Source organism: Klebsiella sp. GFKo11, from assembly GCF_056490265.1.
Map to the genome: position 1 here is coordinate 4875527 of NZ_CM151369.1, position 230686 is coordinate 5106212.

The 230686-nt window shown below is 53.0% G+C and carries 214 protein-coding genes, 5 tRNA genes, 3 rRNA genes and 2 pseudogenes (1 of these 224 only partly in view); 105 read left to right on the forward strand and 119 right to left on the reverse strand.

Features of this window, described 5'->3' with window-relative positions:
- Positions 1-118: 118 nt before the first annotated feature.
- The 8 genes from ppiD to bolA all read right to left on the reverse strand — a co-directional run bounded on the left by ppiD (position 119) and on the right by bolA (position 9534).
- The gene (ppiD, locus tag AC07P6_RS23520; protein ID WP_478314840.1) at positions 119-1993 is read right to left on the reverse strand and encodes a peptidylprolyl isomerase; all 1875 of its coding nucleotides are present in this window, start codon (positions 1991-1993) and stop codon (positions 119-121) included.
- Positions 1994-2206: 213 nt separating this feature from the next.
- The gene (gene hupB / locus AC07P6_RS23525; RefSeq protein WP_002444653.1) at positions 2207-2479 is read right to left on the reverse strand and encodes a nucleoid-associated protein HU-beta; all 273 of its coding nucleotides are present in this window, start codon (positions 2477-2479) and stop codon (positions 2207-2209) included.
- A gap of 208 nt (positions 2480-2687) precedes the next feature.
- Positions 2688-5042: an endopeptidase La gene (gene lon / locus AC07P6_RS23530; RefSeq protein WP_478314841.1), complete on the reverse strand. Its 2355-nt coding sequence runs from the start codon at positions 5040-5042 to the stop codon at positions 2688-2690.
- Between the two features lie 184 nt (positions 5043-5226).
- Positions 5227-6501, reverse strand: a complete 1275-nt coding sequence (gene clpX, locus AC07P6_RS23535; RefSeq protein ID WP_182236746.1) for an ATP-dependent protease ATP-binding subunit ClpX — start codon at positions 6499-6501, stop codon at positions 5227-5229.
- Between the two features lie 132 nt (positions 6502-6633).
- Positions 6634-7257: an ATP-dependent Clp endopeptidase proteolytic subunit ClpP gene (clpP, locus tag AC07P6_RS23540; protein WP_110273743.1), complete on the reverse strand. Its 624-nt coding sequence runs from the start codon at positions 7255-7257 to the stop codon at positions 6634-6636.
- A gap of 313 nt (positions 7258-7570) precedes the next feature.
- Complete coding sequence (gene tig, locus AC07P6_RS23545; RefSeq protein ID WP_181483313.1) at positions 7571-8869, reverse strand: trigger factor; 1299 nt, start codon at positions 8867-8869, stop codon at positions 7571-7573.
- A gap of 148 nt (positions 8870-9017) precedes the next feature.
- Entirely contained in the window at positions 9018-9182 is a 165-nt protein-coding gene (locus AC07P6_RS23550; RefSeq protein ID WP_167492816.1) for a hypothetical protein, read from the reverse strand.
- A 34-nt stretch (positions 9183-9216) separates the two neighbouring features.
- On the reverse strand, positions 9217-9534 hold the full coding sequence (bolA, locus tag AC07P6_RS23555) for a transcriptional regulator BolA (RefSeq protein ID WP_110273745.1): 318 nt from the start codon (positions 9532-9534) through the stop codon (positions 9217-9219).
- A gap of 305 nt (positions 9535-9839) precedes the next feature.
- Between bolA and AC07P6_RS23560 the strand changes: the two genes are divergently transcribed.
- The 8 genes from AC07P6_RS23560 to AC07P6_RS23595 all read left to right on the forward strand — a co-directional run bounded on the left by AC07P6_RS23560 (position 9840) and on the right by AC07P6_RS23595 (position 17837).
- On the forward strand, positions 9840-10418 hold the full coding sequence (locus tag AC07P6_RS23560) for a lipoprotein (protein ID WP_478317073.1): 579 nt from the start codon (positions 9840-9842) through the stop codon (positions 10416-10418).
- Positions 10419-10463: 45 nt separating this feature from the next.
- Positions 10464-11939 (forward strand): muropeptide MFS transporter AmpG, encoded by a 1476-nt coding sequence (gene ampG, locus AC07P6_RS23565; RefSeq protein WP_478314842.1) that lies wholly within the window; start codon positions 10464-10466, stop codon positions 11937-11939.
- A 480-nt stretch (positions 11940-12419) separates the two neighbouring features.
- Complete coding sequence (gene cyoA / locus AC07P6_RS23570; protein WP_434659975.1) at positions 12420-13367, forward strand: cytochrome o ubiquinol oxidase subunit II; 948 nt, start codon at positions 12420-12422, stop codon at positions 13365-13367.
- 19 nt (positions 13368-13386) lie between these two features.
- On the forward strand, positions 13387-15378 hold the full coding sequence (cyoB, locus tag AC07P6_RS23575) for a cytochrome o ubiquinol oxidase subunit I (protein ID WP_110273748.1): 1992 nt from the start codon (positions 13387-13389) through the stop codon (positions 15376-15378).
- Positions 15368-15979, forward strand: a complete 612-nt coding sequence (locus AC07P6_RS23580) for a cytochrome o ubiquinol oxidase subunit III (RefSeq protein ID WP_110273749.1) — start codon at positions 15368-15370, stop codon at positions 15977-15979. Before cyoB ends, AC07P6_RS23580 begins: the two co-directional genes overlap by 11 nt.
- A complete protein-coding gene (locus AC07P6_RS23585; RefSeq protein WP_110273750.1) occupies positions 15979-16308 on the forward strand; it encodes a cytochrome o ubiquinol oxidase subunit IV in 330 nt (109 codons plus the stop codon). The genes AC07P6_RS23580 and AC07P6_RS23585 overlap by 1 nt, the downstream gene beginning before the upstream one ends.
- Positions 16309-16319: 11 nt before the next feature.
- A complete protein-coding gene (gene cyoE, locus AC07P6_RS23590) occupies positions 16320-17207 on the forward strand; it encodes a heme o synthase (protein ID WP_110273751.1) in 888 nt (295 codons plus the stop codon).
- Positions 17208-17504: 297 nt separating this feature from the next.
- Positions 17505-17837: a hypothetical protein gene (locus AC07P6_RS23595; RefSeq protein WP_182236740.1), complete on the forward strand. Its 333-nt coding sequence runs from the start codon at positions 17505-17507 to the stop codon at positions 17835-17837.
- Between the two features lie 44 nt (positions 17838-17881).
- Here the strand turns inward: AC07P6_RS23595 and AC07P6_RS23600 are convergent, their stop codons facing one another.
- Positions 17882-18640: an IclR family transcriptional regulator domain-containing protein gene (locus AC07P6_RS23600; RefSeq protein WP_181483318.1), complete on the reverse strand. Its 759-nt coding sequence runs from the start codon at positions 18638-18640 to the stop codon at positions 17882-17884.
- A 153-nt stretch (positions 18641-18793) separates the two neighbouring features.
- Between AC07P6_RS23600 and AC07P6_RS23605 the strand changes: the two genes are divergently transcribed.
- The 9 genes from AC07P6_RS23605 (at position 18794) to AC07P6_RS23645 (ending at position 30206) form a co-directional block, all read left to right on the forward strand.
- Positions 18794-19615, forward strand: a complete 822-nt coding sequence (locus tag AC07P6_RS23605; RefSeq protein ID WP_478314843.1) for a shikimate dehydrogenase family protein — start codon at positions 18794-18796, stop codon at positions 19613-19615.
- Positions 19612-21288, forward strand: a complete 1677-nt coding sequence (locus AC07P6_RS23610) for an FAD-dependent oxidoreductase (protein ID WP_478314844.1) — start codon at positions 19612-19614, stop codon at positions 21286-21288. The genes AC07P6_RS23605 and AC07P6_RS23610 overlap by 4 nt, the downstream gene beginning before the upstream one ends.
- A 13-nt stretch (positions 21289-21301) precedes the next feature.
- Complete coding sequence (locus AC07P6_RS23615) at positions 21302-21622, forward strand: NIPSNAP family protein (RefSeq protein ID WP_004099512.1); 321 nt, start codon at positions 21302-21304, stop codon at positions 21620-21622.
- A 10-nt stretch (positions 21623-21632) separates the two neighbouring features.
- Positions 21633-23333, forward strand: coding sequence for an FAD-dependent oxidoreductase (locus AC07P6_RS23620; RefSeq protein WP_478314845.1), 1701 nt, complete (start codon positions 21633-21635; stop codon positions 23331-23333).
- Positions 23334-23402: 69 nt separating this feature from the next.
- Complete coding sequence (locus AC07P6_RS23625; RefSeq protein ID WP_434659978.1) at positions 23403-24221, forward strand: sugar phosphate isomerase/epimerase family protein; 819 nt, start codon at positions 23403-23405, stop codon at positions 24219-24221.
- A 10-nt stretch (positions 24222-24231) separates the two neighbouring features.
- Complete coding sequence (locus AC07P6_RS23630; RefSeq protein WP_304256581.1) at positions 24232-25596, forward strand: MFS transporter; 1365 nt, start codon at positions 24232-24234, stop codon at positions 25594-25596.
- A gap of 409 nt (positions 25597-26005) precedes the next feature.
- Positions 26006-27406: an MFS transporter gene (locus AC07P6_RS23635; protein ID WP_478314846.1), complete on the forward strand. Its 1401-nt coding sequence runs from the start codon at positions 26006-26008 to the stop codon at positions 27404-27406.
- A gap of 98 nt (positions 27407-27504) precedes the next feature.
- Complete coding sequence (locus AC07P6_RS23640) at positions 27505-28683, forward strand: Gfo/Idh/MocA family protein (protein ID WP_478314847.1); 1179 nt, start codon at positions 27505-27507, stop codon at positions 28681-28683.
- A 158-nt stretch (positions 28684-28841) separates the two neighbouring features.
- Positions 28842-30206, forward strand: coding sequence for an MFS transporter (locus AC07P6_RS23645; protein WP_478314848.1), 1365 nt, complete (start codon positions 28842-28844; stop codon positions 30204-30206).
- Positions 30207-30302: 96 nt separating this feature from the next.
- On the opposite strand, the gene AC07P6_RS23650 is transcribed toward AC07P6_RS23645, so the two are convergent.
- Positions 30303-30794: a YajQ family cyclic di-GMP-binding protein gene (locus AC07P6_RS23650; RefSeq protein WP_110273763.1), complete on the reverse strand. Its 492-nt coding sequence runs from the start codon at positions 30792-30794 to the stop codon at positions 30303-30305.
- 142 nt (positions 30795-30936) lie between these two features.
- Between AC07P6_RS23650 and panE the strand changes: the two genes are divergently transcribed.
- Together panE and yajL are read left to right on the forward strand one after the other, a co-directional pair.
- On the forward strand, positions 30937-31848 hold the full coding sequence (panE, locus tag AC07P6_RS23655; protein WP_182236721.1) for a 2-dehydropantoate 2-reductase: 912 nt from the start codon (positions 30937-30939) through the stop codon (positions 31846-31848).
- On the forward strand, positions 31811-32401 hold the full coding sequence (gene yajL / locus AC07P6_RS23660; RefSeq protein ID WP_182236719.1) for a protein deglycase YajL: 591 nt from the start codon (positions 31811-31813) through the stop codon (positions 32399-32401). The genes panE and yajL overlap by 38 nt, the downstream gene beginning before the upstream one ends.
- Positions 32402-32464: 63 nt before the next feature.
- Here yajL and thiI read toward each other — a convergent pair whose 3' ends face one another.
- A complete protein-coding gene (thiI, locus tag AC07P6_RS23665) occupies positions 32465-33913 on the reverse strand; it encodes a tRNA uracil 4-sulfurtransferase ThiI (protein WP_478314849.1) in 1449 nt (482 codons plus the stop codon).
- A gap of 199 nt (positions 33914-34112) precedes the next feature.
- On the opposite strand from thiI, the gene xseB reads away from it, so the two are divergent.
- From xseB to AC07P6_RS23685, 4 genes are read left to right on the forward strand one after another with little or no spacing between them, the layout of a single operon-like run.
- Positions 34113-34355 (forward strand): exodeoxyribonuclease VII small subunit, encoded by a 243-nt coding sequence (gene xseB / locus AC07P6_RS23670; RefSeq protein WP_110273767.1) that lies wholly within the window; start codon positions 34113-34115, stop codon positions 34353-34355.
- A complete protein-coding gene (gene ispA, locus AC07P6_RS23675; protein WP_434659986.1) occupies positions 34356-35255 on the forward strand; it encodes a (2E,6E)-farnesyl diphosphate synthase in 900 nt (299 codons plus the stop codon).
- Between the two features lie 18 nt (positions 35256-35273).
- Complete coding sequence (gene dxs, locus AC07P6_RS23680; RefSeq protein ID WP_478314850.1) at positions 35274-37136, forward strand: 1-deoxy-D-xylulose-5-phosphate synthase; 1863 nt, start codon at positions 35274-35276, stop codon at positions 37134-37136.
- A gap of 59 nt (positions 37137-37195) precedes the next feature.
- Complete coding sequence (locus AC07P6_RS23685; protein ID WP_478314851.1) at positions 37196-38170, forward strand: aldo/keto reductase; 975 nt, start codon at positions 37196-37198, stop codon at positions 38168-38170.
- Between the two features lie 136 nt (positions 38171-38306).
- Here AC07P6_RS23685 and pgpA read toward each other — a convergent pair whose 3' ends face one another.
- The 6 genes from pgpA to nrdR form a co-directional block, all read right to left on the reverse strand.
- Positions 38307-38822, reverse strand: a complete 516-nt coding sequence (gene pgpA, locus AC07P6_RS23690) for a phosphatidylglycerophosphatase A (protein WP_304256564.1) — start codon at positions 38820-38822, stop codon at positions 38307-38309.
- Positions 38803-39777, reverse strand: coding sequence for a thiamine-phosphate kinase (gene thiL, locus AC07P6_RS23695; RefSeq protein ID WP_182236708.1), 975 nt, complete (start codon positions 39775-39777; stop codon positions 38803-38805). The genes pgpA and thiL overlap by 20 nt, the downstream gene beginning before the upstream one ends.
- A gap of 74 nt (positions 39778-39851) precedes the next feature.
- The gene (nusB, locus tag AC07P6_RS23700; protein WP_110273773.1) at positions 39852-40271 is read right to left on the reverse strand and encodes a transcription antitermination factor NusB; all 420 of its coding nucleotides are present in this window, start codon (positions 40269-40271) and stop codon (positions 39852-39854) included.
- A 19-nt stretch (positions 40272-40290) separates the two neighbouring features.
- Positions 40291-40761, reverse strand: a complete 471-nt coding sequence (ribH, locus tag AC07P6_RS23705) for a 6,7-dimethyl-8-ribityllumazine synthase (protein WP_110273774.1) — start codon at positions 40759-40761, stop codon at positions 40291-40293.
- A gap of 88 nt (positions 40762-40849) precedes the next feature.
- Positions 40850-41953, reverse strand: coding sequence for a bifunctional diaminohydroxyphosphoribosylaminopyrimidine deaminase/5-amino-6-(5-phosphoribosylamino)uracil reductase RibD (ribD, locus tag AC07P6_RS23710; RefSeq protein ID WP_182236706.1), 1104 nt, complete (start codon positions 41951-41953; stop codon positions 40850-40852).
- Between the two features lie 3 nt (positions 41954-41956).
- The gene (gene nrdR, locus AC07P6_RS23715; RefSeq protein ID WP_110273776.1) at positions 41957-42406 is read right to left on the reverse strand and encodes a transcriptional regulator NrdR; all 450 of its coding nucleotides are present in this window, start codon (positions 42404-42406) and stop codon (positions 41957-41959) included.
- Between the two features lie 147 nt (positions 42407-42553).
- Here nrdR and AC07P6_RS23720 point away from each other — a divergent pair, with 147 nt between their 5' ends.
- Both AC07P6_RS23720 and AC07P6_RS23725 read left to right on the forward strand, forming a co-directional pair.
- Entirely contained in the window at positions 42554-43096 is a 543-nt protein-coding gene (locus tag AC07P6_RS23720; protein WP_478314852.1) for a SadB/YajI family lipoprotein, read from the forward strand.
- A 295-nt stretch (positions 43097-43391) separates the two neighbouring features.
- The gene (locus AC07P6_RS23725) at positions 43392-44276 is read left to right on the forward strand and encodes a nucleoside-specific channel-forming protein Tsx (RefSeq protein ID WP_182236702.1); all 885 of its coding nucleotides are present in this window, start codon (positions 43392-43394) and stop codon (positions 44274-44276) included.
- Between the two features lie 44 nt (positions 44277-44320).
- On the opposite strand, the gene AC07P6_RS23730 is transcribed toward AC07P6_RS23725, so the two are convergent.
- From AC07P6_RS23730 to queA, 8 genes are all read right to left on the reverse strand, one after another.
- Complete coding sequence (locus tag AC07P6_RS23730) at positions 44321-45010, reverse strand: helix-turn-helix transcriptional regulator (protein ID WP_182236700.1); 690 nt, start codon at positions 45008-45010, stop codon at positions 44321-44323.
- A gap of 14 nt (positions 45011-45024) precedes the next feature.
- Entirely contained in the window at positions 45025-45390 is a 366-nt protein-coding gene (locus AC07P6_RS23735) for a VOC family protein (protein WP_112214118.1), read from the reverse strand.
- Positions 45391-45454: 64 nt separating this feature from the next.
- The gene (locus AC07P6_RS23740) at positions 45455-46846 is read right to left on the reverse strand and encodes a M24 family metallopeptidase (protein WP_478314853.1); all 1392 of its coding nucleotides are present in this window, start codon (positions 46844-46846) and stop codon (positions 45455-45457) included.
- Positions 46847-46961: 115 nt separating this feature from the next.
- Positions 46962-47933: a protein translocase subunit SecF gene (gene secF / locus AC07P6_RS23745; protein ID WP_110273782.1), complete on the reverse strand. Its 972-nt coding sequence runs from the start codon at positions 47931-47933 to the stop codon at positions 46962-46964.
- Positions 47934-47943: 10 nt separating this feature from the next.
- On the reverse strand, positions 47944-49791 hold the full coding sequence (secD, locus tag AC07P6_RS23750; protein ID WP_110273783.1) for a protein translocase subunit SecD: 1848 nt from the start codon (positions 49789-49791) through the stop codon (positions 47944-47946).
- Positions 49792-49818: 27 nt separating this feature from the next.
- On the reverse strand, positions 49819-50151 hold the full coding sequence (gene yajC, locus AC07P6_RS23755) for a preprotein translocase subunit YajC (RefSeq protein ID WP_110273784.1): 333 nt from the start codon (positions 50149-50151) through the stop codon (positions 49819-49821).
- A 22-nt stretch (positions 50152-50173) separates the two neighbouring features.
- Complete coding sequence (gene tgt, locus AC07P6_RS23760) at positions 50174-51301, reverse strand: tRNA guanosine(34) transglycosylase Tgt (RefSeq protein ID WP_110273785.1); 1128 nt, start codon at positions 51299-51301, stop codon at positions 50174-50176.
- Between the two features lie 53 nt (positions 51302-51354).
- The gene (gene queA / locus AC07P6_RS23765; protein WP_304256546.1) at positions 51355-52425 is read right to left on the reverse strand and encodes a tRNA preQ1(34) S-adenosylmethionine ribosyltransferase-isomerase QueA; all 1071 of its coding nucleotides are present in this window, start codon (positions 52423-52425) and stop codon (positions 51355-51357) included.
- Between the two features lie 91 nt (positions 52426-52516).
- On the opposite strand from queA, the gene acpH reads away from it, so the two are divergent.
- From acpH to fba, 7 genes are all read left to right on the forward strand, one after another.
- Positions 52517-53098 (forward strand): ACP phosphodiesterase, encoded by a 582-nt coding sequence (acpH, locus tag AC07P6_RS23770; protein ID WP_304256545.1) that lies wholly within the window; start codon positions 52517-52519, stop codon positions 53096-53098.
- 170 nt (positions 53099-53268) lie between these two features.
- Positions 53269-53871 carry a peroxiredoxin gene (locus tag AC07P6_RS23775; protein ID WP_004099418.1) on the forward strand — a complete coding sequence of 201 codons (603 nt, stop codon included), beginning with the start codon at positions 53269-53271 and terminating at the stop codon, positions 53869-53871.
- Between the two features lie 440 nt (positions 53872-54311).
- Entirely contained in the window at positions 54312-54755 is a 444-nt protein-coding gene (locus AC07P6_RS23780) for a PTS sugar transporter subunit IIA (protein WP_182240652.1), read from the forward strand.
- Positions 54756-54760: 5 nt separating this feature from the next.
- Positions 54761-55048 carry a PTS sugar transporter subunit IIB gene (locus AC07P6_RS23785; RefSeq protein ID WP_110273789.1) on the forward strand — a complete coding sequence of 96 codons (288 nt, stop codon included), beginning with the start codon at positions 54761-54763 and terminating at the stop codon, positions 55046-55048.
- A gap of 20 nt (positions 55049-55068) precedes the next feature.
- Positions 55069-56460: a PTS ascorbate transporter subunit IIC gene (locus AC07P6_RS23790; RefSeq protein ID WP_139541289.1), complete on the forward strand. Its 1392-nt coding sequence runs from the start codon at positions 55069-55071 to the stop codon at positions 56458-56460.
- Positions 56461-56526: 66 nt separating this feature from the next.
- On the forward strand, positions 56527-57489 hold the full coding sequence (locus tag AC07P6_RS23795; protein ID WP_478314854.1) for a carbohydrate kinase family protein: 963 nt from the start codon (positions 56527-56529) through the stop codon (positions 57487-57489).
- 29 nt (positions 57490-57518) lie between these two features.
- Positions 57519-58379: a class II fructose-1,6-bisphosphate aldolase gene (gene fba, locus AC07P6_RS23800; protein ID WP_142512209.1), complete on the forward strand. Its 861-nt coding sequence runs from the start codon at positions 57519-57521 to the stop codon at positions 58377-58379.
- Positions 58380-58458: 79 nt separating this feature from the next.
- On the opposite strand, the gene AC07P6_RS23805 is transcribed toward fba, so the two are convergent.
- The 3 genes from AC07P6_RS23805 to AC07P6_RS23815 all read right to left on the reverse strand — a co-directional run bounded on the left by AC07P6_RS23805 (position 58459) and on the right by AC07P6_RS23815 (position 61724).
- On the reverse strand, positions 58459-60327 hold the full coding sequence (locus AC07P6_RS23805) for an amidohydrolase (RefSeq protein WP_478314855.1): 1869 nt from the start codon (positions 60325-60327) through the stop codon (positions 58459-58461).
- 24 nt (positions 60328-60351) lie between these two features.
- A complete protein-coding gene (locus tag AC07P6_RS23810) occupies positions 60352-60897 on the reverse strand; it encodes an antibiotic biosynthesis monooxygenase (protein WP_182236687.1) in 546 nt (181 codons plus the stop codon).
- Between the two features lie 185 nt (positions 60898-61082).
- Entirely contained in the window at positions 61083-61724 is a 642-nt protein-coding gene (locus tag AC07P6_RS23815; RefSeq protein ID WP_112214107.1) for a hydrolase, read from the reverse strand.
- 415 nt (positions 61725-62139) lie between these two features.
- Here AC07P6_RS23815 and AC07P6_RS23820 point away from each other — a divergent pair, with 415 nt between their 5' ends.
- Entirely contained in the window at positions 62140-63042 is a 903-nt protein-coding gene (locus AC07P6_RS23820) for a LysR family transcriptional regulator (protein WP_478314856.1), read from the forward strand.
- Here the strand turns inward: AC07P6_RS23820 and malZ are convergent.
- From malZ to phoB, 5 genes are all read right to left on the reverse strand, one after another.
- Positions 63039-64856, reverse strand: a complete 1818-nt coding sequence (gene malZ, locus AC07P6_RS23825; RefSeq protein WP_478314857.1) for a maltodextrin glucosidase — start codon at positions 64854-64856, stop codon at positions 63039-63041. The genes AC07P6_RS23820 and malZ overlap by 4 nt on opposite strands.
- A 152-nt stretch (positions 64857-65008) precedes the next feature.
- Positions 65009-66379, reverse strand: a complete 1371-nt coding sequence (gene proY / locus AC07P6_RS23830; protein WP_478314858.1) for a proline-specific permease ProY — start codon at positions 66377-66379, stop codon at positions 65009-65011.
- A 126-nt stretch (positions 66380-66505) separates the two neighbouring features.
- The gene (brnQ, locus tag AC07P6_RS23835) at positions 66506-67825 is read right to left on the reverse strand and encodes a branched-chain amino acid transporter carrier protein BrnQ (protein WP_182236679.1); all 1320 of its coding nucleotides are present in this window, start codon (positions 67823-67825) and stop codon (positions 66506-66508) included.
- Positions 67826-68237: 412 nt separating this feature from the next.
- Entirely contained in the window at positions 68238-69533 is a 1296-nt protein-coding gene (phoR, locus tag AC07P6_RS23840) for a phosphate regulon sensor histidine kinase PhoR (protein ID WP_182236677.1), read from the reverse strand.
- Between the two features lie 21 nt (positions 69534-69554).
- Positions 69555-70244, reverse strand: coding sequence for a phosphate response regulator transcription factor PhoB (gene phoB, locus AC07P6_RS23845; RefSeq protein WP_181483373.1), 690 nt, complete (start codon positions 70242-70244; stop codon positions 69555-69557).
- 184 nt (positions 70245-70428) lie between these two features.
- On the opposite strand from phoB, the gene sbcD reads away from it, so the two are divergent.
- The 3 genes from sbcD to AC07P6_RS23860 all read left to right on the forward strand — a co-directional run bounded on the left by sbcD (position 70429) and on the right by AC07P6_RS23860 (position 75394).
- Positions 70429-71631, forward strand: coding sequence for an exonuclease subunit SbcD (gene sbcD / locus AC07P6_RS23850; protein ID WP_478314859.1), 1203 nt, complete (start codon positions 70429-70431; stop codon positions 71629-71631).
- The gene (gene sbcC, locus AC07P6_RS23855; protein WP_478314860.1) at positions 71628-74762 is read left to right on the forward strand and encodes an exonuclease subunit SbcC; all 3135 of its coding nucleotides are present in this window, start codon (positions 71628-71630) and stop codon (positions 74760-74762) included. The genes sbcD and sbcC overlap by 4 nt, the downstream gene beginning before the upstream one ends.
- 269 nt (positions 74763-75031) lie before the next feature.
- Complete coding sequence (locus AC07P6_RS23860) at positions 75032-75394, forward strand: NUDIX hydrolase (RefSeq protein ID WP_478314861.1); 363 nt, start codon at positions 75032-75034, stop codon at positions 75392-75394.
- 48 nt (positions 75395-75442) lie between these two features.
- Here AC07P6_RS23860 and mak read toward each other — a convergent pair whose 3' ends face one another.
- Positions 75443-76348, reverse strand: coding sequence for a fructokinase (gene mak / locus AC07P6_RS23865; RefSeq protein ID WP_304256521.1), 906 nt, complete (start codon positions 76346-76348; stop codon positions 75443-75445).
- A gap of 91 nt (positions 76349-76439) precedes the next feature.
- On the opposite strand from mak, the gene rdgC reads away from it, so the two are divergent.
- Positions 76440-77351, forward strand: a complete 912-nt coding sequence (gene rdgC / locus AC07P6_RS23870) for a recombination-associated protein RdgC (RefSeq protein WP_478314862.1) — start codon at positions 76440-76442, stop codon at positions 77349-77351.
- Between the two features lie 42 nt (positions 77352-77393).
- On the opposite strand, the gene ppnP is transcribed toward rdgC, so the two are convergent.
- The 4 genes from ppnP to aroL all read right to left on the reverse strand — a co-directional run bounded on the left by ppnP (position 77394) and on the right by aroL (position 79492).
- Complete coding sequence (gene ppnP / locus AC07P6_RS23875; protein WP_004099395.1) at positions 77394-77678, reverse strand: pyrimidine/purine nucleoside phosphorylase; 285 nt, start codon at positions 77676-77678, stop codon at positions 77394-77396.
- Between the two features lie 87 nt (positions 77679-77765).
- Entirely contained in the window at positions 77766-78446 is a 681-nt protein-coding gene (locus AC07P6_RS23880) for an AroM family protein (RefSeq protein ID WP_181483384.1), read from the reverse strand.
- Between the two features lie 255 nt (positions 78447-78701).
- Positions 78702-78893 carry a YaiA family protein gene (locus AC07P6_RS23885; RefSeq protein ID WP_110273805.1) on the reverse strand — a complete coding sequence of 64 codons (192 nt, stop codon included), beginning with the start codon at positions 78891-78893 and terminating at the stop codon, positions 78702-78704.
- A gap of 71 nt (positions 78894-78964) precedes the next feature.
- Positions 78965-79492 carry a shikimate kinase AroL gene (gene aroL, locus AC07P6_RS23890; RefSeq protein ID WP_182236664.1) on the reverse strand — a complete coding sequence of 176 codons (528 nt, stop codon included), beginning with the start codon at positions 79490-79492 and terminating at the stop codon, positions 78965-78967.
- 335 nt (positions 79493-79827) lie between these two features.
- Between aroL and AC07P6_RS23895 the strand changes: the two genes are divergently transcribed.
- Positions 79828-80526 (forward strand): DUF2076 domain-containing protein, encoded by a 699-nt coding sequence (locus tag AC07P6_RS23895; protein ID WP_182236661.1) that lies wholly within the window; start codon positions 79828-79830, stop codon positions 80524-80526.
- Here the strand turns inward: AC07P6_RS23895 and AC07P6_RS23900 are convergent.
- Positions 80523-80981 (reverse strand): YaiI/YqxD family protein, encoded by a 459-nt coding sequence (locus AC07P6_RS23900; RefSeq protein ID WP_110273808.1) that lies wholly within the window; start codon positions 80979-80981, stop codon positions 80523-80525. The genes AC07P6_RS23895 and AC07P6_RS23900 overlap by 4 nt on opposite strands.
- Positions 80982-81140: 159 nt before the next feature.
- On the opposite strand from AC07P6_RS23900, the gene proC reads away from it, so the two are divergent.
- The gene (proC, locus tag AC07P6_RS23905) at positions 81141-81950 is read left to right on the forward strand and encodes a pyrroline-5-carboxylate reductase (protein ID WP_112214092.1); all 810 of its coding nucleotides are present in this window, start codon (positions 81141-81143) and stop codon (positions 81948-81950) included.
- A gap of 46 nt (positions 81951-81996) precedes the next feature.
- On the opposite strand, the gene psiF is transcribed toward proC, so the two are convergent.
- From psiF to AC07P6_RS23945, 8 genes are all read right to left on the reverse strand, one after another.
- Positions 81997-82317, reverse strand: coding sequence for a phosphate starvation-inducible protein PsiF (gene psiF, locus AC07P6_RS23910; protein WP_110273810.1), 321 nt, complete (start codon positions 82315-82317; stop codon positions 81997-81999).
- A 91-nt stretch (positions 82318-82408) separates the two neighbouring features.
- A complete protein-coding gene (gene phoA, locus AC07P6_RS23915; RefSeq protein WP_304256510.1) occupies positions 82409-83839 on the reverse strand; it encodes an alkaline phosphatase in 1431 nt (476 codons plus the stop codon).
- An 89-nt stretch (positions 83840-83928) separates the two neighbouring features.
- Entirely contained in the window at positions 83929-84189 is a 261-nt protein-coding gene (gene iraP / locus AC07P6_RS23920; protein WP_181483389.1) for an anti-adapter protein IraP, read from the reverse strand.
- A 228-nt stretch (positions 84190-84417) separates the two neighbouring features.
- A complete protein-coding gene (gene idnR / locus AC07P6_RS23925) occupies positions 84418-85410 on the reverse strand; it encodes a DNA-binding transcriptional regulator IdnR (RefSeq protein ID WP_061155604.1) in 993 nt (330 codons plus the stop codon).
- Positions 85411-85476: 66 nt separating this feature from the next.
- Positions 85477-86766 carry an MFS transporter gene (locus AC07P6_RS23930; protein WP_475700825.1) on the reverse strand — a complete coding sequence of 430 codons (1290 nt, stop codon included), beginning with the start codon at positions 86764-86766 and terminating at the stop codon, positions 85477-85479.
- A 96-nt stretch (positions 86767-86862) separates the two neighbouring features.
- Positions 86863-87627, reverse strand: a complete 765-nt coding sequence (gene idnO, locus AC07P6_RS23935; protein WP_304256505.1) for a gluconate 5-dehydrogenase — start codon at positions 87625-87627, stop codon at positions 86863-86865.
- 177 nt (positions 87628-87804) lie between these two features.
- Positions 87805-89004, reverse strand: a complete 1200-nt coding sequence (locus AC07P6_RS23940; RefSeq protein WP_110273816.1) for a multidrug efflux MFS transporter — start codon at positions 89002-89004, stop codon at positions 87805-87807.
- 169 nt (positions 89005-89173) lie between these two features.
- Complete coding sequence (locus AC07P6_RS23945) at positions 89174-89857, reverse strand: extensin-like domain-containing protein (protein ID WP_478314863.1); 684 nt, start codon at positions 89855-89857, stop codon at positions 89174-89176.
- 99 nt (positions 89858-89956) lie between these two features.
- Between AC07P6_RS23945 and ddlA the strand changes: the two genes are divergently transcribed.
- Complete coding sequence (ddlA, locus tag AC07P6_RS23950) at positions 89957-91054, forward strand: D-alanine--D-alanine ligase (RefSeq protein ID WP_478314864.1); 1098 nt, start codon at positions 89957-89959, stop codon at positions 91052-91054.
- Between the two features lie 397 nt (positions 91055-91451).
- On the opposite strand, the gene AC07P6_RS23955 is transcribed toward ddlA, so the two are convergent.
- Positions 91452-91655 (reverse strand): DUF2754 family protein, encoded by a 204-nt coding sequence (locus tag AC07P6_RS23955; protein WP_110273818.1) that lies wholly within the window; start codon positions 91653-91655, stop codon positions 91452-91454.
- Positions 91656-92035: 380 nt separating this feature from the next.
- Here AC07P6_RS23955 and AC07P6_RS23960 point away from each other — a divergent pair, with 380 nt between their 5' ends.
- Positions 92036-92338 (forward strand): DUF2755 family protein, encoded by a 303-nt coding sequence (locus tag AC07P6_RS23960; RefSeq protein WP_112214084.1) that lies wholly within the window; start codon positions 92036-92038, stop codon positions 92336-92338.
- On the opposite strand, the gene AC07P6_RS23965 is transcribed toward AC07P6_RS23960, so the two are convergent.
- The 3 genes from AC07P6_RS23965 to AC07P6_RS23975 form a co-directional block, all read right to left on the reverse strand.
- Complete coding sequence (locus AC07P6_RS23965) at positions 92335-93441, reverse strand: DUF1615 domain-containing protein (protein ID WP_478314865.1); 1107 nt, start codon at positions 93439-93441, stop codon at positions 92335-92337. The two genes, AC07P6_RS23960 and AC07P6_RS23965, sit on opposite strands and share 4 nt — an antisense overlap.
- Positions 93442-93459: 18 nt before the next feature.
- The gene (sbmA, locus tag AC07P6_RS23970; protein ID WP_181486482.1) at positions 93460-94680 is read right to left on the reverse strand and encodes a peptide antibiotic transporter SbmA; all 1221 of its coding nucleotides are present in this window, start codon (positions 94678-94680) and stop codon (positions 93460-93462) included.
- 116 nt (positions 94681-94796) lie between these two features.
- Positions 94797-95309, reverse strand: a complete 513-nt coding sequence (locus AC07P6_RS23975) for a cysteine hydrolase family protein (RefSeq protein ID WP_478317075.1) — start codon at positions 95307-95309, stop codon at positions 94797-94799.
- Between the two features lie 222 nt (positions 95310-95531).
- Between AC07P6_RS23975 and ampH the strand changes: the two genes are divergently transcribed.
- Together ampH and hemB are read left to right on the forward strand one after the other, a co-directional pair.
- Entirely contained in the window at positions 95532-96692 is a 1161-nt protein-coding gene (ampH, locus tag AC07P6_RS23980) for a D-alanyl-D-alanine-carboxypeptidase/endopeptidase AmpH (protein ID WP_110273823.1), read from the forward strand.
- A gap of 106 nt (positions 96693-96798) precedes the next feature.
- Positions 96799-97773 (forward strand): porphobilinogen synthase, encoded by a 975-nt coding sequence (gene hemB / locus AC07P6_RS23985; protein ID WP_478314866.1) that lies wholly within the window; start codon positions 96799-96801, stop codon positions 97771-97773.
- Between the two features lie 85 nt (positions 97774-97858).
- Here the strand turns inward: hemB and AC07P6_RS23990 are convergent.
- A pseudogene (locus AC07P6_RS23990) lies at positions 97859-98349 on the reverse strand (REP-associated tyrosine transposase).
- A gap of 260 nt (positions 98350-98609) precedes the next feature.
- On the opposite strand from AC07P6_RS23990, the gene olsF reads away from it, so the two are divergent.
- Positions 98610-100328 (forward strand): bifunctional ornithine lipid synthase OlsF, encoded by a 1719-nt coding sequence (gene olsF / locus AC07P6_RS23995; protein ID WP_181483398.1) that lies wholly within the window; start codon positions 98610-98612, stop codon positions 100326-100328.
- 171 nt (positions 100329-100499) lie between these two features.
- On the opposite strand, the gene tauD is transcribed toward olsF, so the two are convergent.
- The 4 genes from tauD to tauA are packed head-to-tail and all read right to left on the reverse strand — an operon-like array spanning position 100500 to position 103912.
- On the reverse strand, positions 100500-101351 hold the full coding sequence (tauD, locus tag AC07P6_RS24000) for a taurine dioxygenase (protein ID WP_182236643.1): 852 nt from the start codon (positions 101349-101351) through the stop codon (positions 100500-100502).
- Positions 101348-102175: a taurine ABC transporter permease TauC gene (gene tauC, locus AC07P6_RS24005; protein ID WP_142982628.1), complete on the reverse strand. Its 828-nt coding sequence runs from the start codon at positions 102173-102175 to the stop codon at positions 101348-101350. Before tauC ends, tauD begins: the two co-directional genes overlap by 4 nt.
- Complete coding sequence (tauB, locus tag AC07P6_RS24010; RefSeq protein ID WP_478317077.1) at positions 102172-102939, reverse strand: taurine ABC transporter ATP-binding subunit; 768 nt, start codon at positions 102937-102939, stop codon at positions 102172-102174. The genes tauC and tauB overlap by 4 nt, the downstream gene beginning before the upstream one ends.
- 10 nt (positions 102940-102949) lie before the next feature.
- Entirely contained in the window at positions 102950-103912 is a 963-nt protein-coding gene (tauA, locus tag AC07P6_RS24015) for a taurine ABC transporter substrate-binding protein (RefSeq protein WP_478314867.1), read from the reverse strand.
- 378 nt (positions 103913-104290) lie between these two features.
- On the opposite strand from tauA, the gene AC07P6_RS24020 reads away from it, so the two are divergent.
- From AC07P6_RS24020 to fbpC, 6 genes are all read left to right on the forward strand, one after another.
- Positions 104291-104920 carry a response regulator transcription factor gene (locus tag AC07P6_RS24020; protein ID WP_182236641.1) on the forward strand — a complete coding sequence of 210 codons (630 nt, stop codon included), beginning with the start codon at positions 104291-104293 and terminating at the stop codon, positions 104918-104920.
- Positions 104920-106461: an MASE1 domain-containing sensor histidine kinase gene (locus tag AC07P6_RS24025; protein WP_304256487.1), complete on the forward strand. Its 1542-nt coding sequence runs from the start codon at positions 104920-104922 to the stop codon at positions 106459-106461. The genes AC07P6_RS24020 and AC07P6_RS24025 overlap by 1 nt, the downstream gene beginning before the upstream one ends.
- Before the next feature lie 84 nt (positions 106462-106545).
- Positions 106546-107847, forward strand: coding sequence for an MFS transporter family glucose-6-phosphate receptor UhpC (gene uhpC, locus AC07P6_RS24030; protein ID WP_142982629.1), 1302 nt, complete (start codon positions 106546-106548; stop codon positions 107845-107847).
- A complete protein-coding gene (locus AC07P6_RS24035) occupies positions 107847-108878 on the forward strand; it encodes an ABC transporter substrate-binding protein (protein ID WP_182236635.1) in 1032 nt (343 codons plus the stop codon). The genes uhpC and AC07P6_RS24035 overlap by 1 nt, the downstream gene beginning before the upstream one ends.
- A 70-nt stretch (positions 108879-108948) precedes the next feature.
- Positions 108949-111027, forward strand: coding sequence for an ABC transporter permease (locus tag AC07P6_RS24040; protein WP_478314868.1), 2079 nt, complete (start codon positions 108949-108951; stop codon positions 111025-111027).
- Between the two features lie 11 nt (positions 111028-111038).
- The gene (gene fbpC, locus AC07P6_RS24045) at positions 111039-112085 is read left to right on the forward strand and encodes a ferric ABC transporter ATP-binding protein (protein ID WP_478314869.1); all 1047 of its coding nucleotides are present in this window, start codon (positions 111039-111041) and stop codon (positions 112083-112085) included.
- An 89-nt stretch (positions 112086-112174) separates the two neighbouring features.
- Here the strand turns inward: fbpC and mmuM are convergent, their stop codons facing one another.
- Both mmuM and mmuP read right to left on the reverse strand, forming a co-directional pair.
- Positions 112175-113107 (reverse strand): homocysteine S-methyltransferase, encoded by a 933-nt coding sequence (gene mmuM, locus AC07P6_RS24050; protein ID WP_478314870.1) that lies wholly within the window; start codon positions 113105-113107, stop codon positions 112175-112177.
- A complete protein-coding gene (mmuP, locus tag AC07P6_RS24055) occupies positions 113094-114500 on the reverse strand; it encodes an S-methylmethionine permease (protein ID WP_478314871.1) in 1407 nt (468 codons plus the stop codon). Before mmuP ends, mmuM begins: the two co-directional genes overlap by 14 nt.
- Positions 114501-114853: 353 nt before the next feature.
- On the opposite strand from mmuP, the gene AC07P6_RS24060 reads away from it, so the two are divergent.
- The 4 genes from AC07P6_RS24060 (at position 114854) to eutC (ending at position 120157) form a co-directional block, all read left to right on the forward strand.
- A complete protein-coding gene (locus AC07P6_RS24060) occupies positions 114854-116236 on the forward strand; it encodes a glycoside hydrolase family 28 protein (protein WP_478314872.1) in 1383 nt (460 codons plus the stop codon).
- Positions 116237-116604: 368 nt separating this feature from the next.
- Positions 116605-117984, forward strand: a complete 1380-nt coding sequence (gene eat / locus AC07P6_RS24065) for an ethanolamine permease (protein WP_478314873.1) — start codon at positions 116605-116607, stop codon at positions 117982-117984.
- Between the two features lie 11 nt (positions 117985-117995).
- Complete coding sequence (locus AC07P6_RS24070) at positions 117996-119384, forward strand: ethanolamine ammonia-lyase subunit EutB (RefSeq protein WP_478314874.1); 1389 nt, start codon at positions 117996-117998, stop codon at positions 119382-119384.
- Complete coding sequence (gene eutC / locus AC07P6_RS24075; RefSeq protein WP_478314875.1) at positions 119381-120157, forward strand: ethanolamine ammonia-lyase subunit EutC; 777 nt, start codon at positions 119381-119383, stop codon at positions 120155-120157. Before AC07P6_RS24070 ends, eutC begins: the two co-directional genes overlap by 4 nt.
- A 260-nt stretch (positions 120158-120417) precedes the next feature.
- Here eutC and AC07P6_RS24080 read toward each other — a convergent pair whose 3' ends face one another.
- Positions 120418-120561 (reverse strand): hypothetical protein, encoded by a 144-nt coding sequence (locus AC07P6_RS24080; RefSeq protein ID WP_478314876.1) that lies wholly within the window; start codon positions 120559-120561, stop codon positions 120418-120420.
- Between AC07P6_RS24080 and AC07P6_RS24085 the strand changes: the two genes are divergently transcribed.
- The 5 genes from AC07P6_RS24085 (at position 120554) to AC07P6_RS24105 (ending at position 125139) form a co-directional block, all read left to right on the forward strand.
- Positions 120554-121660 (forward strand): ABC transporter substrate-binding protein, encoded by a 1107-nt coding sequence (locus tag AC07P6_RS24085; RefSeq protein WP_180349664.1) that lies wholly within the window; start codon positions 120554-120556, stop codon positions 121658-121660. The genes AC07P6_RS24080 and AC07P6_RS24085 overlap by 8 nt on opposite strands.
- A 73-nt stretch (positions 121661-121733) precedes the next feature.
- A complete protein-coding gene (locus tag AC07P6_RS24090; RefSeq protein ID WP_112214060.1) occupies positions 121734-122633 on the forward strand; it encodes a branched-chain amino acid ABC transporter permease in 900 nt (299 codons plus the stop codon).
- Positions 122633-123682, forward strand: a complete 1050-nt coding sequence (locus tag AC07P6_RS24095; RefSeq protein ID WP_478314877.1) for a branched-chain amino acid ABC transporter permease — start codon at positions 122633-122635, stop codon at positions 123680-123682. The genes AC07P6_RS24090 and AC07P6_RS24095 overlap by 1 nt, the downstream gene beginning before the upstream one ends.
- Positions 123669-124451, forward strand: coding sequence for an ABC transporter ATP-binding protein (locus AC07P6_RS24100; protein ID WP_182236611.1), 783 nt, complete (start codon positions 123669-123671; stop codon positions 124449-124451). The genes AC07P6_RS24095 and AC07P6_RS24100 overlap by 14 nt, the downstream gene beginning before the upstream one ends.
- Positions 124444-125139, forward strand: a complete 696-nt coding sequence (locus AC07P6_RS24105) for an ABC transporter ATP-binding protein (protein WP_182236609.1) — start codon at positions 124444-124446, stop codon at positions 125137-125139. Before AC07P6_RS24100 ends, AC07P6_RS24105 begins: the two co-directional genes overlap by 8 nt.
- Positions 125140-125258: 119 nt before the next feature.
- Here AC07P6_RS24105 and AC07P6_RS24110 read toward each other — a convergent pair whose 3' ends face one another.
- Positions 125259-125435 carry a hypothetical protein gene (locus tag AC07P6_RS24110; RefSeq protein WP_110273846.1) on the reverse strand — a complete coding sequence of 59 codons (177 nt, stop codon included), beginning with the start codon at positions 125433-125435 and terminating at the stop codon, positions 125259-125261.
- A gap of 788 nt (positions 125436-126223) precedes the next feature.
- On the opposite strand from AC07P6_RS24110, the gene AC07P6_RS24115 reads away from it, so the two are divergent.
- Genes AC07P6_RS24115 through AC07P6_RS24130 form a run of 4 tightly spaced genes read left to right on the forward strand, consistent with a single transcriptional unit; the run spans position 126224 to position 129288 of the window.
- Entirely contained in the window at positions 126224-127033 is an 810-nt protein-coding gene (locus AC07P6_RS24115; RefSeq protein ID WP_110273847.1) for an ABC transporter substrate-binding protein, read from the forward strand.
- Between the two features lie 14 nt (positions 127034-127047).
- Positions 127048-127866 carry an amino acid ABC transporter ATP-binding protein gene (locus AC07P6_RS24120; RefSeq protein ID WP_478314878.1) on the forward strand — a complete coding sequence of 273 codons (819 nt, stop codon included), beginning with the start codon at positions 127048-127050 and terminating at the stop codon, positions 127864-127866.
- Positions 127863-128615: an amino acid ABC transporter permease gene (locus AC07P6_RS24125; protein WP_478314879.1), complete on the forward strand. Its 753-nt coding sequence runs from the start codon at positions 127863-127865 to the stop codon at positions 128613-128615. The genes AC07P6_RS24120 and AC07P6_RS24125 overlap by 4 nt, the downstream gene beginning before the upstream one ends.
- On the forward strand, positions 128605-129288 hold the full coding sequence (locus tag AC07P6_RS24130; protein ID WP_478314880.1) for an amino acid ABC transporter permease: 684 nt from the start codon (positions 128605-128607) through the stop codon (positions 129286-129288). Before AC07P6_RS24125 ends, AC07P6_RS24130 begins: the two co-directional genes overlap by 11 nt.
- A 177-nt stretch (positions 129289-129465) precedes the next feature.
- On the opposite strand, the gene ecpA (AC07P6_RS24135) is transcribed toward AC07P6_RS24130, so the two are convergent.
- From ecpA (AC07P6_RS24135) to ecpR, 7 genes are all read right to left on the reverse strand, one after another.
- Complete coding sequence (gene ecpA / locus AC07P6_RS24135) at positions 129466-130083, reverse strand: common pilus major fimbrillin subunit EcpA (RefSeq protein ID WP_478314881.1); 618 nt, start codon at positions 130081-130083, stop codon at positions 129466-129468.
- A 305-nt stretch (positions 130084-130388) separates the two neighbouring features.
- Positions 130389-131093: a fimbrial biogenesis chaperone gene (locus AC07P6_RS24140; RefSeq protein ID WP_478314882.1), complete on the reverse strand. Its 705-nt coding sequence runs from the start codon at positions 131091-131093 to the stop codon at positions 130389-130391.
- Positions 131062-132678, reverse strand: a complete 1617-nt coding sequence (gene ecpD / locus AC07P6_RS24145; RefSeq protein ID WP_434664212.1) for a fimbrial adhesin EcpD — start codon at positions 132676-132678, stop codon at positions 131062-131064. The genes AC07P6_RS24140 and ecpD overlap by 32 nt, the downstream gene beginning before the upstream one ends.
- Before the next feature lie 16 nt (positions 132679-132694).
- Positions 132695-135220: a CS1-pili formation C-terminal domain-containing protein gene (locus AC07P6_RS24150; RefSeq protein ID WP_478314883.1), complete on the reverse strand. Its 2526-nt coding sequence runs from the start codon at positions 135218-135220 to the stop codon at positions 132695-132697.
- Positions 135221-135245: 25 nt separating this feature from the next.
- Positions 135246-135914 (reverse strand): EcpB family pilus assembly chaperone, encoded by a 669-nt coding sequence (locus AC07P6_RS24155; protein ID WP_478314884.1) that lies wholly within the window; start codon positions 135912-135914, stop codon positions 135246-135248.
- A gap of 58 nt (positions 135915-135972) precedes the next feature.
- Entirely contained in the window at positions 135973-136575 is a 603-nt protein-coding gene (gene ecpA / locus AC07P6_RS24160; protein ID WP_478314885.1) for a common pilus major fimbrillin subunit EcpA, read from the reverse strand.
- A gap of 105 nt (positions 136576-136680) precedes the next feature.
- Positions 136681-137223 carry an ECP biosynthesis operon DNA-binding transcriptional regulator EcpR gene (ecpR, locus tag AC07P6_RS24165; protein ID WP_434660025.1) on the reverse strand — a complete coding sequence of 181 codons (543 nt, stop codon included), beginning with the start codon at positions 137221-137223 and terminating at the stop codon, positions 136681-136683.
- An 84-nt stretch (positions 137224-137307) separates the two neighbouring features.
- Between ecpR and AC07P6_RS24170 the strand changes: the two genes are divergently transcribed.
- Positions 137308-138001, forward strand: a protein-coding gene (locus tag AC07P6_RS24170; protein WP_134810160.1) for an IS1-like element IS1N family transposase whose coding sequence is annotated in 2 segments (ribosomal slippage) — positions 137308-137558 and positions 137557-138001 — 696 coding nt in all. Because the reading frame shifts where the segments join, the coding sequence is not laid out codon by codon here.
- Between the two features lie 18 nt (positions 138002-138019).
- Here AC07P6_RS24170 and AC07P6_RS24175 read toward each other — a convergent pair.
- A pseudogene (locus tag AC07P6_RS24175) lies at positions 138020-138295 on the reverse strand (ECP biosynthesis operon DNA-binding transcriptional regulator EcpR); the annotation flags it as partial.
- 925 nt (positions 138296-139220) lie between these two features.
- Here AC07P6_RS24175 and phnC point away from each other — a divergent pair.
- From phnC to phnE (AC07P6_RS24195), 4 genes are all read left to right on the forward strand, one after another.
- Complete coding sequence (gene phnC, locus AC07P6_RS24180; protein WP_478314886.1) at positions 139221-140063, forward strand: phosphonate ABC transporter ATP-binding protein; 843 nt, start codon at positions 139221-139223, stop codon at positions 140061-140063.
- Between the two features lie 23 nt (positions 140064-140086).
- Positions 140087-141028 carry a phosphonate ABC transporter substrate-binding protein gene (gene phnD, locus AC07P6_RS24185; protein WP_182236589.1) on the forward strand — a complete coding sequence of 314 codons (942 nt, stop codon included), beginning with the start codon at positions 140087-140089 and terminating at the stop codon, positions 141026-141028.
- Positions 141029-141096: 68 nt separating this feature from the next.
- Positions 141097-141969 carry a phosphonate ABC transporter, permease protein PhnE gene (gene phnE, locus AC07P6_RS24190; RefSeq protein ID WP_434660031.1) on the forward strand — a complete coding sequence of 291 codons (873 nt, stop codon included), beginning with the start codon at positions 141097-141099 and terminating at the stop codon, positions 141967-141969.
- Positions 141966-142847 carry a phosphonate ABC transporter, permease protein PhnE gene (phnE, locus tag AC07P6_RS24195; protein WP_434660032.1) on the forward strand — a complete coding sequence of 294 codons (882 nt, stop codon included), beginning with the start codon at positions 141966-141968 and terminating at the stop codon, positions 142845-142847. The genes phnE (AC07P6_RS24190) and phnE (AC07P6_RS24195) overlap by 4 nt, the downstream gene beginning before the upstream one ends.
- 97 nt (positions 142848-142944) lie before the next feature.
- Here the strand turns inward: phnE (AC07P6_RS24195) and AC07P6_RS24200 are convergent, their stop codons facing one another.
- From AC07P6_RS24200 to AC07P6_RS24210, 3 genes are all read right to left on the reverse strand, one after another.
- The gene (locus tag AC07P6_RS24200; protein ID WP_434660033.1) at positions 142945-143607 is read right to left on the reverse strand and encodes an HAD family hydrolase; all 663 of its coding nucleotides are present in this window, start codon (positions 143605-143607) and stop codon (positions 142945-142947) included.
- Positions 143608-143701: 94 nt separating this feature from the next.
- Positions 143702-144571, reverse strand: a complete 870-nt coding sequence (locus tag AC07P6_RS24205; RefSeq protein WP_182236581.1) for a DMT family transporter — start codon at positions 144569-144571, stop codon at positions 143702-143704.
- Positions 144572-144931: 360 nt separating this feature from the next.
- Positions 144932-145366, reverse strand: coding sequence for a hypothetical protein (locus tag AC07P6_RS24210; RefSeq protein ID WP_478314887.1), 435 nt, complete (start codon positions 145364-145366; stop codon positions 144932-144934).
- A gap of 1199 nt (positions 145367-146565) precedes the next feature.
- Between AC07P6_RS24210 and AC07P6_RS24215 the strand changes: the two genes are divergently transcribed.
- Complete coding sequence (locus tag AC07P6_RS24215; protein WP_182236579.1) at positions 146566-147126, forward strand: C40 family peptidase; 561 nt, start codon at positions 146566-146568, stop codon at positions 147124-147126.
- Between the two features lie 62 nt (positions 147127-147188).
- On the opposite strand, the gene phoE is transcribed toward AC07P6_RS24215, so the two are convergent.
- A complete protein-coding gene (gene phoE, locus AC07P6_RS24220) occupies positions 147189-148244 on the reverse strand; it encodes a phosphoporin PhoE (RefSeq protein ID WP_182236577.1) in 1056 nt (351 codons plus the stop codon).
- 290 nt (positions 148245-148534) lie between these two features.
- Here phoE and proB point away from each other — a divergent pair, with 290 nt between their 5' ends.
- From proB to AC07P6_RS24245, 5 genes are all read left to right on the forward strand, one after another.
- Positions 148535-149638 (forward strand): glutamate 5-kinase, encoded by a 1104-nt coding sequence (gene proB / locus AC07P6_RS24225; protein WP_304256423.1) that lies wholly within the window; start codon positions 148535-148537, stop codon positions 149636-149638.
- Between the two features lie 10 nt (positions 149639-149648).
- Positions 149649-150902 carry a glutamate-5-semialdehyde dehydrogenase gene (proA, locus tag AC07P6_RS24230; RefSeq protein WP_304256421.1) on the forward strand — a complete coding sequence of 418 codons (1254 nt, stop codon included), beginning with the start codon at positions 149649-149651 and terminating at the stop codon, positions 150900-150902.
- A gap of 112 nt (positions 150903-151014) precedes the next feature.
- A tRNA-Thr gene (locus tag AC07P6_RS24235) sits at positions 151015-151090 on the forward strand.
- A gap of 464 nt (positions 151091-151554) precedes the next feature.
- Positions 151555-152541 (forward strand): AAA family ATPase, encoded by a 987-nt coding sequence (locus AC07P6_RS24240; RefSeq protein WP_478314888.1) that lies wholly within the window; start codon positions 151555-151557, stop codon positions 152539-152541.
- 8 nt (positions 152542-152549) lie between these two features.
- Positions 152550-155039, forward strand: a complete 2490-nt coding sequence (locus AC07P6_RS24245) for a S8 family peptidase (protein ID WP_478314889.1) — start codon at positions 152550-152552, stop codon at positions 155037-155039.
- Positions 155040-155303: 264 nt separating this feature from the next.
- On the opposite strand, the gene AC07P6_RS24250 is transcribed toward AC07P6_RS24245, so the two are convergent.
- Complete coding sequence (locus tag AC07P6_RS24250) at positions 155304-155564, reverse strand: HigA family addiction module antitoxin (RefSeq protein WP_072018501.1); 261 nt, start codon at positions 155562-155564, stop codon at positions 155304-155306.
- A 975-nt stretch (positions 155565-156539) separates the two neighbouring features.
- Here AC07P6_RS24250 and AC07P6_RS24255 point away from each other — a divergent pair.
- The 6 genes from AC07P6_RS24255 to AC07P6_RS24280 all read left to right on the forward strand — a co-directional run bounded on the left by AC07P6_RS24255 (position 156540) and on the right by AC07P6_RS24280 (position 160197).
- On the forward strand, positions 156540-156821 hold the full coding sequence (locus tag AC07P6_RS24255) for a hypothetical protein (RefSeq protein WP_020244701.1): 282 nt from the start codon (positions 156540-156542) through the stop codon (positions 156819-156821).
- Between the two features lie 282 nt (positions 156822-157103).
- Positions 157104-157457 (forward strand): conjugal transfer transcriptional regulator TraJ, encoded by a 354-nt coding sequence (gene traJ / locus AC07P6_RS24260; RefSeq protein WP_001460377.1) that lies wholly within the window; start codon positions 157104-157106, stop codon positions 157455-157457.
- Between the two features lie 81 nt (positions 157458-157538).
- Positions 157539-158333 (forward strand): P-type conjugative transfer protein TrbJ, encoded by a 795-nt coding sequence (gene trbJ / locus AC07P6_RS24265; protein ID WP_001460378.1) that lies wholly within the window; start codon positions 157539-157541, stop codon positions 158331-158333.
- An 11-nt stretch (positions 158334-158344) separates the two neighbouring features.
- On the forward strand, positions 158345-158518 hold the full coding sequence (locus tag AC07P6_RS24270) for a hypothetical protein (RefSeq protein WP_015965741.1): 174 nt from the start codon (positions 158345-158347) through the stop codon (positions 158516-158518).
- Positions 158519-158520: 2 nt separating this feature from the next.
- Positions 158521-159915 (forward strand): P-type conjugative transfer protein TrbL, encoded by a 1395-nt coding sequence (gene trbL / locus AC07P6_RS24275; protein ID WP_063809047.1) that lies wholly within the window; start codon positions 158521-158523, stop codon positions 159913-159915.
- A gap of 69 nt (positions 159916-159984) precedes the next feature.
- On the forward strand, positions 159985-160197 hold the full coding sequence (locus AC07P6_RS24280) for a hypothetical protein (protein ID WP_001460380.1): 213 nt from the start codon (positions 159985-159987) through the stop codon (positions 160195-160197).
- Positions 160198-160218: 21 nt separating this feature from the next.
- On the opposite strand, the gene AC07P6_RS24285 is transcribed toward AC07P6_RS24280, so the two are convergent.
- From AC07P6_RS24285 to AC07P6_RS24295, 3 genes are all read right to left on the reverse strand, one after another.
- Positions 160219-160446, reverse strand: a complete 228-nt coding sequence (locus AC07P6_RS24285; RefSeq protein ID WP_063809048.1) for an antitoxin VbhA family protein — start codon at positions 160444-160446, stop codon at positions 160219-160221.
- Positions 160433-161350 (reverse strand): hypothetical protein, encoded by a 918-nt coding sequence (locus tag AC07P6_RS24290; RefSeq protein ID WP_478314890.1) that lies wholly within the window; start codon positions 161348-161350, stop codon positions 160433-160435. The genes AC07P6_RS24285 and AC07P6_RS24290 overlap by 14 nt, the downstream gene beginning before the upstream one ends.
- Positions 161328-162022 (reverse strand): IS1-like element IS1N family transposase gene (locus AC07P6_RS24295; RefSeq protein ID WP_087786203.1). Its coding sequence is split into 2 segments (ribosomal slippage): positions 161328-161776 and positions 161776-162022, totalling 696 coding nucleotides; the frame shifts between segments, so codons are not numbered across the junction. Before AC07P6_RS24295 ends, AC07P6_RS24290 begins: the two co-directional genes overlap by 23 nt.
- Before the next feature lie 393 nt (positions 162023-162415).
- Between AC07P6_RS24295 and AC07P6_RS24300 the strand changes: the two genes are divergently transcribed.
- The gene (locus AC07P6_RS24300) at positions 162416-163744 is read left to right on the forward strand and encodes an aminotransferase class V-fold PLP-dependent enzyme (RefSeq protein WP_478314891.1); all 1329 of its coding nucleotides are present in this window, start codon (positions 162416-162418) and stop codon (positions 163742-163744) included.
- A gap of 83 nt (positions 163745-163827) precedes the next feature.
- Here the strand turns inward: AC07P6_RS24300 and AC07P6_RS24305 are convergent, their stop codons facing one another.
- Together AC07P6_RS24305 and AC07P6_RS24310 are read right to left on the reverse strand one after the other, a co-directional pair.
- The gene (locus AC07P6_RS24305) at positions 163828-164802 is read right to left on the reverse strand and encodes a LacI family DNA-binding transcriptional regulator (protein WP_182236544.1); all 975 of its coding nucleotides are present in this window, start codon (positions 164800-164802) and stop codon (positions 163828-163830) included.
- A gap of 100 nt (positions 164803-164902) precedes the next feature.
- Positions 164903-165835 (reverse strand): ROK family protein, encoded by a 933-nt coding sequence (locus AC07P6_RS24310; RefSeq protein ID WP_478314892.1) that lies wholly within the window; start codon positions 165833-165835, stop codon positions 164903-164905.
- Positions 165836-166363: 528 nt separating this feature from the next.
- Here AC07P6_RS24310 and uxuA point away from each other — a divergent pair.
- The 5 genes from uxuA (at position 166364) to foxA (ending at position 173399) form a co-directional block, all read left to right on the forward strand.
- Positions 166364-167548 carry a mannonate dehydratase gene (gene uxuA / locus AC07P6_RS24315; RefSeq protein WP_478314893.1) on the forward strand — a complete coding sequence of 395 codons (1185 nt, stop codon included), beginning with the start codon at positions 166364-166366 and terminating at the stop codon, positions 167546-167548.
- Positions 167549-167622: 74 nt separating this feature from the next.
- Positions 167623-169098 (forward strand): fructuronate reductase, encoded by a 1476-nt coding sequence (locus AC07P6_RS24320; protein ID WP_304256397.1) that lies wholly within the window; start codon positions 167623-167625, stop codon positions 169096-169098.
- Between the two features lie 134 nt (positions 169099-169232).
- Positions 169233-170009, forward strand: a complete 777-nt coding sequence (uxuR, locus tag AC07P6_RS24325) for a Uxu operon transcriptional regulator (RefSeq protein ID WP_181483446.1) — start codon at positions 169233-169235, stop codon at positions 170007-170009.
- A gap of 167 nt (positions 170010-170176) precedes the next feature.
- Complete coding sequence (locus AC07P6_RS24330) at positions 170177-171169, forward strand: helix-turn-helix transcriptional regulator (RefSeq protein ID WP_478314894.1); 993 nt, start codon at positions 170177-170179, stop codon at positions 171167-171169.
- A 121-nt stretch (positions 171170-171290) separates the two neighbouring features.
- Positions 171291-173399, forward strand: a complete 2109-nt coding sequence (gene foxA, locus AC07P6_RS24335; RefSeq protein WP_478314895.1) for a ferrioxamine B receptor FoxA — start codon at positions 171291-171293, stop codon at positions 173397-173399.
- Positions 173400-173440: 41 nt separating this feature from the next.
- On the opposite strand, the gene AC07P6_RS24340 is transcribed toward foxA, so the two are convergent.
- On the reverse strand, positions 173441-173650 hold the full coding sequence (locus tag AC07P6_RS24340) for a hypothetical protein (RefSeq protein WP_434664222.1): 210 nt from the start codon (positions 173648-173650) through the stop codon (positions 173441-173443).
- A 249-nt stretch (positions 173651-173899) separates the two neighbouring features.
- On the opposite strand from AC07P6_RS24340, the gene gabD reads away from it, so the two are divergent.
- A complete protein-coding gene (gabD, locus tag AC07P6_RS24345) occupies positions 173900-175348 on the forward strand; it encodes an NADP-dependent succinate-semialdehyde dehydrogenase (RefSeq protein ID WP_478314896.1) in 1449 nt (482 codons plus the stop codon).
- A 116-nt stretch (positions 175349-175464) separates the two neighbouring features.
- Here the strand turns inward: gabD and crl are convergent, their stop codons facing one another.
- The 3 genes from crl to gpt all read right to left on the reverse strand — a co-directional run bounded on the left by crl (position 175465) and on the right by gpt (position 177730).
- On the reverse strand, positions 175465-175863 hold the full coding sequence (gene crl, locus AC07P6_RS24350) for a sigma factor-binding protein Crl (protein ID WP_181483450.1): 399 nt from the start codon (positions 175861-175863) through the stop codon (positions 175465-175467).
- A gap of 57 nt (positions 175864-175920) precedes the next feature.
- Complete coding sequence (frsA, locus tag AC07P6_RS24355; RefSeq protein WP_478314897.1) at positions 175921-177165, reverse strand: esterase FrsA; 1245 nt, start codon at positions 177163-177165, stop codon at positions 175921-175923.
- Between the two features lie 106 nt (positions 177166-177271).
- Positions 177272-177730 carry a xanthine phosphoribosyltransferase gene (gene gpt / locus AC07P6_RS24360; protein ID WP_110273886.1) on the reverse strand — a complete coding sequence of 153 codons (459 nt, stop codon included), beginning with the start codon at positions 177728-177730 and terminating at the stop codon, positions 177272-177274.
- Between the two features lie 257 nt (positions 177731-177987).
- Between gpt and pepD the strand changes: the two genes are divergently transcribed.
- Positions 177988-179445, forward strand: a complete 1458-nt coding sequence (gene pepD, locus AC07P6_RS24365; protein ID WP_478314898.1) for a cytosol nonspecific dipeptidase — start codon at positions 177988-177990, stop codon at positions 179443-179445.
- A gap of 58 nt (positions 179446-179503) precedes the next feature.
- On the opposite strand, the gene prfH is transcribed toward pepD, so the two are convergent.
- The 11 genes from prfH to AC07P6_RS24420 form a co-directional block, all read right to left on the reverse strand.
- A complete protein-coding gene (prfH, locus tag AC07P6_RS24370; protein ID WP_434660051.1) occupies positions 179504-180103 on the reverse strand; it encodes a peptide chain release factor H in 600 nt (199 codons plus the stop codon).
- Positions 180100-181239 carry an RNA ligase RtcB family protein gene (locus tag AC07P6_RS24375; protein ID WP_478314899.1) on the reverse strand — a complete coding sequence of 380 codons (1140 nt, stop codon included), beginning with the start codon at positions 181237-181239 and terminating at the stop codon, positions 180100-180102. The genes prfH and AC07P6_RS24375 overlap by 4 nt, the downstream gene beginning before the upstream one ends.
- A 237-nt stretch (positions 181240-181476) precedes the next feature.
- On the reverse strand, positions 181477-181929 hold the full coding sequence (locus tag AC07P6_RS24380; RefSeq protein WP_478317078.1) for a GNAT family N-acetyltransferase: 453 nt from the start codon (positions 181927-181929) through the stop codon (positions 181477-181479).
- A 5-nt stretch (positions 181930-181934) separates the two neighbouring features.
- Positions 181935-182990 carry a DNA polymerase IV gene (dinB, locus tag AC07P6_RS24385; RefSeq protein ID WP_110273891.1) on the reverse strand — a complete coding sequence of 352 codons (1056 nt, stop codon included), beginning with the start codon at positions 182988-182990 and terminating at the stop codon, positions 181935-181937.
- 139 nt (positions 182991-183129) lie between these two features.
- Positions 183130-183345 (reverse strand): (Na+)-NQR maturation NqrM, encoded by a 216-nt coding sequence (gene nqrM, locus AC07P6_RS24390; RefSeq protein ID WP_167492892.1) that lies wholly within the window; start codon positions 183343-183345, stop codon positions 183130-183132.
- A 2-nt stretch (positions 183346-183347) separates the two neighbouring features.
- A complete protein-coding gene (gene nqrF, locus AC07P6_RS24395; RefSeq protein ID WP_182236510.1) occupies positions 183348-184571 on the reverse strand; it encodes an NADH:ubiquinone reductase (Na(+)-transporting) subunit F in 1224 nt (407 codons plus the stop codon).
- An 11-nt stretch (positions 184572-184582) separates the two neighbouring features.
- The gene (gene nqrE, locus AC07P6_RS24400) at positions 184583-185179 is read right to left on the reverse strand and encodes an NADH:ubiquinone reductase (Na(+)-transporting) subunit E (RefSeq protein ID WP_110273894.1); all 597 of its coding nucleotides are present in this window, start codon (positions 185177-185179) and stop codon (positions 184583-184585) included.
- Between the two features lie 6 nt (positions 185180-185185).
- Positions 185186-185824, reverse strand: a complete 639-nt coding sequence (locus AC07P6_RS24405; RefSeq protein WP_110273895.1) for an NADH:ubiquinone reductase (Na(+)-transporting) subunit D — start codon at positions 185822-185824, stop codon at positions 185186-185188.
- Positions 185817-186611 (reverse strand): Na(+)-translocating NADH-quinone reductase subunit C, encoded by a 795-nt coding sequence (locus tag AC07P6_RS24410; protein WP_478314900.1) that lies wholly within the window; start codon positions 186609-186611, stop codon positions 185817-185819. The genes AC07P6_RS24405 and AC07P6_RS24410 overlap by 8 nt, the downstream gene beginning before the upstream one ends.
- Positions 186604-187842, reverse strand: coding sequence for an NADH:ubiquinone reductase (Na(+)-transporting) subunit B (locus AC07P6_RS24415; RefSeq protein ID WP_478314901.1), 1239 nt, complete (start codon positions 187840-187842; stop codon positions 186604-186606). The genes AC07P6_RS24410 and AC07P6_RS24415 overlap by 8 nt, the downstream gene beginning before the upstream one ends.
- Positions 187843-187845: 3 nt before the next feature.
- Complete coding sequence (locus AC07P6_RS24420) at positions 187846-189189, reverse strand: Na(+)-translocating NADH-quinone reductase subunit A (RefSeq protein ID WP_434660054.1); 1344 nt, start codon at positions 189187-189189, stop codon at positions 187846-187848.
- 414 nt (positions 189190-189603) lie between these two features.
- Between AC07P6_RS24420 and dpaA the strand changes: the two genes are divergently transcribed.
- Complete coding sequence (gene dpaA / locus AC07P6_RS24425; RefSeq protein WP_112214007.1) at positions 189604-190344, forward strand: peptidoglycan meso-diaminopimelic acid protein amidase; 741 nt, start codon at positions 189604-189606, stop codon at positions 190342-190344.
- Here dpaA and AC07P6_RS24430 read toward each other — a convergent pair.
- Positions 190315-191082, reverse strand: a complete 768-nt coding sequence (locus tag AC07P6_RS24430; RefSeq protein WP_182236502.1) for a class II glutamine amidotransferase — start codon at positions 191080-191082, stop codon at positions 190315-190317. The genes dpaA and AC07P6_RS24430 overlap by 30 nt on opposite strands.
- Before the next feature lie 43 nt (positions 191083-191125).
- Positions 191126-191707, reverse strand: a complete 582-nt coding sequence (gene lpcA, locus AC07P6_RS24435; RefSeq protein WP_123755557.1) for a D-sedoheptulose 7-phosphate isomerase — start codon at positions 191705-191707, stop codon at positions 191126-191128.
- Between the two features lie 238 nt (positions 191708-191945).
- Between lpcA and fadE the strand changes: the two genes are divergently transcribed.
- Both fadE and AC07P6_RS24445 read left to right on the forward strand, forming a co-directional pair.
- Positions 191946-194390 carry an acyl-CoA dehydrogenase FadE gene (gene fadE, locus AC07P6_RS24440; RefSeq protein ID WP_182236499.1) on the forward strand — a complete coding sequence of 815 codons (2445 nt, stop codon included), beginning with the start codon at positions 191946-191948 and terminating at the stop codon, positions 194388-194390.
- A gap of 167 nt (positions 194391-194557) precedes the next feature.
- Positions 194558-195328, forward strand: coding sequence for an amidohydrolase (locus tag AC07P6_RS24445; RefSeq protein ID WP_478314902.1), 771 nt, complete (start codon positions 194558-194560; stop codon positions 195326-195328).
- A gap of 31 nt (positions 195329-195359) precedes the next feature.
- Here AC07P6_RS24445 and eamB read toward each other — a convergent pair whose 3' ends face one another.
- Positions 195360-195953 (reverse strand): cysteine/O-acetylserine transporter, encoded by a 594-nt coding sequence (gene eamB, locus AC07P6_RS24450; RefSeq protein ID WP_478314903.1) that lies wholly within the window; start codon positions 195951-195953, stop codon positions 195360-195362.
- Between the two features lie 104 nt (positions 195954-196057).
- On the opposite strand from eamB, the gene AC07P6_RS24455 reads away from it, so the two are divergent.
- Entirely contained in the window at positions 196058-196936 is an 879-nt protein-coding gene (locus AC07P6_RS24455) for a LysR family transcriptional regulator (RefSeq protein ID WP_478317080.1), read from the forward strand.
- A gap of 68 nt (positions 196937-197004) precedes the next feature.
- On the opposite strand, the gene AC07P6_RS24460 is transcribed toward AC07P6_RS24455, so the two are convergent.
- Together AC07P6_RS24460 and dnaQ are read right to left on the reverse strand one after the other, a co-directional pair.
- Positions 197005-197081, reverse strand: a tRNA-Asp gene (locus AC07P6_RS24460).
- Positions 197082-197213: 132 nt separating this feature from the next.
- Positions 197214-197945, reverse strand: coding sequence for a DNA polymerase III subunit epsilon (dnaQ, locus tag AC07P6_RS24465; protein WP_434660056.1), 732 nt, complete (start codon positions 197943-197945; stop codon positions 197214-197216).
- Between the two features lie 65 nt (positions 197946-198010).
- Between dnaQ and rnhA the strand changes: the two genes are divergently transcribed.
- Positions 198011-198478, forward strand: a complete 468-nt coding sequence (gene rnhA / locus AC07P6_RS24470; RefSeq protein WP_182236483.1) for a ribonuclease HI — start codon at positions 198011-198013, stop codon at positions 198476-198478.
- Here the strand turns inward: rnhA and AC07P6_RS24475 are convergent.
- Complete coding sequence (locus AC07P6_RS24475) at positions 198475-199197, reverse strand: class I SAM-dependent methyltransferase (protein ID WP_478314904.1); 723 nt, start codon at positions 199195-199197, stop codon at positions 198475-198477. The genes rnhA and AC07P6_RS24475 overlap by 4 nt on opposite strands.
- Before the next feature lie 33 nt (positions 199198-199230).
- Between AC07P6_RS24475 and gloB the strand changes: the two genes are divergently transcribed.
- Together gloB and mltD are read left to right on the forward strand one after the other, a co-directional pair.
- The gene (gene gloB, locus AC07P6_RS24480; protein ID WP_434660057.1) at positions 199231-199986 is read left to right on the forward strand and encodes a hydroxyacylglutathione hydrolase; all 756 of its coding nucleotides are present in this window, start codon (positions 199231-199233) and stop codon (positions 199984-199986) included.
- Between the two features lie 71 nt (positions 199987-200057).
- Complete coding sequence (gene mltD / locus AC07P6_RS24485; RefSeq protein WP_112213997.1) at positions 200058-201425, forward strand: murein transglycosylase D; 1368 nt, start codon at positions 200058-200060, stop codon at positions 201423-201425.
- Positions 201426-201480: 55 nt separating this feature from the next.
- Here the strand turns inward: mltD and AC07P6_RS24490 are convergent, their stop codons facing one another.
- The 3 genes from AC07P6_RS24490 to AC07P6_RS24500 form a co-directional block, all read right to left on the reverse strand.
- Complete coding sequence (locus tag AC07P6_RS24490; protein ID WP_304256357.1) at positions 201481-202251, reverse strand: class I SAM-dependent methyltransferase; 771 nt, start codon at positions 202249-202251, stop codon at positions 201481-201483.
- Positions 202252-202335: 84 nt separating this feature from the next.
- Positions 202336-203133: an endonuclease/exonuclease/phosphatase family protein gene (locus tag AC07P6_RS24495; protein WP_181486486.1), complete on the reverse strand. Its 798-nt coding sequence runs from the start codon at positions 203131-203133 to the stop codon at positions 202336-202338.
- A 103-nt stretch (positions 203134-203236) separates the two neighbouring features.
- Complete coding sequence (locus AC07P6_RS24500) at positions 203237-204427, reverse strand: MFS transporter (RefSeq protein WP_434660058.1); 1191 nt, start codon at positions 204425-204427, stop codon at positions 203237-203239.
- Positions 204428-204531: 104 nt separating this feature from the next.
- Here AC07P6_RS24500 and yafC point away from each other — a divergent pair, with 104 nt between their 5' ends.
- On the forward strand, positions 204532-205434 hold the full coding sequence (gene yafC, locus AC07P6_RS24505; RefSeq protein ID WP_478314905.1) for a DNA-binding transcriptional regulator YafC: 903 nt from the start codon (positions 204532-204534) through the stop codon (positions 205432-205434).
- Positions 205435-205483: 49 nt separating this feature from the next.
- Here the strand turns inward: yafC and dkgB are convergent, their stop codons facing one another.
- The 8 genes from dkgB to gmhB all read right to left on the reverse strand — a co-directional run bounded on the left by dkgB (position 205484) and on the right by gmhB (position 212687).
- On the reverse strand, positions 205484-206287 hold the full coding sequence (gene dkgB / locus AC07P6_RS24510) for a 2,5-didehydrogluconate reductase DkgB (protein WP_434660059.1): 804 nt from the start codon (positions 206285-206287) through the stop codon (positions 205484-205486).
- 163 nt (positions 206288-206450) lie between these two features.
- Positions 206451-206527 (reverse strand) — tRNA-Asp (locus AC07P6_RS24515).
- A 56-nt stretch (positions 206528-206583) separates the two neighbouring features.
- Positions 206584-206699 (reverse strand): 5S ribosomal RNA (rrf, locus tag AC07P6_RS24520).
- A 65-nt stretch (positions 206700-206764) separates the two neighbouring features.
- Positions 206765-209672: ribosomal RNA gene (locus tag AC07P6_RS24525) — 23S ribosomal RNA — on the reverse strand.
- Positions 209673-209880: 208 nt separating this feature from the next.
- Positions 209881-209956: transfer RNA gene (locus AC07P6_RS24530), tRNA-Ala, on the reverse strand.
- A 109-nt stretch (positions 209957-210065) separates the two neighbouring features.
- Positions 210066-210142 (reverse strand) — tRNA-Ile (locus tag AC07P6_RS24535).
- A gap of 71 nt (positions 210143-210213) precedes the next feature.
- A 16S ribosomal RNA gene (locus AC07P6_RS24540) occupies positions 210214-211753 on the reverse strand.
- Together the 16S, 23S and 5S rRNA genes with 3 tRNA genes alongside form the textbook arrangement of a ribosomal RNA operon.
- A gap of 367 nt (positions 211754-212120) precedes the next feature.
- Positions 212121-212687: a D-glycero-beta-D-manno-heptose 1,7-bisphosphate 7-phosphatase gene (gmhB, locus tag AC07P6_RS24545; RefSeq protein ID WP_434660060.1), complete on the reverse strand. Its 567-nt coding sequence runs from the start codon at positions 212685-212687 to the stop codon at positions 212121-212123.
- Positions 212688-212875: 188 nt separating this feature from the next.
- On the opposite strand from gmhB, the gene metN reads away from it, so the two are divergent.
- The 7 genes from metN (at position 212876) to AC07P6_RS24580 (ending at position 219335) form a co-directional block, all read left to right on the forward strand.
- Positions 212876-213907, forward strand: a complete 1032-nt coding sequence (gene metN / locus AC07P6_RS24550; protein ID WP_182236466.1) for a methionine ABC transporter ATP-binding protein MetN — start codon at positions 212876-212878, stop codon at positions 213905-213907.
- Positions 213900-214553: a methionine ABC transporter permease MetI gene (locus AC07P6_RS24555; RefSeq protein ID WP_110272443.1), complete on the forward strand. Its 654-nt coding sequence runs from the start codon at positions 213900-213902 to the stop codon at positions 214551-214553. The genes metN and AC07P6_RS24555 overlap by 8 nt, the downstream gene beginning before the upstream one ends.
- Positions 214554-214592: 39 nt before the next feature.
- Positions 214593-215408 (forward strand): methionine ABC transporter substrate-binding lipoprotein MetQ, encoded by an 816-nt coding sequence (metQ, locus tag AC07P6_RS24560; RefSeq protein WP_110272444.1) that lies wholly within the window; start codon positions 214593-214595, stop codon positions 215406-215408.
- A 108-nt stretch (positions 215409-215516) separates the two neighbouring features.
- The gene (rcsF, locus tag AC07P6_RS24565; protein ID WP_110272445.1) at positions 215517-215924 is read left to right on the forward strand and encodes an Rcs stress response system protein RcsF; all 408 of its coding nucleotides are present in this window, start codon (positions 215517-215519) and stop codon (positions 215922-215924) included.
- Positions 215921-216628 carry a tRNA (N6-threonylcarbamoyladenosine(37)-N6)-methyltransferase TrmO gene (gene tsaA / locus AC07P6_RS24570; RefSeq protein WP_478314906.1) on the forward strand — a complete coding sequence of 236 codons (708 nt, stop codon included), beginning with the start codon at positions 215921-215923 and terminating at the stop codon, positions 216626-216628. The genes rcsF and tsaA overlap by 4 nt, the downstream gene beginning before the upstream one ends.
- A gap of 111 nt (positions 216629-216739) precedes the next feature.
- Complete coding sequence (proS, locus tag AC07P6_RS24575; protein WP_112215843.1) at positions 216740-218458, forward strand: proline--tRNA ligase; 1719 nt, start codon at positions 216740-216742, stop codon at positions 218456-218458.
- Between the two features lie 55 nt (positions 218459-218513).
- A complete protein-coding gene (locus AC07P6_RS24580) occupies positions 218514-219335 on the forward strand; it encodes a YaeF family permuted papain-like enzyme (protein WP_142512265.1) in 822 nt (273 codons plus the stop codon).
- Here AC07P6_RS24580 and nlpE read toward each other — a convergent pair whose 3' ends face one another.
- The 3 genes from nlpE to AC07P6_RS24595 are packed head-to-tail and all read right to left on the reverse strand — an operon-like array spanning position 219336 to position 221033.
- On the reverse strand, positions 219336-220037 hold the full coding sequence (nlpE, locus tag AC07P6_RS24585) for an envelope stress response activation lipoprotein NlpE (RefSeq protein WP_110272449.1): 702 nt from the start codon (positions 220035-220037) through the stop codon (positions 219336-219338).
- A gap of 40 nt (positions 220038-220077) precedes the next feature.
- Entirely contained in the window at positions 220078-220491 is a 414-nt protein-coding gene (gene arfB / locus AC07P6_RS24590; RefSeq protein ID WP_110272450.1) for an alternative ribosome rescue aminoacyl-tRNA hydrolase ArfB, read from the reverse strand.
- Positions 220488-221033 (reverse strand): YaeQ family protein, encoded by a 546-nt coding sequence (locus AC07P6_RS24595; protein WP_112215841.1) that lies wholly within the window; start codon positions 221031-221033, stop codon positions 220488-220490. The genes arfB and AC07P6_RS24595 overlap by 4 nt, the downstream gene beginning before the upstream one ends.
- Before the next feature lie 196 nt (positions 221034-221229).
- Between AC07P6_RS24595 and AC07P6_RS24600 the strand changes: the two genes are divergently transcribed.
- Complete coding sequence (locus AC07P6_RS24600; protein WP_110272452.1) at positions 221230-221430, forward strand: YaeP family protein; 201 nt, start codon at positions 221230-221232, stop codon at positions 221428-221430.
- Complete coding sequence (gene rof / locus AC07P6_RS24605; RefSeq protein ID WP_110272453.1) at positions 221417-221677, forward strand: Rho-binding antiterminator; 261 nt, start codon at positions 221417-221419, stop codon at positions 221675-221677. Before AC07P6_RS24600 ends, rof begins: the two co-directional genes overlap by 14 nt.
- A gap of 1 nt (position 221678) precedes the next feature.
- Here the strand turns inward: rof and tilS are convergent, their stop codons facing one another.
- The 6 genes from tilS to dnaE form a co-directional block, all read right to left on the reverse strand.
- A complete protein-coding gene (gene tilS, locus AC07P6_RS24610; RefSeq protein WP_478317082.1) occupies positions 221679-222995 on the reverse strand; it encodes a tRNA lysidine(34) synthetase TilS in 1317 nt (438 codons plus the stop codon).
- 69 nt (positions 222996-223064) lie between these two features.
- On the reverse strand, positions 223065-223454 hold the full coding sequence (locus AC07P6_RS24615) for a VOC family protein (protein WP_112215840.1): 390 nt from the start codon (positions 223452-223454) through the stop codon (positions 223065-223067).
- Between the two features lie 62 nt (positions 223455-223516).
- A complete protein-coding gene (locus AC07P6_RS24620) occupies positions 223517-225655 on the reverse strand; it encodes a lysine decarboxylase LdcC (protein ID WP_478317083.1) in 2139 nt (712 codons plus the stop codon).
- Positions 225656-225732: 77 nt separating this feature from the next.
- Positions 225733-227535: a chitinase gene (locus AC07P6_RS24625; protein ID WP_182236462.1), complete on the reverse strand. Its 1803-nt coding sequence runs from the start codon at positions 227533-227535 to the stop codon at positions 225733-225735.
- Between the two features lie 190 nt (positions 227536-227725).
- Entirely contained in the window at positions 227726-228685 is a 960-nt protein-coding gene (gene accA, locus AC07P6_RS24630) for an acetyl-CoA carboxylase carboxyl transferase subunit alpha (protein ID WP_181483496.1), read from the reverse strand.
- A 12-nt stretch (positions 228686-228697) separates the two neighbouring features.
- Positions 228698-230686, reverse strand: partial view of a DNA polymerase III subunit alpha gene (gene dnaE, locus AC07P6_RS24635; RefSeq protein ID WP_182236460.1) — the 3' portion only. The gene runs 1494 nt beyond the window's last position; only the last 1989 of its 3483 coding nucleotides appear in the window; its start codon lies off the right edge, out of view; its stop codon occupies positions 228698-228700.

Consider the following 230686-nt stretch of genomic DNA (forward strand, 5'->3'; position numbering starts at 1 on the left):
GGCACGATAGCGAGTGGAGAAAAAGAGTACAAAAGGCAAAATGCAGAAATGGAAAAGGCCGCGAAAGCGGCCTTTGAGAATTACATCACGTTACTTGCTTTTGCGAAGCTACGCGAAATTATTGCTGCTGATCGATGATGTCACCGAGCTTAATTTTCGCTGCTTTACGCAAGTTACTCATCAGCGCTTCGAAAGCGATTTGAGCGTTATTCTGGGTGATCCCCTGAACCATCGCTTTTTTCTGCTCTTCCGGCATCGTGCCTGCTTTCACTTCGTCCAGCGCCAGCAGTACGACGTTGCCTTGCATATCAGAACTCACACCGTAGCTCGGTTTGCCCGACTGCGGCAACGGCAGTGCAAATACTGCCTGGCTCAGCGCTTCCTGACCGGTGCGGGACAGCGTCTGCGGAGCGCCGAAGCTCAGGCCAGCGGCTTTCATCGCCTCATCGCCTTTGCCCTCTTTAAGCGCCACCAGAAGCTTGTCGGCGTCCAGTTTAGCCTGCTGCTCCGCCTTGCTGTGCTTAACGATATCGCTGACCTGCGCTTTCACATCCGCCAGCGGTTTCACCGCTTCTGGTTTATGCTCGCTAACGCGCAGAACAAATGCACGATCGCCATCAACGGTGATGATGTCGGAGTTACTACCAGGAGTACCGCTTTCACCAACCAAACCACCGTTGAAGATAGCGTCAGAAACCGGTTTGAAGTTCAGCTCTTGCGGAAGGTTGTCACGACCAAACCAGCCGGTTTCAACGACTTTCAGTCCGGCAACCTGTGCGGCACCTGCCAAAGACTCGTTATCGTTGCTCGCCGCATCGCTCACTTTCTGCTGTAGCGCGTAGTAAGCGTCCAGTGCTTTATCCTGTTTCACCTTCGCCGCGATATCAGCGCGCACGTCAGCCAGCGGTTTAACCTGTGCTGCCTGAACGTCATCAAGGCGCGCCACCAGGAAACCCACGGAAGATTTAATTACGCCAGACAGCTGACCTTTGTCTTTCAGGCCCGCATCTTTCAGCTCAGGCACGGTCGCTGCATCTTCCAGCCACCCCATATCGCCGCCGTTACGAGCAGAGATGATATCGGTGGACTTTTCTTTCGCCAGGGTGGCGAAATCAGCCCCCTTCTTCAGCTCATCAAGCACCGCCTGAGCATCCGCTTCAGTCTTGGTCTGAATGATGCTGTAGCGGTTACGCTGCGGCTGAGTGAACTGATCCTGATGCTGGTCATACCATGACTGAATTTCTTCGTCAGAGACGTTTTCCTGCATGCTCGCGGCATCCATCTGGATGTAGCTTACGCGGAACTGTTCCGGCGACATAAAACGCGCCTGATTCTGCTGATAGTAAGCGTTGATTTCGTCGTCGGTTACGGACTGCTTCGCCGCCAGCGCGTTCACGTCGATGGTTGCTTCACGCACCACGCGCTGTTGGGAAACCAGTGCCGCCAGCTGATCGGACTCGCCCGGCAGCATAAAGTCGGTACCCGCTACAGCGGTAATCAGCTGCTGCGTGGTCAACTGATTACGCAGCGCTTGCGCATACTGGTCCGTCGTCATACCCATCTGATTAACGATACGGCTAAAGCGCTCGTTATCAAATTTGCCATCAGCCTGGAAAGCCTGGGTCTGGAAGATGGCCTGCTTAACCTGGTCGTCACTGACATTAAGACCGAGTTCACGGGCATACTGGTCAAGCAGCGCCTCGTCAATCAGACGATTCAGCACCTGCTGGCGCATGGTCTTCATGTAATTTTCATTGGCCGCCAGTTCAGAGAACTGATCGCCAAGCTGCTGCTGCATGCGATTACGCTCGCTGGCAACGGCATTTTCAAATTGGGCGCGACCAATCTCCTGGTCATTAATTTTCGCGGCATAGTTGTTACCACCGCCAATCAGGTAACCACTCACCCCGGTCAAAATGAACGAGACAATAATGATACCGAAAATAATCTTGAGCACGACGCTATTGGCGGCCGTGCGTAGGTTGTCCATCATGGTGTAACAACGCTCCGCTGTAGATGACTTTTGCTCGCGCAGCATAGCATGTGATGGCTACTGCGCGTGAGGACGTATTTTGACAAGAAAACAGGGTGATTGTCAGCCCACAAGTGCGTATAAACTCACATTAAGTCGCATTCTGGCAAATAAAAAAGGCACATCTCACGATGCGCCCTTGTACTTCGTCACAGACCCCAGTGGGGAAGTCGATCAGTTTACCGCGTCTTTCAGCGCTTTACCTGCACGGAAACCCGGTACTTTAGCAGCGGCGATGGTGATTTCTTTACCTGTTTGCGGATTGCGGCCAGTACGGGCGGCGCGCTCTTTAACAGCAAAAGTACCAAACCCTACCAGCGCAACGTCATCCCCAGCCTGCAGAGATTCAGTAACAGAAGCGATTAAAGCATCTAACGCACGTCCAGCTGCGGCTTTAGAAATGTCCGCACCGGCAGCAATTTTGTCAATCAGTTGAGATTTATTCACTGTTCTCTTCCTCTCTTTATAATTTATATCGCACCAGAATCCTTCGTGGTGCGACCGCGCAGCAGTTATATCAGGACTGTCATGCCCTTACAACAGCGTTGTAAATGACCCCCCTGCCAGCGATCTAAGTTAGCGATACAAAAAAAGGCTGGCAAGTGCGAATTTACTTACCAGCCCTATTTTTCTTAGCGCTATTTGCGCAAAGTCACTATTTTGCCGTGACGACTTCCATGCCGAACGGTTCGTTCTGCAGCGCAAGTGCCAGAACTTCCTCGATTCGTTTCACCGGATGGATATCTAAATCGGCAATAACGTTATCTGGAATTTCTTCAAGGTCACGTTTATTTTCATCAGGAATCAGAACAGTCTTAATACCGCCGCGATGTGCAGCCAGCAGTTTTTCCTTCAGACCACCAATTGGCAGCACCAGACCGCGCAGGGTAATTTCCCCGGTCATTGCCACATCGGCACGCACCGGATTCCCCGTCAGACAGGAAACCAGCGCGGTACACATCGCAATACCGGCGCTTGGACCATCTTTCGGCGTTGCCCCTTCCGGTACGTGAACGTGGATATCGCGTTTTTCGTAAAAATCTGAGTTAATTCCCAGCTTATCCGCACGCGAACGCACCACGGTCAACGCTGCCTGGATGGATTCCTGCATGACTTCACCGAGCGATCCGGTATAGGTCAATTTGCCTTTACCTGGGACGCAGGCGGTTTCAATAGTCAGCAGATCGCCACCCACTTCCGTCCACGCCAGGCCGGTCACCTGACCGACACGGTTTTCGTTATCCGCACGGCCATAGTCATAGCGCTGTACGCCAAGGAAATCATGCAGGTTGTCGCCGTTAATCTCGATGTGTTTCAGCGTCTTATCCAGCAACAGCTGTTTAACCGCCTTACGGCACAGTTTAGAGATTTCACGTTCCAGACCACGCACGCCCGCTTCACGGGTGTAATAACGAATGATGCCAACAATAGCGCTATCATCAACCGTCAGTTCGCCTTTCTTCAGCGCGTTACGCTCAATCTGTTTCGACAACAGGTGACGTTTAGCGATGTTCAGCTTTTCATCTTCGGTATAGCCGGAGAGACGAATGACTTCCATACGGTCCAGCAGCGGTGCCGGAATGTTCATGGAGTTAGAGGTCGCAACAAACATCACGTCGCTGAGATCGTAATCCACTTCCAGATAGTGGTCGTTAAAGGCCACGTTCTGTTCCGGATCCAGGACTTCCAGCAATGCCGAGGCCGGATCGCCGCGCATATCGGAGGACATTTTGTCAATCTCATCGAGCAAGAACAGAGGGTTTTTAACGCCCACTTTCGCCATCTTCTGGATAAGCTTGCCCGGCATAGAGCCAATGTAGGTACGACGGTGACCACGGATTTCCGCTTCATCACGCACGCCGCCCAGCGCCATACGCACGTATTTACGTCCGGTTGCTTTGGCGATGGATTGGCCCAGAGAGGTTTTACCCACCCCCGGCGGCCCAACCAGGCACAGGATCGGCCCTTTGAGTTTGTTTACGCGGCTTTGCACTGCGAGGTACTCAAGAATACGATCCTTCACGCGCTCCAGACCGTAGTGGTCGGTGTCGAGGATCTCCTGCGCCTGACGCAGATCTTTTTTGACCTTGCTGCGGGTGTTCCACGGCACCTGCACCATCCAGTCGATGTAGCCACGAACGACGGTCGCTTCCGCCGACATCGGGGACATCATCTTCAGTTTTTGCAGTTCCGCTTCGGTTTTTTCTTTTGCCTCTTTCGGCATTTTCGCCGCGTCGATCTTACGCTTCAGCGCTTCGTTTTCGTCCGGGGCGTCGTCCATCTCGCCGAGCTCTTTTTGAATGGCTTTCATTTGCTCATTCAGGTAGTACTCGCGCTGAGATTTCTCCATCTGCTTTTTCACGCGGTTGCGAATACGCTTTTCAACCTGCAGCAGATCGATTTCTGACTCCATCATCGCCATCAGATATTCCAGACGTTCGTTAACGTCGGACATCTCCAGCACGGACTGTTTGTCCGCCAGCTTCAGCGGCATATGCGCAGCGATGGTATCCGCCAGGCGTGCCGGATCGTCGATGCTATTGAGCGACGTCAGCACTTCTGGTGGGATTTTTTTGTTCAGCTTGATGTAGCCTTCGAACTGGCTGATAGCGGTGCGAACCAGTACTTCCTGCTCGCGCTCGTCAATCGCCGGCGATTCAAGATATTCCGCTTTCGCCGAAAAATGCTCGCCGTTATCAGACAGTGCAGAAATACGCGCACGCTGCAAACCTTCGACCAGTACTTTTACCGTACCGTCCGGAAGCTTCAGCATTTGCAAAATAGACGCCACGGTCCCGACGGTGAAAAGATCGTTTACACCCGGCTCATCCGTCGACGCTTCTTTCTGCGCAACCAACATGATTTTTTTATCATGGTCCATGGCCGCTTCGAGACAACGGATAGATTTTTCCCGCCCTACAAACAGGGGTATGACCATGTGCGGATAAACCACCACATCGCGCAACGGCAATACGGGGATTTCAATGCGTTCAGAACGCTCAGGATTCATAGAGCTCTCTCTTAGTTTAAAGTCCGCCAGGTAGCCGACGACGCAATTCAACGACGCGTCGCCGTTAATATGTAAACCAGTATATGGGGATGTATTCCACACATTCAACGGCGGGAATGCAGGAAAAATAAAAGGGGAGATAAAATCCCCCCTTTTTGGTTAACTGCTTGAGCAAGTTGGCTAATTATTCACCAGATGCTTGTTGCGCTTCCGGTTTACCGTAAATCAGCAGCGGCTTGCTTTGCCCGTCGATGACTGATGCGTCGATAACCACTTTTTCGACATCTTCCATTGATGGAAGATCGTACATGGTATCAAGCAACGCAGCTTCGACGATGGAACGCAGGCCACGAGCACCGGTTTTACGCGCCATCGCTTTCTTAGCGATGGCGTCCAGCGCTTCTTCGCGGAACTCCAGTTCAGCCCCTTCCAGGTTGAACAACGCCTGATACTGCTTGGTCAGGGCGTTTTTCGGCTCTTTCAGGATCTGAATCAGCGCTTCTTCGCTCAGCTCTGTCAGCGTTGCCACCACCGGTAGACGACCGATGAATTCCGGAATCAGACCAAATTTGATCAGATCTTCCGGCTCAACCTGAGACAGCAGCTCGCCTTCGCTGGCTTTGTCGGATTTAGCCTTAACCGTCGCGCCGAAACCAATACCTGAACCGGTTTCTACGCGGTGGGAAATGACTTTATCCAGCCCGGCAAATGCGCCACCGCAGATAAACAGAATCTTGGAGGTATCAACCTGCAAGAACTCCTGCTGCGGATGCTTACGCCCGCCCTGCGGCGGTACGGCAGCAACGGTGCCTTCGATAAGCTTCAGCAGCGCCTGCTGCACGCCTTCGCCAGAAACATCGCGGGTAATCGACGGGTTATCCGATTTACGGGAAATCTTGTCGATCTCATCGATATAGACAATGCCGCGCTGCGCTTTCTGCACGTCATAATCACACTTCTGCAACAGCTTCTGAATGATGTTCTCAACGTCTTCACCCACATAACCAGCTTCGGTCAGGGTGGTCGCATCAGCCATGGTGAACGGAACATCCAACAGGCGCGCCAGCGTTTCCGCCAGCAGCGTTTTACCGGAACCGGTCGGCCCGATCAGCAGAATGTTACTTTTACCCAGTTCAACGCCATTGCTGGTATCGCCATTACGCAGACGTTTGTAGTGGTTGTATACCGCCACTGCCAACACTTTTTTCGCCGGTTCCTGGCCGATAACATAATCGTCAAGATGGTGGCGAATTTCGTGCGGAGTTGGCAGTGCACTGCGCTCGCGATGCGGCGCGACTTCTTTGATTTCTTCGCGAATGATGTCGTTACATAAATCAACGCATTCGTCGCAGATATACACGGATGGCCCGGCGATTAGCTTACGCACTTCATGCTGGCTTTTGCCGCAAAAAGAGCAGTACAACAGTTTGCCCGAACCATCTTTGCGTTTATCTGTCATGAGTCCAAACCTCTTATTAAGTTCTTTGTGCCGCACACGACGACGCAAATGCCATTCTCAGGCGCAAACCGCTCGCAAGCGTTGTGCCGCCCTCTTTCAAACAAGTATAGCGGCACCCTTGCGCCAAGGGCATCAATTACGATGAGTCAAAATGGAGTCGACGAGGCCGTATTCCACTGCTTCCGAGGCAGAAAGGAAGCGGTCACGCTCGGTGTCGCGCTCGATCTGCTCAAGGGATTGACCCGTATGGTGCGCCATCAGTTCATTCATGCGCCCTTTCACTTTCAGGATTTCACGGGCGTGGATTTCAATATCCGTCGCCTGGCCCTGGTAGCCGCCCAGCGGCTGGTGAATCATCACACGGGAATTTGGCAGACAGAAACGTTTATCTTTCGCCCCGGCAGTCAGCAGGAACGCGCCCATTGAGCACGCCTGCCCCATACAGATGGTGCTGACGTCAGGCTTAATAAACTGCATGGTGTCGTAGATAGACATCCCGGCGGTGATCACCCCACCCGGCGAGTTAATGTACAGGTAGATATCTTTTTCCGGGTTTTCCGCTTCCAGAAACAGCATCTGCGCCACGATCAGGTTAGCCATGTGGTCTTCTACCTGGCCGGTCATAAAAATGACGCGCTCCTTGAGCAGACGGGAGTAAATATCAAATGAACGTTCGCCGCGTGAGGTCTGTTCAATGACCATCGGCACCAGGGCCATATGGGGTGCAAAGTTATCTCGTTCGCCACTGTATGACATTTCCGTCTCCTGGATTAATTTGAAAAAAACCGCTGCACTGATTGTAACCTTATGGACGGATTATCAGCCAGAATTTCTGCCTCAGGCAGAAGTGCATATATGCATACTTTATGACAAAGCATGATCATGCCGATGCAGTTACGTCTCTCGGTTATGGGGATGGCATTGCCATAATTCAAGCATAACAACCTTTTGGCGTAACGCTATCACTGAAATCGGCTTTTCGCACTCATCCTAAGGCTATCATTGCAATAAAAAACCCGCCGCCTTTCGGCAACGGGTTTTTGCTCAAACCTTAAACCTTGGGGCGAAATTACGCCTGCTGGTTCATCAGCTCGCTGAAGGAAGTGGCCGCTTCAGACACTTTAGCTTTCGCCAGCACGGCTTCAACAGCCTGCTCTTCCAGCGCGACGTTGCGCATGTTGTCCATCAGCTCTTTGTTTTTGCTGTAGAACTCAACAACTTCTTTCGGATCTTCGTAAGCAGAAGCCATCTCTTCGATCAGGCCTTTTACGCGATCTTCGTCAGCTTTCAGCTCGTGGGTACGAATCACTTCGCCCAGCAGCAGACCAACAACAACGCGGCGTTTAGCCTGTTCTTCGAACAGTTCACGCGGCAGTTCCAGAGCCTGTTGCTCGTTACCACCAAAGCGCTGAGCAGCCTGGCGACGCAGAACGTCGATTTCGCTGTCGATCAGTGCAGACGGTACGTCGATATCGTTAGCTTTTACCAGACCTTCGATAGCCTGAGACTTAACGCGGTTACGTACTGCGCCTTTCAGCTCGCGCTCCATGTTTTTACGCACTTCAGCGCGCAGACCCGCTACAGAACCATCTTCAACGCCGAAACGCTTGATGAATTCTTCAGTCAGTTCCGGCAGTTCACGTTCTTCAACTTTCTTCAGGTTGATAACGAATTTAGCCGCTTTACCTTTCAGGTTTTCTGCGTGGTACTCTTCCGGGAAGGTCACGTCGATAGTGAATTCTTCGCCCGCTTTGTGGCCTTTAATACCGTCTTCAAAGCCTGGGATCATACGACCCTGGCCCATCGCCAGCACGAAGTCAGACGCTTTGCCGCCTTCAAACTCTTCGCCGTCAACGGAACCGGTGAAGTCAACGGTGACGCGATCTTCTGCATCAACAGCGCCGTCTTTATCTTTCCAGTTAGCCTGCTGCTTGCGCAGGGTATCCAGCATGGTATCAACGTCAGCGTCAGTGACTTCAACAACCGGTTTTTCAACTTCGATTGCTTCCAGACCCTGCAGTTCAACTTCCGGATAGACTTCGAACTCTACTGCGTAGGTGAAATCTTCACCCAGCTTGTATTCGCCCGGAACGTAGTTCGGTGCGCCAGCCGGATTAATCTTCTCTTTGATGATCGCGTCAACAAAGTTGCGGCTCATCAGGTCACCCAGCACGTCCTGGCGAACAGAAGCGCCATAACGCTGAGCAACGACATTCATCGGCACTTTGCCTTTACGGAAGCCGTCAATGCGAACTTTTTTCGCTACGTTGACCAGCTCGCTTTTGACAGCATTCTCGATGCTGTCAGCGGCGATAGTAATCGTTACACGGCGCCCAAGGCCCTGAGTGGTTTCAACTGAAACTTGCATCTTGTTACCTCAAAAAAATCACAGTGCTCGGTCAACTCTGGAAGCGCGTGTAGGTTGCTTCGCAGAACCGGGATGCCCTCTTCAAATCAGAAACACATTCCCTGTCGTCAGAATCATCCCGAAGACATTCATAATAAAAGACGCGGCATTATAGCGGCATCACTTTTGTGAGTCGAGAACGGTTGTCGCCCACTGTTGCGGCATTTTTCACATTTCCCGAGCAAATCTGCCTGTAAAAACGCTCAAGCTGAATGTTTTCCAGGCAAAACAAAACGGCCCGTAGGCCGTTTTCTGATAAATCTTCACGCAACATACTGGAAAAGCTCCAGCGGTTGCAAATGCGATTTCTACGCGATACTTCCAGCTCCGCGACAAGGAGGAGAAGCGAAGATGGTATCCTGCAGTCCTTCCCACTCTTTAATCGTATAGGTATGCAGCGCCAGAGCATGCACGGTGCTTGAGAGTTCCTCTGTCAACGTCCCATAAATCATGCGATGACGATTGAGAAAACGCTCGCCAAGGAAGCGATCGCTCACCAACACCACTTTAAAATGACTTTCAGAGCCCGCAGGAACGTTGTGGCGATAACTTTCATCCACGACTTCAAGATACACCGGGTCGAACGCTGCTCTAAGTTTTGCTTCGATCTGTTCACGTATCATCATGAATTTTCTCCTCCGACAACGCTGTATTGCCGCCATTCCCTTTAAATGTTAGCCGCTTTTACCGCTTCCATTAGGGGAAAACAACAAAAAATTAGCATTCCTCCGATATTTTCATTCAAAAGTATCGGGTTTACTCACTCAGTCCGTCAGAACAGCCGCCAAAATCATGATAATAAATGAGGCAAGAACAGAAAACGCACAAGACGATGAATTTACATGCGTTGCTACTTCCCCTTGCCGTTGGCGATGTTATGATGACGGGAATTTCCTCAATTACCACTCCACCACGCGTTGAGACCCTGAACATGTTTAAGAAAATTCTTTTTCCTTTGGTCGCGCTGTTTATGCTGGCCGGATGCGCCACTCCGCCGACCACTATTGATGTTTCACCAAAAATAACCCTGCCGCAGCAGGATCCAAGCCTGATGGGCGTGACCGTCAGCATCAACGGCGCCGATCAGCGTCCGGACCAGGCGCTGGCAAAAGTCACTCGCGACAACCAGCAGGTCACGCTGACGGCCTCCCGCGATCTGCGTTTCTTACTGCAGGAAGTGCTGGAGAAACAGATGACGTCACGTGGTTATATGATTGGGCCGAAAGGCGCGGTCGACCTGCAAATTATTGTTAACAATCTGTATGCCGACGTCTCTCAGGGCAACGTGCGTTACAACATCTCCACCAAAGCCGATATTGCTATCATTGCGACCGCTGCAAACGGCACGAAGATGACCAAAAACTACCGCGCCAATTACTCGGTTGAAGGCGCCTTCCAGGCTTCCAATCAGAATATTGCCAATGCGGTTAATAGCGTCCTGACCGATACCATCGCCGATATGGCACAGGACACCAGCATTCACGATTTCATCAAACAAAACGCTCGTTAATTAACCGCAAACCCGGCCTCGCGCCGGGTTTGCGCTATATACCTTATGTCCAATCATTACTTACGCATTTTCACACAGCCTAAATCGGCCATTTTGCTGATCCTTGGCTTTGCTTCTGGGTTACCCCTCGCCCTCACATCCGGTACGCTGCAAGCCTGGATGACTGTTGCGAATATCGATCTAAAAACGATTGGCTTTTTCTCCCTCGTCGGCCAGGCCTACGTCTTTAAGTTTCTTTGGTCGCCGCTGATGGACCGCTACACGCCGCCTTTTCTTGGTCGTCGTCGCGGCTGGCTGTTAGCTACCCAGTTCCTGTTACTTATCGCTATTGCGGCAATGGGATTCCTTGAGCCGTCCACGCAATTGCGCTGGATGGCGGCGCTGGCGGTGGTTATCGCCTTCTGCTCCGCCTCTCAGGATATCGTCTTCGATGCGTGGAAAACGGATGTGCTGGCAGCGGAAGAACGCGGTACCGGCGCGGCGATTAGCGTACTGGGCTATCGCCTGGGGATGCTGGTTTCCGGCGGTCTCGCCCTTTGGCTTGCCGATCGCTGGTTAGGCTGGCAGGGGATGTACTGGCTGATGGCCGCACTGCTGATCCCCTGCATCATCGCCACCCTGTTAGCCCCGGAGCCCAGCGATGTTATTCCGGTGCCAAAAACGCTGGAGCAGGCCGTTGCCGCGCCGCTGCGTGACTTCTTTGGGCGCAATAACGCCTGGCTGATTCTGCTGCTGATCGTCCTTTATAAGCTTGGTGACGCCTTTGCCATGAGCCTGACCACGACATTCCTGATTCGCGGCGTCGGCTTCGATGCTGGCGAAGTGGGTATGGTCAATAAAACGCTGGGCCTGTTCGCCACCATTGTTGGCGCACTGTATGGTGGAGTATTAATGCAGCGCCTGACGCTGTTCCGCGCGCTGTTCATTTTTGGTCTCTTGCAGGGAGTGTCCAACGCCGGTTACTGGCTGCTGTCGATTACCGATAAACACCTTTTCTCGATGGCGACGGCGGTGTTTTTCGAAAACCTGTGCGGCGGGATGGGTACGGCAGCATTCGTCGCGCTGCTGATGACGCTGTGCAATAAATCCTTCTCAGCCACACAATTTGCGCTGCTCTCCGCACTTTCCGCCGTCGGGCGCGTGTACGTCGGCCCTATTGCGGGTTGGTTTGTTGAAGCGCACGGCTGGCCTACGTTCTATCTCTTCTCTGTGGTTGCCGCTGTGCCGGGGATTTTACTGCTGCTGGTCTGCCGACGGACGCTGGAACATACCCAGCGCTCGGAGAGTTTCATGCCACGCACGCACTTTCCACAGACTTATTCGCTGGCATTAATGATTCTGGCGATAGGGTGTTTGATGCTGTCAATATGGCTGCTTTTACTGGTGCTAAATGCGCTGGATTACACCAACTTTTCCTTCCTTGCTGGCCTGCTGGAGATCGCCGTGCTAACAGCCGTTGGCGGTATTTTGCTCGGTGCTCTCCTTGATTATCTGGCGTTACGCAAAACTGAGCTGATTTAAATCATCCAGGAAACGTTAGGGGACGTTGTAATTACGAAACGTAATTATAACGTCTTATTAACGATTTTATATTCATCATACTTCATTTGTTGTTTTGTGCGTTTTAGATTTCTGGAAATTATTGACAACTTTCATTCTGTTTTATAAAAAATTTAACCGATTCAGCTCGCGTGATTTATTTTTCCGCTTTTATCACGTCTTTTATTTGATGCGTAATTGTTAATTATTTGTTTTATTTTACGTATGGTTATACTCATTCTCTTATAAGTCACTCCATTCTTATCTCTTTCGCTATCAATCCCTCATAAATCAAGCTTTGCAAGCTATTATGTCACACTCCGTAACATATGTGACAAACCAAGCAGAAGCCGCTAACACGGAACAGACACAGATCCAATGATGTTTACAGTAATGCAACCTTCCCGTAAAATGCCCGTACACTTTAAGCGCCACCAGATTCCGTGGAATTGAGGTCGTTCAATGAGACTTAGGAAATACAATAAAAGTTTGGGATGGATGTCATTAATCGCAGGTACTGTATTACTCAGTGGTTGTGATTCTGCGCTCCTCGACCCAAAAGGACAGATTGGACTGGAGCAACGCTCTCTGATTCTGACGGCCTTTGGCCTGATGATGATTGTCGTTATTCCAGCCGTCTTGATGGCAGTAGGATTTGCCTGGAAGTATCGTGCGAGCAATAAAGATGCGAAGTATAGCCCGAACTGGTCACACTCCAACAAAGTTGAAGCTGTGGTCTGGACGGTTCCTATTCTGATCATCCTGTTCCTGGCCGTTCTGACCTGGAAAACAACTCACGCATTAGAGCCAAGCAAACCGCTTGCTCACGATGAAAAACCAATCGTTATCGAAGTCGTTTCGATGGACTGGAAATGGTTCTTCATCTATCCGGAACAAGGTATTGCTACCGTCAACGAAATCGCCTTCCCGGCGAACGTACCGGTACACTTTAAAGTGACCTCCAATTCCGTGATGAACTCGTTCTTTATCCCACGTTTAGGCAGCCAGATTTACGCAATGGCCGGGATGCAGACTCAGCTGCACCTCATTGCGAACGAAGCTGGTACTTACGACGGTATCTCCGCCAGCTATAGCGGCCCGGGCTTCTCTGGAATGAAGTTCAAAGCTATCGCCACGCCGGATCGTGCAACCTTCGATCAGTGGGTAGCGAAAGCAAAACAGTCTGCGAATGCCATGGATTCTATGGATACGTTCGACAAACTGGCAGCGCCTAGCGAATACAACAAAGTGGAATACTTCTCTAACGTGAAACCTGATTTGTTCAAAGATGTTGTTAACAAATTTATGTCTCACGGTAAGAGCATGGATATGTCCCAACCTGAAGGCGAGCACACAGCGCACGAAGGAATGGAAGGCATGGACATGAGCCACGCGGAAACCGCTCACTAAGGGGCCGAGGAAGAAAACGATGTTCGGAAAACTTACACTGGATGCAGTGCCCTACCATGAACCCATTATTGTGGTTACGGTGGCTGCGATTATCCTTGGGGGACTGGCGCTTCTGGCGGCTATTACTTACTTCGGTAAGTGGTCCTACCTATGGAACGAGTGGCTGACTTCGGTTGACCACAAACGTCTCGGTATCATGTACGTTATCGTAGCAATCGTGATGTTGCTGCGTGGCTTTGCTGACGCCGTAATGATGCGTAGCCAGCAAGTGCTGGCCTCGGCCGGGGAAGCAGGCTTCCTGCCGCCTCACCACTACGATCAGATCTTTACCGCCCACGGCGTTATCATGATCTTCTTCGTAGCGATGCCGTTTGTTATCGGTCTGATGAACCTGGTGGTTCCACTGCAGATCGGTGCGCGCGACGTTGCCTTCCCATTCCTTAACAACCTGAGCTTCTGGTTCACCGTTGTGGGCGTGATTCTGGTTAACCTCTCTCTGGGCGTCGGTGAATTCGCGCAGACCGGTTGGTTGGCCTATCCGCCGCTATCGGGAATCGAGTACAGTCCGGGAGTCGGGGTCGATTACTGGATCTGGGCGCTTCAGCTCTCCGGTATTGGTACCACGTTAACCGGTATTAACTTCTTCGTGACGATTATCAAGATGCGTGCCCCTGGCATGACCATGTTCAAGATGCCGGTATTTACCTGGGCATCTCTGTGCGCCAACATCCTGATTATCGCCTCCTTCCCAATTCTGACCGTCACCGTCGCGCTGCTGACCCTGGACCGCTACCTGGGCACCCATTTCTTTACCAACGATATGGGTGGCAACATGATGATGTACATTAACCTGATTTGGGCCTGGGGCCACCCGGAAGTGTATATCCTGGTTCTGCCAGTATTCGGTGTCTTCTCCGAAATCGCTGCAACCTTCTCGCGTAAGCGTCTGTTTGGCTATACCTCGCTGGTATGGGCAACAGTGTGTATTACCGTTCTGTCGTTCATCGTTTGGCTGCACCACTTCTTTACTATGGGTGCGGGCGCGAACGTAAACGCCTTCTTCGGTATTACCACCATGATTATCGCCATCCCGACCGGGGTTAAGATCTTCAACTGGCTGTTTACCATGTACCAGGGCCGCATCGTCTTCAACTCTGCAATGCTGTGGACGATTGGCTTTATCGTGACCTTCTCTGTAGGTGGTATGACCGGCGTTCTGCTGGCGGTACCGGGCGCAGACTTCGTGCTGCACAACAGTCTGTTCCTGATCGCACACTTCCATAACGTCATCATCGGCGGCGTGGTGTTCGGTTGCTTCGCAGGTCTGACCTACTGGTGGCCGAAAGCCTTTGGCTTTACGCTGAACGAAACCTGGGGCAAACGCGCTTTCTGGTTGTGGATCATCGGCTTCTTCGTTGCATTTATGCCGCTGTACGTGCTGGGCTTTATGGGTATGACCCGTCGCCTGAGCCAGCAGATTGACCCGCAGTTCCACCCAATGCTGGTTGTTGCAGCTTGCGGTGCAGCGCTGATCGCCTGCGGTATTCTTTGCCAGCTGATTCAGTTCTATGTGTCCATTCGCGATCGCGAACAGAACCGCGACCTGACTGGTGACCCATGGGGCGGCCGTACTCTGGAGTGGGCAACCTCTTCTCCTCCGCCGTTCTATAACTTCGCTATTGTTCCGAACGTCCACGAGCGCGATGCGTTCTGGGAAATGAAAGAAAAAGGCGATGCGTATAAGAAACCAGCAGGCTATGAAGAGATTCATATGCCGAAAAACAGCGGCGCGGGCATCGTTATTGCTGCTTTCGCAACGGTGTTTGGTTTCGCAATGATCTGGCACATCTGGTGGATGGCGATTGCAAGCTTCGTCGGTATCCTGGTGACCTGGATTATTAAGAGCTTTGACGAGGACGTGGATTACTACGTGCCGGTTGCAGTAGTCGAAAAACTGGAAAATCAGCATTTCGATGAGATTAACAAAGCAGGGCTGAAAAATGGCAACTGATACTCTTGCGCATAACGCCCACGCGCACGAACACGGGCACCATGATACAGGACCGATGAAGGTATTCGGTTTCTGGATCTACCTGATGAGCGACTGCATTATCTTCGCCACTCTGTTCGCAACCTATGCCGTTCTGGTGAACGGCACGGCGGGCGGCCCGACAGGTAAAGATATTTTCGAACTGCCGTTCGTTCTGGTTGAAACCGCTCTGCTGCTGTTCAGCTCCATCACCTACGGCATGGCGGCGATCGCCATGTACAAAAACAACAAGAGCCAGGTGGTTTCCTGGCTGGCGCTGACCTTCCTCTTCGGGGCAGGGTTCATCGCGATGGAAATCTATGAATTCCATCACCTGATTGTTGAAGGTATGGGCCCGGATCGCAGCGGATTCCTGTCAGCATTCTTCGCGCTGGTCGGCACCCACGGTCTGCACGTGACCTCGGGTCTTATCTGGATGGCGGTGCTGATGGTACAGGTTTCACGTCGCGGCCTGACCAGCACTAACCGCACCCGTATCATGTGCCTGAGCCTGTTCTGGCACTTCCTGGACGTAGTGTGGATCTGCGTGTTCTCTGTAGTCTATCTGATGGGGGCAATGTAATGAGTCATTCTAGCGATCATAACGGCGCTTCTCACGGCAGCGTAAAGAGCTACATGACAGGTTTTATCCTGTCGATCATTCTGACGGTTATCCCGTTTGCTATGGTTATGAGTGGCTCCGCATCGCATGCGGTTATTCTGGGAACCATCCTGATTACTGCAGTTGTGCAGATTGTGGTACATCTCGTGTACTTCCTGCACATGAACAGTAAGTCGGACGAAGGTTGGAACCTGACCGCATTTATCTTCACCGTAATCATCATTGCTATCGTAGTTGTCGGCTCCATCTGGATTATGTGGAACCTGAACTACAACATGATGATGCACTAAGAGCGGCGAGTATGTTTAAGCAATACCTGCAAGTAACGAAACCAGGCATCATTTTTGGCAACCTGATCTCCGTGATCGGCGGTTTCCTGCTGGCCTCCAAAGGCCACATCGACTATCCGCTGTTCATCTGGACGCTCCTTGGAGTCTCCCTGGTGGTCGCCTCGGGTTGTGTTTTCAACAACTATATCGACCGTGATATCGACAGAAAGATGGAACGGACGAAAAACCGGGTGCTGGTCAAAGGGCTGATCTCGCCAAAAACGTCGCTGGTATACGCCACCCTGCTGGGTATTGCTGGCTTCATGCTTCTGTGGTTTGGCGCTAATCCACTGGCCTGCTGGCTGGGAGTGATGGGGTTTGTCGTTTATGTCGGCGTTTACAGCCTGTATATGAAACGCCACTCCGTCTACGGCACGCTGATTGGTTCTCTCTCCGGCGCTGCGCCGCCGGTGATTGGCTACTGCGCGGTGACCGGTGACTTTGACAGCGGTGCTGCCATTCTGCTGGCAATTTTCAGCCTGTGGCAGATGCCTCACTCTTACGCCATCGCGATTTTCCGCTTCAAGGATTATCAAGCGGCGAATATTCCGGTTCTGCCGGTAGTGAAAGGCATTTCAGTGGCTAAAAACCATATCACCGTTTACATCATCGCTTTTGCCGTCGCGACGCTGATGCTCTCTCTGGGCGGCTACGCTGGGTATAAATATCTGGTTGTCGCTGCGGCAGTAAGCGTCTGGTGGCTTGGGATGGCGCTGCGCGGTTATAAAGTGGTGGATGATAAAGTCTGGGCGCGCAAGCTGTTCGTCTTTTCCATCGTTGCCATTACCGCGCTATCAGTGATGATGTCCGTTGACTTCATGGTGCCAGATTCACATAACCTGCTGACGATGGTCAGATAAGTTCATCTTCAGTAGCCGCTCAACAGCCTCCGCTCGCAAGACCGGGGGCTGTTTTTTTGTCCGCCAGTCTGACTCCCCCTCCCCTACCTGAATTCACTTCAGATGAAAAATCACCGACATCATTTCATATCCGGTAAAACCATCATTAGTCGTTCGCTCATTAGGTTCACATAAAAATAATAAATAAATCAGTATCATGCTTAATTCTCTGGCTGGTTTGCCTTTATTTAACGGTGTTAGTCTTTCACGGTGAGCGAGTGGTTCACTTATAGCAATCCGTTTTATAAGGGAATAAAAATGAAAGAGTTAACATTCAGCGAAATGGAATATGTTTCAGGTGGTTTTAATCTGATGAACGCTGCCACCGGCTTTACGAATTTTGTAGTGAACTCCGGGCTGGGGTTTGGATCGTTTGTTGCCACCTCGGGTGCTGCCTTCGCCAACTTCGTCATTGACAGCGCGGTAGAGTTTGGCAAGTTTGTTATCGGTCAATCGAACTGGAACACCTTCGTGTCAGCCGGTTCGAACAACTGGAATGGCTTTGTGAACACCGCGGCAAATAGCTGGTCAAATTTCGTCAATAACGCGGGAGCGGACTGGAACAGCTTTATCGACGGCGCGAACGCGTAATAGTACAACGGGCAGGTTCTGAACCTGCCCGTTTCCTCTCTGGGTTATCCCACCAACATTACCTGCGCGCTATAGAGCAAATCGAGGTGGTCACGGCATAGCGCCTCAAGGGAAGTACGCGACAGATGACTGGTTAAGCTCAGCGCTCCCCAGTAAGTCCCCTCTCTGTCAGACAACGGTACCGCCAGCACCAGCATGCCTATTTCAAACTCCTGCTCAATAGAGGCATATCCCTGGCGACGAACCAGGGCGATTTTCTCCATCAGCGCCGCGACGTCCGTCACCGTATACGGCGTTCGCTGCTCGCGCCTAATCCGCTGCAATACGGCTTCGCATTCAGCTTCCGGCAACGAAGCCAGCCACAGCCGCCCTCCGGCAGTACAGTAAATCGGCACCCTCTCCCCCAGACGCACGGAGGTCGAGTTAAACGGCGTATGTTTGCTGCGAGCGATGTACACCAGTTCATCATCATCAATCACGCCGACCGAGGCATGTTCTTCGGTTCGGCTGGCAATGTACTCAACAATTGGCCTTACCATGCGCGGGAACTGTGCTGAATCAACATACGCCTGCCCCAGACGTAACGCTTTGGGCGTTAGCCAGTAATAGCGTCCGTCAGTCTGCAAATAGCGATCGTGCAGCAGTGTGAGAAGAAACCGCCGCGCCGCGCTTTGCGTCAGCCCACTCATTTTCGCCGCCTGCGGTACGGTGAGCCTTGGAAACTCTTTAGAGAACAGCTGAATCAACGCCAGTCCTTTTTGCAGGCCGACGATCAGATCGCGGGAATGTATTTCGTTTTGCATAGTTGTTCACACTTTCGCAACAATACAATCAGTTTAGCGCGATTATCGCAGTGATGGTGCGATTAACAACCAATATGGTCGAATTCTGCGTTGCCGCTCTCAGCTTCCACTGAAATACTTTCACAACATTCATTTAACAAAATGAGGTTTGAAATGGTCAGTGGATTTACGCAGGTTGTCGCCGTTATCGGCCATCCGATTACCCAGGTTAAATCGCCGGAGAACTTCAACCGCTACTTCGCTGACCAGCAGATGGACAGCATCATGATCCCGGTCGATATCGCCCCCGACGCCGTCGCCGATTACCTGAAAACGCTACGCGGTTGGCACAACATGAGCGGCGTGCTGGTCACCGTCCCGCATAAACAGCGTGCAGCCTCGCTAGTGGATGAGCTAACGCCGCGCGCTCGTCACCTCAACGCCGTGAATGTGATCCGTAAGCTGGCAGATGGTCGTTTACAGGGCGATATGCTCGATGGTGTCGGCTTTCAACTCGCCGCTCAGGCGCACGGATTCAATGCCGCGGGTAAAAGCGCGCTGCTCTCCGGCTGCGGCGGCGTCGGCAGCGCAATTGCGTGGGGACTCTGCGAAGCAGGCATCAGCCAGTTGGCGCTTTATGACCAGAATCCGGCAACCCTTCAGTTACTACACAATCGTCTGGCAACTCATTTTCCACAGGTTCATCTCACCGAGCTGCCCGCAACGCTCGCGGACCTTGATTTAGTGGTCAACGGCTCCCCTGCGGGAATGACCGGTTTTGATCCCTTACCGCTACCGCAAGCGCTACTGGAAACGCTCCAGCCATCTACTCACGTCGCGGACGTAGTCACCGCACCGGTAATAACACCATTACTCACCTTTGCTCAACATCGCGGCTGCATCATCCAGACCGGGCCGGAAATGGCGCTGGCACAGATGAAGCTGATGGGAGAGTTCATTGGCGCAATCCCGCATGAACAAGGAGCGGCGGCATGAAAAGCTGGGATGTCATTGTCATCGGCAGCGGCGCCGCGGGCTTTGCCGCCGCGGTGACTGCCTGCTGTAAAGGGCTGTCGGTACTGATGCTGGAAAAAGCCCCTCAGTTTGGCGGTACCTCGGCGATTTCCGGCGGTGCAGTATGGATCCACGATAGCGATCAGGCACGGAAACCGGCAAAAAACAGCCCTTCACAGGAGATTAAAACCTACCTGTATACCATTATCGGCGAACAAAACTATCGCCAGGATCTGGTCGACGCCTTTGTCACTTCCGGTCGCGAGGCGCTGGCGTTTCTGGAAAAAGAGGGAGCGGTGAAATATAGCCTGCGCCCGCTCTCGCCGGATTACTACCCGGATGAGCCCGGTGCCGTTGATGTAGGCCGGGCGCTGGAAGTGGTGGAGTATGACGGGCGGGAGCTGGGAGAGCATTTTCGCGACCTGCGCGCGCCGCCACCGGGAATGCTGTTGTTTGGCGGGATGATGGTTAACCGCGTCGATATCCAGCACTTTCTAGATATGCGTCGTTCCCTGCGTTCGCTGTCGCATTGTAGCAAGCTGCTGCTGCGCTTCGGCCGCGACCGCCTCAAGCACCATCGCGGTACCCGTTTGGCAATGGGCAACGCGCTGGTTGCCCGCATGGCGACACTCGCCTTTCGTAAAGGCATGACCCTCAAGCTCAACGTCAACGTGCTTTCGCTTACCGAACGCAACGGTGAAGTGACCGGCGTCGAAATTGAGCATGATGGTCAGAAGCAAACCCTGGAAGCCCGCTGCGGCGTGGTGCTGGCTGCAGGAGGGTTTGCCGCAGGTGAGCTGGCCGAGCAATATCGGCCCAAAACCCGCGAGCACTACACCATGTCGCCTACCGCCAACGACGGTGCCGCATTTCGCCTGGCGGCAACAGTTCACGCCTGCGAAGGCGCGAATTTATCCTCCAACTTTTTCTGGGCCCCGGTATCGGTTTTACGTCGTCCTGATGGTACTGAAGAGCGCTTTCCCCATCTCGTCACCGACCGGGCAAAGCCCGGCGTTATTGCCGTCAACCAGCGCGCGGTGCGCTTCGTCAATGAATCAAACTCTTATCACCACTTTGCCAGCGCCATGCAAAGCCGGGCTGAAAATGCGCCCTGCTTTCTGATTTGCGATGCCCAGGCCATGAAGCGCTACGGCCTTGGCCTGGCGCGACCGGCCCCGGTGAATAACGATGCGCTGGTGAAAGCAGGTTATCTGCGCAAAGCCGATTCTCTTGCTGAGCTGGCGCAACAGATAGGGCTGGACCCGCAGGTGCTCAACGACACGGTGACCCGCTATAACCATGATGCCGCCGAGGGACTTGACCCTGAGTTTGCCAAAGGCGGTAACAGCTATAACCGCGCAATGGGCGATCCGAGCCACCAGCCAAACGCCTGTAACGCCCCGCTAACGAACGCGCCATTTTATGCCGTTACGCTCTATACCGGCGATCTCGGTACCTCACGCGGGCTGGTCACCACCGCCGATGCCCAGGTGGTTAATCAACAAGGCCTGCCTATTAAAGGGCTCTATGCCGTCGGCAACGATATGGATTCGATCATGGCCGGAACCTATCCCGGCCCCGGCATCACCCTCGGCCCGGCGCTAACCTTCGGCTACCTCTCAGCCAGCCATATGGCACAACAACACGCACTGTAAACTGGAGAAAACCATGATTTATGAAAAACGTACCTACACCATCAATCCGCTGAAAATGGCCGACTGGCTGGCGCTGTACAAAAGCGACGCTTACGCCGTCCAGACCGAGCACCTCGGCAAGCTGATCGGCTTTTTCTTCACCGAAATTGGCGTGGTCAATCAGGTAGTGCATATCTGGGCCTACGAGAGCCTCGACGATCGTCTGGTGCGCCGTGCTCGGATGGCGCAAGACGAACGCTGGCTCACTTTCTCACGCAAGAACCGCGAGCTGGCGGCCGTCGAACGCCTGGAGTCAGTTCTCCTGCGCCCCACTGATTTTTCACCACTGCAATAAGGAGTCAGGCATGAGCGGGCAGATGAACGTGGATGTTCTGGTGGTCGGCTCCGGCGCGGCGGGTCTCTCTGCCGCCGTCACCGCCGCGCTAGGTGGTGCCAGCGTGCTGGTTGCGGAAAAAGAGTCAGTGATTGGCGGCACCAGCGCGTGGTCCGGCGGATGGCTGTGGATCCCACGCAATCCGCTGGCGCGCGAGGAAGGCATTGAAGAAGATCTCGATGAGCCGCTCACCTATCTCCGGCATGAGATGGATGGGCAACCTGCCGACGCTCGCCTGCTCACTTTCTTAAAGTACGGCCCGGAGATGATTGACTTCTTCCGACGTCACACGGTGGTACAGTTTCTATCCGGCAGCAAAATGCCGGACTTCCACAATTCGCCGGGCTATGCGCAGGGTGGGCGTTCGGTCACCGCGCAGCCTTTTGACGGGCGCTTACTCGGTGACTGGCTGCATCGCCTGCGTCCGCCGTTGGAAACCATCAGCCTCGCGGGCATGGGCATCGCTGGCGGCACGGACATGGCGCATTTTTTTAACGCCACCCGCTCGCCGCGCTCGGCGATATACGCAACCCGCCGCCTGTTACGCCACGGCTGGCAGCGGCTTCGCGCCGGGCGCGGGCAGCATCTGGTTAACGGCAATGCGCTGGTTGCTCGCCTGCTGCGTTCGGCGTTGGATGCCGGGGTTAATTTTCAGCTTAACGCGCCGGTAGAACGACTGCTCACTTCCGACAAAGGCATAGAGGGTGCGGTATTACGCAGCGACAGCGGTGAGATAGACGTTCGCGCCGGGGCGGTGATCCTCGCCTGCGGTGGATTTCCTCACGACAGGCAGCGCCTGGCGCAAAATGTGCCTCATGCCGCCAGCGGCTACGGTCATTTTTCCGCTGCACCGCCGGGTAATCAGGGTGATGGCATTCGGCTCGGCGAATCAGCTGGAGGCCAGTTTGATGCCTCACTCAGACACGCCATGGCCTGGGCACCAGTTTCGCGCGTGACCCTCGCCAGCGGTCTGCAACTGGTATTTCCGCATCTGGTTGAACGCGCCAAGCCAGGCTTTATCGCCGTTCTGCCCAACGGCAAACGCTTCGCCAACGAGGCTAACTCCTATCACGATTTTATTGCCGCTCTGCTGGATGCGACTCCACCGGGTGAAGCGCCTCAGGCGTGGCTGATAGCAGACAGTCGTGCGCTGCACCGCTATGGGTTAGGCCACGCGCGCCCCTTTCCCTTTTCACCGACAGCCTGGTTACGAACCGGCTACCTGCAAAGCGGCGAAACGCTGGAGGCACTGGCACAACAGTGTGCAATCGATCCGCGGCAATTAACGGAAACAGTAGCCCGCTTTAACGGCTTTGCCAACAAAGGAGAAGACGAGGATTTTCAGCGCGGCGCGTCAGCATACAACCGCGCACAGGGTGATGCCAGCCATTCCGGCCATCCGACCCTCGGCGAGCTGCGCCATGCACCTTTTTATGCCGTGCGTATTCTTCCCGGTTCTCTGGGCTCCTTCAGCGGACTGCAAACTGATGAAAACGCACAGGTACTGAATGCTCAACAGCAGCCGATTGCTGGCCTTTACGCTATCGGCAACGATATGTCGAGCGTGATGCAGGGATTCTATCCTAGCGGCGGTATCACGCTCGGACCGGCCATGACCTTTGGCTATCTTGTCGGTAAAAAACTGGCAGTAAACATAACAAAAACAATGTAGTAAACGACATCTTACCAGGGACGGCAATACACATAACAACAACAACCTGCAACTGTACTGGAGTCCTTTATGAACATGCGAACCCTGTCACTCGCCGCGCTTACCCTACTCGACGTCCCGCCACCGGAACAGGTGCGGATCGCAGCACAAACCGGATTTACCCACGTCGGTCTGCGCCTGCTTCCCGCCACGCCCACCGACCCGGATTACGACATGCTCGGTAATACCCCTGCCGTGCGCGACACTCTGTCGGCGCTGATGGAAACAGGCATTCGCGTCTCGGACGTCGAAATTGTTCGCCTGACGCCAGATTTTTCACTCAATGCCCGTTTGCGATTATTCCTCGATACCGCCGCACGCCTGGGGGCCAGGCAGGTACTGGTCGCCGGAAATGATGAAAATCAGGCACGCAGCGCAGACAACCTGGCCAGACTCGCCGAGTCCGGCCAGGAGTATGGTTTAACCATGAATCTGGAACCGATGCCCTGGACCCATTTACGCACCATCGCCCAGGCCCAGTCGTTGATCAACGCCAGCGGTCGCTCAGATATCGGCATACTGATCGATGCTATCCATTTCTGGCGAGCGGGCGAGTCACTCTCCACGCTTGCCACGCTGCCGCAAAATTGCCTCAACTATATGCAGCTTTGCGATGCCTCGCCGCAGGCGCCCGTTGATGAACAAGAGCTTATTTACCAGGCCCGTGCAGCACGTAAAGTCCCCGGCGAAGGCGGGCTTGATCTGCGAGGTCTGATGGCGGCGCTTCCAGACACGCTGCCGGTCTCCCTGGAGGTTCCCTTAAGTGGTGACCAGGGTGCGCTGCCTGCGCTTACTCGTGCCCAGTTGCTGTTCAATGCCGCGCAGTCTTATCTGCGCCCTTGCGCATAAGGAGGATCCCATGACACAGACTCAACGCCTGGACGTCAGGGAGTTAATTAACACTAACCCGCTCAGCCGCTTCCAGAAACTGGTGGTGTTTTTAGGCTTCTGCGTGATTGCTCTGGACGGTTTTGATATCGCCATCATGGGGTTTATTGCCCCGACGCTCAAACAAGAGTGGGGAGTGAGCAATCACGAACTCGGCTTTGTGATTAGCGCCGCGCTGATCGGCCTGGCGCTGGGCGCTATCTTCTCCGGCCCGCTTGCCGACTGGCTGGGGCGGAAAAAAATCATCATCAATAGCGTATTTTTCTTCGGTTTCTGGACCATTGCCACCGCCTTTTCACAAAACATTGAGCAAATGATGTTCTTTCGTTTTATGACCGGACTGGGATTGGGTGCCGCGATGCCGAATATCGGTACTCTCGTGTCGGAATACGCCCCGGAACGCCAGCGCTCGTTTCTTATCACAGTCATTTTTTGTGGTTTCACTTTTGGCGCGGCGGCAGGCGGTTTCTCCGCATCATGGCTGATCCCACAGTTTGGCTGGCATTCGCTGATGATGCTTGGCGGCATTCTTCCGGTACTATTCGCTCCGGTACTTATTTGGCTTTTACCTGAATCGGTGCGCTTTCTGGTGGTTAAGCGCGCACCGGCCGAACGTATTCGGACAGTTTTGCAGCGCCTCTACCCCGGGCAAATCGCCGATGATGCCCAGTTTACCTTCCCGACACAGCCCGTGAATGGTAACGCGATGCGTATCGTGCTCTCCCGCCAGTACCGATTCGGATCGCTGATGCTGTGGCTCGTCTACTTTATGGGGCTGTTTCTGGTCTATCTCCTCGGCAGCTGGCTGCCGACGCTGGTCAAAGAGGTCGGTCTGACGGTCAGCCAGGCGGCGGTCATGACGGCGATGTATCAGGCGGGCGGAACCATTGGTTCGCTGTTTGCAGGCTGGCTGATGGACCGGATCAACCCGCATCGGGCGCTCGGGCTGATTTACGCGGTCGGCGGACTGTTCACAATGGCAATGGGCTATGCGGCGGCAAGCTTTGCGCTCATCTGCCTGCTGGCGTTTATCAGCGGAGCCTGCCTGAACGGCGCGAATACCGGTATGAACGCGCTCTCCGCCCGCTATTATCCGACTGAGGCACGAGCCACCGGCTCCAGTTGGATGCACGGCGTTGGCCGTATGGGCGCGATCCTTAGCGCCTTTGCCGGGGCTGAAATGCTGGCGCTGGATCTCAGTTTCGAGAGCGTATTTTTAATTCTGGGGATCCCCGCCGCGATTACTGTGGTCGGACTCACTGCCAAAGGCATTTTTGCCGCCGACTCAACGACAAAATCCACTACATCCGCAACGGCTATCAGGAGCACGCAATAAAACGTTAAGCTCAGGCAGGCACGGCCTGGCATCGTGCTTGCCTCATCAATTAAAGAAAAATAAATTTCATTTATTTATTAAATGAAAAAATATAGCCACTAGAATTATCGATTCACCTCTCATTTTTCCGCTCTAAAAGCGCCAATTCAATACAGTAAACAAATAAATAACTCATCAAAAACCTGATTAATAACCTTATCAATCAACTTAATTTAATGGTTGTGAATGTAAAATCACTGACGCAATATTTTCATTTTTCGATCCCCCTCGCATATACAGAAATTAAATTTCAAATAACCATTGAAATGAAATAAATATTTCCATATGTTCTGGCTGACATTCAGGATAAGGTTGTGCCGGCGGAACTGGCACTGAGGTACTTACTTGTCCCCCGACAAAGGAATAGACCATGAGTGAACAGCAGATCCTTCTCTCCCCCGCAGCGGCGCGCGGCGATAAGCTAACCTGGACCACCCGCATTGCTTACGGCGGCGGCGATACCGCCTGCAACGTCGTTTTCGGCATGATTGGCACCGTATTAACCCTGTTCTATACCGACTACGTAGGAATCAGCATCGCCACCGTCGGTCTGGTGATGCTGATCTCCCGTCTGTTTGACGGCGTTTCCGATGTAATAATGGGTTTGATGGTCGAACGCACCAACTCCCGCTGGGGTAAATCGCGTCCCTGGCTGCTCTGGATGAGCATTCCCTATGCCGTTTCCGCGATCCTGTTATTTACCGTTCCGCAAACCACCAGCACGCTACAGTTTCTTTATTTGCTGGTGGCTTATAACTTCTGTACCACCGTGTGCTACACCGCTATCAACCTTCCCTACGGCAGCCTTTCCGCCATGATGACTCGCGACTCATGGGAAAGGGATATGCTCAGCATCACCAGAATGTCGATGTCGCCGTTCGGTCGTATTCTCGCTGTAGCTTGTACATTGCCACTGGTGAAATATTTCGGCGACGATCAGGCCGCATGGATCAAAACCATGTCTATCTGGGCTTTTCTGGCGCTGCTGTTGCTGCTGTTCTGCTTCTACAAATGTGAAGAGAAAGTCGTTATCAAAGCGCGAGAAAAACAGGGGAATATCCCTGTTAAAAAACAGCTCTCCGCGCTCTTTCGTAACCAGTACTTCTGGGCCAGCGCAATCCTGTGGACAGCACAGAGCGTTTACTACACCGTGGTTGGGATCGCGTTGCCTTACTACTGCCGCTACGTACTGGGCGACGATACCTTCTATAGCTCCATTTTCGTTGCCGAAACGGCCTGTATCATCATTTTCACCTTCCTCAGTTCCGTCCCCATCCGCAAATACGGTAAGCGCAATGTTGCATTATGCGGCATTGTGCTGGCGACCATCGGGCAGGTGCTGTTTATGTTTAACTCCGATGATTATCACTGGGCGCTGGCGAACGCGATTATTCGCGGTATTGGCTTCGCGCCGCTGAACGCCGTGCTGTTCGGCTTCTGCGGCGATGCCGTTGAGTTCGGCCAGTGGAAAACTCGCGTCCGGCAAGAAGGAATGATTTTTTCCGCCGGTTCCGTCGGAACGAAGCTCGGCGCGGGTGTTGCCGCTGCGGTTATCTCCGGCCTGTTGAGTATGGCGGGCTACGTCAGCTCCAGTAGCGGCTCAGGCGTTCAGCCGCAAAGCGCTATCGACATGATTAACAACGTTTACCTCTACGGCTCTTTCTTCCTGTGGATCCTGGTCATTATTACGCTGCTGTTTTACCGGCTGGATAAGCAGTACCCGCAGATTATGCAGGAGCTGAAAGAACGCGAAGCCCGTGGAGAAATGTAAAACCTGTTCTGGAATTGCCCAGAAACCACACCTGCGCTCTAAGAGCGCGGGTACACGAACCTCTGAAATCCGTAGTATCTATAAAGGAGAGCACCATCATGTTAAACGGCATGAAACCCTTATCTCGCTCCCTGCGCTGGGGAATGGTCGGCGGCGGCGGTACCAGCCAAATTGGCTATAGCCACCGCTGCGCGGCGCTACGCGACAATGTCTTTACCCTGCTGGCCGGTGCGCTCGATATAGATGCCGCGCGCGGGCGTCAATTTGGCGAGCAGCTCGGAATCGCTCCAGAGCGTTGCTACGCCGATTATCAAACATTGTTTGCAGAAGAGGCCAAACGTCCTGACGGTATTGAGGCCGTTTCGGTGACCACGCCAAATAATACCCACTTCGCCATCACCAAAGCGGCGCTGGAAGCCGGGCTGCACGTTGTCTGTGAAAAACCGCTGTGCTTTACCGCCGATGAAGCTCGCGAACTGCTGGCGCTGAGTAAAAAGCAGAATAAAATCATCGGTGTGACCTACGGCTATGCCGGACACCAGATGATCCAGCAGGCACGTCAGATGATCGCCGAAGGGATGCTCGGTGAGATCCGCATTATTAACATGCAGTTTGCCCACGGTTTTCATAATGAAGCCGTCGAACTGCAGGCTGAATCTACCCGCTGGCGCGTGACGCCAAAATATGCGGGGCCAAGCTATGTGCTGGGGGATTTGGCAACTCACCCGCTGTTTATTGCGGAAACGATGGTGCCAAATCTCAACATCACCCGGCTGATGTGCTCACGCCAGAGCTTTGTCAAATCCCGCGCCCCGCTGGAAGATAACGCCTTTGTACTGATGGAATATAACAATGGCGCAGTCGGTTCTCTGTGGACCAGCGCAGTCAACAGCGGCGCAATGCACTCACAGAAAGTGCGCGTTATCGGGGAAAAAGCCAGTATCGAATGGTGGGATGAGCGCCCGAATCAGCTCAGCTATGAGGTACAGGGCGAACCGGCACGCGTTCTTGAGCGCGGGATGCCCTATCTGAGTCAGCAAGCGTTGGCGGACGATCGTATCGGCGGAGGCCATCCGGAAGGATTGTTCGAGGCCTGGGCTAACCTCTACCGCCGCTACGCTATCGCCATGGACGCAATGGATCGCGGCGATCGTGAGTTCCTGGAGACTTTCTGGTATCCGAACGTCGAAGCCGGACTCCACGGCGTTTACTGGGTTGAACAGTGCGTTAAATCCGCCGATGCAGGCGGTCAGTGGGTTGACTTCAACTGCCAATAATCTCTGCGCGCCAGTGGAGGCTCCTCCACTGGTTTCTTTCTCTCTCTACCCCACCCACCTCATCATGCAACACTGCCGTAATATCTGTTAAACAAACATTTATTTACGCTTTAGGTTCCCCCCACTACACTAGTCGCAGTTTTTATATTGAGGTGGTAATGAACGATAACAAAATGACGCCAGGCGAGCTGCGCGCGACCTGGGGTTTGGGGACCGTATTCTCTCTGCGCATGCTTGGCATGTTTATGGTCCTCCCGGTTCTGACCACCTATGGCATGGCGTTACAGGGCGCAAGTGAAGCACTCATTGGTCTGGCTATTGGTATCTATGGGCTGGCTCAAGCAATATTTCAGGTGCCTTTCGGCCTGCTTTCTGACCGAATTGGTCGTAAACCACTGATCGTCGGCGGCCTGTTAATCTTCGTTATCGGCAGTATTATCGCCGCCCTCTCTGACTCCATCTGGGGCATCATTCTTGGCCGCGCGCTACAAGGCTCCGGCGCGATTGCCGCAGCGGTGATGGCGCTGCTTTCTGATTTAACCCGCGAGCAGAATCGTACCAAAGCCATGGCTTTTATTGGCGTCAGCTTCGGCGTCACCTTTGCTATCGCTATGGTTCTCGGGCCCATTGTTACTCATCAGCTTGGCCTACAAGCCCTGTTCTGGATGATTGCCGTCCTGGCGACGCTCGGTATTTTGCTCACTCTGTGGGTGGTGCCTAACAGCCACAATCACGTGCTAAATCGCGAGTCCGGGATGGTAAAAGGCTGCTTTCGTAAAGTGCTTGCGGAGCCAAAGCTGCTGAAGCTTAATTTCGGCATTATGTGCCTGCACATCATGCTGATGTCCACCTTCGTCGCCCTTCCGGGTCAGCTGGAGGCCGCCGGTTTCCCTGCCGCTGAGCACTGGAAAATCTATCTGGTCACCATGCTGGTCTCATTTGTCGCCGTGGTACCGTTTATTATCTACGCCGAAGTGAAGCGCAAAATGAAGCGCGTATTCATGCTGTGCGTGGCTATTTTGCTGATAGCTGAAATTGTCCTTTGGGGAGCTGGGGGATACTTCTGGGAGTTGGTGGCCGGCGTTCAACTGTTCTTCCTTGCGTTTAACCTGCTGGAAGCGCTACTGCCCTCGTTAATCAGTAAAGAATCACCTGCCGGATATAAAGGCACCGCAATGGGAATTTACTCTACTAGCCAATTCCTCGGCGTGGCAATTGGTGGGGCTCTCGGCGGTTGGGTGGATGGCTTCTTTGACTCGCAAACCGTATTCCTGCTCGGAGCATTGCTGTCTATGCTGTGGTTACTGGTAGCCAGCACCATGAGCGAGCCGCCATATGTCAGCAGTTTACGAGTAGAAATTCCAGACGATGTTGTGGCCGATGCAATGTTGCAGGCGCGCTTGCAAGCTAAAGAAGGTGTAAAAGAGGCTCTGGTGGTTGCGGAAGAGCGTTCGGTGTACATCAAAATCGACAGTAAATTGACTAACCGCTTTGAGGTTGAGCAGGCCATCAAAGGGGCGTAAAAAAAGCGGGGTAACCCGCTTCTGGCTGATGCTCGTGTTTAGCCGGGCAGCGATTAACGCTTTGCCCGGTCTACAAAACACAGCAATATCAATATATTAATCGCGGAAGTTTTTGAACTGGAACGGCTGGCCTAAATCACCGCCGCGCACCAGCGCCATGACTGCCTGCAGATCGTCACGCGCTTTACCAGTCACGCGAATTTCTTCGCCCTGGATCTGCGCCTGCACCTTCAGCTTGCTGTCTTTAATCAGTTTGACGATTTTCTTCTGCATCGAGCTCTCAATGCCCTGCTTCAGCTTCGCATCAACAAACCAGGTTTTACCGCTATGCACGAACTCATCCGGCACCTCGATAGAACTACCTTCAATTCCGCGTTTTAGCAGCTTGGCGCGCAGAATATCCAGCAGCTGATTAATCTGGAAATCAGATTCGCTGAGGACCTTGATGGTCTCGTTTTTTTCGTTCAGCTCAAAGCTCGCTTCAACGTTACGAAAATCGAAACGCGACTCAACTTCACGGGTTGCGTTCTCTACAGCGTTTCGAACTTCCTGAAGATCGACTTCAGAGACAATATCGAAAGATGGCATCTTTTCCTCTCCTTCCGTTTCTTTTGCGTTGCATAATACCCACAACGCGACATAACTCAACTTGTTATCCCGAAAGGATAACTGATAACGCTATACTTTAGCCATGAGCACCTGATGCTGCACTTACAGGTGAGGAGGAATAATGAAAGTAACCGTACTCGGATGCGGTGCACTGGGACAGTTATGGCTAACTGCGCTGTACAAACACGGACATGAAGTCCAGGGCTGGTTACGCGTCCCACAGCCATTCTGTAGTGTTAATGTGATTGAAACCGACGGTAGTGTGTTTAATGAATCATTCACCGCTAACGATCCTGATTTTCTCGCCAGCAGCGACCTGCTGCTGGTCACGCTCAAGGCCTGGCAGGTCTCCAATGCGGTGAAAAATCTCAGCGAAATCCTACCTGTTTCATCACCTATCTTATTAATGCATAACGGCATGGGTACCGTTGATGAGCTTAAGAGCGTCAAACAGCCGCTGCTGATGGCCTCGACCACCCAGGCAGCCCGACGCGATGGCAACGTTATCGTCCACGTTGCCAACGGTACCAGCCATATTGGCCCGGCAAAAGTTTATCCGCAGGACTACAGTCACCTTGCCGATGTCTTACAGGGCGTGCTGCCCGACGTCGCCTGGCATAACAATATTTATCCCGCAACCTGGAGTAAGCTGGCGGTAAATTGCGTCATTAACCCGCTAACGGCGTTAAAAAATTGCCAGAACGGTGAATTACGTAAATATCCGCAAGAGGTTGCCGCTATCTGTTATGAAGTCGCCGCGGTCATGGAACGTGAAGGGATGCATACCTCGCCGGAAAACCTGTTATTCTATATTCATCAGGTCATTGAAAGTACGGCAGAAAATACATCCTCAATGCTGCAGGATATTCTCGCCCAGCGTCATACGGAAATCGATTATATCACCGGTTTTTTACTCAAACGCGCCCGTGCCCACGGCATAGCCGTACCGGAAAATGCCCGCCTATTTGAACAGGTTAAGCGTAAGGAGAATGAATATGAGCGCGTCGGCACTGATTTGCCTCGCCCCTGGTAGCGAAGAGACCGAAGCGGTCACCACCATCGATTTACTCGTTCGCGGCGGCGTAAAAGTCACCACAGCAAGCGTCGCCAGCGATGGCAACCTGACGATCGTTTGTTCGCGCGGCGTCAAACTGCTGGCAGATGCGCCGCTGGTCGAAGTTGCCGACGGCGATTTTGACATCATCGTTCTGCCTGGCGGGATTAAAGGTGCAGAGTGCTTCCGCGATAGCCCGCTGCTGGTAGAAACGGTACGCCAGTTTCATCTTTCCGGGCGTATTGTCGCGGCGATCTGCGCCGCGGCGGCCACCGTGCTGGTACCGCATAACCTCTTCCCAATCGGCAATATGACCGGTTTTCCCACGCTGAAAGAGCAAATCCCCACCGAACAATGGCAAGACAAACGCGTCGTCTGGGACCCGCGGGTTAACCTGCTCACCAGTCAGGGGCCGGGAACATCAATTGATTTCGCACTGAAGATCATTGATTTGCTGGTTGGGCGTGAAAAAGCCCATGAAGTCGCATCACAGTTGGTGATGGCGGCGGGAATTTATAACTATTACGAGTAAATGCAAAACGGCAACCCAATCCAGGGTTGCCGTTTTCAATGCTTACGCCTGCGTCAGGAAAATCTACGGACGATACACCTTAACATTCTCAAAGCCCTGCTCACGCAAATACAGCGCCTGCAAGCGGCTCATGACGCCACGTTCGCACCACAGCAGCCAGGTTTTACTCTGGTCGAGATCGCCGAATTTAGTGCTCAGCTTGTAGAACGGCAGGGAAACCACATCGATACCCTCTACCTTCAGCGGCCTTTCATCCTGCTCATCAACAGAACGAATATCGAGGATAACGTCGTTAGGGCCGAAACCGCTGACGGTTTCCACTTCCACCACGTCCTGCTCGGTCTGCTGGGCAATATCGCGAATATCAATGTTATTCGCTTCCGCCACCACTTTCTCAAGGATGCTGAAATCGAAGTGCTCTTCTTCCGCCTCAATCTTCGCCTTCACCGCTTTCACGGTCGGGCTCTTCGAGATAACGCCGCAGTATTCCGGCATCGTGCGGGCAAAATCTTCGGTGCCGATTTCACGCGCCAGGTTAATAATGTGCTCTTTATCGTGTGAGATCAGCGGACGCAGGATCAGCGTATCAGAGACGTTGTCGATTAAGCGCAGATTGGTCAGCGTCTGGCTGGAAACCTGCCCCAGCGCTTCGCCGGTTACCAGCGCCTGCACGCCGTAGCGCTCAGCGACTTTCGACGCCGCACGGACCATCATACGTTTGAGCACGACGCCCATCTGGCCGTCGTCGACTTTCTCAAGAATTTCGCCTACCACCGGCTCGAAATTAATCGCCACAAAACGCACGCGGTGGGAGCTGCCGAAGCGGTTCCACAGATAATGCGCCACCTGACGTACGCCGATTTCATGCGCAGCGCCGCCGAGATTAAAGAAGCAGTAGTGCACACGGCAGCCACGACGCATCAGCATATAGCTGGAAACGCCGGAGTCGAAACCGCCGGAAATCAGCGACAGCACGTCTTCCTGAGTTCCGATGGGATAACCACCGATACCTTCATAACGCCCTTTTACCAGCAGCAGACGATCGTTTTCGATCTCCAGGTTCACCGTGATATCGGGGTCAGTCAGCTTTACGCGCGCCGTTTCAATGTGCTGGTTAAGACCGCCGCCGACGTAGCGTTCCACTTCGATAGAGGTAAACTCATGCTTACCGCGACGTTTGACGCGCACACAGAAGGTTTTACCTTCCAGCGTTTCACGCCACAACGGCAGCGTCTGCTCGAAAATATCGTGCAGCGAGGTGAAAGGAACGTCTTCGACTTCCAGAATATGGTGAATACCCGGAATACGCGTCAGCGCATCGCGAATAGCCAGGCGCTGATTTTCATCTTTTGCCCGGACTTCGATATGATCCCAATGACGAACGACGGCAAGCGTCTCATCATAGTTTTTGAGAACGTTACGAATGTTCCCGGTTAAGATTTTAATGAAGCGCAATCGCACAGATTGGCTTTTGATGGTGATTTCCGGGAACAATTTAATGATAAACTTCATGGCGACAATAGTTCGTTGGCAAGCCCGACTGGGCTTTGAGCATAAAAAGTTGTACAGGCGCAACCGGCGTCTGCATCCAGGGCGCGGAGTATACCACTATTGGACGCTTTTCACCTGGCATTGCGCGTTATTTGATTAACCGCTCGACTTCGTTACCATATTGATAGCCATCGAGACATAACAAGAGTCTATATTCACTATGCCAAAGAAAAATGAAGCCCCGGCCAGCTTTGAAACCGCCTTGGGCGAGCTGGAGCAAATAGTCACTCGTCTGGAAAGCGGCTCACTACCGTTAGAAGACGCACTCGGCGAATTTGAGCGCGGAATACAGCTGGCCCGCCAGGGGCAGGCAAAACTGCAGCAGGCCGAACAGCGCGTACAAATTTTGCTGGCGGATAGCGAAGACGCGCCGCTCACGCCTTTTACGCCGGACGCTGAATAAATGAACTTCCCGCAACAGCTACAGGCATGCGTTGAGCAGGCCAATGAAGCGCTGCGCCGCTTTATCGCCCCGCAGCCCTTTCAGAACACTCCGCTGGTCGAAGCGATGCAGTACGGTGCATTATTAGGCGGCAAACGCCTGCGTCCATTTCTGGTTTACGCTACTGGCGACATGTTTAGCGTTAGCCGTACCACGCTGGATGCCCCCGCCGCTGCCGTCGAATGTATTCATGCTTACTCACTGATACACGACGACCTGCCGGCCATGGATGATGACGATTTACGCCGCGGCCAGCCGACCTGCCATATAAAATTCGGTGAAGCGAACGCAATTCTTGCCGGGGACGCGCTACAAACGCTGGCGTTTTCTATACTGAGTGATGCGCCGATGCCAGAAGTCGCGGACCGCAATCGTCTGGCAATGATTTCTGAACTGGCGCAGGCTAGCGGCATCGCCGGAATGTGCGGGGGTCAGGCGCTGGATCTGGAAGCGGAAGGGCATCAGGTTGACCTGCAGGCGCTGGAACGCATCCATCGCCACAAAACCGGAGCGCTCATTCGCGCGGCGGTGAGAATGGGCGCGCTGAGCGCGGGTGAACCCGGTCGCAGGGCGCTGCCAGCTCTTGATCGTTACGCAGAAAATATCGGCCTCGCCTTCCAGGTCCAGGATGACATTCTCGACGTGGTAGGGGATACTGCGACCCTTGGCAAACGTCAGGGAGCCGACCAGCAGTTGGGAAAAAGTACCTACCCCGCTCTCCTGGGACTTGAGCAAGCCCGGAAAAAGGCCCATGACCTGATTACCGACGCCCGCCAGTCGCTAAATGAGCTGGCCGCGCAATCTCTGGATACTACGGCACTGGAAGCGCTCGCGAATTACATAATTCAGCGTGATAAATAAACAATAAATGAGTCTCTGATGAGTTTTGATATTGCCAAATACCCGACCCTGGCGCTGGTGGATTCCACCCAGGAGTTGCGTTTGTTGCCGAAAGATAGCCTACCGAAACTGTGCGATGAACTGCGCCGTTATCTGCTGGACAGCGTCAGCCGTTCCAGCGGGCATTTTGCTTCTGGTCTCGGCACGGTAGAGCTAACCGTGGCGCTGCACTACGTCTATAACACGCCGTTCGACCGTCTTATCTGGGACGTCGGCCACCAGGCCTACCCGCATAAAATTCTGACCGGTCGCCGTGACAAAATCGGCACTATTCGCCAGAAAGGCGGCCTGCATCCCTTCCCGTGGCGCGGAGAAAGTGAGTATGACGTCCTGAGCGTCGGCCACTCTTCTACCTCTATCTCTGCCGGGATCGGCATCGCTATCGCCGCCGCGAAAGAAGATAAGCAGCGCCGTGCGGTCTGCGTGATCGGCGACGGGGCAATCACCGCCGGGATGGCGTTTGAAGCAATGAACCACGCGGGCGATATCAAACCCGATCTGCTGGTGGTGCTGAACGACAATGAAATGTCGATTTCCGAAAATGTGGGCGCGCTAAACAACCATCTGGCGCAACTGCTTTCTGGAAAACTCTACTCCACGCTGCGCGAAGGCGGCAAAAAGGTTTTCTCTGGCGTACCGCCGATTAAAGAGCTGCTCAAACGCACCGAGGAACACATCAAAGGGATGGTGGTTCCGGGGACGCTGTTTGAAGAGCTGGGCTTTAACTACATTGGACCGGTGGACGGTCATGATGTTATCGGTCTGGTCAATACGCTGAAGAACATGCGCGACCTCAAGGGGCCGCAGTTCCTGCATATTATGACCAAAAAAGGTCGCGGCTATGAGCCAGCCGAAAAAGACCCGATTACCTTCCATGCGGTGCCTAAATTCGACCACACCAGCGGCGTGCTGCCAAAAAGCAGCGGCGGCCTCCCCTCTTACTCGAAAATCTTCGGCGACTGGCTGTGCGAAACCGCGGCCAAGGACGACAAACTGATGGCCGTTACGCCAGCGATGCGCGAAGGTTCCGGGATGGTCGAGTTTTCCAAAAAATATCCCGACCAGTATTTCGACGTCGCGATTGCTGAGCAGCATGCGGTGACCTTTGCCGCCGGGCTGGCAATTGGCGGCTATAAGCCAGTGGTCGCAATTTACTCTACCTTCCTGCAGCGCGCCTATGATCAGGTGATTCACGATGTCGCCATCCAGAAGCTGCCGGTACTGTTCGCTATCGACCGCGCGGGGATTGTCGGCGCAGATGGTCAGACCCATCAGGGCGCGTTTGATATCTCTTTCCTGCGCTGCATTCCGGATATGGTCATTATGACCCCGAGTGATGAGAACGAATGCCGCCAGATGCTGTACACCGGTTATCACTATAACGAGGGTCCGAGCGCGGTGCGCTACCCGCGTGGCTCCGGCACCGGCGCAGCGTTTGAGCCGCTGACCTCACTGCCTATCGGTAAAGGCGTGGTGAAACGTGAAGGCGAGAAAATCGCAATTCTGAACTTCGGCACGTTGCTGCCGCAAGCGGCAAAAGCGGCGGAAAATCTTAACGCCACGCTGGTGGATATGCGCTTTGCCAAACCGCTGGACGAGTCGCTGGTCCTACAGCTTGCCGCAGAACATGGCGTGCTGGTGACCCTGGAAGAGAACGCCATTATGGGTGGCGCGGGTAGCGGCGTGAATGAACTGCTGATGGCCCGTCGCCGTGTGGTGCCGGTGCTGAATCTGGGCCTGCCTGATTTCTTTATCCCGCAAGGGACTCAGGAAGAAGTTCACGCCGAGCTCGGCCTGGATGCCGCTGGTATAGAAGCCAAAATCAATACCTGGCTAGCATAATCCCTCCTGGTGCTCCTGCTATGCTTAAAGGATACCCCTTAAAGTAGCAGGAGCGCATTATGCATTACATTCCCCTTGGTGATACCGATCTGCGCGTTTCCCGGCTTTGCCTCGGCTGCATGACCTTTGGCGAACCGGATCGCGGTAACCATGCCTGGACCTTACCGGAAGAGAGCAGCCGCCTGCTGATAAAGCACGCTCTGGAAGGCGGCATTAATTTTTTCGACACCTCAAACAACTATTCTGACGGCAGCAGTGAGGAGATCCTCGGCCGCGCGCTGCGTGAGTATGCCCGCCGCGACTCGGTTATCGTTGCTACCAAGGTTTATCATCAGGTGGGTGATCTACCGCAGGGCCTGTCGCGGGCGCAGATTCTGCGTTCCATTGACGATAGCCTGCGCCGCCTCGGCATGGAGTATGTCGATCTGCTGCAAATCCATCGCTGGGATTACAGCACGCCCATTGAAGAGACCCTGGAGGCGCTAAACGATGTGGTTAAGGCGGGTAAGGCTCGCTATATCGGCGCGTCGTCGATGCATGCCCGGCAGTTCGCTCAGGCTCTGATGTTGCAGGAGCAAAACAACTGGGCGCGCTTCGTGACCATGCAGGATCACTACAACCTGATTTACCGCGAAGAAGAAAATGAGATGTTGCCGCTGTGCAGCCGCGAAGGCGTCGCGGTGATGCCGTGGAGCCCACTGGCGCGCGGTCGCCTGACTCGTCCCTGGGGAGAAACTACCGCCCGACTGGTATCGGATGAAGTCGGTAAGGCGCTCTACAACGCAACGGATGAAAACGATGAATTAATTGCCAACAACCTGGCCGAGGTAGCGGAGGAGCTTGACGCCAATCGCGCCCAGGTCGCGCTGGCCTGGCTATTGAGCAAACCCGGCGTGGCCGCGCCAATTATCGGCGCATCGAGGCAGGAGCAAATGGACGAGCTGCTACATGCAGTCGATTTAACGCTCACACCGGAGCAGATTGAAAAGCTGGAGATGCCGTATAAACCGCACCCGATTGTCGGGTTCAAGTAGCGCTCTGTTCCCACAAGATTCCCGGCTCGCGCTACGCTAAGCCGGGCTACGGGTCCTGCGCGATCTGCGGATTAGGTAGCCCGGGCAGGTGCGCAGCACCGCCTCCGGGAAGCTGCTGACCTGGAGTTTACTGTGCTTAGAAAAGACCAATCGGCCAGTGGTGACCTATCACGTACAGCACCCCGGCGGAAATCACCCCGGCGACGATATCGTCTACCATGATCCCCATCCCGCCATGAATGTTGCGATCAAACCAACGGATCGGCCATGGTTTCCACATATCAAAAATACGGAAAATCACAAACCCGGCGGCGACCCACTGCCAGTCCAACGTCGGTAAAGCCATCAGGGTTATCCACATCCCGACAAACTCGTCCCAGACGATACTGCCGTGATCGTGGGTACCCATATCTTTCGCCGTACGATGGCAGATATAGACGCCGATGCAAATGCTCATCATCACCACCAGCGAGTACAGCTGCCAGGGAAGAAAGGTCATCAGATACCAGAACGGAATCGACGCCAGCGACCCCATTGTTCCGGGCACCACTGGGCTCAGACCGCTACCAAACCCCGTCGCCAGCAGGTGCCAGGGGTTAAGCATATTCAGGCGGCTTTTCGCCACATCTTTACTACGCGCCAAAATGGTCATATCCCTTAAAATCGAGCGTGACAGGCTTGCCTTCGCGGATAAATTGCAGGCCTTCCGATTCCGGGAGAATCTGGCCAATGCAGGTGAAACGCGCGCCGAGATTGGCGAGGGCGACGTCCAGCGCCCCACGGTTCAGTTCAGGAACGGTAAAGCACAGCTCATAATCTTCGCCGCCGGAGAGTGCCCAACGCAACGCCTGTTCCGTTTCAACCTGACGCTGCAAAGCCTCGGAGAACGGCATCGCATCGAGATCGACGCGCGCGCCGCAACTGCTGGCGTTAAGAATATGACCCAGGTCGGAAATCAAGCCATCGGAGAGATCGATAGCTGAGGTTGCCAGATCGCGCAGCGCCTGCCCCTGCAGAACGCGCGGCAGCGGACGCAGGTGGCGTGCCAGCAGGTAATCAGCATCGGGCGCATCTTCAACCTGAAGCCTGTCCTGCAAAATCGCCAGCCCCGCGGCGCTGTCACCCGGCGTTCCGGTGACGTAAATCCAGTCGCCAGGCTTCGCTCCGGAGCGCTTCAGCCCGCGCCCTGTCGGCACAAAGCCGTGGATACCCAGCGTCATCGACAACGGCCCACGTGTGGTATCGCCGCCAATCAACTGCATATCGTAATAGTTGAGCTGGACAAACAGGCTGTCGCTAAAGGCTTCAAGCCACGCTTCGTCTGCTTCCGGCAGGGTCAGGGCCAGCGTTAACCACGCTGGTTCCGCGCCCATTGCCGCAAGGTCGCTCAGATTCACCGCCAGCGCTTTATAAGCGAGGTCGGCAGGGTCGATGTCAGGTAAAAAATGGTTTCCCGCCACCAGGGTGTCGGTGCTGATTGCCAGCGTTTTTTTCTCGGGGATATTCAGGAGCGCGCAGTCGTCGCCAATGCCGGTTTCAACATCAAGACGAGCGCTTTTAACACGATCAAAATAACGGGCAATCAGGGAAAATTCGCCGCATGCCATACGTTATGCCTCAGCAAAAGAAAGAATAAGGCCAGATTTGCAGGAAAGAAAATCTGCAAATCCGGCCCTGGAGTTTACTTTTTGTTGGGACGAATTACCGGGGCTGCTTTATCCAGCACGCCGTTGACAAACTTGTGGCTATCTTCAGCGCCAAAGGTTTTCGCCAGTTCAATGGCTTCGTTAATCGCAACTTTGTACGGGACATCGCTACGCTTTGACAGCTCAAACAGCGCAATTCGCAGTACCGCTTTTTCCACCTGACCCAGCTCTTCCAGCAGACGGGACAGGTACGGCTTCATCAGGCCGTCGAGGTACGCGCTGTTAGTCGCCACTCCGGTCAGCAGTTCACGGAAATACAGAACGTCAACATCTTTCACATCCTGTTCCGCCAGGAACTGGTATTCGACATCAGCGATGTCGTTTTTGGACAACTGCCAGGAGTAAAGCGCCTGGACAGCACACTCACGGGCGCGGCGACGAGCAGCAGGTTTCACGGAATTCCCCTTACAAAAATCAGGCCTTGATGGCTTTCAATACGTTAATCATTTCCAGCGCAGTCAGCGCTGCTTCAGCGCCTTTGTTACCGGCTTTGGTGCCAGCACGCTCGATGGCTTGTTCAATACTTTCAGTGGTCAGAACACCGAAGGCTACCGGGATTCCGCTGTCCTGAGCGACATGCGCCAGGCCATTGCTTGCTCCGCCAGCCACATATTCAAAGTGCGCAGTGCCGCCACGGATAACGGTACCCAGCGCGATCACCGCATCATATTTACCGGTTTTCGCCAGTGCGTCAGTCGCCAGCGGCAGCTCATACGCACCTGGAACCCAAACAACGGTAATGTTTTCATCTTTGACCTGGCCAATACGTTTCAGGGCGTCAATCGCACCTTCCAGCAGGCTGTCATTGATAAAGTTGTTGAAACGCGCAATGGTGATGGCGACGCGGGCGTCCGGGGTAGCAACGTTAGCTTCAATAATGTTCATACTCTTCCTTCGGGTTCACTTGGCCCCGCAAGGGGGGCGGATTCTATCATATTAATCGGCGCACTGCTTTCCCTTTTGTCCGGGGAAATCAAGCGTTCACTAAATGCAGGCAAATATCCGGGCCTACATGACGTATCTCGTTGAATTTGAAATGGGGTGCCTGGTTAAGTTTCTCAAGCCCCGGTAGCGCGCATAATCCGCGTGCGTCGGTGCCTAACAGTTTAGGCGCAATGTAGACGATAAGCTCGTCCACCAACCCGGCCTGCAACAGCGCACCGGCAAGCGTTGGCCCCGCTTCGACCCAAATACTATTAATTTGCTGTTTACCCAGTTGCATCATCAGCACCACCAGATCGAGATGGTCGTTATGCTCAGGAACCAGCAGATTGCGCACGTTTTCCGGCCACTGACGAGCATCTTCGTGAGTGCGGGCAAACAGCGTCTCACCCGCCTGCTGCACAATGCGATGCTGTGGGGTCACGCGATTCTGGCTATCGATAACAACCCGTAAAGGCTGGCGCAGATTTTCCTGTGGGTACAAGGCCTGGGTTTCGGCGTTGAGCTCGTCCCAGCGAACGGTCAGCGCCGGGTCATCCGCCAACACGGTTGCGCTGCTGGTAAGGATGGCGTGGCTTTGCGCACGCAGACGCTGCACGTCGCGACGCGCCTGAGGCGAGGTGATCCACTGGCTTTCACCGCTAGCCATCGCCGTACGGCCATCCAGCGATGCGCCCATTTTAAGCTGGATATAAGGAAATCCGGTACGCATCCGCTTGAGAAAACCTTTATTCAGCGCTTCAGCTTCGTTCATCATCAGCCCGTGACTGACGTCGATGCCTTCCTGCTGCAGACGGTACAGACCGCGCCCCGCCACCTGCGGATTCGGGTCCTGCATCGCAGCAACCACACGAGAAACGCCCGCGGCAATCAGCGCTTCGCAGCACGGCGGCGTACGCCCATGATGGCTGCAGGGCTCCAGCGTGACGTAAGCCGTCGCGCCTTTGGCTTTTTCACCGGCCATACGCAGCGCGTGGACTTCAGCGTGAGGTTCGCCAGCACGGTAGTGAAAACCTTCACCGACGATCTCGCCATCTTTGACGATCACGCAGCCGACATTCGGGTTGGGATGAGTGGTAAAGCGTCCGCGCGCGGCCAGCTTGAGCGCCCGCGCCATGTACATTTCGTCCAGCATAGCTTAGTCCTGTAGGCGGGCGATCTCTTCGCCGAACTCTTTGATATCTTCAAAGCTGCGATAGACGGAAGCAAAGCGGATATAGGCCACTTTATCGAGCTTTTTCAGCTGCTCCATCACCAGGTTGCCAATCATTTTGCTCGGTACTTCGCGCTCGCCGGTCCCACGCAGATGCGTTTTAATGTGGTTAACAGCCATTTCCACGTCGTCAGAGCTGACTGGACGTTTCTCCAGGGCTTTCAACATTCCGCTACGCAGTTTTTCTTCATTGAAGGGTTCACGCACATCGTTGCTTTTTACGACCCGCGGCATCACCAGCTCCGCCACTTCAAACGTCGTAAAACGTTCATTACAGACCAGACACTGGCGACGGCGGCGCACGGAAGAGCCCTCGCCCACCAGACGAGAGTCGATAACTTTGGTATCTACGGCGAAACAGAAAGGGCAATGCATAGCGCGTCCTGACATGTAATTAAACTAACAGGTAGTTTACCGCGAAGTGACGCGACAACAAAGGAAGAGCTTTTGAGATAAAGGATCTATAGTGCGCTTACTCGAACAGTCTACCATTAAGCATCCTCTGTTAACGGAATCCCAACCATGACAAGACGTTATTTAAAACTGGCCATTATGGGTAGCCTTTTCACCCTCAGCGCCTGTGCACAGCAAAGCGAAGTCCGCCAGATGAACCAGAGCGTGAGTACGTTGAGCAAAGAGATGACCCAGCTCAATCAGCAAACGGTAAAAATCACCCAGCAAAACGTCCTGAATGCAAAATCGACCCGCGGCGTTTATCTGCTGCCGGACGCAAAAACGCCAGCGCGATTGAACAGCCAGATCGGTACTCTGCGCATGTCGCTGCTCAATATCACGCCAGATGGTGACGGAACCAGGTTGACGCTGCGCATTCAGGGCGAATCCAACGATCCGCTGCCGGCATTTAGCGCAACAGTGGCTTCAGGACAAATCAGCGGTACGACTGAGAATTATCAGGAAGTGAACGTGCAGGATCAGCTGATTAGCGCCCCGGCAAGCACGCTGGCACCCAGCGATGTCGATATTCCACTGCGCCTGAATGGCGTCACGCCGGAACAAGTTGGTTTTATCCGTATCCACGATATTCAGCCCGCAAATATGCAGTAACACCTTCCGCCGGATATCACAAACATCCGGCGCTTCCCTGCACTGAAAATCCATTTACAGATTTTCCGATCGGTTCACTAAAAATTGACAGCATTTATGAATTTCAGTGGCATTTTGTCAAGAAATGCATAAAATCGTGAACGCAATCGATTACGTATATGTTCGTTATGTGAAACAACACATATTTTTGTGAGCAATGATTCCTATAATAGACGCCACAGAAATACGAAATATTTAGAAACGCTTCGGCGATTCTTTTAACGCCTTCAGGCTTAATTTAAACAGTGGCATCATTATGAAAAAAACATTACTGGCAGCGGGCGCCGCTCTTGCGCTCTCCGCATCTTTCTCTGTCAGCGCGGCAGAAAACGACAAACCGCAGTATCTGTCTGATTGGTGGCACCAGAGTGTAAACGTGGTGGGTAGCTATCACACCCGTTTTGGGCCGCAGATCCGTAACGATACCTATCTGGAATATGAAGCGTTCGCCAAGAAAGACTGGTTTGATTTCTATGGCTATATGGATGCGCCGGTCTTCTTCGGTGGTAACACCGACGCAAAAGGTATCTGGAACCACGGTTCGCCGCTGTTTATGGAAATTGAGCCACGCTTCTCTATCGACAAACTGACTGGTACTGACCTCAGCTTCGGTCCGTTCAAAGAGTGGTATTTCGCGAACAACTACATCTACGATATGGGCCGCAACAAGTCCGGTCGTCAGAGCACCTGGTATATGGGTCTGGGTACCGACATCGATACCGGTCTGCCGATGAGTCTGTCCCTGAACGTCTATGCGAAATACCAGTGGCAGAACTACGCAGCGTCCAACGAAAATGAGTGGGACGGCTACCGCTTCAAAGTGAAATACTTTGTGCCGCTGACCGATCTGTGGGGCGGTTCACTGAGCTATATCGGCTTCACCAACTTTGACTGGGGTTCCGATCTGGGCGATGACAACTTCTATGATATGAACGGCAAGCATGCGCGCACCAGCAACTCCATCGCTTCCAGCCATATCCTGGCCCTGAACTACGATCACTGGCACTACTCTGTCGTGGCGCGTTACTGGCATAACGGTGGCCAATGGGCGGACGACGCTAAGCTGAACTTCGGCAACGGCGACTTTAACGTCCGTTCTACCGGCTGGGGTGGTTACCTCGTAGTCGGTTACAACTTCTAATCTGCTCTGTTTTCCCCGGCGTCCGCGCCGGGGATACCTCATCATTAGCGCTCTTCGCATCTCACCTTACGCATAAAATCGCTCAATGAACGATCGGCTCGTTCGCTGAAATGACGCCCGGTCATGACAATATCCAGGCACCGATCAAGGCGAAAACAGCGATAATCCTCACGCAGCTCGCACCAGGTTACCAGCAGCCAACGTTCTCCCCAGAAAAAAAGCCCCAGCGGCAGCACTTCGCGCTGCGACACGTTTCCGGCCTCATCACGATAGTGCAGCGCCAGCGCCTGCTGACCAGAAACCGCCCGATGAACTAAATCAAACTGGTCTTTAGTGTAGCCCTGAGCGCCAAAGTCCGGAGCAAACAAGCGCGACTGTTCCGCCTTGCGCCGACTCTCCGCGGGCAAAATCGCCAGCACTTTTTCCTGCGCCGACTCCAGCGCTTGAGACAACGACGCGCCGCCCCAAGTCTGCAGCATCCGAATCGCCGCCACCAGCGCTTCGGACTCCTGGGTCGTTAGCATCAGCGGAGGTAAATCGTAGCCCGCCAGTAGTCGGTAGCCGCTTCCTGCCTCCCCTTCCACCGGCACGCCAGAGAGCGACAGATCGCGAATATCACGGTAAATCGTGCGCTCCGACACACCAAGCCGCTCGGCCAGTAGCCCGGCTGTGGTTAACCTTCTACCGCGCAGGATCTGGACGATTTGAAAAAGGCGGTCGGCGCGTCGGCTCATTTCTGTTATCTCATTTACGCTGGTTGGTGAAGGCCAATCCGATTACCCTCGCTATCAATAAACAGGGCAATAGTGCCAATATCATCCGCCAGCTCAAGCGGGCCAAAAACACAGCTTCCGCCCGCCGAATTTACACGATCGAGCGTAGCCGCCAGATTGTCAGTATGCAGATAGATAATGCATCCCTGATCGGAAGGCTTAACTCCGTCGAACTTTGCCAGCGCGCCGCCGGGAGCAGGATCCTGATAAGGAAATACCGCCATTTCAGCACAGTCCATATTCTCCCGCTTCAGCGTCACCTGCATCACTGGCTCGTAAAACGCCACGGCACGATCCATATCCGCAACCGGAATCTCAAACCAGTTAATCACGTTATTCATACATCCTCCTGTCCATTGTTTGGGTTCAGGAGGAGTGTATGACAGGGCTACTGACAGCATTATGTCAGTAGGGTGTGCAAATCAGCGCACGCTCGGGGCTTAACAGCCACGGACGCAGGTATCCCACAGTGTTGGAAAATGGCAGCACTTCTTCAGGAAGCAAGATACCCAATTGCTCGCGAATATACTTCCGGCGGGCGACCACTCGTTGCCAAAGCTCGGGGTAGTTCTGCGCCAGCGCCTGACGCAGCGCGCCATCAGCAAGCGCCACGGTATCTTCAATGCTTGCGCCACCATAGCCCGCCCGGGAAGGAATGATGTCAATTTGCAGTATCATTCCACTCTGTAAGCATGCCGTTGAATTGGGTCCGATAGGCGAGCACAGCCACTCTTCATCAGCGACCAGGTGTCCTGGATTCAAATGCCAGTGATACTCCGCCTTCGGCAACACTTGCTCGATTAGCGCATACATATCACCACCACACATGCCGATACGCAGATTTTCCAGCCAGGTCACCACCGCATTAAAATAGGGCTTCGCCACCACCTCGAGATAATCCGCTACTTCGGGCGCAAGTTCGCTCTCATCCGCCACCACATAGGCAGCACGGCTGCTTAGCCCGCCTTTGAAGCTGGTGGTCAGCGAGAATTTATCCCCATGCTGAATAACCTTGTCACCGGGATAAAGATTCGCGTGAGCAAAGCGATCGCCGGTCGCAGCAATCATCACCACGTTATTGGGTTGGCCTTCCGCCGCCAGCAGCGCGCCAATTTGCTTTTCCGTTTTACCCGGAGCAATGGTATTAAGGGCAGTCATAATAGCCGTGGAGGCCAGGTTGGCGCCATACTCATAGTGCGCCAGCTCATTGGCATTATTGGTGATTCTCACCCCGCTTTCCGGGTTGATAAAAATGCCGGTGGCGTTGGTTAATTTCGCCTGCGGCCCGGTGGCCTGGCGAATGGCATCAACGATAAAAGCAGGCAGATCGAACATCTGCGAACGGTCGTCAGGTACACCCGTGAATAATTTCCAACCGGCCAGCCCTATCCTCTTTTCCGCTATCACTCCCGCATCCTGCAGCAACTGCGCCAGCGTTTTCGTGGTTTCCATCGGCTGGTTCGGCAACGAAAACCACGGGGCGTGGATGACCCGATTATCCAGCCGGGCATATCCTGCCAGCTTGAGGTTCTCATTACCCAACACCAGCACCACCTCACCGTCCTGATGCAGCACCAGCAGAGCCTCTTCGAAACGGGGAATAAACCCGGTGAGATACTCGAAATTGCCGCCATGCTCTTTATCGGCATACACGATAAGCGTATCTAACGCCTGCTGACGCATATTCGCCAGTACCTTAGCCCTGCGTTGACGCAAAGTCTCATCGTTGAGAGTAACGCAAGGCACATCGTGCCAGAGGGTAGGTTGAGCAACGGGGGAAAGAGTTACGACAGCCATTGGCAATTCTCCATGTCATTTCACGTTGATACTGGAGAGTAACCAAAATCCGGACAACTGTAATAAAAAAATCCCGGCCTTGCGACCGGGATTCGTTTATCAACGTGCAATTGCCTTACGGCAGAATTGACGGCTGATCCGCCCCTTCTTTCTCGACTTTCTGCTGCAGCATATGCTCGCGCTTCATGCCCAGCTTCAGCGCCAGTGCGGACGCCACGTAGATAGAAGAAGCCGTACCGATGGAGACACCAATCAACATGGTCAGCGAGAAGCCTTCCAGAATCGGGCCACCGAAGAGATACAGCATCAGGATAACCATTAAGGTGGTCCCGGAGGTGATCAAGGTACGGTGCAACGTCTGCGTCAACGACACGTTGAAGATTTCGTACGGCGTACCGCGGCGAATCTTACGGAAGTTTTCACGAATACGGTCAGATACCACGATGCTATCGTTTAGCGAGTAACCGATGACCGACATCAACGATGCCACGATGGTCAGGTCAATCTCGATATGCAGCAGCGACAGCACGCCCATAGTGATCACCACGTCGTGCGCCAATGAGATAACAACCCCGGCCGCCAGACGCCATTCAAAACGGATACCGACGTAGATCAGGATACACACCAGCGCCGCTATCAGCGCCAGCGCACCGGTCTGAGCAAGGTCGGCCCCGACGCTTGGCCCGACGAATTCAATTCGTTTGACCGTCGCGCTCTGGCTGGTTGATTCGTTAATCACGTTAACGACCTTGCTACCCAGTTCCTGACTGCCGTTGGCGTCATGCACCGGCGGCATACGGACCATGATGTCGCGGCTGCTGCCGAAGTTCTGCAGCTGCGGCTCTTCAAAGCCCGCCTTTTGCAGCGACACACGCACCTCGTCCATATCGACGGGTTTTTCCAGGGTAATCTCAATCACCGTACCGCCGGTGAAATCCAGACCCCAGTTAAACCCGCGCACGCCAATAATGGCGATGGACAAAATCAGCAAAAAACCTGAAATGCCAAAGGCCCAGTAGTCCCAGCGCATAAAGTCCCAGACTTTACGGCCATGGTTCAATTGTTCAACAGTATATTCCTGTGCCACAACGCACTCCTCAGATAGACAGCTTTTTAACGCGCTTGCCGCCGTACAGCAGGTTCACGATGGCACGGGTGCCGACGATAGCGGTAAACATTGAGGTTGCAACACCGATACCGGTGGTGATCGCAAACCCTTTAATGGCACCGGTACCGACCGCGTACAGGATAAGAACTTTGATTAGCGTCGTAATGTTGGCATCAAAGATGGAACTGAAAGCACCAGCATAGCCTTCATGGATCGCCTGCTGTATAGAGCGCCCGTTACTCAGTTCTTCTTTAATACGTTCGTTAATAAGAACGTTCGCATCGACCGCCACCGCAAGGGTTAAGACGATCCCCGCAATACCCGGCATGGTCAGCGTCGCCCCTGGAATCAGGGACATAATGCCGACAATCAGCACCAGGTTAGCAATCAGCGCTGAGGTCGCAATCAGGCCGAACTTCTTGTAGAAGAAGATCATGAACAGGATAGAGACCACCAGACCGGCCAGACACGCTTCCAGGCCCTGCTTGATGTTCTGCATACCCAGAGTTGGACCAATGGTGCGTTCTTCAACAATCTGAATCGGCGCAATCAACGCACCGGCACGCAGCAGCAGAGAGAGCTGACGCGCTTCGGTCGGGTTGCTGATACCGGTGATACGGAAGCTGTTACCCAGACGAGACTGGATGTTGGCGATGTTAATCACCTCTTCCTCTTTCGCCAGAATCGCGCGACCGTTGGCATCTTTCTTACCGCTGTCTTTATACTCCACGAACAAGGTCGCCATCGGTTTACCGATATTGTCCTTAGTGAAGTTAGACATAATGTTACCACCTGCGCTATCCAGCGAGATGTTCACCTGCGCCTGGTTGTACTCATCCATGCTCGACGTCGAGTCGGTGATGTGATCACCGGTGAGGATCACACGTTTGTACAGCACAACCGGCTGGCCTTCACGGGTGTTTTTCACTTCAGAGTCGCCCGGTACGCGGCCAGAGGCAGCAGCAGAGCTATCAACGTTGGTATTAACCAGACGGAACTCCAGCGTCGCGGTCGCGCCCAGAATCTCTTTCGCACGCGCGGTATCCTGGATACCAGGCAGCTCAACCACAATACGGTCGGAACCCTGACGCTGAACCAGAGGTTCGGCAACGCCCAGCTGGTTTACACGGTTACGCAGGATATTGATGTTCTGCTGAACGGCATATTCGCGGGCTTCTTTCAGACGGTCGTCAGTCATCACCGCTTTCAGGCCAGTGCTGCCCTGAGTAGAGATAACCAGATCGCGATGACGAGGGCTAAGATATGAGATAGCCTGGTCACGCGCCGCGCTGTCGCGGAAAGCGATGCTCAGACCATAGTTGTCTTCCTTGCGCACGGTCGCGTAAGGAATGCCTTTATCACGCAGCTCGCCGCGCAGGCTGTCAATATTTTGTTCCTGCAGTTTGCCCAACGCGGTGTCCATGTCGACTTCCATCAGGAAGTGCACGCCGCCGCGCAGGTCGAGGCCCAGCTTCATCGGTTCGGCATACATGGCCGCCAGCCAGCGCGGGGTTGCCGGAGCAAGGTTAAGCGCCACGACGTATTTGTCACCCAGCACGCCCATCAGCACTTCGCGCGCGCGCAGCTGGATATCGGTGGTGTCGAAGCGCGCAAGAATTGCGCCCTCTTCCAGTGCCACAGACTTCGCGGTAATTTTTTCTTCTTGTAGTGTTTTCTGGACCTGGATCAGCGTTTGCTCACTGGCGGCGACTCCGCGCGCGCCAGTGATTTGAACAGCCGGATCCTCACCATACAGGTTGGGAAGCGCATACACTAAGCCGACGACAATAACGACGACCAGCATGACGTACTTCCACAAAGGATAACGGTTTAACACGGCAGTTCCCTTAGGGAAAATGGGTAATTACAGCGCCTTCATAGTGCCTTTCGGCAGAACGGCAGCTACGAAGTCACGTTTGATAACCACTTCAGTGGTATCGTTCAGCGCGATAGCAATGTATCCGCTTTCAGCGACTTTAGTGACACGCCCGACCAGACCACCGTTCGTCAGCACTTCATCACCTTTGGCGATGGAGCTCATCAGGTTTTTATGTTCTTTACTACGTTTCTGCTGTGGACGCAGGATCATGAAGTAAAAAATCAGACCAAACACCACCAGCATCAGAATCAGAGACATCGGGCTGCCCTGCGCTGCGCCACCGGTTGCTGCTACCGCATCAGAAATAAAAAAGCTCATTGAAATTCCCTCATTATTAAAATTAGTCAACGTTCAAAGGTGGAACGGTTCGACCTTGACGTTGGTAAAAATCGGTCACGAAGCTCTCTAATTTACCCTCTTCGATAGCCTTGCGTAAACCAGCCATTAAGCGCTGATAATAACGCAGGTTATGAATGGTATTGAGGCGCGCACCCAATATTTCGTTGCAACGGTCGAGATGATGCAAGTAAGCGCGTGAATAATTGCGACAAGTGTAGCAATCACACTCCGCATCCAGCGTCGCAGTATCGCTCTTGTGCTTCGCGTTGCGGATTTTCACCACGCCATCGGTAACGAACAGGTGGCCGTTGCGCGCGTTGCGCGTCGGCATGACGCAGTCGAACATGTCGATCCCGCGGCGCACCCCTTCAACCAGATCTTCCGGCTTACCGACGCCCATCAGATATCGCGGCTTATCGGCCGGGATCTGCGGGCAGACGTGCTCCAGAATACGGTGCATATCTTCCTTCGGCTCGCCAACAGCCAAACCGCCGACAGCGTAGCCATCAAAGCCAATATCTACCAGACCTTTAACAGAGATATCACGTAAATCTTCGTAAACGCTTCCCTGAATGATGCCAAATAGCGCGTTTTTGTTACCCAGACCGTCGAAACGGTCGCGGCTGCGCTTCGCCCAGCGCAGAGACATTTCCATCGAGCGCTTAGCGTAATCCCAGTCCGCCGGATAAGGCGTACATTCGTCGAAGATCATCACAATGTCAGAACCGAGATCGTATTGAATCTCCATCGATTTTTCTGGATCGAGGAAAATGGGATCGCCGTTGATCGGGTTGCGGAAGTGCACGCCCTGCTCGGTGATCTTACGAATATCGCCCAGGCTGAATACCTGGAAACCGCCGGAATCGGTGAGAATCGGCCCTTTCCACTGCATGAAGTCGTGCAGGTCGCCGTGCAGCTTCATAATCTCCTGGCCTGGGCGCAGCCACAGGTGGAAGGTATTGCCGAGGATGATTTGCGCGCCGGTCGCTTCAACTTCCTCCGGCGTCATCCCTTTTACGGTGCCGTAAGTGCCAACGGGCATAAATGCTGGCGTTTCAACAACGCCGCGCTCAAACACAAGACGGCCGCGGCGAGCGCGACCATCGGTGGTATCTAACTCAAATTTCATTATTACTCCTGCGTCAGAAAAACAGTCTGACGTTAAACACTCGTGTCGCGGACTTATTCCCCAACACGCTCAAAAATAGCCTGCGGATTGTACGTGATAAACATCGCGTCCCCGTAGCTAAAAAAGCGATAATTTTGTTCTACCGCCGCCTTATAGGCGTTCATGGTGTGCTGATAACCAGCAAAGGCAGAAACCAGCATAATCAGTGTCGATTCAGGCAGATGGAAGTTGGTCACTAACGCATCTATCACTTTGTACTGATAACCAGGATAGATAAAAATCTGCGTATCGTCGAAGAAAGGCTCAATCAGGTCGTTTTTTGCCGCCTGGGCCGCGCTTTCCAGCGAACGAACCGACGTCGTTCCAACGGCAATCACCCGGTTGCCGCGCGCTTTTGCCGCTAGCACCGCGTCGACCACATCCTGCGGTACTTCCGCATATTCGGAATGCATAATGTGGTCTTCGATTGAATCTACGCGCACTGGCTGGAACGTCCCGGCTCCCACGTGTAGCGTAACGAACGCCGTTTCAATACCTTTTTCGCGCAGTGCCGCCAGCAGTGGATCGTCAAAGTGCAGACCCGCGGTCGGCGCAGCAACGGCGCCAGGCTTAGTGCTATAGACCGTTTGATACAGCTCACGGTCTGCCTCTTCATCCGGGCGGTCAATATACGGCGGCAGCGGCATATGGCCGATGGCGTTGAGAATATCCAGCACCGGGCGCGCGTCATTGAATTCAACTTCGAACAGCGCGCCGTGACGCGCCAGCATGGTGGCGTTAATGCTTTCATCATCACCGAGCAGCAGCTCGGCACCGGGTTTCGGCGCTTTAGATGCGCGAATATGTGCCAGAATACGTTTATCATCAAGCATACGCTCGACCAGTACTTCAATCTTGCCGCCGCTGGCTTTACGGCCAAACAGACGGGCCGGGATCACGCGGGTATTGTTAAAGACCAGCAGATCTCCAGGGTTGAGCTTATCGAGTAAATCGGTGAAAGTACCGTGCGTCAGCGCGCCCGTCGGCCCGTCTAATGACAGCAAGCGGCAGCTACTGCGCTCAGGCATGGGATAGTGGGCAATCAGGGATTCGGGTAATTCAAAGGAAAAATCGGCAACGCGCATGACGGTAACTCAGACTTAATAAAGAGGCGGGTAGTCTAGTGCCGGGGCGTTCTCCCTGCAACCGTTACCACCTCAGGACAAAGATTAAACGATGAATTTTCTTGCACACCTGCACTTAGCCCATCTCGCCGACAGTTCGCTACCCGGCAACCTGCTTGCCGACTTTGTTCGCGGCAATCCGCAACAGGATTACCCCGCCGATATCGTTGACGGCATTTTTATGCATCGGCGTATCGATGTGATGACCGACAACCTGGCAGAAGTGAAAGAAGCCCGCGAGTGGTTCCGCCCGCAGACCCGCCGCGTCGCGCCGATTACTCTCGACGTAATGTGGGATCACTTCCTGTCGCACCACTGGGAACGCATTTCTCCTGAGATGCCGCTGACCGAGTTCGTTCGCTATGCGCATACTCAGGTAGCGCAGATCCTGCCCGATTCCCCACCGCGCTTTGTTAATCTCAACGAGTATCTCTGGTCGGAGCGCTGGCTTGAGCGCTATAAGGATATGGATTTTATCCAGAACGTACTCAACGGTATGGCCAGCCGTCGCCCGCGTCTTGATGCTCTGCGCGACTCCTGGCAAGATCTTGATACGCATTATGATCAGCTTGAGCAGCAGTTCTGGCGCTTCTATCCGCAGATGATGGCCCAGGCAAAAAAACGCGAGCTATAAATGATTGCGCTTTTTCTGGAAAAGACTATTCTGAAAAGCGCTTTTAAATAACGATTGATAGACAAAACCTATCTCATCGATTGTCAGCTTACCATTGAGTTCATTCGCCCCTCTCCCTATACTTGCCCGCGTTGCGTTCCAATTAACCTTAGTATTAACAGGAGAATCATATGGTTCTGGTTACTCGTCAGGCTCCGGATTTTACCGCGGCAGCAGTATTAGGTAACGGCGAAATCGTTGAGAAATTCAATTTCAAACAGCACACCAGCGGTAAAGCTACCGTCCTGTTCTTCTGGCCGATGGACTTCACCTTCGTTTGCCCGTCTGAACTGATCGCTTTTGATAAGCGTTATGAAGAATTCCAGAAACGCGGCGTAGAAGTGGTTGGCGTTTCTTTCGACTCCGAGTTCGTGCACAACGCATGGCGTAACACCCCGGTAGACCAGGGTGGTATCGGTCCGGTTAAATACGCGATGGTTGCTGACATCAAACGCGAAATCCAGAAAGCGTACGGTATCGAGCATCCGGACGAAGGCGTTGCCCTGCGCGGCTCTTTCCTGATTGACGCTAACGGCGTTGTTCGCCACCAGGTGGTTAACGACCTGCCGCTGGGCCGTAACATCGACGAAATGCTGCGCATGGTTGACGCGCTGCAGTTCCACGAAGAGCACGGCGAAGTTTGCCCGGCACAGTGGGAAAAAGGAAAAGAAGGTATGGCCGCTTCTCCGGAAGGCGTTGCTAAATACCTGACCGAGAACGTTTCCAGCCTGTAATCGGCAGACGTTTCAGAAAAAGGCTCGCAGATGCGGGCCTTTTTTGTGCCCCGATTTCGCCTTTTCAACTCATCGCAATACAAACATTGATATCGCAAATGATTAAAATCGTCCCTCTGCACGTTTTTTGATACTCCGTTCAAACTTTGTAAAAAAAACACCCCTATATTTGTGATAAACACCTCACTTCTTCATTTAAAATTCAGATGTTCGACCAATCATTCGTCCTGTCTTTTTCTTCCGCACAAAGAGAATAATTGTAACTAACTGATATTAAACAAAATAATAAATCTATTTTTTACATAAAAAATAATTCAAACATTACTCCAGTGTGATCAACTTCAATATTTAAAAATCCATATGTGATCTGAACCATCATTTTTGTTGATATATTTGTCCATGATCTAGTTCAGGAATATGAACGCATTAAGGATCGGATGATGGAAATTATTTTTGACCCTACATTGATTGCGCTTAAGCAGAATATTTCAACCGCCGAGCAGGCTATCGAATTCGCTGGATCGCTGCTTGTCCGGAAAAATATTTGTCGGGTGGAATATATCGGCGAAATGCTCGAAGTCTATCGCGATTTTGGTCCAGCCATTGTTATCGACTACGGCCTGGCGATGCCGCATGCACGACCAGAAAAAGGCGCATTACGAACAGGGTTTTCATTAGTTACCACCCAACAACCAATCGCCTTTGGTCATGAGGAGTTTGATCCGGTTAACGTCATCATCGCCATCGCTGGGGCGGATGCCGATAGTCATATAAAAATGATCCAACTTATAGCCTCACTGATTGAGTCAGATATTGTCAGTTTTCTCCAACAGGAGAATGACATCAATTCAGTATTACATTTCATCCAAAAGCAAATGGAGTAGTCATTATGTTAGTTATCAGAACAGTTTGTGGTAACGGTATTGGCAGTTCATTAATGGCTGCTAATAATGTCAAAAAAATATGTGATGAATTAGGTATCAAAGCTGACGTCGCCTCCGTTGACTTTGCCAATGCCGTAGGTGAAAAAGCCGATCTTTATGTCACGATAAAAGAACTGGCAAACCAATTTCCTGCGCACTGTAACGTTGCCATTATTCGCAGCTATGTGCATAAAGCGAAAATCGCTGAAGATATTACTGAAGCACTCACCAAAGTTGCTGCGACTCACTCTTAATCATTATTGAGGGAACGATCATGCAGGCTATTCTTAGTTTCTTATCGGAAATATTTAGTCAACCCGCATTTCTGATGGGGATTATCGCATTTGTCGGTTTAGTGGCGCTGCGATCCCCCGGAAATAAATTACTCACCGGTACCTTGAAGCCTATTTTAGGCTATTTGATGTTAAGCGCGGGTGCAGGGGTTATCGTTGCCAACCTGAACCCGCTTGGCGGCATTATCGAAGCCGGTTTTAATATTCGCGGCGTTATCCCTAACAACGAGGCCATTGTTTCCGTCGCGCAGAAAGTGCTGGGTGTGGAAACCATGAGTATTTTGCTGCTCGGGTTTATTTTCAACCTGGTGATTGCCCGTTTCACCAAGTACAAATATATCTTTCTGACCGGCCACCACTCTTTCTTCCTGGCCTGTCTGTTCTCGGCGGTGCTACAGGCGGCAGAATTCCGCGGCTGGATGCTGGTTCTGATCGGGGGATTCCTGCTGGGCTCATGGTCAGCCATTTCTCCAGCCATTGGTCAACGCTATACCAAGCAGGTCACCGAAGACGGCGGCATTGCGATGGGGCACTTCGGTTCACTCGGCTATTACATCTCAGCCTGGATTGCGACCAAAACCGGCAACCCGGCCAATTCTTTCGCCGATACCGAAATATCAGAGAAATGGGGCTTTCTGCGCGATACTACGGTCACCACAGGCATCGTGATGTTCATCATCTACTTTGTGTGTAGCGCCGTCGCAGGCACAGAATACCTGCGTACAATAACGGATCAGAACATGCTGATCTTCTCCATCCTGACCGGTCTGCAATTTGCCGTCGGCGTCGCCATCGTCTACAACGGCGTGCGGCTGATCCTCGGCGATCTGGTCCCGGCCTTCCAGGGGATCAGTCAGAAGCTGATACCGAACTCTATCCCGGCCGTTGATTGCGCGGTGTTCTTCACCTTTAGTCCAACCGCCGTGGTCGTGGGCTTCATCAGCTCGTTCATTGGCGGTCTGGTCGGTATGCTGTTCCTGGGCGCATTTGGTATGGCGCTGATTATTCCTGGCATGGTACCGCACTTCTTCTGCGGCGGGACTTCCGGTGTCTTTGCCGACAAACTTGGCGGCAAGCGCGGCTGCGTGATTGCCTCGTTCATCGGCGGAATATTCCTCGCTTTCCTCCCGGCAATGCTACTCCCGGCGCTGGGCAACCTGGGCTTTGAAAACAGCACATTTGCCGACTTCGATTTCGCCGTTTGGGGCATCATCATCGGGAATGCTTTCACCCAGTTTGGTCAGATAACTATCTATCTGATTTGCCTGGCGCTTATTGTTGCGCTGCTGGTGCCATTCTGCTTCCGTTCAGTTCGTGTAGTCGGTGACACGCTCAGCTATGAGGAGCTCACTGCGGATAAGAAAAATGAATAAGTGGTTTCATTTTTCCCTGCGGGAAGGGATTTCTTCCCGCAGCTGACAAAATAATCAGGAGTTGTTATGGCTATCTTGTCCATTGGATTTTCATGTTTTGATCAGTTCTTTTTTCTTAACGAGTGGCCGCAGGAGAATACCAAAAATTTCTGCCATGACTTTATCGAGAGCGGTGGCGGCCCGGCTGCAAATGCGGCGTGGCTGCTGGGACTATGGGGTGAAGATGTTTATTACATCGGTCATTTGAATAAAGATCTTTACGGTCAGCGCATTATCGATGAGTTTGCCGAAGCGGGCGTCGATACCAGCCATGTGGTCTTCTCCGATGAAATGATCACCCCGCTGGCATCAGTACTGGTCAATCGCTTGACGGGCTCGCGGACGATTATTACCCGTAAAATGCAGACGCCACCTTCGCTGACTTATGACCAGAAGCTCAAGCTCGATGATTTGGCTGAACGGCTTATTGCATCAGAAGAACCGGTAACGCTATTAGTTGATGGTCATGAAGCAGAAATTAGCGAGTATTTAATCAAAAAACTGCCCGCGGCCAAAGTGGTTATGGACGGTGGTTCATTACGCGCCAGCAATATTAAATTAGCGGCCTGGACCGATTATTTTGTCGTCAGTGAGCACTTTGCCCGAGACTATATGGGATATCGCGCCCTCAGCACCGAGGCTGAAATTAAAACAGCGCTTATCGAGTTAAATAAAATTTGCCGTGGCGAAGCATTTATTACCCTCGGAGAAAAAGGCTGTGCGTTCTTAAAGAACGGGATGCTGCAAATTGTCCCCACCTGGCTGTGTAATGCCGTGGATACCACTGGCGCAGGAGATGTATTTCACGGTGCATTTACCTACGGCGTCCATTATTCGTGGCATATCGATAATATTATTTTATTTGCCAGTCTGACTGCGGCTATCTCTATTGAGAAGAAAGGTGTACGTGAATCCATGCCGGATCTTGCGGTAGTTCATAACTCGTTAAATAGTTACGAAAGAAACTTAAAGCAATATTTTGGCGAATAATTGCTGTTAATTAAACTTCAGAGGTGATTATGTTAGTTTCGATGAAGGACATGCTTCAGCATGCCCTACGGGACGGTTATGCCGTAGGGCAATTCAATATCAATAATCTGGAATGGGTCGGTGCTGTATTAAGCACCGGACAACAGCTACGCTCTCCCGTTATTTTGGGCGTTTCCGGCGGTACGGTTAAACATATGCTGGGATTAAAATGTATCCATGACATCGTGGTTAACGCGATGGATTATTTACATATTGATACTCCGGTAGCGCTGCACCTGGATCATGGGACCACTCGGGAAGCCTGCGAGGCGGCTATCGAAGCAGGATTCAGCTCCATTATGTTTGATGGTTCGCACCTGCCGTTTAACGAAAACCTGGCTATCACTCGCCACCTGGTCGAACTGGCGCACAGTAAAGGCGTTTCAGTTGAGGCAGAGTTGGGGACCATCGCCGGCAGCGAAGACGGGATCGTCAATTCCGAAGTAATATATGCTGACCCGCAGGAGTGCTATACCCTGGTCAAAGAGACCCAGGTTGATTGCCTGGCAGCGGCGCTGGGGTCAACCCACGGGCTGTACAAAGGCAAAGCCAAACTGGGGTTTACGGAGATGAAGGCCATTTCCGAGCTGGTGAATGTTCCGCTGGTTCTGCACGGAGGTACGGGTATTGCCGATGAAGACATGCGTAAGGCAATCGCCTGCGGTACGGCCAAGATTAACGTCAATACCGAAAATATGTACGCCTGGTGTCAGGAAGTAAAAGCAATTTTTGCCGCCGATACCGGCCACGATGTCAACGACCCGCGCAAAGTGATCAATCAGGGGCTAAAACCGGTACGAGAAATGATTGCACGCCGTATCGAGCTTTTTGGCTCGCAAAACCGCTATTAGAAAATTTTGGCTTTATAGACTGACGTCATCCCAGGGAGAAACCCGCCGCCGGACAACACCGGGGCGGGTTAATCGTGAACTAAAATGCAAAGCAAGAGCAGCCCAGCACGCCCCAGAATGCCTGCTCATCAGCAACCGGAATAGACGATTTGCGCGCAATATCATGCTGATGCCCATGTACTCCACAGCTGCCGCAGCACTGGTGCATCTGGACTATCGCGCCAATTTTCGACGCCGTCGGCGGCGCTGAACGGTAATGTCCCGGCACCTTCACTACCGGCGACCACTCAGGCAGCACGGGGATTGACGGTGGAGCCAGCGGCGAGAAGTGCCCGGCGGCGTAAACGACTTTGCCGTCAACGACCGTCAGGACCGACTCAATTCCCTTAATTTCCTCTTCCGCGACGCTGAAGTAGTCTTTGGACAGCACCACCAGGTCGGCAAGCTGATCTGACTCGATACGCCCTTTCTTACCCTGTTCGCTGGAGAACCACGCGCTTCCCGCGGTCCATAACTCCAGCGCTACATCGCGCGACAAGCGGTTGCCTTCGTCATACATCGCCATCCCGCCAACCGTCCGCCCGGAAACCAGCCAGTACAGCGCGGTCCACGGGTTGTAGCTCGCCACGCGGGTGGCATCTGTGCCCAATCCTACCGGCACGTCCAGCTCAAGCATCTTCGCTACCGGCGGGGTATGTTTGACCGCATCTTTGCCGTAGCGGTCGACAAAATATTCGCCCTGGAAAGCCATCCGGTGCTGCACCGCAATACCGCCACCCAGCGCTTTCACGCGTTCGATATTGCGCTCGGTAATGGTTTCCGCGTGATCAAAGAACCAGTGCAGGCCGTTGAACGGAATATCGCGGTTGACCTTCTCGAAGACGTCGAGCATCCGGCTGATAGACTCATCATAGGTCGCGTGCAGGCGGAACGGCCAGCGGTGTTCGACAAGATGGCGCACCACCCTTTCCAGCTCGTCTTCCATCCCTTGCGGCAGATCCGGTCGCGGCTGGAGGAAGTCTTCAAAATCCGCCGCCGAGAAGACCAGCATCTCCCCGGCACCGTTAGCACGGTAAAAATCAGTCCCCTGCCCCGGCTTGAGCATGTCGGTCCAGCGCTCAAAGTCTTCCAGCTCCTGCTTTGGTCGCTGGGTAAACAGGTTATAGGCGATACGCACGGTCATCTGCTCTTTGGCGTGTAACTGCTCAATAATTTCATAATCTTCCGGGTAGTTCTGAAAACCGCCTCCGGCGTCGATAGCGCTGGTCAGCCCCAGGCGATTCAGTTCACGCATAAACTGACGCGTTGAGTTGATCTGCAGCTCCAGCGGCAGCTTCGGCCCTTTCGCCAGCGTCGAATAGAGGATCATCGCATTGGGTTTGGCGATCAGCATCCCGGTCGGGTTACCCTTAGCGTCGCGAACGATCTCGCCGCCAGCAGGATCCGGGGTCTCTTTGGTATAGCCCACCGCCTTTAATGCTGCGCGATTAAGCAGCGCGCGATCGTAGAGATGCAGAACGAATACCGGGGTATCCGGCGCGGCGTCGTTCAGCTCTTCGAGGGTTGGCATCCGCCGTTCGGCAAACTGGAATTCGCTCCAGCCACCCACCACCCGCACCCACTGCGGCGACGGCGTACGGTCGGCCTGATCTTTAAGCATCCGCAGCGCGTCCGCCAGCGAAGGCACGCCCTCCCAGCGCAGTTCAAGATTGTAGTTCAGACCGCCGCGGATCAGGTGCAGGTGGGAGTCGTTCAGGCCGGGGATCACCGTATGGCCTTTGAGATCGATAATTTGCGTTCCTTCCGCGGCAAAGCTCATGATCCGATCGTGGCTACCGGCGGCGAGAATTTTACCGTTGACGATCGCCACCGCATCGGCAAGCGGGTTTTGGCGATCGAGAGTATGAACCCGACCGTGGGTCAGGATCAGTGTGGCAGTTTGCGACATAACGCTCTCCTTGAGGAGGCTGACTCAGTTTTTCTTTAACCAGCCAGCAAACAGACGGGTCACGATGGGCATCCAGAACCAGACCACCAGCGCGACCACACAGGCATCATTGATCAAATGCAGTAACAGACTTCCCTTCAGCGAGGGCAATAGCATTCCGGTTACCGTGGGCACCAGATTGGTACTGGGGAAAATCACCAGCAGGGTGATTAAAAATTGCTTCCAGCGCAGCGGCTGGCGGACGTTGGCAGTCGGTGGCGTAAACCAAAAGGCCGGTTCGGTGCGAACTTCGGTCCGGTCGCCTTCGCTCAGCAGTGGTGCGATTTCCGCCACCAGCTCGCGACGCGTTTCTGACTGCGTCCAGGCGTAAAGATGCTCAATGGTGTCAAAGCGAATGATAACGCTCCATAAATTCTGCCCGGCGGCCGGGCGAATCACGTTGGCGCCAAGATGTCCGGGAAACTCCGCCGCAATCGGCATAATTTTACCCAGCCACTCTTCATAACGTTGGCCATGTTCGGGGTCGAGTACATGACTGATAACCAAGGTCACCGATTTCTGCTGCGCCATTAAGAGTTCCTTGCTTCAGGGTAATGACGGGATTTACCCCGCCATCAGCCATAAATGACAATACACAAAATCATTCATGCTGCATCGAGGCGGCAAGGTTGTACGTCCCCGGGAGCTGACATAAGTCAGTGACCGGGGCGGGCAAACGAAGCCAACAAAGAGGCAGCTTGAAGGATGAAGTGTATTTAAGCTTGACGCTCCGGCGCGCCATGCACCATGGTATACGCGTAATCCACGCCCATTCCGTAAGCGCCGCTGTGCTCACGCACCAGGTCCATCACTGCGTCATAGGTCTCTTTGCGTGACCAGTCGCGCTGATACTCAAGCAGCACCTGCTGCCAGGTCACCGGCACCGCACCGGCCTGAACCATACGATCAATTGAGCGTTCGTGGGCATCAACCGAGGTGCCGCCGGACGTATCGGTCACCACATAAACTTCATATCCTTCATCCAGCGCCATCAGCGCCGGGAAGGTCAGGCACACTTCGGTCCACAAAGCGGAGATAATCAATTTTTTACGCCCGGTCGCTTTTACCGCCGCCACAAAAGCCGCATCTTCCCAGGAGTTCATCGACGTGCGTTCAATGGGTTTCACATCAGGATGTACCGCCAGCAGTTCTGGCCAGATATAGCCGCTGAAGCTTTTAGTTTCTACTGAAGTATAAATCACCGGAACATTAAAAATTTTCCCAGCTTTGGCTAGAGCCACCGTATTATTTTTCAGCGTCTGGCGATCAATATTAGCCACGCCAAAAGACATTTGCGGCTGGTGGTCAATAAAAATGAGGGCAGAGTTAGAGGGATCGATCAGTTCACGAATAGACATAACATATCCTGTTAATCAATGAGTTAAAAAGATACTACCGTAGCCGTTGTGCTGTCTGGATCCTGACTGATAAAGCATGGTGAGTATAGTCAGTAATTTCTAACGAGTTATTAAAGTTTTTTTTCTAATTTATTTCTGAAGAAAAAGTTATGGCTATTAAATTATCCATCACAATATTAATGAATTTATGTTTATACCCGTCATACTTCAAGCTGCTTATGTGTTGGCTGCGCTCGCTCACCCCGGTCACATAGTCATCTATGCTCCCGGGGACTCACTCCCTTGCCGCCTTTAAGCAACTCGAATTATTTTGGGTATATCAAAATTTTACGCTTAACTGTTCTAAATTATTCACTGGAATTGAATATCAGCCTTCGGTAAAACGTAGAGACTATTTTTTGTTGGAATTTGACTCATGCGTTTAAACCTTGATGTCCTGCTGATTCTCGACGCGCTGGACAGACATGGCTCTTTTGCCACCGCCGCCGAGTCACTCTTTAAGACCCCCGCCGCGCTGAGCTACATGATCCAAAAACTGGAGAACGATCTGAACATTACCTTGCTGGATCGCTCCGGACATCGGGCTAAATTTACCGATACTGGCAGAATGATGCTGGAGAAGGGGCGATTGTTGCTGAATGCTGCCAAAGATCTGGAAAAGCAGGCGGTTCAGCTCAGCGCCGGTTGGGAGCGGGATTTGGCCATCGCGTTGGATGACTCTTTCCCTTTTAATGCGCTGTTACCGCTGATCGACGAGTTCTACTCGCTGCATCCGCAAACCCGGCTTAACTTTACCCATCATACTCTCGCCGGTTCATGGGAAGAACTCACCCACAACGGGGCGGATATTATACTCGGGGCGATTAATGAACCGCCAACGTCTGCCGAATGGTCGTGGAAAATGCTCGGCACAATGGACAATATTTTCGTCGTTGCGCCGGGGCATCCACTGGCGCAAACCACCCAACCGCTGACCAACAAACAGCTGAGTCTGCATCGCGCGGTAGTGATCAGCGACAGCGCACGCAACTGCCATCCACTTAACAGCAATCTGCTTGATGAACAGCCGCAAATTCGCGTCGACAGCTTCGCCAGCAAAGTGGAATTGTTACGCGCCGGGCTGGGCTGCGGCTTTTTACCGCGCCATATCGCCCGTCAGTGGCTGGAAAGCGGCGAGCTGGTGGAAAAGCCCGTCACTTCGTTTCGTGAGAAAGATATTACCTATATGGCCTGGCGTAGCGGGAATGACGGGCTGGCCCAGCGCTGGTGGCGTGAGGCCATTCTCCAGGACGAAAGACTGAGCCAGCTCTATCATTAACGGCTAAACCACACGTTGGCCGAGATAGCGGGTAGCGTCAGCACACCGTCGTGCAGCGCTCCGGCTCCCTCTTTCAACTGCCAGCCGTTAACATCAAGCAGCGGTGAATCCTCAATAACGACCTCGCAGGCTTCGCCGCGGTTAATCGCCACCAGCACCCGCTGCTGCTTATAGACACGCGCGAACACTACCACGTTCTCTTCGGCATAAATCACCTGGCAGCCGCCGTAGCGCAGCGCCTGATTAGCCTTACGCAGCTTGCTCATACGCTTATACAAGCCGAGCAGACAGCCATCCTGCAATGCCGGATCCCACGGGAACGGCTTACGGCAGAACGGATCGTTATTGCCATCCACGCCGACTTCATCACCGTAATAAATGCACGGTACGCCCGGCCAGCTAAACAGCCATACCACCGCCAGCGGCAAACGTGCCACATCCTTACCCAGTAGAGACTTAAAGCGGGCGGTATCGTGACTATCGAGCTGATTGAACATCCGCAACTGCTGCTGATGCGATAGCCCGGCGCGATAGTTATCCATCCACGCCATGCAGGTCTGAGCATCGATTTTCTGCGGATCGTAGGAAATATCGGTATTAGCAAGAAAGCCCCACAACGGGAAGGTAAAACCGCGGTAGTTCATCGCAGAATCTTCAACGTCGGCCTGTAGCCACTGGCGCGCATCGCCGAAATGCTCACCAAACACAAAGGATTCCGGCTGCTCTTGCTTCGCCGCATGGGTGATGCCGGCAATATGGCGCAGGTTATTACGCGCCCCGCCGCCTTCGCCCAGCATATGCACCACGTCCAGCCGCCAGCCGTCCATACTCCACGGCGCTTTCAGCCAGTGGCGCACCACACTATCTTCTCCGGCATAGATTTCATTGACCAGGGTCTCCGATCGATAATCCAGCTTCGGCAAGCTGGAATATCCCAGCCAATCATGGGCCACGCCCTCCGGAGAGAAGTTATACCAGTCGCGCCACGGCGAATCGGCATTATGGCAGGCACCACCGCTACCGCGCTGATGGCGATCGAACCAGGCGTGCGAATCACCGCTGTGGTTGAACACGCCATCAAGGATCAGACGCATTCCCTCTTTTTGCGTATTGTGGCGCAGGCGCAGCAGCGCCGCATCGCCGCCAAACTGCGGGTCAACGCGCCGGTAATCTTCGGTGTCGTATTTATGCACGCTGGGGGCAACAAAGACCGGGTTCAAATACAGAGCCGTGACGCCAAGCTGCTTCAGGTACGGCAGCTTTTCGCTAATACCATCCAGATCGCCGCCATAAAAGGTGGAGCCGCCCGCTTCGCCGGTGAGCGGTTCATCCCACTCTTTACGCACGATGTCGTGACCGGCTGCGTGATGATAGTAAACCTTGTCCTGTTCAGCCTCGCGCGACTGGCTGCGGGCAAAACGGTCGGGGAAAATCTGGTAAAACACCTGGTCGGCCACCCACTGCGGTCCGCTGTCCGGAACATCGACGGCAAACTGCTCCAGCCGCGCCGGTGGAAAACGGTTGAACCCCTGCGGCGTGAACCATAGCTGACGGTCGGCCCACAGCAGCTTGAAGCTATAGCGCCGACGTGGCTGCCCGTTGACAAGGTTGATTTCCCCGCGCCACGCTACCACGCCTGGATGCGGCTCCTGCCGCAGACGATGCATCGGCAGCGAAAGCTCTTCGTTGTCCTCCTCCGCACGCAACGTCACCCGCGGCGGCAGATCGCCGCCGCTTAGCCATAATGTAATAAACAGTCGTTCCTGCTGTTCCTTAATAAACGGAGCAACCGGGAGGTGCCATGCCTTCAACATCGTTATTCCTCTCTTTGCAGAATGGGCACACCTTGCCACAGCGTACAGGCGTATGACTCATCATCGGCAGAATTATTGGGGGAGGATGGCGGGGGTGGAGGGATCTCTTGCCGGATAGCCTGAGCGTATCCGGCAAGGAGAGAACAAAATGGCTACGCCTTCGCCAGCTTACGGTCGCGACGAGTTTTAAACTGCCAGCCCACCAGCAGCAGGATAATCCACGCAAAACCGACGTACAGCGAGATGCGGGTATCCGGATGATAACCAATCAGACCAATAATAAAGACGAGGAATATCAGTCCGATAACCGTCGTCGTTACCCCGCCCGGCACCTTAAACTTCAGCGCCTGCGCCTCTCGCGGCGGTAGATGGCGGCGGAAGGCAATCTGCGACAGCAGGATCATAATCCACACCCACACCGTGGCGAAGGTGGCCAGCGAGGCAATCACCAGGAAGACGTTCTCTGGCATGATGTAGTTAAGATAGACCGCAAACAGCAGCGCAATGGTCATCACCATTACCGTCACCCACGGCACCCCACGGCGCGACGTTTTGGCGAACATTTTCGGCGCGCTGCCCTGCTCCGCCATACCGTGCAGCATGCGCCCCACGCCAAAGACGTCAGAGTTAATCGCCGACAGCGAAGCGGTCAGCACCACAAAGTTCAGGATGCTGGCGGCAAAGGTGATACCCAAATGCTGGAAGGTTAAGACAAACGGGCTACCGTTCGTTCCAACCTGATTCCACGGGTAGATAGACATAATCACGAACAGCGTGCCGACGTAAAACACCAGGATACGCATCGGGACCGAGTTAATGGCCCGAGGAATAGATTTCTCCGGGTCTTCCGCTTCACCGGCGGTAATACCGATGATTTCAATCCCGCCGTAGGCGAACATCACCATCTGCAACGACATCACCATCCCCAGCCAGCCGTTGCTGAAGAAACCGCCGTTGCTCCATAGATTATGGATGCCGGTTGGCTGACCGCCGTTGCCAATACCCCAGATAATGATGCCGAAACCGGCCAGAATCATGATGATAATGGTGGCGACTTTGAAGAAGGAGAACCAGAACTCCAGCTCGCCGAAGACCTTCACGCTCATCAGGTTGACGGCGCAGATGATCAACACCACGCTGAGCACCCAAATCCAGTGCGGCACCGCCGGGAACCAGACGCCCATATAGATGCCGAAGGCTGTTACATCGGCGATGGCGACGATCAGGATTTCAAAACAGTAGGTCCAGCCGGTGATGTAACCCGCCAGCGGGCCAAGGTAGTCCTGCGCGTAGCGTGAGAACGAGCTGGCGGCAGGGTTATGCACCGACATCTCGCCCAGCGCGCGCATGATAATGTACGCCGCGACGCCGCCGATAATATAAGCCAGCAGGACGCTCGGCCCCGCCATTTTAATCGCGTCAGCCGAGCCATAGAAAAGCCCGGTACCGATTGCCGAACCAAGAGCCATAAAACGAATATGCCGGGTACTTAGCCCACGCTTAAGCTTGTTACTACTTTCCATCGTGTTCCATGCCGTTTGTCTCCCCTGGCCTTTGCGGGGGCAAAGTTCAAAAGGAGCATAACTAAAAAAACAAAAAACCACGGGAGGTTAAATCCCGTGGTTAAGCACTTAAATTCTCGACGTCGTTTAGTGTGCGCCGGATGTCACCTGACGTCCTACGGCACGATCCCAAACAACCGCCAGAATCAGCATTACTGCGGTCGGCATCAGCCAGGCCAGCCCCTGTTCTGCCAACGGCAGACGCGCGGTCCAGGATGGCATAAAGTCGGCAAACGGCGACGCTTTAACGCCATCAATAATACCAAACATCAGGCTGATAAACATGGCCGGGGCAATAACGCGGGACGAATTATGCCACCAACCGCGGGTAAAGCTTAATACAACCAGTGCGATACACGGCGGGTAGATTGCCGTCAGCACCGGAATTGAAATCTGAATCAGGTGGCTCAGCCCCAGATTGGAGACCGCCATCGAGAACAGGCCGAGGATAAACACCAGCGTGCGATAAGAGAACGGCAGGTACTGGGCGAAGAACTCCGCGCAGGCGCAGGTCAAGCCCACCGCCGTAACCAGACAGGCGATAAAGATCAGCGCCGCCAGCAGGAAACTTCCCGCGCCGCCGAAGGTGTGCTGTACGTAAGCGTGCAGAATCGCCGCGCCGTTGGCGGATTGCTCGACCAGCGTGCCGCTATCGGAACCGAGGCGGAACAGCGCCAGATACAACAGCGTCAGGCCAACACCAGCCATCAGGCCAGCCCAGACGGTGTAGCGGGTCAACAGACGGGCTTCTGTCACGCCACGGGAACGCGCGGCGTTGACAATCACGATACCAAAGACCATCGCCCCAAGGGTATCCATGGTCAGGTAACCGTTAACGAAGCCGTTAGAAAACGGTGCGGTGCGATAGGCTTCCATCGCGTGACTCAGCGGGCCGGCAGGCCAGACAATCGCCGCAACGGAGAGAATAACCAGCGCAATGATTTTCAGCGGCGCGAGGAAATTCCCCACCGTATCCAACAGTTTGCCCGGATAGAGCGAAACAAGGATCACCAGTGCAAAATAGATAACGCTATAAATCAGCAGCGGCAGAGGGCCATCACCGGTCAGCGGAGCAATCCCCACTTCAAAAGAGACGGTGGCGGTACGCGGAGTAGCGAACAGCGGCCCCACAGCCAGATAGCAAACTACGGCCAGCAGGATACCGGCGACTTTACCAATCGGCGTGCTCAGGCTTTCTACGCCGCCGCCGACTTTCGCCAATGCCACGACCGTTAGCACCGGTAAACCCACGGCGGTAATCAGAAAGCCAATAGCCGCGGTCCAGACGTGTTCACCAGCCTGTAAGCCAACCATCGGAGGGAAGATAATATTGCCTGCGCCGACGAACAGCGCGAAGGTCATAAAGCCCAACGCAACGATGTCGCGAGATTTTAACTGATGGGTCATAAATTCATTACTGCCTGTGGATGTGGTGTTGTAAAAACGGATAAATACCGCGCCTTCCCTTAGGGGATGATACAGCGGCCATTGTCAGTAAACTCAGCGGGATATGCTCCCAAAGCGGCGTGGAAAAGAATTGTTTTTTGAATTACCACGCAAAAACAGTCTGTCTGCGACCGTAGGGGGGCAATTTAAACGCTTATAACGTTTTAAAGCAAGGAGGGATCGTAAAAGCAGATGATTATGCTAACTCTATTTTCATAGCCAGAATGATTGACCTGACTGATGGAAAACATGTGGCTTATCATGCGAACAAAAAAGCAGCGAACGTTCGTTAATTACGCAAAACGAAATTGCCTGCAAATGAAAATGACCAGCCGAAGCTGGTCATTGGCAACTAATGCTGACAGGACAGGAACTAGGGCTCATTTTTGGCAATTAAACGTTCCGGCAGCAAGAAGCTAAAACGCGTCCCTTTGCCCAGCGTGCTTTCAATTTCAAGACGACTGTCGTGATGACTGATCGCGTGTTTAACAATCGCCAGCCCCAAACCGCTGCCGCCGGTTTGCCGCGATCGTGCCTTATCAACACGGTAGAAACGTTCGGTCAGGCGCGGAATATGCTCCGGAGAAATTCCCGGACCGTTATCCTCGACGCTAAACAACGCGCCGTGAGATGCCCGCTTCCAGCTCACGGTGATTTCCGTTCCCGCCGGAGTATGATTGACCGCGTTATACACCAGGTTGGAAATCGCGCTACGCAGTTGTTCTTCATTCCCCAACACTTTCAGCGACTCATCGACGGAAAAATGCAGAACATGCTTCTGCTGACTCAGGGTTTGCGCCTCGCGCTCCACCACCCGCAGCATCATCGGCACATCGATTCTATCGTTCATCGCCAGTACCGGCGCGGCCTCTATTCGTGACAGCGTCAGCAGTTGTTTAACCAGGCCTTCCATACGCTGGGTTTGCTCGCGCATGGTGTGTAACGCTTTCTCGCGCGTGCCCCCTTCCAGTATCTGCTCCTGCATCATCTCCAGATACCCCTGCAACACCGTCAGCGGGGTTCGCAGCTCGTGGCTGACGTTGGCAAAGAAGTTACGTCGCGCCCCTTCGAGCTGATGCATCTGCGTAACATCACGCGCCACCATCAGCAGCTGTTTATCGCTGTAGGGCATCACGCGAATTTCCAGATGCCTGGCATTATTCAACACCAGATTCAACGGCTTCGAGAAATCACGATATTTCAGGTAGTTGGCAAATTCCGGGTAGCGCAGCAGGTTAAGGATGTTCTGTCCGTTATCGTCCGGCCAGCGCAGATTAAGCGTCTGCTGGGCCAGGCCATTACACCAGAACATCACGCCCTCTTCGGTAGTTAAAACCACCGCATCAGGGAGAGATTCTGCACCGCTGCGAAAACGCTTTATAAGACTACCCAGCTCGCGACGGCGCTTTTTATTACGCATCTGCATCTGATGCAGGCCGTACAACAGCGGTTCCCAACTGCCGCTGCCCGGCGGTGGCGTCATGCTGCGGTCAACCCACAGCCACCACGACAGACGCATAAGATTCCAGAAATGCCAAATAAGAAGACCCGTCACCGCCGCCAGCAAAAACCACGGCAGGTGACCAAAAATCGCCCCGAGGATCAGGGCCGGGATACAACACAAGAAAAGCTCAAGCGCCAGCCTTTTCCATGACAGCCGTTCCAGCACGGTTCACACTCCTGTCGAGATTCAGAAACGGGCGGAGAAACGATATCCCGTGCCGCGAACCGTTTGTACCATCCGGTCATGGCCGCTATGTTCCAGCGCTTTACGCAGGCGGCGAATATGTACATCCACCGTTCTGTCTTCTACATATACGTTAGTTCCCCAAACGTGGTTGAGCAGCTGTTCGCGGCTATAAACACGCTCCGGGTGGGTCATAAAGAAGTGTAATAATTTAAACTCGGTCGGCCCCATATCCAGCGGGTTTTCACCGGTCATGACGCGATGCGAAGAAGGGTCGAGGCTCAGTCCCTGCATTTCAATCACCTCTTCCACCGCCATCGGCGAAATGCGCCGCATCACGGCTTTAATTCGCGCCACCAGCTCTTTCGGAGAGAATGGCTTGGTGATGTAATCATCCGCGCCGGTTTCCAGGCCGCGAACGCGATCTTCCTCTTCACCACGGGCGGTTAACATTACCACCGGAATCTCGCGGGTCATCGCTTCGCGCTTGAGCTGTTTAATAAACTGTAAACCTGAGCCACCCGGTAGCATCCAGTCGAGCAGGATCAAATCAGGCCAAGGTTCATTGAGTTGATTGACCGCGCTGTCAAAATCTTCCGCCTCGATGGGCTGAAAGCCGTTTTGCTCCAGAACAAAGCAGACCATTTCGCGGATTGGAGCTTCATCTTCAACGACCAGAATTCTTCTCGCCATTATTTACCCTGTATTTTTTAGCCATCAGTATAGAAGTGCGCGGCCATTATGCGTCAGATTTATGACAGATTTATGAAAAAAATGACGGGCAGATGAACAAGGGATTTTGAATTGTGACACGGACTTATCTCACTGTAGACCAGTGCTATAATGCCGCTTACGCTTTTTTCGCTACGGGACCACTATGCGCATCCTTCACACTTCTGACTGGCACCTTGGGCAAAATTTTTACAGCAAAAGCCGCGCCGCTGAGCATCAGGCGTTTCTCGACTGGCTGCTGACCAGCGCCCAGGAGCATGAGGTTGATGCCATTATTGTCGCGGGCGATATTTTTGATACCGGCTCCCCGCCGAGCTACGCGCGTGAGCTGTATAACCGGTTTGTCGTTCAGCTACAGCAGACCGGCTGCCAACTGGTGGTACTGGCGGGAAACCACGATTCGGTGGCGACCCTCAATGAATCGCGGGATATTCTCGCCTTCCTGAAAACCACGGTAGTCGCCAATGCCGGTCACGCTCCTTTTATTCTGCCCTTGCGTGATGGTTCAGCGGGGGCGATTTTTTGCCCTGTGCCGTTCCTGCGCCCGCGCGAGCTAGTGACCAGCCAGGCCGGTCACTCCAGCGGTGAAAAGCAGAAGCAGCTCCTCACCGCCATCAGCGACTACTACCAGCAGCAGTATCAGCAGGCCTGCGAACTGCGCGGCTACCGGCCGCTGCCGATTATCGCCAGTGGTCATTTGACCACCGTCGGCGCCAGCAAAAGCGACGCGGTTCGCGAAATCTATATCGGCACCCTCGACGCCTTTCCGGCAAGCCACTTTCCCCCTGCCGATTACATCGCGCTTGGCCATATTCACCGGGCGCAAGTGGTGGGCGGCTGCGAGCATATTCGCTACAGCGGATCGCCCATCCCGCTGAGCTTTGACGAAACCGGGAAAAACAAAAGCGTCAACCTGGTGACCTTCACCAACGGATGTCTAACAGACGTCACGCCGCTCATCGTCCCCATTACCCAGCCGCTGGCAGTATTAAAGGGCGATTTCGCCAGCATCAGCGAGCAGTTGAATCAGTGGCAAGATAATAGCCAGCAACCCGCCGTCTGGCTGGATATTGAGATCACCAGCGACGAATATTTGCATGATATTCAACGCAAAATTCAGGCACAGACCGAAACGCTACCGGTAGAAGTGCTGCTGGTGCGCCGCAGTCGCGCCCAGCGCGAGCGCATTCTGGCGGGCGAGCGCCGGGAAACGCTCAGCGAACTGCAGGTCGAAGATGTGTTTGCCCGTCGCCTGGCGCTGGAAACCCTGGAAGAGTCGCAGCAACAGCGCCTGGAGCAGCTGTTTAACGAGACGCTGCATAGCCTGAACGATGAGGATCGTCTGTGAAAATCCTGAGCTTACGTCTGAAAAACCTCAACTCGCTAAAAGGCGAATGGAAAATCGATTTCACCGCCGAGCCGTTCGCCAGCAACGGGCTGTTTGCCATTACCGGGCCGACCGGTGCCGGAAAAACCACCCTGCTCGACGCCATCTGTCTCGCGCTGTATCACGAAACCCCGCGTCTGAGCAGCGTGTCACAATCACAAAACGATCTGATGACCCGCGACACCGCCGAATGTCTGGCAGAAGTGGAGTTCGAGGTCAAAGGCATCGCCTACCGCGCCTTCTGGAGCCAGAATCGGGCGAGAAACCAGCCGGATGGTAATCTACAGGCCCCGCGCGTCGAGCTGGCGCGCTGCGACGACGGCAAAATCCTCGCCGATAAAGTCAAAGATAAGCTGGAAATGACCGCCACCCTCACCGGGCTGGATTATGGTCGCTTCACCCGCTCAATGCTGCTGTCACAGGGGCAGTTCGCCGCCTTCCTCAACGCCAAACCCAAAGAGCGCGCCGAGCTGCTGGAAGAACTAACCGGTACCGAAATTTACGGTCAGATTTCAGCACAGGTCTTTGAAAAGCATAAGCTTGCCCGCATCGAGCTGGAAAAACTTCAGGCCCAGGCTTCCGGCGTCCTGCTGCTGAGTGACGAGCAGCAGCAGGTTCTCCAGCAAAGTTTGCAAGTACTTACTGATGAAGAAAAACAGCAGGTTAGCGAGCAAACCAGTCTGCAAAACGCCCGTCAATGGCTGATGCGTCGTGAAGAGCTGACGACGGAAAATCTGAAGGCCCAGGCCACGCTGCGCGAGGCGCAGTCTGCGCTCGAACAGGCGCAGCCGCAGCTGACCGCACTGCTCAATGCGCAGCCCGCCGAACACTTGCGCCCGCATTGGACACGCCAGCAGGAACAAGCCGCCGCGCTGGCGCAAACCCGCCACCAGAGAGAAGAAGTAAATACTCGCTTACATGAACGGCTACGGTTGCGGGCAGGCATTCGCCTCGCTGCCCAGCAGCAGTCCGAACGCCTGCGCGCCCACCAGCACACGCTATCCGTATGGCTAAAAGAGCACGACCGCTATCAGCAGTGGGGAAATGCGCTGGCGGGCTGGCGGGCAGCGTTTCAACAGCAGGCCCGCGATGCGCAGCAGCAATCCACCCTGCAACAACGCCTGACGGAAACGACCCGCAGGCTGGCTGAACTCCCTTGTGCCACGCTAACGCTGGATGCCGAACAAGTGGCCCTCGAGTTGACGCAGCACACAAAGGCCCGGCCTCTGCGTCAGCAGCTTTCTTCTCTCTATAGCCAGCTACAACCGCTCAGCCAACGGTTATTACAGCTAAATGCCGCCGAACAGGCCAGCAAACAGGAACAGGAAAAGCTGGAAGCGACTCTGGCCCAGCGCCGACAGGCCTATAAAGAGAAGAATCAGCAGTTCAGCGATGTGAAAGCCCTGTGTGAAATGGAGGCGCGGATTGCCGGACTTGAGGCCGATCGCGCCCGTCTCCAGCCCGGCTCGCCGTGCCCGCTCTGCGGTTCCGAACAGCATCCGGCTATCGCCGAGTATCAGGCGCTGGTTCCCGGCGTAAACCAGGCGCGTCGTGATGCGCTAGAGCGCGAAGTTAAACAGCTAGCAGAGGCCGGGGCACAGCTTCGCGGCGAGCTGGATGCGCTGCTTAAACAGCAGCAAAAAGAGACCGCCGAGAAAGCATCCCTCCTCCAACAGGAGCAAGCGCTCACATCACAATGGCAGGAGACTATCACCGGATTAAATATCGACCTGAAGCCAAAGGATGATATTCCCGGCTGGCTGAATGCGCAGCAAGAGCATGAACAGCGGCTATATCAACACCAACAACGGTTGAACTGGCAGGCCCAGCAGCATGAGTGCCAGCAGCAGCTGCAACAGCTTCAGCAAGAACAAGAGCAGCGCAGCGTCGCACTGGCGGCTGAGCTGAACGCGTTTGCTCTGAGCTTACCCGCCCCGGACCAGGCCACGAACTGGTTAGCGCTGCGGGAAGAAGAGACCCGCAGCTGGCAAAACAAACAGAACGAAGCCACGGCTATTCAGGAGCAGCTCCAGCAGTTGACGCCGCTACTGGAAGCACTACCGGAAACCGAGCAACAGGCCGAGCCCGCGCCGCTGGAAGGCTGGCGTCAGGTGCACGACGACTGCCTGGCGCTTCAGAGCCAGTGGCAAACGCTGGGGCAGCAGGAAAATCAGCAGCAAACTCAGCTAACGGAGACCGAAAAACAGTTCAGCGCCGCGCTGGCCGCCAGTCCGTTCTCCGACCAGCAGGCATTCCTTGCCGCACTGCTGGATGAAGAGACACGCCAGCGCCTCGAACGGCTGAAGCAGACGCTGGAGAGCACGCTACAGCAGAATCAGGCGCTGGCGCTGCGGGCCCGCGAAACGCTGGATAGCCACAGTCAGCAACCGCCAGCAGAAACGGACATCAGCCAGCCGCTTGAGCAAGTACAGGAAAAACTCCAGCAACTGGCGTCGCGACTGCGCGAGAACAGTGCCCGTCAGGGCGAGATTCGCCAGCAACTGAAGCAGAATAGCGAAAACCAGCAGCGTCAGCAGGCGCTGCGTCAGGAGATGGAACGCGCGGCTCAGGAAGTGGAGGACTGGGCGTGGCTGAACTCGCTTATCGGCTCCAAAGAGGGCGATAAATTCCGTAAATTCGCCCAGGGGCTGACGCTGGATAATCTGGTGTGGCTGGCCAACCATCAACTCAACCGCCTGCATGGTCGCTATCTGTTGCAACGTAAAGCCAGTGAGGCGCTGGAGCTGGAAGTGGTCGATACCTGGCAGGCGGACGCGGTGCGCGACACGCGAACCCTTTCCGGCGGCGAGAGCTTCCTCGTTAGCCTCGCGCTGGCGCTGGCGCTGTCCGACCTGGTGAGTCACAAAACGCGGATTGATTCGCTATTTCTTGATGAGGGATTCGGTACTCTGGATAGTGAAACCCTTGATACCGCGCTGGATGCGCTGGATGCGCTTAACGCCAGCGGCAAGGTCATCGGCGTGATTAGCCACGTCGAGGCGATGAAAGAGCGCATCCCGGTACAAATTAAAGTTAAAAAAATCAACGGGCTGGGCTATAGCCGCCTGGATAAAACCTTCGCCGTCGACTAGTTCTCCCCCATCAATATCCTCATAAAAGGCCCCTTCCTTCGGGGAGAGGCCGCATTTTGCCGTTCGGCGCATTACATACAACCATTCCACTCACGATTAATCTTGATATTGCACGAATTTGCATGATAATTTATCTTAAAGCTCAATTATGACTGTTAATTATGCATTTCGTGCAAACTCGTGCATAAACAGTTTTGACTGACGGAAAGTGCCACAGGAAAGGAAACCCTCAACAGCACTCCCTTTCACGCATCAAGAAGGTCTTAAACATGAAAAGCTCTCTTATTTTGATCGCCGGCCCGGTACGCAGCGGCACCAATAATCGTCCGGAATTAATCGACGCTAACCTGAACAACATGGCGCAGGTTGCGCTAAGCGTTTACCAAAAAGGTCATATCCCCGTGGTCGGCGAATGGGTGGCTTTACCTGTTGCCAAAGCGGCAGGTTCCAAGGAAATTGGCGATGCGATTAGCGAGGAGTATCTCTATCCCGTCGCGCACCGTTTGATTAGCCGTTGTAACGCTATTTTGCGGATGCCGGGCGAATCCAAAGGGGCAGATCTGGATATTCAGGAAGGAGAAAAACTAGGGCTTACGATTTACTATGCTCTGGAAGAGATCCCGGACCTGTAAGCAACCAACATCCGTTGCGCAGCACCGACCGCGCAACGGGCTCATTATTTACAGCGGCCACAACCAGGCCGCGCCGCGCACGCCGCTGGAATCACCGTGCATTGCCTGGCGAATCGGCGTCTCGCACTCGCCGCCGAAGACCCAGAGTTTCAGCAGATTCGGTAGCGTTTGATACAACCGCTCGATATTGCTCATCCCCCCGCCCAGCACAATGACGTCCGGGTCGAGAATATTCACCACGTGAGCCAACGACTTCGCCAGCCGCATTTCATAGCGGCTCAGCGCCAGTTCAGCCAGCGGATCTTGCTCATCGACGCGCAGCATAATCTCGCGGCCTTTCAGCGGATTACCGCTCAGCCGCTGATAATCGGTAGCAAAACCAGTACCGGAAATAAAGGTTTCGATACAGCCTTGCTTGCCGCAGTAGCACGGCACTTGCGCGCGATAGCGCAATTCGTCTTCATCCATCCACGGCAGCGGATTGTGCCCCCACTCGCCCGCCGTACCGTTACCACCAATATGGGCACGCCCATTTAGCGCCACGCCGGAACCGCAACCGGTACCGATAATCACCGCAAATACCGTTTGCGCCCCGGCCGCCGCGCCGTCTACGGCTTCCGATACCGCCAGGCAGTTGGCATCATTTGCCAGACGCACTTCGCGATTCAGGCGCTGACTGAGATCTTTATCAAACGGCTGGCCGTTGAGCCAGGTCGAGTTGGCATTTTTGACCACGCCGGTATAGGGCGAAATCGAGCCGGGGATCCCCATACCGACCGTGCCGCGCTGCCCCGTAGCCCGCTCAGCCATCTCTACCAGCGAGGCGATCGTCTCTATCGTCTGATGATAATCATCCCTTGGCGTAGGCAGGCGATGGCGAAATAGTTGCTCTCCCCGGTCGCTCAACGCGATGACTTCCGTTTTGGTCCCGCCTAAATCAATCCCAATGCGCACTGTAAATTCCTCTCCCCGATTAACAATGCAAGCATAGCGACAATTCGCTATCATGCCCGCTGGATTTAACGACAAAGCCGTGGAAATTATCATGCTGTGGTTCAAAAATTTAATGGTTTATCGTCTCAGCCGCGACATTTCCTTGCGTGCCGAGGAGATGGAAAAACAGCTGGCCGAGCTGACATTTACCCCGTGTGGCAGCCAGGATATGGCCAAAACTGGTTGGGTTTCGCCGATGGGATCGCACAGCGATGCGCTGACGCATACGGCAAATGGCCAGATAGTTATCTGCGCACGTAAAGAAGAAAAGATCCTGCCGTCGCCGGTGATCAAACAGGCGCTGGAAGCGAAGATCTTTAAGCTGGAAGCCGAGCAGGGCCGCAAGCTAAAGAAAACCGAGAAAGACTCGCTGAAAGACGAAGTGCTGCACTCTCTGCTGCCGCGCGCTTTCAGCCGTTTCAGCCAGACCATGATGTGGATCGATACCGTCAACGGGTTGATCATGGTGGACTGCGCCAGCGCCAAAAAAGCGGAAGATACGCTGGCGCTGCTGCGTAAAACCCTGGGCTCGCTGCCGGTCGTCCCGCTGGCGCTGGAAAACCCGATCGAGCTGACGCTCACCGAGTGGGTTCGTTCCGGTACCGTGGCTCAGGGCTTCCAGTTGCTGGATGAAGCCGAGCTGAAAGCAATGCTGGAAGATGGTGGCGTGATCCGCGCGAAGAAACAGGATCTGGTCAGCGACGAAATTGCCGTGCACATTGAAGCCGGTAAAGTAGTCACCAAGCTGGCTCTCGACTGGCAGCAGCGTATTCAGTTCCTGATGTGCGATGATGGTTCGATTAAACGCCTGAAGTTCTGTGATGAGTTGCACGATCAGAATGAAGATATCGACCGGGAAGATTTCGCTCAGCGCTTTGATGCGGACTTTATTCTGATGACCGGCGAACTGGCCGCGCTCATTCAGAATCTGGTGGAAGGATTAGGCGGCGAAGCGCAGCGCTAACCTCACTCATTCCTTCCTGCCTGAGCAGGAAGGATATTTGTCTTACAGATAGCGGCACAGATAGGAAGTTGGTTCAGCCACCTGCAAATTAAACTCGCTATTCCCCGGAACGTTGAATACTTCACCGGCGGCATACACTTTCCACTCGGTCTCACCCGGCAGAAGCACGTTCAGCGCGCCGCTAACCACGGTCATCTCTTCGGGCTGCGCGGTACCAAAGGTATATTCCCCTTCCGCCATCACGCCCACGCTCGCACGACCGGTACTGCTGCTGGTGAAGCCAATAGATTTTACTTTTCCGTCAAAGTATTCATTGCTTTGAAGCATAAACTCGCCCTTATGATCTGGTGTTGAAGGCACAATATAGGGGGCGCTCCTTGCCCCTGTCACGTAAAATTAACGCGTTGCATCAGGTTAAACTAATAGTTCTGCCGCCAGTCGGGAAACCAGCACATTTGACAACAGAACCGGAATATCCAGCGCTTTTTGTAACACGTCACGATGCTGCTGGTGGTAGCACAGACAATCCAGCATCAGTACATCAGCCCCTTGCGCTATCAACTCCCTGGCCGCGGCCAGTAAATCATCTTTGCTACCGCTAACCGGATTGGAGATGGCATACAGCGGTGTATTTTCTAACACCTGCCATTTCTCCTGCTGTAGCGGCAAAATCTCTTCAACCGGAACAATCACCCCAACCTGGTGACCGTCAACAATGGATGCCACCAGCGGTGGGATGATCCTTTGCGGTTCGAGCAGGATCGCATTATTCGCCGCAAAGCCGCGAAAAGGATGGGTACTCATCAGTAAAATAAGATCGTAATTTTGTTTGTCGAGCATCGCGATAGCGCTACGCAAATCCCGCTCTACCTTTTGCCGAGAGACCTGCGCAATTTGATTATCGCTCAGCAAGGTCAGTAACGTCTCTTCGCCGGATTCCACGGCATACTCCTGCATAACCTCTTCACGCGCCATTTTGCCAAGCAGGCTAATGTGGGTGATTTGATCTTCCCTGATATGCTCGGTTAAAAGCGGCAACATCTCCGCCACCGGTACTACCCCAATGGTCAAAATAGCCATCGATGCACTACTCATATCATGTACCTTTTCAGTACCGCTGTTTAAAAACAGGCTTCTATTAACAACATCTGCCCCATGGTGACTAAAAATCAACCGTCGAGAAGCGTAGCAGGTTAATGCCGCTATGGAATGTAAAGATTCCAGAAGCGTTAAAAACGCTCCTGAAAATCCGTAACTTAGGTAATCATTAGTACTGTTAATAGATTAAAAATGTGATAGATGCCCGGTAACGGTCCTTTTCAGAGTGAGTCCCGGACATTAATAGGGAAATTATGATTTGTCAGGATCTTCGTAGCGCTGTTTTGCATCTCGCGCTTCTTGTTCTGAGGGATGCTCGCTGATAAGCGAATTGGGCGTGGGATGATCAGCGCGTAGTTCATACCATGTCACCGATTGACCTTCCGGCCCTTTTTCAACAGCAACGATACGCGCTTCTCTTGGATATGGAGGTCTGGTCGGCATAACGCTTCCTTTTTCTACTTTAAGAATTTTAAAGTATAGGCGCTGCCGATCCGTTTACCGTAAGCAAAATCTTAACTGCTGTAGGTCGCCCCGCAAACCGTCGCCATAATCTGCTCAACCACTTCATCCGGCGATACGGTCGCATTAATAATATGATGCGCGGCAGCACGATACAGCGCTTCTCTCTGCGCCAACACCTCACCCACTTCATCGCGGATGGGTTTCCCGGTCAGCGTCGGACGCTGCTCAGCTTTCGGATAGGCTTCCAGGCGGTCAATCAGCGCAGAAACCGAGGCTTCCAGATAAATCACTACGCCGTTCTCGCGCATAAACTGACGATTGTATTCACTAAGAATAATGCCGCCACCGGTGGCGATAATCGTCGCCGGCTGCGCGACTCTTTCCAGAGCCTGAGTTTCCAGCGCGCGAAAACGTTCCCAGCCTTCCTGCTCGACGATAGCCGCGACCGTGCGCTGCTCATGTTCCTGCAGCTCATGGTCCGTGTCAGCGAACTGGAAACTGCGAACTTGCGCCAGCGCGTGACCGATGGTTGTTTTACCGCAGCCGCGAGGCCCGACAAGAAAAATTAGCTGTGCCATTACCGAAGACCCCTTGGTTCCGCGTTTTGCGGATATAAAGAAAGCGAAAAGAGAAACAATGGTACCGCAAACTCACTCAATGACATCCGTAAAATAAACGTTACACACCATCTACGAACCCTTTCACCTTAGTATTTGAAAGGACTTTACATGTAAACTTATCATTGCATTTGGTGTTATGCCAGCTTTACTTTCCCGCAAAAGTTATTTTTTGTTCGCAGTCTGGCGTAAACAGTAACACATTTCTGCATAGCTTTACGCGGCAACATATTTACAACATGGGTCGTTCAGGGAGACTCTGACGCTCATTAATTAGTATGACTGAGGAATGTATTATGCAATCTGAAGAGCAACGCCTTATTGATGGACTGTTTTCCCGGCTGAAAGAGGCCGAGACCCGCAGCGCATCCCGCGATGCCAGCGCTGAAGAGCGGATTGCCCAGCACGTCAGCGAGCAGCCTTCCGCCCCCTACTATATGGCGCAAACTATCCTGATTCAGGAGGCGGCTATCAAACAGCTCAACGACCGCATTCAGGCGCTGGAAAGTCAGGTGACGCAGCTTCAGGCGGCGAAACCAAGCAGCGGCGGATTTCTCTCTGGACTGTTTGGTGGCGGCCAGTCTCGCGGCTCCGACCCGATTCCTGGCGCAGAGCAATACGGCCGGCCGCAGGCTAACGCGCAGCCGCAGTACGCCCAGCAGGCGCAAAACTATGCTCCGCAGGCGGCAGCACGCAGCGGCGGGGGATTTATGGCAGGCGCGCTGCAAACGGCGGCCGGCGTTGCTGGCGGTGTGGTGCTCGGGAATATGCTGACGAATATGTTCAGCGGTTCGCACCCACAGGAGATCGTCAATATTATTGAAGACAAACCGCAGCCGGACCTTAGCCAGGCACAGGACACCAGCGCGGCAGACGATACCTTCCGCCAGGATGATGGACAGTTCCTTGCCGATAACAGTGCTTATAATTCCGATTTCGACGCCGGTTTTGGCGACGATAGCGATTTCGGCAGCGACGACGATAGCTGGGTTTAATTCTGCTGTCGTTTGACCTCTAACAGCCACTTCTCCAGCGCGGCGGCAAACTGTTGTCGGTCGCGCTGGGATAAGCTATCCGGGCCGCCGGTCTGCACGCCGCTGGCCCGCATCGTTTCCATAAAGTCGCGCATCGTCAGACGCTCGCGAATAGTTGCCTCGCTATAACGCTCACCGCGCGGATTCAGCGCCGCACCGCCCTTTTCCAGAACTTCAGCTGCCAGCGGGATATCTGCCGTAATAACCAGATCTCCCGGCTCGCATAAGCGCACGATTTCGTTATCCGCTACGTCAAAACCCTGGGCCACGCGCAGGGTGCGGATGAAACGCGACGGTGGAACGCGCAGCGGCTGATTAGCCACCAGCGTCATTGAGATTTGCGCGCGCTCGGCGGCACGGAACAAAATATCTTTAATCACATTCGGACACGCGTCCGCATCAACCCAAATAGCCATTGCGGCTCCTGTCGACGAAAAAGAGAAACCGTATTGTTACCTGCTTTTGCCTTTCGTGAAAGCGACAAGTTGACGGCTCCCCGCCGTAAACGGCGAAGTCCCCGGAGGGCTTTTTGATGATAAGCTAGAGAGCTAACGACAAAACAAAGGGGATTGGTGATGGAGAAGAAAATCGGCTTTATCGGTTGCGGCAATATGGGCAAGGCCATCCTGGGCGGCCTGATCGCCAGCGGACAGGTTCAGCCGGGGCAAATCTGGGTCTACACCCCGTCGCCGGACAAAGTCGCGGCCCTGCACGACCAGTACGGCATTAATGCAGCACAAAGCGCGCAGGAAGTCGCCCAGGTGGCGGATATCGTTTTCGGCGCCGTAAAGCCGGGAGTGATGGTCAAAGTGCTCAGCGACGTGGCCTCCAGCCTGAATAAAGACTCGCTGGTCGTTTCCATTGCCGCGGGCGTAACGCTAGACCAGCTGGCACGCGCGCTGGGCCATGACCGCAAAATAGTTCGCGCCATGCCCAACACGCCGTCTCTGGTCAATGCAGGCATGACCTCGGTCACTCCAAACGCGTTGGTCAGCCCCGAAGAAACAGCCGAAATCCTGACTATCTTCCGCTGTTTTGGCCAGGCAGAGCTGATCGCCGAGCAGATGATTCACCCGGTAGTTGGCGTCAGCGGCTCCGCCCCAGCCTACGTCTTTATGTTTATCGAAGCGATGGCCGATGCTGCGGTGCTCGGTGGAATGCCGCGCGCTCAGGCTTACAAATTTGCGGCACAGGCGGTGATGGGTTCCGCCAAAATGGTGCTCGAAAGTGGGGAGCATCCGGGTACGCTGAAGGATATGGTTTGCTCGCCTGGCGGCACCACAATCGAAGCCGTGCGCGTGCTGGAAGAGAAAGGCTTCCGCTCCGCCGTTATCGAAGCAATGGTCAAATGCATGGAGAAATCAGAAAAGCTAAGCCGCTCCTGATTTAAATGCCGAATTGCGGGTGAGGTTTCCCTCACCCGCTTATTTCTTACACCTGTTTTTTCAGGCAGGCGCTCATAAATTTGCTGCGATCGTCCCCTTTCAGAGACTGTTGGGTCGCCTGAGCGTTGCACTCACGCATTTTTTGCTGCTGAGGCGTTAGCCCCTTGCCGTCCTGCGTGGTGGCATCTTTCTTCAGGCAGTTACTCATAAACGTCTTACGCTCATCCCCTTTCAACGACTTCGATGACGCCTCTTTATTACAGACGCTCATCTTCTGCTGCTGTGGGGTCAACTCTTTTTCCGCGGCACTCACCGCCGTCATAAATACCAGGCCAAAAAGTAGGGTCACAAGTAATGTTATTTTCATCACACCATCCTTCTCTGAGTGGATCTCTGTAAGTCTGGTCGCTGATGGAGAAAAAACCAGCCGGTAACGTAAATTCGCTACCGGCGGCGGTTTATTTCAGATTAAGTGCAGCCTTCATGGTGTAGAACAGGTCAGTCTGGTCGGTTAAGCCGACCACGTTGGCCGCGTGCGGGCCGTAGGCGGCAATACGCAGTTGAGTGCCGGTATGCTCCATCGACTCTTCTTCAGAGTTGCCGTAGCTCATCACCATCACCGAACCGTCTTTGGTGTTCAGCGCCTGCGTCAGACCCGGAGCTTTGGTGTCTGCCGGAATAATCTGGCTGGAGTGTGCGTGGTCGGCGGTAACGATGACCAGGGTATTACCCTCTTTTTTGGCGAATTCCAGCGCCTTCTGCACCGCTTCGTCCAGATCGACGGTTTCACCAATCTGACCGCACGGATTCGCCGCGTGGTCCTGTTTATCGATAGACGCGCCTTCCACCTGCAGGAAGAAGCCTTTTTCATTGCTGCTCAGCAGGTCGATAGCTTTTTCCGTCATCTGCGCCAGCGTCGGCACCGAGGCATCACGTTTCGGGTTCGGAGTACAGGTCACCGCGGCTTTGTCGATATTGCCATGATAAGAGGCTTTCGGCCCCTCCCAGCGTACCGGCATATTGCCCTGAGAGAAGAGCCCCAATAGCGGCTTGTCCTGGTTCGCCTGGTTGATGGCGCTCAAAGAGCTGGCATCGGTGACAATCTGGTAGCCACGAGCGATTGCCTGATCGTGCAGCGTTTTACCCTGCCACTCACCGGCAGTCGCGCTCTCAGCGAAGGTTTTCGCCCCGCCGCCCAGCGTCACGTCGGCGCGGGCATTCAGCAGTTGTTCGGTAATAGAACCTTTACCGCCCTTTTCCAGCGCGTTGCTGGCGCATTTTTCGCTGGTCACGATTGGGCCATAGCATTTACGCGAAGTGACGTGGGCCACCAGCGCTGCCGGGGTCGCATCCTGTAGCTCCGCCGTTGAGACGTTACCGGTCGCTAAGCCCGCCGCTTTTGCCAGCTCAAGGATGGTCTGATGATCTTTTTCATGGATATCCACACCCAGCGCGCCGTTGTAGCTTTTAACACCGGTGGTCCAGGCCGTGGCGGAAGCGGCGGAGTCGGTAACATAATCCGGCTTGCCGGTTTTCTTATCCAGAGAATAATGAGTGTACTGGCCGGTCAGCGGCAGCGCGTCAATACCTTTAAAGAAACCGCCCGCCCCTTCAGCATAATTTCGCGCAGCGGTAATTTCAGAATCACCCATCCCGTCGCCAATCAGCAAAATAATATTTTTGGCCGGCTTGTTGATTAACGAAGCACGCAGCGCCTCGGTTTGATCGCCGCTTAAACGACGCGCTCCGCCCGGCGTGGTGATATCGCCCTGAGCGGCACGATTTTCCAGAACCGGTGCGGGTGTCGTTTCAGCATGAATAATCGGGGAGCCCAGCAGAGGTATCAGGGCAATAAACAGGGCGCTTAATTTCACTTTTATCGTCTCCATGTAAAAAATACTTTAAAAAACAAAACGAGGGAGACTGTATAAAAGCGATGTGACAGTAAAATGACAGCATCCATATCTTGTCACAGAGACTAACTACGAGGATGCTGTAACAGCTTCTTTATATATTGCTGCAATAGCTGGGTGTCACGATCATCGACCAGCGGACCAGGGCTTGCCTGCTCGATTGCCTGCTCAATATCGTTGATTAATGCCTGCTGGGCATCCTGCGCCATATGACGCAGCAGCGCGGTGACGACCACTTCCAGTGCCTCAACCTGGGCCGTTAATTCCTTTGCTTCCTCTTCCTTCTGTGCCAGTTTCACCAGTAGCTCAGCAATGAGATTCTTCACAATGCGTTATCCTTAATGTGAGGTCCGTAGGCTGCTATTTATGTCATACATCAGCCATCGTACACCAGTATTATTTTAAAAATAACATCTCTTTCCATCCCATATTAAGCGAAACGTTTTGCTCATTGCTTATTCAGACCATGGAATATACTCAATAGCAATTAATAAGCCTCATAACCAAATTCATCAACATAAGAATAAAATGGAATATTGCTATTCCATCGATAACTATAACGTATCACCATAATATATCTGGTAGGCCAGATTAACGCTGTCCGGCGCGTCTTTACCTGCCAATCGGGCAATCAGTATTTCACTTGCTGTTTTACCGATGTCATAACGTGGGGTAATGACGCTGGCTATTTTCTGCAAGCGTGCGCGGCCAATTTCCAGCCCATGAAAACCGGCTATGGCTATCTCTTTCGGCACCGCTTTGCCCTGTGACTGACATTCCAGCAATACCCCCACCGCCAGATCGTCATTGGTACAAAAAATGGCGTCGATATCCGGGCGCGACTGCTGCGTTTGCAGGAACATCTGCCGGCCAAGGGCGACCGAGGAGATGGTGCGCGGAGCCATGTGATACGCCTTCAGGCCATGAACCTCCAGCGCCAGCTCGGTGCCGCGAAAACGACTAAGATCGCGAGGGTCGTCCATTGAACCAAAAAAGGCAATTGACCGTTTGCCGCTTTCGAGAAAGGCGTTAGTCATATCCCACGCCGCCTTTTCGTTATCGAACCCCACCTGAATATCAAGCTGCTGGCCGCCGAAGTCCATCAGTTCCGCAACCGGAATACCGCTGGCGCGTACATATTGAATCATGCGATCGCTATGCTGCTTGCCGGTCAGGATCAGGCCATCAATATTATAGGAGAGCAAATTGAGCACTTCGCGCTCTTCGCGCTGCGGGTCATATTCGTAGTTGGCGATCAGGGTCTGGTACTGGTGCGCGGAGGTTACCGATTCAATACCGGCCAACACATCGGCGAAAATCTGATTGCGAAAAGAGGGGATCAGCACGCCTATCGTTTTGCTGCGCGCGTTGAGCAGAATTTCCGGCGCCCGATTAGGGATATAGTTATTCTCTTCCATGACCTTTGAAATCAGCTCACGGCTGCGCTGAGAAACCTGGCCGGGGTCGCGTAAATAACGGCTCACCGTCATCTTATTCAGCCCTGCCAGGTTGGCGATATCCTGCAATGTCATCCGGTTGTTTTTCATCGGGTTCTCTGCGACAAACGACTTATGTACTCGCAGAGAACCTTACCACAGCAGCTACGGTTTATGTTAACCCGCGACCTTTTTTGCCGTGACCGATGACGATGAAGGTTCGTTATTGGCACGCACGTTGTACATCAGCACCACCGAAGCCAACAGCGCGATCGCCATAAATGTATAAGAAACGCCAGGCCCGCCCATAATCCCATTCAAATAACCTACCAGCCACGCGCCGAGGAAAGCACCGAGCGCGCCGAAGCTGTTAATCAAGCCCATCGACACGCCGGAGACGTTACGCGGCAGCAGTTCCGGGATCAGCGCGAAGAAAGGACCGTAAGGCGCATACATACAGGCAGCAGCGATCACCAGCAGCGCATAGGAGAACCAGAACGCCTGGTCACCCACCATCCAGGAACCAAAGAAGGCGATAGCGGCAATCAGCAGCAACGGCCAAATAAACAGCTTACGATTCTGGAACTTATCTGACAGCCAGGAGACCGTCAGCATCAGACAGATCGCCGCCAGATATGGCACCGCCGCCAGCCAACCTACCGCCACAATATCCATCTGCGCGGCGTTTTTCAGAATCGACGGCATCCACATCATGAAACCGTATACGCCAATACTCCACAACGCATGCACGGCGCACAGCATAATCACGTTGCGCGAGCGCAGCGCTTCGCCATAGTTACGTACCGGCTTGATATTGCTCTGTTCGCTATCCATCGCCTTCTGCAGGGTCTCTTTTTCCTGCTCATTCAGCCAGGAGACCTCAGAGGGTTTATCGCGGACCAGGATCCACCAGCATACTGCCCACAACACCGCCGGAATACCTTCGATGATGAACATTTCACGCCAGCCCCAGGACTGAATCAGGTAGCCGGATACGATAGACATCCACAGCACGGTCACCGGGTTTCCGAGGATCAAGAAGGTATTGGCGCGCGAACGCTCGGTTTTGGTAAACCAGTTGCTGATGTAAATCAGCATCGCAGGCATCACCGCCGCCTCAACCACGCCAAGAGTAAAGCGAATCGCCATCAGCATCGGAATATTACTGACGAACCCGGTCGCCGCCGCGCAGAAGCCCCATAAAATAAGGCTAAAGAAAATCATTTTGCGCACGCTGCGTTTTACCGCATATATCGCACCGGGCACCTGGAAAAAGAAATAGCCGAGAAAAAAGAGTGCGCCAATCAGCGACGCGGTGCCTTTAGTAATGCCTAAATCACTTTCAATTCCCGCCGCAGCGGCAAAGCCATAATTCGCGCGGTCAAGGTACGCCAGACTATAGGTAATAAAAATAATCGGCATTAAATACCACCAGCGACGCGCTGGTAATTTCGCGAGCATTTGCATAAGCAATCCTCAGATTATGAATATCATCATACGGGTTTAATATATCGTCTTTCAGGTATCGCGAGCGTGCCCGTTTCCCGAAAGACGCAAAGTTATTTAAACGGCAGCAAGCATCCCGCCATCCACAAACAACAAATGACCGTTAACGAAGTTTGCCGCAGGCGAAGCCAGATACACCGCCGCGCCAATCAACTCTTCCGGTTTTCCCCAGCGCGCTGCCGGAGTGCGCTGATATAACCAGGCGGAAAACGCCTCGTCGTTCACCAGCGCGGTCGTCATTTCGGTGGCAAAATAGCCCGGCGCAATCCCGTTGACCTGGATATTATATTCCGCCAGCTCCACGCACATTCCGCGAGTCAGCATTTTAACTGCCCCTTTCGATGCGGCATACGGAGTAATGGTTTTGCGACCTAATTCACTTTGCATTGAACAAATATTAATTATTTTTCCCGCACGGCGCGTCATCATATATTTCGCCACCTGCTGCGAGACAAGGAAAACGCCTTTCTGGTTAACTTCAATAACCCGATCCCACTCCTCTTCGGGGAATTCAGTGAAAGGGTAGCGGCGCTGGATCCCGGCGTTATTAATTAAAATATCAATTGCACCGAATTCCTCTTCGATACGGGCAATTGCCTGCTCAACCTCCGCCGCCTGAGTCACGTCAAACGCATAACCTACTGCGCGGTAGCCCTGAGCCACCAACGCCTGCGCCGCCTGGTCTGCCCGCTCCTGAGTACGGTCGTTAATGATTATCTCTGCGCCATACTCTGCAAGGCCACCGGCCAGCAGATTGCCAATCCCCTGAGCAGAACCGGTGATGAGCGCACGTTTCCCTGATAAATCGAATAAATTTCTCATAAAACCTCTTTTTCCATAACTGTTACGCGTAACTGTATACGCGTAACAGTTACAAATAGAAGGGGGTAAGAGGTGAAAATGATCGTTTTGTGATCGGTGATGCATTTACAGATGAGGAAGATCAAAAACCGGCATTGACGTAGTGACGTCAATACCGGTCGAAGAGAAAGAAAGGGGTCAGGCGGCGGTACGGCGACTACGACGCAGCATGATAGCCAGCTGCCAGATATTGATCAGCACAATAATCGCCGTAGCGATAAATACCCAACGGAAACCCGCCATCGCCGATACCGATGCGCCAATCAGCGGGCCGACAACGTTACCGAGATACATAAACGACTGGTTATAACCAAAAATACGCCCAGTGACGCTATCGCTACAGTACTTCAGCAACAGAGTTTGTACCGCAGGCAACATCGCCCCATCGGCAAAACCGAGCAGAAAACGTAGAACCCCGAGCTGGAATGGCGTCGTGACGAACGACATGGCAAAGAACATCACCACCGCGCAGCACAGCGTCGCCAGCAGGATCCGCGAGGTGCCAATCCGATCGCCAAGTTTGCCCAACTTCGGGGCGGAAATAAGCGCGGAGACGCCCGGTACGGCGGCGATCATCCCAGCCAGGAAGGCGATATTATTGCTATCCGGTGCCATCGACTTGATAAACAGGGCAAGAATCGGGCCGATTGAGCCATTGCACAGCTGAATCACCAGGGTAGTGAAGAACAGGCTAATCACCAGCCCCGGATAGGGCAGCGAGGCAAACACCGCTTTACCGCTGAGCCTCTGTGCTTTGCTAACCTGCGGACGAGCGCCCTCTTTAATCAGAAACAACGTGACCAGGAAGCTCACCGTCAGCAGCGCGGCGGTGATGATAAATACCGCCCGCAGACCTACGTGGTCAGCAAGAAACCCACCGAGCAGCGGCCCACCGATAACCCCGCTGATTTGCGCCGTCGAAAGCGTACTCAGCGCCCAACCGCTGCGCTCACGCGGGACCTGAGAAGCGACCAGCGCCATGGCGTTGGGAATATAACCAGAAGTCAGCCCCATCACCGCGCGCAGGATAAACAGCTGCCAGACGTTAGTGGCAAACGCCTGTAATAAAATAGCGATGGCCATACCGAGCGAGGCGCGCAGCAGCATCAGCTTACGCCCTTTGCGGTCAGCCAGGCTCCCCCACATCGGCGAAACAATCGCCGACACCAGGAAAGTGACGCTGAAGGTCAAACCAGACCACATGGATAAGGCTTCGTGCGAGGTGACGCCAAGCTGGGACACGTACAGCGGTAAAAAGGGGAGAATTTGGCTGATAGCCAGTCCGGTAAAAAAACAGCCAAACCAGACGGAGATGAGATTAACCTTCCAAGATTCCATAACTACGCGTATTCATTAATTTTTTGGAAATTATTAACTAGCTTAGCAATTTCCCTCCTGCGAGGTAGTACCAGAGGTGCGCTGGCGCGGAGTTTGGTGTTTTATGGCATCTGATTACGCTCAGGCAAACAATTTCATGGTGAAAGACCTTGTATGCAGCGCGATATGCTCAGAAACAGAAACGCTGGCCGCGCATCCCGAGGTGAAAATGATTAGCATGAGCCGCGTTATAGTCCGGCCCTAACGCGTTACCAAAATAACTGCATCCGTTGGTCAGCAGCGATTGCAGCCAGGGGTGATACTTCGCATCGGGCCATCCCTTCAGCACGCTTATCCGTCGCCCATCGGCCAAGCGAAAACCGCTAATATCCAGCGCCTCCGCGGTGGCATGTTCGCTGCGCCGCGCGTTCTGGCGATGATAAATATTGCGACAGGCAAAGCTGCCAAAATGCTCGACCTGGCGCAGTTCGCTCGCCAGTAGCTGACGAGTCAGCGGTTTTGCCTGCTGTTCCATATACAGCGCGCTGCTCAGCGCCAGCGGACAGCTTGCAAGGAAGCTACTGCTCAGCTTTATTGCACCAAAATCGCGTACCCGCACCACGTTTTGCAAAGGACACTCTCCCCCGCTATCGGCGACCGGTTGGCTGGTAATGATCTGCCTACGATTAGCCTCCTCTAGCAGGCCAGAACACTGCTCGGGCGTCAATCGACGCAGCTTGTAGTGACTGATTAACCCGGGCGGGTCTTCCAGGCGCAACGGCACCAGCGGATTATACTGCGGTGGAAGATAACGATATCCGTAATACCCGGCTGACAGCAGCGCTAACAGAGCGATAAGACCTTTTCCTTTCACGCTACCTCCCAATGCTTTACAAGGTAAATATTATGGCAGCCAGGCGGCTCTTTCACATGCTATGTTATGCGCTTTGATGTAATCAGGATGGAAGTTGAAATGGCTAAGATGAGGGTTGGGATCGTTTTTGGCGGTAAATCGGCAGAGCATGAAGTGTCGTTACAGTCAGCGAAAAATATCGTGGAAGCGATTGATAAAACGCGTTTCGACGTGGTTCTGTTAGGGATTGATAAGCAGGGAATTTGGCATATCAACGATGCCAGCAACTATCTGCTCAATCCGCAGGACCCTGCCCACATTGCCCTGCGTCCATCCGATGTTACGCTGGCGCAAATCCCGGGCCGTGATGCCCAGCAGCTGATTAACGCCGATAGCGGTCAGCCGCTGGCGGCCATCGATGTGATCTTCCCGATTGTCCACGGTACCCTCGGGGAAGATGGCTCCCTGCAAGGCATGCTGCGGATGGCGAATTTGCCTTTCGTCGGCTCCGACGTCCTCGGCTCCGCCGCCTGCATGGACAAAGATGTCACCAAGCGTCTGCTGCGCGATGCCGGTCTGTCGATTGCACCGTTTATCACCCTCACCCGCGCCAACCGCAATCAGCTGAGCTTCGCCGACGTGCAGGCGCAACTCGGCCTGCCGCTGTTCGTTAAACCGGCGAACCAGGGTTCCTCAGTGGGCGTCAGTAAGGTAAATAGCGAAGAGCAGTACCAGCAGGCCGTGGCGCTGGCCTTTGAATTTGACCATAAAGTGGTGGTTGAGCAGGGAATTAAAGGGCGTGAAATAGAGTGCGCTGTGCTGGGTAACGATAGCCCACAGGCCAGCACCTGCGGCGAAATCGTCCTCAATAGCGAATTCTACGCCTACGACACCAAATACATTGACGATCAGGGCGCGAAGGTGGTGGTTCCAGCGGCTATCGACAGCGACGTGAACGATAAAATTCGCGAGATCGCCGTTCGTGCTTACCAGACGCTGGGATGCAGCGGCATGGCGCGTGTTGATGTTTTCCTGACCGCCGATAACGACGTGGTGATTAACGAAATCAACACCCTGCCGGGCTTCACCAATATCAGCATGTATCCGAAACTGTGGCAGGCCAGCGGTCTGGATTACACCAGCCTGATTAGCCGCCTGATTGAGCTGGCGCTGGAGCGTCACGCCGCCGATCGCGCGCTGAAAACATCAATGAATTAATCCGGGATAGCGGTTAACTTTGCCGGGCGGCGGCTAGCGCCTTGCCCGGCCTACAGGTTCACCATCGACTGCGGGCCGGTAGCCCGGACAGGTGCACCAGCACCGCCTCCGGGAAACAACGCGCAACGCAGCTTCGGTTTATCGCCCCGGTCGCGGCTAGCGCCTTACCGAGGCTACGGATTCACAGCCATCTGCAGGCCGGTAGCCCGGACAGGTGCGCCAGCACCGCCTCCGGGAAACAACGCGCAATGCAGCTTCTGATTATCTCCCCGGTCGCGGCTAGCGCCTTACCGGGGCTACGGGTTCACCATCGACTGCGAGCCGGTAGCCCGGACAGGTGCGCCAGCACCGCCTCCGGGAAACAACGCGCAATGCAGCTTCTGATTATCTCCCCGGCTCACGCTTCCTCGACCGGACGACGGCGAATAATAAACCCGGCAATCCAGAAGCTAATCACCCACGTCACCAGCCCAACGGCGTATGAACGCCAGCCCTCGGTTTCAAAGCCCAGCAGCCCAACCACGCCATTCATAATAAAAATTAACCCCAGCGCAACCGCGTAATAGTGCCAGTCGCGGCGAATTTTTTCAGTGAGCTTCATGATGACTCCGACAACAAAAAAAGCATCTTCGCATAGCCGCCATCGCCGGTCTGTAGCCGAGTTGAGAATTGTCGCACATTGCGATATTGGTCTAAATTTCACAAATTTGTAGCAAACTCGCAAACCGGTGAAATCAGGAACATTCCTGGACGGAAATTACCAGCAATCTGATACTGAAATCCGATCCTCATTGCCAGAATAGCCTCTATACACATCATCCTTCAAACTGCCTCTTTGTTGGCTACGTCTTCTCACCCCAGTCACTTACTTGAGTAAGCTCCTGGGGATTCTCAGACTTGCCGCCTCGATGCATCTTGAATGATTTTGTGTATATGTAGATCGCTGAAAAATCGGCAGGAAAGCGAAGTACGGAGGTAAATATGGCAGAGTTCACCTTTGCAAAGACCACCAACGGCAGCAAAAAGAGGAGGTCTATAACCAGCAGCAACATCGCTTACGCCCTGTTTGTGCTGTTTTGCTTCTGGGCCGGCGCGCAGATGCTGAGCATGCTGATACACACTCCCGGCGTTTTTGAGCATTTAATTCAAATGCAGGACAGCAGCCGCCCCAGGGTCGAAATAGGCCTGGTGGTCGGGACCCTGTTTGGCCTGGTCCCTTTTCTATTGGGCTGTATATTGATTGGAATATTGGGGATAGCTTCTCGCTGGCGCAGCCAGCACTAGCGGCGCGCCATACAGTTGGCCCGTCGATCATCCACCCGTTTGGCAAACCAGGCGGTAGTCAGATTACGGGTGATTTTCGGACTCTCAAGCTGGATCCCCGGCAATACTTCTCGCGGCAGCGCTTTACCGGCTTTCTTATCGGCAATACGAAACACCTTCTTGTAGAGATCGCTCTCCTCAAACGCCAGCGTATCGCCCTTCTTCAGTTGACGATGGATATCGTCATCGCTCATCGCCAGCTGTGAGGATAAACGGCGCACCGCCAGCTCGGTGGTTCCGGCTTCGTCGCTATCGTAGCGAATCAAATCGCCATCCAGCGCCAACTTCACGCCCGTCGCCTTAGCCACCGCATTCTGGAAAGCGGCGTTACGGCTGGCGTACCATCCGGCGTTAAAATCGGCAAAACGATACAGCGGCACGCTATAGTTTGCTGGATAGTTCAGCAGATGATAGGTGCCAAACCACAGGCCGCCGCGCAGGCTGAACACTTCCTGACGCACGGTGCCGTCCATTTTCCACGGATAGCCGTCGGTATGCTGCTGGGCGAAGGCGATGCTGACCTGCATCGGACCGCCGGTATGCACCGGATTCAGCGAGCCAAACAGCTTCTGCCCCATTGGCACCATGCCGATAAAATCATCGAAAATCGCGCTCAGCTGCTTTTCCGTTTTGACGTTATCCAGGCGTTCGCTATAGCTTTTGCCGTTAGGCGAATTGATTTTCAACGCGGTGTGGACCAGGAAAACCGGAATGTGCATTTTCTCCGCCCGGCGGTCTATCTCCTGCCAGGCAATTTTGCTCAGCCCAGGCACCGCAGGATCCGCCTGATAGTTGGACTCCTGCTGCGCTACCGCCAGCACCGAACAGACATTCTCTTCCGTCGGCGCCAGCTTCTGGCTTTCAAACGTTTTGGCGATGGCCTGCGCCCAGGCCTCGCGATCTTTCACGCTGGAAGGCATTTTTTGCCGTACCACGGCGGCAACATCAATCGGCTTTTCCCCCTCTTTCAGCACCGGTTCCGGTTTACTGGAACAGGCGCTAAGCACCATACCTGCCAGTAGCGTCAGGGAGAGTGAAACAAAACGAGATGAGGCTGCTGCCATATTCCTTCCTTGCGATCGTTAACTTAATGTTGTGGTCACTTCCTGCAGCTCTTTGCCATCCAGCTCGCGCTCAAAGCTGCGCAGACGTTTGTAGATGGACATCAGCTCCACCAGCGTCGTCCAGGAGCTAATCAAGTACTGGAATGAACCGCGAACCTGGCTGAAGACGTTGGTTATCTGCGTCATCAGGCCCAGCGTAATCGTACCGGCAACAATCGACGGAAACAGCAGGAACAAACCGAAAACGTTATCCACTTGCAGGTAAAGAATACGAGCGATATTGAAATACATGTAGTGGAAATAGAGACGGAAATAGTTGCGGCGTACGGCGCTGAACAGCTCACGAACGGTCGGCGGCGTCGCGCGGTTGGCATCATCCTCGCCATAAACCAGCTCTTTACGGTAGGCTGCTTCAACGCGCTGGTTTTTAAACTCCAGCCCCGGCAGCTTAATCCCCACCACCGCCAGCAGGCCGGTTCCCATTAACGACCACACAATCGCGGCAATCACCAGGCCGTACGGCAGATGACCAACAATCGGCAAGTCCGGCACGTGCGCGGAGAGCGTCACCAGCACCGGCAGGAAGGCGATAAGCGTCATCACCGCGTTAAGGAAGCTGACTCCCATGCTTTCTAACGTTGAAGCAAAGCGCATAGTGTCTTCCTGCACACGCTGCGCGGCGCCTTCTATATGACGCAAATGCTGCCAGTGCGCCATATAGTGCTCGTTCATGGCGGTACGCCAGCGGAAGACGTAGTGGCTGACGAAGAAGTTGTTCATCACGCCGATAAGCACCGCGATAATCGCGATGCCGAGGAATATGCCTATTTCCTGATAGAACTGATTAATGCTGACCTTATGCGGCGTCGCCAGCGCGCTCTGAATCAAATCGTAGAACGGCGCGTACCAGGCGTTGATCGCCACCCCGACTTCAACGAGGAACCAGGTGACGAAAATAATCAGCGAGGTGCCGAGAATCGACCAATATTGCCAGCGATGTGGGCTGTAAATGAACCAGAACAGGGCGAAAACCCCGACGCACAGCGCGTAGAAGGCGTAGAACACCAGGTAATTAAGCGACCAGAAGCGCGCTGCGCTGATCGCGACATCCTGCGATGCGCCAGTGATTCGCAGCAGCCAGTCGCCGCCGCCCGCCTGCCAAAAGATCACTGCCAGCAGCGACCAGATAAAGGCAGAAATAAAAAACGGCCCCGGTTTGGGGAAAAAAGATTTAAACATCATGCTCTCCTGCTAACTTCTTATCGTTTTATTATGCTGTGTACCACGAAAACGCCCGCCGCAAAGGTGTCGCAGCGGAGCAAAGTGGGCGGGTTATGAGACCGAATGTCAGCGGCTTAGTTCGCCTGCCATTCGCGAAGAATTGTTTCTGTGAGTTTCACGTGTAAAGGATTGCCAGGTACCGTCAAGGTACGCCACACCTCGCTGTAGTGGGCAATCAGCGTGGTGGCCTGCGCCGCCGGGCGATTGGCGGTGGTGTGAGCATCTTCGGCGACGGTAATGGCATAGCCGCGGCTGGCGCCGTTTTTGATGGTGGTATCGACGCAATAATCTGTGGCGCAGCCGCAAATCACAAACTGCTTGATATCATGCTCGTGCAGCACCTCTTCCAGCCGGGTGTGGTAAAAGGCATCGCAAGCGGTCTTGGTGACGTACAGCGCGCCAGCGGGTTGCTCAAGTTCAGGTAGCAAATCAAAACCTTCGCTTCCCTCTTCCAGCCCGCCCTCTTCACTGTGCTGAATGAAGATAACGGTATCCGCCGCCCGCACCAGGCGGTTTATCTGCGCGACGCAGCGTTCGCGCTCAATACGCGGCGTTGCGAAAACGCCGTTTTGCATATCCACTACCATTACCACCCGTTGAGCCGCCATTGTCACTCTCGCTACCAATCATTAGCCAAACGGTAATCATACGCGCCCGCAGGTAAAAGCGGCTATCCAAAAGCATAAAAAAGGATTTTTTACGCCGCGTTACGTTTTTCCGCACAGATTCGCGTTATTCCCGCTTTGCTCGGCGTCGCTTCGTAGTATAAATACGCTCTATATTTTTCTTCACAATGATGGATGCCCCCGTTGAAACGTAGTCTGCTCATTTTTGCTGCGCTGTGCGCGGCGTCGTGGACATCGGTCCAGGCCGCACAACCGAGCGTCGACCCGGAATTCGCCTCTGATGTTGTCGACCGTTACGCTAATCATATCTTCTACGGCAGCGGCGCGACCGGTATGGCGATGGTGGTCATTGACGGTAATCAGCGCGTGTTTCGCAGCTTCGGCGTGACGCGTCCCGGCAGTAATGAGCACCCTCAGCTCGATTCGGTGATTCGTATCGCGTCACTGAGTAAGCTGATGACCAGCGAGATGCTGGTGAAGCTGCTCGACCAGGGAGTGGTGAAGCTCAACGATCCGCTGAGCAAATACGCCCCGCCTGGCGCTCGAGTTCCCACCTATCAAGGGAAGCCCATCACGCTGGTGAATCTGGCGACGCACACCAGCGCCCTGCCGCGTGAACAGCCCGGCGGCGCCGCGCATCGTCCGGTGTTCGTTTGGCCGACGCGCCAGCAGCGCTGGAACTGGTTGACGACGGCCTCGCTGAAGGTCGCTCCTGGTTCGCAGGCTGCCTACTCGAACCTGGCCTTTGACTTACTGGCCGATGCGCTATCTACCGCCTCGGGCAAGCCTTATCCGCAGCTGTTTGAAGAGCAAATAACCCGTCCGCTGGGGATGAAAGACACCACCTTTACCCCCTCGCCGGACCAGTGTCAGCGTCTGATGATCCCTGAGAAAGGGGCCAGCCCGTGCAACAACACCCTGGCCGCTATCGGCAGCGGCGGCGTCTACTCCACGCCGGGCGACATGATGCGCTGGATGCAGCAGTTCCTCTCTTCTGACTTCCACACTCGAGGTCAGCAGGCGGATCGTATGCAAACGCTGATTTATCAGCGCAGCCAGTTAACGAAGGTGATCGGCATGGACGTGCCGGGGAAAGCCGATGCGTTGGGCCTCGGCTGGGTTTATATGAAGCCGAAAAACGGTCAGCCGGGGATTATCCAGAAGACCGGCGGCGGCGGCGGTTTTATCACCTATATGGCGATGAATCCGCAAGCTAACGTTGGCGCGTTTGTGGTGGTCACCCGCTCGCCGTTGACGCGCTTTAACAATATGAGCGACGGCATCAACGATCTGGTCAGCGAATTAAGCGGCGTTCGCCCCACCATTGAGACAGCCAGTCAATAGCCTTTAGGGGTGTTTTGCCTGCGATTCATCAGGATCGTTTTGGCAAAACATCCCGCCGCCAATTCAGGTAGACTATCTTTTTTCATTTCACAAAATCAGGCAAACCATGACAGATTTAATCACTCGCCCACGCCGCCTGCGCAAGTCCGCTTCGCTACGTGCCATGTTTGAAGAGACAACACTGAGTTTGAACGACCTGGTGTTGCCGATCTTTGTTGAAGAAGAAATCGACGATTACAAAGCCATCGAGGCCATGCCCGGCGTGATGCGCATTCCGGAAAAGCATCTGGCGCGCGAGATTGAGCGCATTGCCAACGCCGGTATCCGTTCAGTGATGACCTTCGGGATTTCCCACCACACCGACGCCACCGGCAGCGATGCCTGGAACGAAAACGGCCTGGTGGCGCGCATGTCCCGCATCTGCAAACAAGCGGTGCCGGAGATGATCGTGATGTCCGATACCTGCTTCTGCGAGTACACCTCGCACGGTCACTGCGGCGTACTGTGCGATCACGGTGTCGATAACGATTTGACCCTTATCAACCTCGGTAAGCAGGCGGTGGTAGCCGCAGCCGCAGGCGCGGATTTTATCGCCCCTTCCGCCGCGATGGACGGTCAGGTGCAGGCAATTCGCCAGGCGCTGGACGCAGCCGGATTCACCAATACGGCGATTATGTCCTACTCCACCAAGTTCGCCTCATCATTCTACGGCCCGTTCCGTGAAGCCGCGGGTACCGCGCTAAAAGGCGACCGTAAAACCTATCAAATGAGCCCGATGAACCGCCGTGAAGCGATTCGCGAATCGCTGCTTGACGAAGCCCAGGGCGCCGACTGCCTGATGGTCAAACCGGCCGGTCCATACCTCGATATCCTGCGCGACCTGCGCGAGCGCACCAACCTGCCATTAGGTGCCTATCAGGTAAGCGGCGAATACGCGATGATGAAATTCGCCGCCCAGGCCGGTGCTATCGACGAAGAGAAAGTGGTACTGGAAAGCCTCGGCGCCATCAAACGTGCCGGTGCGGATCTGATCTTCAGCTACTTCGCCCTCGATCTGGCCGAAAAGAAAATCCTGCGTTAATTCAGGTCCCCGGGCTACGGGCTCACAGTTTTCTGTGGGTTGGTAGCCCGGACAGGCGCAACGCGCCGCCTCCGGGAAAGTCACCTTAACGACGCTCGCCGCATAATAATTCCTTCACCTCCCCACCCCAATCAACAGGATACAAACTACGACTTACATCGCGATGAAAGGTTGAATAGGGCCAATCCCGTACCTGCCTTACCCCCCGTGCTTAACCGGATTGATATAAATGTAATCAACATGGCTACGATAGTCCTCTTGGTTACGAATGGCGTGTGCCCAATACCTTGGTTGCCACACGCTTTGCGCGCCTGTTAAACCTGAAAAATGCTTTTTAATTGATCGCCAGCGCGATGGAAAATCGCTGTCGTTGCCAGGTAAGGTCCAGACGCAATGAAGGTGTTCGGGGAGCACAACCCAGGCATCAATATGAAAAGGTTTCTGTTTGCGGACTATTGCCACCGCCTGGCGTAATGCATCAATACGATGAACCAGAAACCGACTCTCTCTGTCGCGTAAATTGACGGTGAAAAACCAAGTCCCTCCATTAATGTAATGACGACGATAATCGACCATCGGATGCCCCCTGCCAAAGATTTTTTGCCTGTTCCACCAGGATAAAAGAGGGTGAGGTTAGAAGGCAATTAACTGGACATCAATCTGGAAAAGCGCTCGCAACTTTTTCACATATAGCCTTCCCGGAGGCGGCGCTGCGCGCCTGTCCGGGCTACCTGCTCCGGCCCCCGTAGCTCGCCCCCCCCCAAATCTTCACTCAACTGTAATCTGAGCGACATCTGCGCCTTCTACTGTCTGGGCAGGACGGAGGAGGTGCCACCATGTTTAGTCTCGACAATGTACTCGATGACCTGTGGCCTCAGGCGAGGCCAGCCCCCTGGCAGAAAAAGGTGCTGAAAAAGCTCCTGCATGAGGAAGAGTTTCAACAGTTTGCCGCACGTCACCACCACCTGAAAGGACTGGATACGGTCGAACAGGTGCTCGAACATCTCAATATCCGCTGCGCTATCCCGGCGCACGATCTCGAAAAAATCCCCGAACATGGCCCGCTGGTCATTATCGCCAACCACCCCACCGGCACGCTCGACGGCCTGGCGCTGCTCTACGCCGTCTCCCGGGTACGCCGCGATGTCAAAGTGGTTACCAACCGCATGCTTAACCATCTCGAACCGATGAGTTCGCTGTTTATTCCGGTCGATAATATTAATGGCCGCACCGCCAAAGCGGCGCTACAGCAAATGGACCAGCAGTTGCAAAACGGCGGCGTGCTGATTTTCTTCCCGGCAGGCGAAGTTTCACGCCTGACCCGTCGCGGCATCCGCGATAAAAAGTGGCACTCTGGATTTATTAAACTAGCGGCCAAATACCGCGCCCCGCTGCTCCCGGCGTGGATACGCGCGCACAACAGCGCGCTGTTTTACGCCAGCACCCTGGTGTCGGCAAATCTCCCGCTGCTCCTGTTGATGCAGCAAATGTTCCGCCGCCGCAACAGCAGCCTACCGGTCAATATTGGGCAACAGATTGCCTGGTCAGCTTGGTTCGACCCGCAGGCCTCTTCTCGCGAGCTCACCGAACGCTGCTACCGTCATCTGGAACAACTCGGAAAAGGGCTGCCGGGGATCTTTAAAACCGAAAGCACTATCGCTCGTCCCGAAGCCCGGGCTCTGCTCAAGCGTGAACTAAGTAAGGCCGAAACGCTGGGACGCACGGCGGATGGCAAAATCATTTATCTCTGGCAGCGCCACGGTCAGGAAGACGCGCCGGTGCTGCGCGAGCTGGGGCGTCTGCGGGAAATTGCCTTTCGCGCGGTCGGTGAAGGTAGCGGTAAACGTCGCGACGTAGACGGTTACGACGATGACTATCTGCACCTGATTTTGTGGGATGAAGAAGACCTTGAGATCGTCGGTGCATACCGCTTTATGCCGACCGCCATGCAGCTGGAAAAACGCGGGCTGGAAGGGATTTACAGCTCCAGCCTGTTCCATTACGACGAACGCATGGACGATATTCTTCAGCACGGCATTGAGCTGGGGCGCAGCTTTATCCAGCCGCGCTACTGGGGTCGTCGTGGCCTGGACTATTTGTGGTCCGGCATCGGCGCGTATCTGGCGCGCTATCCGCACTATCGTTATCTATTTGGCCCGGTATCCATTTCTGGCGGCTTGCCGCCTGCCGCGCGGGATCTGCTGGTGGCGTTTTACCGCCTGTGGTTCCCGGCAACTCATCCGCTGGCGGAGTCTCGTCGCCCCTACCCCGCCTCACTGCCCGATGTGCTGGCACAGTTTGCCGGTGAGGATTATAACGACGACCTGGCCCGACTGAAGTCCCTGCTCGGCAATCTCGGCTGCGCGATCCCGCCGCTGTATAAGCAGTACTCGGAAGTCTGCGAGCCGGGCGGCGTACAGTTTATCGATTTCGGCAGCGACCCGGATTTCAATAACTGCGTGGATGGTCTGGTGCTGGTAGATTTGACCTATCTGAAGGCGAATCGATATCAGCGCTATATTGGCGTGCATCTGGATGCGCAAAAATCGGCATAAAAACCTTTTCCCGGAGGCGGCGCGCTGCGCCTGTCCGGGCTACGGGTTTACAGCTTTCTGCGGGCCGGTAGCCCGGACAGATGCGCAGCATCGCCTCCGGGAAGCCGCGCGCAATGCAGCTTCCGATTTTCTCTACGGCTCGCGGCGGATGCCTTAGCCAGGCTACAGGAATTACCCCGCCCGGTAATACGGCTTGTCCCCGAGGATCGTCGCCCGGTGCATAATTCGCCGCTGCGGTAGGTAATCGGCGTTAGCGTAATGCTGGGTTACGCGGTTATCCCAAATCGCCACATCGTTCGGCTGCCAGCGCCAGCGCACCTGGAAGTCCGGTTTGGTGACGTGGGCAAACAAGAAGCTCAGCAGCGCCTCGCTCTCTTTCTCCGTCACGTCAACGATGCGGGTCGTAAACCCTTCATTCACAAACAGCGCCTGCTTGCCGGTTACCGGATGGGTTCGCACCACCGGATGCAGCAGCGGCGGATTTTTCGCCACCGCCTCCAGCCAGCGCTGATGCTCCTCTTCGGTTTTACGATATTTATACTCCTGGAACGATTTACGGAAATCATGCTCCGCGCGCAGGCCGCCCAGCAGCTGACGAAATGGCTCAGAGAGCGCCTCGTACGCGGCAATGCCGCTGGTCCATAGGGTATCGCCGCCGGTAGACGGCAGCTCTTTTGCCGCCAGAATCGCCCCGGCGGGCGGCGTTTCAATAAAGGTAACGTCAGTGTGCCAGTTATCGTTATCCGGCGGATTATCGTCGTGAGTATCGAGAACGATAATTTCATCAACGCCGGGAGCATGTGGATAGACCGGGTGAATATGCAGGTCGCCAAAGCGCAGGGCGAGATTGCGCTGCTGCTCAGGGGTAATATTCTGCTCGCGCAGGAACACCACCTGATGGCGCAGCACCGCGTGATACAGCTGCTCGAACTGGTTGTCGCTCAGCGGGCGGGTAATGTCGACACCGGATACCTGTGCGCCAATATAAGGCCCCAGCGGGGTAATGCTTAAACGTTCGCTCATTGTACTTCTCCATGCCAGGGGGTCAGGCGACGTTGCAGCGCGCGCAGTCCCAGTTCCAGTAAAAAGGCGATGATCGCAATCACCGCGATCCCGGCCAGCACCACATCGGTGGCGAGGAATTCACCGGCGGACTGCACCATAAAACCTAAGCCGCGGGTAGCGGCAATCAGCTCTGCGGCCACCAGCGTTGACCAGCCGACGCCAAGCCCGATGCGCAGGCCGGTCAGAATTTCCGGCAGCGCGCCGGGCAGGATCACCAGCCACAGCACCTGCGCTTTGCTGGCGCCTAAAGATTGCGCGGCGCGAATGCGTACCTGCTGGGCGCTTTTGACGCCCGCCAGCGCCGACATCGCCACCGGCGCGAATATCGCCAGGTAGATCAGCAGGATCTTTGAGGTCTCGCCGATGCCAAACCAGATAACCATCAGCGGTAAATAAGCCAGCGGCGGCACCGGGCGGTAAAGCTCGATCAGCGGGTCGAGGATCCCGCGCACCGTTGGGCTCAGCCCCATGGCGATCCCTACCGGCACGCCGAGCAGCACCGCCGCCAGCAGCGCGATCACGATACGCGTCAGGCTCGCCGCCAGATGCTGCCAGAGAGTGGCATCCATAAAGCCCTGCGGCCCGGCGATGGTTATCAGCTTCTGCAATACCTGCCCCGGCGGCGGCAGAAACAGCGGACTAATCAGCTGTAGGGCGGCGACGGCCCACCAGATAACCAGCAGCACCGCCAGGGTTGCCACGCTCAGGGTGAACTGGCGCGAGAACGGCCAGCGCCACTTCAGCGCCCGCTGACGCGGTTTGTCGTTAATGACGATACTCATGAGAAAGCCTCCCGTTGCTCAAATACCCGGCTGAGGACGTATTCACGCTGTTCGATAAATTTCGGGTCCGATTTGATACTGCGGCAGGATTCCCCGGCAACAAAGCGGCGGCCAAAATCGAGCGGCAGACGTTCAAGAACGCGCCCTGGCCCCGGCGAGAGCAGCACCAGCTCGGTGGCCATAAACACCGCCTCTTCGATATCGTGGGTAATCAGCAGCACCTTCTTGCCGCTCTCATGCCACAGACTGAGCAGCAGGGTTTGCATTTGCTCACGGGTGAAAGCATCCAGAGCGCCAAACGGTTCATCAAGGAGCAGCAGCTGCGGGTTGGCCGCCAGCGCGCGGGCAATCCCTACCCGCTGCCGCTGACCGCCGGAGAGCTGCCAGATAAAGCGCTTTTCCGCCCCTTCAAGGCCCACTTTTTTCAGCATCTGCGCGGCGGTTGCCCGGCGCTGCGTTTTGTCGACGCCCGCTAGCTGCAACCCGAGCGAGACGTTATCCTGCACGTTGCGCCACGGCAGCAGCCCTTCGTGCTGAAATACCACACCGCGATCGGCCCCCGGCCCTTCAACCCGCTGCCCTTCAAGAGTGATGCTGCCGTGCTGATAAGGCACGAATCCGGCAATCAGGTTCAGCAGGGTGGTTTTACCGCAGCCGGAGGGGCCAAGGACCACCAGCAGTTCACCGCTGTCCAGCGTCAGGTTGATATCCGCCAGCGCCGATTTACCGCCGTAGTCGGCAGAAAGGTGCGAGATGTGCAGCATCATGACCTCCTTACTTCACAAAACGGTCGGTAACGTACTGGCTGTAGTCGCTGCCGGCGGCGGGCACTTTGCCCTGCTCTTTCAGGAACTTCGCGGTGTCGATGATGGCTTTATTGACCGGCCCGTTCAGCTCCTGCGCCTGCTGGGCGGCGGTCAGGTAGGTATTGCCTTTCACCAGCCCTGGCACGTCGGCTTGCGGTACGCCGCTTAAGCGCGCCAGCTTGCTGATATTTTCCGGTTGCTTCAGCCACTCGTCAGGGTTGGCGATGTAGGGCTGCTGGGCGTCGATGGCGCTTTTGGCGAAGGCTTTCACAATCTCAGGATGCTTTTCGGCAAAATCTTTACGTACCACCCAAACGTCCAGCGTCGGCGCACCCCACTCACCCACCTGCGACGAATCGGTCAGGACCGTGCCGTCTTTCTCCAGCGCGTTAACCGCCGGAGCCCAGACGTAGGCACCGTCAATATCGCCGCGCTGCCAGGCGGCAATAATCGCTGGGGGTTGCAGGTTGAGGATCTGCACCTGGCCCGGCTTGATACCCCAGTGCTTCAGCGCCGACAGCAGGCTATAGTGCGTCGTGGAGATAAACGGCACGGCGATGCGTTTGCCGATCAGGTCCTCTGGTTTGGTGATGTTCTTCTTCACCACCAGCGCTTCGGAGTTACCGAGCTTTGAAGCCAGCAGGAACACCTCAATCGGCACCTGTTGGGTGGCGGCGACCGCCAGCGGGCTGGAGCCGAGGTTGCCGATTTGTACGTCACCGGAAGCCAGCGCCCGCACGATGCTCGCGCCGCTGTCAAACTTGCGCCAGTCGACGGTGGCCCCGCTCTCTTTGGCAAAGGTGTTGTCCGCCTGGGCGACTTTCGCCGGCTCAGCGGAGGTCTGATACGCCACGGTGACGTTAACCGCCTGCGCCTGGAATGCCGCGAGAGCCAGGGCGGCAATAAGAGTGATACGCGATGATAGTGCCATAGTGTCTGCTTCCCTTATCCCCGTCATACTTCGAGTAGCATGTGCGTTGGCTGCACTTGTTCCTCCCTGTCACATAGTTATCTATGCTCCAGGAATGCCCAAGTTTGCCGCCTTCCTGCTACTCGAATTATTTAGGGGTATGAATGTGTATAGATGCAGTATTTCCGGCGCGATGCGTTTGATGAAGTAATTAAAAATTCTTGCTAAGAACAAAGTGTTTTTAGAAAAAAAGCGGCAATGGTTAGTTAATCTTCACAAAAACCGCCACCGCGCTTTTATTGCAATTTCGTTACATTCGTTACATATCCACACCCCGACGATTGCCAGCGCAGCGGCGGCAGGCATCATAGGGCCATGATCCGCGAAGAGAGTAGAAACATGATTCGAGTGGTGCTGGTCGATGACCATGTGGTGGTGCGTTCCGGTTTTGCACAGTTGCTCAGCCTCGAAGAAGACCTCAACGTTGTTGGCCAGTTCAGCAGCGCGGCACAGGCGTGGCCAACGCTATTGCGCGATGACGTCAACGTGGCGGTGATGGATATCGCCATGCCGGATGAAAACGGCCTGAGCCTGCTAAAGCGCCTGCGCGCGCAAAAGCCGCAATTTCGCGCCATTATTCTGAGCATTTATGACGCGCCCACCTTTGTGCAGAGCGCGCTCGATGCCGGGGCCAGCGGTTATCTCACTAAACGCTGCGGCCCGGAAGAGCTGGTGCAGGCGGTACGTTCCGTCGGGATGGGCGGTCATTACCTGTGCGCCGATGCGCTACGGGCGCTGCGCGGCGGCGCAAAACCGGCGCAGGTGCTGGAAGTGCTCACCCCACGTGAACGCGAAGTGTTTGATTTACTGGTCAAAGGCGACAGCGTCAAGGAAATAGCCTTTAAGCTCGACCTCAGCCACAAGACGGTGCACGTCCATCGCGCCAACGTGTTGGGCAAGCTGCAATGCCAGAGCACGATTGAGCTGGTGCACTTCGCTCTCGACCACCAACTGCTGGCAGGGCATTAATGTCGCGCGGCCTTCGCCACCGGGTCATTTCGCTGTTCATTGTACTGGCCTGGGGTAGCGGCTGGCTGATGCTGTGGACGCTCGGTTTTTACCTGACCCATAACGGCCAGCAGGCGGCGCTGTTTCTGCCACACGGCGTCTATCTGGCGCTGCTGATCCTGCTTTCCCGCCGCTACTGGCCCGCGCTGGTGCTCCCCCCCATGCTGATGCTGTTCTGGCTGCACAGCGAACAGTTGCTTAACGGCTACACCTTGCTGGCCGCGCCGCTGATTAGCCTGCTCCCCGCCGGTCTGGCGCAACAGTTCTGGCACCGTTTTCCTCTTTACTGGCAGCGGCTGACGCTGCTGCTGGCCACGGTCAGCGTAAGCGCATTACTCAACACCGCGCTGCTCTCGCCGTTTGTGAAAAGCCCGGCAATGATGCTTGGCCTGGCCTCGTTTACCGGCGGCGTGCTGCTGACACCGTTTGTCTATCTGATTTTTGAATTCCTGCGCCAGCAGCACCGCTATCATCTGCTGGGTCTGGATACGACCAATCCGCCGCTGCGCACCTCGCTAATTATCTGGTGCAGCCTGTTTTTTATCATCGGTATCGGCACCCAGATGGTGTTGTCGCCGGAAATTGAACGCCTGCTGCTGATCGTCGTCTTTCTGCCAAACGTGGTGATGGCGTGGAAGTTTGGCTGGCAGGGCGGCGTGCTCTCCGGCCTGCTGGGCAGCATGATGATCACCATTGCCCGCCAGGTTGGTGTGGGGTTCAACAATCTGGTTGAACTGGAGATCTTTCTGGCAACTCAGGCACTGCTCGGCATCGGTTTGGGGATTGCCATCAGCCGCCAGCAGCATCTGGCGCAAAACCTGCACCACTACCGCCAGCGGCTGGAAGCGGAGCTGGCGGCACGACGCGCGCTGACCGAAAAGCTGATCCATACCGAAGAGGACACGCGCAAAAATCTGGCGCGCGAGCTGCACGACGAAATAGGCCAGAACATCACCGCGATTCAAATTCAGTCACAGCTGGTGAAACGGGCGCGCGATCCGGCGCAAACCCAGGCCGCCGCTAGCCAGATTAACGATCTCGCCCGGCGTATCCACCACTCCACCCGCCAGCTACTGCGCCAGCTGCGCCCACCCGCCCTTGACGAACTGTCGTTTAAAGAGGCGCTGCACCACCTGCTCAACGAATTTGCCTTTGCCGAGCGCGGCATCTGCTGCCGCTTTGACTATCAGCTTAGCGCCACCCCGGAGAGCGAAACGGTACGCTTTACCCTCTATCGGCTGCTGCAGGAGCTGCTCAATAACGTCTGCAAGCACGCCGAGGCCAGCGAGGTTGCCATTACCTTGCTTGAGCAGGGAAAGTCGTTGCGCCTGGAAGTCAGGGATAACGGCGTCGGTATCAGCGCCGACAAAATTGCCGGATTTGGTATTCAGGGGATGCGCGAACGCGTCAGCGCCCTGGGCGGCGAGCTAACGCTGGAATCACGGCACGGCACGCGAGTAATTGTTAACTTGCCCACAAATTTGCAACAAACAACCTGCTAACCAGGAAAAAGTCTTAGTCACTGCGGACTTTCTCTCATCCCCTTTCAATTTCACTTTCTTATAGTCAGCAAAACGGAGACGGCTATGCACGCACGCTCAGCAACCGACATCAATCAACAATACCGGACGCTACGTCCACAACTGCTGATGTGCATGATCATCGGGTATGCCGCGTTTTACCTGACGCGCAAAAGCGTTAACTACGTGCTGCCAGCGCTGCAAACGGATCTTGGTCTGGATAAAGGCGATATCGGCCTGCTGGGATCGCTGTTTTATCTCACCTACGGCCTGTCGAAGTTTACCGCCGGACTGTGGCACGACAGCCACGGACAGCGCTGGTTTATGGGCGTTGGCCTGTTCGCCACCGGTCTGTTGAACGTGGTGTTCGCCTTTGGCGAGTCGCTGACGCTGCTGCTGGCGGTCTGGGCGCTGAACGGATTTTTTCAGGGCTGGGGATGGCCACCCTGCGCCCGGCTGCTGACTCATTGGTATTCGCGCAACGAACGCGGCTTCTGGTGGGGCTGCTGGAATATGTCTATCAATATCGGCGGAGCAATTATCCCGCTGATTAGCGCCTTTGCCGCCCACTGGTGGGGCTGGCAGGCGGCGATGCTGGCACCGGGGATTATCAGCATGGCATTAGGCATCTGGTTAACGCTACAGCTGAAAGGAACGCCCCAGGAAGAGGGATTGCCGTCGGTGGGAACCTGGCGTAACGACCCGCTGGAACTGCGTCAGGAGCAGCAAAGCCCACCGATGGGGCTCTGGCAGATGCTACGCACCACGATGCTGAAGAACCCGATGATCTGGCTGCTGGCCATCTCTTACGTGCTGGTCTATCTGATCCGCATCGCGCTTAACGACTGGGGCAACATCTGGCTGACGGAGAGCCACGGCGTGAATCTGCTCAGCGCCAACGCCACGGTGATGCTATTTGAAGCGGGCGGCCTGCTCGGCGCGCTGTTCGCCGGTTGGGGTTCGGATCTGCTGTTCAGCGGCCAGCGGGCGCCGATGATTTTGCTGTTCACGCTGGGGCTGATGGTTTCCGTCGCCGCGCTCTGGCTGGCCCCGGTGCATCACTACGCGCTGCTGGCGGTCTGTTTCTTTACGGTGGGCTTCTTCGTTTTTGGCCCGCAAATGCTGATTGGCCTCGCGGCGGTGGAGTGCGGACACAAAGCGGCGGCGGGTTCAATCACCGGTTTTCTCGGCCTGTTCGCCTATCTGGGGGCAGCGCTGGCGGGCTGGCCTCTGTCGCTGGTCATTGAACGCTACGGCTGGTCGGGCATGTTTAGTTTGCTCTCGGTCGCCGCAGTCCTGATGGGTTTATTGCTGATGCCGCTGCTGATGGCGAGCATTACTACCTCTCCTGCTCAAAGGATAAAATAATGAAAAAAACTCTGGTCACTACTCTGATTGCTTCCGGCATTGCGCTGGCGACGTTAAGCGGCGCGGCGCACGCCAAAGGTCGTCTGGTGGTCTACTGCAGCGCCACCAACGAAATGTGTGAAGCCGAAACCAAAGCCTTCGGCGAAAAATATGATGTGAAAACCTCGTTTATTCGCAACGGTTCCGGCAGCACGCTGGCGAAGGTCGATGCCGAGAAGAAAAACCCGCAGGCGGACGTCTGGTACGGCGGTACCCTCGACCCGCAGTCCCAGGCCGGTGAAATGGGCCTGCTGCAACCCTATAAGTCCCCCAATCTTGAGCAGGTGATGGAGCAATTCCGCGATCCGGCGAAGCTGAAAGGCAACTACACTTCGGCGGTCTACGTCGGCATTCTCGGCTTTGGCGTGAACACCCAGCGCCTGAAAGAGAAAAATCTGCCGGTGCCCAAATGCTGGAAGGACCTGACCAAACCGGAATATAAAGGCGAAATCCAGATTGCCGACCCGCAAAGCTCCGGTACCGCCTACACCGCGCTGGCAACCTTCGCCCAGCTGTGGGGGGACGATCAGGCCTTTGATTACCTGAAGCAGCTCAACGCTAACGTCTCCCAGTACACCAAATCCGGTATTGCCCCGGCGCGTAACGCCGCCCGTGGCGAAACGGCCATTGGTATCGGTTTCCTGCACGATTACTCACTGGAAAAAGAACAGGGCGCGCCGCTGGAGCTGATCTCTCCGTGCGAAGGTACCGGCTATGAAATTGGCGGCATCAGCATCCTGAAGGGCGCACGCAACCTCGACAACGCCAAACTGTTTGTCGACTGGGCGCTGTCAAAAGAGGCCCAGGAGCTGGCGTGGAAAAAAGGCAAGTCTTATCAGATCCTGACCAACACCACCGCCGAAACCTCACCAAACTCGCTGAAGCTCGACGACCTGAAGCTTATCAACTACGACATGGATAAATACGGTTCTACCGAAGTCCGTAAGCAGCTTATCAATAAGTGGGTTAGCGAAGTGAAGATGGGTAAATAAGCCCACATTTTGCGGTTAATGCCCGGTGGCGCTCACGCTTACCGGGCCTACACACAACACCGGAAAACTTATGTCACACACACTTGCACTCCATCCCGTGAAAAAACGGGATGCGATATTCCTTTGGGTTTTGTTCGGCTGGCTGGCGTTCGCCCTGCTGCCGAGCTGGAGCCTGGATTACGGTCTGCTGGAGTCCACGAGCGATGAAATTTTCGCGGCCTACGGCTGGTCACAGTTCAATATCAGCTGGTTATGGTATTTGCTGCCGAGCCTGCTGCTGATTCGTCCATGGCAGGAAGCCAGGCGCGAGCAGCGCAGCCGTCATTATCTCGACGCTGGCTGGGCGTTCTGCTGTATGGCGTTTATCGTCATCAGCGCCACCGTGGAAGGCCGCGGGTTAGGCTACGCCACCATCGTGCTGTTTGTGGCGCTGGGCGCGATAATGACCCTGGCGCTGACCCGCCTGGAATGGCTGGGCGGCGACCGCTTTGTGATTGGTTCGCTGGTCACCATCGTGGCGTTGATTGGCGTGTTTATCGTCTGGCCGAGCATCGCTATTTTCATCCCGATGTTCACTAACGACGCGGGCGAGTTTGCTCCGCTGGCGTTTATGGCCGTGCTGTCGCAGGCGCATATCGTGCAGGTGATCCTCAACTCCATCGCCCTGTCGATGGCGGTGGGCGTTGGCTGCACCTTCTTTGGTCTGGTACTGGCGATCTACACCACCCGCATCGCCAAACGCAGCGCGATTATTGGCCGCATCTTCTCCATTCTGCCGATTGTGACCCCGCCGTTTGTCGTCGGTCTGGGCGTGACGCTGATGATGGGGCGTTCCGGCTACATTACCGAATTGATGGTCGACTGGTTCGGGCTGACCAACACCAACTGGCTGTACGGGTTTACCGGCATCTGGCTGGCGCAGGTACTGGCGTTCACCCCGATGGCGTTTATGATCCTCGATGGGGCGATTAAGACCATTCATCCGTCACTGGAGGAGGCGTCGTACACCCTGCGCGCCAGCCGCTGGCAGACCTTTAACGGCGTCTTCGTTCCGCTGCTGAAACCGGCGCTGGCGAACGCCTTTTTAATCGTCATCGTCCAGTCGCTGGCCGACTTCAGTAACCCGCTGGTGCTCGGCGGCAACTTTGACGTGCTGGCGACGCAGATCTACTTCTACATCACCGGTTCGCAGCTCGATTATCAGGCGGCGAGCACGCTTGGCGCATTCCTGCTGCTGTTCTCGCTGCTGGTGTTCTGCATTCAGTATATGTGGATCGGCAAGCGCTCTTACGTCACCGTTTCCGGTAAGTCCTACCGTGGCGACGTACAACCACTGCCGGTGACCCTGGTATGGAGCGTGATCGCCATTCTGGCGGTGTGGATCGCCTTTAACGCCCTGCTCTACGGCAGCATTTTCTACGGCAGCTTCACCGTCAACTGGGGCGTGGATTACACCCTGACGCTGGATAACTTTATCAAGCTGTTCGGCCAGGGAATGAGCGACGGGGCATGGCCTTCGCTGCTCGACACCCTGCTGTACGCCGGGATTGCCGCGCCGATCACCGCCGCCTTCGGGTTACTGATCGCGTGGATCGTGGTGCGCCAGCAGTTTAAAGGCAAAAAGACCATCGAGTTCACCACCATGCTGTGCTTCGCGGTACCGGGCACCGTAGCGGGCGTTTCCTATATTCTCGCCTTTAACAGCGCCCCGGTGTACCTCACCGGTACGGCGGCGATTGTGATTATCTCGATGGTGATGCGTAACGTACCGGTGGGCATTCGCGCCGGGATCGCCGGTCTGGGGCAGATCGACAAGTCACTGGACGAAGCGTCGCTTAGCCTGCGCGCCGGTTCTCTGCGCACCATTACGCATATTCTGCTGCCGCTGCTGCGTCCGGCGATCCTCTCGGCGCTGATCTACAGCTTTGTGCGCGCCATTACCACCGTCAGCGCCATTGTGTTCCTTGTCACACCGGATACCCGCGTGGCGACGGCTTACATTCTGAACCGCGTGGAAGACGGTGAATACGGCGTGGCGATCGCCTACGGCTCGATTCTGATCGTAGTGATGCTGGCGATTATTTTCATCTTTGACTGGCTGATCGGGGAAGCTCGTATCTCCCGTTCAAAAGCCAAAAACCAAGCGTAATGGAGCGCACTATGAGTCAGAAAAATTTTGTTGAGCTGCGCAACGTCACCAAGCGATTCGGCAGCAATACGGTTATCGATAATATCAATCTCACTATCCCGCAGGGGCAAATGGTAACCCTGCTCGGCCCTTCCGGTTGCGGCAAGACGACCATTCTGCGCCTGGTGGCCGGGCTGGAAAAACCGAGCGAAGGACAGATTTTCATTGATGGCGAAGACGTCACTCATCGCTCTATTCAGCAACGCGATATCTGCATGGTGTTTCAGTCTTACGCCCTGTTCCCGCATATGTCGCTGGGGGATAACGTCGGCTACGGCCTGAAGATGCTTGGCGTGTCGCGCAGCGATGTGAAGACGCGGGTGAAAGAAGCACTGGCGATGGTGGATCTGGAAGGATTCGAGGACCGCTATGTCGATCAGATCTCCGGCGGCCAGCAGCAGCGCGTGGCGCTGGCGCGCGCTTTGATCCTCAAGCCGAAGGTGCTGCTGTTTGATGAGCCGCTAAGTAACCTCGACGCCAACCTGCGTCGCAGCATGCGCGATAAGATCCGCGAACTGCAAAAGCAGTTTGATATCACCTCGCTGTACGTCACCCACGATCAGAGCGAAGCCTTTGCGGTTTCCGATACCGTGCTGGTAATGAACAAGGGGCATATCATGCAGATTGGATCACCGCAGGATCTTTATCGTCAGCCCGCGTCGCGCTTTATGGCGAGCTTTATGGGCGATGCCAACCTGTTCCCGGCCGCCTTCAGCGCGGATTTTGTCGATATTTATGGTTATCGGCTGCCAAGACCGCTGCATTTCGCCGTCCAGGGCGAAGGCACCGTCGGCGTACGCCCGGAGGCGATTACCCTGAGCGATCGCGGCGAAGAGAGCCAGCGCTGCGTAATCCGCCATGTGGCCTATATGGGACCGCAGTATGAGGTAACGGTGGAGTGGAACGGGCAGGAGCTCTTATTGCAGATTAACGCCACCCGCCTGCAGCCAAACGCCGGAGAGCAGTATTACCTCGAAATCCACCCGTACGGGATGTTTGTTTTAGCGGATGCTGGGTGATTGATGCCGGGTGGCGCTTACGCTTACCCGGCCTACGGTTTGTGCAATTTGTAGGCCGGGTAAGGCGGAGCCACCACCCGGCATTATTCTCAGCGCTGCGCGTTCAATTCAGCAATATCCTTCGGCGTCGTGCGGCAGCAACCGCCAATCAGCTTCGCGCCCGCCGCCAGCCACTGGGGTAAATATCCCTCCAGCGTGGCGCACGCTTCGCCGTGATGGTGCCAGGTTTTGGTTACCGGGTCATAGTGTTCGCCGGAGTTCGGATAAACCACCAGCGGCAGCGCCGTCAGGCTATGCAGATGCTCCAGCGCGGCAGTAGTATTTTCCAGGGCAATACAGTTAATTCCCAGCGCCACCACCTGCGGGTAGTCTGCCAGCATGGCAACCACTTCCCGCAGCGGCGTGCCATCGCTGAGATGCTGTGCATCGCGCAGGGTAAACGAGAACCATGCCCGCGCGCGCGGATAGGCGGTTAGCAGTTCAGCCAACGCCTTAATCTCGGCAAAATTCGGCATGGTTTCACAGGCCAGCAGATCGGCCCCGGCGTCCAGTAGCGCTTCTACGCGCGGACGATGGAACGCCTGAAATGCTTCGTAGCTGCGGACGTAATCGCCGCGATACTCCGAACCATCCGCCAGAAATGCGCCGTACGGTCCAACAGACCCGGCTACCAGCAGCGTGCCCGCCAGCGGGTTTTCGGCAAGATATGCTTCACGCGCTTTGCGGGCCAGCTCTACGCTTTTGCCAATCAGCGCTTTCGACTGAGCTTCGTCCAGCCCACGGGCGGCAAACCCCGCCGGAGTGGCCTGATAGCTGGCGGTGATCGCCACCTGCGCGCCGGCGCGGAAATAGTCGAGGTGGACTTCGCGAATAAGGTCCGGATTGTCGACCAGCACTTTCGCCGACCACAGGCTATCGGCAAGGTTACAACCGCGCGCTTCCAGCTCCGTCGCCATCGCGCCGTCCAGCAGGACAAAGGGCTGTACGTCAAGGATGGCGGTTAACGGATTATTCTGCGACATGTTGAGGCTCCTGGGTGAGTTTCCGTGAACGAGTCAGATAATACGCACCATAACACAGTGCCACGAACGGGATCCCGCACCACAGTGCAATCCTCTGACTCGGGTCAAACGCCAGCCCCACACAGGCCACCAGACACAGAACAAATCCCAGCACCGGCACCAGCGGATACCACGGCGCGCGATAGTGCAGCTCGCTGAGCGCCTTCCCCTGCTGAATGTGGCGACGGCGGAACATAAAATGCGAGGCGCAGATGCTCAGCCATACCGCCACCACCGCAAAACCGGAGATCGCCGACAGCGCGACAAATACCGTATCCGGGGCAATTACGCTGGAGAACAGCGCCAACACGCCGCCGAGCATACTCACCGAAATCGCCGTCAACGGTACGCCGTTTTTGGTCAATTTCGTAAAACAGGCCGGTAGCGTTTTTTCATTGGAGAGCGACCACAGCATCCGCCCGGAGGCATAGAGGCCGGAGTTAGCCGCCGACAGAATCGCCGTCAGGATCACGAAATTAAAGATATCCGCCGCATACGGAATGCCGACTTTCTCGAACACCAGCACAAACGGGCTTTTCTCCACCCCCGCCTGCTGCATCGGGATCAGCGCCGCCAGCACGAATACGGTGCCGATAAAAAAGATAATCAGTCGGGCGATAGTGGTGCGAATAGCCACCGGAATGACTTTATGCGGATTTTCAGTCTCACCCGCAGCAATACCGATAAGCTCGGTGCCGGAGAAGGCAAAATTCACCGCCACCATGGTCATCAGGATCGGCAGACCGCCGTGTGGGAACCAGCCCTCAGCGATGATGTTCGAAAGCCCAGGCGCGGGGGAACCATCCTGCATGGGAATAAAGCCGAAGATCGCCGCGCCGCCGAGGATAATAAAGGCAATGATGGTGACCACTTTCACCAGCGAGAACCAGAATTCACCTTCGGCAAAGAAGCGGGTCGAAATCACGTTGAGGGCGAAAATCACCACGCAGAACACCACGCACCAGATCCACACCGGCACCTGCGGGAACCAGTACTGCATACAGAATCCGGCGGCGGTAAAGCTGGAACCCAGCGCCACCGTCCACGTTAGCCAGTACAGCCACGCCACGGTATACCCCGTCGCCGGGCCGAGGTAGCGTGCGGCATAGACGTGAAATGCGCCGGTTTCCGGCATCGCTACGGATAGCTCGCCCAGACACTGCATCACCAGCCACACGACCAGCGCGCCAATCAGGTAGGCCAGCAGCGTCCCCGCCGCCCCGGTGGTGGAGATGATATAGCCGGTATTGAAAAATAGCCCTGTGCCAATAACGCCACCCAGCGACAGCATAATCAGGTGACGAGTTTTCATGGTGCGCTTAAGTTGCCCACCTTGTTGTTGTGTTGTTTGCATATTACCTTCTAAGCGTATGGACATCTAAACATCCAAATGAAGGTTCGTTATACCGTGCCCACCGTAAAATTGCAAAGCTACCAGTCTGATCATCTATAACCAAAATAATTCGAGTTGCAGGAAGGCGGCAAGAGAGCGAGTCCCCAGGAGCTTACTGGAGTAAGCGACTGGGGTGAGCGAGTGCAGCCAACGCACAAGCAACTTGAAGTATGACGGATATATGCATCCGCCCAAATCATCAATGCCGCGTATGGGCAGAATACCGACAAATTGCAAACCGTGATCGCCGCACCCACAAAATCAAAACAATGGTGCTAATTTTACAAAACAACAAACCATAAAAGGATAATTCTATGTCAACCCGCACCTTACCTCTGTGGGCCGCCGCTGTAGCTGTCGGCATTTTGCCGCTGCATGCCGCGCAGGCCGCCACCTCGGTTAAGTTTCCCGATAAAGTCTGCAACATTACTCAGTACGGCGCTGAAGGCCATCGACTGCAAATCGCGCTCAATACCGACGCGATTCAAAAGGCGATTGATGACTGCGCCGCCGCCGGAGGTGGGACGGTACTGGTGCCGAAAGGTAACTTTCTGACCAACCCGCTGTTCCTGAAGAGCAATATTCAGCTCAAGCTGGAGAAAGACGCGACTTTAGTCGCTTCTACCGAAGTTGCCGCTTACCGTGGCGATGACAAAACTAAATACGCCGAAGCGGAAAATGGCTGGTTGCCGTTTATCAGCATTGCTGATGCGCAAAACGTGGCTATCGTCGGCGAAGGTACCATCGATGGTCAGGGCGCGGTGTGGTGGGAGCGCTGGCGTGAGAATATCCGCGCGACAGGCAAAAAAGGCGGCACCGATCGGCCACGACTGATTTACATCACCCGTTCCAGCAACGTGCTGATTGACGGCGTGACCCTCACCCATTCACCCAGCTTCCACGTAGTCACCCGCTACGCGCACGATGTCGATATCAACGGCACGCGTATTCTTTCGCCGTGGCATGCGCCGAATACCGACGCCATCGACCCTATTGATAGCCAGAATATCCGTATTACCAACAACTATATCGACTGTAACGACGACCATATCGCCATTAAGGCCGAGAAAGCTGACTCGCGCTTCCCGGACGGCGTGGTGGATAATATCTATATCGCCGATAACACCCTGAAGCAGGGGCGAGGGATCTCCATCGGCAGCGAGAGCGCGGGTGGTGTGAACAATGTGCTGGTGGAAAATAATACCTTTGAAGGTTCGATGTACGGTATCCGCATTAAAAGCCCGCGCGGTAAGGGCGGCGAGGTGAAAAACATCGTTTACCGTAATACCAAAATGCATAACGTCGAAGTCCCGCTGGTCTTCTCCGCCTATTACAAAGCCGCGCCGATTGTGCAGGCCGAAGTCGATAAGCTGCTACAGGCGGGCGGATTTACCCTCGGCGAACAGATCTATCCGCCGGACAGCGATCCGAAACAGCCGTTCGACAAATACAAAACCCCGCACTTCAGCAATATCACCGTTGAGAACTTAACTTCGACTGGTGCCAGCAAAGCGGCAGCCTACATTATCGGCACCCCGGAAGCGCCGCTGAGCGGTTTCCATTTTACCAACGTCAATATCGAAGCCGCCCACGGCCTGCGCATTCGTAATGCCGAGCTGGAGACCAAAGGGCTTAATCTGCAGGTGAAAGAAGGCCCGGCGATTCAAAAAGACGCGGGGGCCATCGTTCACCAGTAACGCTACATTTGCGGGCAGCTGCACCACGGCGACTCTTCCGCCGGGTGTGGTCTGCCCTTTTTTTGATCGTCACTGGCTTAGAGCCTATCCCAGTAGGCGTAATCGTTGCAGGCAGTTTGGACACGGACAGCGCGCAAGAACCGGAGCGTACACGTAGTACGTGAGGATGATTCGCTCCGCTCACCCTTCGGGCCGCCCTGAAGGGCGTTCAAAACTCGGTGAGTTTTGTCTGAGCACTGCCCAGGGCCAAACTGGCAAATAAGATAGCCCTAATGGGATAGGTTCTTAAACCACAGCGTTTATAAGTGGTATGACCTGGCACTCTCTTTGCAGTCATCTGGATATCTTTATCTGGCGAGGCAACGAAAATGACAGAGCAAACCACAACGCTAAAAAGAACGCTCGGCAGTTTCCGCTTATGGGGGATTGCCGTGGGGCTGGTTATTTCCGGGGAGTATTTCGGCTGGAGCTACGGCTGGTCCCAGGCCGGGACGCTGGGCTTTATGATTGTCGCGCTGGCGATTGCCGCCATGTATTGCGCCTTTATTTTTAGCTTTACCGAACTGACCACCGCTATTCCGCATGCAGGCGGGCCTTTTGCCTACGCCTACCGCGCTTTTGGCCCGACCGGCGGCTTTATTGCCGGCTTCGCGACCCTGATTGAGTTTGTCTTTGCCCCGCCCGCCATTGCCATGGCTATCGGCGCCTACCTTAACGTACAGTTTCCGGCGCTGGACCCAAAATGGGTGGCCTGCGGCGCTTACCTCATATTTATGACGCTGAATATTCTCGGCGTCGGGATCGCCGCCACCTTTGAGCTGGTGGTCACCCTGCTGGCCATCTTCGAGCTGCTGGTGTTTATGGGCGTGGTTGCCCCGGGCTTCTCCTGGAGTCACTTTACGGCTAACGGCTGGGCGGGCGCGGAGAGCTTCAGCGGCCTGGCGCTGCCGGGCATGTTTGCCGCAATCCCATTTGCTATCTGGTTCTTTCTGGCGATTGAAGGCGCATCGATGGCCGCCGAAGAGGCTAAAGACCCGCAGCGCACCATTCCCCGAGCGCTGGGCGGCGGCATTCTGACCCTGACCGTACTGGCAATTGGCGTGATGGTCTTTGCCGGGGGCGTCGGCGACTGGCGGACGCTGTCCAATATCAACGACCCGCTGCCGCAGGCGATGAAAATGGTGGTTGGCAACAGCAGCGGCTGGCTGCATATGCTGGTGTGGCTGGGGCTGTTCGGCCTGGTGGCGTCGTTCCACGGGATTATTATGGGCTACTCACGGCAGATTTACTCCCTGGCGCGCGCAGGCTATCTTCCCGCCAGCCTGGCAACGCTGAACCGCCGTACCCGCACGCCGCATCTGGCGATCCTCGCAGGCGGCGTGGTCGGTATCGCCGCCATCTTCTCTGATTCGCTGATCACCATTAGCGGGATGCCGCTGACCGCCTGTATCGTCACGATGTCGGTATTTGGCGCTATTGTTATGTATATCACCTCGATGGCGGCGCTGTTTAAACTGCGCCGCAGCGAGCCGAAGCTGATTCGCCCGTTCCGCGCACCGCTCTACCCCTGGGCACCCGCCTTTGCCCTGGCGATGGCGGTACTCTGCCTGGTGGCGATGGTCTGGTACAACCCGCTGCTGGCGCTGATTTTCGCCGCCATGATGCTCGGCGGCTATCTGTGGTTTCGCAAGACCGCAGGTGCCCGCGCGAGCGCGGCGGTAGATCCGCAGCTGCGCACGATCTCCTGAGGAGTCGACACATGTATAAAACCACGCTATCGGGCCAAGTATGGCGTTTTGATAGTCTGAAGACACTGATGGCGAAAGCCTCCCCGGCACGTTCCGGCGACGCGCTGGCGGTGGTTATCGCCGAGTCTGCCGAAGAGCGGATGGCGGCAAAAATGGCGCTGGCGGAGGTGCCATTGACGGAAATTCTCGCTAATCCGCTGATTCCCTACGAGCAGGATGAAGTGACCCGGCTGATACTCGATACCCACGACAGCCAGGGCTTCGCGGCGATTCGCCATCTGACGGTCGGCGATTTTCGCGACTGGCTGCTCGATGATGCCACCGACGAGGCGGCACTACGCCAGGTCGCAAGGGCGATAACCCCGGAGATGGCGGCGGCGGTCAGCAAGCTGATGCGTAACCAGGATCTGATCCTCGCCGCCAGCAAATGCCGGGTCGTCACGCGTTTTCGCAACACTATTGGCCTGCCGGGGCATCTCAGCGTGCGCCTGCAGCCGAATCACCCCACCGATGATATGAAAGGGATCGCCGCCAGTATGCTCGACGGCCTGCTGTACGGCGCGGGGGATGCGGTGATCGGTATTAACCCGGCCAGCGACAGCCTGCCGGTACTGGCACAGCTTAACCATATGCTCGACGATATTATTCAGCGATTCGCTATTCCCACCCAGTCGTGCATTTTGACCCACGTCACCAACACCTTACAGCTGATTGAGCGCGGCGCGCCGGTGGATCTGGTGTTTCAGTCGGTGGCCGGTACCGAGGCCGCCAATAGCGGTTTCGGCATTAATCTGGCGCTGCTGCAGGAGGCCCGGGAAGCGGCGCTCAGCCTGAATCGCGGCACGCTCGGCAACAACGTGATGTATTTTGAAACCGGTCAGGGCAGCTGTCTTTCCGCCAATGCCCATCACGGCGTTGATCAGCAGACCTGCGAAGCCCGAGCCTATGCCGTCGCCCGCCATTTTGAGCCGCTGCTGGTCAATACGGTGGTAGGCTTTATCGGCCCGGAATATCTCTACGATGGCAAGCAGATTATCCGCGCCGGGCTGGAAGATCATTTCTGCGGCAAGCTAATGGGGCTGCCTATCGGCTGCGACGTCTGCTACACCAACCATGCCGAAGCGGATCAGGACGACATGGATACCCTGCTGACGCTGCTGTGCACCGCCGGACTGACCTTCCTGATCGGCGTACCGGGGGCTGACGATATTATGCTCAACTATCAAAGCACCTCGTTTCACGATGCCCTGTATGCCCGCCGCCTGCTGGGTTTAAAACATGCGCCGGAGTTTGCCGACTGGCTGGCGAAGATGCAGATTATTGACCGCCACGGCGCGCTGCGTCTGACCGATGCCCGCCATCCGCTACTTTCCGTCCTGCCGCAAGGAGCACCGGTATGAATCCTCCCGACGCCTGGAACCCGCTGCGTGAATTTACCGATGCGCGGATTGCGCTGGGTCGTAGCGGCGCGAGCCTGCCGACCCGAGAAGTGCTCAATTTCGGCCTCGCTCACGCCAGGGCGCGCGATGCCATCCACCAGCCCTTCGCCAGCGAGCAGTTAGAACAGTCGCTGGCGGATTTAGGCCTCTCTTCGCTGACCGTCCACAGCGCCGCCAGCGATCGGCATGTTTATCTGAATCGCCCGGATCTGGGACGACGCCTGAACGATACGAGCCGCGCCGATCTGGCCGCCAGCGGCGTGCGTCCCGCCGACCTGCTAATCGTGGTTGGAGATGGGCTGTCGTCATACGCCGTGCAGCGTCAGGCGCTGCCGCTGATCCGTGCCCTTCTTCCCTATCTGGAAACGCTTGGGTTGAGCCTTGCTCCGGTGGTGCTCGCGCACCAGTCGCGGGTCGCGCTGGGCGATGATATTGGCGAAACGCTGAAGGCCAGAGCGGTAGCGATTCTGATTGGCGAGCGGCCGGGGCTCTCTTCGCCGGATAGCCTTGGCGTTTATTTGACCTGGCAGCCGCATCGTCAGCGGCTGGAGTCGGAGCGCAACTGTATTTCCAATATTCGCCCGGAGGGGCTGAGCTATGATGCCGCCGCATTTAAGCTGGCCTGGCTGCTGGAGCAGGCCTTTTTACGACGGCTAACCGGGGTGCGCCTGAAAGATGAAAGCGATAATCCGGCGCTGCATGGAAAAATAAAACCTTTGAGCCAATTAAAATAATTGGCCACGCGAGCAGAAGAATAGATTTTTAATATTCCTGGCGCAGCTGAATATTATATTCTGGCACGTGCTGAAATTGCGGGTTTTGTAGGCCGGGTAAGGCGTCAGCCGCCACCCGGCAAATTGCGAGCGCCGTAGCCAAAATAGTTTTGTCATCACTCTCATATCCTTCCCCTGTAGGTAATAAGAATATTGCATGAGTAAAAATGAAACGAACGTTGTAAGGTAAATCTGTATACCAAATATATCTCGTTATCTATTCAAAATAACAACCAATAATTCGCCAACTCATGTGGCGAATTATTTCTCAATGTTATGCAGTCATTGATGGTTAAAGATAAATAATCGACCGACGGTGAGGTAGCAATGAAAAAATTTTCCGGGAAAGCGTCTTTAATGGCCACGCTGGTTGCCGCGTTGATCGGGGCGAATAGCGCACAGGCGGCTGAAATTAAAATCGGCGTAGTATTGCCGCTGAGCGGCGCGCTGAGCGGCTACGGGCAGCCATCACAAAAAGGGCTGGATATTATTCAGAGCATTACCCCGACATTAAAAAATGGCGATACCGTTAAGCTTATTGTGATTGACGATAAGAGCGACAAGGTTGAAGCCGCTAATGCCATGCAGCGCCTGGTTTCCAGCGATAAAGTCGACGCGGTGATCGGCGAAGTCACCTCCTCCAATACCCTGGCGATGACCAAAATCGCCGACGACAGCAAAACGCCGCTGGTCTCCTCGACCGCCACCAACGACCGCGTCACCCGCAACCACCCTTACGTTAGCCGGGTCTGCTTCTCCGACAGCTTCCAGGGCGTGGTTGGCGCAAACCTCGCCTCCCGCGACCTGAAAGCCAAAACCGCCGCCATCGTCTTCGACAGCAGCAACGACTACTCCGTCGGCCTGGCGAAGGCCTTCCGCACTCAGTTCCTGAAAAACGGCGGCACCATTCCTATCGAAGTTCAGGCCCCCGGCGGCAGCAAAGACTTTAAAGCCCAGTTGGCCAGCGTGAAAGCGAAGAACGTCGACATGATTTATATGCCGATTTACTACACCGAAGGGGCGCTTATCGCCGTACAGGCGAAACAGCTGGGGCTGAGCAAACCGGTGGTCGGCGGCGATGGTCTGGCGGCGGATCAGGTCTTTTTTGACGTCGGCAAAGATGCGGTCAACGGCTATATGACCACCGACTACTACTCGCCGAACGCCAAAGAGCAAACGCCAGCGGGCGAGGTGTTTATCAAAGCCTGGGAAGCGAAATACCAGCAGCCGACCCATACCTGGGGCGCAATGGCGGCGGATGCGTATAACGTCATTATCAACGCCATGAACCAGTGCAGCGACCCGCACGACCGGGTTTGCGTTAACGAAAAAATTCGCGCCACCAAGGACTTCCAGGGCGTGACCGGCACCCTGACGTTGCAAAACGGCGACGCTATCCGCAGCGCGGTCATCAACGAAGTGAAGGATGGCAAGCTGGCGTTCCGTACCGTAGTCAATCCTTAACCCCGTCATACTTCAAGTTGCATGTGCGTTGGTTGTCACTCGAATTATTTAGGGTAGATAAGAGAGATATTAGATGGATGGTGCCATTTTTCTCCAGCAAGTGGTCAATGGAATGAGCCTCGGGGGCATGTACGCCCTGATTGCCATCGGCTATACGATGGTTTACGGGGTGCTGCGCCTGATCAACTTCGCCCATGCGGACGTCATGATGGTCGGGGCGTTTACCACCCTGTTTTTATTTTCTTCTATTGGGCTACCCTTCGGGGTAGCCGTTTTCCTGACTCTCGCGCTGTGCGGCCTGTTCGGGATGCTTATCGACCGGGTGGCCTACCGTCCGCTGCGCCAGGCATCAAAAATCTCGATGCTGATCACCGCCATCGGCGTCAGCTTCTTCCTCGAAAACCTGTTCAACGTGCTGTTTGGCGGCAGCTCGCGCTTTTTCGCCGCCCCGGAATTCTTCAACAACACCCGCGCCTTTGGCGACGTCATTATCACCAACGTGGCGTGGATCGTACCGCTGATTACCGTTCTGCTGCTGCTGGCGATCCTCTGGCTGCTGTACCGCACTCGCTACGGGATGGCGATCCGCGCGGTGGCTTTCGACGTCAATACCGTGCGTCTGATGGGCATCGACGCCAACCGTATTATCTCGCTGGTGTTCGCTCTCGGCAGCAGCCTCGCGGCGCTGGGCGGGGTGTTCTACTCGATTAGCTATCCGACCATCGACCCGCTGATGGGCGTGCTGATTGGCCTGAAAGCCTTTGCCGCCGCGGTGCTTGGCGGGATAGGCAGCGTTACCGGCGCGGTGTTAGGCGGTTTTATTCTCGGTTTTACCGAAGTGGTCGCGGTTGCACTATTCCCCGAACTGGGCGGCTACAAAGACGCCTTCGCCTTTATGTTCTTGATTCTGGTCCTCTTATTCCGCCCGGTTGGCATTATGGGCGATGAACGTCTGGAAAGGAGCCGTTTCTGATGCTCAACGCGACAACGACCGCCGGGGCGCAGCTGCGCAACCTGGTCATTATTGTTATCTGTATTGCGCTGCTGGCCGGGATCAACGTGGTCTTCAACGACTATATTATTCGCGTCATCAGCACCATTTTTGTCTTTATGATCCTCGCGGTCAGCTACAACCTGATCAACGGCGTCACCGGCCAGCTGTCGCTGGAGCCCAACGGCTTTGTGGCGGTCGGCGCTTACGTCACCGCTTTATTGATTCTCTCTAACGACAGCAAGCTGGATATGTTTGAGATGGCCGCTCCCAGCCCGTGGATCCTCGTGCTGCACGCCAGTTTCCTGCCCGCGTTGCTTATCAGCGGCCTGTGCGCGGCGGCGCTGGCGGTGTGCCTTGCCTTGCCGGTATTCCGCGTACGCGGCGACTACCTGGCCATCGTCACCCTCGGCTTCGGCTTTATTATTAAAATCCTCGCCATTAACAATCCGCAGATCACCAACGGCGCGATTGGCCTCAACGACATCCCCCAGCAGCCGCATCTGCTGTTCTGGTGCGGGCTATTCGCCCTGCTGGCGACCGGGATGATTTTGCAGCTGGTGTGGTCGAAATACGGGCGAATGATGAAAGCCGTGCGCGACGATGAAGACGCCGCCATCGCCATGGGGGTATACACGTTTCGGATTAAAACCTGTGCTTTCGCCACCAGCGCATTCTTTGAAGGGATCGGCGGCGGCCTGCTGGCATCACTGCTGACCACCATATCGCCGAACCTGTTCGACTTTATGCTCACCTTCCAGTTGTTGATTATTATCGTTCTCGGCGGTCTCGGCAGCACCACCGGCGCGCTGCTCGGTACCGTGCTGGTAGTCGGCAGCGGCGAGTGGCTACGCTTTCTCGACCAGCCACTCCAGTTCTTCGGTCACGATCTCGGGGCATATCCGGGACTGCGAATGGTGGTGTTCTCGCTGCTGCTGCTGATCATCATGCTGTTCGCCCGCGAAGGTCTGCTGGGCAAAAAAGAGATTTGGCAGGTGGGTAAAAGGGGCCGTGGCTATGGCGCAAAATAAGGTCATTTTACAGGTGCAGGACGTTACCATGCAGTTCGGTGGGCTGCGAGCCATCGACAACGTCAGTTTCCACGTCGACGAGGCGGAAATTTTTGGCCTGATTGGCCCCAACGGCGCGGGGAAAACCACCATGTTCAACGTGATTACCGCCAACTATAAACCGACCAGCGGCAGCGTGACCCTGGCGGGAAAATCGTTGAAAGGGCTGAAGCCGAACCGGGTGGTCAACGCCGGGATCGCCCGCACCTTTCAGAATATCCGCCTGTTTAACTCGATGACGGTATTAGAAAACGTGATGGTTGGCCTTGATAGCGCCAGCCGCTATTCACTACTGGAAGCGGCGCTGCATATTGGCCGCTATTTCCCCGCTGAACGAGCGGCGAAGGCCAGGGCGATGGCGATTCTGGACGATATCGGCATCGCCCATTTCGCCGATATGCAGGCCACTAACCTCAGCTACGGCAACCAGCGTAAGGTCGAGATCGCCCGCGCGCTGGCGACGTCGCCTAAATTATTGCTGCTCGATGAACCCGCAGCCGGGATGAACCCGAAAGAGACGGAAGATCTGGCGGATCTGATCTTCCGTATGCGTGACGACTACCAGCTCAGCGTGCTGTTGATTGAGCACGACATGCCGTTCGTCAACAAGCTGTGCGAGCGGGTGATGGTGCTGGAGTACGGCAAACCGCTGTTTAGCGGCCTGATGTCCGAAGCCATTGAGGATCCGGAGGTGATTTCCGCTTACCTGGGGGACGTCCGTTATGCTTAGCGCGCGCGAATTAAAAGTGTTTTACGGTGTGATTCAGGGACTGAAAGGCGTTGATATTGATATCAACGACCGGGAGATCGTGACCTTAATCGGCAGCAATGGCGCGGGGAAAACCTCAACCCTCAACGGTATCGTCAATCTGGTGCGTTCCACAGGGCGGGTGAAGTTTCTCAACGAGGATATTTCCCGCAGCCAGACGCACCAGATCGTGCGTCGGGGGCTGGCGCTGGTACCCGAGGGGCGGCGCATCTTCACTAACCTGACTATCGAAGAAAATCTGCGCATGGGGGCTTACAACAATCTCGCCGGGTTTACCCGGCTGCGCGATCGGATGTACAGCCTGTTTCCCCGGCTCAAAGAGCGGCGTAATCAGATGGCGGGCACCATGAGCGGCGGCGAGCAGCAGATGCTGGCTATCGCCAGAGCGTTAATGAGCGAACCGGTTTTACTGATGCTTGATGAGCCAAGCCTCGGGCTGGCGCCGAAAATTGTCGGTGAGCTGTTCGCGACGATTAAGCAACTGCGGGAGGAGAATATTACCGTGCTGCTGGTAGAGCAGAACGCCACGGCAGCGTTGACTATCGCCGATCGCGCCTATGTGCTGGAGAATGGGAAGATTATGCTCTCCGGCCCGGCCCCGGAGGTGCTGGCGAATCCGGAAATTAAGCGGATGTATCTCGGCGGTTAACACGAAAAACAAAGCTGTTCATGGCTGCGGCATCGCTTCCTGCGTCGCCGCAACCGCAAACAGCCTCTCGCTACACAAAGCACACCTCATTCCAGTAGGCTTCACGCGTCCTGCGCCGCTCAGTATGTTTTATCATGGCGAAACCACCTTGTTTCCACGTTACCGAGATCGATTCCATAGAGACTGGCGACCGGTAATATCGCCTCCATCATGCGTTGGGTATCCTGCTGCCCGGCTTCACCGTTAGATAAAGATGCCAGCCAGCCCGTGATGCGTTGCCATAGTGCCACTTTCATTTTTCTCCTCCGTCGGGAAGCGTTTTGCTTGCATCTATTTCAACCACAGTTGACGGCGGGCGGGAAATATCAATTCCTGATTTGTAATTCTGCGGGATGCATATTAGGGGTGAGAGGATCTTCCCGGAGGCGGTGCGGGCTACTTGTCCCCAGTTTGGTAGCCCGGACAGGCGCGTCAAGCGCCGCCTCCGGGAAGATTTTCATGCAGCAACTGAATCCTCCTGAAACAGAAAAATTCGCAGCGATGCCTTGGCCCCCGCTGAAATCGGCGAACCGGAGGTCCGAAGACAAGGGCTGGACGCCATGGATGGCGGACAGAGGCGAATCGAGACATGGACAAAATTGCCCGGAGCAATTTTGAACAGCGCTTGCGCTGGCCCCGGAGGGGCGAGTCCCAGGGATGGGACGAGTAGTGTCGAGTTGAGCCGACCGCAGGCTGAGGACCGGGAGGTGAGCGCAGTGCGCAGCACCGATTTCTTTGCGGGACCGCGGGGATTGTAAAGGGGGAGACGGTTTTCTCCCCCTTTACCCGTTCACGTACCACGGTGAGACATTTTCTGCGAAATAGCGGTGAACGGAACTCCTATAACACCGTCCCGGAGGCGGTGCTGCGCACCTGTCCGGGCTACTTGTCCCCAGTTTGGTAGCACAGAACCGGATAAACAATATCCACAATTTTGTTAAGTTCTTTTTCGTTATAGATAAGAACTTTTTCTTCTTTGCCGCAGAGGGTCAATTTGTGGGAGCGTGATTAACACAAAACAAAACAGGGATTCAGGGGATAAATTATGCGCATTGCAAAAACAAAAATCGCGCTGGCGCTGGGCATTCTGGTGCTCGCCGCGCAGGCTCAGGCCGATCAATTAGCCGATATCAAAGCCGCCGGGGTGGTCAAAGTCGCCACCTTCGACGCCAACCCGCCTTTCGGCTCGGTAGACCCGAAAACGCATAAAATCGTCGGCTACGACGTGGACTTCGCCGAAGCGCTGGCAAAATCGCTTGGCGTGAAGCTGGAGCTGGTCGCTACTAACCCGGCTAACCGCATTCCGCTGCTGCAATCCGGTAAAGCCGATCTGATCGTCGCCGATATCACTATCACCCCGGAACGCGCGCAGGTGATTGATTTCTCAACGCCATACTTCGTGACCGGCCAGCAGTTCCTCGTCCCGGCCAAATCAGCGGATAAACTTGATGATTACAGCAAAGCACGTATCGGCGCGGTAAAAGGCACCACCGGCGAGCAGGCGCTGCATCAGCGTTTCCCGCAATCTCGCGTGCTCTCTTATGACGATATTCCGCTGGCGCTGACCGCCCTGCGCAACGGTAACGTGCAGGCGATCACTCAGGACAGCACCATTCTCGCCGGGCTGCTGGCGGAAGCGCCGGACAAGGCGAACTTCAAAATCATTCCTGACCTGCTGAGCAAAGAAGAGATTGGCGTCGGTGTGAAGAAAGGCGAACCGGCTCTGCTGAAAGCCGTGAACGACGAGCTGGTAAACCTGGAGAAATCCGGCGAAGCGGCCAAAATTTACGACGTCTGGTTTGGCCCGAGCACCAAAACCCCGCAGCCGCGCGCCTTTACTATCGAAGCTAAATAAGCAGAAAATACATTATGTTATCGGCTCTATTTTCACGCTCCGCGGCATCGTCCGCGGATTTTTCGCATCTGCATCGCGCCAGTATTGAGTTCCGCGATGTCGCCAAAAGCTACGGCGATCATCGGGTACTGAACGGCGTTAATTTACAGGTCGAACCCGGCGAAGTGGTGGCGATCCTCGGCCCTTCGGGATCGGGCAAATCAACCCTGATCCGCCTGATCAACCAGCTGGAATCCCTCAGCGGCGGCGAGATCCTGATCGACGGCAAACCCACGCGTCAGCTCACCGGCAGCGCCCTGCGCCAGCTGCGCAGCCGGGTCGGCTTTGTCTTTCAGCAGTTTAATCTCTACGCCCACCTGACGGCGCAGGAGAATATCAGCCTCGCGCTGGAGAGGGTTCACGGCTGGGGCAAAAGCGCCGCCCGCGAACGCGCGTTAGAGCTGCTCAAACAGGTTGGTCTCGAAGATAAAGCGCAGCAGATGCCCGCCCAGCTCTCCGGCGGCCAGCAGCAGCGGGTGGCGATCGCCCGCGCCCTCGCCTCCTCGCCGCAAATCATTCTGTTCGATGAACCCACGTCGGCGCTGGATCCGGAGATGATCGGTGAAGTCTTGCAGGTGATGAAAGCCCTCGCCCACAGCGGGATCACTATGGTGGTGGTGACGCACGAGATGCAGTTCGCCCGCGAAATTGCCGACCGGGTGGTGTTTATCGACGGCGGCGATATTCTCGAAGTCGCGCCGCCGGCCGAGTTCTTCGCCCGACCGCAGCACGCCCGCACCCGTCGTTTTCTGCAAAAGGTGCTCGACCCGCTGCACCAGGAGAGTGAGGCGTGATCCCGCATCTCGACTGGCACGGCGTGCTGAGCGGGCAGCCGCTGCAATGGATAATCTCCGGTTTTCTCACCACCGTCTGGGTGAGCGTCGCCGGGATGATTCTGGCGACGATACTTGCCATTCTGCTGCTGGCGCTACGCCTCGGCGGCGGTCGGCCCGGACGCTGGCTGGTGGCGGCCTGGGTTTCGCTGTTTCGCAATACACCGCTGCTGGTTCAACTGCTGTTCTGGTATTTCGCCGCCTGGAATCTGCTTCCGCTTGGGGCGCGGGATTTTATCAACGACGAACATAGCTGGTCGATTCTGCCGGGCAACGTCTGGTGGCTGACGCCGGAGTTTCTCTGCTCGATGTGGGGGCTTGGGGTCTTTACCTCGGCATTTCTGATTGAGGAGATCGCCTCCGGGCTGCGCGCCGTTAGCCACGGCCAGCGGGAAGCGGCGCTGTCGCAGGGGTTAACGCCCTGGCAGGAGCTGCGCCACATTCTGCTGCCGCAGGGGCTGGCGAACGCCTGGCAGCCAATTATCGGCCAGTATTTGAACCTGATGAAGCTTTCTTCGCTGGCGAGCGGCATCGGCTTTGCCGAACTCACCTATCAGGTGCGGCAAATTGAGAGTTACAACGCGCATGCGCTGGAGGCCTTTGCCGTCGGCACCGTGCTGTATCTGGCGCTTGGCGTGGTCATGGGCGTGGCGCTGACGCGTTTCGGTCCGGGAAAACATCAGCAAAGGAGAGCCGGGTATGAACGCTAATCTGGCGGTGATTGTCGATAACCTCGACTATCTGCTGTGGGGACGACTGGCGGACGGTATTCCCGGCGGCGTGGTGCTGACGCTACTGATGGCTACCGGCGCCGCCGTGTTGGCGCTGCCCGGCGGGGTGCTGTTGGCGGGTATCGCCTGGCGTTATGACGGGATCGTGCGCCGGTTATTATTTCTGTGGGCGGAGATTATTCGCGGCATCCCGCTGATTTTCGTGATTTTCTGGCTGTGGTATCTGCTGCCAATGCTTACCGGCAGCGATCTGCCTGGGGCGGTGACCGTCACGGTAGCGCTGGCGTGGTTTACCGCCGCCTCGGTGATGCACTCGGTACTGGCTGGCCTGCAATCGCTGCCCCACGGGCAGTATGAAGCCGCGCTAACGCAGGGGTTTACTCCCGGACAGACGCTGCGCCTGATTCTGCTGCCGCAGGCTTTACGCAATGTTCAGCCGTCACTGGTCGGGATATTTATCGGCCTGCTCAAAGACACTTCGCTGGCCTTTATCGTCAACGTACCGGAACTGACCACCGTCGCTGGACAGGTGAATAACCGGGTGCAGATTTACCCGCTGGCGATTTTTGTCTTTACCGGCGCGGTTTATTATTTGCTGTGCTGCGGCCTGAGCCTGCTGGCCAATCGTCGGTATGCAAGAGTGGCCGGGTAAATCATTCGACATGGCGCGGTGAATGGATATCGCGCCACGTCGCTTTAACGCGGACTTCAGCGTGAATGACGCAGAGAAACGGATCGGTGGTCGGAATAAGACTTTTCATCAGAATTTCGTCGGTGAAAAAAGCGGAGGAAAATCCCCCCGCTCTTATACAACAAAAAAATCGACTAATTACACGACGCGGCCCGGAGGAAGAGTGAATTCATTCGTCCAGGTGGCATCAAACTGTACGCTGACGTCGCCGCTCCAGATACCGTCCGGCAACATACTGTAGTCCGAGACTTCCGTTGTACCGTCAGTGGTACCTTTGATGATGGAGAAAGTGAAAAAATCCTGGGCGCTGGTGCGGCCAGACTGGTTGTAACCGCCTGAAAGCGCACTAAGATTGCCGCCCAGAATGCCAACCGCCGTATCAATCATTTTGGTGTCGGTAGTTTTCTCAACGGCAACGCCGTTATATGCCACGCCAACATCCAGAGTTGAGCCAGAAGTGTCCAGTTGGGTTAGGGTGTTAGCCACCAGACGGGATGTCAGTTTAAAGTCAGTAGCACCGCTTTCCCCTGCGATAGTGACATCAAACAGGCCTTTCTGGGTGTTAAAACCCTTGATACCTTCCGCATAGTTGAAGGTCAGGCTGCCCAGCGGCGTGACAATCAGCCTGCTGGTGGTGTCTTTTTTCGCCGTAGCAGGCCAGGTCGCCACTGCCTGCGCCGTGGTATCAACGGCGTGCGCAACGCCGATACCAGAGAACGTTGCAGCCAGGGCAACAGCAATCATCTTTTTATTCATTACATTTCATCCTGAGTAAAAATTAAGGGCATAGCACCCCATCTCCATACGTATTAATCATTAATACGCGAATTCAATAAAAATGGTTAAATCAACAATGAATACAGCTCCACCTAAGCAGCACCTCTTTTTTATACCCTAAATAATTCGAGTTGCAGGCAGGCGGCAAGTAAGAGAGTCCCGATGAGCTTACTCAAGTAAGTGATTCGGGTGAACGCACGTAGCCAACGCACATGCAACTTGAAGTATGACGGGTATAGTTATCCTGCTTTTATATCTGCTCACATATTTACGGTGCTAAAAAATCACTTCACCTTGCAATCATCGGTCATTTTAATAAATTTCTCGTTATAGACGATGTAGTGATTCCCCGGCTGGCGAAGCGTCGCCTGGCGAACGATATCGCCAGGCCGTAAATACCAGGCATCGCCCTCTTCTTCTGTCGAATCGCAGCCGGGCTTAATCAGCAGCTTAAACCAGGTATTGCCGGTATTGCTGACGGTTCCCGCGGCCCGGTCAAAGTCCCATTTAAACTGTACCTGGCGTGGGCGCACCACCAGGATGGTGTCCATCACCACCACCGGATCCATACTCACCGCTGTCCCACTTTTATTGCGTATCACGTAATTTCGGGTCGAAATTTCACGAAATGAAACCCGGTAATAACGCTCGCGATTGTCTTTCGGACCGTGGTAGTAAAATTTAAAATATTCACTCTCTCCAGAGTGCAAGGTTAACTGACGCGGGGCAAACAGCAGTTCGCCGTCAGCCGGGCGGGAACGTACCTCTTTGCCGCTGGGACGATCGATGCCGACGATCGAGACCCGGTAAAGGCGCGCGCTTTTATTGTTATTAATAACCCGTTTAGATGCGAAATTATCTTCAGCCGCCAGCGAAAAGGTGAGATTACCGACGGAGATAGCTTGCGCCGCGCTCACGAATCCCAGCACCAGCAGGCAGAGCAGCATCCGCAGCAAATTAGTTAGTGTTACGCCACGTCGCCTGAACATGGATTTCTCCTGAAGCACTCACTTCACCAAACCAGCCGTCATTATCCACCGTGCGCAGCGATATATCGTTATTCATTGGAATGGAAAACTTCACCGTCGTTTTATCCATCTCCCCCACGTCGCCGGAAATATCGTTCCACGGGGTGGTTAACCATAATGCATCGGTCATATCACGCCAGGTATCATCACAACCGGCATCGTAAGTTTTGGTTGTCCCGGTCTGAGTGGTAAACACCAGCGTCGCCGGAAAAGGTACTTTGGTCATGCCGTCTGATGAACTAAAAACACAGTAAGAGCGCCCACCGATAACCTGCGTCGGTCCCTTCACTTTAATCTGTACTTCGTCGGCGGCAGTTTTACCGCTGGTCGTGACAATATAGCCGAAGTCCAGCGACGGTTCGTATCTTCCCACATTCCCTTCACGCGTCGGCGCGGTGGTGTACTCATCTGAAATAATGCTGACGCCAAAATCACGAGGTTTAATGATGATCGTGTTGGAGGCGGAAAATTCATACCAGCCAGACTCCGGTGAGATGGTGTTCTGAAAACGAAAGTTAAACAAATCCTTGGTATTAATATCGCTCATCCCCAGTTGCACCATCTTTTTAAAAAAATTACTGGAGAAAAAAACGTACACTGAATCAGATGATTTCATATCATTGAAATTATAGTAATAAGTGGTGCCGCTAACCGGCTTCCACGAACTACCATTTAGACTAAACTGCATATCATAGTTACCCACCGCAGAAGCCAGCGACGAGTTGCTGATAGCCGGAAAGATATGGATAGAGGTATTGCTGAGGCCATTGTGCTGCAAAATGTAGTTCACAATTTTGCAGCTCAACCCGGAACGGGTTCCGATAGTCTGCGTCCGACAATCGGCATTGCCTTCACCCATAGTCGGTATCCCATCACTGTTAATAAAGACTTCAGCAAGTGCATTGGTATTTACCAGCTTCAGATGCCCACCTTTAGTGTGGCTTACTTTACGCACATACCAGGTTCCTGAAACCTGATCCTTGCATCGACCTCCGCTATTAGCATCATAACTAACTGAAGTCGTGCAAGAATTCATCGTCATCGTCAAGTTCCCACCGACCGGGGTCTGTTGCAAAGCCTGATAAAAAGAGTCGGACATCATGCCGTGCATCCATTTTTGCCCACCGCTGGTCACCTTCACGCCATAAAAGCCGCTGGCATCGGTAGTTTGCGGCAGGATCAGGCTGGTTGCCATATCGCAACCGGAATACCAGTTGATGCATCGCAAGCCAAGCAGTGGATTAACGGCTGGCGAATTTTCCAGCCACATATCGAAGTACCAGTTGGCGTGCAATCCGGTGTTATAGCCATTGTCAATGTAGCCCAGACTCTGCTGATAAATGGTGCCCGAACCGTTATATTTCAGTCCGGTCCAGCGGTTCGCCCCGGTCATTCGCGGATCCAGCCCACCGCCGGGCGTGACGAAATAGTTATCGTCCGAGTTATTTTCCACAAAGACAAACTGCATAGTCGCTGCGTCGGATCTGACGGTTTTTGTTACTGCAGCGTTAACCCGCGCCGCGCACAGCGTCGCCGTTAACATCATTAAATATACCAACCAATTAGCCTTCATTACCTTCTCCTGTCAGCTGCACGCTGGCATAGGTCGCAAGGCCGCTACAGACCACATCACCTACCCACACCGCACCTCGCGCCTGGCTTAACTCCAGCGCCACTTCACAGCTCTGGTTTTTGCCGTAACTGAAATCAATGGTCGGATATTTTTTATCAACGTCCATCACAAACTCACCGTTGTCATCGGTAAGAGTTCGCCCGATATGATTATTAATGCGGGCATTGGCCAGCAGCGTGCCGTCTTCTGCGCGAATACGTCCGGAAACGGTCACCATCTGCTTCACTTCCGGATCAAGCACCGCCACATTTCCCGGATAGAGCGTCAGGCGGCTTTTACGCCCGCTCACGATGTCGTAGCTGTCGAGGGAGTTTTTGCTGTTTTGGAGTTCCACTTCATAACGGTTGTACGGCGATAGCGGCAGATAGTTGCGCTTGCCGGAGATCTGGAAAATACGTCCGTTGACCTTCGCGCTTAGCTGAGCGTCATCCTCCAGGCCGGTGTTCAAAATCAGCCCCGCATTGCCTTCACTCATGCCGCTGGCGGCAATGTTTTTCCCTTGCCAACCCACGCTGCCGCTGGCGTTCAGGTTGGTGTTCACATAGCCGTCCGCGCCGCTGTTCACGTTCAGCGTACCGTTGGCATAACGCGTCTCAAACTGCGCATAGGCCCCGCCGCTGAGAGTTTTGTCATCGCCGGTATCGCCGGAAATTGCCCGCGAGACGTTGGCCCCGATGGTGCGGATCGCACCTCCATTGAACCGCTTACGCGCGGACAGGTTGGCCGTCGAGTAGCCGTTCTGATGCGACATCCCGCCGCTCAACCAGTTGCCAAGCGGTAGGGAAAGGTCGAGCGCGATATATTTGCCAGTATTGTTGTTATAACCTGAATTATTAAAACGCTGGATGCCCGCACGCAGTCCCAGCGAACCAAAAGAGCCGCTATAAAGCGTCTGGTAATAATCCGCCGTATAGTAGTGACTGCTGTTTTGGCGGTCGTCGTTGTAGCTCATACTGAAGGTTCCCAGCTTTGACCACAGAGACCCCAGGTTTAGCGATCCGCCGATAGCACGGTTATCGGCATCGCTGCGCCGCAGCGTGTCGCCAATCGATGTTTTTTCCTGGTTCACCCAGACCGAGCTGAAGCCGCCGGGAAGCGTAGCGCTGATGCTACCGATGCTGCTCCAGGAGCTGTCGCTGGCCACCATGTTCTGCATGTTGATGTTAATCATGCTGGTCAGCGGCAGGCTAAACCGCGCTTCACCCACGGTGCTGGTGTCATAGCCGTAGCCCGATGCCGACCAGGTGAGGGTACGCAACGACCCCGATGCCGAAACCCCTGCCAGCCAGCTATCTTTCGCGGGCTGCGTTTTTCTGCCGTCCTGCGACCAGCGGTCCATATGGAAGCTGCCGCCCCAGAACTGCCAGGCCAGCGGCGCACCAGCTCCGCGTCCCCGGCTGAACAGTTTGTTGACTCGCTGAGTGCGTTTACTGACCGAGCGACCGTTGACGATCACTTCCACTTCAATATCGTAAATCCCGTACGGTAGCCCGCGCGTATCCACTTCATGGTTACCCATGGCGAAGTTCTGTACGCTCAGCAGCCGCCCATCACGCGACAGGTGTACTTCCCCCGCCGCAGATAAGAAAGCCACGACCGGCGTCGCCGACTGAGTGTTATCAAATACCGTCGAACTGGCCTGATTACCCCACGAGGCACCGTAAATTTTCCCTGCCGAAACGGCGGTCATTGGCCCCAGCGATTGCAGGTTCCAGGTATCCAGCATTCCGGCGGCAAAGCGGTGGCCGGAAAAATCCCGTTCATACATCGCTTTATACAGCTGATTGTTTTGGTTGCTGGTACCGACACCGTAAACCGATCCATCAAGCGCGATATGGTGTTCGCGTAAGGCGCTTACGCTGTTCAGCGACAGGTAGCTGGAAGTGCTATCCCCGCCGTTGTGCATCTGGTTGTTATACACCCCGAGGTTGTAGTTCAGGGTACTGCTGATTTTATTGACGCTGGACTGACCGATATCTTCGCTGCGCGAACGCAGTACGGTGCCCAGAGCTTCTTTTTTCACCACCAGTTGTAACAGCAGGCGGCGCAGATCGAACTGTAGCCGGGCATCCGGCGTCAGGGAAATACGCAGATCGTCGCTAAAGGGAGCATCAGCTATCTCAGTGAGTAACTGCCGGGTCGCCGCATTGAGCGTCGCGTTCTCTTCTTTTTCTTCCAGTTGGATCTGGCGGATCCGCAGTGCCCCACCATCCATCCAGATAAAGGCACTGCCGAGCCGCTGGTCATCCTGGGTGCCAGAGCTACCTTCGAGATGGGTGAACAGCGGGATACTCATTCCGTCACGCAGCGCCAGACCAAAGGCCTGGGGAATAATTACGCCGCCAATCTGTCGTACCGGTTCAGGGGCTGCGCCAACGCTGAAGGGAGTGAAAACAATAACAAAACCGGAGGCAAGGATCGTTCGCAGGCCAGAGGCGTTCCAAAGTGAGGACATATCCTTATCCGTTTATATTAGACAGTTACTTTACGGGCACGAACTGCTCGCCCTGCCAGAGCGCAACCCGGCCTTTTTTATCCGCGACATTGACGCGGGTAAAACGACGGCCATCCCCAGGCATCAGGAAGTAGCTCTCTTTGCACTCTTTACCGTCAGAGGCCTTCAGGCATGGGCCGTAGGACAGAATTCGTAGCGTGGCGTTACCGGTATTCACCAGCTTTCCGTCGTTGTATTGATAGCGGAAATTTACCTTGCGCGGCGCCACAACCAGAATGGTGCCGATACGGGCTGAAGCGGTAGCCACCGCGGTGCGGGTACCACCATTACGCTGTGCGTCGCTTAAGGCCTGATCGAACCAGACGATGCGGTAATAGCGCTCTTTTTCATCCGCCGGACCTTTATAGAAAAAGCGAATCGATTCACTGGATTGTGCAGGCAGCAGCAGGCTGGCGGGCGTTAATAACAGCTCTTCTTTGCTCTCCATCGGAATAACTTTTCCCCCTTCCAGCGGCGTCGTCAGGCGTTCAATGTGAATATTGATCAGCCGCCCGCTGTCGGTGGTATTTTTAATTTCTTTGCTCAGCACGCTGGCTTCGCTATTGATAAACGAGGAGATATCACCGACGTCAAGCGCCATAGCCGGCGGAATTGCGCAGAGAAACAGGCCGAGGGCCAGAATGCGATTTTTCATCAGAATTCCATCCGTGAAAAAGGCGGGGAAAACTCCCCCGCCTGATATGACAGAAAAATTAAGTTGATGGAGTCGCTGCAGTCCATGTAGCGTCGAACTGTACGCTGACGTCACCGCTCCAGATACCTTCCGGTAGCGCACTGTAGTCAGTCACAACCGCTGAACCATCAGTGGTACCTTTGATGATGGAGAAAGTGAAATTATCCTGAGCGCTGGTACGGGTAGTCTGGTTATAGCCAGTAGACAAAGCGCTAAGGTTGCCGCCCAGAATACCCGCAGCAGTATCGATCATTTTGGTATCGGCATTTTTCTCAACGGCAACGCCGTTATAAGCCACACCTACGTCAAGAGTTGAGCCAGAAGTATCCAGCTGAGTCAGGGTGTTACTCACCAGACGAGAAGTCAGTTTAAAACCAGTAGCACTGGTGTCACCCGCGACAGTGACATCAAACAGGCCTTTCTGGGTGTTAAAGCCCTTGATGCCTTCAGCATAGTTGAATGACAGACTGCCCAGCGGGGTGACAACCAGCTTGCTGGTAGTGTCTTTTTTCGCCGTGGCGGACCAGTTCGCAACGGCCTGTGCAGTCGTATCAACTGCGTGTGCAACGCCCATACCAGAGAACGCGGCAACCAGAGCAACGGCAATAATCTTTTTATTCATAACATTTCATCCTGAGTAAAAATTAAGGGCACAATGCCCCACATCCATGCGCATTAATCATTAATGCGCGAATTCAATAACAACGGTCGAATCAACTGAAAAACGTTAAATGGCTATTCGATTTATCTTGGAATACAGCTTCCCCTCAGCATTGCGCTGATGGGTATATACCGTCTTCACACTACAATTTTCTATTCTGGCAATTGATTTTGGCTGCATCCCCTGCGCAAGAAGACCAATAATCTGCATCTCTTTTTTGGTCATTTTTCCTTTTTTAATATCTGTGCGTAGAAAGCGGCCATTTATTACCCGAGCTAATTCATAGCGAATATTTCGTAGCGATCCCGCATAAACCACGCCCCTGGCCTGGCTATTGAAATACCAGTAATTAGCCAGCGCCTCCAACCTGGCGGCGGCAATTAACACCACCTGTTTTTTCTCTGTTTTTCTCAACCATTGACGTTCATGGCTGATAAAGTGGCACATAAATTTGGGGCTTATATTAATAAATATAAAATCATCCCGTATAGCTTCCAGGGACGGGTAAACTAATTCTCTGATTTCAAAAATAATCTCGGATAATCCATCAGCAAAGTAGCGATCGTCCTTCGGCCAGATACATGACCTTAAATCAAATTGATAATCCATATATCACGCGTTCCTCCTCCATGATTCGGTGATGCCTCTAATTAGTTGAATCTGATGTATAATGCGGGCTTTTGAGGTTCTTTCATGGCCAGCGTTAACATTCATTGTCCTCGTTGTCAGTCTGCACAGGTCTACCGCCATGGTCAGAACCCTAAAGGCCATGACAGATTTCGCTGCCGTGACTGCCACCGCGTTTTTCAGCTCACTTACACTTATGAGGCCCGTAAGCCGGGCATTAAAGAGCTGATCACTGAAATGGCCTTCAATGGCGCCGGGGTTCGCGATACCGCCAGAACACTGAAAATTGGCATTAACACCGTCATCCGGACTTTAAAAACTCACGCCAAAGCGAATAACGTCTTCGCCCGTTGCTCATGCTGATGTGGCGCTTATCTGCGAACTTGATGAGCAATGGAGTTTCGTTGGCAGTAAAGCCCGGCAACACTGGCTCTGGTACGCGTATAACACCAAAACAGGGGGTGTACTGGCCTACACTTTTGGTCCCCGTACCGATGAAACCTGCCGGGAACTACTGGCACTGCTTACGCCATTCAACATCGGCATGATCACCAGCGACGACTGGGGCAGCTATGGCCGGGAGGTGCCGAAGGATAAGCATCTGACCGGAAAAATATTCACCCAACGGATTGAGCGCAATAACCTGACGCTGCGCACCCGCATTAAGCGCTTGGCTCGTAAAACAATCTGCTTCTCGCGTTCAGTAGAGATCCACGAAAAAGTCATCGGGACGTTTATTGAAAAACACATGTTCTACTAATTGGAAGCATCACCATCCATTGTAATACCAGTAATTGGCCAGCGCTTCTGATCGCCTCGCGGCGATAAGCACGATCTGCTTTCCTTTCATTTCTGCCAGCCACTCGCTATCACGGCGGATAAAATAGTTCAGAGAACTGGCGCTAAGATTGATAAAAACAAACTCCTGACACACTTTCGCAAGTGGCAGATAAATTAGCTTATCGATATCTAAAATAAGCTCAACCAGACCCGTCATAAAATAATTATCATGCGCAGGCCAGATGCACTTATCTAAAGAACATTTATGATCCATATAAAGTTAAACCCCATAGTCCTGGAAATCTCGAACGTATCACACACTGCTGATAGCCCAGGCCTGCAAAGTCTAAGTCAGCAAATCCCTCTTTAATTGATATCCAATATAAAATCCAAATAGCATTACTTGAGAAAAATAACACTAAAGAAATTGCTTGTTTCTAGTGGTTACAAATTTAGGATTTTTCTTGATGAGTGTCAATAAGTGTGGTGAATGCTAATTGCCGACCAGGTCAATTTAGGCCTTGAGAATAAAAATAAGAATATTGAGTTAAACACAAAAACCATTTATTTTCATGTGGTTATTGATGACTTATGCGTAAATTCTTAATCAATTATTACCTGACATAGGATCTTATCTATATAAACTTAAGACTATTCTTAAGCGCATGATTATTTAAAAAAGCTAAAAAACCGAACAAATACATAAATTAAGAATATAAACCTAAAATACAACAAAATTATAGGTAATAATTTCATTAATAATGCTTATTATCAGTTTTATATGCCGCACAAAAGGCATAAAGGCAGACTAAAAAATTAGTGATGCAAATCGTAATCAATCGCTAAAACATTATCTATTCGATTAAACCGACTTAGAGCACAAGATCGTACGGACATCTGGAATCGTTTACCCGATAAACCTGGGTTTGCAGTTTGTGAGTAATGTCGCACAGAATTCCCTGTCTCCATCAGAGGAAAAATGTATCGGTATTTTTCTCAACAAATAGCGTAATAAAGGTAGCAGAACAGCTCGCGCCTCCCGGAAGTAGATGAAAAAACGTGATCCCTCACGCACTTTTTTACTCATGAAGGCGTTTGTCTTTTACATCCGTTCACTATTTGTTCGCTTTACTGTCATCTGGCAGTCATAAAAAACACCATTAATAGTGCCCAGTTTAATGACGAATCTGGACGCACTTATGAACAGCACTCTCGCTGCGGTTGCAGAAACCGATTATCAGCAGTTTACGCAACCCCATACCGCCCGACAGCGGACGGTCTTAAGCGTACGCAACCTGAGCAAATCCTACAGCGCGCAGCAAACCGTACTGGATAGCATCAGTTTCGATCTCCATGCGGGCGAGCTGGTTGGCGTGATTGGCCGATCCGGTGCAGGCAAATCCACCCTATTACATGTCCTGAATGGTACCCATAGCACCAGCGGCGGCGAGATCCTGAGCTATCCAGAAGTAGGGACGCCACAGGATGTATCAAAGCTGACAGGCCGCGCGTTAAATGCCTGGCGCAGCCAGTGCGGGATGATATTTCAGGATTTCTGCCTGGTTCCCCGTCTCGATGTGTTAACCAACGTGCTGCTGGGACGCCTGAGCCAAACCTCAACCCTGAAATCGTTATTCAAAGTCTTTCCTGATGCTGACCGCGCCCGCGCTATCTCTCTACTCGAATGGATGAATATGCTGCCACATGCGCTACAGAGGGCGGAAAATCTCTCCGGCGGTCAAATGCAGCGCGTGGCAATTTGCCGGGCGTTAATGCAAAACCCGGGTATTTTACTGGCCGATGAACCAGTCGCCTCTCTCGACCCGAAAAATACGCAGCGGATCATGAATGTTCTGCGCGAAATTAGCGAACAGGGCATCAGCGTAATGGTAAACCTGCACTCGGTGGAACTGGTGCGTGAATATTGCACCCGAGTTATCGGCGTAGCCAAAGGCAAGATTATTTTTGACGACCATCCCACTCGGCTGAATCAGGATATTCTGCATCGGCTGTACGGCGATGAAATTAGCCAATTGCATTAAATTTCACTCACACGGGCAAAATAATGAAAAAGTACATCACTGGCGCAGTTCGTTTATCCGCAGCGGTTGCAGGCATTATGATGGCGTGGCAGGCAAATGCTGCTGAGCAACCGAAGGAATTAAATCTGGGCATCCTTGGCGGTCAGAACGCAACGCAGCAAATTGGTGATAACCAGTGCGTCAAACAGTTCCTCGATAAAGAGCTGAACGTGGATACCAAATTACGTAACTCCTCCGACTATTCTGGCGTGATTCAGGGGTTACTGGGCGGCAAAGTTGACGTGGTATTAAGTATGTCGCCGTCATCTTACGCCTCTGTTTATATTAACAACCCGAAGGCCGTTGATATTGTCGGTATCGCCGTTGATGATAAAGATCAATCCCGCGGCTACCACTCGGTGGTGGTAGTTAAAGCCGATAGCCCATATAAAAAGTTAGAAGACCTGAAAGGTAAAGCGTTTGGTTTTGCCGATCCGGATTCCACTTCCGGCTTTTTAATTCCGAACCACGCCTTTAAACAGCAGTTCGGTGGTACATCGGATAATAAATATAACAACTTCTTCTCCAGCGTGACCTTCTCCGGCGGCCACGAGCAAGACATTCTTGGCGTGCTGAATGGTCAGTTTGCCGGGGCGGTGACCTGGACCTCCATGGTGGGCGATTACAACAGCGGCTACAGCGTCGGTGCTTTCAATCGCCTGATTCGCATGGATCACCCGGACCTGATGAAACAAATCCGTATTATCTGGCAATCGCCGCTGATCCCGAATGGCCCAATCCTGGTGAGTAACGCTCTGCCTGCTGACTTCAAGGCCAAAGTCGTCACTGCGATTAAAAAGCTGGATACCGACGATCACGCCTGCTTTATTAAAGCGATGGGCGGTACCCAGCATATTGGCCCCGGTAGCGTGGCTGATTTCCAGCAGATCATCGATATGAAACGCGAGCTGGTTAGCGCGCGTTAATCCCGCCCTGACGCCGCCGCCCGGCACATTTAGCGGGCGGCGGCGACTCGTTGAAGACACAGCGACGCATGAATAACACCCATACCGAATTTGAACGCTATTACCAGCAGGTCCGCGCACGGCAAAAGCGTGACACTTTTAGCTGGTCGCTGCTGCTATTGGTTCTCTATTTCGCCGCCGGTAGCATGGCCGAGTTTAATCTCTTCACCATCTGGCATTCGCTGCCCAACTTTCTCGATTACATGTTTGAGACCTTGCCGACTCTGCATATCGCCGATCTGTTTGCCGATTCGCATACCAAAGGCTCGCTGGCGTACTGGGGCTATCGCCTGCCCATTCAGTTGCCGCTTATCTGGGAAACGCTACAGCTGGCTCTGGCGTCCACGCTGGTTGCGGTAGTTATCGCCACCCTGCTGGCGTTTATTGCCGCCAATAACGCCTGGTCCCCTGCCCCGCTGCGCTTTGCCGTTCGCGTGCTGGTGGCTTTTCTGCGCACCATGCCGGAGCTGGCGTGGGCAGTGATTTTCGTTATGGCCTTCGGTATCGGCGCGATCCCCGGCTTTCTGGCATTAATGCTGCACACCATCGGCAGCCTGACCAAACTGTTTTATGAAGCGGTAGAGAGCGCGCAGGATAAACCGGTGCGCGGGCTGGCCGCCTGTGGCGCTTCGCGGTTGCAACGCATTCGCTTTGCCCTGTGGCCGCAGGTGAAACCAATTTTTCTCTCCTACGGCTTTATGCGCCTGGAGATTAACTTCCGCTCTTCAACCATCCTTGGACTGGTGGGCGCTGGCGGCATCGGCCAGGAGTTGATGACCAATATCAAGCTGGATCGTTACGATCAGGTCAGCATCACGCTGCTGCTGATCATTATTGTCGTGTCGCTGCTGGATATGCTGTCCGGCCGCCTGCGGCAGTGGGTTCTGGAGGGAAAAAAATGAGTCAGTGGCAAAACCAACCGGATATCGCCGCCAGCCGTCGTCAGCATCAACGTTTGTACAAGGCTCAGGGGCGCTATTTGCGCTACGTCGGCCTGCTGGCTCTGGCCAGCGTGCTTTATTATGTTTGGTTCTTTATGCAGTTCGGCATCAGCGGCGAGCAGCTCACCACCGGGCTGCAGCAAATCGGCCGTTATCTGCTGCGGATGTTTGTCTGGCGCGACTTCTTCAACTGGCCATTCGGCTATTATTTCACCCAAATCGGTATTACCCTGGCGATCGTTTTTGCCGGGACCATTACCGCGACGGTTATCGCCCTGCTGCTTTCATTTCTCGCGGCGCGCAATATTATGCGCGGCTTTATTCCAGCAACCATCGCCCTGCTAATGCGCCGGTTGTTTGATGTCCTGCGCGGAATCGATATGGCGATCTGGGGTCTGATTTTCGTGCGCGCCGTCGGGCTTGGGCCGCTGGCCGGGGTATTGGCGATCATCATGCAGGATACCGGGCTGCTGGGTCGCCTGTACGCCGAAGGGCACGAGGCGGTTGACCGCTCACCGGGGCGCGGGCTGACGGCAGTGGGTGCCAACGGTTTGCAGAAGCACCGCTTTAGCATTTTCACCCAGTCTTTCCCGACGTTTCTGGCGCTGAGTCTGTATCAGATTGAGTCCAACACCCGTTCAGCAGCGGTGCTGGGTTTTGTTGGCGCAGGGGGGATCGGTCTGATTTATGCGGAAAACATGCGCCTGTGGAACTGGGACGTGGTGATGTTTATTACCCTGCTGCTGGTCATTGTCGTCATGGCGATGGATACGCTTTCCGCGTGGCTGCGCCGCCGTTATATCGGCGGCAATGTAGTGCCGCTGTTTAAAGCCGATTAGTTCTGATATCGCGACGTTCCCGGAGGCGGCGCAATGCGCCCCAAACGGCACGAAAAGTAGCCCGGGTAAGGCGTTTACGCCGCGACCCGGGGAAAACTCAAAGCCGCCACTCCAGCACTGGCCACTGATGCTCTGCATTCACCGCGACCAGTTGCGGGCATGGATTGACCAATCGCACACGGTCGGCGTGCAGGCACAGCGGCAGGTCGTTAATCGAATCGGTATAGAACGTCACTTCACCCGAGTATTCAGGATGCGCCTGTCGCCACAGCGCCAGACGCACCACTTTCCCCTGCTGATAGCTCGGCGTACCGGCAATCACCCCGGTATAGCCGCCGTCGGCCATCTCCACATCAATCCCTAACGCCTGTTCGATACCCAGCTCCGCTGCTACTGCCTGCACCAGCAGGCTAACCGACGCCGAGATAACCAGCATCTGCTCACCCCGAGCTTGTAGAGTACGAATCAGATCCCACGCCTGCGGGTAAACGCGCGGCATTATCTCTTCACGTACGCAGCGTACCAGCAGACTGTCCACTTCCTGCTTTGGTACTCCAATCAGCGGTGCCTGAATCAGGGCGACGTAATCGGCAATGTTCATTTCACCACGATCGTAGTCGTCCATCAGCATCGCTTCACGCGCCAGATAGCCAGGATCGTTCACCCAGCCTTCGCGCACCATGAATCGGCTCCACACCGTGCTGCTATCACCCTTAATTAACGTGTTATCCAGATCGAAAATCGTCAGCGTTTTGCTCATCGTTTGTTTTCCCTAATCAGCAACAGAGTCTCGCGAGAGCATGCGTAAATAAAATGACAGGAGAATGACCCGGGCAACGCACCCGGGTTATTCGTTACGCAGCGTTCAGTTTCGGTGCGCGAAATACCAGCATAATCCCGCCAAGTATCGCCACCATGCCAATCATCGCCGCCCAGGGCAGACGATTGCCCAGCAGCAGATAATCAAGCAGCGCGGTAATCACCGGCACCAGATAAAACAGGCTGGTGACGTTAACGATATTACCGGCGCTCAGTAGCCGATAAAGCAGCAGTTGAGCCACCACTGAAATCATCAACCCAAGGAACAGCACCGGGATAATAAAGCCCGCGCTGAAGTTGATATAAAACCCACTCACTGGCGTCATCAATAAGCAGAGCAGTAAGCTCACCGTATATTGTAACGGCAGAACGTCAACCGGCGCCTGGCGGCTACGTTTTTGCAAAATGGCGCCAAAGGTCATTAGCAGCAGTGCGGCGAGCGCAAATAAAATACCGCTTACCGCCATCTGCGAAGCCGATAAGCTGCGCCATACCAGCAGAACCAATCCGGCCAGCGCCATCAGCAAGCCCAACAGTCGGGTGCCCTGCAGGCGTCGTTCAACCACGCAAAGAGTAAGAATCGGCTGGATGCCCATAATGGTGGCGATAAGCCCCGGCGTCACGCCGTTGGCCATCGCTTCAAAGTAGCAGACGGAGTAACCGCCAATCAGCATCAGGCCAGTGGTCGCCACTTGTATACGCGTACCGCGCGCCGGCAGCCAGCGCTTGCGCATAATAGCCAGCGGTAGCAGCGCCACAAGAGCGAGCAGAAAACGAAAAACCAGCAGCGCCATCGGCGAAGCGTTGTCCAGCCCCCAGCGGGTAAAAATCGCGGCGCTGCCCCACAGCAGGACAAAGGTCGCCGTTGTCGCCTGAGAAGCGAGCAAAGAGTATCGAGAATGCATGAATATGCTCCAGATTCCTGAATCTGTTTTGATCGGCATTCGTTATCAAAAAATGCCCTAAAGTTCGGAGATCAGACTCCGGTTACAACAACTTCAGGAGGTGGAGGACAGGTGCAGGCAAACAGGCGACGACGTGAAGACGCAATTCGACCCGCCGGTAAACCAGCGCAGGAAACATGATGTCCTGAGATTGCCTTGTGCGTCACGGGAAGCCCCTGTTAATGAGAATGCATAAACATTAGCATGGTTAACGAAACGTTTACAAGGCAACGCGTTAACTCATTCCCTTCTCGCCTTCGTCGTTTATTTAACATAGATAGCGCTATAAACAATTAATAAACGATGATTTTTGGATTTTTACTATTTTTGGGATTGAAAATGATATGTATCTTTAGCAACACCGAGCCATTCCCGATCGGTTTGGGTGCTGCTTCGTTCTATTATACTTAACCATCCGCTACCACCATTCATCATTAACATTGATCCATTGACTGCGACAGGCACGGTTCCAACAGCGTCATATGAGACTCTAAAAAGAGGATAGCCTTTTGTATCGACACACCAATTATCTAACATTACATTTCCTTTAGAATCACAGAATCTTTCGACCATCAGATATAACGATGGTTTCATATTTATGTACATCACCCCACCGACCATAGGCATCCGGGAAGCTGTGTCATAATATTTTTCCATATACTCAATAACACCGCCCTTTAAAACCTTCGAGTCTCCAATTCGAATCGAGCAGGAGGTTTGTAACAATGCAAAAATGACCAGAAGTATTATTTTCATTATAAATCCCTTTTTCTGATTCCTTTAGAAATCACATTCAGCGCATCCATTTACAACCTTATACAAGATTCAATGATAATTATCCAGCTTTCAACGCCATATATTTAAATGATAAGAGCGCTGTATATACAAAGCAAAAAAACACCCTACAAAAACAAGACAGCAACCTTCAATAAAATATAATATCAGATGGCGACATAAAAAATAGAACACTATATTAAAGAAAAAGACTCAATCAGTACAATACCCTTCTTATGCCTGTTTTTCTGGTTACTCCAACATTCTACCAGAATATGTTTTATAAGTTGTACGGTGCTCTCTTATGACGACCCCAACGCCCAGTTCAATCAGCTCAACATATTCTCCACCTGGAATTGCGCAGGCGTACGCGTGGTTGGCTGCACCTGTTGTTACTAATGCAGGTCAGTTTCAGGATAGCGAGTATCAAGCTGAGCGCTTCGCTGGCTGAGTTTCTCATATCCCAGCACCTGCCAGAGTTTGCGTCAGTGCACACTGCACTCCACGCCAACAGATAACTGGATTGGTTGGTCGTTAGTTCTTCAATTCATTCACAGCACTTAGAGTTTATCCCAGCAGGCGTTATTGTTGCAGCCAGTTTGGACACGGACAGCGCACTGAAACCGGAGCGTACATGGGATAGCTTCGGACCACGACACGCGGTATCGTTTTGATGGTCACCGGCGCAATGGTCGTTTTTACGGTTACCACCAGTTTGAGGCCGTTATCAATACCTAACAGCACCATATACCGGGGCACTGGTTCTTAAGATCATCTGCGACATATCAGTCTATTCTGCTGCTATAAAGCGTGACACACACCTCGCTGCCATTGCATTAGGCGAGAATCCGGATGCATAGACTCTCACTTTAAATTACACAAAAACACTGGGAGACAGCCTGGCTATACAAAGCCGGAAACGTGAGGATCTACCACCTTGCCCAGAACACCACATAAGCATGTCACAACGGTTAATTGTGAAATATTATTTCAAACTGAATTTATTTATTAATGAGTGATAACTCTTTTTTAACGCAAATAGCTCTCGTGAAATTTAAGTTCGTGATCCAGCGCATTCTATTTACGTAAGGTTTCGTAAATTTTGCGTTTAGTCATTCTGAGGCTGTAACGAATCGGCTATAAAAGACCACGGCCCGTTCCCCAGTAACGAAAATAATGACATGAAGCCTAAACTCTCCTACGCGCTATTATTAGTTCCCTTTTTGATTTTGGCAGGATGTTCATCCTCAACTAAACCCTCCAAAACCGTTCATCATAGCAATTCGACTATCGACGAAGGTTCTGATGACCTGATTCCAGTGATCGCCGCGCTGCACGATCAGATGCATACCTGGGAGGGAACCCCCTACGAGTGGGGCGGTACGGAGCAAAGCGGCGTCGACTGCTCCGGGTTCGTCTGGCGCACGCTGAAAGATCGCTTCAACCTGCCGATGGAGCGCATTACCACCCGCGAGCTTCTGCATATGGGTGAGCGCGTGAGCCCGCGGCAGCTGCGTCCGGGGGATTTAGTGTTCTTCCGTATTAAAGGCGGAATGCACGTCGGCTTCTATGATACCGACCGTAATTTCCTTCATGCCTCTACCAGCCAGGGCGTCATGCGTTCTTCACTGGATAATCCATACTGGCAATCGGTATTCTACCAGGCGCGCCGCCTGCCGAAGGAATATAACGCCCAGATAACGATGAATAACGATAATTTGCATCTGGCCAAAAATCGTTAATCATAAATAATAAAGCCGCCCTGTCACCATGGCGGCTTTGTTATCTCTTACCAGTGAATTTATTAGAACTGGTAGGTCATACCGACAGCGACGATATCGTCATCATTGATGCCGAGTTTGTTATCGCTTTTCAGCTGGTTGATTTTGTAATCAACAAAAGCGTTCATGTTTTTGTTGAAGTAATAGGTCATGCCGACGTCAATATAGTTGACCAGGTCTTCGCTACCCACGCCTTCGATATCCTTGCCTTTTGACAGCACGTAGCCCAGGGACGGACGCAGGCCGAAGTCGAACTGGTATTGCGCAACCACTTCAAAGTTCTGTGCTTTGGTCGCAAAACCACCGCTGATTGGGGTCATTTTGCGGGTTTCTGAATACATGGTAGCCAGGTAGATATTGTTGGCGTCATATTTCAGGCCGGCAGCCCAGGCTTCCGCTTTTTTACCGACGCCGCGAGCCAGCAGGTTCTGGTCATCAGTACGGTCGGAGCTGGTGTAAGCCGCGCTGGCGGCGAAATCACTGCCACCGAAGTCATAGCTTAACGCAGTACCAAAACCGTCGCCGTTCTGTTTCTTGGCATCACGATCGCCTTCGTTTTTGCCCTGATATTGCAGGGTCAGATCCAGGCCATCCACCACGCCGAAGAAGTCAGTATTACGGTAGGTTGCCAGGCCGCTGGAGCGCTTGGTCATAAAGTTATCGGTCTGCGCAGAAGAGTCGCCACCGAATTCCGGGAACATATCGGTCCAGGCTTCAACGTCGTACAGCGCGCCGAGGTTACGACCATAGTCGAATGAACCGTAAGTCTTTAATTTCACACCAGCGAACGCCAGACGCGTTTTCTGCGAAGAGTCGCTTTCGGTTTTGTTGCCAGAGAATTCAGATTCCCAACGACCGTAGCCAGTCAGTTCGTCGTTAATCTGCGTTTCGCCTTTGATACCGAAACGAACATAGGTCTGATCGCCATCTTTGCTGTCATAGTCGCTCAGATAGTGCATCGCTCTGACTTTGCCGTAGACGTCCAGTTTATTACCGTTTTTATTATAAACTTCTGCTGCCTGCGTCGCCGAAGAAGCAATAAGACCCATCATCATTAATGCCAGTGAGCTCTTTTTCATTATTCAGTCCTGGTGATTTATTTATACGCGCTAATCAATTCCGGGCGGAAGCCCTGTCAAAAACTGCAGGTTTTTTAACGCTCTAATATTAAAAATTTATGACAATGTGGAACTTTTTATAAAAAAGGGTATTTAATTATTTCCGTCATGAATGTGTCACACTTCCCCGCCAGAATGCCCGATCCGCGCAATGAAGTGGCTTGTCCATGACGCCAGGTGTTGGCAAGCGGGCTGACTCCTGTTACAACATCAATTCGATATCGAAACTCCTTTTTGAACGGCAGAGAATCATGAGTGATAGCCAGACGCTGGTGGTAAAACTGGGCACCAGTGTTTTAACGGGCGGATCCCGCCGCCTGAACCGCGCCCATATCGTTGAATTAGTGCGCCAGTGCGCACAGCTACACGCGATGGGCCATCGAATTGTGATAGTGACCTCCGGGGCAATCGCCGCCGGACGTGAGCACCTCGGCTACCCGGAACTGCCCGCGACCATCGCCTCCAAACAGCTGCTGGCGGCAGTCGGTCAAAGCCGTCTTATCCAACTATGGGAACAGCTGTTTTCTATTTACGGCATTCACATTGGTCAGATGCTGTTGACCCGCGCCGATATGGAAGACCGCGAGCGTTTCCTTAACGCCCGCGATACCCTGCGCGCGCTGCTGGATAACAACATCGTCCCGGTCATTAATGAAAATGACGCCGTGGCAACCGCTGAAATTAAAGTCGGCGATAACGATAATCTTTCGGCGCTGGCGGCTATTCTCGCAGGCGCCGACAAACTGCTGCTGCTGACCGATCAGCAGGGCCTGTTTACCGCCGACCCGCGTAACAACCCGCAGGCCGAGCTGATTAAAGACGTTTACGGTATTGATGACGCCCTGCGCGCCGTCGCGGGCGATAGCGTTTCTGGCTTAGGTACCGGCGGGATGGGCACCAAATTGCAGGCCGCCGACGTCGCTTGCCGCGCGGGTATCGACACCATTATTGCTGCCGGTAGTCGTCCGGGCGTCATTGCCGATGTGATGGAAGGCGTCTCTGTAGGAACCCGCTTCCACGCGCAGGAGTCGCCGCTGGAAAACCGCAAGCGCTGGATTTTCGGTGCGCCACCGGCGGGGGAAATTACCGTTGACGCCGGGGCGACCCAGGCAATTCTCGAGCGCGGCAGTTCTCTGCTGCCGAAAGGGATTAAAACCATCACCGGCAACTTCTCGCGTGGCGAAGTGATCCGTATTCGCAACCTCGAAGGCCGCGATATCGCCCACGGCGTCAGCCGCTATAACAGCGATGCCCTGCGCCGTATCGCCGGGCACCACTCGCAGCAAATTGATGCCATTCTGGGCTATGAATATGGCCCGGTCGCCGTCCACCGTGACGACATGATTATCCGTTAAGGAGCTGAAAATGCTGGAACAAATGGGCATTGCTGCCAAAGCGGCCTCATACAAACTCGCGCAGCTTTCCAGTCGCGAAAAGAACCAGGTGCTGGAAAAGATTGCCGACTATCTTGAAGCGCAGACTGAAGAGATTCTGCGTGCTAACGCTGAGGACCTGACGGAAGCACGCGCCAACGGTTTAAGCGAGGCGCTGCTTGATCGTCTGGCGCTCAACCCTGCGCGCCTGAGCGGAATTGCCAACGACGTTCGCCAGGTTTGCAATCTGGCCGATCCTGTCGGTCAGGTGATCGATGGCGGCCTGCTCGATAGCGGCCTGCGCATTGAGCGCCGCCGCGTGCCGTTGGGCGTGGTCGGTGTGATTTACGAAGCGCGTCCAAACGTCACCGTCGATGTTGCCTCTTTATGCCTGAAAACCGGTAACGCGGCGATCCTGCGTGGCGGCAAAGAGACCTGGCGCACCAACGCCGCCACGGTGAAGGTGATTCAGCAGGCGCTGCAAGAGTGCGGCTTACCGGCAGCCACTGTCCAGGCGATTGAGAGCCCGGATCGCGCGCTGGTCGGCGAGATGCTGAAGATGGATAAGTATATCGATATGCTGATCCCTCGCGGCGGCGCAGGTCTGCATAAGCTATGCCGCGAGCAGTCGACGATCCCGGTGATCACCGGCGGAATTGGCGTGTGCCATATCTATATCGACCACTCTGCCGACGTTGCCGAAGCGCTGAAAGTTATCGTCAACGCTAAGGTTCAACGCCCGAGCGCCTGTAACTCGGTCGAAACGCTGCTGGTTCATCAGGATATCGCCGAGCGCTTCCTGCCCGCGCTGAGCAAACAGATGGCGGAAAGCGGCGTCAGCCTGCACGCCGATGCGACCTCCCTGCCCGCGCTGCAAAACGGTCCGGCAAGCGTAGTTCCGGTGAAAGCAGAGCAGTATGACAACGAATACCTGTCGCTGGATCTGAACGTGAAGGTGGTTGCCGGCCAGGACGAGGCCGTGGCGCATATTCGCGAGCACGGCACCCAGCATTCGGACGCCATCCTGACGCGCACGCTGGGCAATGCGAACCGTTTTATCAACGAAGTGGACTCCTCTGCGGTGTACGTCAACGCCTCTACCCGCTTTACCGATGGCGGCCAGTTTGGCCTCGGTGCGGAAGTGGCGGTCAGCACGCAGAAGCTGCACGCACGCGGTCCGATGGGCCTGGAAGCGCTGACGACCTATAAGTGGATTGGTTTCGGCGACGATACCATTCGTGCTTAAAGCTGAAAGGGTGATGCAAAAGTAGCCGTTTGATTCGCAAGGGCATTGACGCATCACCCACTTAGTTTTAACCTTCTAACCCGTGTTTACGCTCGTAAGCACCTCTTGCAGGGCCGATATAGCTCAGTTGGTAGAGCAGCGCATTCGTAATGCGAAGGTCGTAGGTTCGACTCCTATTATCGGCACCATCTTTTCTCGTAAAATCATCAAGTTACTATTGCAGTATTTTGCTTTGTTCAACACTAATGTGCAATTTTGCGCGTTGTAGGTGTGGCAAAATTGTGGCAAAGCTAATTGGTCAGCATTTGCATCATTACGCTAAACAAACTACTTCCTTATAAACGTAATGTGTTGACCTTATCGATGCGTTGCATGAAAGACAGTTTAGTGATGAAAAATCTTATAAATTAACAGCTTAAATACATTATCCGATAGAGCTAAGTGCCAGAAAGGGACACTCTGGTTACATAACAATGAGTGATACAGTTCACGTAGTGAAGGTACTATGCCTAGGTGTTTGATTACACTTTGATCATTGATGATACGCTCATGAAGGTATTACTTTCCTGTAATGAGCAGGTAGGTAACGATGTCGAACTAAATGAATTTATAGTAAACTTTGCAACAAGAGAACAAGGGAGTATGAGGGGTTATGGCTACTGCAGAGCAGATCAAAGCTTTATTGAAAAGCCACGTTGATCGTGATGATCAGCGTTTCTTTTCTATTGCTTTGCAGGTGGCAGCTAAGGAAGCAAGGCAAGGTCATCATAAGCTTGCTAATGATATAAAAAACTTAGTTGATAAAAATCAGAAAACAACGAGTTCTGTAGGTTTAGTTGAAAAACGACTTACACCATTTGTTAAGCAGCCTGATGGTGATCTTAAGGGGTTACTTGAGCAAACGAACAAGCCAGTACATCTTCAAGAACTGGTGATTTCTGGAAGCGTTAGGGAAAGATTGAATCAGGTTCTGCTTGAACAAAAACAGAAAGATAAACTTTCTGAGTTTGGGCTTATTCCAAGAAGAAAAATTCTTTTCACTGGTCCTCCCGGTACTGGTAAGACAATGTCCGCATCAGTCATTGCTACAGAGTTAAAGCTACCACTTTATACAGTCGTCTTAGATAATCTAATCACTCGCTATATGGGTGAAACTGCAGCTAAGCTGCGTTTAATTTTTGACCACATACGGCAAACAAGAGCTGTATATTTTTTTGACGAGTTCGATGCTATAGGAACTCAGCGTGGCGCTCAGAATGACGTTGGAGAAATTCGTAGGGTCTTAAATTCTTTTTTAATGTTTGTAGAGCAGGATGATTCTGAGAGCATAGTTTTAGCTGCAACCAATCATCCAGAGCTTTTAGATCGCGCCTTATATAGACGATTTGACGATATTATACCGTTCACAAGGCCTGAGGATAATCTAATCAGGAATCTTATTGAACAGAGACTCGCTGTCTTTGACCTCGGTAATTTATTTTGGAGTGAGATCATTGATAGTGCTTCAGGTCTAAGTGCAGCGGAGATCACGCGAGCAAGTGAAGATGCTGCCAAACAATCAGTGCTTTATAATGCAAACAATATTACAACCGATTTGTTAGTAAAGGCTATAAAGCGTAGGCAAGAAAGTAGACAATAAGGGATGAAATGACTACCAACAAGAGGCATATTTTATTAAACGGCTATGTTTCCCCCGAAAACTATCGCTCTAGGAGCAATGGTCGTAGTCCCCAAGTCCCAACTCGTGATCGAGCGGTACATGGTATATCATTACTAAATCAGTATAGCCGTATATTGAATCATTATGATGAAAGACCGAGGCTTCCCCCTGTTACTGATGAAAAAGGGATTTATGTTAGGCTAATCAGTTTTGAACAATGCGATCTTCCTATAGATAAAATCGATAATACTTATTTCAAGCTTTGTTCTTTAGTTAAATCAAATAATCGTGAAACTGCGATTATATACATTAATGAAAATGACAGAACTAAATTCACTAAAAAAATAAATGACTATTTGAATCCATCGAAGGATGGTATCGAGTTCCCTAGAAATCATTTGTTAATTGATAGCATACAAAATATCGAGTTAGCAGATATAACTTCTTTCTGGACAGATAAAAAAGATCTTATTCCGGATGATCACGGTGTTGAAAAGTGGTTTGAGCTTTGGCTTAAGGGTAATAAGGAGGATGTGCTAAATATTGCTCGGCGTTTATGCGAAAGAATTAATGGAAGGCTCGGGAATACTTCTATTAATTTTTTCGATACTACTGTTGTTCTTATCCGTACGAGTCTATCGAGATTAAAAGTTTGTCCTGAATTAATATCTAATTTAAAAGAGATAAGATCAGCGAGGGATGATATATCAGTTATAGTTAATTCCTTACCTACAGAACAGCATCAGTGGGCAGAAAATGTTGCTGCAAGAATTACGCGTAACAATGAAGCTGATGTTTCTGTTTGTATATTAGATACAGGTGTTAACTACAATAATCCACTATTATCTAGATTTACTAACTCATCACTGGCAGCTGCTTGGGACATATCTTGGCCACTTTTCGATGATTATAATCAAAGGCCTTATAATGACCACGGTTCCAGACAAGCAGGACTATGTTTTTATGGAGATTTCCTGTCTGTTTTATTGAACGATCAGGACATTTCGATTCCGTACAATATCGAATCAGGAAGGATACTACCTCCAAGAGCTACTAATGATCCTAATCTTTATGGAGCTATTACTACAGGAACGTCAAGTCGTCTGGAGCTGGAAAACCCGAACTGGCGCAGAGTTTATTCGCTTGCTGTGACAGCAGAGCCTAATACTCTTGGAGGCCAACCGTCCTCATGGTCTGCAGAGATTGACAAGTTTAGTTTTGGTTTAGAGGATGATATCCGCAGATTATTTATAATTTCTGCGGGTAACTCTCAACCTACAAATTTAGAATTAGATTATTGGGATTCAGTGACTCTTGCTGAAATTGAAGATCCTGCTCAATCTTGGAATGCATTAACTGTAGGGGCGTATACTGATAAAACAACCCATACAGACCGCGAATATGATGGTTGGTCTCCTTTCGCTATGTCAGAAGATATTGCACCGTCATCTCGGTCATCGGTATCCTGGGGATGGAAAAAGCATGCCCCATATAAGCCAGATTTAGTAGAGGAAGGCGGAAACAAACTTATATCACCTAGCCGTGATGAAATCACAAATACAATTGAATTATCTTTGCTCACAACCTCTGGCAGGGCAACAAATCAATTGTTTGAAGTTAATTCAGATACTAGCGCAGCCTGTGCTCTAGTATCAAAACATGCTGCTATGCTAATGGCTCAGTACCCAGAATATTGGCCTGAAACTATTAGGGGATTACTTGTTCATACAGCAAGATGGACTAGTCGTATGCACGAACGATATAGAACAGAACGTGCACAGGGGACACCAAAATCGGCTAAAGAAAGCTTATTAAGGATGGTTGGTTATGGAGTACCTAATTTAAATCGAGCAATGCATAGTGCGGAAAATGCACTTACATTAATATCTCAGTCGGAAATCACCCCATTTAAAAGAGATGGTTCTACTGATCCTACATTGAATGAAATGCATCTGTTTTCACTCCCTTGGCCCGTAGAAGCTCTTCGCTTACTACCACCAGAAACAAATGTTATTTTAAGAATCACATTGTCGTATTTTATTGAACCTAATCCAAGTCAAAAAGGATTCAGACGACAATATTCGTATCAATCTCATGGATTGAGATTTGCAGTTATTAGACCTAATCAGACCCTCGAAAATTTCCGTGCTTCGATAAACCGTAATGCGAATAATGAAGAATACAATGGACCTGAAGGAGATGCGTCAGGATGGTTTCTGGGGCCTCAACTCAGAGTTAGAGGTTCATTACACTCAGATGCTTGGAAAGGCAGTGCTGCAGATTTAACAGAGATGAATACTATCGCTGTCTATCCTGTTGGTGGATGGTGGAAATATCGTACTGCGCAGGATCGCTATATTAACAATGTTAAATATAGTTTATTGGTTAGCATAGATGTACCAGATGAGAACATTGATATTTACAGTGAGATTCAAAACATTATTCAAATTGATAATCAAATAGATATTGAACATTAAGGTTTTATGCCTAAGGTTTAATGAGTTTGAAATGAAAAATCCTTTACTAATTGGCTGGGTCGATGATAAAGACCTGGCCATCTTTTTATACGGAAATGATTTATGTTTTATTTTACTAAATTTATATTAGAACCATCGTGCAGATTGTGATAATTCCTTCATACTGATTTTTTACCTATTATAGTTGATTTTTGTTGCTTGATATCTCTCTTTAATACAACGGCGTAGTACAAATAATATATGCCTTAAGTTAGCGTTTATGCACTATTTATGGAATTTGCATGTATGATTTATATAGTTTTCTTGAAGTTTTATCCAAAAATCGCTATCAGTATTGAAGATTTTAGAAAGTAATTCCCCCTCTCTATTACTTATATTTTTAGAGTGTCGTAATATATCGTCAATTCTGCTATAAGGTACTCCCATCAAATTAGCTAAGTCACGTGAAGACATAGCTAAAGGTTTCAAATACTCATTTAAAAGAATTTCCGCAACAGAACTGGGTCTAGCTTTCATCGTTGTCATGGCAACCTCACATTCATCTATCTTAGAACACTTTATCTTCAGTGATAACTTCATAGCGAAACAAAAATCTGCATTTATCTTATAATTTAATTTACTATTGTCTCCTCTATTGTGGCATCTACGCTACGTCCAGCGCTTCAAATTATCAAACCTGGCCTCACCAGTCGGATTTGATATCCTCATATGATACTTATCTCAAGCCGGTTTCCAATGAGGGTAACCCCTCAGCAACAAAGCTTTTCTACGATTGTTACCCGTTTATCTTTTGCATTGCTGTTTTTGTAGTTTAGATATACATAACCCTTAGTAAAAATAGTATAGCTAAACAAATGATATAAAAGATTTAGCTGTGGCATTTTACTTACTAAATTTCGATATATCCGTTGTCAGAAATGAATCATTTACAAACAGTGTTTCTTATAAAGGTTAGCTAACCAAATTTATAAGTTATCTACAACTCTCTGTTATTTACATTTTGTTTCATTTTATTTATTGCTATTTAGTTTAGCTAAACAATATATTTTATCATGTATAATCTGTGTATTTATCCACAGATTCTGTTAATAATATTGTGTATAACTTGTTTGCTTATTTTTTATTATATGACATATGAGGTACGCCTTTATGACATATGAGGTACGCTTTCATGACATTTGAGGTACGGATATAATTTAAAATTGTCATAATAAACAAATGAATATATCGCTTTTCCACACCTCTCTAACCTGATCTTTAACCTTTTATATAACCAAAAAGATTAAAGGAATTATTAAAACCTTAGTGTCATTCAGAAATCGGTCAATAAAACCAATTTCATATGGAGTAAAAATCCGATGAATAAAAATCCTGTTGACATTATTCTTTTTGCCAGTAAGTTTTAATTATTCTCAATTCATAACGTTGGTTAGCAAACTTTAGCGGCTAAAATTTTAGCCGCTAAAATCCTCAAATTTCTACTGAGAGATGGGTTCTTCGATGAAATCAGTTATGCCAGAACTTATAACCGTTGAAGAGTTGGCTTTTGCATTAAAGAAAACTGTAAAAAGTATCCGCAGTGATGCAACGCGAAATCCAAAATGTCTTCCACCAAGATGCCGTCTTCCCGGTAATAAACGTCTTCTCTGGCGTAGAGAAGATGTTAAGGATTGGATAGATAAATCTGTTGAGTCAAAGACAGAAAATGACGATATAGCGAAAGAGATAAATAGGTTTCAAAGGAAACGTGGCAGGCCGCCAAAACCCAAGCCGCGAGAATAAAAATATTTCTTAGGGTCATTCAAATAATTTCCCTTCCAATAAACACATATGCTGCACATTTTTACACTACTAATCCTGCACAAATGCTTTAGGAAAACACACTGAGTACACAGGAATACACAATACGTACACAGATTCACAACGGCAAATGTAGGGCAGGACATGTAAAGTAGGCCCACCGTAAACGGTGCTTCTACTTTACCTTCTCTTATTAGCAGCTGGGCTGCTCAACGGAGTCCTGCTCTGCGAGGCTGATCGGCTACCGCCTGTATGGAGAATGATATGACCGTTTCTCAGACTAGAAAAAATAGTACACCAATTAAAGTTTATTGTTTGCCAGATGAAAAAGCGCAAATCCAGGAAAATGCAGAAGCATCTGGCTTAAGTGTAGCGAGCTTCATTCGTAAAGTAGCAATGGGTTATCAGGTTGAGTCTATTGTAGATATTGAACAGGTTGTAGAGCTTAGCCGAGTAAATGCTGATCTTGGTCGACTTGGTGGGTTACTTAAACTGTGGTTAGCTAACGATCCACGCACAGTTGATTTTTCACCCTCATTGATCAAAACGTTGCTTGCTAAAATAGAATCAACCAGACAAGAACTAAGAAATATTATGGATAGAATCTTGGACAAATAAATTTATGGTTTCCTAAATATCTGCATCAGTTAAAAGTACGAGTTTTCAATATCAATAATCAGTTAAAATTGAGGTGGGCAAATGAAGTTAATGCTCCGAGTATTTTCATCACCGAGAGGGATTTTAGCAGCTAAAAAATCATTAGCAGCTTCCTTCCTGGCGTCCATCATGGCATTACCGGCGACAGCCGGTATCCCTGTAATCGATGGTACTAATGTGGTGCAGACCACAATCAGCGCAGTCAACAACGTTCAGGCTGTGGCTAAACAGATCCAGCAGTACCAAACGCAGCTGCAGCAGTATGAAAACATGCTGAAAAATACAGTCGCACCTGCGGCATATATCTGGGATCAGGCCAATTCGACCATCAACAAATTGTTGCAGGCGCAGGACACCCTTAATTACTACAAAAATCAAGCCGGAAGTCTTGATTCATATCTGAAACGTTATCAGGACGTGAATTACTACCGCTCATCACCGTGTTTTAACAGTAATGTTGAATGTACTACGGATGAAATTAGCGCACTGCGTAAAGCTGAGCAGAACAGTTCTGAGGCACGTAAAAAGGCCAATGACGCCGTGTTTAAGGCTCTCGACGAACAGCAGGAAACACTGCAAAGCGATGCTGATAACCTTGCAGATTTGCAAACTCAGGCAACCAGCGCACAAGGGCAAATGGAAGCTATTCAGGCCGCTAACCAGCTTGCCAGTGCTCAAACGAACCAGTTGCTGCAAATCCGCTCGCTTCTGGTATCCCAACAAAACGCTGCAGCAACACTGGCACAGGCTCAGGCCGATAAAGAGGCCCAACAAATAGTAGCTGATGAAAAAGCGTTAGCTGGCAAGAACACACCAAGCCCGAAGCGAATTTGGTGAGGGATAGCTGAATGAAAGATAAACTTTTGGTCATTTTTATTCTAATCATTCCATTGATTCTATGCTCTTGCGATAAAAAAGATGAAGATTGTTTATCGACGCCAGAGAATAAATTGAACGAACATAACTATGATAAATGTGCCCTGCGCAGTAATAACAATCCTAGCCCTAAGCGAGAATGGTAATTATGAGAATAGTAAGCAAACTCACTTTTTTGGGAATGATTTTTTTGTTTTCTGTAAATGCTTATGCTGGTCAATTAGATAGTAGCGGATTACTTGATACGTTATTAGATAGGTTTCAGCAAGTAGCCAGCACATGGTCATTAGTAATTGGTGATTATGCAAATTGGCTCTTCTGGGGGCTGGTATTAATAAGTATGGCTTGGACATTTGGTATGTTGGCGATGCAAGGGGAAGGTTTAACCAGTGCACTTGCAGAGATAGTTCGTTTTTTTGCCGTGATTGGTTTTTTTTATTATCTTTTAATCAACGGCCCAGCCATATCACAATCTATAATTAACTCAATGAGACAACTTGCAGCAAATGCTTTAGGAACAAGTACTGGTATTTCACCCTCCAGCATAGTTGATATGGCTTTTGTGATATTAACAAAGGTCAGTTCAGCAGCATCAATTTGGTCTCCAATGATTTCGACCATTATGATAACCGTCGCGATAATAGTATTAGTAGTAATGGCACTTATCGCGATAAATATGCTAATAATGTTAGTTTCTGCTTGGGTGTTGTGTTATGCAGGAGTTATTTTGCTTGGGTTTGGTGGCTCAAAATGGACTTCTGATATAGCAATAAATTACTTACGCACAGTATTATCGATTGGTGTTCAGTTATTTACGATGACATTAATTATTGGGATTGGGCAATCATTTATAGATCAGTATTTTTCTATTATTAAAAATGATATTCCTGATCTTAATAGTCTTATTGTTTTACTTCTGGCGTCAATTATTCTTTTAGTATTGACGAATAAATTACCGTTGTTGTTATCAGGCGTTGTAGGAGGAGCGTCCTTACAAGGGATCGGTGGTTTTGGAGCAGGTATGATTACTGGCGCTGCTACTACTGCAATCAGTGGCGCTGGGGCAATGGCAATGAGCGCTACAGCTCAAGTCAGTGGTGGTGCTTCCGCTCTAAAAGCAGCATTTGAATCTGCACAAGCGGCGATGGCCGAAGAATCTGGTTCTGGTGATAGAGGTGGTTCAGGTGGAGGATTTGGCGGCGGGGAAGATACCGGTTCCGTAGATACTTCTGGAGGACAACCATCAGGCGGTTCCGGTGGTTCTTCTGCAGGGAGCAATGCAGGTAGCTTCAGCGGAGGAAGCCAAGGGTTTGCTTCATCATTCTCACGAGCTGGCCGCATGGCTTCTCACATGGCGAGCGGACTGTCTAATGGAGCTGCGGAGTATCAGATGATGAAGGGAAGTACTAATTCTATCCGAACACAACAGACCGTTGGTGGGGAAATAGCGAATCAAATACGTAAACACACAGCCGATCGTCAGAGTAACCACGAACAGGATGAGTTTGAGGGTGATAGTTTAACTGGCAGTAAAAAATCTTGATTTAGGCGCGTCAGTTAGCGCGGTAACGTTAACTGACGCTTCCACTAAACACCTGTAAGGAGGTGGATAATGGCTGATTATAATAGCTTTGTTTTGGAAGGAATAAAAATTATTTTTGCCGATAACAACAAGGAGTTTATTAAAGAGATTTGTGAACCATTGATAAATATTCTATGTATCGAAGAGTATTATTCTGCTACCGGAATTTATAATTATGATGATGCTGATGTGCAAACTGAGTTACTTAAAAATGCATTAAGGGACTATAAAATAGCTCACTAGTGAGAAGAGGCTAACTAAATGTTAGCCTTTTTTATTTTGATTTTTAGATTGTTCAATGTGATAATTTAATACTTCTCTCTTTGCCTCTTCATAGGTTAGCTCTCCATTGATTACCTTACTTTTTATTTCATTAAAAAATGAGGAGCCTTTGGGATCTTTACTTGATAAAAAAAGACTGGCTTCAGCTCTCCGAAAAGCTTCTTTCCTTGCTTCTATAGAAAATGAATTAGCAGGGTTATTTTTGTTCATAAGTTGAAGTGCCTTTATTATTTATATTCGAGATGTTTTTATCTACAAGAGTTAGTCTTAACTCCGAGAATTTATTTCCTGATATTTTATAACACTGATTTTCATTTTTTTCAATATAAAGAGATTTGCTTTCTGAGCTACCACATGTCGTAGATGTTCTTGCATCGAGAAAAATAAACTTTTCTTGAAATCTTTCAATGTATTTCATTGCTGTCATGCTAATAATAAAAAGAGCAACTGACACAGCAAAAAGGGATAAGCCTGATACTAAACGATTAAAATTAAATTTCCTTTTAATAACTAATGAACTAGCTAAATTGACCATGTTATAGGGGACCATAATTATAAGTCCTATTAATATTATTTTTTCAGGAAGATTGTTCACCTGTATATGATGTTGAGCCAAGCTTCCAATATATACTGAAATCATAGAGGATATTACTATTTTTGCTGGGGATACATCTCGCAAAAATATGTATATATAGACTGTAATTGCACAAATCATTGCCCCTATTGGAAATGAGAGCATGAAAGCATAAGCTAATGTCGAGTAATTAAGGTTTTCTGGGACTATACCATAAGCTATGTCAAGCTTAAACTTTGCGATCCATAAGCATACGGAATATGTAAAGCCAGTTACGCCCCATTTAACTACTGCATTATTAAATACTTTATTTAATAAATCACGATATCCTATGTATACACTGGTTAATAAAGCTATAGATGATAGGAAAATTGGAGCGGCAATGTATATATTTTCTAGCCATAATGGGTTTTCTACAATCAAGTATCCAAAAGGTATTAAGTATATTATAGCCAATAGTTGAGGGTTGTTTAATTTTGGTGATGCATCAACTAACTTATTTTGGTGATGCTTCCAATTAGTAGAACATGTGTTTTTCAATAAACGTCCCGATGACTTTTTCGTGGATCTCTACTGAACGCGAGAAGCAGATTGTTTTACGAGCCAAGCGCTTAATGCGGGTGCGCAGCGTCAGGTTATTGCGCTCAATCCGTTGGGTGAATATTTTTCCGGTCAGATGCTTATCCTTCGGCACCTCCCGGCCATAGCTGCCCCAGTCGTCGCTGGTGATCATGCCGATGTTGAATGGCGTAAGCAGTGCCAGTAGTTCCCGGCAGGTTTCATCGGTACGGGGACCAAAAGTGTAGGCCAGTACACCCCCTGTTTTGGTGTTATACGCGTACCAGAGCCAGTGTTGCCGGGCTTTACTGCCAACGAAACTCCATTGCTCATCAAGTTCGCAGATAAGCGCCACATCAGCATGAGCAACGGGCGAAGACGTTATTCGCTTTGGCGTGAGTTTTTTAAAGTCCGGATGACGGTGTTAATGCCAATTTTCAGTGTTCTGGCGGTATCGCGAACCCCGGCGCCATTGAAGGCCATTTCAGTGATCAGCTCTTTAATGCCCGGCTTACGGGCCTCATAAGTGTAAGTGAGCTGAAAAACGCGGTGGCAGTCACGGCAGCGAAATCTGTCATGGCCTTTAGGGTTCTGACCATGGCGGTAGACCTGTGCAGACTGACAACGAGGACAATGAATGTTAACGCTGGCCATGAAAGAACCTCAAAAGCCCGCATTATACATCAGATTCAACTAATTAGAGGCATCACCGTTTTGTCCATGCTTATCAAACCGCTTTTTCAGCCAAGCCAACTCTCGAATCTATTCATGCTGGTCTGGAGTGTGGTTATTTCACCGAAAAATTCCCGTGGATGGAAATGATAGCTTGCGGCCCAACCATCACTGGCGCGCATACGCCAGAAGAAAGGCTGGATATTGAGAGTACTGAAAAAGTCGTGGAGCTGTTACTCCAGGTATTGAATCAAATGGACGAGGCTGCGCCTGTCCGGGAAATGAATAATTTCTGTGCTGAAGACAGAGCACATCCCCATACACATGTTTGCCAGTGTATTCGCTAACCAAAGCGATCATATAAAAGGATATTTGATGATGAATACTGTTCTGGAAATTATCGGTCTGGATTCACTGGTTGAGCTTGATGATAAAAGACAAGTTCCCGCTATTAATTTAGATAATGCGGCAACAACACCCGCGTTTAAGCTAGTCGCCGAAGAAATTAACCGGCAGCTTCTATTCTATGGTTCTATCGGGCGCGGAAAGGGGCAGAAATCTGAACACTCTTCCAAAATATATAGTGCTGGACGAGATATTGTTAAGGATTTTGTCGGTGCAAGGAGCGATCGATATACCGTCTTTTATGTTAACAGCACAACAGATGGGATGAACAAACTGGCTTCGGCATTAATTGAGAGCCCGGAAGATATCGTTCTGACCACCCGAATGGAACATCATGCCAATGATTTGCCCTGGCGTGAACGCGTGACAACTTTATACGCGGAGGTCGACAGTAAGGGTCGGCTTATTATTGAAGATCTGGAGCGAATACTGCGCGAGCAAGGGGGAAAGGTTCGCTACGTTTCCGTCACCGCCGCATCTAATGTCACCGGCTATGTTAATGATGTCCACCGCATTGCCAAAATAGCGCATAAGTATGGCGCTCAAATTATTGTCGATGGCGCCCAGATTGTCGCACATCGTGCATTTAGCATGCTGGGGAACACTCCTGAAGAACATATTGATTACTTTGTTTTTTCAGCCCATAAAATGTATTCCCCCTACGGCGGCGGTGCGGTTGTCGGTTTAAAGGAAACATTAAGCGAACGCTTACCCGTCTTCTATGGTGGCGGTATGGTTAAAACGGTAATGGATGATAAGGTCATTTATGCCGACTTACCCGATCGTTATGAAGCTGGCTCCCCTAATTATCTGGGAGTCGTCGGGATGCTTAAGGCAATCGAGATCCTTCGCAAAGTTGGCTTTAACGCCATCAAAGAGCATGAGCAACGGTTGATTAAAAAAACGTTAGCGAGATTAAAAACGATACCGGGCGTTATCCTTTACGGTGACAACGATCAGGTTTCGGACCGGGTAGGTATTATCGTATTTAATCTGCAAGATATCACTAATGAGACCGTCGCGAATAAACTCGCCGGACGCAGAGGGATTGCGGTTCGTCATGCGGCATTCTGCGCCCATCCTTACGTTCGCCGCCTGGCCGAGCACGAGGCTGAGCGGGAAAATACCGTTGATGGATGCTTCCCGCCAGAAGGCATGGTTCGTATCAGCTTTGGAATATATAACACCGACGCCGATGTCGATGCGCTGATCGAAACGCTACACCTTATTCTCAACGATAAAACATCCTATGCGGTACAAAATACGGATATATCAACTCAACCAAACGATCGTGGATAGTTGATTAGTTTATTATTTTAATAAACGTCCGATAGCCAATAAGGCTATCGGACAGACATTCTCTCTACGAACAAATTTAGCCTTTACGCGCTATTTCTCAGCCTGAGCTGCACGGGCAGTAAAATATTATCTGCACTCGAGCGACAAATAAGCTCTTCCACGGCCCGCTTGCCTAATGACTCTTTATCAATGGCTATTGTGGTCAGCGCGGGCGTCAGGTGGCTGGACAAATCAATATCATCGAAGCCGACGATAGCCAGATCCTCTGGCACCCTTATCCCATTTTGATGGCAATAATTCATCGCCACGATAGCCGCCGCATCGTTGTAACAAAACAGGGCATCAGGCGGTTCGGGTAGCGCCATCAGTTCATCCAGCGCATATTCCAAAGAGGGTGTAAGTTCCGTCAGCGCGGGTGCCGTCACTTCATATTGAGGAGACATCAGCATGCCAGCCTCAAACAGCGCCTGTCGGTATCCTTTCTCACGCTGGCGAATACTGTAATGTGCAAGGCTGCTGGCCAGAAAGGCGATACGATGATACCCCTTTTCAATCAGATGCTGCGTCAGCACTATCCCACCCTGGTAATTATCAGGATTGATACTGACCATGCCGGGGATCGCGTGATCAACCAACACCATCGGCTGCGGTAATTTTCTTAATTCCGCCATCAGCTCCGGCTCTATAAAGCCAACGCACAGGAGAGCATCGGGGGAATGCTGCCGTACCTGTTGGGTCACATTATCCGTCGGCCCCATCGCCAAAAAGCTGAGCGCAATGTTGTATTCCCGGCAGGCATCTTCAACGGCCAACAGGACGGGTGAGTAGAAGTTCATCGCACTGGCGGTGTTATGCTGGCGGTGGAGTATGAAGAGAATTTTTTTAATTTTCTCATCGCGAAGTCTGGAGAAGTCATATCCCATCTCCTGCGCTATCTGCATCACCCGCAGCCGGGTTTCTTCGCTCAGCCCAGGCCGATGGTTCAACGCCCGCGACACCGCCCCTACCGATACACCCGCTTTCTGCGCGATATCCCTCACCCTGACTGTCTTCAACATGCCTGACCTACCCCTTATTTACGGTTACCGCTATCATACTTCATGTTGCATTTTTGTTCAGGAGAATGAATGAGTTAGCAAGAGCTCGTATCATTGAAAACTATTCTGTACTGACGCTTGCCCTCAATGCCGCATCGCGTCCCAGCCATGCCGCGCCGCGAACGCCGCTGCTATCACCATGCATCGCCGGGACAATTGGCGTGGTGCATTGCGTATTGAAAATATACTTTTCCACAGCCTGAGTCAGGTCAGTAAAGATCTCCGGAATGCGCGAAAGCCCGCCGCCAACCACCACAATATCAGGATCGTAGATATTGATAACCGATGCTAACGCCCTCGCCAGCTGATCTTTAAATAGCCGGAACAAAGCGGTTGCATCAGGATCGCATTGATCAATAAGCGAAAAAATGGCTTTTGCATCCAGGGTATTGCCGTCAATCAGATTATATTGTCGTGCCAACCCCGACCCCGAAATAAAAGACTCCGTGCAGTTTAGCTGCCCGCAATAGCATTTTACGCCAACACCATCCCGCAGCGGATCATAGTGAGGAAGCGGATTATGCCCCCACTCTCCGGCGTTACCGTTGCGTCCTCGCCAGAGCATTTTATTCATTGAAAGCCCGCCGCCGCAGCCGGTTCCCAGAATCGCGCCAAACACAATCCCCACCTGTGCGCCCGCACCATCCGTCGACTCTGATAATGTAAAGCAGTTGGCGTCATTGTCCCACGCGACGGGATGACCCAACGCCTGTTCCAGATCCTGAATCAGCGGTCGTTGGTTAAGGACCACGATATTGGAGTTTTTGATGAGCCGGGTATCAACATCTTCTGTTCCCGGCAGGCATAAACCGACGCTGATCGGGACAGAAAAAGAAGACTTAACGTCCTGAATAAAATCAACCAGCGATGTCAGAAATCCCTGATAGTCAGATTTCACCGTACTTCTTCGCTTTGATAACAAGACATTACCCTGAGCATCGAGGATAACTGCTTCTGTTTTCGTCCCGCCAATATCCAGTCCCATACTTAACATTCTATCACCTCAGCAAGCGTTCATTCGCTGTTTACTAAACAGTTATTAATTCCCATTATCCTATGTGAAAAATCCGTTATTTGAAGCTTATTAATACGCATTAGTGATGAAGATCACATAAACAAAAATATAAAAATACATTGTTTACTAAACAAAACGAAACATATCGACTTGCTGCTTTTGTCGGTGACACTTCCCTTGGGCCAACAGTATCGGCCGTACTCCATTATGTGGTTGAGACGTGGCTGAATTGGTAAACCATTACCACTCACCCGACCCCTATCAGAGACATTTACGCAAAGAAAAATTGTCACACGCCGCCCTGTCTTCCCGTTAACACGCCTTAAAACCTGCTCCCATGTGATTTGGTTAACCAATTTTGCTTTTACGGTTGACATGTATGACAAATTAGAGGAATTTATGCGCCATATCGTCCGGTCTCCCCGGTTTTTCATGTGGTTTCAGGGAACCGACAATCCAACCAAAGCAGTGGCCTGAAGCGGGTCAACAACGTGAAAGAGGTTAAGCATGGAACAGACATGGCGCTGGTATGGCCCTAACGATCCGGTCACTTTAGCTGACGTCCGTCAGGCGGGGGCGACTGGCGTTGTCACCGCTCTGCACCATATTCCGAACGGCGAGGTGTGGTCGGTTGAAGAGATCCTCAAGCGCAAAGCCATCGTAGAAGAGGCAGGCCTGGTCTGGTCGGTGGTCGAAAGCGTACCGATTCACGAAGAGATCAAAACCCACTCAGGCAACTATGCACAGTGGATAGCCAACTATCAGCAGAGCCTGCGCAACCTGGCTCAGTGCGGCATTCGTACCGTGTGCTACAACTTTATGCCGGTTCTCGACTGGACCCGTACCGACCTGGAATACGTCCTGCCGGATGGATCCAAAGCGCTGCGTTTCGATCAGATTGAGTTTGCCGCCTTCGAGCTGCATATCCTCAAGCGTCCGGGCGCACAAGCGGATTACACCGCCGAAGAAATCGCCCAGGCAAACCAGCGCTTCGCCACCATGAGCGATGAAGATAAAGCGCGCCTGACCCGAAATATCATCGCGGGCCTGCCGGGTGCCGAAGAGGGTTATACCCTCGACCAGTTCCGTCAACACCTTGCAACCTATAAAGATATCGATAAAGCCGCGCTGCGCGAGAATTTTGTCGTCTTCCTGAAGGCAATTATTCCCGTTGCCGAAGAGGCTGGCGTCCGCATGGCAGTGCATCCGGACGATCCGCCGCGCCCGATTCTCGGCCTGCCGCGCATCGTCTCTACCGTAGAAGATATGCAGTGGATGGTCGATACGGTCAACAGCATGGCAAACGGCTTCACCATGTGTACCGGCTCCTACGGCGTGCGCGCCGACAACGACCTGGTTGATATGATTAAGCAGTTCGGCCCGCGCATTTACTTCACCCATCTGCGCTCCACCCTGCGCGAAGATAACCCGAAAACCTTCCATGAAGCGGCGCATCTGCACGGCGACGTCGACATGTATGAAGTGGTGAAGGCCATCGTTGAAGAAGAGCATCGTCGTAAAGCGGAAGGCAAAGAGGATCTCATCCCGATGCGCCCTGACCACGGCCACCAGATGCTTGACGACCTGAAAAAGAAAACCAACCCTGGCTACTCCGCGATTGGTCGCCTGAAAGGGCTGGCGGAAGTCCGCGGCGTCGAGCTGGCAATTCAGCGCGCCTTCTTTAGCCGCTGATCCTGACTGGCGGGGCCGAGCGTCCCGCCCTTCCCCCCTTCGGTCGCGTTTTGCGACCCACTCTGGAGTTTGCTATGACTGCAACCCTTGCCGACAGCAACCTGCCGGTTACACGCCCTGCGTGGGATCGTTCTCGCCTGCAATCCCGTATCGTTCACCTGGGCTGCGGCGCGTTTCACCGCGCACATCAGGCGCTTTACACCCACCATCTGCTGGAAACCAGCGATAGCGACTGGGGCATCTGCGAAGTCAACCTGATGCCGGGCAACGACCGCCTGCTGATTGAGAATCTGAAAAACCAACAGTTGCTGTATACCGTGGCGGAAAAAGGCGCCGAGCGCACTGAGCTAAAGATTATCGGTTCGATGAAAGAAGCGCTACACCCGGAGATTGACGGCTGCGACGGTATTCTGAACGCGATGGCGCGCCCGCAAACGGCGATCGTCTCACTAACGGTGACAGAAAAAGGTTACTGCACCGATGCCGCCAGCGGTCAGCTGGATCTCAACAACCCGCTAATTCAGCACGACCTCGCCAACCCGGCCACACCGAAATCCGCCATTGGCTACATCGTCGAAGCCCTGCGCCTGCGTCGCGAACAAGGGCTGGCGGCGTTTACGGTGATGTCCTGCGACAACGTGCGGGAGAATGGCCATGTGGCGAAAGTCGCGGTGCTGGGCCTGGCGCAGGCCAGAGACCCAGAGCTGGCGGCGTGGATTGCAGCTCATGCCACCTTCCCATGCACTATGGTTGACCGCATCGTGCCCGCGGCAACCCCTGAAACGTTGCAGGAGATTGCCGACCAGCTTGGGGTCTACGATCCGTGCGCTATTGCCTGTGAACCGTTCCGCCAGTGGGTAATCGAAGACAACTTCGTCAACGGCCGCCCTGAGTGGGACCTTGTTGGGGCGCAGTTTGTGGCAGACGTGGTGCCGTTTGAAATGATGAAGCTGCGGATGCTCAACGGTAGCCACTCATTCCTTGCGTATCTTGGCTATCTCGGCGGCTATGAAACCATCGCCGACACCATGGGCAACCCGGCGTATCAAAAAGCAGCCTTTGCCCTGATGATGCAGGAACAGGCCCCAACGCTATCCATGCCGGAAGGCACCGATCTACAGGCTTATGCCACGCTGCTGATCGCCCGGTTCAGTAACCCTTCTCTGCGCCACCGTACCTGGCAGATTGCGATGGACGGTAGCCAGAAGCTACCGCAGCGCCTGCTGGATCCGGTACGCCTGCATTTGCGCAACGGTAGCGACTGGCGTCATCTTGCGCTCGGCGTGGCGGGCTGGATGCGCTACACCCAGGGGGTTGATGAGCAAGGGCAACCTATCGATGTGGTGGACCCTTTACTGACCGATATTCAGCAAATTAACTCGCGTTACCAGGGCGCCGAGCGCGTGACCGCCCTGCTGGCCTTAAGCGGGATTTTTGCCCAGGATCTGCCGGAGAACAGTGACTTCGTCGAAGCCGTTACGCAGGCTTATCACAAGCTGTGTAAATGGGGCGCGCGTGAGTGCGTCGCGGCATTAAGAACCGCCGTCTAATCTCTCTAAACCGCAGGTCAACTCAATGAAAATTTGGTTGACCTGTTTTGCGTATCTAAGGCGTGAGAGATGCTAACCCGTCACTCAAATGCTATAGTCAGCCACCACACCATCGCATGCCACTGCATAACACCATGAAATCACAAACTTCTCAGCACAGACCCTATCAGGAAGTCGGCGCGATGATTCGCGATCTGATCGTACAAACGCCGTACAACCCTGGCGATCGTTTACCGCCGGAGCGAGAGATCGCCGAGATGTTAGACGTGACCCGCACGGTGGTGCGTGAAGCGCTGATCATGCTGGAAATTAAAGGACTGGTAGAAGTCCGCCGCGGTGCCGGGATCTACGTGCTCGACAATAGCGCCGAAGAAGGGGTTGCTGAGAGCGCCGACGCCAGTCATTGCGATGATGCCGGTCCGTTTGAATTGCTGCAAGCGCGCCAGCTACTGGAAAGCAATATCGCTGAATTTGCCGCCCTGCAGGCAACTCGGGAAGATATCAGCAAAATGCGCCAGGCTTTACAGCTGGAGGAGCAAGAGTTGGCCAGCAGCGCGCCGGAGAGTTCAGAAAGCGGCGATATGCAGTTCCATTTGGCGATCGCCGAAGCCACACATAACAGTATGCTGGTGGAGCTATTTCGTCAGTCATGGCAGTGGCGGGAAAACAATCCCATGTGGATCCAGCTGCATCGCCACCTCGGGGACACCCACTATCGTCAGGAGTGGCTCGTCGATCATAAACGGATCCTTGCAGCATTAATCAAAAAAGACGCCCGCGCGGCAAAGCTCGCCATGTGGCAGCATCTGGAAAACGTCAAACGTCGCCTGCTGGAGTTCTCCAACGTCGATGATATTTTCTTCGACGGCTACCTGTTTGACTCCTGGCCGCTGGACAACGTCGACGCCTGACCCCTTATCAAACCGTGCGGGTAGACTCCCCGTGCGGTCCCCCCCTTCCCGTAACGGCAATACGTAAAACAAATATTGATAATGATTCTCATCATTATTGTCGCACTGCGCACGCAGTGATAAAGTTGCTCCATCCAATGATACCCTGCCTCAGTGCCAAAAACCGCATGAACAATATGACTCCGCAGAATGAACCTGCCCGCCCGGTGCTGAGAAAAACCTTCTCCGTCAGCGAGTTTATGGACTTTGGCGAACGTTACGGTATCGACTACCGTTTCCCGCAGCAGCAGCAAAAACCGCAGGCGCCGCACGCCAGCCTCGTGCTGCGAGGGGAAGTGGAAGAGATGATGCTGCCGTGCGGAATGTGCGTTACCCATTCTGATGTTCATGTGCTGCAACCTTATGAGACGACCTCCCGCCATAGCAGTCCGCTATATATGCTGGTGGTGCTGGAGGGCTGCGTCGACCTGACCCTGAACGGAGAACAGCATCTTGTACGCTCCGGGATGGCGTTCACCTCGCGGCTTAGCGAACACCAGGCGATGAGCGCCCGCCACGATGCCGACAGCAGGCTACGGACGCTATCTCTGGGGCTGTATCCTGATGGCGCATGGCGCGATGGCCTGCTCGATTCATTGATGCGCGAATGGGAGAGATGCCAGACGCCAACGCTTATCTGGCAGATACCGGGCTTTCTGCTGAGCGGTTTGCAATATGCGCAGCAGAGCACGCTCGGGGGCGTTTCTCGCCAGCTGATGCTGGAAGGGCTCATTTTACAGCTGTTCGGCCATGGTCTGAGCGTGTGCCAGGATGAAAGCGCGAAACATGTCATCCCGGCAGGCGGCGAGCAGCAGCGGCTGGAGAGAGTTCGCCGCCTGCTGGAGCAATCTCCGGAGAACGACTACACCCTCAATGAGCTGGCCCAGCGGGCGGCGATGAGCTCCAGCAGCTTACGCAGCAAGTTTCGTCACGCCTACGGCTGTTCAGTCTTCGACTATCTGCGCGACTGCCGCCTTGAGCGGGCAAGAGGCTATTTGCTTGAAGGATATAGCGTGCAGCAGGCGGCATGGATGTCGGGTTATCAGCACGCCACCAACTTCTCTACCGCCTTTCGTCGGCGCTACGGCATCTCGCCCTGTGACGTACAAAAGACGGGGTAATACATTTTTCACATTTCCGCGAAGAATACCTGGACGCTTTGGCAGCGCGCATACGCATCCTGGCATTCCGCATAGCTATATAAAGCATCAAAAAGGTAATAATTCTTATTAACAATTAGAAATGCCTTTGGAGATGTTCATGTTTGCGAAAACTCGCCTGGCGCTATTGGTAGGATGGGTGACCGGCAGCGTCGCCTTCCCGCTGCTGGCTCAGGAAACCGCTAAAAACGAAACCATCGTGGTCACTTCGCAGATGCAGAGCGGAGCGACCAAAATTGCCACCCCGGATATTGAGACCCCGCAGTCGGTCTCCATCATCACTCGCGAGCAGTTTGAAGAGCAGGGAGCGATCAGCGTACGTCAGGCCGTGAGCTATACGCCGGGGGTTTACAGCAACCAGATTGGCGCTTCCAACCGCTTTGACTATATCGTCCTGCGCGGCTTCTCTGACGGCAGTCTGGATAACGTCTATCTCGATGGCCTGAAGATGATGGGCGACACCAACTCGCACAGCTCCCTGGTGGTCGATCCGTGGTTCCTGGAAAATATCGAAGTGGTGCGCGGCCCGGCCTCGGTGCTTTACGGTCGCTCCTCGCCAGGCGGTATCGTCGCCCTCACCTCGCGTAAACCTTCATTCGATCCCGGCGGAGAAATCAAACTGTTCGGCGGTAATAACAACCAGCGCGGGGCGGCGTTTGATGTCACTGGCGCGCTGGACGATAACGACCGGGTGGCGGCGCGGTTAAGCGGGATGACCCGCTATTCAGACTCCCAGTTTGACACATTAAAAGAGCAACGCTACGCGATTATGCCCAGCCTGACCTGGCGCATCACCGACCAGACGCGTCTTGATTTAATGGCCTACCTGCATCGCGATCCGGAGGGCGGCAGCCACTCAGGCCTTCCCTATGAAGGCACCGTGATCCCGCATGATGGCAAGAAAATCGCCAACACCTTCTTCGAAGGTGAAGATGATTACGACAAGTATGACCGCCGCGAAAATATGGTTGGCTACAACTTCGAGCATATGTTTGATAGCGGCTGGTCGGTACGGCAAAAGCTGCGTTATCTGCATACTAAAGTCGAGCTAAATCAGGTCTATGCTGCGGGCTGGTTGAATGAAACCGATCTGAACCGAGGTTATTCCGGCTCAGACGAGAAGATGAACGCTATTACGCTGGATAACCAGCTTGATGGCAGCGTCGATACCTGGGCGGTGAACCATCGCCTGCTGATGGGCATTGACTACCAGGATCGTAGCAACGACACCACCGGTTATTACGGTGCATTCCCGGCCATCAACGCTTTTAACCCGGTCTACGGCGCGAAGCCGGATTACATCACCATGTACAGCCGTGAAAAACATAAGCTGCGCCAGACCGGTTACTATTTGCAGGATCAGATGTCCTGGGACCGCTGGCGCTTCACGCTCGGCGGGCGCTACGATCAGGTGAGCGTTTCTAATATCGACAAGCTCAACAATTCTCGTAGCGATCTGGATAAGAACAACTTCAGTAGCCGCGCCGCGCTGATGTATCTGTTCGATAGTGGTTTTGCACCGTACATCAGCTACTCCACCGCTTTTACGCCGACCAGCTTCGCCGATGAAAACGGCAACATACTGGATCCGATGAAAGACAAGCAGTGGGAAGCCGGACTGAAGTATGAGCCGGAAGGGATGAACAGCCAGTTCAGCGCCTCGGTATTCCGCATCAACCAGACCAATATCGCCACCAAAGAAGAGCCGACCGATCCGTATCGTTCGATTGGCGAAATTGAGTCGAAAGGGGTGGAGCTGGAAGCCATCAGCCAGCTAACGGACAGCTTCCGTCTGCAGGCCGCCTATACCTACACCGACATCCGCTATAAGAAAAGCAGTCCGGAAGAACAAGGCAAGCGCGCCGTTTACGCCCCGCGCAACCAGGCCAGCGCCTGGCTGAGCTACGATGTGAAAAGCGGCCCGCTGGATGGCCTGACGCTCGGTTCCGGCGTGCGCTATGTTAATGGGATCACCAGCGATCGCCTGAATACGCATACCCTGCCGTCCTATACGCTGGTGGATATGACGGTTGGCTATGACCTGTCGAAGGTAGGGATTAAAGGCCTCAGCGCGCAGCTGAACGTCAATAACCTGACGGATAAGAGCTATATCGCGGCCTGTAACTCGCTCTCTTACTGCTACTTCGGCGCAGAGCGCAGCATCGTCGGCAGCGTCTCCTGGAAGTTCTGATTCAGCGAAAATGCCCGGTGTTTTTCTCGCCGGGCATCTGGTTAATCTTCTGCTTTATGGGCCCATGCGGGCATTGCTGTCAAATAGCGCATAGCCCGCTTGCGGGATTCCGCAGGCCCCACCTTCTGCCAGGAATCAAGAAACTCGGCCAGCCCGGAAACAGCATCTTCCCAAGATTTAAGCTGCCCTTCGCTATCGCAACACCAGGCACAATAATCATCACTTGCACCTTTCGCATCCTCGGCAGACATCGGCATTCCGCAGGCCTGACAAAATTGTTCTTGCTGTGACATAGAGCACTCCTTCCTTGCAAATTGAGCATAAAAAATACAGCATTTTTTGCACAATAACGTCCTACCAGTTCAAATAACCGTAAATTATTGCTGGTTATTACTGTATCAAACCGTACTGTGCCCTGCTCCCTGAGCGCGTTCGTCTACACTAAACAGGGATAGATGCAGCCAAATCAGGCATATTCCCGATTAAGACAGGACGCAACCATGCAACTTAACGACCCTATCCTTTTTCGCCAACAGGCATTAATCAACGGACGCTGGCGCGACGCCTCCAGTGGAGAAACCATCGCGGTGACCAACCCCGCCAACGGCCAGCAGCTGGGCAGCGTACCCAAAATGGACGCCGAGGAAACCCGCGAGGCCATCGACGCCGCCAACCTCGCCCTGCCCGCCTGGCGCGCCCTCACCGCCAAAGAGCGGGCCAATATTCTGCGCCGCTGGTTCGATTTAATGATGGAGCATCAGGACGATTTAGCGCGCCTGATGACTTTGGAGCAGGGTAAACCGCTGGCGGAAGCCAAGGGCGAAATCAGCTACGCCGCCTCTTTTATTGAGTGGTTTGCCGAAGAAGGTAAGCGCATCTATGGCGACACGATCCCGGGTCATCAGGCCGACAAGCGACTGCTGGTGATTAAGCAGCCGATTGGCGTAACCGCCGCCATCACCCCGTGGAATTTTCCCTCGGCGATGATCACCCGTAAGGCGGGTCCGGCGCTGGCCGCAGGCTGCACGATGGTGCTCAAGCCCGCCAGCCAGACGCCGTTTTCCGCGCTGGCGCTGGCGGAACTGGCGAACCGCGCCGGGATCCCCGAAGGGGTATTTAACGTCGTTACGGGTTCCGCCAGCGCAGTTGGCAATGAGCTCACCAGCAACCCGCTGGTGCGTAAACTCTCCTTTACCGGCTCGACGGAGATTGGCCGCCAGCTGATGGAACAGTGCGCGAAGGACATCAAAAAGGTCTCACTGGAACTGGGCGGCAACGCGCCGTTTATCGTCTTTGATGACGCCGATTTAGATAAAGCCGTCGAAGGCGCGATGGCCTCTAAGTTTCGCAACGCCGGGCAAACCTGCGTCTGCGCCAATCGCCTGTATGTCCAAGACGGCGTCTATGACCGCTTTGCCGAAAAACTCCAGCAAGCGGTAAGTAAACTGCAAATTGGCGACGGCCTGCAGCCGAATATCACCATCGGGCCATTGATTGACGAGAAGGCCATTGCCAAAGTGCAGGAGCATATTACCGATGCGTTAGACAAAGGCGCGCGGGTGGTGACCGGCGGGAAAGCCCACGAGCTGGGTGGGAATTTCTTCCAGCCGACGATTCTGGTAGACGTGCCCGGCGATGCTAAAGTCACCAAAGAAGAGACCTTCGGCCCGCTCGCCCCGCTATTTCGCTTTAAAGATGAAGCCGACGCGATAAAGCAGGCCAACGACACCGAGTTTGGCCTGGCAGCCTATTTCTACGCTCGCGACTTAAGCCGCGTATTCCGCGTCGGCGAAGCTCTGGAGTACGGCATCATCGGCATCAACACCGGAATTATCTCTACCGAAGTCGCTCCTTTCGGCGGCGTGAAATCTTCCGGGCTGGGCCGCGAAGGCTCGAAGTACGGTATAGAGGATTATTTAGAAATCAAATATATGTGTATTGGGGTTTAGTAGATTTAATCCGCAACAATGCAACTGAGCCTAAAGGATGTTGTAACTATAGAGAAAATTTAAAAATCCACGCCACCAGGGCGTGGATTTTTCTGAAGATGAGATTAAGAGTCTGATTAGGCTCGCAGTTTCACCGGCTCGCTGAAATCATCGGCAGGTTCCAGCTTCAGGCTGAACGTCGCCAGTAGCGCCTCGGCTCGTTCGTGAAAGCCGCGTAGCGTCTTTTCGAGCTTTTCAGTGACTTCAGGATCGTCAATAGCAACTGCGCGCCAGACCCCTTCTTTATCAAATAAACCAAACTGATAGCTGTAGACGAAGCGTGATTTCTCTGCGTCCATTTCCATCCACCATCCCCAGAACTCGCGTTTTTCCGGCGCCGGTTTAACGTTGACGCAAACTGCCAGGCAATCGAAAAAGAAGCGGTTGTCTTCACACTGCTCCTCACGGATGTAAGGTCCAAGAGCCGTGAATTTCTTAATCAGCTTACTCTTTAGGTGTCCACTCGGTAACGTCATTGCGATCTCCTTTAGTGATGCAATGACGTTACCAAATCAATAGAATTTAGCAATATATTAACTAAATCTATGGCTAATCCAGCGGGCGATCTGCCGCAAGGCGTGATCGAAGTTGCGATAAACCGGGTTGAAAGGAATTTCCATCAGCTTGCCATCGGCTGATGATGAGGTAATCAAACGTGACTCCTCTTCCGGGCTGAACGGATCGTCCTTCCAGTAACCCGAGAGCATTGGCGTTGGGCTGCGGCGGCCCAGCAATCCCTGAACTTTTAACGAATAGCGGCTCAGCTCAACGCGCAGCGCCTCATCGGAAGCATCATGCATCCCCAGACGCGAAGCAAGAACGTCAAGATACATTTCCGGTACCCGCCCCTGATGAAGAGGATCAACCAGCAGACCATGCACCACCGGCCCAAGGCAGGCTACAGCTTTCAGGCGTTGCGACTCAAGATAGCCCAGCCGCACCGCAATATTGGCGCCGAAACGAAAACCAAATGCGGCCACGCGGGTATGATCGACCCAAGGGACATTAGACAGATGCTGCAATACATACTGGTGCAGCAAACTGGTGTCCTGGGTCAGCTTACATTTTGATGAGAAACCAATAGAAGGCATATCCACGGTCAACATGGCGATACCCAATGGCGCAAAATAGTTCTCATACAGATTGTAATAATCGGTCTGTAGCGCGTCTAATCCGCCGCACATCAGCACCGTAGGAAAGGGACCATCGCCTGGCGGCATATGCAAGAAACCGGTTATCGGCGTTCCACCGGGGATGGAGAACTCCAGTTCGCGCAGCTTACCCGGCAGCCGCTGGGCCGCTTCTTCATAAGCACGATACGCCAGGACCTGAGCCTGCTCAGCCAGCTCATCGCCCTTAATGTGCGGATAAGCGGCAATGCTGTACAGGTTTGCCGCATGGAGCCAGTGACGGCCGCTAACCAGAAGATCCTCTTCCTGACCAGCCTTTTGCTGCCAATCCATCGCCTGTTTGGCCCACTCAAAGATCCAGTTACCGCCGCGATAGCCGACCACCGTATCGTAAAGCTCCGGGTCAGTGCGTTCTGCATCGCTCATGACGATGCGCGCCTGCACGTCGAGGATCTCCTGCGGCGTCACGCCACGCCAAATCCACATCAAGCGGTTAATGAGTCGATACCAGTGATCAACATTATTGCCGCTCAGCGCGGTCTGAATCGGTTGTTGCGATCCAGTGGAAAACCGACGCACCAGCGTTGAGGTTTCCGGATGTTTGAATCGGGGTTTAAACAGCGTTTCGCTAAGGTTAGCCTGGGACATGTGCAGCCTCCATCATGTTGCCACTGAGACTATTGTAACCTGCACAAGGGTAAAAAAAACCACGCCCGGCAAAACCGGGCGTGGTAATTAGCATTTACGCTGAAAATTAACGACCTGCGATAGGCGGTACGAACACCACGCCCATATCCCACGGTTGTTCAATCCAGGTTTCTTGCGGAATATCAACTACATAATCATCAACAAGCGGACGTCCTGCCGGTTTAGCGAAGATAGTGACAAAATGCGCTTTTGGATACATCTCACGAATAGCTACCGCGGTACCGCCGGTATCGACCAGATCGTCGATGACAATGAAGCCTTCGCCATCGCCTTCAGCACGTTTCAGTACGGTCAGTTCGCGCTGGTTATCGTGGTCATAGCTGGAGATGCAAACGGTATCAACATGACGAATACCCAGTTCACGCGCCAGTAAAGCTCCCGGTACCAGACCGCCACGGCTAACGGCAATAATGCCTTTCCATTGTTCAACCGGCAGCAGACGAGTAGCCAGTTTGCGGGCGTGAATCTGCAACATGTCCCAGGTGACGACGTACTTTTCGCTCATGTGAAGTGTCCCAGCCTATGTAATACGGCTTAAATTGTGTTCGAGGGGAAAAATGGTTGCGCGAGATTATAGAGATCTGGGGCATTAAAAACCAGCGTTAAGCAGCCATCGCGACTCTTTTTGCGTGGTTTACACTACCGGAGTACGCGGAAAGTGGTATTCTCAACCCCATCGCACAAGCCCTGGCTTGTAGTGTACTTGATTGCTAACCCCCGACCTGTAAACGACTTTTGCAGGCGCTCGTAAGGAGACTCATCGTGTCTGAACTGTCTCAGTTATCCCCGCAACCGCTGTGGGATATTTTTGCCAAAATCTGCTCAATTCCCCATCCGTCCTATCACGAAGAACAGCTCGCTGAGCACATTATGGGCTGGGCAAAAGAAAAAGGCTTACACGCAGAACGCGACCAGGTTGGCAACATTCTGATTCGTAAAAACGCTACCGCCGGTATGGAAAATCGCAAGCCGGTTGTTCTGCAGGCACACCTTGATATGGTGCCGCAGAAGAATAACGATACCGTCCACGACTTCACTAAAGACCCCATTCAGCCCTATATCGACGGCGAGTGGATCAAAGCGCGCGGTACAACGCTGGGCGCTGATAACGGTATCGGCATGGCCTCCGCACTGGCGGTACTGGCTGACGACAACGTGGTCCACGGTCCGCTGGAAGTGCTGCTGACCATGACTGAAGAAGCCGGTATGGACGGCGCATTTGGTCTGCAGGCCAACTGGCTGCAAGCGGATATCCTGATTAACACTGACTCTGAAGAAGAGGGTGAAATCTACATGGGCTGTGCGGGGGGGATCGATTTCACCTCTAACCTGCCGCTGACCCGCGAAGCCGTGCCGGCTGGTTTCCAGAGCTTTAAATTGACGTTAAAAGGGTTGAAAGGCGGTCACTCAGGCGGCGAAATTCACGTTGGTTTGGGTAATGCCAACAAACTGCTGGCGCGCTTCCTGGCGGGCCATGCAGAAGAGCTGGATCTGCGTCTGGTCGATTTCAATGGCGGCACGCTGCGTAACGCCATCCCGCGTGAAGCTTTTGCCACCGTGGCCGTCGCGGCAGATAAAACAGATGCACTGAAGACGCTGGTCAACGAATACCAGGAAATCCTGCAAAACGAGCTGGCAGCCAAAGAAAAAAATCTGGTTATCCTGCTGGAGTCGGTCAGCAACGACCAGGCGGCGCTGACTGCACAATCCCGCGATAGCTTTGTGCGCCTGCTGAACGCTACGCCGAACGGCGTCATCCGCAATTCTGACGTGGCGAAAGGCGTGGTGGAAACCTCCCTGAACGTCGGCGTTGTCACCATGACCGACGACAACGTGCAGATTCACTGCCTGATTCGCTCGCTGATCGACAGCGGTAAAGACTACGTCGTGAGCATGCTGGATTCTCTGGGTAAGCTGGCGGGTGCAAAAACCGAAGCCAAAGGCGCATACCCTGGCTGGCAGCCGGACGCCAACTCTCCGGTGATGCATCTGGTGCGCGAGACCTATCAGCGTCTGTTCAACAAGACGCCGAACATCCAGATTATCCACGCGGGTCTGGAATGCGGTCTGTTCAAAAAACCGTATCCGGAAATGGACATGGTTTCTATCGGGCCGACCATTACCGGTCCGCACTCTCCGGATGAGCAGGTTCATATCGAAAGCGTTGGTCAGTACTGGACGCTGCTGACTGAACTGCTGAAAGCCATTCCAGCGAAATAAGTCAAAAAAAGGTCCACACCGCAGGGTGTGGACCTTTTTGTTCATACTGACTAGCTAATTACCGCCCGCTAAACGTCCGCACTGGATTGCCGCGCTCAATCTGATGATGAAACATTCGCCGTTCAGATTTCAACGCTGCGCTATCATCCTGCCGCTGCTGTTCCAGCTTCCAGGCAATTAACAATCGCGCCAGCCGTTTATTGGCATGTTGACTCCGTTCCGACTGCACCTTCACGCTGATCCCGCTCGCCAGATGCGTGGCGCGCACTGCGGAGTCGGTCTTATTCACATGTTGCCCACCGGGGCCGGAAGAACGTAGCGTTTCAAAGCGAATCTCTCCGGACCGCTCCTGCTCGTCACTGGAAAAACGTCCTACGCCAACATACCAGTTTTTACGCCCGTGATTGGGCCGAAACGGACTGGGGAAAATCCACTGTAGGGTGCCGCACCAGCTTTCACTTAAGGCAAACGCGGCGTCGCCATCCAGCGAAAGCAGAGCCGAACGCAGCGTACCGGAATGCCGACCCGGCTCGCTTTCCAGCAGCGTCAGAGAAACCCGCTGCTCAGTTGCTTCCTGCATTAGCCGATCCAACGACATTTTTACGGCCAGACAACATTCATCTGGCCCCTGGGCGGAAGAGAGTTGCAATAAAATCATGCGCCTTTCCCTCCGCTGGTTTTCAGCGTCAGCAGAGGACGCAAACGAGCGACCGGCTCAACCAGCCCAGCCTGCACCAGGCACTCCAGTACGCTTTCTACTGATTTATATGCCTGCGGCGCTTCTTCGTAGATCAGCTGTCGATCGCGGCAAATCACTCGGCTTCCCAGTTCGGTGCGTGCCATCTGCACCGGGCTGTATTTAGCGGATAGCCGCCCTTTGCATTCGGTGCGCATCCATTTACGCCCCGCCCCATGGGCCAGCGAATGCAGCGTTTCCTCACTGATAACCGGCTGAACCAGCCAGCTGTAGTCGCCGCGTGAACCCGGAATAATCACCAGACCACTACCGTCCGGCGTCGCCCCTTTGCGATGTAGCCAGCCTTGTTGTCCGCTAACAGAACACGGCTCGACAAAGTTATGCGCAACATCCAGCACGCGCTGCCCGGTCGCGCGAACCTGCTGCAAAATACGGGTAGCAATCAGTTCGCGATTGACTCGAGCAAAAGCCAGGGCATCGTTATGCTCCGCCAGATAATCCGCCGCCGCCACGCTCCCTTCGGGTAAACCATCGTGCGAAAAAGACGTGATATGGCGTTGCAGAATAGATTGCCCCAGTCCGCGAGAGCCGCTATGCGCCAACAGCAGCAGATGCTGAGCATCAAGACCGACCCGCTGGAAGCGCTCGCTATCGACGACCTGATCCACCTGTTGCAGTTCGGCGAAGTGGTTGCCGCCGCCAATGGAGCCCAGCGCGCTGCGCCAGGGGTGCGCGATAAGATTTTCCGGCAGGTGTTCATCCAGCCAGAGCTCTTCAGCAACGTCATCCATAGCGGCCAGTTTTTTCTCAAACTTATCCGCGTTATATTTCCGCCCAAGAATATCGGTTTGCCACAGCGCCATACCGCAGCCGATATCGTTCCCCACCAGAGCCGGGTAGAAATGACCGAGAGAGAAAAAGGCCGCGCCAATCGGATAACCGCGACCAGGATGTAAGTCAGGCATTCCCACCACGCGATGCATGTGGGGTAAATTTGCCGTCGTGTGTAATTGTTGGATCGCTAAACCTTCGATCCACAGATCGTCTGACGTAATATAAGAAATATTATCAGACGTATAATGAACATTATTGCCCATATACCAATCCATATATAACCGTCATACTCCAGGCTACATGCGCGTTAGTTACGTGTAACTCGAATTATTTGGGTATAAAAATAAATAAAGGATGTGGCAGACGTTACCAGGGCAAAAAAAGAGAGTTATTCCTGGGAAGGTCTGCAAAGTGCGTTCTGAGAATGTATTTTCATGGTGAACCTCCTTTGCAGTTAATAAATTAGGTGAAAGCGCACGTATAGTAATCAGGCGCAATTTTTATTGCAAGACGATTTGTCGCCGCATCAGATAATTAAGAAAACATTCACCGCGTGCTTCTATCACTTGTTTCTCTACAACGCTGAAACCATGACGTTCAAAGCAGGGTTTTGCTGTAATACTGGCTTCCACCGTCCAAATGCGTTCAGGAAACTGTATAAACAATGCATTGAGCAGCGTGCTGGCAATTCCCTGGCGGCTATAGTCAGGCGAGACAAACAGTAAATCGATATAGTCATCAACGGCAGTAATAAACCCGACGGGCGATTCATTTTTTACCGCCACCAGCACCTGAGAGGTAGCTATTTTCTGTCGCCAGCGAACTTCATCAACCTGCCCCCAGGCGGCAATTTGCTGTGAGGAATAATCAGCACTGGCGGTCTCTTTAACGGCCCGTAAAAAGATGGCGCATAGCGCGGAAAAATCATGCGCCTCGTAAGGTCTTATTTTCAGCATCGTTATAATCCCAGAACTAATTGTCTCTCAAGCTGTGGGTCAAGAAGCGTCACATGCAGCCCCACCAGCCTCACTCCCCGGCCACCTCGTCGCTCTTGCCAGGCTTTGTGAGCAGTGCTGATCAAGTCATCTTTATTCAACCGGGGCCAGACATGTTCCTGCGTGGTGAGCTGGAAATCATTAAACTTCAGTTTGACGCCCTGGCGGGCAATCAGCAAATCTGGCTTTACCTTAGCCAGACGTCGTTCCAGCTCAGGGTAGAGATTTTCAATAATCGACTCACACTCCGCCCACTCGTGGATATCCTCCACCAGAGTGCGCTCGACGCCAACTGATTTACGCTGCCGCTCATTGTTGATCTCTCGCTCATCGATGCCCTGACTGCGCTCCCATAATATCCGGCCAAATTTACCAAAGCGCTTAAGCAACATCGCCAGATCGCTGTTTTGCACATCTTCACAAGTTCGCAGCCCCATGCTTTCCAGCTTCGCGGCAGAAACTTTGCCGACGCCAGGGATTTTCGACAGCGGCAACGTTTTGACAAACTCCGCCACCTGATGCGGTGCAATGACAAACTGGCCGTTGGGTTTGTTAAGATCCGAGGCAATTTTTGCGAGGAACTTTACCGGCGCAATTCCGGCGGAGGCGGTCAGATTTAGTTCACGATGAATGGTTTCACGGATCTCCTGCGCCATCAGCGTCGCTGAGCCCAGGCAAAGTACGCTGTCGCTGACGTCAAGATAGGCCTCATCCAGAGATAACGGTTCGATTAACGAAGTGTAGCGGGAAAAAATCTCCCGGATATGATTTGAGGCTTCTTTGTAAGCATCGAAACGACCGGGTAGCAGGGTCAGATGCGGGCAAAGTTTGAGAGCAGTGGCCGTCGGCATGGCGCTGCGCACGCCGAATTTACGCGCCGGATAGTTGGCGGTACTGATAACGCCACGCTGTACCCGACTACCGCCAATGGCGATAGGAATATCGCGCAGCGCCGGATTGTCACGCATCTCCACTGCCGCGAAGAAACAGTCCATATCAACATGGATGATTTTGCGCATAGTTAGCCCTCACTGACCACTGGACAAGTATACAGCAAAAATCGAGATATTGAGAAGAGATGTGTTGTAAGCGGCGATGAACATCGTGATGAGGAATAACCCGGCGTCGCTACGCTCGGCCGGGTGGAAACTGAAGAAATTACAGAATTCGGTTCTGCTGGCGTTGTTCTTCACGCGCTATTCGCCGTTTACGCGCATCGCAAGGCTCAGGGCAGTCACAGACTTTCTCTATCCCCAGCGAGGAGATCCCGCCACAGCTGCCCTGAATACTTTTACGCTTGATCAGGTATCCCAGCGACATCCCCAGAATAACCAGCGCGAAAATAACAAAGGTCGCCACAAATACCGTCAACATCATCAGCCTCCAAAGTCATCCAGCATGATGTTTTCATCTTCAACGCCGAGATCTTTGAGCATTTTAATCACCGCAGCGTTCATGACCGGCGGGCCACACATATAAAATTCACAGTCTTCCGGTGCCGGATGATCGCGCAGATAGTTTTCATACAGGACGTTGTGAATAAAGCCAGTATGGCCGGTCCAGTTATCTTCCGGCAACGGATCGGACAGCGCTACATGGAAGGTGAAATTCGGATTTTCACGCGCCAACTGTTCGAATTCATCGTCATAGAACATTTCACGCAGAGAACGCGCACCGTACCAGAAGCTAATTTTACGCGTGCTGTGCAGACGCTTAAGCTGATCGAAAATATGCGAACGCATCGGCGCCATTCCAGCACCGCCGCCGATGAAGACCATTTCCGCGTCCGTCTCTTTGGCAAAGAATTCACCAAAAGGCCCGGAAATCGTCACCTTATCGCCCGCTTTCAGCGACCAGATATACGAGGACATGATACCCGGTGGCGCGTCAGGTACTTTCGGCGGCGGCGTCGCGATACGCACGTTAAGCATGATAATGCCTTTCTCTTCCGGATAGTTAGCCATTGAATAAGCGCGCAAAGTCGGCTCTTTTACGTCAGAAACGTAGCGGAAGAGGTTAAATTTATCCCAATCGCCGCGATACTCGTCCGGTACATCAAAGTCGGCATAAGCGACCTTGTGCGAAGGACATTCAATCTGAATATAACCACCCGCGCGGAATGGAACCTCGTCGCCATCCGGCACGCGCAGCTTCAGCTCTTTGATAAAAGTAGCTTTATTATCATTAGAGATAACCTCGCATTCCCACTTCTTAACTCCGAAGATTTCTTCCGGCAGCTCAATTTTCATGTTCTGCTTCACCGCGACCTGACAGGCCAGGCGGCAGCCTTCTTTCGCCTCACGTTTGGTGATATGAGAAAGTTCGGTTGGCAGAATATCTCCGCCGCCCTCTTTCACCGTCACCCGGCATTGACCGCAGGAACCACCGCCACCGCAGGCGGATGAAACGAAAATACCGTTGTTGGAGAGTGTGTTGAGTAATTTATCACCCGCCGGAGTACGGATCTGTTTGTCCGCCTCGTTATTAATTTCGATGACCACATCACCAGCATTCACCAGTTTTGAACGCGCGGCCAGTATCAACCCTGATAGCACCAGGACGATCAGCGTGAACATCACAACGCCAAGAATAATTTCCATACTTTCCGCCCTTATAGCTGCACACCGGAGAATGACATAAAGCCCAGCGCCATCAGTCCCGTGGTAATAAAGGTGATCCCTAACCCGCGCAGGCCTGCGGGCACGTTTGCGTATTTCATTTTTTCACGGATGCCAGCCATCGCCACAATCGCCAACAGCCAGCCAATACCAGAGCCAAAACCGTACACGATGGATTCGGTGAAGTTATAGTCACGCTGCACCATGAATGAGACACCGCCAAAAATCGCGCAGTTAACGGCGATCAGCGGTAAGAATATCCCCAGCGCGTTGTAGAGCGCCGGAAAGTACTTATCGAGGATCATTTCCAGAATCTGCACCAGCGCTGCGATAACCCCGATAAAGGTGATGAAGTTGAGGAAACTTAAGTCAACACCCTCCACCAATGCGCTGTCGCGTAGCACCAGGTTATACACCAGGTTATTGATAGGCACGGCCAGCCCAAGCACGACCGTTACTGCAACGCCAAGCCCAAAGGAGGTCGAGACTTTTTTCGATACCGCGAGGAAGGTACACATCCCCAGAAAGAAGGCCAGCGCCATGTTTTCAACAAACACAGCGCGGACAAACAGGCTAATGTAATGAGCCATAATCGGTTACTCCTTTTCCTGCTGTTCAGGCTTCCAGCTGCGCACGGCCCAAATCAACAAACCGATAATGAAGAATGCGCTCGGTGCCAAAAGGAACATACCATTTGGCTGATACCAGCCGCCGTTCTGCACCGTTTCCAGCACAGTGATGCCAAACAGTTTGCCGCTGCCAATAAGTTCGCGCAGGAAGCCGACAATCAACAGAATCGCACCATATCCCAGACCGTTGCCGATACCGTCCATAAAACTCGCCAGCGGCGGCGACTTCATGGCATAGGCTTCCGCCCGCCCCATTACAATACAGTTAGTGATGATAAGCCCGACAAACACTGATAGCTGTTTCGAGGTCTCATAGGCAAAGGCACGTAGCAGCTGGTCAACCACAATAACCAGTGAGGCGATAATCGCCATCTGTACAATGATGCGCACGCTGTTAGGAATATGGTGACGAATCATAGAGATAAACATGCTGGAGAATGCCGTAACCAGCGTTACTGCGATGGTCATAACAAAAGCGGTTTCCAGCTTGGTGGTTACAGCCAGTGCAGAACATACGCCCAAAACCTGCAGAGTAATGGGGTTATTCGCGATAAGCGGCCCCACCAGCACACGCTTCATTTCTTTCATGTCGCCCAAATCAGCCATTATTCAGCTCCCCTTCGCGCACCTTATTCAGGAATGGACCAAAGCCCAGTTTGCCCATCCAGAAATCAAAGCTATGCTGGACACCGTTCGCGGTCAGCGTTGCGCCTGACAGGCCATCAACAGCATGAACGTCACCCGGACGCGCACCGCCTTTTACTATTTTCAGCGCTGGCATGCCTTTGTCGTCAAGTACCTGTTTACCAACAAACTGCTGACGCCAGTTCGGGTTTTCTATTTCCCCGCCCAATCCTGGCGTTTCACCGTGATCGTAATAAGTAATCCCTTTAACCGTACGGCCATCGGTTTCCAGCGCAACAAAGGCATACATCACCGACCACAGGCCGTTACCGTAAATTGGCAATACGACTTCCTGAACCTGCTGCTTCTCATCGCGCACCAGATAAATTTCGGCAATATTGCTGCGGCGTTTGATTCCGGCCGGGTCCTGACTGGCTTCCAACTGTATGCTCTGCTGCGGATCCTTCAGCGCATGGGAGTGATTAAACTTGCTCGGATCTTTATCCAGCAGTTCACCAGTGGCTAAATCGACTAATCGTGGAGAGATCCGGGCATTAAAAATGCCAGCCACTTCATCTGCATTCATCCCCTGCTTCATCAGCCCTGCAACCGCCAGGATATTGCGCTGTTTGTCCAGCGCGCGCTGCTCCTGCTGGCGCGACTTCAGCCCCACGGCAGAACCGGCGACCACGATGGAACAGACCAGACAAAGCACCAGCACCACCAGCAGCGTTTTGCCGATGCTATCGTTACTTTTATTCTCAGCCACGCGACTTCCTCCGCTTAATATTGGCTCGCACCACCAGGTAATCAAACAGCGGAGCGAAGAGGTTGGCGAAGAGGATCGCCAGCATCATCCCTTCCGGATAGGCCGGGTTGACCACGCGAATCAGCACGCACATCACGCCGATAAGCAGGCCATAACTCCATTTTCCTTTATCCGTAAAGGACGCGGATACCGGGTCCGTGGCCATAAACATCATGCCGAAGGCGAAACCGCCAAGCACCAGATGCCAGTACCACGGCATGGCAAACATCGGGTTGGTATCAGAGCCAATGAAATTAAACAGGGTCGCGGTGGCAACCATACCGATCAGCACCCCAGCGACAATGCGCCAGGAGGCCACGCGACCGAAGATGATAATTGCACCGCCGATGAGAATCATCAGCGTCGAGACTTCGCCAATCGAGCCAGGAATATTGCCCAGGAAGGCGTCCATCCAACCGATCGGCTGGCCGGTAATAACGTTAACCAGTGATTCACCACCACCGCTCGTCCACTGGGATAGCGGTGTTGCGCCGGAGAAACCATCCGCCGCGGTCCACACCAGATCGCCAGAAATTTGCGCCGGATAGGCAAAGAATAAAAACGCACGCCCAGCCAGCGCCGGGTTAAGAAAGTTGCGCCCGGTGCCGCCAAAAATCTCCTTGGCGATAACAACGCCAAATGAGATCCCCAATGCGGCCTGCCACAGCGGCAGAGTAGGCGGCACTATCAATGCGAACAGGATTGAGGTAACGAAGAAGCCTTCGTTTATTTCGTGCTTACGCACGATAGCAAACAGAACCTCCCAGAATCCGCCGACAAGAAACACCGTGATGTAGATGGGCAGGAAGAATATCGCCCCCAGCGTCATCATGCTGAGCCAACCGGCATCAGCAGTGAAGTTCACCCCCAGCCATTGTGCAATGCTGTAGTGCCAGTTCCCGGCGATAACCTGCTGCAGTTGTTCAACACCGTATAATTTATGCAGTGCCGGGATGGTTTCCTGACCAACGTTATACATTCCCCAGAACATCGCCGGGAAAACCGCAAACCACACCAGAATCATCATCCGCTTGAGGTCGATGGCGTCTCTGACATGCGCCGCACCGCGCGTCACCTGCCCCGGAGTGTAAAACAGCGTCGCCGTCGCTTCGAACAGCGGATAGTATTTTTCCAGCTTGCCGCCATGCGTAAAGTGCGGCTCAAGTTTGTCAAAAATTTGCTTTAAGCCCATCACTTATCCTTCCTGCTCAATCTGGGTTAACACACTGCGCAACGCCGGGCCAAATTCATATTTGCCGGGGCATACGTAGGTGCACAGTGCCAGGTCTTCCTCATCCAGCTCCAGACAGCCCAGCGCCTGCGCGCTATCGGTATCACCCGCCAGCAAATCTCGCAGCAACATCGTGGGCAAAATATCCAGCGGCATCACGCGCTCATAGTTACCAATTGGCACCATAGCCCGCTCGCCGCCGTGGGTATCCGTCGAGAAGTTAAACAGCTTATGCTTGAGGAAATGACCAAGCGTGGTGCGGGTAATGGAGAATTTATCTTTCCCCGGCATCACCCAGCCGAACAGTTCTTTTTCACGCCCCTCTTTCACCACGCTGACCTGTAAATGAAAGCGCCCAAGGAAAGCATGGGGTCCATAGGCATGGGTTCCGCTGAGAACTGAACCCGAAATAACGCGGTTTTCATCATCAAGCAGCTCATCGACAAGCAGCTCATCGAGGCTGGCACCTAAGCAAGTCTTTAACAGACGAGGCTCTTTTACCTGCGGACCACCGAGAGCAATAATGCGTTCGCTATATATTTCCCCTTCGAGGAATAATTTGCCGATAGCGATGACGTCCTGGTAGTTTAGATGCCAGACCTGCTTTTTCAGGCTAACCGGCTCCAGAAAATGGATGTGAGTTCCGGGTAGCCCTGCCGGATGTGGCCCGGTGAACTGGTTGAAAGTCACCTGCCCAACAGGATGCCCACCAAGCTTGCCGCCGCTGGCCTGACACACGTGAACTTGACCGTCAGTCAGACGCGTCAGCACCGTCAGCCCGGCATCAAAAGCGTCGCGCTGGGCCAGGATGATGGGCTGAGGTTCGGCTGCTAGCGGGTTGGTGTCTATCGCAGTTACAAAAATCGCCGCTGGCACGCTGCCCGGAGCCGGAATTTTGCTGAAAGGACGGGTACGAAATGCAGTCCACTGCCCGGACTCCAGCAGCTGTTGCTGCACGCTCTCACGCGTTAATCCAGCAAAGTCAGCGGGTTCATAACGGGGAAAATGAATGGCCTCCTCTCCCTCGACATCGATAACAACCGATTGCAGAACCCGTCGCTCGCCGCGGTGAATGGCGCTAACGATTCCGCTCGCGGGGGCGGTAAAACGCACGCCAGGGTTCTTTTTATCCTCGAACAGGAGTTGGCCTTTTTGCACCCGGTCGCCTTCACGCACCGCCATCGAGGGGCGCATACCGATATACTCTTCACCTAACAGCGCAACGCGTTTGACCGCAGTCTTAGAAGAAATTTGCTGTGATGGCATGCCAGCTATGGGCAGATTTAGCCCTTTCGTGATTTTAATCATATCGTTAGCAGGTATCCGTTACTTAAACCCCGGCATCAGGCCGAGGCCAGCATCATTGATGGAAAAATAAGAGGAAGAAAGGAACACCATAGTCCTGGTGATTCACAAGATGGGAGAGAAGCATCCTTTCTTACCCTGATCATTTAGCAGACCAAGTGTAACATTTCGTGAGCAGCGCCTGTAGACAAACCGCCATTAAGTCGTTCTAAAATGCGAGCTATTACGCAAAGTTCTGACTGCGCTTTGCCGTGAGATTCGCTATAACAGGAAACTAAAACGTAAACGCAGCACGTCGTGCTTGCGAAAAACTGCCGTGATGCTAATGTGAGCGCTCTAAATCCAGAAAACTCTGATTTCGGATCTCTCTTGCCGTCCTGGCAATGTGGTTATTTGTTTTATCAAGGAACAAGTAGTATGCGCAAAATCGCATTATTTATTGCGATGCTTCTGTTGCCATGCGTGTCATTCGCAGGGTTACTCAGCAGTAATAGCTCGACAACACCGATGAGCAAAGAATATAAGCAGCAATTAATGGGCTCACCGGTCTACATTGAGATCTTTAAAGAAGAGCGCATGCTCGATCTTTACGTCAAAATGGGCGAAACCTATCAGCTTCTCGATAGCTACCGGATCTGCAACTACTCCGGTGGTCTCGGACCCAAGCAGCGTCAGGGCGATTTTAAGAGCCCGGAAGGTTTCTATAACGTTTCCCGCAATCAGCTAAAACCTGACAGTCGCTTCTATAAAGCAATCAATATCGGCTTCCCGAACGCCTACGATCGTGCGCATGGTTATGAAGGTAAATACCTGATGATTCACGGCGCGTGCGTATCAGTCGGCTGTTATGCCATGACCGATACCGGTATTGATGAGATTTTCCAGTTCGTCACCGGGGCGCTAGTCTTCGGTCAGTCCAGCGTCCAGGTCAGCATTTATCCTTTCCGCATGACCGATGCCAACATGGCCCGTCACAAGTTTTCCTATTTCACCGATTTCTGGAAACAGCTGAAACCTGGCTATGATTACTTCCAGCAGACGCACAAGCCGCCGGTAGTCTCAGTGGCCGATGGCCGCTACGTGGTAAGCAAGCCGCTCAGCCACGAAGTTGTCCAGCCGCAGCTCGCATCAAACTACACGGTCCCCGAGGCAAAATAATGCCCACTCGCCTGGCATGATCTTATTCCAGGTTTCGTTGCCAGTTAACGGCTGAGTGGCGATCACGGAGACCACATCATTCGGTGTGGTCTCGCGTTGAAAATCGATTTCCACATCCTGATCCAGCAACGTTGCTACACCAAACGGCGCGCGTCGCGTGATCCAGTATAAATTGGTTGAGCAAAACGCCATCACATAGCGTCCATCGGACAGCAGCATGTTAAACACGCCTTTTTCGCGCAGCGTTCCGGCAAGCGTAGCGATAAATCTAAACACCTCGACCATATCATCCGGCGTATTGGGATAGCGTTCAGTTACGCTATGCAGTAACCAGCAGAAGGCTTTCTCGCTGTCCGTCTCGCCAATTGGCTGCAGATTTCCCGTCTCCAGAGACTCATATCCTTCTAACTGGCCGTTATGCGCGTAGGTCCAGTTACGTCCCCAGAGTTCACGGGTAAACGGATGAGTATTTTCCAGCGCGACGATCCCCCGGTTAGCCTGGCGAATATGGGCGATGACTGAACATGATTTAATGGGATAGTCCTGTACCAGCTTAGCAATCGGTGACTGAAAGCTAGGCTGTGGATCTTTAAATGTGCGACAGCCCTTACCTTCATAAAAGGTAATGCCCCAGCCGTCTTTATGCGGCCCAGTTCCGCCACCGCGCTGCACCAGCCCGGTAAAACTAAAGCAAATATCTGTTGGCACATTCGCGCTCATCCCGAGCAATTCGCACATAGATCACCTCATACAACAATGCGGGAGTCACCCCCGCGATTTATCAGGCTTTAACCATCTCTTTTTCAATCAACATAATCAGGATATGAATCACTTTAATGTGAATTTCCTGAATGCGATCGGCATAGCCAAAATGCGGTACGCGAATTTCAACATCCGCAGAGCCCGCCATTTTACCGCCATCTTTGCCGGTCAGAGTGATGACTTTCATCCCCTGAGCGCGAGCGGCTTCAATCGCTTTAATAACGTTGCCAGAGTTACCGGAAGTAGAAATCCCCAGCAACACGTCGCCTGAGCGGCCCACCGACTCAACGTAGCGAGAAAAAACATATTCATAGCCAAAATCATTACTGACGCAAGAGAGATGGCTCACGTCTGAAATCGCAATTGCCGGATAGCCCGGGCGATTTTCACGATAACGCCCGGTCAGTTCTTCCGCAAAATGCATCGCATCGCAGTGAGAACCGCCATTACCGCAGGAAAGAACTTTGCCGCCAGCCTTAAAGCTATCTGCCAGCAGCACCGCTGCACGCTGAATAGCATGAATGTTGGCATCGTCCTGCAGAAAATTAGCCAGCGTTTCCGCCGCTTCGTTCAGTTCGTTACGAATAAGATCCTGGTACATGAGGATAATCCTTCAGTATTTGTGGGATAACTCAGGCAGTTTACCGGATAGCCGCCGAAGCGAGAAGCAGCAGACGGATCTATCCCCTGCGGTTTTGATTTTATGTGCCGCATTTCCGTACAACAATGTGAGCAATGTTGTAATTATTTTGTAAACATATTGCTAAAACAAATTACATCCACTACAACCATATCATCACAAGTGGTCAGACCTCCTACAAGACAGGGAGCATTTCTTTATGATGATTTTGAGTATTGTTGCAACCGTTGTTTTACTCGGTGCGCTCTTCTATCACCGAATCAATCTGCTGCTTAGCAGCGCGATTTTGCTTGCCTGGACTGCGGCACTCGGCGTTGCTGGACTGTGGAATATCTGGCTACTGGTACCGCTGGCTATCATTCTCCTGCCGTTTAACTTTGCGCCAATGCGTAAATCAATGATTTCAGTTCCTGCATTTCGCGCTTTCCGCAAGGTTATGCCGCCGATGTCGCGTACTGAAAAAGAAGCCATTGATGCCGGTACCACCTGGTGGGAAGGCGACCTGTTTCGCGGTAACCCTGACTGGCAGAAGCTGCACAACTACCCGCAGCCGCGCCTGACCGCTGAAGAACAAGCCTTTATTGACGGCCCGGTTGAAGAAGCCTGCCGCATGGCGAACGACTTCGAAATTACCCACGAGATGGCCGATCTACCGCCGGAGCTGTGGGCTTATCTGAAAGAGCATCGCTTCTTCGCGATGATCATCAAGAAAGAGTACGGCGGCCTGGAGTTTTCTGCTTTCGCCCAGGCGCGCGTGCTGCAAAAACTGTCCGGCGTTTCCGGGATTCTGGCGATTACCGTCGGTGTACCTAACTCATTAGGCCCAGGCGAACTGCTGCAGCATTACGGCACCGAAGAGCAGAAGAATCACTATCTGCCACGTCTGGCGCGCGGTCAGGAAATTCCGTGCTTCGCGCTGACCAGCCCGGAAGCAGGCTCAGATGCTGGGGCCATTCCGGACACCGGCGTGGTCTGCATGGGCGAATGGCAGGGCCAACAGGTACTGGGTATGCGCCTGACCTGGAACAAACGCTACATCACGCTTGCGCCAATCGCCACGGTACTGGGACTGGCGTTTAAACTCTCCGACCCCGACCGCCTGCTGGGTGGTGAAGAAGAGCTGGGTATCACCTGTGCCCTGATCCCAACAGCCACACCAGGCGTTGAGATCGGTCGTCGCCACTTCCCGCTGAACGTTCCGTTCCAGAATGGCCCGACCCAGGGTAAAGATATTTTTGTTCCTATCGATTACATCATTGGCGGCCCGTCGATGGCCGGTCAGGGCTGGCGGATGCTGGTTGAATGTTTATCCGTGGGCCGCGGCATCACGTTACCGTCCAATGCCACGGGCGGCCTGAAATCCGTCGCCATGGCTACCGGCGCCTACGCGCATATTCGCCGCCAGTTCAAAATCTCTATCGGTAAAATGGAAGGGATTGAAGAACCGCTGGCGCGTATTGCAGGTAACGCCTACGTGATGGATGCCGCAGCCTCGCTGATTACCTACGGTATTATGCTCGGTGAAAAACCGGCGGTACTATCGGCAATTGTGAAATATCACTGTACCCATCGCGGCCAGCGCTCGATCATTGACGCAATGGATATTACCGGCGGTAAAGGCATTATGCTCGGCAGCGGTAACTTCCTGGCGCGAGCCTATCAGGGCGCACCAATCGCTATCACCGTGGAGGGGGCGAATATCCTCACCCGCAGCATGATGATCTTCGGTCAGGGGGCGATTCGTTGCCATCCGTACGTGCTGGATGAAATGGCCGCCGCGCAGAATAACGATGTTAACGCATTCGATAAGCTGCTGTTCAAACATATCGGTCATGTGGGTAGCAACAAAGTACGCAGCTTCTGGCTGGGTCTGACTCGCGGCCTCACCAGCAGTTCACCGACCCGCGATGCCACTCGCCGCTACTATCAGCATATGAATCGCCTGAGCGCCAACCTGGCCCTGCTGTCCGATGTCTCAATGGCGGTACTGGGCGGTAGTCTGAAACGTCGCGAGCGTATTTCAGCGCGCCTGGGCGATGTACTGAGCCAGCTCTATTTGGCCTCTGCGGTGCTGAAGCGCTATGACGATGAAGGGCGTAACGAAGCAGATTTGCCGCTGGTTCACTGGGGCGTGCAGGATGCACTGTATCAGGCAGAACAGGCCATTGATGATCTGCTGGTCAACTTCCCAAATCGTCTGGTGGCCGGAGCGCTTCGCGTAGCCATCTTCCCGACCGGGCGTCATTATCTGGCTCCTTCAGATAAGCTGGATCATAAAGTAGCGAAAATTCTGCAGGTTCCGAGCGCGACTCGTTCTCGTATCGGCCGCGGTCAGTACTTGACGCCGAGCGAGCATAACCCGGTTGGATTGCTGGAAGAGGCGCTGCTCGATGTTATGGCAGCCGACCCCATCCACCAGCGTATTTGCAAAGAGCTGGGTAAGAACCTGTCGTTTACCCGTCTTGACGAACTGGCCCATAACGCGCTGGCCAAAGGGTTAATTAATCAGGATGAGGCTGATATTCTGGTTCGTGCCGAAACCAGTCGCCTGCGTAGTATTAACGTCGACGACTTCGCCCCGGATGAGCTGGCGACCCGCCCGGTAAAGCTACCGGAGAAAGTACGCAAGATTGAAGCGGCATAAAAAAACCATAATATAACAACATCACGATCGAGGCGGGCTCCCCCGCCTCATTTTTTTGCCCGCCTCCCAACTTATCATTTTATTAACAAAATATTCCGCCAGCCATCCACTGGCTGATATGGTGTTAAAGTAATAATAAGCCTCTCTTGATACTGGAGTTCATCATTGTGCCCGGACTGAAAATTACCCTTTTACAACAACCGCTGGTGTGGATGGACGGTCCCGCCAACCTGCGCCATTTCGATCGTCAACTGGAAGGAATTACCGGGCGCGATGTGATTGTTCTACCGGAAATGTTCACTACCGGTTTCGCGATGGAGGCGGCAAAGCAGTCACTGGCGCAAGAGGATGTTATTGCCTGGATGGAAGCGAAGGCCGCGCAAACCAACGCGCTAATCGCAGGCAGTGCAGCACTGCAAACGGAACGCGGGCCCGTTAACCGATTTCTGTTGGTTGAGCCTGATGGTAAAACGCATTTTTATGATAAACGACACCTGTTTCGCATGGCGGATGAGCATCATCATTATGAGGCTGGTAGCGAACGCGTGATTTTTGAATGGCGCGGCTGGAGAATTCTGCCGCTGGTATGCTACGACTTGCGCTTCCCGGTGTGGTCACGTAACCATAATGACTATGATTTAGCACTTTACGTTGCCAACTGGCCAGCACCGCGCTCCACCCACTGGCAGGCATTACTGGTCGCCCGAGCAATTGAAAACCAGGCCTACGTCGCCGGTTGTAACCGCGTAGGTACCGACGGCAACGGCCATCACTATCGGGGAGACAGCCGAATTATCACCCCACAAGGAGAGATAATCGCCACCGCCGAACCGCATCAGGCTACGCGCCTGGGTGCTGAACTGTCATTAACAGCGCTTAAAGAGTATCGCGAAAAGTTTCCGGCCTGGCAGGATGCGGACCCTTTCACACTCAACTAATGCAAATAAAGGGGAGCCAATGCTCCCTTTTCTATATTTTAAACAAGATCCTTGCTGCACAGTAGACCAGTAACAAAGCTAAAAGGAAATTTACCTGACGCCCATAATGCAGGAATAAGCGCTGAAACAGATGCCCGGCCAGCGCCCAACACACGTTGCCGAAAGTCCCAATTGCCGCAAGAAGCAAACTCACGCTCACCAGCCAAACAGGATCACGCGTCACCGGCAGTACAAAGGTCGATAGTGCCGTAATCCCATAAAGGATAATTTTAACATTCACAAACTGTAGGCCCAAGCTCATCCAAAAACTTACCGGTTTGCCGCTGAGGTCATTACCAGCGGGTTTACTCTTCGCTATTTGCCACGCTAACCAAAGAATATAGGCAGCACCAATCCAACTCAGTGTCCGGGATAATCCCTCATCGAGCATAACTAACGAAAACGTCAGGCCAGCACAAATCAGCATCGTAATAATAAACCCCACGCTCATCCCGGCCAGCACGAACATGCTTTTGCGCAACCCATGTGAAGCTACGCTGCTCAGCGCAAGAATGTTATTCGGCCCGGGGGTCAATGCGGTTATCAGGGTGTAGGTTAAAAATGCGCTTATCAGGGCTGAGGTCACTTGTCTTCTCCTGTTTTTTAGCCGACAGTACCCGATATAAATCATTTAAAAAAATGAATATTATTTCATTCTAAATTCGATAATTTCGATACATTGAGGTCATGATGGACTTACGTCGCTTTGTCACGCTCAAAACGGTTGTTGAGGAGGGCTCCTTTTTACGCGCTTCGCAGAAACTATGCTGTACGCAATCAACAGTGACATTTCACATTCAACAACTTGAGCAAGAGCTGTCTATCCAGCTTTTTGAAAAAATCGGCCGCCGGATGTGCCTGACTACAGCCGGGAAAAATATTCTTCCCCACATCCACGAGCTGATAAAAGTGATGGAGTCCATTCGCCATGCCGCCAGGCAGGATCAGGAGCCGAGTGGAGAGCTCCGTGTTGCCACCGGGGAAACGCTGCTGGCATATAAAATCCCCGCCGTTTTACAACGCTTTAAGCAGCGGGCGCCAAAGGTTCGTTTATCTTTGCAATCGTTAAATTGCTATTCGATTCGCGATGCCCTGCTGGATGATGATGTCGATCTCGGGGTGTTTTACCGTGTCGGTAATGATGAAGCATTGAAAATTCACCACTTTGGCGATCAGCAACTGGTACTGGTCGCTTCACCGGAACACGCTCCGGTTAACTTTATGCGCCGGGACCAACACATTCCGCTGAGTTTTATCATCAATGAGCCACAGTGCATTTTCCGACAAATATTTGAAAGCGAGCTGCGCAAGCGCGGCATTACCCTGGAAAATACGATTGAGCTATGGAGTATCGAAAGTATCAAGCAATGCGTGGCGGGTAATCTCGGCGTAAGCTACCTGCCGCGATTTGCCGTAGAACAAGAATTGCGTGAAGGTAAACTGGCGGAACTGCCTTTCAGTAAAAAACCGCTGACTATTAATGCGGTATGCGGGTATCACGCGGGCAAAGTTGTCAGCCCGGCGATGCAGGTCTTTGTCGAGTGTATGGAAGAGTGCCTGAAGATCTGATTCATAAAATTGCACAGGCCTAAAACGACGAAAGCCTGAATCATTGCTGATTCAGGCTTTCTGAATAGTGGCGGAACGGACGGGACTCGAACCCGCGACCCCCTGCGTGACAGGCAGGTATTCTAACCGACTGAACTACCGCTCCACTTACTGTTCCCTTGGGAACGAGGCAGATACTACGGTTTCCCCTCTACTCAGTCAATGGTTTTTCTTCATTTATGAATCGCTTGCTGCAAAAATCGCCCATCGGACTATTTTTCATGCATATTCCGACAATTCAGGCCCGCCACAGGCAGCTCCCGCCTTTCTTTTGTACCAGATCGAGCCGCGATTCATGGTTCATCAGCTCTTCGTCCGATGCATAAAGCACACGTAATTTACTGGCAGCCCGGACAACGCGCTGTATTCCTATTTCTCCGGCCTGCTGCTGCCCTTCCCCTTCCATCGAGAAAGCCATTGTTGTCTGGCCACCGGTCATCATCAGATAAACGTCAGCCAGAATCTGGGCATCGAGCAACGCCCCGTGCAGCGTTCGCTTACTGTTGTCTATTTCATAACGCGAGCAAAGTGCATCAAGGCTATTACGCTTGCCCGGGAACATTCTACGCGCCAGGGCCAGGCTATCGGTGACCTTACAAAACGTATCGGTTTTCGGAATTCCACGCTTAAGCTTGCCAAACTCATAGTCCATAAAGCCGATATCGAACGATGCGTTATGGATGACCAGTTCCGCACCGCGGATGTAATCCATAAACTCATCGGCAACATCAGCAAACACTGGCTTATCCATCAGGAATTCATCAGCAATACCGTGAACACCAAATGCTTCAGGGTCCACCAGCCGATCTGGTTTTAAATAGACGTGGAAGTTATTCCCGGTCAGGCGGCGGTTAATCACCTCCACCGCGCCGATCTCGATTATCTTGTGCCCTTCATAATGAACACCGAGTTGGTTCATACCGGTGGTTTCAGTATCGAGAACAATCTGTCGTGTAATTGCAGTGCTCATAGCGGTCATTTATGTCAGACTTACCGTTTTACGTATCGATTTCAATTACAGGAAGTCTACCAGAGATGCTCAAACAGGTAGAAATTTTCACCGATGGCTCTTGTCTGGGAAATCCAGGCCCAGGCGGTTACGGTGCAATTTTACGCTATCGGGGGAAAGAGAAAACCTTTAGCGAAGGTTTTAATCTTACGACTAATAACCGCATGGAGATGATGGCGGCAATTGTCGCTCTGGAAGCGCTGAAAGAACAGTGCGAAGTGATTCTCAGCACCGACAGCCAGTATGTTCGCCAGGGGATTACTCAGTGGATCCATAACTGGAAAAAACGCGGCTGGAAAACCGCGGACAAAAAACCAGTCAAAAACGTCGATCTCTGGCAGCGACTGGACACAGCGCTGGGCCAACACAAGATAAAATGGGAATGGGTCAAAGGCCATGCCGGCCATCCGGAAAATGAACGCTGCGACGAACTGGCACGCGCAGCAGCCTCTAACCCCACCCAGGACGATACCGGTTATAAGGCAGAAAGTTAATTCTGCCCTTTGCGCCACTGTCGTGTGGCGCCGACAGCCTGCCGTATCCGGTTTTTTGCTTTACCCGATTTCATCGGGTTTAGCGTCAAGGGTATGGTGCGTTTACGAGCAATAATCAGCTGTAAGCAGCCCAGAGCGGGTAAATGCGTACTAAGCATTTTCCCCCCATGACGGGACCAGGGTAGCACCTGATAGCGACCACAGTGGAGCACTTCAAAGTTCAGCAACGCCAGCCAATCTAGCTGGCGCGTCAACGTAAACATCCGGCTGTTATACGGGGTCTTATTGCGTAACACGGGTACTAGCTTACGTAACCCCATCAGACTCATTGGATTGAAACTGGTTAAAATAATCCAGCCATCATCAATCAGCACCCTGTCCGCCTCCCGCAGCAGGCGGTGCGGATCGCTACACCATGGCAAAGTATGAGCCAGTACACAGGCATCAACTGATTTCTCGGCAAAAGGTAAATACAATGGGTCGGCTTTCACCTGTATCGGGTTACCCTGCAAAGAAACATTCACCTGATGAGAAATAGCGCAGGATTCGGTATTGATTTCCGCGCTCAGATTGCCAATTTTAAGTAAATGAAAACCATATAATTTAGCCAGCCACGGTTTCATCTGCCGTTCTAGTGATTCGCGATAGTATTCACCCCACGGCATGCTGGACCAATGCTCGGGCGCTGCCACTGTATGAGGTATCCTTGCCGGCTTCATCACAACCTTCCGCTATGCTTTGAGAGGTAATTTATGAATCTTATCAGTATTCCCGCATTTCAGGACAACTACATCTGGGTTCTTGCTGAGGATAGTGGACGCTGTCTGATAGTCGATCCTGGCGAAGCGGCCCCCGTGTTGACCGCAATAGAACAGAACCACTGGCAACCAGAAGCTATTCTATTGACTCACCACCACCACGATCACGTTGGCGGAGTAAAACAACTTCGCGAGAAATTTCCTACAATCGTGGTTTACGGGCCGGCAGAAACCCTGGATAAGGGAACCACTCACCTTGTGGCTGATGGCGATAGCATCTCCGTTTTAGAGCGTGAATTTTCTATTTTCGCCACTCCGGGTCACACTTTAGGACACATCTGTTTCTTCATGAAACCTTATCTGTTCTGCGGCGACACTATGTTTTCAGGTGGCTGCGGTAGGTTATTTGAAGGCACACCAGAGCAGATGTATCAATCATTTATGAAGATCAGCGCTCTTCCGGATGAAACGTTAATATGTTGCGCACATGAGTACACTTTAGCAAACATGAAGTTTGCATTAAGCATCCTGCCCCTGGATAGGGATATAAATGATTACTACCACAAAGTTAATGAGTTACGTGCAAAAAAACAAAATACACTGCCCGTAATTCTGAAAAATGAGCGTCGTATAAATTTATTTTTACGCACAGATGATGATGATTTAATTAAAGAAATTTCCAAAGAAACAAATTTGCAACACTCTATTGAGAGATTTGCATGGTTAAGGTCAAAGAAAGACGTCTTCTGATATTTAATTCTTGTCTTCGGTCGACTTCACCGTTATTCTTGCTCGTCTTTTAAGCAACTATTGACACACACATGAAGGCACGAGCGATTTTACTCGTCTCTGTCCTGCTGGTAGGGTGCCAGGCGTCTAAACACGATGGCACCGTTCAACAGCACGCACAGAGCCTTTCTGCAGCGAGTCAAGGGGAAGCAGGTAAGTTCACAAGTCAAGCGCGCTGGTTAGATGATGGAACCTTCTACGCGCAAGACCAGGATCTGTGGGCTTCCATTGGCGACGAGCTGAAGATGGGAATTCCGGAAAATGTCCGGATTCGCGAACAAAAACAGAAATATTTGAGAAATAAGAGCTATCTCCACGATGTAACTTTACGGGCAGAGCCGTATATGTACTGGATAGCCGGGCAAGTTAAGAAACGTAACATGCCTATGGAACTGGTATTACTACCCATAGTGGAGAGCGCTTTTGACCCGCATGCAACGTCTGGTGCCAATGCCGCAGGTATTTGGCAGATCATTCCGAGCACCGGGCGCAATTATGGTCTGAAGCAAACCCGCAGTTATGATGCGCGTCGTGATATCGTCGCCTCAACAACTGCAGCGCTGAATATGATGCAACGTCTGAACAAAATGTTCGACGGCGACTGGTTGTTAACTGTCGCAGCATATAACAGCGGCGAAGGCCGGGTAATGAAGGCAATTAAAGCCAACAAATCACGTGGAAAACCCACAGATTTTTGGTCACTCTCATTACCTCAGGAAACCAAAATCTACGTACCTAAAATGCTGGCTTTGAGTGATATTCTCAAGAACAGCAAGCAGTATGGCGTAAAACTGCCCACAGCAGACGAAAGCCGAGCGCTGGCACGTGTACGCCTCGACAACCCGGTTGAGATTTCACAGCTAGCCGATATGGCAGGAATGCCGGTTAGTAAGCTGAAGACGTTCAACGCAGGTGTTAAGGGTTCGACCCTGGGCGCTAATGGGCCTAACTATGTATTGGTGCCGCAGAAACATGCAGCTCAATTGCGTGAGTCTTTGGCTTCCGGTGACATTGCTGCCGTGCAGCCGACTCAGCTTGCGGACAACAGACCGTTGACCAGTCGTAGTTACAAAGTGCGTTCTGGAGATACTATCTCCGGTATAGCATCTCGACTCGGTGTATCAACGAGAGATCTGCAGCAATGGAATGGTATTCGCGGATCAAACCTGAAAGTGGGTCAGAGTCTCGTAATCGGTGCAGGTAGCAGTGCAGAGCGTCTGGCAAACAATAGCGATAGCATCACTTATCGCGTGCGCAAAGGCGACTCGCTATCGAGTATTGCAAAACGCCATGGCGTGAACATTCGCGATGTGATGCGCTGGAATAACGATACCGGCAACCTGAAACCTGGCGATCAGTTAACTCTGTTTGTGAAAAACAGCGACAGACCTGAATCCTGATAGCCCAGGATTCATTTTAAAAGGCACCCATGTGGTGCCTTTTGTTTTGTCTGCTCTAGATCGCTTTATGAGCCTCAAACATAATTGTATCGCTGGTAAAAGATCCATCCAGCTCCAGTGCAAAGTAAGCCTTAACCTCTGCCGATGCGCTCTCCTGATACAGGCGAATAGCCTCCACCAAAGGCGCTGGTGTCCGCATCCGGGCAACCCATGAGCCGAATTCCAGCGGCAAGCGATCGGTCAGCAAATTATTCGTCACTAATCCCGCCTCATTCGCCATTGCCAGCCATTCACCGCTTGAGTAATTGCGAACATGAGAAGTATCGCGCAAAGCCTCAACGGTCTGCAGCCAAACATCACGAACCGGATGCCCTGGCGACATGACGTCCATGATAATTACGGCTCCTCCCGGTTTCAGCACCCGCTTGACTTCGCGTAATGCCTGACCGACATCATGCCAATGATGTGCAGAATAGCGGCTAATCACCACATCAAAACTGGCATCAGCGAAAGGCAGTGATTCGGCATAACCCTGCTGAGTCGCAATATTAACAAACCCTTTATCCGAAGCGGCCTGAGCTACAACCTCCAGCATCTGGCTGGATAAATCATACGCCACCACCTGTGCAACCTGTCCTGCAGCTGCAAAACTGGCATGACCGGCGCCACATCCCATGTCCAGCACGTGAGCCTGCGGAAAATCGGCTAACCTTTCTGCCAGACGTTGCAGATCGCGCCCGGATGCGTGTACAGCACTAGTCAGATAAGCGCTAGCCTGCGAGCCAAACTGTTTTTCGACATTGTCGTGATGAGAGCGTGTTGTCATTGCTTTGTCCTTCGGTTGTTTGAGTAATAAAGGCAGAACCATACTTGCGCAGGCCTGCCCCATGGCAGGCCTGACATACCTTAATTAATCAGGCTTGCCGGGACTGAATTCAACTAGTAGAGGGTTGTGGTCGGAGGCGCGCGTCACCAATACGGAAGCGTCGTGTACGCTCAAGCCTCGATAGAACACAAAATCAAGCGGACGACCAAAAGCGCGACGGCGCTGATCGTCAGAGAAGCGGACTTCACGCAGCGACATTTCCCGCGCAAAGCGGTACAAAGCGTTCATTCGCGGACGGCTCCAGGCGTTGAAATCACCCGCCATAATCACCGGTCCGCTGTGATGGGCTATCTGATCGCCTATCGGCAACAGCTGCTTGCTGTAGACATCGACGCCAAGGCTGAAATTGACCGCGTGAATATTCACCACCATCAGCAAACGGGCATCTGGTAACGGATACACTGTCACTAGCGCTGACTTCGCCAACCGCAGGATCGGCTCGCGTTCACGCAGAGGGCAGCAGTATATCGGATGAGCAGAGGCTAACGTCATCACGCCAGAAGGATGCTGAGGCAGTACCAGCGCCGGCACCTGATCGGCGGCCAGATAATTGGACGTAGCAAATTTTACTAACTCAGGCGTGGTTTGCGCTTCCTGTAACAGCACCAGGTGGGCATCTTTGCCGAAATTATTAAGAACGGATTTCCACTCGGCGCGCTGCTGTTTGAAGATATTCCACACCAGTACGCGGATTTTTTCATCCGAGCTTAACGGCACCCCAGAAGGGAAAGCCGGAGTAATGCCTGCAAACGACCCCGGAGGTAAAATTCTCTCCGCGGGTTGTCCGGCGACATAGCGCATGGCATAGGTATTCTTTCGCAATTTAGGCATCAAACCTCGATAACAGGAAACCAGCCCGACTGCGGCTGGTCCTTCTGTTATAGGGATTTTTGTATACACTTTCAATGCAATTTGCCAGAAACCGTTATCCTTCTACGGAAAGGCCCGTAGCACAGCGCTGAGGCTTATCGAACCGACCGCTAATAACCACCAATAACAACGCAACCAGCACAATCAGCGCGCCAATCCAGGGCGTCTGAGCCAAACCATAATGTTCCACCGTCTGTCCACCAATTACGGAACCTAACGCAATACCAATATTGAATGCTGCAATGTTCAAGCCGGAGGCGACATCAACCGCATCGGGAGTATATTGCTCCGCTTTTTGGACTACGTACACCTGTAGACCAGGAACATTACCGAAAGCAAAAATACCCATCACCAGTATCGTCGCTAACGCGGCATAGTGAATACTTGCCGTGAACTGAAATACCAACAGCAGAACAACCAGGGCAGCAAAGATAAACTTCAGCGCTACAACGGCGCCATGTTTATCTGCCAGTTTACCGCCCCACACGTTACCAATTGCGACCGAAACACCATACCCCAATAAAATCCAACTCACTGCTGATGGGCTAAAACCGGCCAGATCTTGCATCATCGGTGCCAGGAAGGTAAAAGCGGTAAATACGCCACCATAACCAAGTGCAGTAATAGCATAAATAATCAGTAAACGTGGATGAGTCAGGACCTTAAGTTGATTACGTAGGCCAGCGCTGACGCGGCCAGGGATATTATTCGGTACCAGAATCAGGCTGCTAACTAACGCTATTGCTCCAAGGATCGATACCGCCAGGAATGTCTCACGCCAGCCAAAATGTTGGCCAATAAAAGTGCCTAGCGGAACACCGGTCACCAAAGCAACAGTCAGACCACCAAACATAATTGCAATCGCCGAAGCTGCTTTCTCTTTTGGCACCAGGCTGGTGGCAATTGTCGAACCTATCGAGAAGAATACGCCGTGTGCCAGACCTGTCAAAAGGCGGGCCAGAACGAGAGTTTCATAGCCTGGTGCCTGCCATGCCAAAAGATTACCAGCGGTGAACAGTACCATCAATGCCAGTAGTAGCTGCTTACGCGGCATACGACCGGTCAATGCGGTGAGTACCGGGGCCCCAATCGCCACGCCTAACGCGTAGATAGAAACCAGCAAACCCGCAGAGGGCAATGAGATAGACAGCTGTTCAGCAATTGCAGGTACCAGACCTACAATTACAAATTCAGTCGTGCCGATAGCAAAGGCACCGATCGTCAAGGCAAGTAGCGCCAGTGGCATAATTTACTCCGTATCATCAGGATTAAGATGACACGTAGTATGAAGAGATGTTTTAATAACAAAAATAGTCAAAATATCAATAGAATTTTGCCACAGGTGCAATAATGAGAGCTACCTCAGAAGAAATCGCCATCTTTGTCGCCGTAGTAGAGAGTGGTAGCTTCAGTCGCGCGGCTGAACAGTTAGGACAAGCCAACTCTGCCGTGAGCCGGGCCGTGAAAAAGCTGGAGTCAAAACTCAGTGTTAGCCTGCTTAACCGTACCACTCGTCAACTAAGTTTGACCGAAGAGGGGGAGCGTTATTTTCGCCGTGTACAGGTGGTGCTTCAGGAAATGGCAGCGGCTGAGAATGAGCTTCTGGAAAGTCGGACGACGCCAAGAGGATTATTACGTGTTGATGCCGCAACACCAGTGATGCTGCATTTTCTAATGCCTTTGATAAAACCTTTTCGCGAACGCTACCCGGAGATGAGTCTTGCTTTGGTCTCCTCAGAAACGTTTATAAATCTGATTGAGCGTAAAGTTGATGTTGCCATCCGCGCGGGTACCCTGACTGACTCCAGTTTGCGCGCCAGACCGTTGTTTAATAGCTACCGCAAAATTATCGCCTCACCGGAGTATCTTGCTTGTTTCGGTACACCGCAAAACGTAGCCGATTTAAAAAATCACCAGTGCCTGGGTTTTAGCGAACCCTTGTCATTGAATACATGGCCCGTTTCCTGCTGTGATGGCCAACTGCTGGAGGTTGAATGTGAAATATCGTCTAACAGTGGAGAAACACTCAAACAACTTTGCCTCGCAGGTAACGGCATCGCTTGCCTGTCGGATTATATGGTGGATAAAGAGATTGCCAGCGGGGAGTTTGTTGAATTGCTTGCCGACAAACGCCTGCCGGTCGAGATGCCATTCAGCGCGGTGTACTACAGCGACAGGGCCGTAAGCACGCGCATCAGGGCATTTATTGATTTTCTTAGTGAGCACGTCAAACAGCTCCCGAAGGAGCTGTAAGAGACTGTCTTCCGGCAGCGGCGTAAACCGCCGTGCCGGAGGCCGTGGATTAATCCCACTTCGGCGCCAGGCCTTCCGGGCTTACCAGGCGGTCGTTGCAATCCAGCGCAGCGATCGCTTGACGATCTTCATCATCCAGCTTCAGATCCAGCGCTTTCAGGTTGCTCGCCAGGTTTTCACGCTTGGTGGAAGATGGGATAACCGCATAACCTTCGCCCATCGCCCATGCCAGGATGACCTGAGCCGGGGTCGCATTATGTTTAGCGGCGATACGGGCAATCACTTCATCTTTCAGAGCTTTACCGTAGGCCAGCGTCATATAAGAAGTGATATGGATACCGTGCTCACGCGCCCAATCGACCACCTTACGGTTCTGCAGGTACGGAGACAGTTCGACCTGGTTGGTCGCGATATTCTCCGCACCGACAGTAGCAATTGCACGCTCCATCAGCGGGATAGTGAAGTTAGAGATACCAATCTGACAGGTCAGCCCCTCTTTCTTCGCTTCCAGTAGGGCGGCCATAAACTCTTCGACTGCAACAGCATCATTCGGTGACGGCCAATGGATCAGCGTCAGGTCGACATAGTCGGTACGAAGCTTCTGCAAACTCTCTTTCAGGCTGGCGATCAGCTTGTCTTTACCCAGGTTTTCAATCCAGATCTTGGTGGTGATGAACAGCTCATCACGCGCGATGCCACTTTCAGCAATGGCCTGACCTACAGCCGCTTCGTTATCATAGATTTGTGCGGTATCAATGGCGCGATAGCCCAGCTCCAGCGCCGTTTTTACAGAAGCGATTACCACATCATCTTTAAGGCGGAAGGTGCCAAGACCAAATGCAGGGATTGTCATGATTTTCCTCTTTATTTATCAATATCGGTTAACGAGGACAATTATGGCGAATGAAAGGAGCGGGAAAAAGATCGCTATATGCAGAGGATTTTTGCTAAATCAGCAATAATTAAACGACAAGAAAAGAAAAAGCCCTGAGCAAATGCTCAGGGCTTTTAATAAGTGGCGGAACGGACGGGACTCGAACCCGCGACCCCCTGCGTGACAGGCAGGTATTCTAACCGACTGAACTACCGCTCCACCGAATTTCTTTACAACCACCGGTTTAATGCCCCGGTTTCACTTGCTAATTTGATGCCTGGCAGTTCCCTACTCTCACATGGGGAGACCCCACACTACCATCGGCGCTACGGCGTTTCACTTCTGAGTTCGGCATGGGGTCAGGTGGGACCACCGCGCTGTCGCCGCCAGGCAAATTCTGTTTATCTGTATCAAGCTGAAATTCTCTCAATTCCGCCAAAACATCTTCGGCGTTGTAAGGTTAAGCCTCACGGTTCATTAGTACCGGTTAGCTCAACGTATCGCTACGCTTACACACCCGGCCTATCAACGTCGTCGTCTTCAACGTTCCTTCAGGACTCTCAAGGAGTCAGGGAGAACTCATCTCGGGGCAAGTTTCGTGCTTAGATGCTTTCAGCACTTATCTCTTCCGCATTTAGCTACCGGGCAATGCCATTGGCATGACAACCCGAACACCAGTGATGCGTCCACTCCGGTCCTCTCGTACTAGGAGCAGCCCCCCTCAATTCTCCAGCGCCCACGGCAGATAGGGACCGAACTGTCTCACGACGTTCTAAACCCAGCTCGCGTACCACTTTAAATGGCGAACAGCCATACCCTTGGGACCTACTTCAGCCCCAGGATGTGATGAGCCGACATCGAGGTGCCAAACACCGCCGTCGATATGAACTCTTGGGCGGTATCAGCCTGTTATCCCCGGAGTACCTTTTATCCGTTGAGCGATGGCCCTTCCATTCAGAACCACCGGATCACTATGACCTGCTTTCGCACCTGCTCGCGCCGTCACGCTCGCAGTCAAGCTAGCTTATGCCATTGCACTAACCTCCTGATGTCCGACCAGGATTAGCTAACCTTCGTGCTCCTCCGTTACTCTTTAGGAGGAGACCGCCCCAGTCAAACTACCCACCAGACACTGTCCGCAACCCGGATTACGGGTCCACGTTAGAACACCAGCCATTAAAGGGTGGTATTTCAAGGATGGCTCCATGCAGACTGGCGTCCACACTTCAAAGCCTCCCACCTATCCTACACATCAAGGACCAGTGTTCAGTGTCAAGCTATAGTAAAGGTTCACGGGGTCTTTCCGTCTTGCCGCGGGTACACTGCATCTTCACAGCGAGTTCAATTTCACTGAGTCTCGGGTGGAGACAGCCTGGCCATCATTACGCCATTCGTGCAGGTCGGAACTTACCCGACAAGGAATTTCGCTACCTTAGGACCGTTATAGTTACGGCCGCCGTTTACCGGGGCTTCGATCAAGAGCTTCTCCTTACGGATAACCCCATCAATTAACCTTCCGGCACCGGGCAGGCGTCACACCGTATACGTCCACTTTCGTGTTTGCACAGTGCTGTGTTTTTAATAAACAGTTGCAGCCAGCTGGTATCTTCGACTGATTTCAGCTCCGTGAGCAAGTCACTTCACCTACCATCAGCGTGCCTTCTCCCGAAGTTACGGCACCATTTTGCCTAGTTCCTTCACCCGAGTTCTCTCAAGCGCCTTGGTATTCTCTACCTGACCACCTGTGTCGGTTTGGGGTACGATTTGATGTTACCTGATGCTTAGAGGCTTTTCCTGGAAGCAGGGCATTTGTTACTTCAGCACCGTAGTGCCTCGTCATCACACCTCAGCGTTGAATGACGTTCCGGATTTACCTGGAACATCCGCCTACATGCTTAAACCGGGACAACCGTCGCCCGGCTAACATAGCCTTCTCCGTCCCCCCTTCGCAGTAACACCGAGTACAGGAATATTAACCTGTTTCCCATCGACTACGCCTTTCGGCCTCGCCTTAGGGGTCGACTCACCCTGCCCCGATTAACGTTGGACAGGAACCCTTGGTCTTCCGGCGAGCGGGCTTTTCACCCGCTTTATCGTTACTTATGTCAGCATTCGCACTTCTGATACCTCCAGCAACCCTCACAGGCCACCTTCAACGGCTTACAGAACGCTCCCCTACCCAACAACGCATAAGCGTCGCTGCCGCAGCTTCGGTGCATGGTTTAGCCCCGTTACATCTTCCGCGCAGGCCGACTCGACCAGTGAGCTATTACGCTTTCTTTAAATGATGGCTGCTTCTAAGCCAACATCCTGGCTGTCTGTGCCTTCCCACATCGTTTCCCACTTAACCATGACTTTGGGACCTTAGCTGGCGGTCTGGGTTGTTTCCCTCTTCACGACGGACGTTAGCACCCGCCGTGTGTCTCCCGTGATAACATTCTTCGGTATTCGTAGTTTGCATCGGGTTGGTAAGTCGGGATGACCCCCTAGCCGAAACAGTGCTCTACCCCCGAAGATGAGTTCACGAGGCGCTACCTAAATAGCTTTCGGGGAGAACCAGCTATCTCCCGGTTTGATTGGCCTTTCACCCCCAGCCACAAGTCATCCGCTAATTTTTCAACATTAGTCGGTTCGGTCCTCCAGTTAGTGTTACCCAACCTTCAACCTGCCCATGGCTAGATCACCGGGTTTCGGGTCTATACCCTGCAACTTAACGCCCAGTTAAGACTCGGTTTCCCTGCGGCTCCCCTATACGGTTAACCTTGCTACAGAATATAAGTCGCTGACCCATTATACAAAAGGTACGCAGTCACCCAACAAGTGGGCTCCTACTGCTTGTACGTACACGGTTTCAGGTTCTGTTTCACTCCCCTCGCCGGGGTTCTTTTCGCCTTTCCCTCACGGTACTGGTTCACTATCGGTCAGTCAGGAGTATTTAGCCTTGGAGGATGGTCCCCCCATATTCAGACAGGATACCACGTGTCCCGCCCTACTCTTCGAGTTCACAGCCTGTGCGTTTTTGTGTACGGGAGTATCACCCTGTACCCTGCGACTTTCCAGACGCTTCCACTAACACACAAACTGATTCAGACTCTGGGCTCCTCCCCGTTCGCTCGCCGCTACTGGGGGAATCTCGGTTGATTTCTTTTCCTCGGGGTACTTAGATGTTTCAGTTCCCCCGGTTCGCTTCGTTAAGCTATGTATTCACTTAACGATAGTGTGACGGATCACACTGGGTTTCCCCATTCGGAAATCGTCGGTTATAACGGTTCATATCACCTTACCGACGCTTATCGCAGATTAGCACGTCCTTCATCGCCTCTGACTGCCAGGGCATCCACCGTGTACGCTTAGTCGCTTAACCTCACAACCCGAAGATGTTTCGTAAAACACTTCATGATTGCAAAAATTTGAGAGACTCGAACACACCGTCATGCTGTTCTTATTTACGGAGAACAGATGCAGCGTGTCGTTTCAATTTTCAGCTTGATCCAGATTTTTAAAGAGCAAAACTTCGCAGTGCACCTTTTCAGGTACACTCTGAAGTTTTCTTGTTTTTTGCAGTAAAAGGATGGTGGAGCTATGCGGGATCGAACCGCAGACCTCCTGCGTGCAAGGCAGGCGCTCTCCCAGCTGAGCTATAACCCCATCGTAAAAACTTATCTCTGTACCGATAATTTGTCCTGAGACAAGGCGTGGAATGACGAAGCATACTGACGTATGCGAGTCGTTTCACAACACAGTATCAGGGCAAATTTGGTAGGCCTGAGTGGACTTGAACCACCGACCTCACCCTTATCAGGGGTGCGCTCTAACCACCTGAGCTACAAGCCTGCAGAGATTTTTTACTGCTAATTTTTCATCAGACAATCTGTGTGAGCACTACAAAGGCAGGTTCTTTAAGGTAAGGAGGTGATCCAACCGCAGGTTCCCCTACGGTTACCTTGTTACGACTTCACCCCAGTCATGAATCACAAAGTGGTAAGCGCCCTCCCGAAGGTTAAGCTACCTACTTCTTTTGCAACCCACTCCCATGGTGTGACGGGCGGTGTGTACAAGGCCCGGGAACGTATTCACCGTGGCATTCTGATCCACGATTACTAGCGATTCCGACTTCACGGAGTCGAGTTGCAGACTCCGATCCGGACTACGACATACTTTATGAGGTCCGCTTGCTCTCGCGAGGTCGCTTCTCTTTGTATATGCCATTGTAGCACGTGTGTAGCCCTACTCGTAAGGGCCATGATGACTTGACGTCATCCCCACCTTCCTCCAGTTTATCACTGGCAGTCTCCTTTGAGTTCCCGGCCGGACCGCTGGCAACAAAGGATAAGGGTTGCGCTCGTTGCGGGACTTAACCCAACATTTCACAACACGAGCTGACGACAGCCATGCAGCACCTGTCTCAGAGTTCCCGAAGGCACCAAAGCATCTCTGCTAAGTTCTCTGGATGTCAAGAGTAGGTAAGGTTCTTCGCGTTGCATCGAATTAAACCACATGCTCCACCGCTTGTGCGGGCCCCCGTCAATTCATTTGAGTTTTAACCTTGCGGCCGTACTCCCCAGGCGGTCGACTTAACGCGTTAGCTCCGGAAGCCACTCCTCAAGGGAACAACCTCCAAGTCGACATCGTTTACAGCGTGGACTACCAGGGTATCTAATCCTGTTTGCTCCCCACGCTTTCGCACCTGAGCGTCAGTCTTTGTCCAGGGGGCCGCCTTCGCCACCGGTATTCCTCCAGATCTCTACGCATTTCACCGCTACACCTGGAATTCTACCCCCCTCTACAAGACTCTAGCCTGCCAGTTTCGAATGCAGTTCCCAGGTTGAGCCCGGGGATTTCACATCCGACTTGACAGACCGCCTGCGTGCGCTTTACGCCCAGTAATTCCGATTAACGCTTGCACCCTCCGTATTACCGCGGCTGCTGGCACGGAGTTAGCCGGTGCTTCTTCTGCGAGTAACGTCAATCACTAAGGTTATTAACCTTAATGCCTTCCTCCTCGCTGAAAGTACTTTACAACCCGAAGGCCTTCTTCATACACGCGGCATGGCTGCATCAGGCTTGCGCCCATTGTGCAATATTCCCCACTGCTGCCTCCCGTAGGAGTCTGGACCGTGTCTCAGTTCCAGTGTGGCTGGTCATCCTCTCAGACCAGCTAGGGATCGTCGCCTTGGTGAGCCGTTACCTCACCAACAAGCTAATCCCATCTGGGCACATCTGATGGCATGAGGCCCGAAGGTCCCCCACTTTGGTCTTGCGACGTTATGCGGTATTAGCTACCGTTTCCAGTAGTTATCCCCCTCCATCAGGCAGTTTCCCAGACATTACTCACCCGTCCGCCGCTCGTCACCCGAGAGCAAGCTCTCTGTGCTACCGCTCGACTTGCATGTGTTAGGCCTGCCGCCAGCGTTCAATCTGAGCCATGATCAAACTCTTCAATTTAAGTTTGATGCTCGTGAATTAAACTTCGTAATGAATTACGTATGTTCACTCAGAGACTTGGTATTCATTTTTTGTCTTGCGACGTTAAGAATCCATGTCACTTTGAGTGCCCACACAGATTGTCTGATAAATTGTTAAAGAGCAGTGCAACGCGGCTTTCGCTCACCGTTGCGAGGTGGCATATAATACGCTTTCCTCTTTCAGAGTCAACCTTATTTTCAGGCTTTTCTCTTCAACCGACCCGGCTGTTTGTGTGAAGTGATTCACATCTGCCGTGTCAGTGGGAGCGCATTATAGGAAGTTCTTCGGCGGTGACAAGCGGAAAAATACAATTTTATTTCAACCGCTCAACTTTTATACGTAACGTTTACTTTTGCTGCTTTTTGATGGCATCAGGCAGGTCCGCCAGGCTATTAAGCACCCAATCCGCGGCATTTTCCGCTTCCGGAGTGACTGGCTTGCCAGTACGAACTAATACTTTTGTCCCAATATCTGCAGCCAAAGCCGCCTGCATATCTTCTACTTTATCGCCTACCATATATGAAGCAGCCATATCTATATGCAGATAGTCGCGCGCCGAGATAAACATTCCAGGATGCGGCTTGCGGCAGTCACAGGTCTGACGAAATTCTTCTACAGTACCCTGCGGGTGATGCGGACAATAATAGATACCATCCAGATCAACGCCACGGTCAGCCAACGACCAGTCCATCCACTCAGTCAGCGTTTCAAACTGATCTTCAGTAAATTTACCGCGGGCAATGCCGGACTGATTGGTCACCACCACCAGCGCATAACCCATCTCCTTTAATTGACGCATTGCGTCAATGACGCCATCAATAAATTCAAAGTTGTCGATTTCGTGCACGTATCCGTGATCAACATTAATTGTGCCATCACGGTCAAGAAAAATTGCGGGTACTGACTTTGCCACCGGTTTGCTCCTGATAAAGGCTAGTCTGATTAGTATCGCATGTTTCCAGACGCAAGAAAGTGCTCATTATACAGAGTCAGATTGATTTAGACGTCTGGATGCCTTAACATCCATTTCATTGACAGGCATCGCCTGGACACGGCAGAAGAAAATGCCACGGCAAACGGCTAAACGATAATAAATAACTGATGATTAAACTTTCGAATATCACCAAAGTGTTCCAACAAGGGAACCGCAGCATACAGGCGCTGAACGATGTCAGCCTGCATGTGCCTGCTGGTCAGATTTATGGCGTCATCGGCGCTTCTGGCGCGGGTAAAAGTACCTTGATCCGCTGTGTTAACTTGCTTGAACGCCCTACTGAAGGCAGCGTGCAAGTTGATGGCCAGGAGCTAACGGCGCTTTCCGAAAAAGAGCTGACCCGCGCTCGCCGTCAGATTGGCATGATCTTCCAGCACTTTAACCTGCTTGCCTCACGTACCGTGTTCGGCAACGTTGCCCTGCCTCTGGAGCTCGACAATACGCCTAAAGATGAAATTAAGCGCCGGGTTACCGAGCTGCTTGCTCTCGTTGGGCTGGAAGACAAACACGATAGCTACCCGGCGAACCTCTCAGGCGGGCAAAAGCAGCGCGTCGCCATTGCGCGCGCGTTAGCCAGCAACCCGAAGGTTCTGCTCTGCGATGAAGCCACCAGCGCCCTGGATCCAGCGACCACTCGTTCGATTCTGGAGTTGCTGAAAGATATCAATCGTCGCCTGGGCCTGACGATTCTGCTTATCACTCATGAAATGGATGTGGTCAAACGCATCTGTGACTGCGTTGCTGTTATCAGCAACGGTCAGCTGATTGAACAGGATACGGTGAGCGAAGTCTTCTCTCATCCCAAAACGCCGCTGGCGCAGCAGTTTATTCAGTCAACGCTGCATCTGGATATCCCGGATGATTATCAGGCTCGCCTGAAACCTGAGGCTCTTCCTGATAGCGTACCGATGCTGCGCATGGAGTTCACTGGCCATTCCGTTGATGCCCCGCTTCTCTCTGAAACCGCTCGTCGCTTTAATGTGAACAACAACATTATTAGCGCGCAGATGGATTACGCTGGCGGTGTGAAGTTCGGCATTATGCTGACCGAAATGCACGGCACACAGGAAGATACCCAGGCCGCAATCGCCTGGCTGCAGGAACATCATGTAAAAGTAGAGGTACTGGGATATGTCTGAACCAATGATCTGGCTGCTGGTTCGCGGCGTATGGGAAACGCTGGCCATGACGTTTGTCTCCGGCTTCTTCGGTTTTGTTCTCGGCCTACCGGTCGGCGTATTGCTGTATGTCACCCGTCCAGGGCAAATTGCGGCTAACGCGAAGCTGTACCGTACGCTGTCTGCGGTCGTTAACATCTTCCGCTCAATTCCTTTTATCATCTTGCTGGTATGGATGATTCCATTCACTCGTATTATTGTCGGGACATCGATTGGTCTGCAGGCAGCAATCGTCCCGTTGACAGTTGGTGCCGCACCCTTTATTGCTCGTATGGTGGAAAACGCCCTATTGGAGATTCCGACCGGTCTTATCGAAGCATCACGCGCTATGGGCGCAACGCCGATGCAGATCGTGCGTAAAGTCCTGCTGCCGGAAGCGCTGCCGGGTCTGGTGAATGCGGCAACTATCACGCTAATTACCCTGGTTGGCTATTCCGCGATGGGCGGTGCTGTAGGTGCCGGTGGCCTGGGGCAGATTGGCTACCAGTATGGCTATATCGGCTACAATGCAACCGTGATGAATACCGTACTGGTATTACTGGTTATTCTGGTTTATTTAATTCAATTCTCTGGCGATCGTATCGTCCGGGCTGTGACTCACAAATAACATTACACACAATACAGAATCTTACAGGAAGGAAATAACATGGCCTTTAATTTCAAAACCTTTGCGGCTGTCGGTGCGTTAATCGGTTCTCTGGCTCTGGTGGGTTGCGGTCAGGATGAAAAAGATCCAAATCATATTAAAGTCGGCGTTATCGTCGGTGCGGAACAGCAGGTTGCTGAAGTCGCGCAGAAAGTAGCAAAAGAAAAATACGGCCTTGATGTTGAGCTGGTAACCTTCAACGACTACGTTCTGCCGAACGAAGCGCTGAGCAAAGGCGATATCGATGTTAACGCCTTCCAGCATAAACCTTATCTTGATCAGCAGATTAAAGACCGTGGCTACAAACTGGTTTCCGTGGGTAACTCTTTCGTCTACCCCATTGCCGGTTATTCGAAAAAAATCAAATCACTGGACGAGTTGCAACCGGGTTCTCAGGTCGCAATCCCTAACGATCCGACAAACCTTGGTCGCTCACTGCTGCTGTTGCAGCAAGTTGGTCTGATCAAACTGAAAGAAGGTGTGGGTCTGCTGCCAACCTCTCTGGATGTTATTGAAAACCCGAAAAACCTGAAAATTGTTGAGTTGGAAGCACCACAGCTTCCACGTTCTCTGGATGATGCACAGATCGCCCTGGCGGTTATCAATACCACCTACGCCAGCCAGATTGGTCTGACGCCAGCAAAAGACGGTATTTTTGTGGAAGGTAAAGATTCTCCATACGTGAACCTGATTGTTGCTCGTGAAGACAACAAAGATGCGGAAAATGTTAAGAAATTTGTTCAAGCCTACCAAAGTGACGAAGTTTACGAAGCGGCTAACAAAATCTTTAACGGCGGCGCAGTGAAAGGCTGGTAATCTTTTTTCAGCGTAATATCATGCAGGGCGGGCTTTATGCCCGCCTTGTCATTTATGCAAGCACCTGATTCAATAGCGCCCTGTTTTATTATTTACTGAGGAAATACTATGCGTGCTTTACCGGTCTGTTTGTTAGCACTCATGTTAAGCGGCTGTTCGATGTTAAGCAGATCTCCTGTTGGCCCTGCACAAAGTATGGTAAGTCCGCCAGCCAAATCAGAACCGACAAAGCCGAAAGCGACGCGTCCGGCTCCGGTAAGAATCTATACTGATGCCGCAGAATTGGTGGGTAAACCTTTCCGCGAACTGGACGAAGTTACCGGTGAATCATGTCAGGCATCGAATCAAGACTCTCCGCCAAATATCCCGACAGCCCGTAAACGTATGCAGGTTAACGCTGCAAAAATGCAAGCGAATGCCGTTTTGCTGCATCGTTGTGAAGTCACCAGCGGTACGCCAGGCTGTTACCGTCAGGCTGTTTGCTTTGGCTCGGCTCTTAACGTTTCGGCGCAATGAGTGCCTTTCAGTTTGCACAGATAGGCGTGATTCGCTCGCCATATAAAGAAAAGTTTGCCGTCCCCCGCCAGCCTGGATTGGTCAAAAATGGTGGCGGCGAATTACACCTCTTGCCTCCTTACAACCAGGCCGATGCCGTACGCGGCCTGGAGGATTTCAGTCATCTCTGGGTGCTGTTTGTTTTTCATCAGACGATGGAAGGCGGCTGGCACCCAACCGTCCGCCCGCCTCGCCTCGGAGGAAATGCGCGGATGGGCGTATTCGCCACCCGTTCAACCTTTCGCCCTAACCCAATAGGCATGTCGCTGGTTGAGCTAAAAAGTATTCGCTGTCAGAAAGAGCAGGTTATTCTTGAGCTAGGGAGCCTGGATCTGGTAGATGGAACTCCAGTGGTCGACATAAAACCTTACCTGCCGTTTGCAGAGGCATTGCCAGACGCCAGCGCCAGCTATGCTCAGCAGGCTCCGCTGGCGGAAATGGCGGTCTGCTTCACGCCAGAAACAGAAGCTCAGCTTTTGACGCTGGAAAAACGCTACCCACGGCTGAAGATGTTTATCACCGAAGTACTAGCGCAAGATCCGCGACCGGCTTATCGCAAGGAAGAAGAAGCAGGAAAAACATATGCCGTCTGGCTGCTTGATTTTAACGTGCGCTGGCGGGTGATTTCGTCCGGTTTTGAAGTCTTTTCTCTCGAACCACGCTAATTTTATTTTCCTCTCTTTTGGCATCTTTGCCACACTGGTAAACTAAACCACTTTTTTTGTGTCAGGCTGGCTTTCGGCCTGTACCGATCGCCCAAATGGAACCGTAACAACATGCGTACTAGCCAATATCTGCTCTCCACTCTGAAGGAGACACCTGCCGACGCCGAAGTCATCAGCCATCAGCTGATGCTGCGCGCCGGGATGATCCGCAAGCTGGCCTCTGGGTTGTATACCTGGTTACCGACCGGCGTGCGCGTCCTGAAAAAAGTCGAAAACATCGTGCGTGAAGAGATGAACAACGCCGGTGCGATCGAGGTGTTAATGCCGGTCGTTCAGCCATCTGAACTGTGGCAAGAGAGCGGACGTTGGGAGCAGTACGGCCCGGAACTGCTGCGCATTGCTGATCGAGGCGATCGTCCTTTCGTACTCGGTCCGACTCATGAAGAAGTCATCACCGATCTGATTCGCAACGAGCTGAACTCCTATAAGCAGTTGCCGCTGAATTTCTTCCAGATTCAAACAAAGTTCCGTGATGAAGTCCGTCCTCGCTTTGGCGTCATGCGCTCACGCGAATTCCTGATGAAAGATGCCTACTCTTTCCATACTTCTCAGGAATCTCTGCAAGAGACCTATGACAAGATGTACGAGGCCTACAGCAAAATCTTCACCCGTATGGATCTGGATTTCCGTGCGGTGCAGGCTGATACCGGCTCTATCGGCGGCAGCGCTTCCCATGAATTCCAGGTACTGGCGCTGAGCGGCGAAGATGATGTGATCTTCTCTGATTCTTCCGATTACGCGGCCAACATTGAGTTCGCCGAAGCTGTTGCGCCGAAAGAACCACGCGCTGATGCAACCCAAGAAATGACGCTGGTCGATACGCCGAATGCGAAAACCATCGCCGAACTGGTTGAGCAGTTCAATCTGCCAATCGAGAAAACCGTGAAAACCCTGCTGGTGAAAGCGGTAGAAGACAGCGCATATCCTCTGGTTGCCCTGCTGGTTCGCGGCGACCACGAGCTGAACGAAGTCAAAGCCGAGAAGCTGCCGCAGGTTGCCAGCCCGTTAACCTTCGCCACCGAAGAAGAAATCCGCGCCGTTGTGAAAGCAGGTCCAGGTTCTCTTGGGCCAGTCAACATGCCGATTCCCGTGGTTATTGACCGCACCGTTGCGGCAATGAGCGATTTTGCCGCTGGCGCGAACGTGGATGGTAAGCACTACTTCGGTATTAACTGGGATCGCGACGTAGCGACTCCAGAAGTAGCTGACATTCGTAACGTTGTTGCCGGTGACCCTAGCCCAGACGGTCAGGGGACACTGTTGATTAAACGCGGTATTGAAGTGGGTCATATCTTCCAGTTAGGCACCAAGTACTCAGAAGCGATGAAAGCCTCCGTACAGGGCGAAGATGGTCGCAACCAGATTCTGACCATGGGTTGCTACGGTATCGGGGTGACTCGTGTGGTGGCTGCGGCCATTGAGCAGAACTTTGACGATCGCGGGATTTTGTGGCCGGAAGCTATTGCACCGTTCCAGGTTGCTATTCTGCCAATGAACATGCACAAATCCTATCGTGTGCAGGAGCTGGCCGAGAAGCTGTACGCTGAGCTGACCGCTCAAGGTATCGAAGTACTGATGGACGACCGCAAAGAGCGTCCGGGCGTGATGTTTGCCGATATGGAGCTAATTGGTATCCCACACACCATTGTGCTGGGCGATCGCAACCTCGACAACGACGATATTGAGTATAAACACCGTCGTCACGGAGAGAAACAGTTGATCAAGACCGGCGATATCGTAGATTACCTGGTCGCACAAATTAAAGGTTAATACCAAAAAGGGGCTCTGATTTTTCAGAGCCTCTTTTTTTACAAGGATTGTAATCATGGCTAACCGAGCTGCAAGTTACGGCTTACTTTTTCTCATATCTGTATTGCTTTGCGCCTGTACGATGGACCTCAGCCAGCCTGATCCTTCAGAATCGACTATTAACAAGCAATCAAAACAATGGGCAATCAAACTTCAACGTCAGGGCTCAATTACAGATAAAGCACTGCTTGAGATTAGCGAAAAAGACCTGCGCCCCGGAGACTTGCTTTTCTCTTCCAGTATTGGCGTCACATCGCTGGGGATCCGTGCTTTCAGCACATCTTCCGTTAGCCACGTCGCCATCTACCTCGGGGATAGCCAGGTTGCAGAAGCCACAGGCGCTGGAGTACAGATTGTATCCCTTAAGCAAGCAATGCAGCACAGCGATAAACTATTTGCCCTAAGGGCGCCAGACCTCACACCTCAACAGGCCGCAGAAATTAAAAACTTCGCTTATAAAAATAAAGACAGCGGCTATAACTATCGCGGCATTATTGAATTCATCCCTTTTATGATGACAAAGCAGATGTGTTCTCTGAATCCTTTCTCCAGAGATTTTCGCCAACAGTGCGTTAACGGTCTGGCCAAAGCTCAGCTAAGCGACATTGCTCCCGAAGATAAGAAAACCTGGTTTTGTTCTGAGTTTGTCAGCGATGCCTTCGCTAAAGCCGGGCATCCGCTGACAATGGCGCAGCCGGGCTGGATTAGCCCCTCAGACCTGCTGCATATGCGCGAAGGCGACGTTTCCACCTTTAAGCCCGAAACACAATTACTGTACGCCGGGCATCTAAAGCTGGGGGTCTATATTAAAACAAGCCGCCTCGTAGGGCTGAATTAATCAACGAGTATTGCAATCTTTGTTTTGATAAAACGACCCTGCAGAATCCGTCGCCAGAACTTTAACCGGCTCTCCCGTATCAGGGTTAGCTTCGAGGGTAAAATGCCCTTCTACCACCAGCAATACTGGACGTGTATCTGTACCACGCGCAGCAGCATAGCCACGCTCGAGCTGAGCGTTGTTAGCCACAGCCACTCGCTTACCGGTCGCACAATCGGTAAATGTCGCCGCATCCGCCATATAGAAGTACATTCCACGCATCGCCATCGGTGTTATCGGCAGGCTGGCTTTGACCGACTCAAGCGTATAATTCAGCGTCGACTCAATGGGATTACCGTCACGATCGAGCATTTCTAGCTTGTCGCCTTTTGCACGATAATAAGACTTCTCGCCCTTACTATCAGTCAGCACCAGTTTATCGGCAGTGCGCGCCCAGATACCGTAGGAAGCAAAAGAGGAAGGCTCGCGGCTAACCCCCTGATAGCGTTCATTCATGACCCAGGTACCATCTTTCTCCAGAAAGAGCGTGGTTTCGATACCTTCACAATCGGCACAAGGCAATACGCCACGCCAGCTCTGCTGCATCGGTTTGAGCTCTTCCATCGGTGTAGGTTGTAACGTTTCAACTTCCGAACGATGATTACAGCCAAACAGCGCAAAAAGCGAACAGGCCGCCACGACTGAAAATACGATTTTCTTCACTGTAAATTCCTTATAATCCATTCCACCCGTTCGTCACGCCTTAAGGACGAACTTTCCCACGCAGCGCTTTGACTGAGGATTTTTGCGCCTTAGAGGCAAGTCGACGCTCTTTGGATGCCCGAGTCGGTCGCGTCTCCCGGCGACTTTTTTGCACTGCGGTTAATTCTTGTATTAGGGCAACCAGGCGAGCAATCGCCGCTTCGCGATTCATTTCCTGGCTGCGATATTCCTGAGCCTTAATGATAACCACACCGTCAGCAGAAATTAAGTGGTGGCTGGCAGCAAGCAGACGTTCCTTATAATACTCAGGCAGGCTTGATGCCTTAATATCAAAGCGCAAATGAATAGCCGTTGATGCCTTATTCACGTGCTGACCACCCGCGCCCTGCGCACGTATACCGGAAAGAGAGATCTCTTCATCCGCAATCGCCACGCTGCGGCTAATGGTAATCATGCGGGTGTTTGCCAGGCCGTTAAGTTAATTTCCAGATTATTCTTAGCGTCGGATAACCAGATACTGCCATCCTGGATAGTCGCCTGCAGTATCATCGTACGATCGGCAAATGCACTGAGCTGCGCCAGTTGAGTATCATCCAAATACCAGACCGTCAGCTTCGAAAACTGTGCCAGTTTACTCTTATTCTGCTGCCACCAAATTTCAGCCGCCCGACTATTATAGGCAAACAGCGCAACCTCTTGTGCCCGTGAGCAAGCTTTTTTAATCCGCCGATCGTCAGGCAGCCCCAGTTCAATCCATAAATCAACGCCCAGATGATCGTTAAGCAGCCAGAGCTCCGCTTCATCATCGGAAGACAAACCGCGGGTAAACTGCAGACGCTCGTTGGCATATTTGATCCACGCCAGCAGCCGCAGCATCATGCGCTCCTGGGTTTCAGACGGATGCTGAGCTAACGTCAGACTGGCATCCAGAAACTGGTTACGGTCCAGGTCAGCCACGTTCACCGTCGCTTTATAAATCGTCGCTTTCAGCGCCATGAATAAACTCCTAATAAAAATGGCGTACATTGTAGCTAAACTCACGACAAAAGGCTGTCAGCAATCAAAGGATCCCGTTTCATCCTGCTGATATTGCTTAAATGACTATGGTATAGTCACCTTGCTAAACAGAGTTTATCTTCGTAGGCTTAAACTTACATCCCACGGTTGAGTCAGGATGCTGACAGGAGGGCATGTGGACAAATATTGTGAGTTAATACGCAAGCGGTATGCGGAAATAGCCAGCGGGGATCTGGGGTATATTTCGGACGCGCTCGGTTGCGTGTTGAAAACATTGAATGAGATTGCGGCGGATCAGGCCCTTTCTGAGTCAGTCAGGGAAAAGGCCGCTTATGCGGCAGCAAACTTACTGGTGAGCGATTATGTCAATGAATGATACTTATCAACCCATCAATTGCGATGATTATGACAACCTCGAACTTGCCTGCCAGCACCATTTAGTTCTGGCGCTGGCGCTCAAAGATGGCGAACAGCTGCAAGGGAAGGCCAACGATCTGATCTCGCGCAAAAACATCGAGTATCTGGTAGTGGAACTCGCCGGCGACGTCCGCGAGCTACGCCTGGATAAAATCGCCAGTTTCAGCCACCCGGAAATCGGTACCGTCGTGGTCAGTGAGTCCTGAATCAAAACGGGTGGCCCTGGTCACCCGTTTTCCTCCACACCATCTGTACGCCTTTACCTTGCTCTACTCGCCCCTCTTGCGTGACAAACAGGTCATCGGCGGCAGCAATCAGCGTTTCGCCATAAAACAGTAACGGCGTAGTATCACGACGCCAAGGGGCTACGCCCAGTTCCTGCCATATCTTCTTCAGCTTGCGGCCACCGTGGCGGCCCACGATATGTAGATTACCGCTGGCGCGAAAGCGTATTGTCACCGTATCTCCCTGATTCGGCTCACGTAACGCCCCACCAGGTTGTAACGCCAGCTCACCAAGATCAGCGGGTAACAACAGCGGTTCTAAAATATCGGGCCAGCTCAGCACGGCTTCTGTCTGACCCGGAATATACTTAACCCAATGCAGCCGCTGCTGATAACGACGAACGGTAAAATCGCCCAGACGTAGGCAAGGAAATGCATCTTCTCGCGCCTGTGCGACTTCACGCCAGATGCGCTCCGGTACATCGCGAGAAGGCATCAGCGCATTGTGCGCACCGAGCCAACGCCGCAGCAGCGCAGCCCGACGCGGCGCGCTCAGCGTAGTTAACGGCTCGACAGCCAGAGAACCGTCCTCCGCCATCAGCGTGGCGAGCTCCGCTGCAAGCATTTCGTCAAGCAGTTGTTCCTGCTCGCCGCACAGGCTGGCGCTACGGGCTACGGCCTCAGCAAAATGCGGCCAGCGTGCGTTGAGTAACGGAACGACACGTAGGCGGAGAAAATTACGGTCGTAAGCATCATCCTGGTTACTTTCATCTTCAATCCAGGTGAGCTGATGAGTCATTGCCCACTGATATAGCGACTCGCGACGTTCATTGAGCAGCGGGCGCAACAGTTTCGTTCCGGCAAAGTTAGATTCACCCGACATCGCCGATAATCCGGTCGGTCCACTCCCCCGCTTAAGCGCCAGCAGGAAGGTTTCACACTGATCATCAAGATGTTGTGCGGTAACGAGTGCTTCTCCAGGCAAAAGCGCCATACGGAATGCCTGATAGCGAGCTTGCCGCGCGTGAGCCTCAATCCCCAGCCCCTCATCGCCGAGCACCACTCGTTCGACTAAAAGCGGCACCTGCCACTGCTGACAAACTTGCTGGCAGTGCGCCACCCAGCCATCGGCATTGGCGCTTAGCCCGTGGTGAATATGAATCGCCCGCAGTTGAATGGTTGGATCTTGTTCACGCCAACGGACCAGGCGGTGCAAAAGAACGGTCGAATCCAGCCCGCCGCTGAAGGCCAGCAAAAACTGGCGGTACGGTTGGAGCGTTTGCGCAAGATCTGAGATCATCATCATGTGAGTACTGACTGAGGAAAGCGTGTCCGGCACGTTACCCGGCAGGACACCTTCTGACAAGAATTACTGTTGATAGATTTCCAGCGGCAAGCCATCGGGATCATTGAAAAAGGTGAAGCGCTTATCGGTGAACGGATCGATACGTACGCCTTCACAAGCGACACCGTGCGCCTCAAGATGGGCAACGGCGGCATCAATGTCATCAACGCTAAACGCCAGATGACGTAATCCGCAGGCTTCAGGACGGCTTGGGCGCGAAGGAGGAAACGGGAAAGAAAACAGTTCAATGACATATTCGCCATTTAACGCCAGATCGCCCTTCCACGAATCGCGCTCTTCACGGTAAAACTCACCCTGGAGAGTAAATCCCAAAATGTCGCAGTAGAAAGCTTTACTCTTCGCATAATCCGTCGCAATGATGGCGATATGGTGAACCCGTTTTAAACCCAGCATCGTAAAACCCCTCCTGTTGAAGCCTGCAAAGTTACTCGCGCCACCCGTAATCGCGCAAGCACTTAGTCATTTTTTAAGACTCGAACCCAATACACGCCGTCTTCATCACGTTTCGCCCCGTGGATGTCGGTTTCAAAACCCGGATAATGGCGCCCAATCGAACACAGCATTAACAGGAAATCGAGTACCGCCCGGCTCTCTTCGGTAATCATTTCCCCAGGCATCAGCAGCGGAACTCCCGGTGGATACGGCAGGATCATATTGGCTGAAATGCGTCCGACCAGATTCTCCAGCTCAATGGTCTCCACTTCACCTTTAATTTGCCGCTGCCAGGCTCGGTAAGGTGTCATTTTCATCTCAGGCAGAACATCAAAGGCACGCAGCATCAGTTGAGAAAGCTGGTGCTGGCGAATCAAGCGATGAATACCCTGAGCCAGTTCCTGAATGCGCATGTTGCGATAAAAATCCGGATCCTCAGCATAGAGATCTGGCAACATATTCTTCACTCGCAGATTCAGATCGTAAGAGCGCTTAAATTCCGTCAACCCACGCAGCAGTCCCATTGCGCGGGTTTTATCAATGCCGATACTAAAGAGAAACAACAGGTTATACGGCCCGGTTTTTTCAACCACCACACCGCGCTCATCGAGGAATTTCGCCACCAGCGAGGCTGGGATACCCTCATTATCCATATTACCTTGCTCATCCATTCCGGGCGTCAGAATGGTCACTTTCACCGGGTCGAGGAACATATGGTCATCATCGGCATCCTGAAAGCCGTGCCACTGTTCACCCGGTGCGACTGGCCAGCACTGCGCTTCCCCCACCTCTTCCGGCTGCCAGATATCAAAGAACCAACCGTCAGACTCTTCACGTAGCCGCTGCACCTCTTTGCGAAAATCAAGCGCCCGTTCAATTGAACGCTGAATAAGGCGCCTGCCGGAGTTACCACGTAGCATCGCCGCAGCCGTTTCGATGGAGGCGACAATCGGGTAGCTCGGCGAGGTCGAGGTATGCATCATAAAAGCTTCATTAAAGGTATCTTCGTCGTAGCTGCCTTTAATATGGATAAGCGAAGCCTGCGACAGCGCCGCCAGCATTTTATGCGTCGACTGCGTTTCAAAGATAACTTTCCCGGCAATGCGATCGCCGCTCATGCCGCTTTTTCCCTGATAGATCGAGTGAAAATGGGTGTAGGGTACCCAGGCAGAGTCAAAGTGGATCGACGACACGTCGAGGGTTTCTTTAATCCAGGTGGTGTTGTACAACAGTCCGTCATAGGTGGAGTTGGTGATCACCGCATGTACAGGCCATCCAGCACCACCCGCAGCATTTACCTTTTGCTGTATCACATCGCGGGTAAACTCGCGCTTCGGAATACCGCCGAGGATCCCCAGCGCATTGCGCGTCGGTTTTAACCATAACGGCACAACGTCACTCATCATCAGTAAATGCGCCAGCGATTTATGGCAGTTGCGATCGATAAGCAGGGTACTTCCCGCCGGAGCGGAATACATGCCGACAATTTTGTTCGACGTTGAAGTCCCGTTGGTCACCATATAGCTTTGTTCCGCGCCGAAAGCACGCGCAATATACTCTTCAGCCTCCAGATGTGGGCCGCTATGGTCGAGCAGCGACCCCAACTCCGTCACCGAAATAGAAACATCGGCCTTTAAGGTATTACCGCCGAAGAAATCATAAAACAAGCAGCCTACCGGGCTTTTTTGATAGGCAGAGCCGCCCATATGCCCAGGGGTGCAGAAGGTATATTTTCCCTCTTGCACATAGTTGAATAATGCTTTAGTGAACGGTGGCGTGATGTTGTCGAGGTATTCGCGGGTGTACTGGCCAATTCGGGTCGCGATCTCTTCCGCCAGCCCAAGCGCATATTCGAAAAACCACAGCGTCATACGTAAATCCTGACCGCTGACATCCATCGTCGAATGCGCGTTGATAAAGGCGTATAGCGGCAGGTATTCATTCAGCTGGTTAATCTCGCTGCACAAATCAACGTTGTACTCATCCCAGTCAAAGATAACCCCACAGATCCGCGGATTATGTTCGATAAACTGCAACAGGTCGGCGCTGTTTTGCGGCCAGATGGTCTGGAAGCCTTGCCGTTGCAGGGCGGCTTCCAGTTCTTTGATCGGTTCGTCTTTGTGATAGACGCCATGGGGGCCCATGATGGCGATGATATTCACGCTTTCCTCCTGGAATTTACCTGAGGGAAGCATCATAACAATCACGCCAGTGCTTAGCACTGGCGGATTTATCTATATTACAACGCTTTCCAGGCATCACCCCAGGCAATACCAGCACCAGGTTCATAGTAAGTCGGCGCAACGTTACACCATGCACCTTCCGGTAGCGGTTTACACTGATACAGTGCGCCGTGGCTATTAACGATATCGCCCGCTTTCCAGGTCTGAGTACTGCTCCAGGAAGGATAGCTGATGGTGCCGCTATCTTTGCCATCTGTAGCTTCATCTGCAGCAGCCGCTTTGGCCTTCACGTTCAGCGTGTAAGTCGTCGTGCTGGACAGCAAGCCATCACTTACCGTCAGGCTGACAACGTACTGCGCATCCTGATCTTTCTCCGGAGCGGTAAAAGTGACAACAGCTTTATCCTGACCGCTAATAGTTTGACCATCCTGAGACATCCAGGTGTAGCTCAGCTTGTCGCCATTAGCATCGGTAGAGCCTTCAGCACTCAGAGAAACCTGGGCACCGGCTTCGATAGCGCCGATCGGGCCAGAGATACGGGCAACTGGCGCAACGTTAGTCTCCTGCGCCGGCGTGGTATCTTCGGGCGTAACCGGAGTGGTATCAGTTGTCGAGTCTTCAGCCTGACCGTTGTCGTCTACGATGTTGACGTTGAAGTGGCCCTGGACGCATTTCGCATAGTCACCCGCTTTAAAGGCAGTATATGGCGTCTGATAGCCTACCAGTTGGCAAGCATTCGTTTTGCCATCAGAGGTCTCTGCGCTCCATCCCCAATCTTCTTCCCAGTAGATTGGCAGTGCGCCCGCGCCGCCTTCATCAAACTGCTTCATGTTTTTACAGCCGAGAACTTCGTCATCGGCAATCGGTACTTTCAGATAGTTAGCAAACTCTTTGTAGTAAGCGATACGGTTAAGAGACTGGGCGTTCTCTTCCGCACCACCGCACTCTACGCCGCCGTTGATAATTTGGATGCTCACGCCAAAGCCCGTGACCAGACCGTTTGCTTTATCGTGATCGTTTGGCTGCCAGGTACCATCAATAACGTGCAGCATAGATGGCTTCGGCGGCTGCGGGTAAACGAAGAAGAAGACGGCGCTCGCCAGGTTCATCCAGGTATCAGCAACCAGTTCCGGTTTATCCAACAGCGGACGAACGTCGCCGCCGTACATGGCATCAGAGAATGGGCCATAGTTGTAGTTGTAGGAGAGCTGTTTCGCCCCGCGACCAAAGTAGCTAAGGAAATCGCCATCTTTGTCTTTACCACACGGCCAGGTCTGCCCCTGCCAGATATCCGGGTTACATTCGCCGTTGTAGCCGCCTTTCTGCCCTTCTACCCAACCTACTTCGCGGAGATAGACCAGAGCCTGACGCCATTCAGGAATATCACGCCAGCTTTCATGGCCACCAGTTTCCTGCGCAAAGTGAGCAAACATGGTTGCCAGAGATTTACGGCAGATGGCATCACTGTCGCGACCATCGGTATAGGTACCGCAAACAGCAGGGAATTTACCAACCGCTTTGAGGAAGTTGGAGTAAGTATATTCCGGAGCACGCATCGGGAACAGATAGTCCCAATCTTGCTCAGATAGCATACCCTCAACACGTTTAACGTTTGCCGGGTTGGTCGAAAGACCCGGTTCAATTTTTTCAACTTCACTGTTAGACAGCGTCTGAATGGATGATTTTACCGCATCCATCAGTGGGAAGTCGGTTAATGCTTTTTCTTTAGCGCTCAGATCGCTCGCTTTAATGGTTGTCGCTTCTGTTGCACCAAGTAACGGTGCGGCCTGTGCGGCCCCCAGGCTTAACATGATCCCTGCGGCCACGGCGCTCAACGCGACGGTTTTATACAATGCCATAGTATTTCTCCTTTATCCTTGTTAACTGCCTGCCGGGTCGCAATACCTGGCAGTTGCTGCAGTTTTAGGGAAGAACGGCATCATCTGCTAATCACATTACCTCTCACTGATCTCATCTCGCATCAGTAAACAACACATAAAAAAAGGGCCGGAAAATCCGACCCTTAGAGATAAAAAATGATATTGATAATCAGGCGTAACCGTAGCTCATCAGCCGCTGATAGCGACGGTTGAGCAGCTCTTCCTCATTCAGAGTGTCGAGGTCTGCCAGGTCAGCCAGCAGTTGAGCTTTCAAGCTCGCCGCTATCGCTTCCGGATTACGATGCGCGCCGCCCAGCGGCTCCGGAATGATAGAGTCAATCAGCTTCAGCTCTTTAAGACGCGGAGCGACGATACCCATCGCTTCAGCGGCCAGCGGCGCTTTGTCGGCGCTCTTCCACAGAATGGAAGCACAGCCTTCCGGGGAGATAACGGAATAAGTGCTGTACTGCAGCATATTCACTTTATCGCCCACGCCAATAGCCAGCGCGCCGCCGGAACCACCTTCACCAATCACGGTGCAGATAACCGGTACGCTCAGGCGTGACATTTCACGCAGGTTACGGGCAATCGCTTCAGACTGGCCGCGTTCTTCCGCTCCCACTCCCGGGTAAGCCCCTGGAGTGTCGATGAAAGTAATGATGGGCATTTTAAAACGCTCAGCCATCTCCATCAGGCGCAACGCCTTACGATAGCCTTCTGGTGCCGGCATCCCGAAGTTGCGACGAATTTTCTCTTTGGTTTCGCGCCCTTTTTGGTGGCCGATAATCATCACCGGACGCCCGTCCAGACGCGCAATCCCACCGACGATAGCTTTATCGTCAGCGTAAGCACGGTCACCAGCCAGTTCGTCGAATTCGTCGAAAGCCAGGCGAACATAATCCAGGGTGTATGGGCGACGTGGATGGCGTGCCAGCTGAGCGACCTGCCATGCGCCAAGATCGGCGAAGATCTTGCGCGTCAGCTCTACACTTTTTTCGCGCAGGCGATGCACTTCTTCATCGATATTAATATCCAGTTTCTCATCCTGGCGGCTTACCGCAGTCAGAGAATCGATTTTCGCTTCCAGCTCTGCAATCGGCTGTTCAAAATCAAGGAAATTCAGACTCATAGTATTCCTGTATTAGTCAAACTCCAGTTCCACCTGCTCCGAGCCGATAAGGCCACGCAGATCGTTGAGTAAACGATCGCTCGGAGAGACGCGCCATGTTGCGCCAAAACGCAACCGCGCGCGCGCATCCGCCCTCTGATAATAGAGGTGTACTGGAATGGTTCCCGAACGATGGGGTTCCAGAGACTGACGGAGTCGGTTTAAAAGCTGGTCATCAATTTGCCTGTCCGTCAGCGAGATAGCAAGCCCGCGAGCATATTTTTCCCGGGCTTCGTCAATGTCCATGACTTCACGAGCGGTCATTTTAAGCCCCCCGCTGAAGTCATCAAAGCTGACCTGTCCGCTGACGATAAGTATGCGGTCTTTTTCCAGCAATTGCTGGTATTTATCCAGGGCATCGGTGAATAACATCACCTCCAGACGCCCGGAACGGTCATCCAGCGTACAGATGCCGATACGATTGCCGCGCTTGGTGACCATGACCCGCGCCGCAATAACGAGCCCCGCCGCTGTGGTCACTTTACCACGATCGGTCGGATGCATGTCTTTGAGTCGTACGCCGCCAACATAGCGTTCGATCTCTCTCAGATACTGGTTAATCGGGTGCCCGGTCAGATACAGCCCCAGGGTCTCCCTTTCGCCCTCCAACACCACCTGTTCCGGCCACGGCTGGCAGTTAGCGTAGGATTGTTCAATTTGTTCCGGCTCTTCTGCCAGAACGCCAAACATATCAGCCTGGCCAATCGCTTCAGCTTTGGCGTGCTGATCGGCAGCCTTCAGCGCATCGCTCAACGAATTCATCAACGCCGCGCGATGCGGGCCGAGGCGGTCAAACGCCCCGGACATAATCAGTTTTTCCAGTACCCGACGGTTTAGCTTTTTGATATCAGTTCGCGCGCAAAGATCAAACAGCTCACGGAAATAACCGCCCTGGTTACGCGCTTCAATGATCGCTTCAATCGGGCCTTCACCAACGCCTTTGATGGCGCCGATACCATAAACGATTTCGCCATCGTCATTGACGTGGAAATGGTACAGGCCAGAGTTAATGTCCGGCGGCAAGATTTTCAATCCCATGCGCCAGCACTCATCAACCAGACCGACCACTTTCTCGGTGTTGTCCATATCCGCAGTCATTACCGCTGCCATAAACTCAGCCGGATAGTGCGCCTTCAGCCACAGCGTCTGATAGGAAACTAACGCATAAGCGGCAGAGTGCGATTTGTTAAATCCGTAACCCGCGAATTTCTCCACCAGGTCAAAGATTTTCATCGCCAGTTCACCGTCCACGCCGCGACTCTTCGCACCCTCTTCAAAGGTGCCGCGCTGCTTGGCCATCTCTTCCGGCTTTTTCTTACCCATCGCACGACGCAGCATATCTGCGCCGCCGAGGGTGTAACCGGACAGTTCCTGGGCAATCTGCATAACCTGTTCCTGGTACAGGATAATACCGTAAGTCGGCTCCAGTACCGGTTTCAGACACTCATGCTGCCACTGCACGTCTGGATAGGAGATTTCTTCACGGCCGTGCTTACGGTCGATAAAGTTATCTACCATGCCCGACTGCAGCGGGCCCGGACGGAACAGGGCCACCAAGGCTATCATATCTTCGAAGCAGTCGGGCTGCAGGCGTTTGATCAAGTCTTTCATGCCGCGGGATTCAAGCTGGAATACCGCTGTGGTTTCCGAGCGCTGCAGCATATCGAAGCTTTTTTTATCGTCGAGCGGGATAGCCGCGATATCTATCGGCTCCAGGCCCTGCTTCGCCCGACGTGGGTTGATCATTTTCAACGCCCAGTCGATGATCGTCAGCGTACGCAAGCCAAGGAAGTCGAACTTCACCAGCCCCGCGTATTCCACGTCGTTTTTATCGAACTGAGTAACCGGGTTTTGCCCCTGATCGTCGCAATATAGCGGAGCGAAATCGGTAATTTTAGTCGGCGCGATAACGACACCACCGGCATGTTTACCCGCGTTACGCGTGACCCCTTCCAGCTTACG

Coding starts and splice junctions, on each gene's coding strand:
- AC07P6_RS23630 (WP_304256581.1), top strand. CDS start 24,232: ATGACACAGACTCAACGCCTGGACGTCAGGGAGTTAATTAACACTAAC.
- AC07P6_RS24060 (WP_478314872.1), top strand. CDS start 114,854: ATGTCAACCCGCACCTTACCTCTGTGGGCCGCCGCTGTAGCTGTCGGC.
- lpcA (WP_123755557.1), bottom strand. CDS start 191,707: ATGTACCAGGATCTTATTCGTAACGAACTGAACGAAGCGGCGGAAACG.
- AC07P6_RS23955 (WP_110273818.1), bottom strand. CDS start 91,655: ATGAAGCTCACTGAAAAAATTCGCCGCGACTGGCACTATTACGCGGTT.
- ribH (WP_110273774.1), bottom strand. CDS start 40,761: ATGAACATTATTGAAGCTAACGTTGCTACCCCGGACGCCCGCGTCGCC.
- tauC (WP_142982628.1), bottom strand. CDS start 102,175: ATGAGTATCGTCATTAACGACAAACCGCGTCAGCGGGCGCTGAAGTGG.
- AC07P6_RS24025 (WP_304256487.1), top strand. CDS start 104,920: ATGTCGCGCGGCCTTCGCCACCGGGTCATTTCGCTGTTCATTGTACTG.
- lon (WP_478314841.1), bottom strand. CDS start 5,042: ATGAATCCTGAGCGTTCTGAACGCATTGAAATCCCCGTATTGCCGTTG.
- AC07P6_RS24340 (WP_434664222.1), bottom strand. CDS start 173,650: ATGTCTGCCGAGGATGCGAAAGGTGCAAGTGATGATTATTGTGCCTGG.
- proC (WP_112214092.1), top strand. CDS start 81,141: ATGGAGAAGAAAATCGGCTTTATCGGTTGCGGCAATATGGGCAAGGCC.
- fba (WP_142512209.1), top strand. CDS start 57,519: ATGTTAGTTTCGATGAAGGACATGCTTCAGCATGCCCTACGGGACGGT.
- ecpR (WP_434660025.1), bottom strand. CDS start 137,223: ATGGATTATCAATTTGATTTAAGGTCATGTATCTGGCCGAAGGACGAT.
- proA (WP_304256421.1), top strand. CDS start 149,649: ATGCTGGAACAAATGGGCATTGCTGCCAAAGCGGCCTCATACAAACTC.
- ppnP (WP_004099395.1), bottom strand. CDS start 77,678: ATGCTTCAAAGCAATGAATACTTTGACGGAAAAGTAAAATCTATTGGC.
- rnhA (WP_182236483.1), top strand. CDS start 198,011: ATGCTCAAACAGGTAGAAATTTTCACCGATGGCTCTTGTCTGGGAAAT.
- AC07P6_RS24090 (WP_112214060.1), top strand. CDS start 121,734: ATGGATGGTGCCATTTTTCTCCAGCAAGTGGTCAATGGAATGAGCCTC.
- AC07P6_RS23720 (WP_478314852.1), top strand. CDS start 42,554: ATGACAAGACGTTATTTAAAACTGGCCATTATGGGTAGCCTTTTCACC.
- brnQ (WP_182236679.1), bottom strand. CDS start 67,825: ATGACCCATCAGTTAAAATCTCGCGACATCGTTGCGTTGGGCTTTATG.
- AC07P6_RS24070 (WP_478314874.1), top strand. CDS start 117,996: ATGTATAAAACCACGCTATCGGGCCAAGTATGGCGTTTTGATAGTCTG.
- eutC (WP_478314875.1), top strand. CDS start 119,381: ATGAATCCTCCCGACGCCTGGAACCCGCTGCGTGAATTTACCGATGCG.
- clpP (WP_110273743.1), bottom strand. CDS start 7,257: ATGTCATACAGTGGCGAACGAGATAACTTTGCACCCCATATGGCCCTG.
- AC07P6_RS24140 (WP_478314882.1), bottom strand. CDS start 131,093: ATGTTCAGGCGACGTGGCGTAACACTAACTAATTTGCTGCGGATGCTG.
- AC07P6_RS24110 (WP_110273846.1), bottom strand. CDS start 125,435: ATGAAAGTGGCACTATGGCAACGCATCACGGGCTGGCTGGCATCTTTA.
- phoE (WP_182236577.1), bottom strand. CDS start 148,244: ATGAAAAAGAGCTCACTGGCATTAATGATGATGGGTCTTATTGCTTCT.
- acpH (WP_304256545.1), top strand. CDS start 52,517: ATGAATTTTCTTGCACACCTGCACTTAGCCCATCTCGCCGACAGTTCG.
- proS (WP_112215843.1), top strand. CDS start 216,740: ATGCGTACTAGCCAATATCTGCTCTCCACTCTGAAGGAGACACCTGCC.
- nqrE (WP_110273894.1), bottom strand. CDS start 185,179: ATGGCTCATTACATTAGCCTGTTTGTCCGCGCTGTGTTTGTTGAAAAC.
- sbcD (WP_478314859.1), top strand. CDS start 70,429: ATGCGCATCCTTCACACTTCTGACTGGCACCTTGGGCAAAATTTTTAC.
- AC07P6_RS24270 (WP_015965741.1), top strand. CDS start 158,345: ATGAAAGATAAACTTTTGGTCATTTTTATTCTAATCATTCCATTGATT.
- AC07P6_RS24105 (WP_182236609.1), top strand. CDS start 124,444: ATGCTTAGCGCGCGCGAATTAAAAGTGTTTTACGGTGTGATTCAGGGA.
- tgt (WP_110273785.1), bottom strand. CDS start 51,301: ATGAAATTTGAGTTAGATACCACCGATGGTCGCGCTCGCCGCGGCCGT.
- rdgC (WP_478314862.1), top strand. CDS start 76,440: ATGCTGTGGTTCAAAAATTTAATGGTTTATCGTCTCAGCCGCGACATT.
- AC07P6_RS24305 (WP_182236544.1), bottom strand. CDS start 164,802: ATGTTGAAGACAGTCAGGGTGAGGGATATCGCGCAGAAAGCGGGTGTA.
- AC07P6_RS24625 (WP_182236462.1), bottom strand. CDS start 227,535: ATGGCATTGTATAAAACCGTCGCGTTGAGCGCCGTGGCCGCAGGGATC.
- olsF (WP_181483398.1), top strand. CDS start 98,610: ATGTTTAGTCTCGACAATGTACTCGATGACCTGTGGCCTCAGGCGAGG.
- uxuA (WP_478314893.1), top strand. CDS start 166,364: ATGGAACAGACATGGCGCTGGTATGGCCCTAACGATCCGGTCACTTTA.
- AC07P6_RS24415 (WP_478314901.1), bottom strand. CDS start 187,842: ATGGGCTTAAAGCAAATTTTTGACAAACTTGAGCCGCACTTTACGCAT.
- frsA (WP_478314897.1), bottom strand. CDS start 177,165: ATGTCCCAGGCTAACCTTAGCGAAACGCTGTTTAAACCCCGATTCAAA.
- dpaA (WP_112214007.1), top strand. CDS start 189,604: ATGCGCAAAATCGCATTATTTATTGCGATGCTTCTGTTGCCATGCGTG.
- accA (WP_181483496.1), bottom strand. CDS start 228,685: ATGAGTCTGAATTTCCTTGATTTTGAACAGCCGATTGCAGAGCTGGAA.
- gpt (WP_110273886.1), bottom strand. CDS start 177,730: ATGAGCGAAAAGTACGTCGTCACCTGGGACATGTTGCAGATTCACGCC.
- AC07P6_RS23650 (WP_110273763.1), bottom strand. CDS start 30,794: ATGCCATCTTTCGATATTGTCTCTGAAGTCGATCTTCAGGAAGTTCGA.
- AC07P6_RS24375 (WP_478314899.1), bottom strand. CDS start 181,239: ATGGGCAATAATGTTCATTATACGTCTGATAATATTTCTTATATTACG.
- foxA (WP_478314895.1), top strand. CDS start 171,291: ATGCCTTTGGAGATGTTCATGTTTGCGAAAACTCGCCTGGCGCTATTG.
- gabD (WP_478314896.1), top strand. CDS start 173,900: ATGCAACTTAACGACCCTATCCTTTTTCGCCAACAGGCATTAATCAAC.
- dxs (WP_478314850.1), top strand. CDS start 35,274: ATGAGTTTTGATATTGCCAAATACCCGACCCTGGCGCTGGTGGATTCC.
- phnE (WP_434660032.1), top strand. CDS start 141,966: ATGAGTCAGTGGCAAAACCAACCGGATATCGCCGCCAGCCGTCGTCAG.
- ddlA (WP_478314864.1), top strand. CDS start 89,957: ATGGCTAAGATGAGGGTTGGGATCGTTTTTGGCGGTAAATCGGCAGAG.
- AC07P6_RS23900 (WP_110273808.1), bottom strand. CDS start 80,981: ATGGCTATTTGGGTTGATGCGGACGCGTGTCCGAATGTGATTAAAGAT.
- proB (WP_304256423.1), top strand. CDS start 148,535: ATGAGTGATAGCCAGACGCTGGTGGTAAAACTGGGCACCAGTGTTTTA.
- nqrM (WP_167492892.1), bottom strand. CDS start 183,345: ATGTTGACGGTATTTGTGGCGACCTTTGTTATTTTCGCGCTGGTTATT.
- AC07P6_RS23725 (WP_182236702.1), top strand. CDS start 43,392: ATGAAAAAAACATTACTGGCAGCGGGCGCCGCTCTTGCGCTCTCCGCA.
- rof (WP_110272453.1), top strand. CDS start 221,417: ATGTCAATGAATGATACTTATCAACCCATCAATTGCGATGATTATGAC.
- AC07P6_RS23805 (WP_478314855.1), bottom strand. CDS start 60,327: ATGTCGCAAACTGCCACACTGATCCTGACCCACGGTCGGGTTCATACT.
- AC07P6_RS23595 (WP_182236740.1), top strand. CDS start 17,505: ATGAAAGAGTTAACATTCAGCGAAATGGAATATGTTTCAGGTGGTTTT.
- AC07P6_RS23560 (WP_478317073.1), top strand. CDS start 9,840: ATGTTTAAGAAAATTCTTTTTCCTTTGGTCGCGCTGTTTATGCTGGCC.
- AC07P6_RS23740 (WP_478314853.1), bottom strand. CDS start 46,846: ATGGCTGTCGTAACTCTTTCCCCCGTTGCTCAACCTACCCTCTGGCAC.
- AC07P6_RS24150 (WP_478314883.1), bottom strand. CDS start 135,220: ATGTCCTCACTTTGGAACGCCTCTGGCCTGCGAACGATCCTTGCCTCC.
- AC07P6_RS24595 (WP_112215841.1), bottom strand. CDS start 221,033: ATGGCGCTGAAAGCGACGATTTATAAAGCGACGGTGAACGTGGCTGAC.
- AC07P6_RS23795 (WP_478314854.1), top strand. CDS start 56,527: ATGGCTATCTTGTCCATTGGATTTTCATGTTTTGATCAGTTCTTTTTT.
- AC07P6_RS24210 (WP_478314887.1), bottom strand. CDS start 145,366: ATGAAAATAATACTTCTGGTCATTTTTGCATTGTTACAAACCTCCTGC.
- AC07P6_RS23605 (WP_478314843.1), top strand. CDS start 18,794: ATGGTCAGTGGATTTACGCAGGTTGTCGCCGTTATCGGCCATCCGATT.
- AC07P6_RS23625 (WP_434659978.1), top strand. CDS start 23,403: ATGAACATGCGAACCCTGTCACTCGCCGCGCTTACCCTACTCGACGTC.
- ampG (WP_478314842.1), top strand. CDS start 10,464: ATGTCCAATCATTACTTACGCATTTTCACACAGCCTAAATCGGCCATT.
- AC07P6_RS24085 (WP_180349664.1), top strand. CDS start 120,554: ATGGCCACGCTGGTTGCCGCGTTGATCGGGGCGAATAGCGCACAGGCG.
- uxuR (WP_181483446.1), top strand. CDS start 169,233: ATGAAATCACAAACTTCTCAGCACAGACCCTATCAGGAAGTCGGCGCG.
- queA (WP_304256546.1), bottom strand. CDS start 52,425: ATGCGCGTTGCCGATTTTTCCTTTGAATTACCCGAATCCCTGATTGCC.
- AC07P6_RS23775 (WP_004099418.1), top strand. CDS start 53,269: ATGGTTCTGGTTACTCGTCAGGCTCCGGATTTTACCGCGGCAGCAGTA.
- thiI (WP_478314849.1), bottom strand. CDS start 33,913: ATGAAGTTTATCATTAAATTGTTCCCGGAAATCACCATCAAAAGCCAA.
- AC07P6_RS24130 (WP_478314880.1), top strand. CDS start 128,605: ATGAACGCTAATCTGGCGGTGATTGTCGATAACCTCGACTATCTGCTG.
- AC07P6_RS23860 (WP_478314861.1), top strand. CDS start 75,032: ATGAAAAGCTCTCTTATTTTGATCGCCGGCCCGGTACGCAGCGGCACC.
- AC07P6_RS23790 (WP_139541289.1), top strand. CDS start 55,069: ATGCAGGCTATTCTTAGTTTCTTATCGGAAATATTTAGTCAACCCGCA.
- mmuM (WP_478314870.1), bottom strand. CDS start 113,107: ATGTCGCAGAATAATCCGTTAACCGCCATCCTTGACGTACAGCCCTTT.
- AC07P6_RS24580 (WP_142512265.1), top strand. CDS start 218,514: ATGGCTAACCGAGCTGCAAGTTACGGCTTACTTTTTCTCATATCTGTA.
- hemB (WP_478314866.1), top strand. CDS start 96,799: ATGACAGATTTAATCACTCGCCCACGCCGCCTGCGCAAGTCCGCTTCG.
- AC07P6_RS23735 (WP_112214118.1), bottom strand. CDS start 45,390: ATGAATAACGTGATTAACTGGTTTGAGATTCCGGTTGCGGATATGGAT.
- tsaA (WP_478314906.1), top strand. CDS start 215,921: ATGAGTGCCTTTCAGTTTGCACAGATAGGCGTGATTCGCTCGCCATAT.
- dnaQ (WP_434660056.1), bottom strand. CDS start 197,945: ATGAGCACTGCAATTACACGACAGATTGTTCTCGATACTGAAACCACC.
- AC07P6_RS24615 (WP_112215840.1), bottom strand. CDS start 223,454: ATGCTGGGTTTAAAACGGGTTCACCATATCGCCATCATTGCGACGGAT.
- AC07P6_RS24250 (WP_072018501.1), bottom strand. CDS start 155,564: ATGACAACGATGAAAGCTAGACCCAGTTCTGTTGCGGAAATTCTTTTA.
- AC07P6_RS23730 (WP_182236700.1), bottom strand. CDS start 45,010: ATGAGCCGACGCGCCGACCGCCTTTTTCAAATCGTCCAGATCCTGCGC.
- AC07P6_RS24205 (WP_182236581.1), bottom strand. CDS start 144,571: ATGCATTCTCGATACTCTTTGCTCGCTTCTCAGGCGACAACGGCGACC.
- AC07P6_RS23600 (WP_181483318.1), bottom strand. CDS start 18,640: ATGCAAAACGAAATACATTCCCGCGATCTGATCGTCGGCCTGCAAAAA.
- ecpA (WP_478314885.1), bottom strand. CDS start 136,575: ATGAATAAAAAGATTATTGCCGTTGCTCTGGTTGCCGCGTTCTCTGGT.
- trbL (WP_063809047.1), top strand. CDS start 158,521: ATGAGAATAGTAAGCAAACTCACTTTTTTGGGAATGATTTTTTTGTTT.
- AC07P6_RS24240 (WP_478314888.1), top strand. CDS start 151,555: ATGGCTACTGCAGAGCAGATCAAAGCTTTATTGAAAAGCCACGTTGAT.
- AC07P6_RS23940 (WP_110273816.1), bottom strand. CDS start 89,004: ATGGAATCTTGGAAGGTTAATCTCATCTCCGTCTGGTTTGGCTGTTTT.
- AC07P6_RS23620 (WP_478314845.1), top strand. CDS start 21,633: ATGAGCGGGCAGATGAACGTGGATGTTCTGGTGGTCGGCTCCGGCGCG.
- trbJ (WP_001460378.1), top strand. CDS start 157,539: ATGAAGTTAATGCTCCGAGTATTTTCATCACCGAGAGGGATTTTAGCA.
- AC07P6_RS24035 (WP_182236635.1), top strand. CDS start 107,847: ATGAAAAAAACTCTGGTCACTACTCTGATTGCTTCCGGCATTGCGCTG.
- nrdR (WP_110273776.1), bottom strand. CDS start 42,406: ATGCATTGCCCTTTCTGTTTCGCCGTAGATACCAAAGTTATCGACTCT.
- yajC (WP_110273784.1), bottom strand. CDS start 50,151: ATGAGCTTTTTTATTTCTGATGCGGTAGCAGCAACCGGTGGCGCAGCG.
- yajL (WP_182236719.1), top strand. CDS start 31,811: ATGAGCGCGTCGGCACTGATTTGCCTCGCCCCTGGTAGCGAAGAGACC.
- ribD (WP_182236706.1), bottom strand. CDS start 41,953: ATGCTGGACGAAATGTACATGGCGCGGGCGCTCAAGCTGGCCGCGCGC.
- idnR (WP_061155604.1), bottom strand. CDS start 85,410: ATGAAAAACAACCGGATGACATTGCAGGATATCGCCAACCTGGCAGGG.
- AC07P6_RS23550 (WP_167492816.1), bottom strand. CDS start 9,182: ATGTTGCGTGAAGATTTATCAGAAAACGGCCTACGGGCCGTTTTGTTT.
- metN (WP_182236466.1), top strand. CDS start 212,876: ATGATTAAACTTTCGAATATCACCAAAGTGTTCCAACAAGGGAACCGC.
- mmuP (WP_478314871.1), bottom strand. CDS start 114,500: ATGCAAACAACACAACAACAAGGTGGGCAACTTAAGCGCACCATGAAA.
- tauA (WP_478314867.1), bottom strand. CDS start 103,912: ATGGCACTATCATCGCGTATCACTCTTATTGCCGCCCTGGCTCTCGCG.
- phnC (WP_478314886.1), top strand. CDS start 139,221: ATGAACAGCACTCTCGCTGCGGTTGCAGAAACCGATTATCAGCAGTTT.
- AC07P6_RS24475 (WP_478314904.1), bottom strand. CDS start 199,197: ATGAAGCCGGCAAGGATACCTCATACAGTGGCAGCGCCCGAGCATTGG.
- dinB (WP_110273891.1), bottom strand. CDS start 182,990: ATGCGCAAAATCATCCATGTTGATATGGACTGTTTCTTCGCGGCAGTG.
- rcsF (WP_110272445.1), top strand. CDS start 215,517: ATGCGTGCTTTACCGGTCTGTTTGTTAGCACTCATGTTAAGCGGCTGT.
- cyoA (WP_434659975.1), top strand. CDS start 12,420: ATGAGACTTAGGAAATACAATAAAAGTTTGGGATGGATGTCATTAATC.
- AC07P6_RS24255 (WP_020244701.1), top strand. CDS start 156,540: ATGAAATCAGTTATGCCAGAACTTATAACCGTTGAAGAGTTGGCTTTT.
- AC07P6_RS23975 (WP_478317075.1), bottom strand. CDS start 95,309: ATGGTAGTGGATATGCAAAACGGCGTTTTCGCAACGCCGCGTATTGAG.
- proY (WP_478314858.1), bottom strand. CDS start 66,379: ATGGAAAGTAGTAACAAGCTTAAGCGTGGGCTAAGTACCCGGCATATT.
- gloB (WP_434660057.1), top strand. CDS start 199,231: ATGAATCTTATCAGTATTCCCGCATTTCAGGACAACTACATCTGGGTT.
- AC07P6_RS24100 (WP_182236611.1), top strand. CDS start 123,669: ATGGCGCAAAATAAGGTCATTTTACAGGTGCAGGACGTTACCATGCAG.
- fbpC (WP_478314869.1), top strand. CDS start 111,039: ATGAGTCAGAAAAATTTTGTTGAGCTGCGCAACGTCACCAAGCGATTC.
- AC07P6_RS23635 (WP_478314846.1), top strand. CDS start 26,006: ATGAGTGAACAGCAGATCCTTCTCTCCCCCGCAGCGGCGCGCGGCGAT.
- AC07P6_RS24555 (WP_110272443.1), top strand. CDS start 213,900: ATGTCTGAACCAATGATCTGGCTGCTGGTTCGCGGCGTATGGGAAACG.
- nqrF (WP_182236510.1), bottom strand. CDS start 184,571: ATGGAAATTATTCTTGGCGTTGTGATGTTCACGCTGATCGTCCTGGTG.
- phnD (WP_182236589.1), top strand. CDS start 140,087: ATGAAAAAGTACATCACTGGCGCAGTTCGTTTATCCGCAGCGGTTGCA.
- AC07P6_RS23815 (WP_112214107.1), bottom strand. CDS start 61,724: ATGTCTATTCGTGAACTGATCGATCCCTCTAACTCTGCCCTCATTTTT.
- AC07P6_RS23930 (WP_475700825.1), bottom strand. CDS start 86,766: ATGCAAATGCTCGCGAAATTACCAGCGCGTCGCTGGTGGTATTTAATG.
- AC07P6_RS23895 (WP_182236661.1), top strand. CDS start 79,828: ATGCAATCTGAAGAGCAACGCCTTATTGATGGACTGTTTTCCCGGCTG.
- panE (WP_182236721.1), top strand. CDS start 30,937: ATGAAAGTAACCGTACTCGGATGCGGTGCACTGGGACAGTTATGGCTA.
- AC07P6_RS23615 (WP_004099512.1), top strand. CDS start 21,302: ATGATTTATGAAAAACGTACCTACACCATCAATCCGCTGAAAATGGCC.
- yafC (WP_478314905.1), top strand. CDS start 204,532: ATGAGAGCTACCTCAGAAGAAATCGCCATCTTTGTCGCCGTAGTAGAG.
- phoA (WP_304256510.1), bottom strand. CDS start 83,839: ATGGAGACGATAAAAGTGAAATTAAGCGCCCTGTTTATTGCCCTGATA.
- AC07P6_RS24330 (WP_478314894.1), top strand. CDS start 170,177: ATGAACAATATGACTCCGCAGAATGAACCTGCCCGCCCGGTGCTGAGA.
- arfB (WP_110272450.1), bottom strand. CDS start 220,491: ATGATTACCATTAGCCGCAGCGTGGCGATTGCGGATGAAGAGATCTCT.
- AC07P6_RS24215 (WP_182236579.1), top strand. CDS start 146,566: ATGAAGCCTAAACTCTCCTACGCGCTATTATTAGTTCCCTTTTTGATT.
- AC07P6_RS24155 (WP_478314884.1), bottom strand. CDS start 135,914: ATGAAAAATCGCATTCTGGCCCTCGGCCTGTTTCTCTGCGCAATTCCG.
- AC07P6_RS24455 (WP_478317080.1), top strand. CDS start 196,058: ATGGACTTACGTCGCTTTGTCACGCTCAAAACGGTTGTTGAGGAGGGC.
- idnO (WP_304256505.1), bottom strand. CDS start 87,627: ATGAGAAATTTATTCGATTTATCAGGGAAACGTGCGCTCATCACCGGT.
- AC07P6_RS24280 (WP_001460380.1), top strand. CDS start 159,985: ATGGCTGATTATAATAGCTTTGTTTTGGAAGGAATAAAAATTATTTTT.
- xseB (WP_110273767.1), top strand. CDS start 34,113: ATGCCAAAGAAAAATGAAGCCCCGGCCAGCTTTGAAACCGCCTTGGGC.
- AC07P6_RS24115 (WP_110273847.1), top strand. CDS start 126,224: ATGCGCATTGCAAAAACAAAAATCGCGCTGGCGCTGGGCATTCTGGTG.
- AC07P6_RS24430 (WP_182236502.1), bottom strand. CDS start 191,082: ATGTGCGAATTGCTCGGGATGAGCGCGAATGTGCCAACAGATATTTGC.
- AC07P6_RS24320 (WP_304256397.1), top strand. CDS start 167,623: ATGACTGCAACCCTTGCCGACAGCAACCTGCCGGTTACACGCCCTGCG.
- AC07P6_RS24095 (WP_478314877.1), top strand. CDS start 122,633: ATGCTCAACGCGACAACGACCGCCGGGGCGCAGCTGCGCAACCTGGTC.
- tilS (WP_478317082.1), bottom strand. CDS start 222,995: ATGATCTCAGATCTTGCGCAAACGCTCCAACCGTACCGCCAGTTTTTG.
- AC07P6_RS24300 (WP_478314891.1), top strand. CDS start 162,416: ATGATGAATACTGTTCTGGAAATTATCGGTCTGGATTCACTGGTTGAG.
- AC07P6_RS23685 (WP_478314851.1), top strand. CDS start 37,196: ATGCATTACATTCCCCTTGGTGATACCGATCTGCGCGTTTCCCGGCTT.
- AC07P6_RS24040 (WP_478314868.1), top strand. CDS start 108,949: ATGTCACACACACTTGCACTCCATCCCGTGAAAAAACGGGATGCGATA.
- AC07P6_RS24420 (WP_434660054.1), bottom strand. CDS start 189,189: ATGATTAAAATCACGAAAGGGCTAAATCTGCCCATAGCTGGCATGCCA.
- cyoB (WP_110273748.1), top strand. CDS start 13,387: ATGTTCGGAAAACTTACACTGGATGCAGTGCCCTACCATGAACCCATT.
- AC07P6_RS24490 (WP_304256357.1), bottom strand. CDS start 202,251: ATGACAACACGCTCTCATCACGACAATGTCGAAAAACAGTTTGGCTCG.
- traJ (WP_001460377.1), top strand. CDS start 157,104: ATGACCGTTTCTCAGACTAGAAAAAATAGTACACCAATTAAAGTTTAT.
- uhpC (WP_142982629.1), top strand. CDS start 106,546: ATGCACGCACGCTCAGCAACCGACATCAATCAACAATACCGGACGCTA.
- AC07P6_RS23610 (WP_478314844.1), top strand. CDS start 19,612: ATGAAAAGCTGGGATGTCATTGTCATCGGCAGCGGCGCCGCGGGCTTT.
- sbmA (WP_181486482.1), bottom strand. CDS start 94,680: ATGTTTAAATCTTTTTTCCCCAAACCGGGGCCGTTTTTTATTTCTGCC.
- psiF (WP_110273810.1), bottom strand. CDS start 82,317: ATGAAAATAACATTACTTGTGACCCTACTTTTTGGCCTGGTATTTATG.
- AC07P6_RS24500 (WP_434660058.1), bottom strand. CDS start 204,427: ATGCCACTGGCGCTACTTGCCTTGACGATCGGTGCCTTTGCTATCGGC.
- prfH (WP_434660051.1), bottom strand. CDS start 180,103: ATGATTTTATTGCAACTCTCTTCCGCCCAGGGGCCAGATGAATGTTGT.
- phnE (WP_434660031.1), top strand. CDS start 141,097: ATGAATAACACCCATACCGAATTTGAACGCTATTACCAGCAGGTCCGC.
- AC07P6_RS23960 (WP_112214084.1), top strand. CDS start 92,036: ATGGCAGAGTTCACCTTTGCAAAGACCACCAACGGCAGCAAAAAGAGG.
- mltD (WP_112213997.1), top strand. CDS start 200,058: ATGAAGGCACGAGCGATTTTACTCGTCTCTGTCCTGCTGGTAGGGTGC.
- malZ (WP_478314857.1), bottom strand. CDS start 64,856: ATGTTGAAGGCATGGCACCTCCCGGTTGCTCCGTTTATTAAGGAACAG.
- eat (WP_478314873.1), top strand. CDS start 116,605: ATGACAGAGCAAACCACAACGCTAAAAAGAACGCTCGGCAGTTTCCGC.
- cyoE (WP_110273751.1), top strand. CDS start 16,320: ATGTTTAAGCAATACCTGCAAGTAACGAAACCAGGCATCATTTTTGGC.
- AC07P6_RS24405 (WP_110273895.1), bottom strand. CDS start 185,824: ATGGCTGATTTGGGCGACATGAAAGAAATGAAGCGTGTGCTGGTGGGG.
- ecpD (WP_434664212.1), bottom strand. CDS start 132,678: ATGATGTTAACGGCGACGCTGTGCGCGGCGCGGGTTAACGCTGCAGTA.
- AC07P6_RS23885 (WP_110273805.1), bottom strand. CDS start 78,893: ATGCCGACCAGACCTCCATATCCAAGAGAAGCGCGTATCGTTGCTGTT.
- AC07P6_RS24245 (WP_478314889.1), top strand. CDS start 152,550: ATGACTACCAACAAGAGGCATATTTTATTAAACGGCTATGTTTCCCCC.
- AC07P6_RS24200 (WP_434660033.1), bottom strand. CDS start 143,607: ATGAGCAAAACGCTGACGATTTTCGATCTGGATAACACGTTAATTAAG.
- AC07P6_RS23780 (WP_182240652.1), top strand. CDS start 54,312: ATGGAAATTATTTTTGACCCTACATTGATTGCGCTTAAGCAGAATATT.
- AC07P6_RS23585 (WP_110273750.1), top strand. CDS start 15,979: ATGAGTCATTCTAGCGATCATAACGGCGCTTCTCACGGCAGCGTAAAG.
- AC07P6_RS23785 (WP_110273789.1), top strand. CDS start 54,761: ATGTTAGTTATCAGAACAGTTTGTGGTAACGGTATTGGCAGTTCATTA.
- AC07P6_RS23580 (WP_110273749.1), top strand. CDS start 15,368: ATGGCAACTGATACTCTTGCGCATAACGCCCACGCGCACGAACACGGG.
- AC07P6_RS23640 (WP_478314847.1), top strand. CDS start 27,505: ATGTTAAACGGCATGAAACCCTTATCTCGCTCCCTGCGCTGGGGAATG.
- AC07P6_RS24120 (WP_478314878.1), top strand. CDS start 127,048: ATGTTATCGGCTCTATTTTCACGCTCCGCGGCATCGTCCGCGGATTTT.
- crl (WP_181483450.1), bottom strand. CDS start 175,863: ATGACGTTACCGAGTGGACACCTAAAGAGTAAGCTGATTAAGAAATTC.
- ecpA (WP_478314881.1), bottom strand. CDS start 130,083: ATGAATAAAAAGATGATTGCTGTTGCCCTGGCTGCAACGTTCTCTGGT.
- AC07P6_RS23880 (WP_181483384.1), bottom strand. CDS start 78,446: ATGAGTAGTGCATCGATGGCTATTTTGACCATTGGGGTAGTACCGGTG.
- thiL (WP_182236708.1), bottom strand. CDS start 39,777: ATGGCATGCGGCGAATTTTCCCTGATTGCCCGTTATTTTGATCGTGTT.
- AC07P6_RS23645 (WP_478314848.1), top strand. CDS start 28,842: ATGAACGATAACAAAATGACGCCAGGCGAGCTGCGCGCGACCTGGGGT.
- bolA (WP_110273745.1), bottom strand. CDS start 9,534: ATGATGATACGTGAACAGATCGAAGCAAAACTTAGAGCAGCGTTCGAC.
- ppiD (WP_478314840.1), bottom strand. CDS start 1,993: ATGATGGACAACCTACGCACGGCCGCCAATAGCGTCGTGCTCAAGATT.
- pgpA (WP_304256564.1), bottom strand. CDS start 38,822: ATGACCATTTTGGCGCGTAGTAAAGATGTGGCGAAAAGCCGCCTGAAT.
- AC07P6_RS24020 (WP_182236641.1), top strand. CDS start 104,291: ATGATTCGAGTGGTGCTGGTCGATGACCATGTGGTGGTGCGTTCCGGT.
- AC07P6_RS24310 (WP_478314892.1), bottom strand. CDS start 165,835: ATGTTAAGTATGGGACTGGATATTGGCGGGACGAAAACAGAAGCAGTT.
- ispA (WP_434659986.1), top strand. CDS start 34,356: ATGAACTTCCCGCAACAGCTACAGGCATGCGTTGAGCAGGCCAATGAA.
- AC07P6_RS24285 (WP_063809048.1), bottom strand. CDS start 160,446: ATGAACAAAAATAACCCTGCTAATTCATTTTCTATAGAAGCAAGGAAA.
- phoB (WP_181483373.1), bottom strand. CDS start 70,244: ATGGCGAGAAGAATTCTGGTCGTTGAAGATGAAGCTCCAATCCGCGAA.
- AC07P6_RS23820 (WP_478314856.1), top strand. CDS start 62,140: ATGCGTTTAAACCTTGATGTCCTGCTGATTCTCGACGCGCTGGACAGA.
- clpX (WP_182236746.1), bottom strand. CDS start 6,501: ATGACAGATAAACGCAAAGATGGTTCGGGCAAACTGTTGTACTGCTCT.
- tauB (WP_478317077.1), bottom strand. CDS start 102,939: ATGCTGCACATCTCGCACCTTTCTGCCGACTACGGCGGTAAATCGGCG.
- fadE (WP_182236499.1), top strand. CDS start 191,946: ATGATGATTTTGAGTATTGTTGCAACCGTTGTTTTACTCGGTGCGCTC.
- tig (WP_181483313.1), bottom strand. CDS start 8,869: ATGCAAGTTTCAGTTGAAACCACTCAGGGCCTTGGGCGCCGTGTAACG.
- AC07P6_RS23810 (WP_182236687.1), bottom strand. CDS start 60,897: ATGGCGCAGCAGAAATCGGTGACCTTGGTTATCAGTCATGTACTCGAC.
- aroL (WP_182236664.1), bottom strand. CDS start 79,492: ATGGCACAGCTAATTTTTCTTGTCGGGCCTCGCGGCTGCGGTAAAACA.
- tauD (WP_182236643.1), bottom strand. CDS start 101,351: ATGAGCGAACGTTTAAGCATTACCCCGCTGGGGCCTTATATTGGCGCA.
- AC07P6_RS23965 (WP_478314865.1), bottom strand. CDS start 93,441: ATGGCAGCAGCCTCATCTCGTTTTGTTTCACTCTCCCTGACGCTACTG.
- dkgB (WP_434660059.1), bottom strand. CDS start 206,287: ATGACAATCCCTGCATTTGGTCTTGGCACCTTCCGCCTTAAAGATGAT.
- metQ (WP_110272444.1), top strand. CDS start 214,593: ATGGCCTTTAATTTCAAAACCTTTGCGGCTGTCGGTGCGTTAATCGGT.